The sequence below is a fragment of the Maribacter confluentis genome (assembly GCF_030505015.1).
Classification (GTDB): domain Bacteria; phylum Bacteroidota; class Bacteroidia; order Flavobacteriales; family Flavobacteriaceae; genus Maribacter; species Maribacter sedimenticola.
Map to the genome: position 1 here is coordinate 3,748,649 of NZ_JAUKUC010000001.1, position 230,686 is coordinate 3,979,334.

Annotated in this window: 171 protein-coding genes and 3 pseudogenes (2 of these 174 cut by a window edge); 80 read left to right on the plus strand and 94 right to left on the minus strand. The window is 36.3% G+C overall.

Annotation, left to right across the window (positions count from 1 at the left end):
* From Q2T41_RS16525 to nagB, 3 genes and pseudogenes are all read right to left on the minus strand, one after another.
* On the minus strand, positions 1-896 hold the 5' portion of the coding sequence (locus Q2T41_RS16525; protein ID WP_304436975.1) for an MFS transporter. The gene continues 379 nt to the left of window position 1, outside the view; only the first 896 of its 1,275 coding nucleotides appear in the window; it begins with the start codon at positions 894-896; the stop codon falls past the left edge of the window.
* Positions 880-2,412, minus strand: coding sequence for a glycoside hydrolase family 10-like protein (locus Q2T41_RS16530; RefSeq protein ID WP_304436976.1), 1,533 nt, complete (start codon positions 2,410-2,412; stop codon positions 880-882). The genes Q2T41_RS16525 and Q2T41_RS16530 overlap by 17 nt, the downstream gene beginning before the upstream one ends.
* Positions 2,413-2,473: 61 nt before the next feature.
* Positions 2,474-4,401: pseudogene (gene nagB / locus Q2T41_RS16535) on the minus strand (glucosamine-6-phosphate deaminase).
* Positions 4,402-4,602: 201 nt separating this feature from the next.
* On the opposite strand from nagB, the gene Q2T41_RS16540 reads away from it, so the two are divergent.
* The gene (locus Q2T41_RS16540; protein WP_144805518.1) at positions 4,603-5,352 is read left to right on the plus strand and encodes a DeoR/GlpR family DNA-binding transcription regulator; all 750 of its coding nucleotides are present in this window, start codon (positions 4,603-4,605) and stop codon (positions 5,350-5,352) included.
* Between the two features lie 4 nt (positions 5,353-5,356).
* The gene (murQ, locus tag Q2T41_RS16545) at positions 5,357-6,172 is read left to right on the plus strand and encodes an N-acetylmuramic acid 6-phosphate etherase (RefSeq protein WP_304436977.1); all 816 of its coding nucleotides are present in this window, start codon (positions 5,357-5,359) and stop codon (positions 6,170-6,172) included.
* Between the two features lie 40 nt (positions 6,173-6,212).
* On the opposite strand, the gene Q2T41_RS16550 is transcribed toward murQ, so the two are convergent.
* The gene (locus tag Q2T41_RS16550) at positions 6,213-7,334 is read right to left on the minus strand and encodes a PQQ-dependent sugar dehydrogenase (protein WP_304436978.1); all 1,122 of its coding nucleotides are present in this window, start codon (positions 7,332-7,334) and stop codon (positions 6,213-6,215) included.
* A gap of 125 nt (positions 7,335-7,459) precedes the next feature.
* Between Q2T41_RS16550 and Q2T41_RS16555 the strand changes: the two genes are divergently transcribed.
* Both Q2T41_RS16555 and Q2T41_RS16560 read left to right on the plus strand, forming a co-directional pair.
* Positions 7,460-16,099: a T9SS type B sorting domain-containing protein gene (locus tag Q2T41_RS16555; protein ID WP_304436979.1), complete on the plus strand. Its 8,640-nt coding sequence runs from the start codon at positions 7,460-7,462 to the stop codon at positions 16,097-16,099.
* 170 nt (positions 16,100-16,269) lie between these two features.
* On the plus strand, positions 16,270-16,983 hold the full coding sequence (locus Q2T41_RS16560; RefSeq protein ID WP_304436980.1) for a carboxylesterase family protein: 714 nt from the start codon (positions 16,270-16,272) through the stop codon (positions 16,981-16,983).
* 324 nt (positions 16,984-17,307) lie between these two features.
* On the opposite strand, the gene Q2T41_RS16565 is transcribed toward Q2T41_RS16560, so the two are convergent.
* From Q2T41_RS16565 to tsaD, 16 genes and pseudogenes are all read right to left on the minus strand, one after another.
* On the minus strand, positions 17,308-17,922 hold the full coding sequence (locus Q2T41_RS16565; protein ID WP_304436981.1) for an FG-GAP repeat domain-containing protein: 615 nt from the start codon (positions 17,920-17,922) through the stop codon (positions 17,308-17,310).
* A 114-nt stretch (positions 17,923-18,036) separates the two neighbouring features.
* Positions 18,037-18,459 carry an FG-GAP repeat domain-containing protein gene (locus tag Q2T41_RS16570; protein WP_304436982.1) on the minus strand — a complete coding sequence of 141 codons (423 nt, stop codon included), beginning with the start codon at positions 18,457-18,459 and terminating at the stop codon, positions 18,037-18,039.
* A gap of 114 nt (positions 18,460-18,573) precedes the next feature.
* A pseudogene (locus Q2T41_RS21060) lies at positions 18,574-18,897 on the minus strand (ASPIC/UnbV domain-containing protein).
* Positions 18,894-19,061 (minus strand): hypothetical protein, encoded by a 168-nt coding sequence (locus tag Q2T41_RS16585; RefSeq protein WP_304436985.1) that lies wholly within the window; start codon positions 19,059-19,061, stop codon positions 18,894-18,896. Before Q2T41_RS16585 ends, Q2T41_RS21060 begins: the two are co-directional and overlap by 4 nt.
* Positions 19,058-19,303, minus strand: coding sequence for a hypothetical protein (locus Q2T41_RS16590; RefSeq protein ID WP_304436986.1), 246 nt, complete (start codon positions 19,301-19,303; stop codon positions 19,058-19,060). The genes Q2T41_RS16585 and Q2T41_RS16590 overlap by 4 nt, the downstream gene beginning before the upstream one ends.
* Positions 19,304-19,345: 42 nt before the next feature.
* Positions 19,346-19,888: an FG-GAP repeat domain-containing protein gene (locus Q2T41_RS16595; protein ID WP_304436987.1), complete on the minus strand. Its 543-nt coding sequence runs from the start codon at positions 19,886-19,888 to the stop codon at positions 19,346-19,348.
* Between the two features lie 68 nt (positions 19,889-19,956).
* Positions 19,957-20,151: an FG-GAP repeat domain-containing protein gene (locus Q2T41_RS16600; RefSeq protein ID WP_367186912.1), complete on the minus strand. Its 195-nt coding sequence runs from the start codon at positions 20,149-20,151 to the stop codon at positions 19,957-19,959.
* Positions 20,094-20,408, minus strand: coding sequence for a hypothetical protein (locus Q2T41_RS16605; RefSeq protein WP_304436988.1), 315 nt, complete (start codon positions 20,406-20,408; stop codon positions 20,094-20,096). The genes Q2T41_RS16600 and Q2T41_RS16605 overlap by 58 nt, the downstream gene beginning before the upstream one ends.
* Before the next feature lie 147 nt (positions 20,409-20,555).
* Complete coding sequence (locus Q2T41_RS16610; protein WP_304436989.1) at positions 20,556-24,113, minus strand: VCBS repeat-containing protein; 3,558 nt, start codon at positions 24,111-24,113, stop codon at positions 20,556-20,558.
* A 111-nt stretch (positions 24,114-24,224) separates the two neighbouring features.
* Entirely contained in the window at positions 24,225-25,973 is a 1,749-nt protein-coding gene (locus tag Q2T41_RS16615) for a RagB/SusD family nutrient uptake outer membrane protein (protein ID WP_304436990.1), read from the minus strand.
* Between the two features lie 57 nt (positions 25,974-26,030).
* A complete protein-coding gene (locus Q2T41_RS16620; RefSeq protein ID WP_304436991.1) occupies positions 26,031-29,342 on the minus strand; it encodes a SusC/RagA family TonB-linked outer membrane protein in 3,312 nt (1,103 codons plus the stop codon).
* Positions 29,343-29,764: 422 nt separating this feature from the next.
* The gene (locus tag Q2T41_RS16625; RefSeq protein WP_304436992.1) at positions 29,765-30,946 is read right to left on the minus strand and encodes a class I SAM-dependent methyltransferase; all 1,182 of its coding nucleotides are present in this window, start codon (positions 30,944-30,946) and stop codon (positions 29,765-29,767) included.
* A gap of 6 nt (positions 30,947-30,952) precedes the next feature.
* Entirely contained in the window at positions 30,953-32,053 is a 1,101-nt protein-coding gene (locus tag Q2T41_RS16630) for an AI-2E family transporter (protein WP_304436993.1), read from the minus strand.
* A gap of 2 nt (positions 32,054-32,055) precedes the next feature.
* Positions 32,056-32,700: a DUF4159 domain-containing protein gene (locus tag Q2T41_RS16635; RefSeq protein ID WP_304436994.1), complete on the minus strand. Its 645-nt coding sequence runs from the start codon at positions 32,698-32,700 to the stop codon at positions 32,056-32,058.
* A 65-nt stretch (positions 32,701-32,765) separates the two neighbouring features.
* The gene (locus Q2T41_RS16640) at positions 32,766-33,473 is read right to left on the minus strand and encodes a 16S rRNA (uracil(1498)-N(3))-methyltransferase (protein WP_304436995.1); all 708 of its coding nucleotides are present in this window, start codon (positions 33,471-33,473) and stop codon (positions 32,766-32,768) included.
* Between the two features lie 16 nt (positions 33,474-33,489).
* Entirely contained in the window at positions 33,490-34,518 is a 1,029-nt protein-coding gene (gene tsaD / locus Q2T41_RS16645; RefSeq protein WP_304436996.1) for a tRNA (adenosine(37)-N6)-threonylcarbamoyltransferase complex transferase subunit TsaD, read from the minus strand.
* A 125-nt stretch (positions 34,519-34,643) separates the two neighbouring features.
* Between tsaD and Q2T41_RS16650 the strand changes: the two genes are divergently transcribed.
* From Q2T41_RS16650 to Q2T41_RS16665, 4 genes are all read left to right on the plus strand, one after another.
* The gene (locus tag Q2T41_RS16650) at positions 34,644-39,032 is read left to right on the plus strand and encodes a translocation/assembly module TamB domain-containing protein (protein WP_304436997.1); all 4,389 of its coding nucleotides are present in this window, start codon (positions 34,644-34,646) and stop codon (positions 39,030-39,032) included.
* Positions 39,033-39,190: 158 nt separating this feature from the next.
* Positions 39,191-40,177: a 6-phosphofructokinase gene (gene pfkA, locus Q2T41_RS16655; RefSeq protein WP_089261721.1), complete on the plus strand. Its 987-nt coding sequence runs from the start codon at positions 39,191-39,193 to the stop codon at positions 40,175-40,177.
* A 22-nt stretch (positions 40,178-40,199) separates the two neighbouring features.
* Positions 40,200-41,201, plus strand: coding sequence for a type I glyceraldehyde-3-phosphate dehydrogenase (gene gap, locus Q2T41_RS16660; protein ID WP_089261719.1), 1,002 nt, complete (start codon positions 40,200-40,202; stop codon positions 41,199-41,201).
* Between the two features lie 87 nt (positions 41,202-41,288).
* The gene (locus Q2T41_RS16665) at positions 41,289-42,140 is read left to right on the plus strand and encodes an N-acetylglucosamine kinase (RefSeq protein WP_304436998.1); all 852 of its coding nucleotides are present in this window, start codon (positions 41,289-41,291) and stop codon (positions 42,138-42,140) included.
* A 4-nt stretch (positions 42,141-42,144) separates the two neighbouring features.
* On the opposite strand, the gene Q2T41_RS16670 is transcribed toward Q2T41_RS16665, so the two are convergent.
* Together Q2T41_RS16670 and Q2T41_RS16675 are read right to left on the minus strand one after the other, a co-directional pair.
* Positions 42,145-42,525 carry a RidA family protein gene (locus tag Q2T41_RS16670; RefSeq protein WP_304436999.1) on the minus strand — a complete coding sequence of 127 codons (381 nt, stop codon included), beginning with the start codon at positions 42,523-42,525 and terminating at the stop codon, positions 42,145-42,147.
* A 17-nt stretch (positions 42,526-42,542) separates the two neighbouring features.
* Complete coding sequence (locus tag Q2T41_RS16675) at positions 42,543-45,266, minus strand: putative LPS assembly protein LptD (protein ID WP_304437000.1); 2,724 nt, start codon at positions 45,264-45,266, stop codon at positions 42,543-42,545.
* A gap of 144 nt (positions 45,267-45,410) precedes the next feature.
* On the opposite strand from Q2T41_RS16675, the gene Q2T41_RS16680 reads away from it, so the two are divergent.
* From Q2T41_RS16680 to Q2T41_RS16720, 9 genes are all read left to right on the plus strand, one after another.
* Positions 45,411-46,724, plus strand: coding sequence for an N-acetylmuramoyl-L-alanine amidase family protein (locus tag Q2T41_RS16680; protein ID WP_304437001.1), 1,314 nt, complete (start codon positions 45,411-45,413; stop codon positions 46,722-46,724).
* 47 nt (positions 46,725-46,771) lie between these two features.
* Positions 46,772-47,737 (plus strand): MlaD family protein, encoded by a 966-nt coding sequence (locus tag Q2T41_RS16685; RefSeq protein WP_304437002.1) that lies wholly within the window; start codon positions 46,772-46,774, stop codon positions 47,735-47,737.
* 4 nt (positions 47,738-47,741) lie between these two features.
* Positions 47,742-49,067: a 4Fe-4S dicluster domain-containing protein gene (locus Q2T41_RS16690; protein ID WP_304437003.1), complete on the plus strand. Its 1,326-nt coding sequence runs from the start codon at positions 47,742-47,744 to the stop codon at positions 49,065-49,067.
* An 8-nt stretch (positions 49,068-49,075) separates the two neighbouring features.
* A complete protein-coding gene (locus tag Q2T41_RS16695; protein WP_089261707.1) occupies positions 49,076-49,867 on the plus strand; it encodes a (Fe-S)-binding protein in 792 nt (263 codons plus the stop codon).
* A 38-nt stretch (positions 49,868-49,905) separates the two neighbouring features.
* On the plus strand, positions 49,906-50,388 hold the full coding sequence (locus Q2T41_RS16700) for an ABC transporter ATPase (RefSeq protein WP_304437004.1): 483 nt from the start codon (positions 49,906-49,908) through the stop codon (positions 50,386-50,388).
* Between the two features lie 93 nt (positions 50,389-50,481).
* The gene (locus tag Q2T41_RS16705) at positions 50,482-53,391 is read left to right on the plus strand and encodes a serine hydrolase domain-containing protein (protein WP_304437005.1); all 2,910 of its coding nucleotides are present in this window, start codon (positions 50,482-50,484) and stop codon (positions 53,389-53,391) included.
* An 18-nt stretch (positions 53,392-53,409) separates the two neighbouring features.
* The gene (bshA, locus tag Q2T41_RS16710) at positions 53,410-54,549 is read left to right on the plus strand and encodes an N-acetyl-alpha-D-glucosaminyl L-malate synthase BshA (protein WP_304437470.1); all 1,140 of its coding nucleotides are present in this window, start codon (positions 53,410-53,412) and stop codon (positions 54,547-54,549) included.
* Entirely contained in the window at positions 54,500-54,826 is a 327-nt protein-coding gene (locus tag Q2T41_RS16715; protein WP_304437006.1) for a hypothetical protein, read from the plus strand. Before bshA ends, Q2T41_RS16715 begins: the two co-directional genes overlap by 50 nt.
* 269 nt (positions 54,827-55,095) lie before the next feature.
* On the plus strand, positions 55,096-56,277 hold the full coding sequence (locus tag Q2T41_RS16720) for an OmpA family protein (RefSeq protein ID WP_304437007.1): 1,182 nt from the start codon (positions 55,096-55,098) through the stop codon (positions 56,275-56,277).
* A 104-nt stretch (positions 56,278-56,381) separates the two neighbouring features.
* Here the strand turns inward: Q2T41_RS16720 and Q2T41_RS16725 are convergent, their stop codons facing one another.
* From Q2T41_RS16725 to Q2T41_RS16800, 16 genes are all read right to left on the minus strand, one after another.
* Positions 56,382-57,056, minus strand: a complete 675-nt coding sequence (locus Q2T41_RS16725; protein ID WP_304437008.1) for a fibronectin type III domain-containing protein — start codon at positions 57,054-57,056, stop codon at positions 56,382-56,384.
* Positions 57,053-61,000 carry a PQQ-dependent sugar dehydrogenase gene (locus Q2T41_RS16730; protein WP_304437009.1) on the minus strand — a complete coding sequence of 1,316 codons (3,948 nt, stop codon included), beginning with the start codon at positions 60,998-61,000 and terminating at the stop codon, positions 57,053-57,055. Before Q2T41_RS16730 ends, Q2T41_RS16725 begins: the two co-directional genes overlap by 4 nt.
* 89 nt (positions 61,001-61,089) lie before the next feature.
* Positions 61,090-62,070: an MraY family glycosyltransferase gene (locus Q2T41_RS16735; RefSeq protein WP_304437010.1), complete on the minus strand. Its 981-nt coding sequence runs from the start codon at positions 62,068-62,070 to the stop codon at positions 61,090-61,092.
* 20 nt (positions 62,071-62,090) lie between these two features.
* The gene (locus Q2T41_RS16740) at positions 62,091-62,999 is read right to left on the minus strand and encodes an NAD-dependent epimerase/dehydratase family protein (RefSeq protein ID WP_304437011.1); all 909 of its coding nucleotides are present in this window, start codon (positions 62,997-62,999) and stop codon (positions 62,091-62,093) included.
* Between the two features lie 10 nt (positions 63,000-63,009).
* Positions 63,010-64,200: a glycosyltransferase family 4 protein gene (locus Q2T41_RS16745; protein ID WP_304437012.1), complete on the minus strand. Its 1,191-nt coding sequence runs from the start codon at positions 64,198-64,200 to the stop codon at positions 63,010-63,012.
* A complete protein-coding gene (gene wecB / locus Q2T41_RS16750; RefSeq protein ID WP_304437013.1) occupies positions 64,172-65,305 on the minus strand; it encodes a non-hydrolyzing UDP-N-acetylglucosamine 2-epimerase in 1,134 nt (377 codons plus the stop codon). Before wecB ends, Q2T41_RS16745 begins: the two co-directional genes overlap by 29 nt.
* 18 nt (positions 65,306-65,323) lie before the next feature.
* Entirely contained in the window at positions 65,324-66,457 is a 1,134-nt protein-coding gene (locus tag Q2T41_RS16755) for a polysaccharide biosynthesis C-terminal domain-containing protein (protein ID WP_304437014.1), read from the minus strand.
* A 10-nt stretch (positions 66,458-66,467) separates the two neighbouring features.
* Positions 66,468-66,893: a sugar epimerase gene (locus Q2T41_RS16760; protein ID WP_304437015.1), complete on the minus strand. Its 426-nt coding sequence runs from the start codon at positions 66,891-66,893 to the stop codon at positions 66,468-66,470.
* Between the two features lie 3 nt (positions 66,894-66,896).
* The gene (locus tag Q2T41_RS16765; protein WP_304437016.1) at positions 66,897-67,901 is read right to left on the minus strand and encodes a polysaccharide biosynthesis protein; all 1,005 of its coding nucleotides are present in this window, start codon (positions 67,899-67,901) and stop codon (positions 66,897-66,899) included.
* Between the two features lie 10 nt (positions 67,902-67,911).
* On the minus strand, positions 67,912-69,129 hold the full coding sequence (locus tag Q2T41_RS16770; RefSeq protein WP_304437017.1) for a glycosyltransferase: 1,218 nt from the start codon (positions 69,127-69,129) through the stop codon (positions 67,912-67,914).
* 9 nt (positions 69,130-69,138) lie between these two features.
* On the minus strand, positions 69,139-70,308 hold the full coding sequence (locus Q2T41_RS16775) for a glycosyltransferase (RefSeq protein ID WP_304437018.1): 1,170 nt from the start codon (positions 70,306-70,308) through the stop codon (positions 69,139-69,141).
* A 24-nt stretch (positions 70,309-70,332) separates the two neighbouring features.
* Complete coding sequence (locus Q2T41_RS16780; RefSeq protein WP_304437019.1) at positions 70,333-71,229, minus strand: polysaccharide deacetylase family protein; 897 nt, start codon at positions 71,227-71,229, stop codon at positions 70,333-70,335.
* A gap of 96 nt (positions 71,230-71,325) precedes the next feature.
* Positions 71,326-72,348, minus strand: coding sequence for a hypothetical protein (locus Q2T41_RS16785; RefSeq protein ID WP_304437020.1), 1,023 nt, complete (start codon positions 72,346-72,348; stop codon positions 71,326-71,328).
* Between the two features lie 59 nt (positions 72,349-72,407).
* Positions 72,408-73,442 carry a hypothetical protein gene (locus Q2T41_RS16790; protein WP_304437021.1) on the minus strand — a complete coding sequence of 345 codons (1,035 nt, stop codon included), beginning with the start codon at positions 73,440-73,442 and terminating at the stop codon, positions 72,408-72,410.
* Positions 73,443-73,587: 145 nt separating this feature from the next.
* On the minus strand, positions 73,588-74,457 hold the full coding sequence (locus Q2T41_RS16795; RefSeq protein ID WP_304437022.1) for a glycosyltransferase family 2 protein: 870 nt from the start codon (positions 74,455-74,457) through the stop codon (positions 73,588-73,590).
* A gap of 5 nt (positions 74,458-74,462) precedes the next feature.
* Positions 74,463-75,632, minus strand: coding sequence for an O-antigen ligase family protein (locus tag Q2T41_RS16800; RefSeq protein ID WP_304437023.1), 1,170 nt, complete (start codon positions 75,630-75,632; stop codon positions 74,463-74,465).
* A gap of 106 nt (positions 75,633-75,738) precedes the next feature.
* Between Q2T41_RS16800 and Q2T41_RS16805 the strand changes: the two genes are divergently transcribed.
* Positions 75,739-76,731, plus strand: coding sequence for an O-fucosyltransferase family protein (locus Q2T41_RS16805; protein ID WP_304437024.1), 993 nt, complete (start codon positions 75,739-75,741; stop codon positions 76,729-76,731).
* Positions 76,732-76,754: 23 nt separating this feature from the next.
* Here Q2T41_RS16805 and Q2T41_RS16810 read toward each other — a convergent pair whose 3' ends face one another.
* The 13 genes from Q2T41_RS16810 to Q2T41_RS16870 all read right to left on the minus strand — a co-directional run bounded on the left by Q2T41_RS16810 (position 76,755) and on the right by Q2T41_RS16870 (position 102,658).
* A complete protein-coding gene (locus tag Q2T41_RS16810) occupies positions 76,755-77,396 on the minus strand; it encodes a CatB-related O-acetyltransferase (protein WP_304437025.1) in 642 nt (213 codons plus the stop codon).
* 28 nt (positions 77,397-77,424) lie between these two features.
* Entirely contained in the window at positions 77,425-78,024 is a 600-nt protein-coding gene (locus Q2T41_RS16815; protein WP_304437026.1) for an acyltransferase, read from the minus strand.
* A 5-nt stretch (positions 78,025-78,029) separates the two neighbouring features.
* Positions 78,030-78,965 (minus strand): hypothetical protein, encoded by a 936-nt coding sequence (locus Q2T41_RS16820; RefSeq protein WP_304437027.1) that lies wholly within the window; start codon positions 78,963-78,965, stop codon positions 78,030-78,032.
* A gap of 3 nt (positions 78,966-78,968) precedes the next feature.
* On the minus strand, positions 78,969-80,399 hold the full coding sequence (locus tag Q2T41_RS16825) for a lipopolysaccharide biosynthesis protein (protein ID WP_304437028.1): 1,431 nt from the start codon (positions 80,397-80,399) through the stop codon (positions 78,969-78,971).
* A 76-nt stretch (positions 80,400-80,475) separates the two neighbouring features.
* A complete protein-coding gene (locus Q2T41_RS16830; protein WP_304437029.1) occupies positions 80,476-81,570 on the minus strand; it encodes a GDP-L-fucose synthase family protein in 1,095 nt (364 codons plus the stop codon).
* Positions 81,571-81,575: 5 nt separating this feature from the next.
* The gene (gmd, locus tag Q2T41_RS16835; protein ID WP_144800222.1) at positions 81,576-82,691 is read right to left on the minus strand and encodes a GDP-mannose 4,6-dehydratase; all 1,116 of its coding nucleotides are present in this window, start codon (positions 82,689-82,691) and stop codon (positions 81,576-81,578) included.
* A 228-nt stretch (positions 82,692-82,919) separates the two neighbouring features.
* Positions 82,920-83,861: a nucleotide-diphospho-sugar transferase gene (locus tag Q2T41_RS16840; RefSeq protein ID WP_304437030.1), complete on the minus strand. Its 942-nt coding sequence runs from the start codon at positions 83,859-83,861 to the stop codon at positions 82,920-82,922.
* Between the two features lie 87 nt (positions 83,862-83,948).
* Positions 83,949-85,979, minus strand: coding sequence for an Ig-like domain-containing protein (locus Q2T41_RS16845; RefSeq protein WP_304437031.1), 2,031 nt, complete (start codon positions 85,977-85,979; stop codon positions 83,949-83,951).
* Between the two features lie 266 nt (positions 85,980-86,245).
* A complete protein-coding gene (locus Q2T41_RS16850) occupies positions 86,246-92,281 on the minus strand; it encodes a T9SS type B sorting domain-containing protein (protein WP_304437032.1) in 6,036 nt (2,011 codons plus the stop codon).
* 210 nt (positions 92,282-92,491) lie between these two features.
* Positions 92,492-93,817 (minus strand): UDP-glucose dehydrogenase family protein, encoded by a 1,326-nt coding sequence (locus tag Q2T41_RS16855; protein ID WP_304437033.1) that lies wholly within the window; start codon positions 93,815-93,817, stop codon positions 92,492-92,494.
* Positions 93,818-93,921: 104 nt separating this feature from the next.
* Positions 93,922-95,196, minus strand: coding sequence for a nucleotide sugar dehydrogenase (locus Q2T41_RS16860; protein ID WP_304437034.1), 1,275 nt, complete (start codon positions 95,194-95,196; stop codon positions 93,922-93,924).
* An 83-nt stretch (positions 95,197-95,279) separates the two neighbouring features.
* The gene (locus tag Q2T41_RS16865; protein WP_304437035.1) at positions 95,280-96,290 is read right to left on the minus strand and encodes an NAD-dependent epimerase/dehydratase family protein; all 1,011 of its coding nucleotides are present in this window, start codon (positions 96,288-96,290) and stop codon (positions 95,280-95,282) included.
* Positions 96,291-96,352: 62 nt separating this feature from the next.
* Positions 96,353-102,658: a PKD domain-containing protein gene (locus Q2T41_RS16870; protein ID WP_304437036.1), complete on the minus strand. Its 6,306-nt coding sequence runs from the start codon at positions 102,656-102,658 to the stop codon at positions 96,353-96,355.
* A gap of 439 nt (positions 102,659-103,097) precedes the next feature.
* On the opposite strand from Q2T41_RS16870, the gene Q2T41_RS16875 reads away from it, so the two are divergent.
* From Q2T41_RS16875 to Q2T41_RS16890, 4 genes are all read left to right on the plus strand, one after another.
* On the plus strand, positions 103,098-105,047 hold the full coding sequence (locus tag Q2T41_RS16875; RefSeq protein WP_144800230.1) for a polysaccharide biosynthesis protein: 1,950 nt from the start codon (positions 103,098-103,100) through the stop codon (positions 105,045-105,047).
* 16 nt (positions 105,048-105,063) lie between these two features.
* Complete coding sequence (locus Q2T41_RS16880) at positions 105,064-105,825, plus strand: polysaccharide biosynthesis/export family protein (protein ID WP_379921021.1); 762 nt, start codon at positions 105,064-105,066, stop codon at positions 105,823-105,825.
* A 23-nt stretch (positions 105,826-105,848) separates the two neighbouring features.
* The gene (locus Q2T41_RS16885) at positions 105,849-108,236 is read left to right on the plus strand and encodes a GumC family protein (protein WP_304437038.1); all 2,388 of its coding nucleotides are present in this window, start codon (positions 105,849-105,851) and stop codon (positions 108,234-108,236) included.
* 129 nt (positions 108,237-108,365) lie between these two features.
* Positions 108,366-116,411, plus strand: a complete 8,046-nt coding sequence (locus tag Q2T41_RS16890) for a MopE-related protein (RefSeq protein ID WP_304437039.1) — start codon at positions 108,366-108,368, stop codon at positions 116,409-116,411.
* A gap of 3 nt (positions 116,412-116,414) precedes the next feature.
* Here the strand turns inward: Q2T41_RS16890 and Q2T41_RS16895 are convergent, their stop codons facing one another.
* From Q2T41_RS16895 to Q2T41_RS16910, 4 genes are all read right to left on the minus strand, one after another.
* The gene (locus Q2T41_RS16895) at positions 116,415-117,158 is read right to left on the minus strand and encodes a tyrosine-protein phosphatase (RefSeq protein WP_304437040.1); all 744 of its coding nucleotides are present in this window, start codon (positions 117,156-117,158) and stop codon (positions 116,415-116,417) included.
* A 311-nt stretch (positions 117,159-117,469) separates the two neighbouring features.
* Positions 117,470-121,660, minus strand: coding sequence for a tetratricopeptide repeat protein (locus tag Q2T41_RS16900; RefSeq protein ID WP_304437041.1), 4,191 nt, complete (start codon positions 121,658-121,660; stop codon positions 117,470-117,472).
* Between the two features lie 501 nt (positions 121,661-122,161).
* Positions 122,162-122,332 carry a hypothetical protein gene (locus Q2T41_RS16905; RefSeq protein WP_304437042.1) on the minus strand — a complete coding sequence of 57 codons (171 nt, stop codon included), beginning with the start codon at positions 122,330-122,332 and terminating at the stop codon, positions 122,162-122,164.
* 265 nt (positions 122,333-122,597) lie between these two features.
* Positions 122,598-123,596, minus strand: a complete 999-nt coding sequence (locus tag Q2T41_RS16910; protein ID WP_304437043.1) for a hypothetical protein — start codon at positions 123,594-123,596, stop codon at positions 122,598-122,600.
* Positions 123,597-123,871: 275 nt separating this feature from the next.
* Here Q2T41_RS16910 and Q2T41_RS16915 point away from each other — a divergent pair, with 275 nt between their 5' ends.
* The 13 genes from Q2T41_RS16915 (at position 123,872) to Q2T41_RS16975 (ending at position 140,181) form a co-directional block, all read left to right on the plus strand.
* Complete coding sequence (locus Q2T41_RS16915; protein WP_304437044.1) at positions 123,872-126,943, plus strand: type I restriction endonuclease subunit R; 3,072 nt, start codon at positions 123,872-123,874, stop codon at positions 126,941-126,943.
* 3 nt (positions 126,944-126,946) lie between these two features.
* On the plus strand, positions 126,947-128,578 hold the full coding sequence (locus Q2T41_RS16920; RefSeq protein WP_304437045.1) for an HsdM family class I SAM-dependent methyltransferase: 1,632 nt from the start codon (positions 126,947-126,949) through the stop codon (positions 128,576-128,578).
* On the plus strand, positions 128,568-129,878 hold the full coding sequence (locus Q2T41_RS16925; RefSeq protein WP_304437046.1) for a restriction endonuclease subunit S: 1,311 nt from the start codon (positions 128,568-128,570) through the stop codon (positions 129,876-129,878). Before Q2T41_RS16920 ends, Q2T41_RS16925 begins: the two co-directional genes overlap by 11 nt.
* Positions 129,879-129,897: 19 nt before the next feature.
* Entirely contained in the window at positions 129,898-130,377 is a 480-nt protein-coding gene (locus Q2T41_RS16930) for a hypothetical protein (RefSeq protein WP_304437047.1), read from the plus strand.
* Between the two features lie 138 nt (positions 130,378-130,515).
* Positions 130,516-130,836 (plus strand): hypothetical protein, encoded by a 321-nt coding sequence (locus tag Q2T41_RS16935; RefSeq protein ID WP_304437048.1) that lies wholly within the window; start codon positions 130,516-130,518, stop codon positions 130,834-130,836.
* A 126-nt stretch (positions 130,837-130,962) separates the two neighbouring features.
* Positions 130,963-131,187 carry a hypothetical protein gene (locus Q2T41_RS16940; RefSeq protein WP_304437049.1) on the plus strand — a complete coding sequence of 75 codons (225 nt, stop codon included), beginning with the start codon at positions 130,963-130,965 and terminating at the stop codon, positions 131,185-131,187.
* Between the two features lie 9 nt (positions 131,188-131,196).
* Positions 131,197-131,493, plus strand: coding sequence for a hypothetical protein (locus tag Q2T41_RS16945; protein ID WP_304437050.1), 297 nt, complete (start codon positions 131,197-131,199; stop codon positions 131,491-131,493).
* A gap of 10 nt (positions 131,494-131,503) precedes the next feature.
* A complete protein-coding gene (locus tag Q2T41_RS16950) occupies positions 131,504-133,555 on the plus strand; it encodes an AAA family ATPase (protein ID WP_304437051.1) in 2,052 nt (683 codons plus the stop codon).
* Positions 133,533-134,534, plus strand: coding sequence for an HNH endonuclease (locus tag Q2T41_RS16955; RefSeq protein ID WP_304437052.1), 1,002 nt, complete (start codon positions 133,533-133,535; stop codon positions 134,532-134,534). The genes Q2T41_RS16950 and Q2T41_RS16955 overlap by 23 nt, the downstream gene beginning before the upstream one ends.
* Positions 134,535-134,794: 260 nt before the next feature.
* On the plus strand, positions 134,795-135,214 hold the full coding sequence (locus tag Q2T41_RS16960) for a hypothetical protein (protein WP_304437054.1): 420 nt from the start codon (positions 134,795-134,797) through the stop codon (positions 135,212-135,214).
* Positions 135,215-135,217: 3 nt separating this feature from the next.
* Positions 135,218-136,225, plus strand: coding sequence for a PD-(D/E)XK nuclease family protein (locus tag Q2T41_RS16965; protein WP_304437055.1), 1,008 nt, complete (start codon positions 135,218-135,220; stop codon positions 136,223-136,225).
* 33 nt (positions 136,226-136,258) lie between these two features.
* Entirely contained in the window at positions 136,259-138,895 is a 2,637-nt protein-coding gene (locus Q2T41_RS16970) for an McrB family protein (RefSeq protein ID WP_304437056.1), read from the plus strand.
* A gap of 2 nt (positions 138,896-138,897) precedes the next feature.
* Positions 138,898-140,181, plus strand: a complete 1,284-nt coding sequence (locus Q2T41_RS16975; RefSeq protein ID WP_304437057.1) for an McrC family protein — start codon at positions 138,898-138,900, stop codon at positions 140,179-140,181.
* A gap of 160 nt (positions 140,182-140,341) precedes the next feature.
* Here Q2T41_RS16975 and Q2T41_RS16980 read toward each other — a convergent pair whose 3' ends face one another.
* From Q2T41_RS16980 to mnmE, 7 genes are all read right to left on the minus strand, one after another.
* Positions 140,342-141,541, minus strand: a complete 1,200-nt coding sequence (locus Q2T41_RS16980; protein WP_304437058.1) for a primase-helicase family protein — start codon at positions 141,539-141,541, stop codon at positions 140,342-140,344.
* Positions 141,538-141,870 carry a hypothetical protein gene (locus Q2T41_RS16985; protein WP_304437059.1) on the minus strand — a complete coding sequence of 111 codons (333 nt, stop codon included), beginning with the start codon at positions 141,868-141,870 and terminating at the stop codon, positions 141,538-141,540. Before Q2T41_RS16985 ends, Q2T41_RS16980 begins: the two co-directional genes overlap by 4 nt.
* Positions 141,871-141,872: 2 nt before the next feature.
* Positions 141,873-142,175, minus strand: a complete 303-nt coding sequence (locus Q2T41_RS16990) for a helix-turn-helix domain-containing protein (protein ID WP_304437060.1) — start codon at positions 142,173-142,175, stop codon at positions 141,873-141,875.
* 172 nt (positions 142,176-142,347) lie between these two features.
* Positions 142,348-143,226: a hypothetical protein gene (locus tag Q2T41_RS16995; protein ID WP_304437061.1), complete on the minus strand. Its 879-nt coding sequence runs from the start codon at positions 143,224-143,226 to the stop codon at positions 142,348-142,350.
* Positions 143,213-144,352 (minus strand): tyrosine-type recombinase/integrase, encoded by a 1,140-nt coding sequence (locus tag Q2T41_RS17000; protein ID WP_304437062.1) that lies wholly within the window; start codon positions 144,350-144,352, stop codon positions 143,213-143,215. The genes Q2T41_RS16995 and Q2T41_RS17000 overlap by 14 nt, the downstream gene beginning before the upstream one ends.
* A 10-nt stretch (positions 144,353-144,362) precedes the next feature.
* A complete protein-coding gene (locus tag Q2T41_RS17005; protein WP_304437063.1) occupies positions 144,363-144,722 on the minus strand; it encodes a helix-turn-helix domain-containing protein in 360 nt (119 codons plus the stop codon).
* A gap of 242 nt (positions 144,723-144,964) precedes the next feature.
* Complete coding sequence (gene mnmE, locus Q2T41_RS17010; RefSeq protein ID WP_304437064.1) at positions 144,965-146,362, minus strand: tRNA uridine-5-carboxymethylaminomethyl(34) synthesis GTPase MnmE; 1,398 nt, start codon at positions 146,360-146,362, stop codon at positions 144,965-144,967.
* A 109-nt stretch (positions 146,363-146,471) separates the two neighbouring features.
* On the opposite strand from mnmE, the gene Q2T41_RS17015 reads away from it, so the two are divergent.
* Both Q2T41_RS17015 and Q2T41_RS17020 read left to right on the plus strand, forming a co-directional pair.
* Positions 146,472-146,873, plus strand: coding sequence for a hypothetical protein (locus tag Q2T41_RS17015; protein ID WP_304437065.1), 402 nt, complete (start codon positions 146,472-146,474; stop codon positions 146,871-146,873).
* A 70-nt stretch (positions 146,874-146,943) separates the two neighbouring features.
* A complete protein-coding gene (locus tag Q2T41_RS17020; protein ID WP_089261599.1) occupies positions 146,944-147,309 on the plus strand; it encodes a DUF4870 domain-containing protein in 366 nt (121 codons plus the stop codon).
* A 72-nt stretch (positions 147,310-147,381) separates the two neighbouring features.
* Here Q2T41_RS17020 and dnaN read toward each other — a convergent pair whose 3' ends face one another.
* Positions 147,382-148,500: a DNA polymerase III subunit beta gene (dnaN, locus tag Q2T41_RS17025; protein ID WP_089261597.1), complete on the minus strand. Its 1,119-nt coding sequence runs from the start codon at positions 148,498-148,500 to the stop codon at positions 147,382-147,384.
* A gap of 270 nt (positions 148,501-148,770) precedes the next feature.
* On the minus strand, positions 148,771-149,601 hold the full coding sequence (locus Q2T41_RS17030) for an SAM hydrolase/SAM-dependent halogenase family protein (protein ID WP_089261595.1): 831 nt from the start codon (positions 149,599-149,601) through the stop codon (positions 148,771-148,773).
* 130 nt (positions 149,602-149,731) lie between these two features.
* Between Q2T41_RS17030 and Q2T41_RS17035 the strand changes: the two genes are divergently transcribed.
* Both Q2T41_RS17035 and Q2T41_RS17040 read left to right on the plus strand, forming a co-directional pair.
* Entirely contained in the window at positions 149,732-150,682 is a 951-nt protein-coding gene (locus Q2T41_RS17035; RefSeq protein WP_304437066.1) for a PhoH family protein, read from the plus strand.
* Positions 150,683-150,688: 6 nt separating this feature from the next.
* Complete coding sequence (locus Q2T41_RS17040) at positions 150,689-151,645, plus strand: phosphoribosylaminoimidazolesuccinocarboxamide synthase (protein WP_304437067.1); 957 nt, start codon at positions 150,689-150,691, stop codon at positions 151,643-151,645.
* Position 151,646: 1 nt separating this feature from the next.
* Here Q2T41_RS17040 and Q2T41_RS17045 read toward each other — a convergent pair whose 3' ends face one another.
* Genes Q2T41_RS17045 through Q2T41_RS17055 form a run of 3 tightly spaced genes read right to left on the minus strand, consistent with a single transcriptional unit; the run spans position 151,647 to position 155,654 of the window.
* Positions 151,647-152,303, minus strand: coding sequence for a 3'-5' exonuclease (locus Q2T41_RS17045; protein WP_304437068.1), 657 nt, complete (start codon positions 152,301-152,303; stop codon positions 151,647-151,649).
* Positions 152,303-154,222 carry a DUF294 nucleotidyltransferase-like domain-containing protein gene (locus tag Q2T41_RS17050; protein WP_304437069.1) on the minus strand — a complete coding sequence of 640 codons (1,920 nt, stop codon included), beginning with the start codon at positions 154,220-154,222 and terminating at the stop codon, positions 152,303-152,305. Before Q2T41_RS17050 ends, Q2T41_RS17045 begins: the two co-directional genes overlap by 1 nt.
* Before the next feature lie 31 nt (positions 154,223-154,253).
* Positions 154,254-155,654, minus strand: a complete 1,401-nt coding sequence (locus Q2T41_RS17055) for an L-serine ammonia-lyase (RefSeq protein WP_379922085.1) — start codon at positions 155,652-155,654, stop codon at positions 154,254-154,256.
* Positions 155,655-155,864: 210 nt separating this feature from the next.
* Here Q2T41_RS17055 and dnaK point away from each other — a divergent pair, with 210 nt between their 5' ends.
* A complete protein-coding gene (gene dnaK / locus Q2T41_RS17060) occupies positions 155,865-157,769 on the plus strand; it encodes a molecular chaperone DnaK (RefSeq protein ID WP_089261583.1) in 1,905 nt (634 codons plus the stop codon).
* A 101-nt stretch (positions 157,770-157,870) separates the two neighbouring features.
* Positions 157,871-158,797, plus strand: a complete 927-nt coding sequence (locus tag Q2T41_RS17065; RefSeq protein WP_304437071.1) for a hypothetical protein — start codon at positions 157,871-157,873, stop codon at positions 158,795-158,797.
* On the opposite strand, the gene Q2T41_RS17070 is transcribed toward Q2T41_RS17065, so the two are convergent.
* Entirely contained in the window at positions 158,794-159,351 is a 558-nt protein-coding gene (locus Q2T41_RS17070) for a GNAT family N-acetyltransferase (RefSeq protein ID WP_304437471.1), read from the minus strand. The genes Q2T41_RS17065 and Q2T41_RS17070 overlap by 4 nt on opposite strands.
* 5 nt (positions 159,352-159,356) lie before the next feature.
* Complete coding sequence (locus Q2T41_RS17075) at positions 159,357-159,992, minus strand: alpha/beta hydrolase (RefSeq protein WP_304437072.1); 636 nt, start codon at positions 159,990-159,992, stop codon at positions 159,357-159,359.
* A 65-nt stretch (positions 159,993-160,057) separates the two neighbouring features.
* Between Q2T41_RS17075 and Q2T41_RS17080 the strand changes: the two genes are divergently transcribed.
* The 9 genes from Q2T41_RS17080 to Q2T41_RS17120 all read left to right on the plus strand — a co-directional run bounded on the left by Q2T41_RS17080 (position 160,058) and on the right by Q2T41_RS17120 (position 169,582).
* A complete protein-coding gene (locus tag Q2T41_RS17080) occupies positions 160,058-160,480 on the plus strand; it encodes a PaaI family thioesterase (RefSeq protein ID WP_304437073.1) in 423 nt (140 codons plus the stop codon).
* Between the two features lies 1 nt (position 160,481).
* Positions 160,482-161,594, plus strand: coding sequence for a chorismate-binding protein (locus Q2T41_RS17085; RefSeq protein ID WP_304437074.1), 1,113 nt, complete (start codon positions 160,482-160,484; stop codon positions 161,592-161,594).
* 49 nt (positions 161,595-161,643) lie between these two features.
* Positions 161,644-163,395 carry a 2-succinyl-5-enolpyruvyl-6-hydroxy-3-cyclohexene-1-carboxylic-acid synthase gene (gene menD / locus Q2T41_RS17090; RefSeq protein WP_304437075.1) on the plus strand — a complete coding sequence of 584 codons (1,752 nt, stop codon included), beginning with the start codon at positions 161,644-161,646 and terminating at the stop codon, positions 163,393-163,395.
* Between the two features lie 33 nt (positions 163,396-163,428).
* On the plus strand, positions 163,429-163,773 hold the full coding sequence (locus Q2T41_RS17095; RefSeq protein WP_304437076.1) for a DUF2853 family protein: 345 nt from the start codon (positions 163,429-163,431) through the stop codon (positions 163,771-163,773).
* A 95-nt stretch (positions 163,774-163,868) separates the two neighbouring features.
* Complete coding sequence (locus Q2T41_RS17100) at positions 163,869-164,705, plus strand: CvfB family protein (RefSeq protein ID WP_304437077.1); 837 nt, start codon at positions 163,869-163,871, stop codon at positions 164,703-164,705.
* A 169-nt stretch (positions 164,706-164,874) separates the two neighbouring features.
* Positions 164,875-165,486 carry an SPOR domain-containing protein gene (locus tag Q2T41_RS17105; RefSeq protein WP_089261569.1) on the plus strand — a complete coding sequence of 204 codons (612 nt, stop codon included), beginning with the start codon at positions 164,875-164,877 and terminating at the stop codon, positions 165,484-165,486.
* Positions 165,486-166,394 carry a 1,4-dihydroxy-2-naphthoate octaprenyltransferase gene (menA, locus tag Q2T41_RS17110; RefSeq protein WP_304437078.1) on the plus strand — a complete coding sequence of 303 codons (909 nt, stop codon included), beginning with the start codon at positions 165,486-165,488 and terminating at the stop codon, positions 166,392-166,394. Before Q2T41_RS17105 ends, menA begins: the two co-directional genes overlap by 1 nt.
* Positions 166,395-166,427: 33 nt before the next feature.
* Positions 166,428-167,189, plus strand: a complete 762-nt coding sequence (locus tag Q2T41_RS17115) for a LytR/AlgR family response regulator transcription factor (RefSeq protein WP_089261565.1) — start codon at positions 166,428-166,430, stop codon at positions 167,187-167,189.
* Between the two features lie 419 nt (positions 167,190-167,608).
* Positions 167,609-169,582, plus strand: a complete 1,974-nt coding sequence (locus tag Q2T41_RS17120) for a tetratricopeptide repeat-containing sensor histidine kinase (protein WP_304437079.1) — start codon at positions 167,609-167,611, stop codon at positions 169,580-169,582.
* A 1-nt stretch (position 169,583) separates the two neighbouring features.
* Here Q2T41_RS17120 and Q2T41_RS17125 read toward each other — a convergent pair whose 3' ends face one another.
* Positions 169,584-170,369, minus strand: a complete 786-nt coding sequence (locus Q2T41_RS17125) for an SDR family oxidoreductase (protein ID WP_304437080.1) — start codon at positions 170,367-170,369, stop codon at positions 169,584-169,586.
* Between the two features lie 54 nt (positions 170,370-170,423).
* Here Q2T41_RS17125 and Q2T41_RS17130 point away from each other — a divergent pair, with 54 nt between their 5' ends.
* The 7 genes from Q2T41_RS17130 to Q2T41_RS17155 all read left to right on the plus strand — a co-directional run bounded on the left by Q2T41_RS17130 (position 170,424) and on the right by Q2T41_RS17155 (position 178,800).
* A complete protein-coding gene (locus tag Q2T41_RS17130) occupies positions 170,424-171,476 on the plus strand; it encodes an o-succinylbenzoate synthase (protein ID WP_304437472.1) in 1,053 nt (350 codons plus the stop codon).
* Positions 171,467-172,432 (plus strand): CPBP family intramembrane glutamic endopeptidase, encoded by a 966-nt coding sequence (locus Q2T41_RS17135; protein WP_304437081.1) that lies wholly within the window; start codon positions 171,467-171,469, stop codon positions 172,430-172,432. Before Q2T41_RS17130 ends, Q2T41_RS17135 begins: the two co-directional genes overlap by 10 nt.
* The gene (locus Q2T41_RS17140; protein WP_367186894.1) at positions 172,419-173,216 is read left to right on the plus strand and encodes an AMP-binding protein; all 798 of its coding nucleotides are present in this window, start codon (positions 172,419-172,421) and stop codon (positions 173,214-173,216) included. Before Q2T41_RS17135 ends, Q2T41_RS17140 begins: the two co-directional genes overlap by 14 nt.
* Positions 173,217-173,257: 41 nt before the next feature.
* Complete coding sequence (locus Q2T41_RS20820) at positions 173,258-173,485, plus strand: hypothetical protein (RefSeq protein WP_367186895.1); 228 nt, start codon at positions 173,258-173,260, stop codon at positions 173,483-173,485.
* 93 nt (positions 173,486-173,578) lie between these two features.
* Positions 173,579-175,567, plus strand: a complete 1,989-nt coding sequence (locus tag Q2T41_RS17145) for a vWA domain-containing protein (RefSeq protein ID WP_304437082.1) — start codon at positions 173,579-173,581, stop codon at positions 175,565-175,567.
* Between the two features lie 98 nt (positions 175,568-175,665).
* Positions 175,666-177,012: a M24 family metallopeptidase gene (locus Q2T41_RS17150; RefSeq protein ID WP_304437083.1), complete on the plus strand. Its 1,347-nt coding sequence runs from the start codon at positions 175,666-175,668 to the stop codon at positions 177,010-177,012.
* Between the two features lie 66 nt (positions 177,013-177,078).
* Positions 177,079-178,800 carry a DUF2135 domain-containing protein gene (locus Q2T41_RS17155; protein WP_304437084.1) on the plus strand — a complete coding sequence of 574 codons (1,722 nt, stop codon included), beginning with the start codon at positions 177,079-177,081 and terminating at the stop codon, positions 178,798-178,800.
* Between the two features lie 43 nt (positions 178,801-178,843).
* Here Q2T41_RS17155 and Q2T41_RS17160 read toward each other — a convergent pair whose 3' ends face one another.
* Positions 178,844-180,472 (minus strand): acyl-CoA carboxylase subunit beta, encoded by a 1,629-nt coding sequence (locus Q2T41_RS17160; RefSeq protein ID WP_089261545.1) that lies wholly within the window; start codon positions 180,470-180,472, stop codon positions 178,844-178,846.
* A 71-nt stretch (positions 180,473-180,543) separates the two neighbouring features.
* Between Q2T41_RS17160 and Q2T41_RS17165 the strand changes: the two genes are divergently transcribed.
* The 3 genes from Q2T41_RS17165 (at position 180,544) to ettA (ending at position 183,529) form a co-directional block, all read left to right on the plus strand.
* The gene (locus tag Q2T41_RS17165) at positions 180,544-181,515 is read left to right on the plus strand and encodes a Gfo/Idh/MocA family protein (RefSeq protein WP_367186896.1); all 972 of its coding nucleotides are present in this window, start codon (positions 180,544-180,546) and stop codon (positions 181,513-181,515) included.
* A gap of 76 nt (positions 181,516-181,591) precedes the next feature.
* The gene (locus Q2T41_RS17170; protein WP_089261541.1) at positions 181,592-181,768 is read left to right on the plus strand and encodes a CAL67264 family membrane protein; all 177 of its coding nucleotides are present in this window, start codon (positions 181,592-181,594) and stop codon (positions 181,766-181,768) included.
* A gap of 69 nt (positions 181,769-181,837) precedes the next feature.
* A complete protein-coding gene (gene ettA, locus Q2T41_RS17175; RefSeq protein WP_089261539.1) occupies positions 181,838-183,529 on the plus strand; it encodes an energy-dependent translational throttle protein EttA in 1,692 nt (563 codons plus the stop codon).
* A 48-nt stretch (positions 183,530-183,577) separates the two neighbouring features.
* Here ettA and Q2T41_RS17180 read toward each other — a convergent pair whose 3' ends face one another.
* The gene (locus tag Q2T41_RS17180) at positions 183,578-184,387 is read right to left on the minus strand and encodes an MBL fold metallo-hydrolase (RefSeq protein ID WP_367186897.1); all 810 of its coding nucleotides are present in this window, start codon (positions 184,385-184,387) and stop codon (positions 183,578-183,580) included.
* Positions 184,388-184,699: 312 nt separating this feature from the next.
* Between Q2T41_RS17180 and Q2T41_RS17185 the strand changes: the two genes are divergently transcribed.
* Positions 184,700-185,587: a DUF8428 domain-containing protein gene (locus Q2T41_RS17185; protein WP_304437085.1), complete on the plus strand. Its 888-nt coding sequence runs from the start codon at positions 184,700-184,702 to the stop codon at positions 185,585-185,587.
* Between the two features lie 68 nt (positions 185,588-185,655).
* On the opposite strand, the gene fumC is transcribed toward Q2T41_RS17185, so the two are convergent.
* On the minus strand, positions 185,656-187,056 hold the full coding sequence (gene fumC / locus Q2T41_RS17190) for a class II fumarate hydratase (protein ID WP_304437086.1): 1,401 nt from the start codon (positions 187,054-187,056) through the stop codon (positions 185,656-185,658).
* 172 nt (positions 187,057-187,228) lie between these two features.
* Here fumC and Q2T41_RS17195 point away from each other — a divergent pair, with 172 nt between their 5' ends.
* Complete coding sequence (locus Q2T41_RS17195; protein ID WP_186435509.1) at positions 187,229-187,402, plus strand: hypothetical protein; 174 nt, start codon at positions 187,229-187,231, stop codon at positions 187,400-187,402.
* Positions 187,403-187,467: 65 nt separating this feature from the next.
* Here Q2T41_RS17195 and Q2T41_RS17200 read toward each other — a convergent pair whose 3' ends face one another.
* The 7 genes and pseudogenes from Q2T41_RS17200 to Q2T41_RS17230 all read right to left on the minus strand — a co-directional run bounded on the left by Q2T41_RS17200 (position 187,468) and on the right by Q2T41_RS17230 (position 195,450).
* Complete coding sequence (locus Q2T41_RS17200; RefSeq protein ID WP_144800255.1) at positions 187,468-189,984, minus strand: TonB-dependent receptor; 2,517 nt, start codon at positions 189,982-189,984, stop codon at positions 187,468-187,470.
* A gap of 4 nt (positions 189,985-189,988) precedes the next feature.
* Positions 189,989-190,498 (minus strand): hypothetical protein, encoded by a 510-nt coding sequence (locus Q2T41_RS17205; protein WP_179213204.1) that lies wholly within the window; start codon positions 190,496-190,498, stop codon positions 189,989-189,991.
* Positions 190,499-190,561: 63 nt separating this feature from the next.
* Positions 190,562-190,924 (minus strand): arsenate reductase (glutaredoxin), encoded by a 363-nt coding sequence (gene arsC / locus Q2T41_RS17210; RefSeq protein WP_304437087.1) that lies wholly within the window; start codon positions 190,922-190,924, stop codon positions 190,562-190,564.
* A gap of 62 nt (positions 190,925-190,986) precedes the next feature.
* Positions 190,987-192,088 (minus strand): peptide chain release factor 2 gene (gene prfB, locus Q2T41_RS17215; protein ID WP_245838943.1). Its coding sequence is split into 2 segments (ribosomal slippage): positions 190,987-192,021 and positions 192,023-192,088, totalling 1,101 coding nucleotides; the frame shifts between segments, so codons are not numbered across the junction.
* Between the two features lie 64 nt (positions 192,089-192,152).
* A complete protein-coding gene (locus tag Q2T41_RS17220) occupies positions 192,153-193,007 on the minus strand; it encodes a transglutaminase-like domain-containing protein (RefSeq protein ID WP_304437088.1) in 855 nt (284 codons plus the stop codon).
* Positions 193,008-193,032: 25 nt separating this feature from the next.
* Positions 193,033-193,980 (minus strand): alpha-E domain-containing protein, encoded by a 948-nt coding sequence (locus tag Q2T41_RS17225; RefSeq protein ID WP_144800257.1) that lies wholly within the window; start codon positions 193,978-193,980, stop codon positions 193,033-193,035.
* Between the two features lie 7 nt (positions 193,981-193,987).
* Positions 193,988-195,450: pseudogene (locus Q2T41_RS17230) on the minus strand (circularly permuted type 2 ATP-grasp protein).
* 195 nt (positions 195,451-195,645) lie between these two features.
* Between Q2T41_RS17230 and Q2T41_RS17235 the strand changes: the two are divergent.
* Both Q2T41_RS17235 and Q2T41_RS17240 read left to right on the plus strand, forming a co-directional pair.
* Complete coding sequence (locus Q2T41_RS17235; RefSeq protein WP_304437089.1) at positions 195,646-198,054, plus strand: zinc-dependent metalloprotease; 2,409 nt, start codon at positions 195,646-195,648, stop codon at positions 198,052-198,054.
* A gap of 18 nt (positions 198,055-198,072) precedes the next feature.
* Positions 198,073-199,095: a threonine aldolase family protein gene (locus Q2T41_RS17240; RefSeq protein ID WP_089261518.1), complete on the plus strand. Its 1,023-nt coding sequence runs from the start codon at positions 198,073-198,075 to the stop codon at positions 199,093-199,095.
* Positions 199,096-199,108: 13 nt separating this feature from the next.
* Here Q2T41_RS17240 and Q2T41_RS17245 read toward each other — a convergent pair whose 3' ends face one another.
* Complete coding sequence (locus Q2T41_RS17245) at positions 199,109-199,420, minus strand: YegP family protein (protein ID WP_304437090.1); 312 nt, start codon at positions 199,418-199,420, stop codon at positions 199,109-199,111.
* A gap of 188 nt (positions 199,421-199,608) precedes the next feature.
* On the opposite strand from Q2T41_RS17245, the gene Q2T41_RS17250 reads away from it, so the two are divergent.
* Entirely contained in the window at positions 199,609-200,709 is a 1,101-nt protein-coding gene (locus Q2T41_RS17250; RefSeq protein ID WP_144800261.1) for an OmpA family protein, read from the plus strand.
* Between the two features lie 79 nt (positions 200,710-200,788).
* Here Q2T41_RS17250 and Q2T41_RS17255 read toward each other — a convergent pair whose 3' ends face one another.
* Entirely contained in the window at positions 200,789-201,241 is a 453-nt protein-coding gene (locus Q2T41_RS17255; RefSeq protein ID WP_304437091.1) for a thioredoxin family protein, read from the minus strand.
* A 40-nt stretch (positions 201,242-201,281) separates the two neighbouring features.
* Entirely contained in the window at positions 201,282-201,608 is a 327-nt protein-coding gene (locus Q2T41_RS17260; protein ID WP_304437092.1) for a YbaB/EbfC family nucleoid-associated protein, read from the minus strand.
* 119 nt (positions 201,609-201,727) lie between these two features.
* Here Q2T41_RS17260 and Q2T41_RS17265 point away from each other — a divergent pair, with 119 nt between their 5' ends.
* The 3 genes from Q2T41_RS17265 (at position 201,728) to capB (ending at position 206,280) form a co-directional block, all read left to right on the plus strand.
* Positions 201,728-203,785 carry a S9 family peptidase gene (locus tag Q2T41_RS17265; protein ID WP_304437093.1) on the plus strand — a complete coding sequence of 686 codons (2,058 nt, stop codon included), beginning with the start codon at positions 201,728-201,730 and terminating at the stop codon, positions 203,783-203,785.
* Positions 203,786-203,861: 76 nt separating this feature from the next.
* Positions 203,862-204,902 carry a cysteate synthase gene (gene capA, locus Q2T41_RS17270; RefSeq protein WP_089261506.1) on the plus strand — a complete coding sequence of 347 codons (1,041 nt, stop codon included), beginning with the start codon at positions 203,862-203,864 and terminating at the stop codon, positions 204,900-204,902.
* Positions 204,903-205,020: 118 nt separating this feature from the next.
* Positions 205,021-206,280, plus strand: a complete 1,260-nt coding sequence (gene capB, locus Q2T41_RS17275) for a cysteate-C-fatty acyltransferase (protein ID WP_089261505.1) — start codon at positions 205,021-205,023, stop codon at positions 206,278-206,280.
* Positions 206,281-206,336: 56 nt separating this feature from the next.
* On the opposite strand, the gene Q2T41_RS17280 is transcribed toward capB, so the two are convergent.
* Both Q2T41_RS17280 and Q2T41_RS17285 read right to left on the minus strand, forming a co-directional pair.
* On the minus strand, positions 206,337-207,455 hold the full coding sequence (locus Q2T41_RS17280; protein ID WP_089261502.1) for a GTP cyclohydrolase: 1,119 nt from the start codon (positions 207,453-207,455) through the stop codon (positions 206,337-206,339).
* Between the two features lie 77 nt (positions 207,456-207,532).
* A complete protein-coding gene (locus Q2T41_RS17285; protein ID WP_304437094.1) occupies positions 207,533-208,615 on the minus strand; it encodes a transporter in 1,083 nt (360 codons plus the stop codon).
* Positions 208,616-208,701: 86 nt separating this feature from the next.
* Here Q2T41_RS17285 and Q2T41_RS17290 point away from each other — a divergent pair, with 86 nt between their 5' ends.
* The 4 genes from Q2T41_RS17290 to Q2T41_RS17305 are packed head-to-tail and all read left to right on the plus strand — an operon-like array spanning position 208,702 to position 214,149.
* Complete coding sequence (locus Q2T41_RS17290; RefSeq protein ID WP_304437095.1) at positions 208,702-208,956, plus strand: DUF4834 family protein; 255 nt, start codon at positions 208,702-208,704, stop codon at positions 208,954-208,956.
* A gap of 32 nt (positions 208,957-208,988) precedes the next feature.
* Positions 208,989-211,424, plus strand: a complete 2,436-nt coding sequence (locus Q2T41_RS17295) for a YfhO family protein (RefSeq protein WP_304437096.1) — start codon at positions 208,989-208,991, stop codon at positions 211,422-211,424.
* A complete protein-coding gene (locus tag Q2T41_RS17300) occupies positions 211,424-212,695 on the plus strand; it encodes a glycosyltransferase family 4 protein (protein ID WP_304437097.1) in 1,272 nt (423 codons plus the stop codon). Before Q2T41_RS17295 ends, Q2T41_RS17300 begins: the two co-directional genes overlap by 1 nt.
* A complete protein-coding gene (locus tag Q2T41_RS17305; RefSeq protein ID WP_304437098.1) occupies positions 212,695-214,149 on the plus strand; it encodes a lipopolysaccharide biosynthesis protein in 1,455 nt (484 codons plus the stop codon). The genes Q2T41_RS17300 and Q2T41_RS17305 overlap by 1 nt, the downstream gene beginning before the upstream one ends.
* Here the strand turns inward: Q2T41_RS17305 and Q2T41_RS17310 are convergent, their stop codons facing one another.
* Entirely contained in the window at positions 214,150-215,187 is a 1,038-nt protein-coding gene (locus Q2T41_RS17310) for an AI-2E family transporter (RefSeq protein WP_304437099.1), read from the minus strand. It lies immediately after the preceding gene.
* Between the two features lie 141 nt (positions 215,188-215,328).
* Here Q2T41_RS17310 and Q2T41_RS17315 point away from each other — a divergent pair, with 141 nt between their 5' ends.
* Positions 215,329-216,195, plus strand: coding sequence for an RluA family pseudouridine synthase (locus tag Q2T41_RS17315; RefSeq protein WP_304437100.1), 867 nt, complete (start codon positions 215,329-215,331; stop codon positions 216,193-216,195).
* Positions 216,196-216,270: 75 nt separating this feature from the next.
* Here Q2T41_RS17315 and Q2T41_RS17320 read toward each other — a convergent pair whose 3' ends face one another.
* Together Q2T41_RS17320 and uvrA are read right to left on the minus strand one after the other, a co-directional pair.
* Positions 216,271-217,512, minus strand: coding sequence for a hypothetical protein (locus Q2T41_RS17320; RefSeq protein WP_304437101.1), 1,242 nt, complete (start codon positions 217,510-217,512; stop codon positions 216,271-216,273).
* Positions 217,513-217,678: 166 nt separating this feature from the next.
* Positions 217,679-220,456 carry an excinuclease ABC subunit UvrA gene (gene uvrA / locus Q2T41_RS17325; RefSeq protein ID WP_304437102.1) on the minus strand — a complete coding sequence of 926 codons (2,778 nt, stop codon included), beginning with the start codon at positions 220,454-220,456 and terminating at the stop codon, positions 217,679-217,681.
* A 245-nt stretch (positions 220,457-220,701) separates the two neighbouring features.
* Here uvrA and Q2T41_RS17330 point away from each other — a divergent pair, with 245 nt between their 5' ends.
* The 4 genes from Q2T41_RS17330 to Q2T41_RS17345 all read left to right on the plus strand — a co-directional run bounded on the left by Q2T41_RS17330 (position 220,702) and on the right by Q2T41_RS17345 (position 222,473).
* Complete coding sequence (locus Q2T41_RS17330; protein ID WP_304437103.1) at positions 220,702-221,283, plus strand: RNA polymerase sigma factor; 582 nt, start codon at positions 220,702-220,704, stop codon at positions 221,281-221,283.
* A 74-nt stretch (positions 221,284-221,357) separates the two neighbouring features.
* Positions 221,358-221,501 (plus strand): hypothetical protein, encoded by a 144-nt coding sequence (locus Q2T41_RS17335; protein WP_304437104.1) that lies wholly within the window; start codon positions 221,358-221,360, stop codon positions 221,499-221,501.
* A 68-nt stretch (positions 221,502-221,569) separates the two neighbouring features.
* A complete protein-coding gene (locus Q2T41_RS17340) occupies positions 221,570-221,719 on the plus strand; it encodes a hypothetical protein (protein WP_304437105.1) in 150 nt (49 codons plus the stop codon).
* A gap of 172 nt (positions 221,720-221,891) precedes the next feature.
* Positions 221,892-222,473 (plus strand): RNA polymerase sigma factor, encoded by a 582-nt coding sequence (locus tag Q2T41_RS17345; RefSeq protein ID WP_089261480.1) that lies wholly within the window; start codon positions 221,892-221,894, stop codon positions 222,471-222,473.
* A gap of 228 nt (positions 222,474-222,701) precedes the next feature.
* Here the strand turns inward: Q2T41_RS17345 and Q2T41_RS17350 are convergent, their stop codons facing one another.
* Entirely contained in the window at positions 222,702-223,364 is a 663-nt protein-coding gene (locus Q2T41_RS17350; RefSeq protein ID WP_304437106.1) for an endonuclease III domain-containing protein, read from the minus strand.
* Between the two features lie 52 nt (positions 223,365-223,416).
* On the opposite strand from Q2T41_RS17350, the gene bcp reads away from it, so the two are divergent.
* Entirely contained in the window at positions 223,417-223,869 is a 453-nt protein-coding gene (bcp, locus tag Q2T41_RS17355) for a thioredoxin-dependent thiol peroxidase (RefSeq protein WP_304437107.1), read from the plus strand.
* An 80-nt stretch (positions 223,870-223,949) separates the two neighbouring features.
* Here the strand turns inward: bcp and Q2T41_RS17360 are convergent, their stop codons facing one another.
* Positions 223,950-225,410 (minus strand): nucleotidyl transferase family protein, encoded by a 1,461-nt coding sequence (locus tag Q2T41_RS17360; protein WP_089261474.1) that lies wholly within the window; start codon positions 225,408-225,410, stop codon positions 223,950-223,952.
* A gap of 169 nt (positions 225,411-225,579) precedes the next feature.
* On the opposite strand from Q2T41_RS17360, the gene Q2T41_RS17365 reads away from it, so the two are divergent.
* Both Q2T41_RS17365 and Q2T41_RS17370 read left to right on the plus strand, forming a co-directional pair.
* The gene (locus tag Q2T41_RS17365; RefSeq protein ID WP_304437108.1) at positions 225,580-226,356 is read left to right on the plus strand and encodes an MBL fold metallo-hydrolase; all 777 of its coding nucleotides are present in this window, start codon (positions 225,580-225,582) and stop codon (positions 226,354-226,356) included.
* A 2-nt stretch (positions 226,357-226,358) separates the two neighbouring features.
* Positions 226,359-226,853: a hydrolase gene (locus Q2T41_RS17370; protein WP_304437109.1), complete on the plus strand. Its 495-nt coding sequence runs from the start codon at positions 226,359-226,361 to the stop codon at positions 226,851-226,853.
* Here Q2T41_RS17370 and Q2T41_RS17375 read toward each other — a convergent pair.
* The 4 genes in view from Q2T41_RS17375 to Q2T41_RS17390 are tightly spaced (at most 27 nt apart) and all read right to left on the minus strand, a layout consistent with a single transcriptional unit that may run on beyond the window.
* Positions 226,850-227,509 carry an alpha/beta hydrolase gene (locus tag Q2T41_RS17375; RefSeq protein WP_304437110.1) on the minus strand — a complete coding sequence of 220 codons (660 nt, stop codon included), beginning with the start codon at positions 227,507-227,509 and terminating at the stop codon, positions 226,850-226,852. The genes Q2T41_RS17370 and Q2T41_RS17375 overlap by 4 nt on opposite strands.
* 4 nt (positions 227,510-227,513) lie before the next feature.
* Positions 227,514-227,843, minus strand: coding sequence for a hypothetical protein (locus tag Q2T41_RS17380; RefSeq protein WP_089261466.1), 330 nt, complete (start codon positions 227,841-227,843; stop codon positions 227,514-227,516).
* Positions 227,844-227,846: 3 nt separating this feature from the next.
* Positions 227,847-229,106, minus strand: a complete 1,260-nt coding sequence (locus Q2T41_RS17385) for a dihydroorotase (RefSeq protein ID WP_304437111.1) — start codon at positions 229,104-229,106, stop codon at positions 227,847-227,849.
* 27 nt (positions 229,107-229,133) lie between these two features.
* Positions 229,134-230,686, minus strand: partial view of a BatA domain-containing protein gene (locus Q2T41_RS17390; protein WP_304437112.1) — the 3' portion only. 364 nt of this gene lie beyond the right edge of the window; the window shows 1,553 of its 1,917 coding nt (coding positions 365-1,917); its start codon lies off the right edge, out of view; the stop codon is at positions 229,134-229,136.

A 230,686-nucleotide genomic window follows, 5' to 3' on the forward strand; every position in this document is an offset into this window, starting at 1 on the left:
AGCATCCATTTTTTTAATCCATCCTTAGAAATCAAGATTCCTCCCAATATACCTCCAATGGATAAAAAAATTACGCCAGCAGTACCAAATATAGTTCCCAACTGTTCCGTGGAATATCCTAAGCCGCCTTTATCTGGTGTGTCCAACAAAAAAGGCGATGCCATTTTAACCAATTGCGATTCTCCTAAACGGTAAGTTAAAATAAAAGCTAGAGCAATTCCTATACCCGGCTTTTTGAAAAATGAAGAAAAAACTTCCAAGAAGCCAATAGCTTTTTCGTTATTTATCCCATTTTCCGATTCATATTTTGGGGTTACAAAAAAATTGGTCACCGTCATGATCAGCATTAAGAATGCTGCCGCGGACATGGTAATGCTCCATGCCTTGGTATTGTCACCATATTTATTTTCAAGGAAACCTGCCAAAACAACAATTAATCCTTCTCCCGTGACCATGGCCAATCTATAAAACGTACTGCGCATCCCCACAAAAAAAGATTGTTTTTTTTCCGTTAGTCCCAGCATATAATAACCATCTGAAGCAATGTCATTGGTAGCAGAAGCAAAAGCGGCCATCCAGAAACAAGCAAGGGAGGAGATAAAGAACATATTGGTAGGTAGGGTAAGGCCTACGCCCAATAGGGCAATAGCTATTAGCAATTGCATGGCTAGAAACCAGTTACGCTTTGTGCTTTTTAAATCCACAAAAGGGCTCCATAGTGGTTTTAACACCCAAGGCAAGTACAATAAGCTGGTATATAGACCTATATCTTCATTGCTTACACCAAGTTTTTTGTACATGATTACCGATACGGTAACTACTAAAACATAAGGCAAACCTTGTGTAAAATATAAGACCGGTACCCATGCCCAAGCTCCTTTATCTTTTTGTACCATTCTTTTTTAATTTCTTAATATTAATTACGGTTGCCGCTGTTTCTACACCATATTTGTCTATGAAACTAAGGGCTATAAAGTTGTCGCTAATAGCTGTTTTTGGAATACTTATGGTGTTGGGGTTTTCATCCAAAAATATTTTTTTTACCAATTTCTTCATTTTGTATGCCTCCTTTACCTTACGGCCAGACTTGTATAACACTGCATATCTCATATTGACGATATCTTCTATGTGCAGAATAAATTCTTGATCGTTTAGTTCAGTAATTGCCAAACGCGGTGTAGGCACTGCTGTTATGTTCAAGGATGAAAATGAAGGGGTCAAGGCCGGTACCTTATAAAAATCTTTGCGTATTGCGTTCACAACATCCTCATTGTCGTTCATTAACGATTTTGCACTGAACATAATATTTCCTAATACCTCAGGGGTTTTTCTAGCCAGTTCTAATTGCTGAGGAAGTTCCTTTGGATGGTTCCAGGCGGGGTCACTGTTGTTTTTGACTTTATATGCGCCATTACCTATATATATGTTGGTATTGTAGCTGTTATTGGCCCACCAATCTACCAAAGTTGCGTGTGGTGCCGCTTTGAGATCAATGCTCCAATAAATTTGTGGAGCTAAGTAATCTATCCACCCATTTTTCATCCACAATAACGGATCTGCATATAAGTCCTCAAAGGTAGTTTGACCAGCTTTGGTATTGGAGCCACTTGGGTCTGTTGTTTTATTTTTCCATACCCCAAACGGACTTATTCCAAACTGGACATATGGTTTAATGGATTTAATGGTGCGGTGGGTCTGTAGTACCAAAGAATCAATATTACTACGTCTCCAATCCTCTAAATTTTGATTTGGCTTTGCATAGGTTTTAAATGCTGTTGAATCATTGAAGATTTCATCCTTAATTCTATAGGGGTAAAAATAATCATCAAAATGTATGGCATCTATATCATAATTGGTAACTATTTCACCCACAATTTCAGAGAATCTTTTTTGAACCTCTGGTAACCCGGGATTGTAATAATTCTTTTTTCCGTAATGCACCATCCATTCTGGGTGGGTACAGTAATCATGGGATTTTGAAAGAACTTCAAAATTTTCATCGAAAGTTGCCCTGTACGGATTTAACCATGCATGAAATTCCATTCCCCGCAAATGCGCTTCTTTGATCATCCAGTCCAGCACATCGGTATTCCATTCTGGAGCTTTTCCTTCTTCACCAGACAGAAATCTAGACCAAGGAGCAAATTCAGAATCGTAAAAAGCATCACCTGCAGCGCGTATTTGTACGATGACTGCATTGTAATTTTCTTTTTTGTAAAAATCTAGAATTTTTAAATAGTCTTCCTTTTGTTTCTCAGAAGTGTCATTTCCATTTTTTGGCCAGTCAATATTCACTACGGTAGCGATCCAAACCCCTCTAAATTCTGTTTTAGGATGTTTCTCATAGGTTTTAAAAACTCCACAGGAATGAAATAAAAAAATGCAAATTATTAAGATGATGTATTTTGACATATGTAGGAATGAAAAAGGCCCATTTTAGAACTAAAATAGGCCTTTTTGAATAAAGAATATGTTAATTGAATTTATGGCGTACAAAGGCTTCCATAGCGGCGTAGGAAGAAAGTCCTAACGCCTTATATTTATTGGCCGTGTCACGGTTACGTTCCTCGGCGCGCATCCAAAACTCCCTAGAGTCATCTCCTTGGAACATGACCCCATCTTTTTGAGATTGATGGCAAAATATGGCATTTCGTTTTTTCAATACCTGCCCCGGACTCATTGGTACGGCCATCTCAATTTCGTTGATATCCCATTCATGCCAAGCTCCTCTATACAGCCATAACCAGCAATCTTTCATAAACGGTTCTGATTTCAATTGCTCACAGGCTGCAAAAACAGCATCTAGACAAACTTTATGCGTTCCGTGCGGGTCTGCCAAATCTCCTGCGGCATAAATTTGATGAGGTTTTATCTTACTAATAATCTCCACCATTAATGCAATGTCCTCAGCGCTTAAATTTTTCTTTTTAATGGTTCCTGTTTCATAAAATGGCAGGTCCAAGAAGTGTACATTTTCATCCTGTAGTCCCATATATCTTGTTGCCGCATAGCTTTCCCCGCGTCTGATCTTACCTTTTAGATTTCTGACTTCGGGAGAATCTATCCTGGTCTCATTTTTGTCCGTAATGGATTTTATGATTTTTTCCGCTTCGGAAGAAGGGGTGATCTGCATTGCTATTTCGGCATATTTTCTTGCATCAACATCAGATACCGCAATATTTCCTGAGGTTTGGTAGACAATATGTACATCATGACCTTGTTCAACCAACCTGTCAAAAGTACCGCCCATTGAAATGACGTCATCATCTGGGTGTGGACTAAAGATAATGACCCTTTTTTGTGCCGGGGTTGCGCGTTCCGGTCTGTGGGTGTCATCGGCATTGGGCTTGCCCCCGGCCAACCTGTAATGGTATGCTGAAGTTTGTTGAACATTTTAATGTTTAGGTTATAGGCATCTTCCTGTGCTAAGAGATCTGCCATGCCATTGTCATTATAATCCTTATCCGTTAAACTCAATATTGTTTTACCGGTAGTTTCGCATAGCCAAACCATAGCTTTTGATTTTAGCTCGTCCGTCCAGGTACAGGCATCTACCAGCCATGGAGTCTTGTTTCTGGTAAGCTCGGTACCGGCACTTGTATCTAGTACAAACGTACAATTGTCATGGTCCTGCAAGTAGGTAGCGGGTACATGTGAGGATATTTCCCCCTCTATAGTTTTTTTGATAATATCCGCCTTGTTTTGACCCCAGCCCAAGAGTATAATACGTTTAGCCTTTTTTACCGTTGAAATACCCATTGTAATGGCTTTTCTGGGAACATTGTCTATTCCCAAGAACGATGGAGCCGCATCTACGCGAGTAATGTGGTCCAAGGTTATGACCCTTGTACCGGAATTCAAGTGTGATCCTGGTTCGTTAAAACCTATATGGCCCGTTCTACCTATACCCAACAATTGAAAATCAAGACCTCCATGTTCTTTGATCTTTCTTTCGTAGGAAAGGCAATAAGCGGTAGTTTCATCACTGCTGACCGTACCGTCTGGAATATGAATGTTTTCTTCTGGGATATCTATATGGTTGAACAAATGTTCGTGCATGAAGTAAAAATAACTTTGTATGTTATTGGGCTCCATGGGTAGATATTCATCCAAATTAAAAGTAACCACGTTTTTAAAACTTAATCCTTCTTCCTTGTGCATACGTACCAATTCTTCATATACCCTAATTGGGGAAGAGCCGGTTGCCAGTCCTAGTACACACTTTCTTTTTTGCCCCTGTCTTTTCTTGATCAGGTTGGCAATTTCTTCCGCAACTTTAATGGATGCAATGTTGGAATCTTGAAAGATTACATTATGGATTTTTTCAAAACGAGTTTCCTCAAATTGGCCAATGGGTTTATGGCTGATATCAATCTTAGAATCTTGTAAGGCGTTTTTCATAGGACAGCAATAAAATTTCGGTTTTAAATTCATGCAAATATATGCACTATTTTGCATTTATGCCGTTTTTTGCAATAAAATTTGCTTTATTTTGCTGTTAATTAATATTGATATGTTGTTTTATTAACTTTAACGTCATAAAACGGCAAGTAAATTAAAATGTTATCTTTGCCTTAATTCGCTAAAACATGTTGTTGTAAAATGCTAAAAGAGGAACGTCACAGAACTATTTTAAATGAGGTAGATCTTCATAATAGAATTTTATTGACCGATATCGCAGAGGCCTTGGATGTATCTATCGATACCGTTAGAAGAGATGTTAAGGAGCTGGATGCGGAGAAAAAATTACGAAAAGTACACGGTGGTGCCATATCCATGGGTTTTATGAGCAATAGTGCACGTAATACCAATATTTATAAGCTAGACCAAAAAATGGCGATTGCCACCAAGGCAATAAGTTTATTGAAAGATGGTGCCGTTATCTTTATAGATGGGGGCACAACTTGTTTGGAAATGGCCAGAATTATACCGGAAAACCTAAACCTTACCTGTTTTACGATAAGTCTGCCGGTTGCCATGGAACTTTCCAATAAAGAAAATATCAGTGTAATTTCCATTGGAGGACAAATTGCGAAGGAAGCACAGATAGCAATTGGGGCAAATGCCATACACCATTTATCGGAAATTAGGTTTGACTATAGTTTTATAGGTACGGGTTATGTAGACGCTATTTATGGGCTAACGGAGTTTGATTGGGATATCGTTCAGATTAAAAAAGCGGTAATCAAGGCATCAAAAAAAACGGTTCTGTTGTCCATTTCTGAAAAATTGAACTCACAACACCGCTATAAAACCTGTGATATCAATTCCATTAATACTATGATTACAGAATTAAAACCGGAAAACACCCTGCTCAATGCGTTTAAAAACCATGATATAAAAATTATTTAAGTATATGGATTACAAAAAAATCACTGAAATGCCATCCAATCACGACCATTTGGAAATGATGGATACCGCAACGATCTTGCAAAAAATGAACGAGGAGGATGAAAAAATTGCGGCTGCGGTAAAAAAAACCATACCACAGATTACAATTTTAGTAGATGCGCTGGCAACCCGTTTTGATCAAGGTGGTAGACTGTTTTACATAGGTGCAGGTACAAGTGGTCGTTTAGGTATTCTGGATGCTTCTGAAATACCCCCAACTTTTGGAATGCCCCATGAACGAGTGGTAGGTCTTATCGCGGGCGGTGATACTGCGATCAGAAAAGCTGTAGAAAATGCAGAAGATGCAATGGAACAGGCATGGGTAGATTTAAAAGAGCATCAAATTACGGAAAAGGATGTTGTAGTTGGTATAGCAGCATCCGGTAGTACGCCTTATGTGGTTGGTGGGCTTAAAGCGGCAAAGGCCAATGGGATCCTTACTGCTGCCATTACCAATAACCCAGGGTCGCCGATAGCTAAAATTGCAGATGTCCCCATAGAAATCAATGTTGGTCCAGAGTTCCTTACCGGTAGTACAAGAATGAAAAGTGGTACATCGCAAAAATTGGCATTGAACATGATTTCCACTGCGTTGATGATAAAAATTGGAAGGGTAAAGGGGAACAAAATGGTAAATATGCAAATGAGCAATGATAAGCTGGTGGACCGAGGAACCCGCTACATTATGGAGGATTTAGGTATTGGCTATGCGGAAGCTGAAAAACTTCTCAAAAAATATGGATCCGTTAAATTAGCGGTAGAGTCTGTTAAGGGTAATTGAATTTATACTTTTTTAAACAGAATTAATAGTTCCTGAATAATCATTTTTTGGGGACTAACCTGTAAATTCCTTTTCCTTCTACCGCTACATAAATTAAGCCGTCCGGGCCTTCCTTTACTGCTCTGACCCTTCCTAAATTTGGCATAAGTTTCTCGCGTAAGGTCACCTTGTTTCCGTTCAGTTCCAAACGTTCAAGGTATTGAAAGGCCAAAGACCCTACCAGTAAGCTGCCTTTCCATCCCTTATATTTGTTTGACGTTACATAAGCCATACCGCTAGGGGCAATGGAAGGCACCCAGTAGTGTATGGGGTTCTCCATACCGGAAATACTCTTTTGATCCGTTATTGGTGTGCCCCTATAGTTAATGCCATAAGTGGCCAATGGCCATCCGTAGTTAGCTCCTTTTTTAATAATGTTGATTTCATCCCCGCCTCTAGGTCCGTGCTCATTGTCCCAAATTTCTCCCGTAACGGGATGTTTTATCAATCCTTGGGGATTACGGTGTCCGTAGCTATATATAGCCGTTTTGGCACCATCCACACCTACAAAAGGATTATCCGCTGGAATTCTGCCATCATCATGTAATCGATAGATTTTACCGCCATCTCGTTTTATGTCCTGTGGGTTGATATCCCGGTCGCCTCTTTCCCCTATGGAAAAGTAGAGGTAGCCTTCATTGTCAAACGCTATTCTGGACCCAAAATGTTGGCCTTTGGTGGTATTGGGTACGGCCTTGTACAATTGTTCAACATCCGTTAGTTTATCATTACTCAATTTAGCCCTCATTAGTGCGGTGTTACCTCCTTTTTCATCGCCCGATGCAGAGGCGAGAGTGATATAAATCCATCCGTTTTTGTCGTAATTCGGGTGTAGGGCAATATCCAAAAGCCCACCCTGACCACGCTGATAAACATCGGGAACATTACCGATCATCGATTTTTTGCCATCCTTAAAATGAATCAATTTTCCCGATTTTTCTGTAATCAATATACTTTTATCCGGAAGGAATGCAAACCCCCATGGAATCTGTAGCTGATCGACGAACAACTCTGCGTCAAAAACAGAAGTGTTTGGTGTAATCACTTTGTTTTCAATATTTTGTGCACAAGAGGAATTGAGCATTACAACAAATAAAAGCTGTAGAACGATACTTTTTTTCATATTGAGACGTTAGAAATATATTAAAGGACTAATCATTATTTAAAGATAAAATATAAGTATAAAAAATTACAACAAAGAACGGTAAAGATCCCAAATCGCATTGTTCTTAAAATTTCACTTAACCTATGCTCCCAAAACAACAACGGTATACGTTGGTTGTACTATTACTGATATTGATATCCGTAGCTGGTACAACTGCAATAGCCAACTCTAAGGTAAGTACCCTTTTTGAGGAAGTGTCTTTAGCTTTTGATAAGGCTGTTTCTACCACAGAAAAAAAACAACCCCAACAAACCAAGAAAAAGAATGCGCAACTTATTGCCAAAGCAACTTCAACGGCAATGTTTGCAACAATCATTCAAGGGGCGGATAATCTTGAAAATTGTGACGACAACGGTTTTACGGTTGCACGCTTTAATCTTTGCGGTGACTATGATGACCGTATCATAAGTCTTTCCGGTGGGCCATACAGTAATGTCTCATGGCAAGTATTGGGTGGGTCGTGTAGTCCGGATATTAATACGGAATGTCCAAATACCGGTGCATGTTACACGGAAGTTGCCGATCAACAGACCTTTACCTTGGACGCCAGTTCCGTGCCCTCTACACAAGGTGCGGAATATCGTGTTGTAGCCAATGGTCAAATCTATTATTTTAAAGTTAAGAAAAGTACCATAAACCAAACTTATGAAAAGCAAGACTTCATTTGTGGAGTAGATGGTAGGATCCAAATTACCAACTTGTCCAGTGCTTATGAATTCAGTATTAGCGATGGCAGTGGTTTTGGGGCTTGGCAAGGACCTATATTCCCTAATTTGGCAGCGGGCACCTATAATGTTAAAGCCCGATTAAAAAATACGGCGAATACCTGTGAATATCCTTATGAGCCTATAATTATTGAAGAAAGAAATATTGATATTACCGCAACTTTCCAAGATGCGCTATGTAATGGCGACACCGGTAGCATCACCGTAAACGCATCAGGAGTACCAGGGCCTTACAAATATACTTTGCTGAATTCCAACGGTGTACGTCAGGAATTTACCGCATTTATGCCTGACAGTTCCTATACGTTCTCGGCGGTAGGTTTTGGTTCTTATATCGTACAAGTGGAAACCTATCAATGTACGGGTGATCCGGGTAACGGAATCAATCCTCCAAGGCAGCATTTAGATGTTAATGGAAATACGTTGACAATTGGTGCGGGTGCCTCTGCCTTGGACGCCTCTACAGAGGTCAATAGTAGTTTTGGCTGTTCGGATATTTCAAGTGTGGATATTATTTTAAATACAAACGGCGGTTCTGCGCCTTATACATTTACAGTGAACAATGGTGCGGTACAACCTGCTTTTGGTAATGCTTCTACGGATACGGGAAGTACGATCTTTACCGTAACTTCCGCTGGTACCTATGATTTTATTATTACGGATAGTAATGGTTGTACCATTAGTGCTTCATCAGATGTTGAAACACTGTCTCCACCAGATGTAACTGTGGCCGGTATTGATGGTAGCTGTAGTAACGGGGGTGCTAAATTGGATTTTACCATAAACAATGGACGGGGGTATAACATATCTTTTCGTGAAAGTGCCTCTGCCCCTTGGGTGAGCACTCCCCAGATATCTGTTGCTGCAGGTACATATAATGATATAGAAGTTCGTTATCAACAAGGCGACTTTGAGTGTACTTTGGCAATGCCTTCCATTACTGTTAATACGGTAGGCTCTTTAACGGGATCGGCCAATAAAGTTTCTGATGTTACCTGTACCAGTAGTGGTACCGTAGGTGGACAAATAGATTTTGTGGGACCATTTTCAGGTGGTTCTGGTAGCGGTTATGAATTTAGTATAGATGGTGTGCATTTTACGAGTATTACCTCTTATTCTGATTTGTCTCCGGGTACGTACACACCTATTATCCGTGATGCCGGTGGTTGCCGATTGGAATTGACATCAATTGAAATTTTGGATATTGATTCACCTACGGATTTGGCTTTTGTGCAATCTAACGTGAGTTGTTCCGCCGGGACATCTGATGTACAACTGACGCCAACCAGCAATGCGGCCATCAATAGGTATGAAATTATTAGCCCATCTTACGTTGATAATGGTAACAATGATACCTTTATTGGCCTACTGACTTCACAAGCTTATATTTTTCAAATCACTGATGTAAACGGATGTACCTATACGGAAGGTTTTAGGCCTATAGTTACCAGCTCTATTAGAGTGCGCGTAAAATCTGGAGGAGATTTAAGGGTATGTAGCGGTGCTGCAGATGGTTCCGGTACTTTTATTGTTGATGGTTTTTCAAATACATATACCTATGATATCAATGGTGGACTTTATACCGGTGGGCCCCAAAATGACGCTGAAGTTATCTTGCCATTATCCGGTGCAGGTACATATACCATTACTATAACGGACTCGGATACAGGGTGTACGGACACCGCTTCTTTTGATATTGAGGAAGCGACCACCTTGGACTTGACCTCAAGTGTAGTAACACCAATGAGTTGTGATAATAATAATATTGGTAGGGTAGAAGCAATAACCACTGGAGGATGGGGAGGTTATAAATATGCACTTGAATATCCTTCCGGTTATAATACTGGAGTCGTATCAGGTAACATATTTGGTAATCTGACAGAAACTACGGATGCGCTAGATCCATCCGATGTATATACATTAACGGCTATTGATAGTGAAGGTTGTAGTACCACATTTACCTTTGACCTTGAAGCTAGGACTGCACCAAGTATTAGTATTGCAGCTGCAGACCTGTGTTATTCGCCAACCAATACTTCGTCTGTAACCGTTACAAGTTCAGGTGGGGGAACAGGACATGTTTATAGAATAAATAACGGGGGCTTTACCGCATCACCTACGTTCAACAATTTGTTCCCGGGAACATATACTATTGAAGTGCAGGATGATAACAATTGTCGAAGTTCTGTTAATATAACAATACCACCACAGATCAATGTTCAATTATCCGTTGATGATGAAATACCATGTGCCGGTAGCGGTACCATGGGTATTACTGTTAATGGTGGTAATATATCCGATTTGACCAATACCTCATATACCATTTTCAAGGATGGCTCTCCGGTAGCGTCCGCAACAGGTCTTCAATTACCATCAAATTCATTTGATTTTGCAATTGGTTCCCTGGAACATGGTACATATACCGTTTCTGTAGAGGACAATAATGGTTGTACGGATATAAGCGAACCTATCATTTTTGAAGCTCCATCTACCATTACCGCTATGCATAGAGCTGTTGGTCCCAGTTGTGGCGATGCCAACAGTGGTTTTATAGATATTACGCCAGATCCTACGGTAGGTATACCACCGTATGAAATTAAATTTGGACCTGCCGGTAGTTTAAGTTATTCCGTGGCAGATGACGGTGCATACCAATATTCTTCTCAAACTACATATTCTGGGTTACCGATCGGTGATTATGAGTACGTGGTCAAGGATGGTAGAGGTTGTTTAATACCTGGTGTTGTAACAGTAACGGTAGCTGCAGATGGTACAGTGGCACCAAATGCAACGGTTGCGCCAATTGATGCTACCTGTATTGGTAATGTGGTTTCCGGAGGTATTGAAATAACTACCGTAAGTGGAGGTGTGCCAGAATTTGTGTATATCGTTGAAGACCTTTTTGGAAATGAAATTACAAGAGTGGAAACGGATGGTTCAACAATTTACCCTTTAAATATCACCCATTCAGATATTGTACAAGGAAACTATCAATTGGTTACTTTGGACTCTAGAGGTTGTAGGGATGTGGATACGGTTACAATTGGTAATGCAACGGTACAGATTCAACCGGATAATACGTTATTGCCGCCAACATGTACACCGGGCGGATTTCCCTATTGCGTAGATATTGTTGGTGGTACTGGACCATTTGAAATCCGTATTTTAGATGGTACTAATCCGCCGTATATTTCATTGGGAGGTACACCTCCAAGTGAAATAAGAAGGTATTGTTTTCCAAATATTCAATTTGGTGAGGTATTTACGGTTGAGGTAGTAGATACGTTCTCGGGTTGTATGTACCAAGAAATTATTGAGGTGCCGCAAGGACCTTCTACCGTAGACGTAAACCTTGCTATTGATAATGCTACCTGTATTCCTGGAAATGAAGTAGGATTGACCTATTCTGTTACAGGTACTACGGGGTTATTGGATATTGAAATACGAAATACAGAGACAGGAGACCTGTTTATTGCCGAAACAAGATCAGAAACAAATTTCACATACCAAGTTCCAGAAGGTGCTTATAGTATCTTGGTTTTTGATAATGGTACACAATGTTCAGATGGTGCACAGGCAGAAGCTCTTTTGAATGCTCCAAGGGTGGATATTTTGGAAAATATAAACTCTAACTGTAATGCGGAAGGCCAACTTACCGTAAGGGGTAGTGGTGGTGCACCTTTTGCTACCGGTAGTCCTTATGAATATGCTTACGTGCCTGCAGGTACCCCTGTAGATGAAAATGGAACACTTACTCCCGGTGATCCGTCTGACGATTTTACGGATGCCTCTACCGTTACGTTGCCTGGTGCTCCCGGAGCGGGAATTGAATATGATATTTGGGTGAGGGATTCCAGGAATTGCTCCTATAGGATTTCAGCGGCAATAATTACGGAAGACCCACCATTGCCGGCGCCCACTTTTTTGGTAAGTAACCAATGTGATGTAACTGCGGCTAGCTTTACCATTGACCTATCCTTACCGGCCTATATTAATACGCCAACCTTTACCTTGGGCGGTGTAAGTCAACTAGGTACCAGGGCCAATGATACCGATCCTTGGATCACAACCTTTACCGTTAACAGTGTAGGGGTGTACCATGTAGATGTTATGGATGCAAACGGCTGTGTTGGTGCTGCCGATCCTGAAGTGTATCAGGTATTATCCGCAACAGGTGAATTCTCCAGACCGCCAAATTGTACGGATTCTGATGGGGAAATTACGGTTTATGCCAATGGTGGTAGCGGTAATTTTAATTTTGAATTACAGGATAGCTTAGGAAATTATATCGCTGATAATGCTACAGGAGTATTTACAGGAGTACCGGCAGGGGAATACCAAGTTGTGCTGGTGGATGATCTTGTAAATGACGGTACCATTTATTGTCCGTTTACCGTATATGATATTATAAGTACCATACCTACGGCTCCTAGTATTATAGCTGACGGGGCAAGCAATATAAGTTGTAACGGGGCGGATGACGGTAGTATCAACTTAATATTGGCCGGTGGGTCAGATGTTGATGGGATTGCCGCATATAATTTATACACAGGCACCTTGCCATTACCCAGTTCGGCAACGCCAATGACTACTAACCTGTCTGGTTCATTTACAGGTTTAAGTGCTGGGGATTATGTTGCTGAGGTTGTAACAGATCTGGGATGTACGGACCTTGTAGAGGTGACAATTAGCGAACCTGCGGTATTTTCAATAGAAGCTTCGGCTCCGGATTTTGCTTGTGAACCGGGTGCAAACCGTTATAGCTCAACCATTATTTCAATAAATGTTTTAGATCCGGGCACTGTTGGATCTGGGTATCAGTATAGTATCACCGGGTTCTCCAACTATCAATCTGGCAATACGTTTGAAATTGTCGATAATGGTTATCCACAGGACATAACCGTTTATGCAATAGATGGTAATGGATGTCAAACTACTTTTGATGTGCCTAGAATCTATCCGCCTACGGATGTGGTTCCATCTATAATAAATGTGGAACCTCTAAATTGTAGGGATGATGAAGTGGTACGTATCCAAGTTTTGGGTACTACGGATTTTACGGTGAATACAATTTCGGTCGCAAGCGTTACTCCTGTAACTAATACAACAGGAAATGACTATGTAGATGTTTTATTGCCTGCTGCCGGCGATTATCTTTTTGAGGTTGTTGATAATACGGTTGGCTGTACGTATCCTATGCCGGTTCATACGGTTATTGAACCTCTGCAACCAAGGGTCGTCATAAGCGAGGCTAAACCAGTAAGTTGTGCTAACCCAGGAAATGATGGGGCATTGTTCATTACGGTCAGTGATTATTCCGGTATATTTGATTATACCGTCTATGAGGCAGATGACATTTCAAGAACAACTCCCTTGGCTACGGGAACGTTCAATACGGCCAATTTTCCGGATGGTAATGGTGATGAAGCAAGAATAGAGAATTTACCCGGTGGAAACTTAATAGTGGATATAGTATCCGTAGGTATGCCATTCTGTTCGGCAACCAGTAACGTAGCTAATATTAGAACCCCTAATGGACCGTTAACGGTTAATGCAGTTGCAATTGGTAATGTTAGTTGTACTAACGATACAGGTGAAATAGAAGCCACAGGTACCGGAGGATGGGACAACTTACCTTATGAATACCGTTTGTTAATGAGCGCCGATGGTGGGGCAACATATACTACTGAAATAGCGGCATTTTCTAACGTCAATAGCTTTACGGGATTATCTTATGGTTTTTATCAAGTGGAAATACGTGATTCTGAATTGTGTACGGACACTTTTGAAATTGAATTGGATGAAGTTCCACAAATTGTAGCAGGTATAAGAGAGCCCCAGGGCCTTGACTGCCCCAACGGGAACAATGCGGTACTGGAGGCTTTTGATGTTACCTCTGGCGATAGTGCAACGGCAATTGCCGGGGCAAGTGGTGGTTTTGCCGGTGCAGGATATAATTACACTTTGCTTTACCTTAATAGTAATGATAATACGGATATCATTTCCCAAAGTGGATTACAGAATACACCTACCTTTATTGGTGATAGTGGAGGTTACATTAGTGCTGGTTGGTATGCAATTGAGGTTTCTTCCAGTTTTGGATGTTCTTTTGTTACCGATGCCTATTATGTTGACCCACCTCCGCCAATCCAACCCCTTTTGGTGCAGACCAGAGTACCAGGTTGTGGTGGTGACGGAGAAATGAGGTTGACCGTTGAAAATCCCGATCTTTCTTTTTCTTATGAATATTTAAGGGTAGAGAACAATGTGGCAATAGGTGGTTACGAACCTATGAACGGTACTTCAATATTAATATCAGGAGTAGAAGGAATTACTTATCAGTTTGATGTGAGAAAGGTAAATTCCGCCGGTGCTTGTCCTTCAATTAGGAGTAATGGTATTACTATGACCAATGCTACCGGAATTACGTTATTGCCCAATTTACCCGATGATATTTCCTGTGCCTCTGAGTTGGATGGCCGTATAGAATCCTTTGTTAATGGTGGTGTGGGCGAAGACTTGTTTTACCTTTTTGAAGGTGATCCAATTGATGCTTTTAACCCTGTTGCAACCGCTACTATGGTTAGAGGGCCTCAGGACAATGGTACTTTTGAGGGCCTTCCGGAAGGAACAAATTATTATATAGCGGTAACGAGTGGATCCACTTGTATGGATATAGCGGGACCATTTGAGATTGTTAGACCGGAACCTATTGTTTTTGATGCCATTGCTACCAATGTCACCTGTAGCGGTGAGGCGGACGGTTCTATAACTATAACCGTTAGTGAAGGAGGTGTTGGTTTAATACAATTTGCGATCGCACCTAATTTTAATGAATTCTTTAGCGATGCTGAAAATCCTGGCAGTTATACGTTTGATGAACTTGAAGCCGGATCTTATGAAATTTTGATACAGGACGAAAATGGTTGTTTTGAAAAAGATGTCATTACCATTGAGGCTCCCGATCAAATACAGATAGTGGATATAGAGACCATGGCAGAACTATGTATAGGTGCCAATGATGGCTCAATGTCCTTTAACATTATTGGTGGTACCCCTTTTACGGACGTATTGGTCAGTAATACCCCATACTATGAATATAAAATTGAAATGATCGATCCAGTTGATGAAACAGGAACGGAAACTTTTCAACCCTATTTAGGCGATCGTATAGAAAACTTACAAGGAGGGGCTTCTTATGCAATCTATGTTCAGGATGTAAATCTCTGTGGAACCATGGAAGTTTTTACCGTAAATATTGGGGTTGACCTTTCTGCCGCACCACAAGTTCAATATGGTTGTGATGGTATATTTCCAACAAATACCACTACGATTAACTGGGGCGGAGATGTTCAGGCATCACAATTAATGTTCGCTTTAGATCCCATAGATCCTACAGACCCTATTAGTGCCAATGCAACGGAGGAATATATTTGGGGAGATTTGCCAGCTGGGGACCATACAGTCTATATCTATCATGAAAATGGGTGTACAAATAGTGTGGAATTTTCTATAGATAGTTATGAGCCCTTAAGTCTTTCCGTTGATAAAACTGGTCCAAATGAAATTGTGGCCGTGGCCACCGGTGGTTTTGGTAACTACGAATTTTTCTTTAATAGTAGGTCTTATGGTACGGAAACTACGTACACGACAAATGAAAGCGGAATGGTAAATGTTAGGGTAGTGGACCAAATGGGATGTGAGCTGCAATTAGATGTGCCGTTTGAGTTTACGGGAATGTTGGAGTTTCCAAATTTCTTTTCACCAGATGGAGATAACCTGAACGACATTTGGTCTCCTAATAATAGAGACCTGTTTGATGGGGTTGTCGTCAAAATATATGACCGTTACGGTAGGGTTGTAGCAGTTCTGGACGAGGTAAGTGGTTGGGACGGAACCTACGAAGGTAAAGAAGTGCCTACTGGAGATTATTGGTATGTTGTCAATGCCAATACCGCAGAAATAAGATATGTTGGCCATTTTACCTTATATAGATAGGTAAATACACTTTAAAGTAAAAAAAGAGCTAAAACATTTTAGCTCTTTTTTTATGCAAACAGGTTATATAGGCTTTCACGGGTAGGATTATAATTCCTTTAGCGTATTATTATTTTAGACTGTAACCCATCCTTTTTTGGTACATTTGATAGACTAATTCACTGTCATCAATGAAGTATATTTTATATGTAATTCTACTTGTACTATTTCAAAATTGTGCTTCCCAAGAAAGAGCAATCTTAATCGATGATGCCATGGAGACCAATGTAAGGGAGCATCTTGCCTATTACCTATACTATCCGGAAAATTACGAAACCGAGCCAGAAAAGGATTTTCCTATTTTGCTTTTTTTGCACGGTGGAGGCGAATCTGGCGATAGCCTGGTGACCGTTAAACGAAATGGTCCTCCAAAACTTATTGCCCAAGGGAAGAAATTTCCTTTTTTGATTTTGGCCCCTCAAAACCCCAATGAAAAAAAATGGTGGAACACAAGGGCCGTGAAACAATTGTTGGACTCTATAGTGGCGACTAATAGAATAGATAAAAGACGTATCTACTTAACGGGCCTTAGTAGAGGCGGAGGTGCTGCGTGGGAACTTGCGGTTCAGTACCCTGAAACCTTTGCCGCAATGGCCGTTGTTTGTGGTATGACGCCGGTGCCCTATGCATCTTGGATCAATAAAAAAATGCCAATTTGGGTGTTTCATGGAGAAAAGGATAAGTCTATCCCAATTGAAGAATCTGAAACTATGGTGGATCGACTTAAGGAAATGGGGTATGATGTCCTATTTACCAAATATCCAAATGTTGGGCATAGTGCATGGATAAAGGCTTATGAGACCGATGCATTGTACGACTGGTTTATGAATCAGGAATTAAACTAGTTAGAAGTATAGGGCATGGATAGCAGAAGGAATATTAAATACACTTTAATTTAAATTCTGCTCCTGCTGCTGGCTTATGGGATTTGGTCCATAAGGAACTCTATGAAGATTTCGGATTATCTTGAGCCTGAAATAGTGGCTACACATTATAACGGGGCTAATTTTGTTGGTTCTGAAACATGTATGGAATGTCATCCGGATATTTATAAATCTCGGTCGTAAAATCCTACAGTGCCAAATGGGGAAGATTACATCTATTGGCTACTAAAATGCTACACAAATAATGATGATTTAATTAACGGGAACGTGCTATTGTTCTAAATATCAATTAGATAATCCATTTAATGAGTCATTATTATAATCTAGGATAGCTATGTCATTGATTGGGGCAAATTGAGCTTCTATGGGTAATTCGGAATGCTTAAAAATACCATTGCCAACATTCTCAAGAAAAATACTTTTATCAAAATTTGCGGTCAATGTAGTTGCGCCTTTTATTTCATTTTCATTGAAAAGATTTTTGATTGTTGCTTTGGAATAAGATTTAAATGAATTGAATTTTGCGCGGAATATAGGACTTTGTCCATTTAAGTCTGCCCAAAAATGTATAGGAAAAGATTTTTGGACCGGATTTTCAAAGCTTTCTTTAAAATAGGAAAATACAACAGGGTCTAACGTACCATTATTGTCAAAATCCTTGGCGATCACCGTAGTAGGTCTTTCCAGTGGTGGGCGGTAAAAATTATTGGCACCTAAATTGCATATTATAAAATCCAAATCTCCATCATTGTCCATATCAACTTTAGAAATACTTTCCCACCAACCACGTAAATTATCCACTCCCGTGTTTTGTAGCTTTTGAAAACCACTACCATTATTCTTAAAAATAGAAATGGGCATTAGCTCACCTACTACTATAAGATCATCATAATTATCCATGTCCACATCTGCCCAAATAGCATCCGTTACCTTACCCAGTTCATTTATTTGGGGAGCTAGTTCATTGGTAACATCTTTTAAGGTTCCGTTTATGTTTTTTAATAAATAACTTTTTTATGGGGTAGGGTATTGGCCATAAGGTGTTCGTCCTCCAATAAAAAGGTCTGTAAAGCCATCTTTGTCAAAATCATTGGCTACGACTACCGATCCGCTTGAATTTATTTCAGGTGCTTTGTTTTTGGATTGAGTGAAATTACCATTACCGTCATTGAGTAAAAGTTGATCGTAGTAAGATGTGTCGCCCAAAGCAAATTGATTACTGCCAGATACTAGATAAAGGTCTAAATCGCCATCGTTCTCCAAATCGAAAAATACTATACTCTCTTCTTCAAACTTAAAATCTTCCTCATTGATATATAGAGACCGAGACCGTTGACTAAAAGTACCGTTGGTATCCTGTGTGAACAATTGTGGCGAAGTTCCGGAAGTACTTCCTATAATGAAGTCTTCCGTGCCATCACCATTAATATCCGCCACGGCAATTTGCGGGCCATTTTGTGTAAGCTTGTGCGGTAGCGTTCGCTGAATATTAAAATCTATCTTATCCGTTTCCTCATGTTTAAATTGTATGCCAATGGATCTTGAGACTTCCTAAAAAATTGTTTCAGGGAGGTTTTGGGCTAGGGGAAATTTTAGTTCATTCAATGAAACCAAAGCTGCATTTGCGTTTTCCAGTACTATTTTTTCATTGGCCTTAATATTGTCCAATTTTTGAAATTTGCCATCTGGGCATAACACCTCCACACTTTGTATTTCGTTAATTTTGCCCTAACCAAAATGAACAATACCTTCTACTGTGGACATATAGCCCCTATAGGTATTGTGTTCATGGTACTGAAATGTGCCGTCTGGCAATGTTAGAACCAATTTGGAACCAACAGTAAGGGCATTGTTTGCAGTTAGCTTTATGGTCAAAAAATTATGTTTTTTTGATCTAGCTTATCTGCGGTGTTTCTAAAAAGCAAAGCTTTGTCATTTATATTGTTTACGACATAATCCAAGTCACCATCATTGTCTAAATCTGCAAATGCAGCCCCGTTGGAAAATAATGGAACCCCAAGTCCCCAAGTAGTACTCACTTCTTCAAACGTATTATTTCCGTTGTTTTTAAGGCATAGTTGGGTATTTTAATTTTTGGAATAGAATCCAAGATTTGTGCAGGACTTAAATATCTACTAACATTAAACTTAAAATCACCAAAATCAAGGTCGGTAATATCCCTGGGAAAACCATTGGTGATCAAAATATCCTTATAGCCATCATTGTCCATATCTGCAAATAGGGGAGACCAGCTCCAATCTGTTTTGGATACTCCTGCCAATAATCCTATTTCACTAAAAGGAAGATTACTACCATTGCCTTTTTAAAGCATATTCCTAGTGTGTTGATATTCATAGTCATACCTTTCATTAAGAATATATTCTGAATACTTATGTCCTGATAATGTAGTTTTAAGTCTTAGATTGGTTTCTCCAAGCATGTCCAAGGTCAGAATGTCCAAATAGCCATCATTGTCAAAATCCGAGATGTCATTGCCCATAGAGAATTTACTCTGGTGTTTAACCTGCTCCTTGATTTTATTACTAAACGTGCCATCTTGGTTGTTAATGTAAATAACATCATTGGTCAAGTAGTCATTACTGACATAAATGTCCGGCCAACCATCATAATTCAAATCTGAAATAGCTAATCCTAAACCATAACCTTCTATAGTAATACCTGCTTCTAGGGTAACATCCGTAAATGTGCCGTTACCATTATTTTTGTATAACCTGTCATTACTAAGGGCAGATCCATCAGTTGCTTTTTTACGATAATTTGCAGGAAGTACATGTATATCCACATTGTTTAAAACATATAGGTCTAAAAGACCGTCCTTATTGTAATCAAAAAATGTGGCTCCCATACTGTTGCCCGATTCTTCAATACCGTATTCTTCCGCCTTATTTGAGAATACTGGAACTTGGTTATTATTTAATCCTTGGTTAATGAAGAGAAGGTTTTTTTATTCTCTTCTTCGTTAAGCATTGCAGAACACACATATATATCCAAAAACCCATCGTTATTGATATCCGCAAGTGCAATACCGGTATTCCAAGTATTTATAGATTCTATACCTGCTTCCTTTGAAACATCCTTGAATTTAAAATTCCCTGGTTCAAGTATAATTTGTTGGGTACTTGATTTCCGCTGAAGAAAATATCTGGTTTGTCATCATTGTTGAAATCACCAATGGCTACACCGCCACCGTTAAAAATATATTCACTGGTAAGAATATTAAAGCTATCTGTCTCAACGATAAGATTATTGAATTCAATTCCCGTTTCAGATGCCGGAAGAGTTTCAAACAAGGTCTTGGGCTCTTCTGTGCATGAACATAAAACAAGAAATGTAATTAGAATTGTAAAGGTTGATAGAAAACGCATTTGGTATAGATTGGTTTAAATGACAACCTTAATTTACGCTGAATTTTAAAATACAAGGTTGTAAACTTTCATAATTTACTGTATAAACATGTGAAGCAAATAGTAGTATTTATATGTAGTTAATATATTGTTTTAAAGGTGTCCTATTTAATTGATGATATTTCTGGTTATTGCTCCGTTTACATCGTAAAAGTCTAATTCCTTTACGTTAGTGGTCATGAACACACGTGGTGTGAACTGAGAATTGAAACTATTGCCCCAATACACTTCCTGAATTCTTTTTCTTCCATTTTTAAACGTTATACGTGCCTTTACTTCACCATGTTTAAAATTGATAGGTGAGCCTATTCTTTGGTCATTATATTCATGGATTTTCAATGAATCATTATTTTGTGAAGCTATCACCAATTCCTTATTGTCCTGTAAGTGCACATTTACCAATGATTTTGCGTCACCAGGTACCCAAAAATGAGAATCTTCAAGAGATACGGGGCTTAATTTTAAATTACCTTCATTCTTAATTAAAAGCCCGTTGAAAGCATCTGCCATACCTTGTTGTACTTCCATTCCGAAATCATTGCCCACAAGCATAACATCCAAGAATCCATTAGCGTTAATATCTTGTAGCATAATACCGTAAATTGGTGCATATTGACTTGCTATTGGTAATGCATGAATCTTAAATTTGCCACTTCCCATATTTTCTATTAAAGAGGTTTCCATGTAATTGAGTTTAAATTTTACGGCATCTTGCAATAGCCCATCATTGAACATTTCAGCTAGAGTGGCTGCACCAAATTCCCCAAATGAATTATATTTTTTTCTAATGCCAACATATTGCTTGGTAACATCTTGCCAGGGGTGGTACAGATATTCTTTTTTGGTCCCCAGACTATCCCTAAGATAAAATGACAAAAGGGGGTCTATGGTACCATTATTATCCAAATCTTTAGCATAAAGCCTTACAGGCTGCTCTTTGGTTCCGGTGAAATTTAAATTACGGCCAACGTTGCCAACCACATAATCTACATCACCGTCATTATCCAAATCTCCTGCAGCAATACTGTTCCACCAGCCATGTTTATCTTGTATATTGGCATTGTCCTTTTGTTCTATGAGGGTTCCGTTTTTATTTTCAAAGAACCTAATGGGCGTCCATTCACCGACCAATATTAAATCTGGCCAAAAATCATTGTTGAAATCGGACCATATGGCATCACTTATCAATCCTGGAAACTTTAAATCTGCATTAATTTTGGAAGTAGCATCTACAAATTTTATATCCGTTCCGTTGGATTGATTTTCTAAAATGTACGATCTATCCGCTGAAGGGTAAGAAAATGGTAAAACCCTACTACCTACAAAAAGGTCTAGGTCGCCATCTTTGTCAAAATCCGCAGCTTTTACACAGTTTGTATTTGAAAACATATCTGGGATAGAATTGATGGCTTCTGTAAAATTTCCAAATCCATCGTTCAATAATAATTTGTCCTTATATAATTCATGACCTGCAGGATATTGGGCGCTACCCCTTGCCAAATAAAGATCTAAGTCTCCATCATTATCGGCATCAAATAATAATGAACCGGAATCATCTTCTAATTTTTCATCACTTTTATAGGATACCATAGTTTTTTTAAATGTGCTATTAGCGGTTTGTATAAACCAAGTTTCCTCTTGCCCTCTACTTGCTGCAATGAATATATCGTCTAAGCCATCTCCATTAATATCACCTACAGCGATAGATGGACCATATTGTGAAAATTTATGCGGTATGGTTCTTTGAAAGTTGAAATCGATAAAGTCATCATCCTTAGTGACATGGTTTAAACCCAAGTTTTTCGAAGCTCTTTTAAAAACCGGATTCTTTTTTTGAAGTGATAATTTGTTGACAGGACGGTACGTATATTCGTTTAGTTCATTAAGAGCAGGGTTTATTTCAAGCTGAATGTCACCATTTGGCCAAATAATTTTTAGGCTATCCACTTTTTGGTATTTTCCCAAACCTACATGGAACGTTTTCTCTGGCTGAGATAAATAACCCCTTCCCGTTAAAAGTGACTGTCGCTGTACCTTATTATCGTAATAAGTTACTATGGTACTACCAAATGCTTCTGGATTTTTTTTGTCCCCGGATAACTTTATTCTTAGGTAATTCTTTTCAGGAAACAATTCGTTAGCATTGTTTTCCAAAAGTAAGACCGGGTCGTTAATATTGTTGATGACAAGATCCAAATCCCCATCATTATCAAGGTCTCCATAAGCCGCACCATTGGAGAATGTACCGAAGTCCAGTCCCCAATCTTGGGTAGCATCATAAAACGTTTTCCCCTCTATATTTTTAAAGATGAAATTTGGAATTTTAATTTCAGGTATGGCATCGATCAGGGTTTGTTTGCTTACCAATCTACTTGCCGAGATTCTAAAATCACCAAAATCACGATCGGTCACATCTTTTGGGAATCCATTGGTGATGAGTAAATCTTTCCAACTATCGTTGTCAAAATCCGCAAATAATGGAGCCCAGCTCCAATCTGTTTGCTGTATGCCCATATACATGCCAATTTCACCAAATATTGGTAGACCTGTTTCTGGACTTACACCAAGGTTTTGCTGTAAAGTATTCCTGGTATACTGGTGTTCATATAAAAATTTCTTGGTAAAAATTTCTTTTTGATAACTGCTCGGGCCCTGAAAAAGTTTTTTTCTTTTGTTATAATAGGGCTGCATTTCTGTGGTAAATATATCCATACGCCCATCGTTATCCATATCAGTAATATCACTGCCCATGGATGAAAGGCTAAAATGTTTAAATATATCTCCCGCCTTATTGGTAAATGAGCCATCTTTATTGTTGATGTAAATAAGGTCGTTGCTTAAAAAGTCATTGGCCACGTAAATGTCCAACCAACCATCTTCATTAAAATCATGTATGAGCGTACTATGACTGTAACCATGATAGCGTATGCCTGCCTTGGTCGATACATCTATGAACCTTGGTTCTGATATGCTATCTACAAATACATTTTCATATAAAATATCTTTGCTTTTAGAAGTACCATCATCTGTTAAAGGACTAAACTGGTTTGGGTTGATGCCTTCTATACGGTTAACCCCAATAAAAACATCTAAATCACCATCATTATCATAATCAAAAAATTGGGCGTGCGAGGAATATGTTGTATCATCCAATCCATACTTGGAAGCTTCTTCCTTAAAAACCGGAATGTTTTTATTGTTGTTTCCTTGATTTATAAATAATAAGTTTTTTCTTTGAGTACTATCTTTTCTGAAAGTATTACAAACATAGATATCTTGAAGACCATCTAAATTAATGTCAAGAACAGTGACTCCGGATGACCATTGTAAACTATCTGTCTTGCCAATATTTGACTCCTTGCTTACATCTCTAAATTTTAAATTTCCTTCATTTAAAAACAAGGCATTGTCTACCTGATTTCCAGCTAGGAAAATATCATCAAGACCATCACCATTTATATCTGCAATGGCTACACCGGCACCATTGTATACAAATTCATTGTCAATAATATTAATGGAATCATTCTCAAAAATGGGATTGGAAAAATTTAATCCGGTAGTAGTTGCATCAAGGACTGTAAAAAGTTTTTTGGGATTATTATCATTGCATCCCAAGTATAGGAAAAAACTACATAACAGAAATAGGGGTAGTGGTAATCTATTCATTTTCATTATTAATGTGCATATGCAAATATGCGGGAACATAAAAAGATTTACAAAGAAAAGGCTACCAATCATGGTAGCCTTTTTTATGTATTCAATAGTGATTTCTATGAATTAATATCCTGGGTTTTGTTGTAGGACATCAGCACCAGTAATATCAATTTGAGCTTGTGGAATAGGGAAGTACTCATTTTTCCCAGCTACGAAACTAGCACCACCAAACTTGGTTACCAGTAATGTAGATTCATAATCCAAATATTCATTAAGCTCTTCTGCTGCAACACCCCATCTTACTAAATCAAAGAAACGGTGACCTTCGCCAGAAAGTTCAAGTTTTCTTTCAAAACGTACGGCATCCCTAGCAAAATCTGCATCTGGAAACGACGTATATTCAGAAATTACATAATTTGCGGCATTCTCATCAGAATCATATTCTTTTACCCAATGTTCTGAATTGGCAGCTCTTCTTCTCACTCTATTTACATATTCCAATGCTGTGTCCAATGAACCGCCCGGTGCTTCAATTTCTGCTTCTGCAGCCATTAGAAGTACATCAGCAAAACGGATGATGGTATAGTTCATTGTGGCATAACCACGTGTCCAAGAACTACCATCCGTAAAGCTATTTTCCTGACTTCTGTAATAGATATACTTTTTAGGGGAATAAGGACCGGCATAAGGTTGGCTTCGGATCCAAGCTTTACCTGGGTGTTCTATCCAATCTAAATAAGGAATACCTCTTCTTCCTATAGCATGATCAATTCTAGGATCTAACGGACCATCATCTTCAACGAACGGTTCATCTGCTTCCAGACCAAAATCATTCTTAACCACATTTTCTGGGTTGTTATATGATTTATCTAATAAAGGAAGCCCGTCTGCACCTGTTCTATATGAATTTGCCATTTCAAAACTTGGTTGAAAGAATCCACAGCAGTTACCAGGACCATCAGGACCGGTATTATAAGGGTAGTTCAAGTCGTCAAAGGCATTTGCATTTTGTACGTTACCCGTATTATTTGCAGATTCCACATCAAAAACAGCTTCTGCATGGTTGTCATTTTCTGCATTGTAAATTTGCGCGTAATCATCTAACAGATCATACTTAAGACCGTTGGATGTTACACCATTTTCAATTACATCGTCAAACAGGTCCTTGGCTTCACCAAATTTTTGTTGGTACAATTTGGCTTTTGCCAAAAGTGCTCCTGCGGCCCATTTGTTTACTCTACCGGCACCGTTTACCGCTGGTAAGTTGTCATAGGCGTATTGAAGATCAGATTCAATGATAGCCCAAGCATCACCATTATTTGGTAATGTAGCCAAATCTTCTGGAGCTACAGTTTCATCAAAAACTACAATATTGTTAAAATGCTTCTTAAGGTCAAAATAAAAGTGGCCCCTTAACATTCTAGCTTCCCCAGAAAGTCTTGTAGCATCTGCAGCGGTCAATTCAGTGGAATTGGCAATAGCCGCTAACACCTTATTGGCGCGGCTTACCCCTTCATATCTGCCTCTCCAAAGATTATTAAAATCATTGTTAGGGTCTACAGGACTGGCCTCATAACGTTGAATGGGATTAAGTGAGCTGTAATCCCCTGCATCTGTTCCTTTGTTGGCATCTCCACCAACAACTGATCCTGTGGCCCAATGGTTAGGACCTTCAAATCTATTTCCAAAAACTCCGTTCAGGGCAGAATATGTGCCGATCAATAAACCGTCAATACCTGCCTTGGTACTTACCTGTGAATCTGCAAGGGAGTCCGTTGGGGCTACCTGCAAAAATTCATCGCTACATGACATCGATGCTAGAAGCAACGCGCCTAAGAGTAACGACGTTTTTTTTAATTTAAATGTTTTCATAGTTTACTTTTTCTTAAAGTTACTAAATATTGTATTGTTAATTTTATGTTTTAACTCTTAAATGCCTATTTCTAAGGTAATTGCGTAGCTTGGAGTTACTGGGAAGTTACCTACATCTATACCAAAGTTGGTATCTGGTCCGGCAACTTGTGGATCAAGACCACTGTAATCCGTAATTGTCCAAATGTTGTTTGCGGATAAACCTACAGAAAACTTGCTAAGTCCCATACTTTCAACTAAATCTGCATCGAAATTATAACCTATTCTCAGTTGAACCAACCTTAAGTAGCTACCGTCTTCTACATACCAAGAGTTAGATGCTCCACTCGTACTTAAGTTAGAGGCACTTTCCCAAATTGGAGCGCTTGCATTGTTTCCTAATTCCGGTGTCCATGAACCATATGCGGCCACACCTTTTGCAGAACCTTCAAACGTACCAAAGAAATCAGTAAACCATTTGGATTGGTTGAATATTTCATTACCCACGGAACCATACCAATAGGTTTGGAACTCTAAGTTCTTATAACGTAAGATTAAATCTAAACCACCGGTAAAATCCGGTACAGCACTACCAATAACCGTTCTATCGTCCGGAGTGATGGCGCCATCACCGTTTACATCCTCATATCTAAAACGACCTAGGGCCTTATCCGCTTGATCTGGTGAATTTGCAACTTCTTCAGCTGAGTTGAAGTATCCTATTACATTATAACCAAAGAACGTAGAAATGGATTCTCCTACGGAATTACGTATTGGTGCTATACCTCTATAGGCGATGTTATCACCAAAAGCATCAATACCTGGAGCCAAAGCGGTAATTTCATTCTTAAGGAATGAATTTGTACTGGTTACTTCAAAAGAAAGGTCTTCGGTAATATTACCTCTACCAATTATCTGGAAATCTACCCCTTTGTTGCTCATACCACCAATGTTAACTGATGGTGAAGCGGCGTAGTTACCAGCTACACCTGGTAACGGCACTTGGTACAGAAGATCTCTAGTGTCTTTTTTCCACCAATCTAGGATAAATTCCAATTTATTATTGAACAAGGAAAGGTCAAAACCTATATTTGTTGTTTCAGAGGTTTCCCATTGTGCATTTGGATTTCCAATCCTACTTGCGGCAAATCCTTCGTTGGCGCCACTGTTTTGGCCATCAATTGGATAAAACGTATTGCCACGATCTGAAGCAAATAAAGAATATTGGTTATTTGGCGATACATTGGAATCACTACCCATTTCACCCCAACCACCTCTAATTTTTAAATCAGAAATGATATCTTGATTTTGCATAAATGGTTCGTCAATAACCCTCCAAGCGGCTGAAACTGCTGGGAAAACACCATATCTTTTATTTTCACCAAAGCGGGATGAACCATCACGACGAAGTACACCTGTTAAATAATACTTTTCGTTAAAGTTATAATCTAACTTTCCAAAAGTTGAAAAGTAGGTAGCCCCCTTAAACTGGTTACTTTGAACTACAGGACTCTGCACAACACTTAAGCTTTGAAAATCCAAATCTGTAGAAAATGGGTTAATACCAAAACCAGAAATATTTCTACCTCTTCCGGTATTCAATGCCTCAATACCACCAAAAGCGGTCAATTTATGTTGTCCGAAAAGTTTTTCATAACTAAAGGTATTTGTAAACGTCCATGAAAAACCATAGCCACTACCTTCGCCGAATGAGTTACTGGCTTCTGGCTCAGAATCCCCTAAATATCTGTAGTTATAATCTACATAGTGGTAGTTGCTATAACTACCACCAAGACTGGAACGCAAGGTTAAACCTTCTAAAGGTTTAATCAATGCATAAACATTTCCAAATCCACCAATGTTATATGATTTGTCATCACCATTGTTAAGCTTTAATCTTCTTACAGGGTTTCTTGGGTTATTGAAACCAGCAGCTTTCGTACTTGCATAGCTGCCAAATTCATCTCTTACAGGAATTATGGTAGGCATTCTAAAAGCGGAAAGAACTTCAGATTCATCATCCGCTACTTCTACACCACCAGCGTCACCAGCAATACCAATAGCAGATCTGTAAGTAACCTGAAAGTTTTCACCAACGCTCAACCAAGGCGTAACGTCCCATTCAGAATTAAAACGGGCTGCGTAACGTGCAAATTCCTGGGCCAGAACAATACCGTCTTGGTTTTGTGCTGAAATACCCATGTAAAAACGACCATTTTCCGTTCCACCATCAAATCCTAAAGAAACCCTGCTCTGGGGTGCAATACGTGTAATTTCCTTGTACCAGTTGGTACCTTGTAAATTTGGTCTGATCAAGAACGTATTGTCCGGATCAGATTCATACGCAGCTCTAACAGCAGCTAAATCTACATCTGCAGCACTTACTCCGTTTTGACCATTTGCATGTAAATAGTCTGGAATAGTTGGCGTGGCATTGGTACCATACTGCGGATGTGTATATTGAACAGCAGTACCGTTTGCGGCTGCATTGTTCTCGTATCCTATATGCGTATACCTTGCCATTTCTAACGGACTTAGCATTTGTGGGGCACCGGCAACATTTGGGTCAACAACACCACTGTTGACATTTAATGTCATTGTAGTTTTTCTTTTTGATCTTGATCCTTGTTTGGTGGTATATACGATTACCCCGTTTGCCGCTCTTGCACCATAAATAGAGGCGGCGGCCGCATCTTTAAGTACAGTTGCGGTTTGTACGTCATCTGGATTTATAAAATCCACATTTCGCGTTGGGACCCCATCAACCACATATAACGGTGCATTGTTTCCAAATGAGTTAAAACCCCTAACCCTTATTTGACTTGTAGTACCTGGTTGACCATTTGTTAATACGGTAACACCGGCAACCCTACCTTGTAATTGTTGTTCGATGTTTCCAGAAGGTACCGCTGCTAAATCTTCAGCTGCTACAATGGAAACTGCAGCTGTTGTTTCCCTTTTGGTCTGTACTTGATATCCTGTTACTACAACTTCATCCAAGGCCGCTGCATCTTCAGATAAGGAAGTGTTTATGACGGATTGACCATTTACCGCTACTTCCTTAGCTTGAAACCCTATATAGCTAAACACTAATGTTGCTCCTGGCTGAACATTTAGTGTAAAGTTACCGTCAAAATCTGTTTGGGTACCGTTCGTAGTACCTTTTTCTACCACGTTGGTTCCTGGGAGTGGCGTTCCAAGTTCATCTGTTACCGTACCCGTAACTGTAGATTGTACTGTGTTAACTTCAAATTCTGTTGAAGCTTTTGTTTTCTCATTTGCCTGTGCCATTTGGGCTCCAAGACAGATGAGTGCCGATAAAATTCCAGATTTAAAAAAGGAAGACCTTTTTTGGAACTTTACCGACCTGAAATCACGTTTTTGATTCATAATCGTTGTTGTTTGTTAGTTTAAATAAATTTCGGCAAGTTGATTTGTTGTTTAATTGATTGAGCTATCAAATGTTAAAAAAATCAAAATCCGATATAATAATAGCAATTAAATGTCAAATAGGCATAAATCATTTATAAAAATTATGGAGTCCATAATTGACAATTTTAAAAATCAACTACACGAAAACTCTTGAACTGCCCGTATTTGTTGATTTTTTTAAAAATAAAGCCAAGTAGAATTTATAATTTTAAATGTTAAAATTTTAACATTATAACTGATAATTGTATGTAATTTTTTTAAAAATATAACGTTGTAGTTGCGCTTTCTAAAACGTTATAGTGGTGTGTAGAGCATAGTTTTTCCCAATATTTTTAAGAAAACTTATAGTTAAAGAAAATATAAATAAGGCCTATTTCTTTTTAAAAGATTTGCTCGCAAATTAGGATTTTTAATCTTTCATCATAGGTGGTGGTACAAAAGAGATAATTGAATCCGCCTTCCTTTAATTTGAGTTTTTTCCTTATTTCCTTAACGGTATCTGGAAAATTTCTGGTAGTTAAATTGGCTTTGTTCAATTTTAACTGTTTTATGGATTTTTTGGAATAATCCAAAGTTTCCAAAATTTTAAATCGCCTACCAGGAAAAGAAATTAATTTATCCGAGGTATATATATGGGAATGTAGATGCAGTTTATAAAGGGAAAAAGCATTTGCTATATGTTGAAAGGCTCCGGATTTTAAAATAGCAGCATTAGGTTCATAGAGGTATTGTCTAGGTAATGAATAATTAGCGAGTGCATTTTTTTCATCACTTAGAATAAAGTCAAATAGTTGTGGGTTGGCGTCTTTGAAATTTATTGTTTTAATGTGTGGCTCACCGGTATAGTCCTTGTTTAAAATCCATAGCAGCTCCTTTACATCATTGGACACGGCAATAATATGAATTTCCTTTACATGGGCCATTTGGGTAAGACCATTATTAATGTCCAATAAAGGACCTGTTTTTACCATAATGTTGTTGGCCTTGCTAAAAAGAAAATCAAACTGTTCAGTTATATTAGGTTCGCAGTCTTTTAAATAGAAGACTTTTTTGTTATCCTTATCTCTTCTAGAGGGGTCAATAAAAATCCAATCATATATAAGGTCATTGGACCTTAAAAAAGCTACTCCATCTTCATTATGAAAGTCAATATTAGCTATACCCAATTGTTCAAAATTGTGGGCTGCAATTTTTGATAGCGCCATATTTTTTTCAATATGGACTACCTGTTGCGTTATTTTGGCAAAAGCATATGTATCTACTCCAAAACCACCTGTTAAATCAATTAATGAAGAGCCATGCAATAATGAAGCTTTATAAGCGGCCGTAATTTCTGAAGACGTTTGGGAAAGGTTTAGTTTATTGGGGTAATAGATTTTTTCCGTATTGAACCAAGTAGGTAACTTATGCTTTGCTTTTGCCTTGGATTCTATTTGCTCCACCAATTCTTTGGATGTAATCTCTACAAAAGGGGATTTTTTCAACAGTAATTTATGAACGTCAGTTGATAGATGTTCATTAATGAACTGTTGAACTTCATCACATAAAATTGCAGGATTCACTAAAGTTTATAGATTTTGCGTGAGTGATTTTACTATTTGATTGTCCGATAAAAATTCTTTTAAAATCACCTTAATTGCGGTATATCCCGGTATGGCAACAATCATACCTACTACACCAAATAGAAGACCTGCAATAATGATGATCAAGAATATTTCCAATGGATGGGATTTTACACTGTTGGAAAAAATAAAAGGTTGGGAGAAAAAATTATCAACTAGCTGCCCAAACACCAATCCTATTAACACATAGCCTGTCTTTGGTAAGATAATTTCACTGAAATCTTGTCCCAAGTTACTGGTCATTGTCAAGGTCAACATCATTACCCCTCCTATAATTGGGCCAATATATGGAATGATATTAAACAATGCGCAAAGAAAGGCAATGACCACCGCATTTTCTATACCTACAATGAGCAATACTATGGTGTAGATTATAAATAGAATGAAAATCTGTAACAATAATCCAACAAAATATCTTGATAACAATCCATTTATTTTTTCAATTGAATTTGTTGTGCCTTGTTTTTTATCGTTGGGGACAAATATGAGCAATCCATATTCAAAAAGTTTTCTATCCTTTAAAAAGAAAAAAGAAATAAAGAGTACAGAAAACAAGCCAATGCTTGCCGAACTTAAAACTGTTAGAAATGAGTTTAAAAAGTTGGGAATAAACCCAATATCAAGACCTTCTAAAATATTCCTTTCCAATTTAACATCATCAATGACATTTTCCACCATATTGGATGAAAGCCCCAAATAATTGGTGATCTGATGGTAAAGGGTGTTAATGCTTTTTTGTAAACCATCTATATCTAAAAGAGATAGGTTTTTACTTTGTTCCGAGAGTAGGGGTATGAACAAGGCAAAAATACCCGCTAAAATACCGACCATTAAAAGCATGGTGATTATTACGGCCAAAATATTCGGAAGTTTTAGCCTAAGCCTAAAAAACCTGACCAAAGGGCTGCCAATAAGTGCCACCACGGCCGCAATGGTCAAATAGGCCAATACGGACCTAATAGTATAAAGAAAGTAGAGTAGGAGTACAATACCTACCATTACGCCAACAGCCCTTAGTAATCCTTTAGAAATGGTTTTTGCGTTCATAGTTAATTTTTAAAAGCATAGGAGATGATATTGGCTCCCATTTTCAAGGCAATTTGTCTTATCTTATCTGGGTCATTATGGACGGTAGGGTCTTCCCAGCCATCACCTAAATCACTTTCGGAGGTGAACAATAGAACAATCCTGTTATTATGAACAATGGAAAAAGCTTGTGGACGTTCACCGTCATGTTCATGGATTTTAGGTAGCCCTTGTGGAAATTTATATGCTATAGAGAAAATTGGATGGTCCGATCCCAATTCCTCTAAAGGTTTGTTAGGAAACAACCTTTTTATTTCTCTTGTAATATACGGCTTCATACCATAGTTATCATCGATATGTAAAAATCCACCGGATAAAAGATATGTACGCAGATTTTCTATTTCATCATCGGATAATATAACATTGCCGTGGCCTGTCATGTGTAAAAATGGGTATTGAAAAATAGATGTACTACCCACTTCTACCGTTTCCGGTTTATTTTTAAACGTGGTGCCAATATTGGAATTGCAAAACTTAATTAAATTGGGCAATGCCGTTGGGTTGGCATACCAATCGCCACCACCATTATATTTTAAAATGGCAATTTCTTGTCCATGCATTATAATGGATGTAAGCATGATAGCTACTAAGACCACAAATTTTTTCATGCCCAAATTTAGTAAATTAGGTAATGGAAAAACTTTTGGGCCTGTCTAGTATTGAAATTATTTCCTTATCCGTTGTTAATTGAGGCGACGATAGTACAAGCTACAATGGCTGCGGTCTCTGTACGGAGCCTTGTATTGCCCATGGCAACGGGTTGATATCCTACGGTAAATGCCTTTTTTATTTCACTTAACGTAAAATCGCCTTCGGGGCCAATTAATATGGTAACATCTTGATCAGCGGCTATTCTTCGTTTTAGTTCATGACGTTCGGTTTCCTCACAATGCGCTATGAACTTTAACCCATTGGTAGGTTGGTCCATAAATTCAGAAAAGGCAATTGGTTCGTTTATCTTAGGTAAATAGGTCTGTAAAGATTGCTTCATAGCTGCTTCAATGACCCTATGCATACGGTCCAATTTTACAATTCTGCGTTCAGAACGTTTGCAAATCAAGGGAGTAATTTCATCTACCCCTATTTCGGTGGCCTTTTCCAAGAACCATTCATAACGATCGTTCATTTTAGTGGGGGCCACTGCCAAATGTAGTCTGTATGCTTTTGGGTAGGTTCTATTGCAGGAATTAATTTCAACTTCACATTTTTTTACTTTGTCTGAAATAATTTTGGCGGTGAACAAGAATCCTTTACCATTGGTAATGTTTAGTTCATCGCCATTTTTTTTCCTCAATACCTTAACAATATGCTTGCTCTCACTGCTGTCAAATGTAAAAGCGGTGTCTTTTTCTTCCAGATTTGGATTGTAGAATAATTGCATATGATCTATTTAAACATCAAGATATCACATATCTAGCTTGTGCGGTGATATCTTGCTTTGAAAAGATTTCATTTTTAAACTTATGATACCCAACAATTCCTATCATGGCCGCATTATCCGTGCAGTATTGAAATTGGGGTATATAGGTTTTCCATCCGTACTTTTCCTGGGCATCTGTCAATGCTTTACGTATCCCGGAATTTGCTGACACTCCTCCGCCAATGGCCACTTCTTTAATACCTGTCTGTTTTACGGCTTTTTTCAATTTACGCATTAAAATTTCAATAATCGTATCTTGAATTGATGCACAGATATCCTCTAAATTCTCGTTTATGAAATTGGGATTATCCTTTGTATTGCGCTGTATGAAATAAAGAATATTGGTCTTTAAACCACTAAAACTAAAATCTAAATCTTTAACCTTTGGTATAGGAAATTCAAATTTATGTGGGTTTCCATTGGCCGCATGTTTATCTATTAATGGACCCCCTGGATAAGGCAATCCCAAGATTTTTGCACTTTTGTCGAAAGCCTCTCCCACGGCGTCGTCCAAGGTCTGGCCAATTATTTTCATTTCAAAATAATCGTTTACCTGTACAACTTGGGTATGGCCTCCGCTAATGGTCAAGGCCAAAAAAGGAAATTTTGGGGAGGTCATCTTTTCGTCCGCTATAAAATGGGCCAGAATATGGGCCTTCATGTGGTTGACCTCTATTAATGGAATGTCTAAACCTAATGATAAGGATTTTGCAAAAGAGGTGCCTACCAGCAATGATCCCATAAGACCAGGTCCACGTGTAAATGCTATGGCGGATAATTGTTTTTTATCGATATTTGCTCTGGCTATTGCTTGGTCCACAACAGGAACAATATTTTGTTGATGCGCTCTAGATGCTAATTCTGGTACGACCCCCCCATATTCCTCATGAATAGCTTGGGTTGCCACCACGTTGCTAAGCACTTTATCGTTCATTAAAATTGCCGCAGAAGTATCGTCACAGGAAGACTCTATTGCAAGAATGTAAATTGGTTTGTGTTCCGGCATGTTTGGAATAAAATTTGAATAACAAAGGTAAAACATATAGCCCTATCAAAAAACTTAGGAAAATATTGATAAGAATTGTATTGGTGTTGCTACTGATATGCGTTTTTAGTACCCTAATTTTTTCTTTGCCTTTTGTACAAACGTTATTGGCTCAATATGCCACCAAAAAAATCAACAACCAATATGGAACCCATATCAATATTGAGCGTTTAAAACTATCCTTGATTTCTTGGGATACTGCTCTGGAAGGTGTGTTTATTGAGGACTATCAAAAAGACACATTGTTTTACGTAAATGAACTAAGAACCTCTATCCTAAGTATTGGTAATCTTGCGCAGGGTAATTTGGAATTTGGGGATATAGAGGTAGATGAACTCAATTTTAAGTTAAAGACCTACTACGGCGAACAAGATACCAACCTAGAGGTATTTGTGGATAAATTGGACGATGGTAAGCCTAGGGCTCCGGGTACTCCCCCTTTTAAGTTGTCATCTTCCTATGTGGAAATCCAAAAAAGTAGATTTAAATACCTGGATGAAAACCTTGAGAAAGAGACCATTCTTAATTTTGATAGCTTAAATATAAATGCCGGCAATTTTCTGATTCTTGGACCGGAGGTTTCCGCAGATATCCAAGATATGTCCCTTTTTAGCAATAGGGGTTTAAAACTGAATAAATTGGCTACCAACTTTAAATATACCAAGCAGCAAATGCGGTTTGATTCATTAAAGATCAATACCCCGCTCTCCAAATTGGACGGGAATTTGGTATTTAATTATAACCGGGAAGATTTTCGTGATTTTTTGAACAAGGTAAACGTTGTGGCAGATTTTAAGGAGTCTAAAGTGGCTTTTGATGAGGTAAATTTACTCTACAACGAATTTGGAAAAGGTAAGGAAGTCACCTTCAGTGCAGATATCAATGGTGTTCTTAATGATTTAAATACGGATAATCTGTTTTTGTTTTCAGACAATACGGGTATTAGGGGCGATTTTAATTTTAAGAATTTGTTCAGCAAACAAAAGCCTTTCAGTCTGGATGCCGACATGAAAAACGTAACCAGCAGTTATTACCAGTTAAATGCGTTACTACCCAATTTAATTGGAAATTCCTTGCCTTCTACATTTAGTAAGTTGGGGCAGTTTACCATTAGGGGAAACGCGTTCATAACCAATTCTTCCATAGATGCAAAGGTCAACTTAAATACGGCTATTGGTAGTAGTTATGCAGATATAGTATTAAGTAATTTTAATAATATTGATAATGCAACTTATAAGGGGTTCATCTCTTTGATCGATTTTGACCTTGGGGATTTTGCCGAAAATAAAAACTTGGGAAAGACCACCCTGGATTTTAATGTTGAAGGAAAAGGTTTTGTAAAGGAAAAATTGAACACTGAGGTTATTGGGCAAATTTATTCCATTGAGTTTAACAAGTATAATTATCAAGACTTAAGAGTATCTGGTATTGTCAAGGATCAATTGTTTGATGGTTCCTTGGTAAGTAATGATGAAAACTTGAAATTCAGTTTTAAAGGGTTGGCCAATGTTGCCGAATCAAGAAACAATTTCAACTTTATAGCCTCTGTTGATTATGCCGATTTAAAAAGATTGAACTTCATAAATGATAGTGTCAGTATTTTTAAAGGAAATGTAAGTATGGATATTACGGGTACCTCTTTGGATAATATCGTAGGGGACATCCAGTTTACCAAAACCAATTATCAAAATGTAAACGACACCTATTATTTTGATGATTTTGCCATAACATCAAGTTTTGACAATGAAAATTCCAGAACAATTCAAATAAATTCTCCCGATATCATTACCGGGTATATGAAAGGTAATTTTAAGGTAAGGGAACTTGGTAAGCTAGTTCAGAATTCTTTGGGTAGTATTTATACCAATTACAGACCTTTTCAAATATCTGATGGTCAAAATCTTTCTTTTAACTTCAAGATTTACAATAAGATCGTAGATGTGTTTTTTCCAGAGGTTAGGTTTGACCCTAATACGTTTATAAAAGGTAATATTATTGCAGATGAAGGTGATTTTAAATTGAATTTTGAATCTCCAAGTATTGTGGCCTTTGGTACGGCGGCCGATCAAATAGAAGTGCGGATAGATAATAAGAACCCTCTATTCAATACATTTGTGTCCGTAGGAGAGTTAGATACCCCATACTATAATTTTAAGGATTTTAACCTGATCAACACTACTTTAAAAGATACGTTGTTTTTTAGATCGGAGTTTAAGGGCGGTAGTGATTTTGATGATTCCTATAACCTAAACTTTTACCACACCTTTAATAAGCAGAACAAATCAGTAATAGGGCTCAAGACTTCAGATGTAAATTTCAAGGGAAATAAATGGGTGCTCAATAAAGATGGAGATAGTAAGAATAAAGTTATTTTAAACAGGGCCCTTGACAGTATTACAATACAGGAAATTGTAATGAACAATGAGGAAAAGGAGCAAATAAGGTTAAAAGGGCAGCTTGCGGATTCTACCTATAAAGACCTTCAGCTACAGTTTAAAATTGTGTCTTTAGATAAGATTACGCCGGTAATAGATAGTCTTAAACTGCAAGGCGAGGTCAATGGTACCTTGAATATTTTACAGAAAGACGGAATATATCTACCATCCTCCAATCTTAATATAGGCGATTTTGGTATTAATGATATACCGTTGGGCGACCTCGTCATCAATATAATAGGAAATAAGGATTTAACGGAATTTCAAGTAAATTCCCAACTTTCTGAAAATAATCTGGAAAAGTTCAGTGTGGTAGGTAAAATTGAAAATAAAGAAGCAATACCTAATGCTAACTTAATCGCTAATTTTAACAACTTTGACCTAGAACCGTTCAGTCCATTGGGTGAGGGGGTCATAGATCATATTAGAGGGGATATTGACGGTAGGGTCAGGATTACGGGTAGTGTGGATAATCCAAATTTTGATGGCCTGTTAACCTTGGATAATGCGGGTATTGCTGTGCCGTATCTTAATGTAGATTATAGTTTTGCGCCCAGGTCCCGCGTAGTACTTGCCAACCAAACCTTTAATTTTGAGCAAATTGCCTTACAGGATGTGGCAAAAGGAACCAAAGCAAATTTAGATGGTACCATTACACATAGTTATTTTGATAATTGGGTATTGGATCTGGATGTGAATACGAACAATGAGCGTTTTTTAATTTTAAATACTGAATTTAAGGAAGGTGACCTTTACTACGGTACCGGATACCTCAATGGAAAAGGCCGAATTTTTGGACCAACAACAGCTTTGAACATTACGGTTGACGGTGCTACGGCAGAAGGTACCTCTTTAAAGATCCCTTTGAGCGATGTTGCCAGTGTAGGGGATTATTCCTTTATCAATTTTATTGAAAAAAATGATAAACGTACCATTGAGCGCCAAAGGCAATTAAAGGATTATCAAGGGTTAGAGTTGGAGTTTAACCTTGATGTCACACCAGAGGCAGAGGTGGAGATCGTTACGGATACCAAAACCGGAAGTTCCTTGAAAGGGACTGGGGAAGGTATAATCCTGATACAAATAAATACTAATGGTAAGTTTGAGATGTATGGTGACTTCGTAGTGGTTACGGGGGAATATAATTACAAATTTGGGGGAATTATAGATAAGAAATTTAAGGTGGAACCTGGCGGAACCATAAACTGGGACCAAAAACCTTTAGAGGCCTTGTTGGATATGGAGGCCATCTATTCCCTAAATGCAAATCCGGCCCCTTTGTTGGACGACCCCGGCTTTACCAGAAGAATACCTACGGATGTGATAATTCGTCTTACCGGTGAACTTCAAAGTCCCGATATAGATTTTGGGATTGATTTTCCAGGAACCAATTCCATTGTACAATCAGAATTGGAATATCGCCTTCAAGATCCAACCGTAGAGGAGAAAAACGCAATTTTCCTACTGGCACAGGGCACTTTTGTAAATTCTCAAAGTGGTATTAACCAACAGGCCATTACAGGAAACTTGGTTCAAAGTGCTTCCGGAATTTTGAATTCCATCCTGAGCGGTGGCAATGATAAATTCAATTTGGGTCTCAGTTATGAGCAAGGTATATTGGATAGGTCTGCGGACATTGAAACAGATGATAGGATTGGTGTCACCGTTTCTACACAAATTTCGGATAGGATATTGTTCAATGGCAAAGTGGGTGTTCCGGTCGGGGCATCGAGTGAAACATTGGTTGCAGGAGATTTTGAGATTCAGGTATTGTTAAATGAGGAGGGCACCTTGAGCGCCATATTCTTTAGTAGGCAAAGTGAAATTCAGGCATACTTGTCCGATCAGCAAGGGTCTACACAAGGTGCCGGCTTAACTTATGAGGTGGATTTTAATAATTTTAAGGAACTTTTTCAAAAAATATTGGCAAAGAAGCCGGTACAGGAAACACCTAAGGCAATTAACCCTGTTCCTACCGCTACAATGGGTAACGATAGCCTAATTAGATTCTATGATAAGCCTAAATCAATTTATCGCTAAATTTTTGTAGAATAGTTGTTAGGAAACAAAGAAAATTCCAAGATTTCACAATTAAATATAACACCGAAAACGTTTTCTTAGATTTCCTTTAAAAAGCAGAGCTAGTATATTTCTTTATTGCATTTTGATTTTGTAATTTCGTTGGCTTAAATTTTTCCATGTCTTCAGTAATAAAAAAAATAGCAGTGCTGACTTCAGGTGGCGATTCTCCAGGGATGAACGCGGCCATAAGATCAGTTGTACGTACCTGTGCCTACTTAAAGGTAGATTGTGTCGCCATTTATAGGGGCTACCAAGGTATGATAGAAGGGGATTTCAAGGTTATGGATGCCCGTAGTGTAAACAATATAATCAACAAAGGCGGAACTATACTTAAATCTGCACGTTGTAATGATTTCAGGACTCCGGAAGGAAGGAAGAAAGCCCATGATCAACTTGTAAAGGCAGGTATAGATGCATTTGTGGTTATAGGAGGTGACGGTAGTTTTACCGGTGCCATGATTTTTAACAAGGAATATAACTTTCCCGTAATAGGAATTCCGGGTACGATTGATAACGATATTTTTGGAACCACTTTTACTTTAGGGTATGATACGGCCTTGAATACGGTTGTGGAATGTATAGATAAGATACGTGATACGGCAAGCTCTCACAATAGGCTTTTCTTCGTTGAGGTAATGGGCAGGGACGTAGGCCATATTGCACTGAACGCAGGTGTTGGTGCTGGTGCTGAAGAAATATTGATTCCGGAAGAAAACTTGGGTCTTGACAGATTGTTAGAGTCCTTAAAGCGAAGTAAGGAGTCTGGAAAATCATCAAGTATCGTGATTGTGGCCGAGGGTGATAAGTCTGGTAAAAATGTCTTTGAACTTAAGGAGTACGTAGAGGAGCATTTGCCAATATATGATGTTCGTGTATCCGTATTGGGCCATATGCAGAGAGGCGGTGCCCCGTCCTGTTATGATAGGGTATTGGCAAGTAGAATGGGCGTAAAGGCCGTAGAAGCTTTGTTGGAAGGTAAAACCAGCTTAATGGTCGGTATTCAAGATAATCAAATTACATTGACCCCAATTGAAAAAGCGATAAAGGGTCATACGAAAATAGATAAGGAGCTCATTAGGGTTTCTGAAATAATGACAACATAATTTAAAAACTAAAACAGAAAAAATGTCAAATTTAAAAGTAGGAATAAACGGTTTCGGAAGAATAGGTAGGTTGGTCTTTAGAACAACGGTAAAACGTGGTGATGTAGATGTAGTTGCCATCAATGATTTGTTAGATGTTGAGCACTTGGCATATTTGCTTAAGTATGACTCGGTTCATGGTGCTTTTGATGGTACTGTTGAGGTTAAGGACGGTCACTTGGTAGTTAATGGTAAAACAGTACGTATTACTGCGGAAAGAGACCCAAAAAATTGTAAGTGGGATGAAGTTGGTGCAACTACCGTAGCGGAATGTACCGGTATATTCACAACTTTGGAAACTGCTCAATACCATATTGACGGTGGTGCTAAAAAAGTAGTGATTTCAGCTCCTTCTAAAGATGCCCCAATGTTTGTAATGGGTGTTAACCATAAAGAAGTTAAAGCTTCTGATTCAATAGTATCCAATGCTTCTTGTACGACCAACTGTTTGGCACCTATGGCCAAGGTATTAAATGACAAGTTCGGTATTGAAGAAGCTTTGATGACAACTGTTCACGCAACAACGGCTACTCAAATGACCGTTGATGGTCCTTCAAGAAAAGATTGGAGAGGTGGTAGAAGTGCAATGTTGAACATTATTCCTGCTTCTACTGGAGCTGCAGTTGCCGTAACCAAAGTAATTCCTGCTTTAAAAGGGAAATTGACCGGTATGGCGTTTAGAGTTCCAACTGCGGATGTTTCCGTTGTGGATTTGACCGTACGTTTACAAAAGGATACTTCATACGAGGAAATCAAAAAAGCGTTTAAATCTGCTTCTGAAGGGGAGTTGAAAGGTGTTCTTGGTTATACTGAGGAAGCTTTGGTTTCACAAGATTTTATAGGTGAATCCCATACAAGTGTTTTTGATGCCGGAGCTGGTATAGAGCTAAATTCCAAGTTCTTTAAATTAATTTGCTGGTATGATAATGAGGCTGGTTTTTCCAATAAAATGGTAGACCTAATGCAGCATGTAAATACGTTATAACAAACATTTTAGTATAACATGGATAATTCCTGAAAATGAGGCTTTTTTTCCTTATTTTCAGGATTATTTTTTAAAGACAATCTGTATATGATTTTAATAGTAGATAGTGGTGCTACCAAGTCAGATTGGATCGCACTAGATGATAATGGGGAGCAACTTTTTTTGACTCAGACCTTAGGGTTAAGTCCAGAGGTTTTAACGAAAGATGTTATTGAAGATCGCTTGGCGAACAACTTTGAACTTTCTAAAAATAGGGAAAAGGTATCTCATCTATATTTTTATGGGGCGGGTTGTGGAACTGACCGTATGAAGATTTTTTTAAAAAGCATTTTTAAAGATTTCTTTCCAAATGCAAAGGCAGTAGTTAAAGAGGATACTTATGCCGCAATATTTGCCACAACAAAGGTGGGACACCAAGGAATTGTTTGTATTCTGGGCACAGGTTCAAATTGCAGTTATTACGACGGTAACCAATTGTTCCAGAAAGTGACTTCCTTAGGGTATATTCCCATGGATGATGGTAGTGGCAACTTCTTTGGCAGAAAATTGATCAGGGATTATTATTTTCATAAAATGCCGGCAGATTTGGCTCACAAATTTGCAAAACAGCATGATCTTGATCCTGATGTGATCAAGGAGAATCTTTATAAGCAACCTAATCCCAATACTTATTTGGCAACTTTTGCGCGTTTTTTAATCGAGAACAAGGAACATCCTTATTCCAAAGGGGTTATTGATAAAGGATTTCAGCAATTTATCAATAACTACGTTATGCAGTTTGAGTTGGCTACAAAGGTGCCAATTAATTTTGTTGGTAGTATTGCCCATTATTTAAAAGCTGAACTTACATCTGTATTGCAAAGAAATGATTTGATCGTAGGCGTTATTCGCCAAAGACCTATAGAGGGTCTCGTAGAATTTCATCGTGCAAATATGTAAGCACTTATTTTATGGCAATCATAGAAATTTCAACATTTACGAACTTAGGTAAGTTCGCAACTTCAACGGTCTCTCTAGCAGGGGCCGTTTCTGCATTAAAATAGGAGCCATATACCTCGTTTACCGCTGAGAATTGATTCATATCGCTCAGGAAAATAGAGGATTTTACGACATGTTCAAAAGTCATTCCCGCTTCGGTTAAAATTGCCTTAAGATTTTCCATGGACTGTTCAGTCTCCTTCTTAATATCACCGGTTACCAGTTCACCTGTTACAGGATTAAGAGGAATTTGTCCGGAAATATATAACGTATTATTGGCTAATACAGCTTGGTTATATGGGCCAATTGGTGCCGGGGCATTCTTGGTGTTTATAATTTGTTTCATGATTTTGGTCATTTATATTAATTACTAAAGGGCTGACTGCGGTTTTCCCATTTAAGGTCTTTTAGAATAGAGGCATCTATACCAATAAAGAAATACCATCTTTTATATTGTCCAAAAGGTGTCCAGTTAAAACGCATGGAGAAACTTTTAAGATCTCGTTGAAACCTTAATTGGGTAAGAGTAAAACCTTTGTTCTTAAAATCGTAACCGGATGAACCGCCTACTTTCCAGCGGGGCGCCAGTTCAATATCTCCCGTAAACATTAAGGAGTGGCTGCTGAACTCGTTCTGCCGTGCAGAGTTGGAATAGCTGGCGGAATAGGCCAACCTTAAGTTCCACGGTATTTTTGTTCCATAAATAGGGTTTTCCACATCTTGCCCCTTATCTTTATCAATAGGATTGTCATTAAAATTATCTGCCCTGCCAAATAGATCGTCGTCCCTTCCTCCGCTTTGGGCTACGTAGTCAAACGGGTCTTCCTCCTCGTTCTCTTTGTCATCTTTTTCCTTTTTGCCGAACATGTCACTACTAATTGCATAAGAAATATTTGCATTGGCTCTGGTAAGGCGAAACAAGCTCCCACCGTTATCCGCATTCCACGTGTCTATTCTTGTTCCGTTATTGTCAATGGCGTATGGATCCAAAGCTGCGGAGAAGTTAATGGACATTTTATTGTCCAATATATTGGTACCGCCATTAATGTTCAACGGATTTAAACGTAAAGAGTCAGATTCAAAATTATACCCTGTAGAGATGTTGAAGTTACTTAACAACGATACTTTTTTAGGTTCTAATTTAGTACTGTCCTTATCTCGTACTTTGGCCTCTAACGTATTGGCAAGCGAAAACCCTAAACTGTTGGATTTACCTAAAGAAGGCGCTCCATAAAGGGAACCTTGAAACCTGCTGAACTGTACTACTTCACCATCTTCATCTATATACTCATCATAAAACTGATCAAATGATGGGGCATACCCATAACTTATGGAAGGTCTCATGGTATGGCGTATAGCTTGTATTTTCTTGTCCTCCCCAAAATTAAACGTACCGTACAAGGTGGTTCCTATACTACTGCTAAAATTATATTTGTTAAACCTGTCAAACCCACTTATGGTATCGGTTACGACTGTTTCGGTCTCCGGATCAAAACTTTTGTTGTACGTTTCCATGGTCCAAACATCCTCATAACTACCACCTACACTGACACTAAAAAATTTGGCGACTTTAAAGTTGGTGTTTAACGGAATGCGATGTCTTGCTCCAACTTTTGAATTATCGAACATTCTAGCGGTCAGAAAATCCTCATCATTGGTGGTCAACCTGTTCTGTGCATTGACATCATATTGGAAATTAATGTTCTGTATAATTCCTTTTTTAATTCCGTCCCTTTTTGCAAACGGATATATACGTTCCATGCTTGCTTGAAAAGTAGGGAGGGTCATATTGATATTGTCCGTGTCCGAAGCCGTTGCCGTTGGTGATGTCAACTGCGAATGGGTAGCCGTTAAGCTCATGTTTATGGACGGATACGCGGGAAAGGTCTTGGAATATGAAATAGAGGAGGATAAGGTATTGTTTTGCGTATTAGGCAAGTTGCGTTGCTGTAGCGAGTTACGGTAGTATTCACTACTACCTAAGTTCACGGACGCGGAGAACCTTGAATTTGGACTGGATTTTGGGTCTTGTGAATGTGAAAATTGAATATTGTAATTACGTGATAGACTGTAGTCACTAAAACCTTTTTGGCTTCTTACTTGATTCTCAAACCTTAAATTAACATTTCCCCTAAATTTATAGCGCTTAATATATTGCGAGGCGCTCCTGAAGGCATAGCTTCCATTGGTGTAAAAATCTCCGGACAAGGTAACATCGGCATAATCGCCCAAAGGAACATAATACCCCATATCCTGTAAGAAATAGCCCGTATTGGGGTCATTGCCAAAAGAGGGCATCAGCACACCTGCAGACCTGCCTACCGTTAACGGGAAATAGGCAAAAGGCATAGCAATGGGTGTAGGAACATCTGCAATATAAAGATTGCTGAATCCGGCAATTACTTTTTTCTTGGGGACAAACTTGGCCTTTCTAATGCGTATGTAATAGTCTGGATTAATGGTGTCTGCGGAGGTGGTAAGCTTTCCTTCACTTAAAAAATAAACAGAATCGTTTTCTTTTTTGGTAATTTCCGCATACACCTTCATGACATCACTACCTAGTGCGCCGGCGGCGGCTTGTTGTTCTGTACGTGAATTCCAGATCAACGCTTTTTGAGTGTCAAAATTAAACCGTATAGAATCTGGGATGACAATATTGCTACCTTGTTTAAAATAGGGTAATTGACTATAATTACCCAAAGAATCTTTCATTCTACCTGCATAGACTTCATTCTTTATATAATCCATTATGATAATGCCTGCTTTTAACTCGGTATCCTGATAATAGATTTCAGCCTCGTTATAGAGATATATTTTGTTTTCCTTTTGGCTAAGTTTTACATAGTCCTTTGCCTTATAGGTTATTTTATCTAATAGCAAAGGTGGTTTTTGATTTAGTGAATCTATGGCCAACGAGTCTGTAACGGTGGTGTCCCTTACACGCTCAATAGGGAACAGTGGTGCAGAGATGCTATCGCCCTGAACTTTGATATTTAACGGTGTAACCTTACCTTCTTGTGCATGGACATAAAAGGAGCCAATAATAATGGCTAATAGGAAAAGTAAGTGTTGTTTGTTTGATTGCAAGGCTATATATCCTATTTTTGTAAAGGTTTGGCAGTACAATGAGCCATTGTTTCAGATGCCAAACTTACATATATTTTTTATTCCCTATGTAGGGTCTTACAATAAATTTAACCATTATATGGGGCTAGAGAATCCCTAATACTTATGAAAATAAAAGCTATTTGCACATTACTGGTTTTGGCAACGACATTTCTGCTTCAATCATTTGTTGTTCCCGTGGAAGAAATCAAATCTGACGATCCCTTTATTGTGGTGCTCGATGCCGGTCATGGAGGTCATGATCCAGGTAACTTGGGCAATGGTTATTTAGAAAAGAAAATTGCATTGAATATTGTGTTAAAGGTGGGCGAGTTGTTATCACAGAACAAGGATATCAAGGTAATCTATACCCGTAAGGACGACTCTTTTGTAGATCTTTTTGTGCGAGGGGAAATAGCAAATAAGGCCAACGCGGACCTATTTGTTTCCGTTCATTGTGACTCCCACACATCAGACGCCCATGGAGCAGGAACTTTTGTGCTTGGGTTGCATGCCAACAAACAGAACTTTGAAATAGCCAAGAAAGAAAACTCCGTAATTTATTTAGAGGATAACTACGAGAACCGGTATGCGGATTACGATATCAACTCGCCGGAATCCGTAATAGGACTTACGATAATGCAGGAAGAATTTTTAGACCAAAGTGTGGCGTTGGCTACCATGATTCAGGAAAATTTTTCAAAATCCTTAAAAAGAACGGATAGAAAGGTAAAGCAAGCAGGGTTCATTGTTTTGCATCAAACCTTTATGCCCAGCGTGTTGGTTGAAACCGGTTTTTTGACCAATAAAGAAGAGGGTACTTATCTGAACTCACAAAAAGGCCAGACCGAAATGGGAAAGGCAATTGCCCAGGCTATATTAAATTATAAGGAAGGGGTCAAGCCTACCGAGCGTGTTGTTGAGACTACAGTAGCGCAGACAAAGGCAAATACTATTAAGGATGAAGCGGTCAAGAAAATAGAAGATAAGAAAGATGTAGTTGTGATAAAAAAAGAAGAACCGGCAGTTCAAAAAGAAAACGATGTGGCCAAGACCACCACTACACCAGCTACTACTAAAAATGAGATTCCTGAAAAAATCATCGACGACCCAATAGTGGAGGTCAAAAAGAAAAAAGAGGCCATAACGCCCAAGGAAGTAGCGTCTTCTATAGTTTTTAAAATACAATTAATGGCAAGTAGTAAGAATGTGCCGCTTGATGCTTCTAATTTTAAGGGTTTGACCAACTTGTCACAAGAACCTTTTAAAAATTTGTACCGATATATGTACGGAGAAACTCAATCTTACAGGGAAGCCAAAATGATGCAGTCCAGGGCGGTTGATAAAGGGTACAAAACCGCATACATTGTGGCATATAGACTGGGGGAAAGAATTCCTATTCAAGAAGCAATTGACCAGGTTTCTGATTTAACCCCTTAAAGTGTAAATTTTATTCCTAATTTTGAGAGTACTAAAATTATATTTGCTTGAAACTATCTAGAGAATTAAAAACGGGTATTATTGTTATAGGAGGAATTCTATTGTTCATAATGGGATTTAGTTACTTAAAATCATCTCCCATATTTGACAATAGCAAAACATTTTATGCAGTATACGCCAACGTTGGAGGCTTACAGCCGGGCACTTCGGTCTCTATTAACGGTTTTAATGTAGGAAAGGTCAATGATATTAAGTTTTTAGATGCACAGGGAAATTTGTTGGTAACTTTCACGGTTGGCAACGAATTTAAATTTTCAAAGAATAGTGTAGTAGAACTGTATGATACCGGAATTATTGGTGGTAAAGGATTACAGATTAAACCGGTTTTTGATGCTACGGGAGAAGCGCAATCAGGAGATACCCTTCCAACACAGACAAGACCTGGTATTACAGATTTGGCACAACAGAAACTTACCCCGTTGGTGCGTAAATTTGAATCTGCAATCTCTGGTGCGGATTCAGTGTTGGTAAACGTAAATTCCGTATTGGATACAGAAACAAAAAAAGAGTTGAAAGAAGTAATTGTAGGGTTAAATGACCTTATCGTTAGCTTAAACGGTAGTGCTTCTTCATTAAATTCCCTTTTAAATGGCAATAAAGAAAGTTTGGATAATTCTTTGCAAAATTTTGAGAAGTTAACCACAAATTTCGCAAACTTGTCCGATTCTTTAAATGCGGCAGGTTTGGGTGAAACGTTATCCAGTTTAAAAGCTACGTTGGCAAACTTGAACGAGGTAACACAAAAAATAGAAAGCGGTGATGGTACTTTGGGCATGTTAATGACGGACAAGGAACTTTACAATAATTTAAATAATTCCAGTAAAGAGCTGGATTTGCTCTTACAGGATTTTAGGTTGAACCCCAAACGCTATGTCAACGTATCGGTTTTCGGCAAAAAACAAAAGGAATATACGGTTCCTGAAGATGATCCCGCAGAGAAAATAGAAGAATAAATATATGCAGTACCTCCCCAATATAATTTTTATCATATTACTGATCGCTGGGATCGGTTTTTTTGTCAAAAATGTTTCAAGACTTAAGAGAAATATCTTCTTAGGTAAGGATGCTGATCTTACGGATAACAAAGCACAACGTTGGACAAACATGGCTAAGATAGCCTTGGGACAAACCAAAATGGTCGTTAGGCCAATAGCAGGAATATTGCATATTATTGTTTATGTAGGTTTCATTATAATCAATATTGAAGTACTTGAAATTATCCTTGACGGTATTTTAGGAACGCATAGGCTTTTTTCCGTTTTAGGATCGGTGTATGATTTTTTAATTGGATCGTTTGAAATTCTTGCATTTCTGGTCATTGTAGCGGTGATTATATTTTGGGCAAGAAGAAATGTTATAAAGCTCAAGCGTTTTTTAAAACCGGAAATGAAAGGTTGGCCAAAGCAAGATGGTAATCTTATTCTTTATATTGAACTTGTGTTAATGGTACTTTTTCTGACCATGAACGGGGCAGATTATCAATTACAGCAAATGGGGGCGGAGCATTATGTAAATGCCGGTTCTTATCCGATCAGTAGTTTTATAGCGCCTTTTTTTCAAAATATGTCCGTATCAACCTTAGTAATAATTGAACGAACAGCTTGGTGGTTGCATATTGCGGGAATATTGTTTTTTCTGAATTACCTCTATTATTCCAAACATTTACATATTCTTTTGGCTTTTCCAAATACATATTATGGAAAATTGACCCCCAAAGGACAGTTTAAAAACTTGGATGCCGTTACCAACGAAGTGCGTATGATGATGGATCCAGAAGCAGACCCTTATGCGGAACCAGCGGAGGATGCGGCGGTACCGGATAAGTTTGGTGCTTCTGATGTTCAGGATTTAAGTTGGGTACAGCTTTTAAACGCTTATACTTGTACGGAGTGTGGAAGATGTACAAATGAATGCCCTGCAAACCAAACAGGTAAAAAATTATCACCCCGAAAAATCATGATGGATACGCGTGATCGATTGGAGGAGGTTGGTGCCATTATGGATAAAAACAAAGGGGAGTTTGTGGATGATGGCAAACAATTATTGAATGATTATATTACCCCAGAAGAATTATGGGCATGTACCTCTTGCAATGCATGTGTGCAAGCCTGCCCTATAAGTATAGATCCTTTGTCCATAATTATGGATATGAGGCAGTATTTAGTAATGGAACAATCTGCGGCTCCTTCAGATTTGAATAACATGATGGGTAATATTGAAAATAATGGAGCACCTTGGCCATTTAATCAAATGGACCGTTTAAACTGGAGTAAGGAATCTTAAAGTATATTATGGCAAACGAATTAAAAGTGCCTACAATGGCAGAATTTTTTGCATCTGGTACAGTACCTGAAGTTTTATTTTGGGTAGGGTGTGCAGGTAGTTTTGATGATAGGGCAAAAAAAATCACTAAAGCCTTCGTTAAGATCCTGAACAAGGCCAATGTGTCTTTTGCCGTATTGGGTACTGAGGAAAGTTGTACCGGAGATCCAGCTAAACGTGCAGGGAACGAATTTTTATTTCAAATGCAGGCGGTTACCAATATTGAAGTGCTGAATGCCTATGAGATAAAAAAAATAGTTACGGCATGTCCGCATTGTTTCAATACCATTAAAAATGAATACCCTGGTCTTGGAGGTAGCTATGAGGTTGTTCATCACACGCAATTTTTAAAACAACTTCTTTCCGAAGGTAGAATTACTATGGAGGGCGGTACCTTTAAGGGTAAACGTATAACCTTTCATGACCCTTGTTATTTAGGTAGGGCCAATGACGTATATGAAGCGCCACGAGATCTAATCAGAAAATTAGATGCAGAATTGGTAGAAATGAAAAATTGTAAGCAGCGCGGACTTTGTTGTGGGGCTGGTGGTGCACAAATGTTCAAAGAACCTGAAAAAGGAGATAAGGATGTTAACATTGAACGTACAGAACAGGCGTTGGAAACACAACCTGAAATCATTGCTGCAGGTTGTCCCTTTTGTAATACCATGATGACCGATGGAGTAAAAAATAAAGAAAAAGAAAATAGTGTTGCCGTTATGGATATCGCAGAGTTAATAGCTACTGCAGAAGATTTATAATATGCTACGTCCCAATTTAACTTTTAAAATAACATAACTTGTTAGTAGATTTCAATACATTACCGGATAACGCCAGAGTTTGGATATATCAATGCAACAGGTCTTTCACCCAAGAAGAACTTGTTTCGTTACAAACGGACTTGGATTCCTTTTTACAGGGGTGGACTGCGCATGGCAATGATCTAAACGCTGGTTATGAAATAAGATATAGACGTTTTATCGTCATTGCTTTAGATGAAAGTGCACAAAATGCCACAGGTTGTTCCATAGATGCCTCTGTACATTTTATACAGCAGCTAGAGAAAAAATATGATGTAATGTTACTTGATAAAATGAACGTGTCTTATAAGCAAGGTGAATTCATTGCCTATAAAAGTTTGCTTGATTTTAAAGCAATGGCCAAACAAAAAGCAATATCCAAGAATACCATAGTCTTCAATAATTTGGTAACCGATAAAGGGGAATACCAAGAGTTTTGGGAAGTGCCGGCTTCAGAGAGTTGGCATGCCCGTTTCTTATAGGCGACTACTTTCATTTTCCTTTTGTTTATTGGGTTTTATCGATGAAATACAATAATTTAATTCTATTATAGTTATCTCATTACACATCGTACTATGCGCTTATTTTTAATTACATTAACTGCTTGTTTTTATGGGTTTGTTGCCCATGCCCAAAATCCTTTAGTCACTGTAGACAGCCTTGCACAGCAACGTTGGGTAGAGGAGCAGTATACCCAAATGAGTTTAAATCAAAAATTGGGTCAGTTGTTTATGGTAAGTGTTGCTTCAGATCAGAGCAAACAGTCAACCAATGCAATTAAAGATCTTATAGAAAAAGAGCATTTGGGAGGTGTTATTTTTTCTAAGGGCGGACCAGTTCGCCAAGCTAAACTAACCAATGAATATCAACGTGTTGCAAATATCCCATTATTAATTGGGATGGATGCCGAGTGGGGTTTGTCCATGAGATTGGATTCTACATATGCTTTTCCATGGAATATGACTTTAGGAGCAATTCAGGACAGTACTATCGTGGAGAAAGTAGGGTATCAAATCGGTAAACATGCCAAAAGGCTTGGAGTCCATATTAATTTTGCTCCTGACCTGGATATTAATACTAATCCTGAAAATCCTATTATTGGAAACCGTTCGTTTGGTGAGGATCGTGATAATGTTGTCCAAAAAGGAATTTCTTTTATCAAAGGAATGGAGCGTGCAGGGGTCTTGGCAAATGGAAAACATTTTCCCGGACACGGTGATACCGCTGTAGATTCCCACCATAATTTACCGGTAATACCTTTTAACAAAGACCGTTTGGATAGCATAGAGCTTTATCCATTTAAAAAGGTAATAGCTTCTGGATTAAGTAGTATAATGGTGGCACACCTTGAGGTTCCTGCCTTGGAGCTGAAAAAGGGTATGCCCTCCTCTATATCTGAACAGATTATCTCAGGACTATTGAAAGAGGATTTGGGGTATGAAGGACTGATATTTACAGATGCCCTTAATATGAAAGGTGTTTCTACCCAAGGTGCGGATGGTGAGGTAGAATTAAAAGCTTTTATGGCCGGTAACGATATGTTGTTAATGCCGGAAAATATTGTAAGTGCCAAGAAGAAATTAACCAATGCTTATCAAAATGGGAGGTTAACTGAACAACGTTTGGCATATTCGGTCAAAAAAATTCTTATGGCTAAATATAAGGCCGGTCTACAAAATTACAGGCCCGTTGTCATAGATCGGCTATATGAGGATTTGAACAGCCTGGAGAACGATATCATTTATGAAGAAGCTATAGAAAATGCCATTACCGTGGTAAAGAATAATATGGAACTTGTGGCCATTAAAAATTTGGACAATAAAAAAATAGCGTACGTAAAATCTGGCGATGCGGAAAACGATGCTTTTTTAAAAGCCCTTCAAAAATTTACAGAAGTAACGGTAGTTGAGGCAAATGACATTAATCAGTTAAAAATAAAACTAAAGGAATTTAATCTGGTTATCGTAGGCCACCATAAAAGCAATGAAAGCCCATGGAAATCATACAAATTTTTGGATAAGGAATTACGGGACTTACAGGAGATAGCCAATGAACGGACCTCTAATTTAATTTTATGTGTATTTGCAAAACCATATGCACTTTCGGCTATTGCAAATTTAGCAAGTGTAGATGCCGTTGTCATGGCGTATCAAAATAGTGATATAGCTCAGGAAAAAACAGCTGAAGTGTTGTTTGGGGCGGTTGGTGCATCCGGTAAATTGCCGGTTTCGTCACATAGGGAGTTTCCGGTCAATACAGGTATTAAGACCGCATCTCTGAGTAGGCTAGGGTATAGCTTGCCAGAAAGGGTAGGGTTAAGTTCCAAAGGATTGGCCAATATAGACCGTATGGTCCAAGGTGGTTTGGATAGTTTAATGTTCCCGGGTGCGCAAATATTGGTAGCCAGAAAAGGAAAGGTAGTCTATCAAAAAAGTTTTGGTAAACCTACTTATGATAGTAAAGAAAATATTACCAATGAACATATATATGATCTGGCTTCATTGACCAAGATACTGGCAACATTGCCCATGGTCATGAAAATGGAAGAAGATGGAGCTATTGAACTTAATGATACTTTTGAGGAATTAGTCCCCAACTATTCTGATACGGAAATAAAGAACGTAACCGTACTTAAAGCTCTTTCCCATTATGGACGTTTGCCTGCATGGATCGCATTTTATATCGATACCTTGGACAAGGATAGGAAGCCTTCCTCTGAGTTTTATAGAACGGAACCTATACCGGGTTTTTCTACAAAAGTATACGACCAGCTATATTTGACAGATGCTTATCAAGACAGTATATATAATAGAATTGGGAGACAAGACCTTAAGCCCAACAGATATCGCTATAGTGATGTTCCCTATTATGTTATGAAAAAAGTAATAGAAAAGAACTATGGCCAACCATTAAATTTTTTAACGCAAAATTTTCTTTACGGCCGCCTAGGGGCAAACAAAACAACGTACAATCCTCTGGATAAGTTTAAAAAGCAAGCCATTGTCCCTTCAGAGGAGGATAATTACTATAGATATGGAACTGTGCAAGGCTATGTTCATGATATGGGAGCAGCCATGCAAGGTGGGGTTGGTGGTCATGCCGGTCTATTTAGTAATGCCAATGATGTGGCAAAAATTATGCAGATGTATTTACAAGATGGTTATTATGGGGGTGTCAAGTTTTTTGATTCCCGGACCGTTAAAAAATTCAACACCTGTTATTTTTGCGATAAAAACGTACGTAGAGGAGTAGGTTTTGACAAACCACAGTTAGAGCATAGCGGGCCAACATGTGGCTGTGTTTCGAGAAAAAGCTTTGGACATAGCGGTTTTACGGGTACTTACACATGGGCCGATCCAGAGGAGAAAATTGTGTATGTTTTTTTATCGAATAGAACCTACCCGTCTGCTTCCAATACCCTTTTAGTTAAATCTGGGTTAAGAACTAGAATTCAACAAGTTATTTACGACTCAATTTTAAATTAAAAAGGTAATTTTGCTATGATGAAAATAGCAATAGTATGTTACCCTACCTTTGGTGGTAGTGGCGTTGTAGCAACAGAATTAGGAATTGCCTTGGCCAATAGGGGGCACGAAGTCCATTTTGTTACCTATAAACAACCCGTTCGTTTAGAATTATTGAACAATAGGATTTTCTTTCATGAGGTCCATGTACCGGAGTATCCTTTATTTCATTACCAACCCTATGAGTTGGCGCTATCAAGTAAACTGGTAGATACTATTAAATTACATAAAATAGACTTGTTGCATGTGCATTATGCCATTCCGCATGCTTATGCGGGCTATATGGCTAAAAAGATGTTGGAAGAAGAAGGTATTTATTTACCTATGATTACAACCTTACATGGTACGGATATTACTTTGGTAGGCAAGCATCCTTTTTATAAACCTGCCGTAACCTTTAGCATTAATCAGTCTGATGTTGTAACCTCCGTATCTGAAAGCCTGAAGAAAGGCACTTTGGAAATTTTTGATATTAAGGGTGAAATTGAAGTGATTCCTAATTTCATAGACACTAAAAAATACAGTACTTCCTTTACCGATTGTCAACGGTCAAATATGGCCAATGATAATGAACGCATTATTACCCATATCAGTAATTTTAGAAAAGTTAAAAGAATTGCAGACGTAGTAAAAGTGTTTAGTAAGATTCAACTGTCCATACCTGCTAAATTGATTATGGTAGGTGAAGGGCCGGAAAAAGAGGGAGCGGAACGTTTATGTGAGGATCTGGGCATTGCGGAGAAGGTCATATTCCTTGGCAATAGTAATGAGATAGATAAAATTTTATGTTTTTCGGATTTGTTTTTATTGCCTTCAGAAACAGAAAGTTTTGGTCTTGCGGCATTAGAGGCAATGGTCAATAAGGTACCGGTAATTTCCAGTAACGCCGGTGGTATACCAGAAGTCAATCTAGATGGTGTAAGCGGTTTTCTTAGTGAGGTTGGTGATGTCGAAGATATGGCTTCTAAGGCACTTACTATTTTAAGTGATGATGAAGTGTTGGAAAGATTTAAGAACAATGCGGTCAAAGAAGCCCATAAGTTCGATATTCAAAAAGTTTTGCCCTTATATGAGGAGGTATATCAAAGAGCTTATAAAGGACGGTTTAACAATGCTTAAATCTATATTGATTACCGGCAGTTTGGCTTTTTTCTTCTTGCTGTCCTGTAAAGGACAACAAAATACTGCAAATGCAGATTCAACAACCATGGAGATTTTGGTAATGGATAATTATGGTGGGCATGACACAGAACAGTTTTTGGTCATCAAGGATCAAAAGTCACTCTCTGAGCTTTTTGGTGTTTTAAATAGAACAAGAAAACCAGGACTGCCAATACCAAAAATTGATTTTAGTAAGGAACTGGTTATCGTTTGGAGCCCGGGGAAGCAAATGTAAATTCCGGTTTAAAAATTAAATCACGTATAGGTAAGAATCTCATCTTGCGAAAAACAAAGATTAAAAAGAATTCGGAATTGACTGCAATGACCAGACCCGTAACCGTCTACAAACTCCCAATTCATGGGGAATCTGTTGTCATAGAATAAGATTTCACCGGTAAATTGCGGATTTTCAACATACTATCGATTTATAATGTTGTTCATAGTGCTTCTATAAAGAATTCAATACTTTCTCTTAATTTTACACCTTAACCCAAATTAATTATAATGAAAACTTCAAAATTTTTAACTTTTTTGGTTTTACTAGGTATTAGTTTTTCTGCCTTTGCCCAAGATGAATTACAAATTACTTCCAAGGATAGCATTGTTCAAAGTTCTTGGATTGTTGGTGTTGGTTTTAATGCCGTAGATGATTCAGGAAATGTGTTCGATGGTATTTTCAATGTTGGACAGGAATGGAATATTGTACCTTATCCTTCTCGCGTAAGCATTGGAAGATATTTTAAAAATGGTCTAGGGATTGAAGCTATCGGATCGTATAACAGATACATGAAGGGGAATACCATAGATGAGGAAATTATTCTAGAAGATATACCTTATTATGCTTTTGATGGTAGGGTAACCTATGATATAAATAAAATTATTGGTCAGACCGGATGGTTTGACCCCTATATTGGAGTTGGTGTTGGTTATACCGATGCCAATAATGAGGGTAGGGGAACCTATAATGCCGTTGTTGGGTTTAGAACGTGGTTTTCTGACCGTTGGGGACTAGATTTTAATTCAACTGGTAAATGGGCCATGACGACCAGTAATGAGGTTACCAATCATATACAGCACGCCGCGGGTGTGGTTTACCAATTTGGTATTGAAAAAGGGCTTTCTAAGCGCGGGGAGGAAAAGTTGGCGCTTATGGCCGCTATTGAAAAAGAAAAGCAACGCCAAAGAGATTCTATCAATGAAGTCAATAGACTAAAGGAAGAGGCATTATTGGCAGCCCAATTGAAAAAGCAAAAAGAGGAAGATGCACTTGCCGCTGCGGAGAGGGAAAGATTAGACAAGCTTAATCGTAAGAAGCAGGCTATAAAGTCAAGAATAGAGCAATTGGGCAATGTTTATTTTGATTTGAACTCTTCATATGTAAACAATGATTCCAAGAAGGTCTTAGATGCAATGGCGGAAATTTTTGAGGAAATACCGACTTTAAAATTAAAAGTTACATCTCATACAGACTCTAGAGGTACTTCTACATATAATGATTGGCTTTCAGAGCGTAGGGTCACTAGAACAAAGGAATATTTATTAAGTAAAGGTGTTGCACCTGAAAGAATAATGACAGAAGCTTTTGGAGAACAGCGCTTGTTGAATGAATGTGATGACAATACATATTGTCCAGCAGAGAAACATGCGGTCAACAGAAGGTCAGAATTTGAGGTTGTGGAATTTTAAAAATAATTAAAAAGAAAAACCCCGTTCATTATAAAATGTGCGGGGTTTTTTATTTTCAAAAATTGTAGTTTAAATAAGGGGCAAATAAATTTTTTAATACATTATTAAGCTACCGTAAATGTAAATATTGGTGAAGTTGATTCGTTACCATTACTATCCTTGGTAACTACTTTCCAGTAATACACTTTACCTGACGTAACTTCAATGGCATCAAATCTTGTTTCAAGAATATCTGCTGCAAAAATTTCCGGGTCATCTGTTTCCCCAAAATAAAGGTCATGGCCAATAATGTCATTATCCTCATCTTCCGATTGCCATATTAAATTAACCGCTGTACTCGTTTGGGATATTGTAGCGCCAGATACAGGTGAAATGGCTATGGCAGGTAATGGAATGGTAGATGCCACGCCAGGGCCAGCATTATAAAAATTCCAGGTTTCACTGCTTGTGTTCAATTTACCTGTTACGAACCATGAGTAAACTACTCCACGATCTAAAATAATTGCCAATTCCTGATCATTGCTATCGTATGTTTCTGTACTAGCGGCCAAGACATTGGTTAAATGAACGGTATACGGACTAGAATTATTTTCATCAAGCCATTTAAAAACTAATTCGCTCTGTGTGTCAGAGACTATGGTGCCCTCTGTACATTCCGAATCATTTTCTGGAAAGGTTAAAGCTATGGTCTGATCAGTGCCCAGTATATCCAGAACATCTAAATCTACTCCACAGGAAAAACAGGTAGCGATCAATAAAAAAAACAAGCTTTTTCTCATGACTTAATAAGCTTGAAAGATTTATCCAATTGTTCATTTTTTAATTTTAAAAAATAAACTCCCGTTACCAAATTACTTGTATTCAAGGTTATAATTTTTGATTCTACCAGATATGTTTCTACAGAAATCAATTGCCCCGCTTCAGTATATATTGCGATATCTATAGTGTCTGAAGTTAATGATTTCAAATCAATGTTAAGTACATCTTCTACCGGATTTGGATATATGAGAAACATATTTTCCAAAATAACGGTTTCTTCAAAAATACCTTGACATAATTGATTAGAGGTTACCTTGATTATATTGACATCTTCATATAACGGCAAATTAATTTCACTGTTGGTGGTTACCATGCTCTTACCATTTACTTCAACGGTATATTCATTACCACCCCGCATTTTAAGTGCTACACTATTGGTTATGTTATCAACATCTAATTGCACTTGTAACGGTTCTGGTTCTACAATTGTAAACTTAGAACAATTTACATAATCTGGAAAATTAATGGATGTGATACATAAGTCATACGAACCATTTGCTAAATTGGATATGGTAAGTTCTTCTGAAAAAGGCAGAACTATTTCCTCTACCGGACCCGTAAGGGTGGCTATGAAATTATCTGTGTTTTTGGATTGTATCATTAAGGAACCGTTATTTAAATCTATACAGGTGGCCCCATTGGTAGTTATTCTAAATTGATCGTTGTCATAGTTGGAAAGCGAACATCCGTTTTCATCTACCGTTGCACCTGCCGGTGTATTTGGACATTGATCAACATCGTCATTAATACCATCATTATCTCCATCAAGCGGTGGTATTGGGCATCCATTGGAATCTACTGGTTCTCCTTCAGGGGTATCCGGACATCCATCATTGACATCTATTACACCATCATTATCACTATCTAAAGGAGTTTGAACGGTGCAGCCATTTTCATCCACAACATCTCCGGATGGAGTATTGGGGCAATCGTCGTTTGCATCATTTACACCATCATTATCACTATCTAATTGGTTTAAGGAGCATCCATTTTCATCTACCGTATTTCCTTCCGGGGTATTAGGACACGTATCTACATTATTGAACACCCCATCATTATCACTGTCTAATTGACTAGAAGAACATCCATTGACATCCACAGCTTCACCATCTGGAGTATTTAAACATAAATCATCAATATTGGCAACCCCATCATTATCATCGTCCAATTGGCTCTGTGAACAACCATTGGCGTTTACGGTTTCGCCATTTGGTGTATTGGGGCAATTGTCATTTGCGTCTATGACACCATCGTTGTCCGTATCATTTGACGTTGTGCCCTGAACTATAATTTCTAAATTTTCCGTACAGCCTTGCTCGGTCTCGAAGGTATATGATCCGGAAAGTGTAGTGTTCATAGAGCCTAAATCATAATCCCCATTAACCGTGGTGCCATTTGGCAATAAAATGGTGAAGTTTACACCATTTGGTAATATGCTCAAAAGTAATTCATCACCTTCATTGACCGTAATTGAATTGCTACCACTATCAAACACTCCGTTTACCCTATATTCAGGTATTATACTATCTTCAGTACAAAAATTCTCACTCCAGATCGCAATATTGTTGGTACTTAAATTTCCGGCCGTGCCAAAATTTCCACCAACGATAAGCTCGGAGCCATTGTTGGTAAATACCAAAGAATTTACCCTAACATCTACACCCACATCGGTATTGGGTCCTAATGCTTCCCACCCGTTTGCTGCACTCCATCTGGAGAGGTTGTTTACTATTTTGTCTACGTTTCCGTTATCACTTGCAGTATCAAAAGTTCCACCTACATAAACATAAGAGCCATTGGACACAATAGCATTAACATTACCGCTTAAACCGTTACCAAGCGCTTCCCAAGATTGGTTTGTCTTATTGAACCGGGCAATTCTGTTGACCGTATTGCCACCAGCAATAGAAAAGTTTCCACCAACATATAAATAATTACCAGATGATTCGATTGCTTGCACAAATCCACTGGTACCCGTACCAAGAGCAGACCAGTTAGTGCCATTCCATTGGGCAATTCTTGCCGCAGAAACCCCGCCGGCCGTGTCAAAATTACCACCAACGTACATCATATTGTTATCGTCAAATGTGATAGACCTAATTTCATTATTGGTTCCTGCAATACCTGTTGAAGCATCGACCAACGTACTCCAAACATTATTTTCCCATTTGGCAATATTGTTGGCGGTAAGTCCTCCAGCATCTGTAAAGGTACCGCCTGCATAAAGGGCACCTGTAGCATCTGTCTTTATTTTTAGGATAGGTCCATTGGTGCCCGATCCTACCGCAGCCCAGGATGAACCGTTCCATCTGGCAATATTATTGGCGGATATTCCCCCTATTGTCGTAAAGTCACCAGCGGCATAAACCGTACCATCCGGTGCCACATCTATGGAGTAAATTATACCGTTACTACCATTTATGGATGCTTGCCATTCATCTGAAGCGTTAAGTACGGCCAGATTATTAACACCAATTCCACCGGCAGTACTAAAATTACCCCCCACATATTTCATTTCCGCTGGGGATTCCGCAATTGTTTCCACTATGCCATTTGTACCGGAGGTGATTGATTTCCATTCGCCAATACCATTAACCGGTGTGGTTACAGGTCCCGTAACCGTTTCCGTTAATTTATAAACTTTTACGCTGGATCCATAATCCGAAAAGTACAGTTCACCTGCTTCATCTTCTCCAAAACTGGATATGTATTGTCCACTGGTCTGGAACAACAATTCATTACTTGTACTCCCATTACTAGCATTATAACTTAGTGCCCAAACCCTTCCGGAAATATAATCGGCATAGATGTATTTATTTTGAAGACTTGCGCTTGTAAGTGAGCCATTATATACGTACCCTCCTGTTATTGAAACATCAGAGGCACTATGGTCGTAGAAAAATATAGGTTTAATATCTGGTGATGTGGACAAGGTGGTCGTTCTTCCATAACTTGGTTCTGAATTGGCCTCAAACTTGTTCCAACCATAATTGCCACCATTTGTAATCAAATTTATCTCTTCATAGGAATTTTGACCAACATCCGCACCCCATAATCTGCCGTTATCATCAAATGAAAATTTCCAAGTATTTCGTATACCCCATGCATAGAGTTCATCTAACCCTGATTGACCGACTCTTGGATTGTTTGAGGGTATCTCATAGCTACCATTGGGAGATTGGGTGTTGTTACCATCTATATCAACATCTATGCGCAATATTTTACCAAAAGCCGAATTTAAATTCTGGCTGTTTACTTGTGGATCAGCGGCGCCACCACCATCGCCAACGGAAATATAAAGATAACCGTCAGGACCAAAAGCAATTTTACCTCCATTATGGTTAGAATCAGCTTGATTTTTGGTGTACTGGGCAAGTACCAAACCTGAATTTGGATTAATTCTATTTGGGTTGGAGCCATCGACTTGATAGCGTGCTATGTTAATTCTATAATTGCTGGGACGGTCTATATAGTAAATATAGATATATCCGTTAGATGCATAATTTGGATGAAATGCAAGACCTAAAAGTCCTATTTCTTGACCAACACTATAAGTAACAATGGAACTGATATCTAAAAACGTGGATAGTTCGCCTGCGGTTACATTGGCCCTGTTAGGGAACACTTTTATGATACCTGGCTGTTCCACAATAAATAAACGATTTGTACCATCGTTACTGTTCTGAATCTCTACCGGAAAATTAAAATTTAGATTGGTAAAAGCTTCTTGATAAGCAACTTGAGCATTTATCTTAACAACAAAAAATAAAACTAAAATTCCTATATAACTTGAAAAACAATTTTTCATTAAACTTAGTTGGGGGTTGTAATATATACGCTCACTTATAAGTTTTGGATCATAATTAAAAACCAATAATCTACTTGTGTGATTAAGGACCCGCAAGATATTACAATATTAGCTCATTCACCAAAAGTTTAATGACTAAAAAAGTTCTCTGTTAATAAGTATGTTTAACCCTATAACAATAAGATTTATAGGTGTTTAGCTTTCGTGTTTAATTTTTGTTTAACGATTATATAAATAATGGATACTATTGCCACCGGAAGCATAAACAAAAGAAAAGATGAATAGCCATTTGATATCAATAGATAGGCTATTAAGTTAAAAATCAATTGCATTACAAAATAGGATGTTGAAACTACTAAATGGTTCATACCGTGGTCATTGGCCAATACTTGATATAAATGTCTTTTATGAGGTTTAAAAATATTCTCCTTTCTTATCAATCGTTCAATAATTGTAAGTCCACCATCTATGATATACATAGCTAAAATCAAGAATATGAGTGGGTTATTTGTTTTAAGAAAAAAACTTAAAACAAAATATATAATGGAAAGTCCTATGGTTATACTTCCTATATCACCGGCAAAGCATTTAGGTTTTTTTCTATAGTTAAAAATACCGAATACTAGCGTAGCTATGCTTAATGTTACTAATAACTCCGTTTGCGCAAAAGGTATGTAAAAGATATTCAGAATTAAAAGTATACCGTAGGTTACCAATGTATTTAAAAAAGTAATTCCATTTATACCATCCATAAAATTATAAATGTTCAAAAACCCTATTGAGAATATATATACACCTGTAATGGTAAGGAGGGAGTAAAGACTAAAAAGTTCAAGCGAGTGGAAGACAAGACTAAAAGCAAGAATATGGACCAATATACGCACCTTAGAGGACAGACTGATCATGTCATCTATAAAACTAATAATAGCCACCATACTAATGGCAGCCAATACATATGTAAACGGTGGATTCAATTGTTTAAACCAAATGGCATAAAGTATAAACGCAAAAAATATAATTATACCACCACCTCTTATGGTAGGGGTTACATGGGAACTTCTATTATTAGGTTTATCAATAATATTGAATTTATCCGCTATTTTCAGGTATATCAACTCTAAAGCAAGAAGAATTATTCCTAGGATTATGTATGGGGTTATATTCATGGTCTGTTTTATAATTGAGCTTAGTTAAGCCAATACTCTTTGTTGTCTAAAATTTGTCTAGAACTATAGCCAGCGGTTCTAGCTTTTGAATCATTAAAGGTTAAACTTTTATTGATTTTATCCAGTTTTAAACTATCAATTGGTGGGGATATTGAAAATAACTTTTTAATAATATCACCGCATAAGGCAATGGGTTTTATAACGTAATATGGTATAGCGTATATTTTTTTTAATCCGTATTCTTTTGCAATAACTCCAGAAAGTTCTTTAAAAGACGGGTCATGGCCATCAGTTAAATGATAAATGTTAGGTTGTTTCATTAATATGGGCAATGCCATTGAAATATCATCTACCAAAACCATAGATTTTTTAGCATTACCTTTTCCTATATTAAAGTAAAATCCTTTTTGTATTCCATGAATCATACTTTTTAAATTTCCCTTTGGATTTCTACCTATAATTAATGGCAATCTCAGTATGGTGGCACCTACCTCGTTTATCTTTGCCCAAGCAAGTATTTCATTTTCTGCCATTACCTTACTTTTTCCATAAGGTGTAGTGGCTTTTAAAGGATAGTCTTCATCAATACCCTGCCCATGGTCAAGACCATATACAGCTACCGTACTTATGAAAATTAGATTCTTTGGCGGCATAACCAGGTTTTTTAAAAGGTTTTTTGTGCCCTCAAGGTTAACATCATAGAACAGCTTTTCTTCTGCGTGAGTTTTTGGTATTACATGGGCTTTGCCGGCGGCATGAATTACAAGATCATATTTCGTATTCAAAGGCTTATTGAAAGTTGCCAAATCTGCAATGATGTCATTTTCTTGAGAACGTCCTATTGTTTCTACATGGTGGCCCATATTTGTAAAATGATGCAAAATGTTAGCACCTAAAAATCCTGTAGCTCCGGTCAATAATACATTCATACCGTTCCTATTAAAAAAGTTTACTGAATTTATTCAGTATAATTTCCTTGGCATAAAGTTCTTCTGCCAATATACGTGCTTTATCACTTTTTAATTGATAATCTGAAGTGCCACTATTCACTATTTCAATAATTACTTGTTCTATTTCCTTGGTATTACCCGCTTGTGCAAACCAACCTATATTGTGTTCTGATATTAATTGGTGAATTTCTGAACCAGGGTCGCCAATATATAAAATTGGTTTACCTGCTGCCAATAAGTTATAGCATTTGGAAGGAACACCCAATCCAAACATATGCTCCGTTAATGATATAACGCCAATTGTAGCTTTTGCCATAAACTCATTTTGTTGCTCTCTAGGTAGCCATCCCAATTTCTGAACATGATTTAGCGCGTGTGATGATATAAAATCCGAGATGGATTTTTCTACCGCCCCAGAGCCAATAAATGTAAAGGTGTAATTATAGTTTTTTGTAGCCAATAGTGCATTGAGCAGTACATCTAATCCTTGTAACCTTCCTAAATTACCAGCAAAAAGAAAATTTGGGATCGTATTTGGCAAATCATTTTTTTGGATATTAACGGTATCTGCCCAATTTTCAATTATTGTAATTTTTGAAGCTCCTTTAGTTTTTTCCAAAAATAACTTTTTCATGTCCCTGCCCAGAACAATCAATGTATCCATTTTTAGATACGCTTTTTTAAAAATGGATCTTAACAACTTATAGACAATAGATGTATTTGATTTCAATACCCCTGCAATGATTAAATTTTCAGGAAAAACATCATGGACCAAAAGTTTAATGTTCCATGATTTTTTTCTAATGTAAAAACTTGATAGAACAAAGAGAATCAAAGGATTGGTGACCATTAATATTTCACTATTGGCCGGAATATGTTTTTTCATCAATCGCATCATTTTCCAACTAGTGGAAAAGACACCATAAATTCTAGAGAAAAAATTATTCTTGTTATAGTTAACGTAATTACCCCTTGTGATTTGAATATCTTCCAAATTCGCGGTGGCCTTATATTCTTTTTCCTCATAGAATTCTGGACCGGCTATTACGGTTACCTTGTTGGTTTTGGCAAGTTCCTTAGCAATTTCTGTCATAATATACCCTGTAGATATTGTTTCAGGGTAAAAAAGCTCAGAAACTACAAATAGTTGTTTATTTTGACCAGACAACTCTATTGACATAACCTGTATATGAAATTATTATTCGTACCATTTTTTCCGAAACATTGGGCATGGAATAATCACTTACCTGTCTAAAATTTCTATTAGGATTACGTTGTTGTTTGTTCAATGCGGCCAAGCCTTGCATAATTCGTTTAGGCTCAAGGCCTACCATCATTACCGAACCTTCTTCCATAGCTTCCGGTCTTTCATGGGCCTCTCTAATATTAAGGGCCCTAAAATTCAAAATCGATGATTCTTCGGAAATGGTTCCACTATCAGACAGAACCGCGTATGAGTTCAACTGTAGGGCATTATAATCAGAAAATCCTAATGGTTTTAAAAATTGAATAAGTTTATGGGTTTCCAATTGTTTTACGTCTAACATGTTTCTAGTCCTTGGGTGGGTAGAAACTATGATGGGATATTGATATTTTTCCGCAATTTGATTCAAGGAAGTAATTAATCCCTCAAAATTCTTTGGGTTACTTATATTTTCTTCCCTATGCGCAGATACCACAAAATATTTATCTTTTTCAAGCTTAAGTTTTTCCAATACTTTGGAAGCTTCGATCTTGGGTGTAAATTGGGTAAGTACCTCGTACATAGGACTTCCGGTCTTTATAATACGATCTGCAGGAAGCCCTTCCCTTAAAAGATATTCTCTTGCAATGTCACTGTAAGTTAAGTTTACGTCAGCAACATGATCAACGATCTTTCTATTGGTTTCCTCCGGTACCCGTTGGTCAAAACATCTATTGCCGGCTTCCATATGAAAGACAGGTATCTGTCTTTTCTTGGCAGGTATGGCACAAAGGCAGGAGTTGGTATCTCCCAATACCAAAAATGCATCTGGTTTAATTTCTTCGAGCAAAGGGTCGATCTTAATAAGGATATTACCTACCGTTTCCGTTGCATTTTTTCCAGCGGCATTCAAAAAATGATCAGGTTTCCTAATTTCAAGGTCTTCAAAGAAAATTTCATTTAACTCGTAATCATAATTTTGACCGGTATGAACTAAAATATGTTCAATGGCATCACTAGCATCCAATGCATTCAAAACACAGGCTAGTCTAATTATTTCAGGTCTTGTGCCTACTACGGTAAGTACTTTTAGTTTTTCCAAAATTGTATGTTTATATTTTTAAACGTTTTCAAAATAGGTATCGGCATCTTCCGGGTCATATGGTTCATTGATCCAAAATAGTGTAATCAATTCTTCGTCCCCTATATTTTTTATGTTATGGGTATACCAAATGGGCATATCTACATAAGCAGGTTCTGTTCCGTCCAGATAGTAATCAATAACTTCATCCGTGCCAATTTTTCTTAGTTGTATCAATGCTTTTCCACTTATCACTGCAAAGCGTTCCGCCTTTCTTGTATGAAAATGGTTTCCCCTTGTGATGCCGGGAACGGTAGTGGAGAATGAAAATTGACCGCTGGTATTGGTTTTTGCAATTTCCACAAAACTTCCCCTTGGATCGGTATGTTTTGTATATTTTACAGGATAATGATCTATAGGAACATAGCACCTAAAGGTGTTGAACAAGGCTTTTTCAAATTCATCCTCCAAATTTGGAAAGATGCCTTTTTCCATATAGTTGTTCTTAAAACCAGTAATCAATGATAACAGTTCAGAAACTTTTTTCTTGCTTGTTGGTTTAATATTCAGCTCATAACTGTTCGCACCTATTTTTTTCTTTTTCTGATCAGAATGGATACCGTCTATTATAATTTGAACTAATTCGTTGACATAAATCAAGGATACCTCTCCATCATTTATTATTTGTGGTTGCTCCCCGTGTGTTACCTTATAACAAAAAGTAGCAACTACAGAATTGTAATTTGGTTTTCCAAAGGGTCCAAATACATTGGGTATAGTGAGCGAGGTTAATTGTCCTTGACCTTTACTGGCCCATTCCATTAATCTATTTTTGCCTTCTTTCTTGGATTTACCATAAAGATTGTCCTTGGATTCTTGCGTAGATGAAGAAAACAAAATATGCGGCTCATGATTGGTATTAACGCAAGCGGCTATCAACTTTTCAACCAATTCTATATTGGTATCATAGATTACTTGTTGGTCGTCATGACGGTTCATAGCGGATAAATGAACAATAGTATCACATTGCGATACAAAATTTTCTAAATCCTTTGTATTTTCAAAATAGGAGCGTTGAAACGGAATTAATTTTATCTTGTCACTTAATGATAAGGTTGTAAATAAATGATTTCCAACAAATCCGTTCTGACCTGTAATACCAATTGTCTTCATTTTCTCTCTTTTAATTTATAAATGTCCAATGTTCTACCGGAAATCTATAATCGTCATTTTTAGAATCCTCTAAACTGTAATTTGAAAATACGGTAATCTTGGAATTTTTCTCTAATGACCTAATACCTGTTGCATAACCACCTGGTAAAGCTAAAAAGCATGGTTTACTACTTTCCAAGACTATTTTTTGAGGTACCAATAGGGGAGAAGAGGCCTTAAAATCAGCTACTTTAACAAGGTTGATGTTAAAGCTACCTTCATTACAATAAAACCATTTTTTTTCAAATTGATGTCCTTGCCATGCCCTTATCAATTCTGTTGAGGCTGGGCAAATTTCATACATTCTGACAATTTCTGCCATATCAAGACTATTGAAGAACTTTATGGTTCCCCTTTCGTCCGTATGTATTGCACCATCATATATAGTATGTTCCATGAACTATAACTGTTCTTTAATATAACTAAGATTCAATAATAAGTTTTTCAATGAATCATTGGTCAATTGATCGGTATTATGTGAATGATAATCTTCAATAGTACTAACATCGGTTTCACCTTCAGAAAAATACCTGCTGTAATTTAAATCTCTGTTATCTGCCGGAATTCTGTAAAATTCTCCCATATCTTCCGCTTTCTGCATTTCTTCCCTGGTACACAAGGTTTCATATAATTTTTCACCATGCCTAGTACCTATAATTTTTATGGGATTGTCCGCATTCAATATTTCCTTTATGGACTGTGCCAAGTCACCGATCGTACTGGCAGGAGCCTTATTTACAAAAAGATCACCTTGATTACCATTGGTAAACGCAAAAAGAACCAAATCTACGGCATCTTCAAGGGACATTAGAAAACGTGTCATTTTAGGGTCTGTAATGGTCAGCGGCAGGTTTTCTTCAATTTGTTTTACAAATAATGGAATGACCGAACCTCTTGAAGCCATTACGTTACCATATCTTGTAAGACAAACAATGGTTTCGTTATTTGGAATATTCCTAGATGCGGCAACGGCAACTTTTTCCATCAATGCCTTACTGATACCCATTGCGTTGATTGGATATGCCGCTTTATCTGTACTTAAGCAAATAATGCGTTTTACCTTATGGGCTATTGCGGCATCAATAGTATTTTGGGTTCCAAATACATTGGTCTTTGTAGCTTCAAGTGGAAAAAATTCACAAGAAGGAACCTGTTTTAATGCAGCGGCATGAAAAACATAGTCTACACCGCTCATGGCGTTATAAATACTATTATAATCCCTTACATCACCTATATAGAACTTTATCTTATTGTTCTTAAGGGTGTTTCTCATATCATCCTGCTTTTTTTCATCTCTACTAAAGATTCTAATTTCTTTAATATCGGTTTCTAAAAAACGGTTTAGAACAGCGTTTCCAAAAGAACCTGTACCACCAGTAATCAATAAAGTTTTGTCTTTAAACATAAAAGTATTTTTAATTGCCCAATAAGGGTTGGTATAGTTTAATATATTCTAAATATTGTTTTTCCTTATTAAATTTATCTAGCGCCATTGTAACACAATGTTCTTCAAAATGAGATTTACCTGAATCCTTAACTTGTGCTATAGCACTTACTGCTTCTTTGAGATTGCCTTGTTCAACGACCATACCTGTTTGTTGAGTAACGGATTCAACGCTACCTCCGGTATTATAGGTTATAATTGGCGTGCCACAGGACAAAGCCTCTAAATTTGTGGTTGGAAAGGTATCGGCATATGTTAAATTTACATAGACATCTGCCAAAGTATATAACTCTGCAAGTTCCTCTACATTGCTCGTTCTAGGAATGGCAATCACATTATCAGGTAGCATTTCTGCCTGCTTTTTTGTGACACCGACCATGACAATAGCATACTCATTGGAAAGCATTTTTGCCAAATCTATGAAATCATAAAACCCTTTGCCCTTATCCCACACACTACAAACTCCTAAAACAACGAATTTATTTTTTAAATTCAATGTTTTTTCCAGTTCAGGATTTTTTCTAGGTTTAAATATTTCTTGGGAAACTCCATTTGGAATTACTTTAACCGTGTGTTCCTTAAGAAATGATTGGTTTACCAAGTTGGCCAACCAACTAGATGGAGTAACAATGGTCAAGTACTTTGGATAATTGAACAATCTTTTTTTATCCTTGTAATTTTGTTTTGATCGGTCCAATAAAACTGAATTGGGATATGTGTTGGTCTGTGGGCACGAGTGACATTGCGTTAACCATTTGGTACAGCCCACATGTTCAAAATGCGTACAATGACCCGTTATTGCCCATGCATCGTGAAATGTCCATACTACGGGAATGTCAGCATCTTTTAAAAAACTAAAAAGTACCTCAATATTTATATAATAACCATGAAGGTTATGTATTTGAATTAGATCGGGCTTAATTTCCTTGATTTGGGATACTAATTTTTGAGTCGCTTTTTTTGAGGAAAAGCAATGGTCGTCAAATAACCGTGTTGATAAAACATGGGTATATATATCTAGGTTATTCCCAATTCTTATGACCAATGAATTGCTTTTACTTTCTGGCTGCCTGCCATAGGCAATATAGCTTTCATTGCCAGATTCCATTATTAAATCGCCAATATCGTTGGCAATTTTTCCAGGAGAGGCATAACCAACAGTTGTATTTATTTGTAGAATTTTTTTCATTTAAATAAATTAAACAATTGGTGCATTTTGTTGGGCTAGTTTTAAAAACACCTTTTCCTGAAAATATGGGTTGTAATACTCATCTATAATTTTATAACAATTAATTGCAATTTCATCTGTTTTTAGTGGATGTTTAATTAACCAAGTTTTTATTTGTAGATACATATCATCAAGATTATTTTCTTCAAACAAACACCCGTTCATACCATTTTCAATAGCTTCTGCTTCTGGCATTTGATTTGCGTAATTCATATGGGTACAAACAGGAGTTCCATAACTTAATGAATGTATAGCGGTTAAACCAACATTACCAGGAGAAACACAAAGATCAGATTTGCTTAACAACCTACCCATAATATTTTCATCATAACAACTACCATAAAAATGATATGTACCATCTTTGAGTATATTTTGGGCCAAATTTTCCAAATCTTCTCGTTCTGTACCATCACCGATTATTAAAAGATTTAATTCTATTTCTTGCTGTAACCTTTTAACGGTGGTCAACAACGTATCCAATCTTTTAATTTTTGTAAGTCTACCGGTAAACACTAATGTGGGAATTTTGGTAGATTTAAAAAAAGGAAAAACTTCTTCTTTGGATAAATTTTTTAATTGCTCCCTCTGGCTTTTATGATAGTCATAAGTTAATGAATTAAATAGTACATGAATAGTAGATGGTTTTAGTCCATTGTTAATCAATAAACCTTTAGATCTTCTTTCATAAACTAATTGAGAATTGGCTAGCTTATAAAACAATACCCTTATAAACCGTTTAATTGTTCCTTCATTTCCATAGAGGCCGTGGCCTCTAAAAGCTACCGGGATTCCTCTAAGCCTACATATTATTGCACCGATCCAATTAGAGATAATCAAAAATTCTCCCAAAAGAACTATCAAATCGGGTTTCTTTTTTAGCATGCATTTTGAAATAACACCTTTTTGCCAAACCAAGTATTTACTTTTTATCCAAATGTTCTTTATGTTAACATCAATATGGTTTTTGTATGGCTTATATTTTTCAGTACTAAAATCTACTGTTTTAATTCCAAGATTTTGATTTTCCCCACATGAAAAAAACAAGTTGAACTCCTCACTTTTTAATAATTGATATATCATAGGCTCCATATAATGCGGAGCTATGTTATTTATAAAGTGTATGGTAGGTTTTAAATTCATTTCTTAGAAACTATAATTTTCTAGTTATTTCCAAATTGCTGGTAGGAAATTATTTTGAACATTGGCCCCATCAATACTTTTTTTCATAAAATGTTTGATGTGGTTTAATTTCCACCCACCAATAATATGGTCTCTCCGTGGAATAAATTCATTTTCCTTTATAATACTCCCATCACTTATGTGAGCACCTCTTACGCCAGATGAACAAGAATAGTATCCTGTTTTAAATACCATATCATAAGCATCTTTGGTAAAGTTGGAAAACCCTCCGTAGGTATATGCAAAATGAGGGATGTCTCCACAAGAAGCGGTCAATATAGATTTACATTGGTTTAAGTTGTCCTCGAATTCGTTTAAAGTCAATTTAGCAACATCTTCATGGTTCATTGTATGTGCTCCAATTTCATGACCTTGTTTCAATAGGGTATCCAGGTCTTTCCAACTTAAAAACTCTACTGGTGGCATATCCAATCTAGTCTTGCAAAATTCAGCTGCCTTGCTTACCGAATCAATACCAATAGAATTGGGATTTACGAAAAAACAGGCTTTGGCTCCATAATTATTCAAAATTTCCGCAGCTTTCAAATTACTTTTAAGACCATCATCTGAGCTAAAGGAAATATAGGGTTTGTCAATATTACCGGAAAGTACTTTGTTAATAGCATCAGTATGTGATAAAAATGTGTGCTGTTTTGAAAGTAAATTTAAAAGTTGGTCAAAATTGGTTTCCTCATCCTCAAAAATATGATGTATGTATAAAAAATGTACTCTTGGAGTTTTAAATACCTCCTCAAAATCTACATTGCGTTCTTTTAAAGAAATTATATCTAATGCTACATTACGGGCAAAACTTCTTAATTGAGCTTTTTTGGACTGCGCCCAGTAATTTTGTAATTCTTCTAGTTTGGTTATGTATTGCATTTTGATCGTAATTATATACTAAACGGAGGAACCTAAGTAATAGTATGAATTATTTTAAGGATTGAAAAGTAAGTCTTACCGTGTTTAATCAGCAGGTTAACTTAGGTCGCACAATAGGGCTTTACCATCATATTTTTTTACGGCTTCCAAAAAAATATGAACGGCATCTAAAGATTGCTTTCCATCTGCAAAACCAATGATTCCAAATTTGAAATATTTCATAGTCCAATTGTCTTTTTCAAATTGTTTGATAGATACCCAATTCTTTAAATCTTTTGTAATATATAAGTGTGCATTATTATCCAGAACACCAGGGCCAATTTCTCTTGTTGTTGTGGCAAGATAGGTAGTATCGTCTATCTTTTTTGTATACCATGCGGGTCCCATTAGTTTTTGGCCAATTTTAATGGTTTCTGTCTTCCTGTCAAAAATAATATGATGAGACGGTTCTATTGGACTATCCATTAGCCAATGAACCTTTTCCTTGGTGAATATTATACTACATGTTCTGTATTTTTGTTGTCCGTCACCAATCTTTTTTACTTCTGTGAAATCTTTATTGGCTACTAACAGCCAACTTTCATCCTTGAAATCTCCAGTACAAACCCATATTTTGTCGGTATACTCATCGTAATAACAGCCATGTACATGTTTTATACTTTTTTCTGGAAATGTATAGATTTCTTTCCATGATAGCCCGCCATCAATACTACGGTAAACAGGTACCGTTGTCCTTTCATTATTTGCACCATATTCGCCAAAATAGATATATCCTTCTGGAGTACTATTTATAGATTGGTGCATTACATTTCTACAGTTCCTTAATTTAAGGGTTTCTTTTAAAGCTTTAGTGCTACTGTTATAGTGATAAACAACACCTTGTCTAATAAGTATTAAGTTGTTCTTATGATAAAAAACATTGCATTTATCAAGTCTTAACAGTCTTCGTGTAATTCTAAACAGTCCAAAAACTCTTTTAAAAAAATTTTTTTCAGGTAGTTTGAAACTTACTTCCTTTTCGTCTGTTTTTATAAATATAGTTCTGTATCTGGAGGAGATTAAGGTGTCTTGTTCTGCAAAATGAATGATTTCCCTATTACTCTGCTGTATAATTTTCATTTTGTAAAATGAGTTGTGGTTGTTAGCTAAAAATTAGTTTCGGTAATGTTAATGGTCAATCATTTTTTAACCCCAATTTTAGTTGCAACCCTTAAAAGGCTCTGCTTAATTTTTTTAATATATTCCGTTTTATGATTTTTAGGGTTTAGCATCATATTTTCAGCATAGGAAACGTAGTCCTCATGATTTTCAAATTCAATTTTATTGTTTACAATTGCATTGAACATTCTTTCAAAACCTAAGCCTTTTTCATTAGGTAAATGCCAAATCGATCTGTATACATCTTTTGGATCTATATTTCTATAATAGTTGTGGTTTGTCCACATACGTTTAATATGTTCATCGAGACCTCCTATTAATGCTTTGTATTTGTAATAAAAATAGGACAGTACATGGGCTTCTTCATTAAACCTAAGTTCGTCATTTTTGAACCTTGTAATTAATTGTTGAAACAAAGCCGGAAAATCTTGAGCTACTTTTTTAACGAATTTTCCGCTGCACAATAATACTTCACCACCAGAATAATAGGGTGGTTCAGTGCTGGAAATTCCAAATTCATTGAATAATTCTTTTAATTGATATCCATTAAGACCATTTATGCTATATTTTAAATCTCTATTGACAACATAGGTCAGCGCCATTCCATTTTCGTCCAATTTTTCAAATAAAAAATCACAGGATTCACGGAATATACAATCAGAATCTAGCATTAAAAAATTATCCGAATCACCAATACTTTTTGATAATTCCTCAATTATGGAAAATTCAAAAAATTGGTTTCTAAAGGTGTTGAAGTAACCGTTGGGTAGGGGATATTTATTTTTGACTGTAACTACCTCTATATTATTTTCTTGAAAAAAAGTTTCAATATTAAAGCCATTAACCAATGGTAAATTGGCAGTATTGGTGAACAAAATATGCTTGTGTTCTTTATGGAATAACAAAGATGTTTTAAAGAAAACAATCACGCATCGCCAATAAATGGCTTGAAATTCTGGCGAGTTACTTGCTGCTTTTACACTGTTGTTCGGATATTTAGATTTCTCTTCTTCACTATCCAAATATACCCAAGTGGAAATTATTTTATTTTTCAAAATAGATTAGTTTCAAGATTTAACGTTTGAAATGCAATTTTGTTTTAATACCTCAATGCATCAAATTTTCTAGTAAGTTCAAATTTCAGAGAAACATTTATTTTTTTGTTTCAAAAATTTATATGCAATGCCTTATTGATTAAAATTACCTGCTTTTATGAAATTTGGTGTACAATGCAGGAAAAACTAATTTTATAAGACTTGAAGTAATAAAGAAGGGAACTCGTATTGGAAAATGATTTTTCATTAAATTTAAATTAGACCTAGAGTCTATACCCGTAGGATTGTTCAGATGCTTTAACCGTTTTTTAAATGACATTTTCGCGAAACCTTCATAAAGGTAAACATGTTCATTCTCGCAAACACCACAAAAATTTGGCATAATAACTACCGGTAAATTTTTCTTGACCGCCCTTAACGTATAATCATAATCTGCTACACCGTGAATATAGTCAGTAGATAAAATACCAATCTGCTTGACTACATTCTTGGAAACAAACATAATATTTGCATTGCCCAATTCACATTCCTGTATATTGCCGTTTGGTATAAGATGTTGATATTTTAACATGAATTTATTCAGCAATTTAGCTCCACCATACGTGAGTTTATTTGTATGTGGGTCCATAGTAGACCCTAGATATATGCCTCCAATACCATATTTATTAATTACTTCTTGGTGCGTATCCAATAAATTGCTAAATAATTTTGTATTAACTATGGTATCATCGTTTAGAAGAAAAAATATATCATAATCTTTATTTAATGCTTCGTTCCAAGAATTTCTCATTCCGCCGGCCCAGTATAATTGGCCATTGCCTAGTAAAATAGTAGCTTCTGGATATTTACTTTTAACACTTTCCGCAGTACCATCTGTGGAACCATCGTCCGTTAAATATATACTTAGAGAAAACTTTTGTTCATAACCGTTATAGGCTGTATAAAGGGCTTCTAAAGATTTTAGAGTTTTTTCCTTCCTGTTAAAACAAGTAAGTAATACTGCTATATTTTGCATAAAAATCAAATAGTGTGATCATCTGTTGTAATAGATTCCAAAGTTTTGATTCTACCATTTATAGCTCCTTGAAACATACAGAAAAAAGTAAATAATTCTAAAGAACCCTCCATAATTGGTTCTACGAAGAATTGTAACATAAAACCCATGGTGTAAACTAAAACTTGATTTTTAAACGCTAAATTTTCTAATTTATTCTGTAATAGACCAAATGTGTTTTTAAGGGATATTATTGTATATATTATTAGTAATATAAATGAAATTATTGTTCCTGTTCTGGCCACATCTAACCATAGATTATGAGATAATCCAAATTCTTTAACATTCCACCCTAAAGGTTCTTTAAATAAATATTCTATGGATAATGCCCATCTTTGAGTACGTCCACCTGCCGTGGCAGCCCCATACTCTTTACTTTCCATTCTACCGGCATATGCACTTAAAAGATCGGAATTGAAATCCAAGTTTAAATATGAAATCACCACATTTGTAATTACCAATACCCCAATTACAATCAATATTTTATTTTTTGCCGATACTGAAGTAAATAAAAATAAAATACTAGCGATAAGGGTAAGTAAACTTATTATAATTTGAGTTCTACTCCCTAATCTCAAAACACAAGCTATTGAGGCTATATAAATGGCAATAAGTATAATGTTATATAGCTTTTTTCTTGTTTTAAAAGAAAATAATAATATTGCCGGTATACACATATTAGCAAATAAATACACTGCGGTACCTGTTGCATTTTGCGTATTTCCCCAAATAGAGGGCACATCCCTATCCAATGCTATAAAACCATAGTTAATTATGTTTGACAATACGGATATTAGCGCAATACTTGAATAAATAACGGCAATAATTAAAAAAAGGTTACTAAGATCATTACTATCCTTGAATTTTGATGAAATATGCTTTCCTAAAAGGTAAAAAGAAAATGGGAATACGGCATATATTCCTATATATTGAATACCGCTAGTTGGGTCAAAAGCATAAAATGTTGCGTAGATTAACGAAAACAATAATAATACTGTGCTAGATTTATCGGTTAGTTGAAATATATCTTTGCCTAAAAAAACTAGATAAATTAAAAGAAAATATCCAAATATAAAACCATAATGCATTGGGTCTATCATGTAACCACTAAGTAGAATAAATGGGACTAGACCCATCTTTTTAATTAAATGCATATATACCTAATAGATTTATAGGGGAAGTTTATATTTACGCTTACAATATTACGATTTTTTTTTAGTTAGGTATTTTAAAATAAAACGAATGGAAATCAAAAAGAAAATAATTCTTAGACCTGTTGGCGGACTTTGTAACCGACTTAGGGCGTTAGATTCATTTTTTGAGATATGCAAGAAATATAATTTTGATCTGGAAGTTTTATGGACAACGGATGTAACACTTAATTCAACGTTTGACAGTCTGTTTGATCCAATATCATTTAATGATATTAAGGTGACAATTATTAATTGCCCTGATGGATTTCCAGAGAGGAATTTGGTAAAAATAGGCAAGTCTAGTGCTGGGGATTTTGCCATTGATTTAAATAAAATCAGTAATCCTGTAAAAAATTACATAAAGAAGTTAATTACCACTAAAAATTTATCACTAGAACATAGGAAAATTTTAGCAGAGATAAAGAAGTTGGGTTTTAACGCCGTTATACGTAATGAAAACTTGGATAAAGTTTATCTTCAAAATTCCAGTTTGGAAACGAATATTAGGGTTTTGGACCAAAATTTTATAGATAGAATAACCCCTATTATTTCAGATGCGGTCAATAACAGCAATAAATTATATATTAATTGTTGTTATCGTGTTGCGGAATTAAAATCCAATTATGATTATTTAAGGCCAATTGATAGTATTGGTAATAAAATTAATAGCATTTCTGAAAATTTTGGAGAAAACATGATAGGCCTACATGTTCGTAGAACTGACCATGTAGCCTCTAAAGCTATTAGTTCCAATGATAAGTTTAAAAAGGTTGTAGATGCTGAAATAGAAAATAATGCTGACGTAAAGTTTTATCTTTCTACAGATGACCCTGTATTTAAAGATGATTTTATCAAAGCATATCCTAACAAGATAATTACCAATGATGTAAATTCTTATGATAGAAATAATTCATTGGCCATACAGGATGCAGTTGTGGATTTGTTCTGTTTGTCAAAGACAAATAAGATTTATGGTTCGCACCAAAGTTCATTTAGCCAAACAGCAGCTGATCTTGGAGGAAAAAAAGAAATTATTGTTTAGGCATTAATTATATGGCTGAATTTTTAATTCAGTTTTTTCATAAAATTATCAATATCCGTAAATAAGTGGGCGTTCTCTTTTATCCATTCAAAATCCTTATTCCACCATTTAAAGTCTAATAAATACTTAATTTGTGGCTCAGGAAATCTAAATTTTATGATTTTGGCTGGTACGCCACCTACAATGGCATAAGGAGGTACATTTTTAGTGACTGTTGCGCCGGTGGCAATAATTGCTCCATCACCAACTGTAATGCCGTCCAAAAGCGTTACGTTAGCCCCGATCCAGACATCGTTTCCAATTAGTATAGTATAGGGTTCATTTCCTTCAGTTGGAGTAGGGAACTCAGGAAACAATTGTTTTTGGGTAAAACTGAAACCAACTTGTTTCCTAGTGGAAAAAAAAGAAGGATGGGTGCTTACAAAGGTATGTGTTGGATGATTTCCAAAAACACATTTTACATCTGGTCCTATTGAAGAAAATTTTCCAATTTTTGCATTCATTAAAATGGTATCCCTTCCTAAATAAGAGGCAAACCCAAGTTTACTGTTTATTAGTGCGGCCCGGGTAGATAGCAGGTTGTGACCTTCAAAAATAGAATTTTTTGAAAATTCACAATTTATACCAAAGTAAATGTTCTTTTTTTTAGATAAAGATTTCTTCATCCAAAATTGGTATAAGGAAGACCCTAATCTATGTATGTAATAATTCAATTTTCTTTATAAATTTTGCTGGGTTACCACCCCATATTTCATTGTCCGGTATTGATTTGGTTATAACTGAACCTGCTCCAATTATTGAGTTTTCACCAATTGTTACACCTTTTAGTATAATACTATGGGCTCCAATAAAGGTATTATTTTTAATATGAATTGACTTTGTATTAGGAATATCTGTTTCTGATTTTTTCCTTAAAGTTGGCTGTAAGGAATGAAAGTCTGTGTCGTATATTTTAACACTACCTCCAATTTTTACGTTTTCTCCAATAACTACATTGTCGTGTGCAATTATTGTTGCATTCGATATTCCCGTATAATTGCCGATTTTCAAATTTCCCGTAACTCCTAAATCAATAATCATTTTTGTATCTCCACCAATTGGGTTTGATCTTCTTGATGAATTAAATTTAACTTGGGTTCCTAATTCCAATCTACCCTGGCCTGTAATTAAAATTATACCGGATATTTTAGGAAAATCAGTATAAATAATATCCTTACGTTTAAACGTTATCTTATTAAAAATAAGATTTTTTAATGCGTAAATTTTCCAGTAAATATTTAAAATATAATTCATATTAATTACCAATAGCAACCGTCTTCGACAGCATCTTTTTTAGCGGGGGTCTCGCTTATTAAAGGACGACTCCAATGATTGTTATATAGTTTTGAAATTTCTGGATGATTATCCCAACGAGAACCTTTTATTCCAAATAAAATTTGGGTTGCACCCCCCATGTGAATAGCTTGTTTACCCATTCTTTTGGCGTGTGCTCCAAGAGATAAACCATATGCTCCACAACCAATAATAGCAACATCATAGTCAATTTGGTCCATTTGCTCTTTCATGTAATCCAATGCCTCAAACCAAGTATTGAACTCACTTGGTTGTCCTGCAATTGTTTGGACTGCTTTGATTGTTTTTAATTCAAAATTTGGTAATATTTCCGGGTTTTCAAATAATTCATCTTTCTTTGAATATTGACTTATTATGCTTTCTTCAAAAGGATGGATTACAAGAACTTTTTTTCCTGTAAGAGCTTTGCTCCAAGGATTAGCATGATAATAAGGTTCAATGTCCTTAAGTGGAATTTTTATACGGTTTTTAATTGTCTCTTTAAGCAGATGTTGTTCCTTTAGCCAAACGCCTAAAATGTCTATCTGCTCAATATCTATAAGCGCCTGTTTTGCAAAATTTTCTATAGTTTCCCTATATGCAGGAAATATACCAGCATTTACATGTGCTTGTTGAATTACATTATTGTTTATTTCAAGATTATTGGTTCTCCCTAATATATAATCAAAATATTTACTTGTTCCTTTATTGGTGTTTAAAAACGCAGAGATACATTCAAATTCTACTGCACCAATCCTTGCCACTAAAAAAGGTTTGTTGGAGGATAACAAATTATAAATTTGGTCAGATGCATATTGCCCCTCATAATCAATTTTGAAATTTTGCGTATTACTGGCAAAATAAGAATATAATTTCCTGAATATTTTTAATATAATTTCCATTCTTTACTTTTTGCCCAATCTGTTTATGATGAAATTCTTCAAATAATTAAAATCATTTTTTTTGGTTAAATAGGCTAAGGAATAAAATGATAATGTTCCTACTAGCGTGGCAAATATGATTTTAAAATATAACGAATTAATATTGGAATTTATATATGTCAAGGCTAAGAAAATAACAAGAGCAATAACTAAATATGTATATAGACCCGATAGTTGTTTCTTAATTCCATAGCCTAAAAATTTACCTGGATAATATGCATTGATTATAAAATGGATAATTGAAGTAACGGCCTCTGCAGCTGCAATGTAAATAATACCAAAAGGTAACGCGGCAATAATTAAAACAACTCTTATTATAATTTTAATATAATGTTGTCTAAGAACCAAGTTCGTCTTGTTAAGAACATATAAAATATTAATGTTGACACTTATTAAATTGTTGAAATATCTAGACAAACAGAAAAGTTGTAAAATGGGCACTACCGCAATCCATTTATCTGTCAATAATAAAAGCACAATTGGTTCTGCCAAAACTGCAAGAATAATTGTTATTGGTAATGTAATTAAATGCAATAGTTTCATTACCCTTTCAAATTCAGACCTTAAACTCTTGTTATCCTTGTTTTTAGCCAGAGAGGGTAGGAGAACATTATCTAAAACAGAACCCAGCGTACCAATTGCAACATCCGGAAATTGCATTCCCCGTGTATAAAATCCTAAATCTGCAGTACTTACCACTTTAGCGATAAATAATGATGAAAATTTGCCTACAACAACATTTAATAAGTTGGAAACCATTAGGTTTGAGCCAAACTTAAACAGATTTTTAAAAGATGACTTAGAAAAGTAAATTCGATATTTATAGGTGTTACTTATAGTAAAAAATAACAACATTAATACTGATCTTGATAAGTATTGAAATACCAATGCCCATACACCAAAACCGTTATATGCTAAAAAAATAGCAAATAGGCCACTTAAAATTATTGCACTGGAATTAATTTTTGCAATAGTTTTAAAATCTAAGTCTATACTTAGTAACGTATTTGGTATTGCAAATAAAGCATTTGAGATCAAGACTAAGGAAAGAACTCTTAGAAGAGAGACCAAACTAGGTTCTCCATAAAATGAACTAATATAAGGGGCACAGAACCATAAAACTATATATATACTTGAAGCTATTACCAAATTAAAGGTAAAAACTGTGCTTATATCATCTTTGGACTTATCATTCTTTTGGATTAAAGCCTTTGTAAATCCGGAGTCAATTAAAATTTGGGCTATGGCAGTAAAAACTAATAAAATACCGACAACACCATAATCACTGGGGCTTAAAATTCTTGCTAGAATTATGCCTATGCAAAACTGTACACCTTCATTACCAAATTTTTCAATACTATTCCATATAAATGCAGCTGATTTTGATTTGGTCATTATTAAAATTTAAATAGCATGAAAAGGTAGAACAATTATAAAATCATATAATTGCCAAAAATTATACAGTAATTATTTAACTGTTTTTACTTAAATACCAATTGTAAATATTAAGTATACCTTCTTCCAATTCTATTTTATGTTTCCAGCCCAAAGCATTTAATTTTTTAACACTGGTAAGTTTTTTTAAAGTTCCATCTGGCTTATTTGCATTAAAATAAAAACTACCATTAAAGCCGATTTTTTCTTTGATGGTATTTGCCAAGTCATGGATGCTGATATCTTTTCCTGTACCTATATTTATATGAGTATTTCGAATTTCTTTGGAATCTGATGAATACGTGTCAACAAAATCTCTATTCTCCATTAAAAATACACAGGCATCTGCCATATCCTCTGACCATAAGAATTCTCTCATAGGTTTTCCGCTACCCCAAATTTCTACGGTAACTTCTCCAGAATCATTTTTTGAAATCCCATATTTGTTAAGTATGGCTGTTTTGTCCACTATACTATCATTAGAGGAAACTCCCTCAATAGGTAAGTTGGCCAAATCCTTGTCTATAGTTGCCCAATCATTTTGTTCCAAGGCCTTTCCCAAATGAATTTTTCTAATCAATGCCGGTAAAACATGCGATTTTTCTAAATCAAAATTATCGTTGGGGCCATAAAGATTTGTTGGCATTACAGATATATAATTTGTCCCGTATTGTAAGTTATAGCTCTCACATAACTTAATCCCAGCAATTTTCGCTATAGCATATGGCTCATTGGTATACTCTAGGACATCAGTAAGCAAGTATGATTCATCCATTGGTTGTGGACAGGATTTTGGATAAATACATGTACTACCTAAAAACATTAATTTTTTAACCTTGTTAAGGTAACTTTGATGTACCACGTTATTTTGTATCATCAAATTCGCATAAATAAAATCTGCCCTATACGTATTATTTGCAACAATGCCGCCCACTTTTGCGGCGGCAAGAAAAACGTAGTCTGGTTTTTCCTTTGCGAAAAAACCAGCTACTGCTTCCGTATTTGTTAAATCAAGTTCCGCATGCGTTCGAAAAATTAAGTTGGTATATCCACTTTCCTTTAGCTTTAATACTAAGGCACTTCCAACTAATCCTCGATGACCTGCTACATAAATTTTCGAGTTTTTCTCCATCGTCTCTATTCGAAATAATTTAGGATACGGTATCCACCATCTTTTAAATATTGATCTTTCTGCATCAATTTTACATCACTTTGCATCATATCTTTAACAAGGTCTACTAAATCATATTCTGGTTTCCAACCTAACTTATTATTTGCTTTGCTAGGATCACCAATCAATAGATCTACCTCTGTGGGCCTAAAATATTTAGGATCTACGGCCAAGACTTCTTTACCAATTTCTAACTGATAATCTGGGTTGTTACATTTGGCAACATATGCCTTTTCATCAACTCCCGTTCCCTTAAATTCCAATTCTATACCAACTTCGCTAAAGCACATTCTTACGAAATCCCTTACTGGCGTAGTTTTACCTGTAGCGATAACCCAATCCTCTGCTTCATCTGCTTGCAATATCATCCACATCATCCTAACATAATCCTTTGCGTGTCCCCAATCTCTTTGTGCATCTAAGTTACCTAGGTACATTTTATCTTGAAGTCCCAATGCTATTCTTGAAGTTGCTCTTGTAATTTTACGAGTAACGAAAGTTTCTCCTCTAATAGGTGACTCGTGGTTGAATAAAATACCATTACAAGCATACATTCCATAAGCCTCACGATAATTCACGGTAATCCAATAGGCATACATTTTTGCTACTGCATAAGGACTACGAGGGTAAAATGGTGTAGTTTCACTTTGTGGTACTTCCTGAACCTTGCCATATAATTCAGAAGTTGAAGCTTGGTATATACGAGTTTTTTCAGTTAATCCCAATAACCTTACGGCATCTAATATCCTTAGTGTTCCAAGACCATCTGCATTGCCCGTATATTCTGGCGTTTCAAAAGATACTGCTACATGGCTCATAGCTGCCAAATTATAGATCTCGTCTGGTTGAATTTCCTGTATAAGTCTAATTAGGTTAGTACTATCTGTCATATCTCCATAATGAAGCACAAAATTTCTTTCTGTTTCATGCGGATCTTGATATAAATGATCTATACGGTCTGTATTGAATAAAGAAGAACGTCTTTTTAGACCATGAACTTCGTAACCTTTCTTTAATAGAAATTCACTTAAATATGCGCCATCTTGTCCGGTAACTCCTGTGATTAGTGCGACTTTTTTCATAAATAGAAATTGGTTTGTATTTGTATTTTATTTTTTTATACTTTTTTGAACTAATATGTTCTTTAACGTCATAAACCTGATTAAATTTTGCAAAACTACAAAATACCCTATATTCATCCTTGTATATTTAATTTTATATAGAAGCAATACCCTAATATTATCCATAAATGCATATTATAAATGGGTTTAGGTTCAATACTAAAAATTACAGTGATGTATGCAAAATTTTTAAAATTTGCTTTTTAAATAATTTTTGTAATGATTTATGTCGGTAATTTTTTCTGTTAGAGATTTCCAATTGAAAATTTCCTTACAAATGAATATATCATACTTTTTGTTATTGATGATCGTTTCATTTGTGTTTAAAGGAAACTTAATTTCAGATACTTTATTGTTTAAATAATGTGGGGGAGAGTGGGTATGTGTTCCTTCAGCATCAAATCCTATATTTTTTACCAAATTTTTGCTTGGAACAACACTATAACCTTTATTTATAAATTGAGTAAATGCCCATGGAAAGTCCCAGGCATCTATTTCATCTTTTAGACTTTGGGCAACTTTTTTGTGTAAACCTATAACGGATGCCTTATCCCATTTATGACCGTTAGAAACGTAAGACAAAGGATCAGAGGAATTGAAGTCTTTTAAAACTTCCTTGTATTTCTCCCATCTACTTTTCCATGTGGCCCAGCCCCATGTAAATGAGTATCCTGCATAAAAATAATCCTCATTTTTTAAAGATAGTTTTTCATTTAAATTAATTCCGGTGATACTGAAAATTTCTTTGTTATTTTTAAAATGTTTTAAAAAGTAGTCGCAGAAATTAAAAAAACTTTGTGTGGGTAGAATATCATCTTCAAGTATTATTCCTTGTTCTTCATTTTCAAAAAACCAATTTATAGCGGATAATGGCCCATACTTACAACCTAAATTCTTATCTGAAAATTTGGTAATTATTTTACAATCCCAATCAATTTCTTTAAGAATATAATTCCGAACCTCTTCTGTTAAACCAAAATCAGTTTCGTGTGTAGGTCGTGGGCCATCTGCCGCTACATATAGTTTTTTAGGAGCATATGCTTTTATTGCAGGTAATACTTTCTTGACTTTATCAATTCTATTGAAGACAATCAATAAAACAGATGATTTATCAGTATCAATGTTGTTCATTCGTATCTAAACATTTTAATTTTTAAATATAACGAACAACTATCCTAAAAATTCTATTAGTTGGTTCTATTTTCTTTTTAGATAATACTAATTTGGAATTAAAAAATCAACCAATGAAAATACAGTGTTGCCAAAATCAAAGTTCAATACATTTCCATTTCTGGAATCCCATAGGGTCGAAACCTTGTTTACTCTACAATCTACCATCTTATTTCCATAGTTAGGACGATTTGCCGCAAAAAGCCCTAGAGATAAATTTTCGAAAGTTATATTTTGAAAAGTATTGTTCTCTGCTGGTGAATTGCTTCTTTCCAAATGGTGGAAAACTACGCCGTACATGCAATCCTTGATTTCACCATTAATGAACATATTATTGTTACCTGCATTGGTTTGATTATAAACATTCCATTCGCTGGTATCTCCTCTATCCCATTCCAAAAATTGAATTCCGTTGCCATTGGTTATGGAGAAATTTTCAAATCTGTTATTAGTGGCTCCATTGGCAATTTGGATAGCATTGTGGTATTGTTGTTCAGGAAAATTTCCGGTTATGGAGAAATCCTTAAATACATTACCTTCTACACCTGCATATGACAATTCTAAACTTGTATTGATTATTTTAAAATTTGTAAATACATTATTGTTCATCTTGTGGAAGCCACCTAAACCATGTCCTGGGTGTTCCAGATCACCAACTTTTTCAACAATTAGGTTATCAATTCTATTTCCGCTGCTATCTCCCCATAAGAAAACATAATAATCACATGCATTAATATTGTTGTCAGAATAAACTTGGTTGTTCAATATGGTATTGTTGTCACAAGAATCAAACAATAACCCACCAGTACCAGCATTAATAACAATTGAATTTGTTATGTAAGAGTCATCTAAATAATAGCTTGGAAAAGCTCTTCCACTTTGGGATTTAATTTCAGAGGCTATATTTACAGCAATGATATTATCCAGTTTAATATGGGAGGCCCTATTGCTATATACCCCATAAGACATTTTCCTAATTTGGAAATTACTGATATTAATATATTGTTTTTCAACAATTATGGCGCTACCGGCCCTATTTTCTCTAGCTTCATTAATACCGGATAACGTAGGTAAGTAATTGACATTTACATTATCATTTTGATTTTTATAATCTTGATAAGATACGGTCGCTGAGTTTGAAGCTACTACATCCCCTGGTTGAGAAGTGTATCCTATAAAGGAAATAGGTTGGTTCTCATTGCCTGAATTACTTACTTCTAAATGTCTGTTGCCATAATCACCAGCTTTTACATAAACGATATCCCCAGCTCTTGCTGTTCTAAAAGCATGCGCTATATCCCAAGATGACTGTTCGCTACGTCCGTCATTTGAAGAATTACCATTGGTCGTTACAAAATACACATTTTCACCTGTGGTAGGTACTTCTGTTTTACTGATGGTTACTGAACCTTCTTCAGTTGTTACTTCTCCATCTTCATTAACTTCTTCGGTTACATAAGTAAACGTATCGGTTTCTTCTTCTGTAGTGTTCTCTTGACCAGTAGTTTCTTCTGTTTCAACTGGAGGGTCATTATTATCCGTGGATTCTGTGCTTTCTTCCGTAGAATTATCAGTTTCTGTATTTGTATTTGTAGTTTCCGGTTCTGAAGTTTCTGGCTCAGTGGTTTCCGGTTCCGTAGTAGTTGTTTCCGGTTCTGTTGCGGGTGTTTCTGTCTCTTCAGTTGTGGTCTCAGGCTCCTCAGTCGTTCCTGGCGCAGGTTCCGATACCGGATTGTTTGATGTTTCGTTGTTTACTGGCTCAGCCGATTTTGGCGTGTAAGTCAGTGTATTGTCATCATTAATAGTAATTGTACCAGATTTAGGTAATGAGGTTTCAATAATTCTTACATTGCTCAAATCATCAAAACGATCATTCTGTAAAACATCCAAAATTATTGCATTGTTACTTTGCAAAATAAAGGTGTCATCCAAAACCCTATTTTCTATACCAGCGGTAGGATTGGAATTATTCACTACATAATCTGATAATATATCAGAATCTTTGCTGCAGGATGTTAAAAAAAGAAAGACAAAAGAAAGTAAGAACAAGGTTGTAGGTAATTTTAGGTTAAGCTTCATAACAAGGATAAGATTTAAACGATTTAAACTAATTTGGGGATTCAAAAATATTTATAAAATTTTTATCATCGATGAAATTCACATTTTATTCGATGAATTACCCAAACATTACGTTTCGTCTAAACCATTTAGATTTTTTAAATGTCCACATTTCGATGAAATGCAGCTTTTATTAACATTTTTAAGAAAAAAAATCGAATTTCACCCATTTTTACCATTTTTTTTTGATTCTAATGCCAAGAAATTTTTGCTCAATTGATTTCCTGTTATCGAATTAAGCTAAAATGACCACTAAATTCTATAGGTTCATTATTTATTTCATCAATTAAATTTACTTTGAACCAATAATCTGATTCTGTCATTAAGCTATTATTATAAGTACCGTCCCAACCAGGACCTAATGGGTCTAATTTGGTAAGTAATTTACCATGTCTATCATAGATGTAAATGTCCAATTGCGATGTTATGTTTAAATTTTCAACACCCAAAGGTTTCCATGTTTCATTGGCGCCATCACCGTTTGGACTGAAAAATGTAGGATAATTTACTATTAAAAATGGACTACTTGCTACCGTAAACTCACAAGAAGATTTTGCCCTAACATACCCTGTATAGATACCACCATCTACATTTTCAAAAATATTACTCTCTTGGTAGGGACCTTCGGCACTTGTTATGCTATATTCAAATTGGTCAAAAACTAAAGGGTTTTCATCCACGATTAATCTAACTCGGTTACCGGAATCCAATATGTAACTTTTGGCCGTTACTTCTACTTCTAATGTCGTAGGTTGTAGTACTTCTTCTATTGTGGTAGAATACGTAGTAAATCCGCCACATTCTATTGTGGATCCAATCTCATAAATTTCCAACGTATATGTTCCTGCTGATGATATTGCAAATATTGCTTCTTCTACACCGTCATTATCCACATCATTGTCCGGTGTCCAATCATATCTGTAATTTGGGCCTAAATCTTCCCCTAAATATATAGTCTCTATAAGTCCCGTTTCCTCAGAACAAAGGCTTAAGGTCGTAGGAATGTCCAAAATAGGTTCATTCAATATCGTAACATCAAAAGAAGCTTCGTTGGCACATTTTGGATTATTATCCGCTTCTGCATATATATAAATAGTTTGGGTAGATATGATCTGGTCCCCTTCATTTAATGCTGTTCCGGTTCTGTTTGGACCTGTAAAATAACTTTGACTATCCGGTAGGGAGGGTAAGGCGTAAAATTCACAGGACTCTATATTCTGCACATTATCAATGGTTGGTACTTCCGTAATAGTAAGAGACACAGATATTCTTTCACTGCTACATTGTGTAACAGGGTCAAAGGTCTCTGCAAAATAAATATATTGTCCGATACCTGTTTCATTAGGGGTATATATATTGCCCGTAGCAAGAGGTACGCCTCCAAATTCAGTATCATACCAATTTACTAATTGATTAAGCGGAGGGTTGTCCACTGACAAACTTGCCGTATTTTCCCCATTACAATTAAATCCATTGACCGGATTGGTAGGGGTTGATAATGTAGGGCACGTGCAATCTGGTGCAGTAATTGGTAATGTAGCAAAACAACCGTTATTCGATACTGTAATTATTATGTCCGTCCCTGCAGGAATATCTATAATTCTATCGTTTCCAACAACAGTTCCTGCAGTACTTGTAAGTATTCCGGTTAAAGGTTGTAACGTTACTTCGTAATTCAATAAGTCTGCCGTACATGTATTTGATTCAAGAATTGGGGTAGGGGTCGTGTTAATGGTAACATCAAAACTATTTTCATCCGTACAATTAGGATTTGTGCCAGATTCTGCAAATATATAGATGGTTTGTGAACTTGTTATTAAATCGCCGGCATTTAAGATCGTCCCAGTTGCATTAGGACCGGTGTAATAGGTATTGCCAGGATTCAACATAGGTAAGGTATAAGAATCGCAGGAAGCGGGCGGGTTGGCCAGACTATCTGCAACGGGTGTATCAATAATCGTTAATACTACCTCTGATCTAATACTTGAACATGACGTTACAGAATCAAAAGTTTCCACAAAATAAGAATAAGTGCCTGCAAGGGTTTCAGTTGGTGCAAATGTATTTCCTGAGCCCAATAAAACACCGCCACTGGCTACATCATACCAATTTAAGGTATCTCCTCCTGTAGTTGGTAGATCTGCTGATAAAGTGGCCGTTGGTTCACCCGTACAATTACTTTGATCTTGAATGTTTACCGGTTCATCCAATGTTGGACAATTACAATTTGGGGCAGTAATGTCTAAATTGGTTGCGCAACCATTATTTGTAGCTGTTACAGTAATATCTGTACCTGCAGGAATATCCGTTATGGTATCATTACCTACAACAGTGCCGGCGGTAGTGGTAAGTGTGCCGGTCAAAGGTTGAAAAACTACCTCATACGTTAATAAGTCAGTAGAACAAGTATTGGAAACAGGAATAAGGCTGGGGGTGGTATCAATATTAAGTATAAAACTACTTTCATCTGTACAATTGGGTGTAGTTCCTGTTTCTGTATAAACATATATGGTTTGCGATGTTGTAATAATCTCACCGGCTGTTAATATGGTGCCCGTACCACCAGTACCTGTGTAATAATTATTTCCGGCTGATAATGCGGGAAGGGTATAGGAATCACAAATGTTTGTTGGAACAGTAATGATATCAGCAGTTACCGATGGATTTATGGTATAGGTTACGGCTGTTCTTGTTGCGCTTGTGCAACCAGTAGTGGATGATGATGCCTCTGCGTAATAGGTATATGTATTTGGTGCAGTTTCGGTAGAGGTATAGGTCAGTCCTGATGCCAAAGAAACCCCTCCGGTCGGGGCACTAAACCAATCTATAGTATCACCGGTACCCAGAGGGTCTAGCTCAACACTAATTGCAATATTTGCACTGCCTTCACAAGCTGCTTGATCAGTAGGGTTTATAGGTGCCGTGGGCACTGTATTAACCGTAACGGTTTCGGTAATAGGGGTGGCCAGTGTTACTAAACAGGAATTTACACTATCCTCAACACTACTTATAGAAAGGGTTGTATCAATAGATGCGGCTGCTACTGTTATTGATGCGGTACCAGTAATTGGGTCTAGCACAACAGCAGTAGTACTACCACCATCTATACTATAATTAACAACATCATCAGGGTCACCAGTAATGGTAAATATAGCATCTTCACCTTCGCAAATATCCGTATTGCTGGTTAAGGTAGGTATTGTGGGTCCTAATGTAACTTGAAGAGATGCAATGGATTCTTCATAACATAAATAATCATCTCCTCGAACCCAAACCCTATAAAGGTCACCATCCATACCTGCGGTAACACCAGTTACCGTTAAAGTATTTGTGCCAATACTATAATCTTCTACTATGGTCCAAGTAGTTCCGGTATCCGTACTAACAGACCATTCATATTCCATATTTGGGTTTGCACCCGCTCTTGCCGCAGTTACTGTAAATACGGCATCTTGGCCTTCGCAAACGGTCATTGGATCTGTTAATCCTACAGAAATTATTACGGGTTCTGCTGGGGTAATGATGGGCAGGCCACTGTTTACTGGAGGATTGTAACCATCTGTTCCTATTACTAGCCCGTTACCGTCAACCGTCGGCAAACCGTTACCTACATAACCATCATTGTCGTCATTGGTAAAACCAGCTTCCGTAGCATCAGGACACCCATCATTATCAGAATCATCATCTAAACAATCTATTAGACCATCTAGGTCAGTATCCTTATTTATTCGGATATGGTCATAATTTCCTTGCTGTTGGTTTAAAGCGGCGTTGGCCTGGTGTATAATACGAATTATTAAATGTTCACCTATAGATGCTGGGGCTGTTGATGGGTCTATGGAAAAAGAAAAATCTCTCCATTGACCATTGGGAGTATCCTCTGGACCAACAATTAATTGATCAATAACAGTATATACACCACCGGAAAAATAACCTGCCTGTATGGTGCTAATTCCATCATTTCTACCTGAGTCTACTTGATCAACGCCATCACCAACGGCAATGGTAACTTCATAACCGCCTTCCTCTATAATAATGGAATTTGCATTTCCAGCTAGTGTGGCTAAATCTTGAGTAATGGTAGCATCGCCCCCAAGAAATAAAAATGTATCATCAAACATAGTACCAATTGGGTTGCCAATGTCATCTGGAATATCAATTAAACCTGTGCCATCAGTAACAAAATTTGGTGAGAATGTAGGTCCATAGGTTTCTGCATTTGGCATATGTAAACCACCACCAACACCTGTGTAATTCCAAAAGTTTACAATATTATCATATGGGAAACCGGGAGCGAAAAATGTTTGGGGAGCAAATTCAAAATTATAATATCCTCTTATGTTGATATTGCTGGTAAGATCGCATCCTTCATCAATATCTGTTAATCCGTCATTGTCGTCATCAAGATCAATATTTGTTTGCAGGGTATTGGTTGCATCATAATAGAAAAAATTACCATCTTCAACGCCATCACCGTCGCTATCAAGTAACGTACATTGATTTACGAAATCTACGACGGCATAACTACTTCCCAAATATCCATCTACACCTGTTACCAATCCGTTAGCATCTATGTTGGGCAGGTTGCCCAATCTGCCACCACCAATATCCGTATATCCTGCTTCCTCTACATCTGGGCATCCATCATCATCAGAATCGTAGTCCATACAATCAGAAACTCCATCACCATCCGTATCCTTTACAATTTTAATATTGTCATAATTACCCTGTAATTGTAATAAGGCCAGATTAGATACATGTTCTATACGAACTGCAATAACTTGCCCTAAAGCGGGATCACCAGCATTTACTTCTCCATTTACGGTAAAACTCGTCCAAAATCCGTTGGGAGTTTCAGAACTTTCTACGGTAAGCGACCCATTGGTTATGGGTTGAAAATTATCGGGATTTCCGTCATGATATCCAATTTCTATAATAGATCGGCCATCATTTCTGTAAAAATTATCATATTCTATTCCATCACCTATTGAAATGGACAGATCATAATGTCCTATTTCATATGTTCCGGAAACCGTTCTGGAAACAATGCTTGCATCTCCATTGATGTAGGCATAAGTAGTACCTTCAGCAGCGCTAAAATGGTTTGTGCCATCTAAAGTAGTTTCTATTCCCGGTGTGCCTCCTGAAGAATAATCGTTCCAACCGGCTACAGGATAATTTGGTAGGTCGGCTAATTCTAACCCGCTATTGACAATTTGTATTTCACATTCATATTGGTCAGTAATACCATCATTGTCGTCATCCAAATCAATATCATTAGGTACCCCATCTGCATCAAAATCATTATAATTGGGAGCGCAAGTATTTATTGCGTCATCGATTACTGCAATCTTATTACCTGTATATCCGCCTGCTCCAGTTACCAGACCATTGGCATCTACATTAGGTAAACCCCCAATAACACCACCACCAGCATCTGTATGACCGGCTTCTACAACATCAAAACAGCCGTTAGCATCCCCATCAGAATTCAGGTCCGTACAATTTGGAGCACCGTCACCGTCCGTGTCTATTTTTAGTTCAAATCCGTCATATGCAGCTCTGGTATCACTAAAGCCAATACCTGTATGAGTAACACGAATTAAAATACCTTGATTTAGTGCGGGTGATCCATTAGGTATACTAAATTGTATCTCAAACCGATTCCATCCCTCTGGTGTTGAAGCACCATCAACAGTTATGTTTGCTCCTGCAATAGGTTGAAATGCTGCGGCATCATCGCCGTAACCCATTTCAATATCACTAATACCATCGTTTCTGCTATCAATCGTACCAACACCGTCACCAACATAAAAAGAAAGAATATAATTAGTTTCTTGGTAAACCGATAGTGGCCTATTTGTAATCGCAGTTGCTGCTGGTATAGTTAAATAATTATTTAAAAAGAAATATTGGTTTCCCTCTGGGGTGTAAGGAAATGCACCTGTAGCTGATGGAGTTTCTATTCCTGCTCCTACAGCACTATCAACTTCCCAATCTATAGCGTCAGAAGGGTCATTTTCAAAACCAGCATTTCGTATTGGAACTTCGCATTCTTCACTGTCCAAAATTCCATCATTGTCGTCATCCAAATCACAAACATCACCAATGCCATCGCCATCAAAATCGGAGTTGGTTACGTCAACAGTGTTTATACAGGTATCAACCCCATCTAGCACGCCATCATTATCCATATCCTGGGCATAAAATGATATAGTAAAAATGAAGAATAAAATTGTCAGGAAACTTTTTCTTTTCAACATAGTAGGTAATTAAGAGCTATTGAATCTATGTTCTAGTAGAATCAACACATGTAAAAATAGGCTGCAATTTTTATAAATATTTTATTGATCGCCAAACGACAAAATTAATGGATAACAGTATTTATATCTGGTTTATTTTTAAATGATTATCAACAAAAAGGCCAAGAATAAACAATTCTTGGCCTTTTTAAAATTTAAATGAATTATATGTTATTTCTTACCAATTTGGTAATATGTAAATCCTTTTTCTTCCATCCTTAATGCGGTATATTGATTTCTGCCATCAAATATTACGGGTTCATTAAGTCTAACTTTTAATTCCTCAAAATCTGGAGACCTAAACTCTTTCCACTCAGTTAGGAGTATCATGGCATCGGCATTTTTTAGGGTATCATATTTGGAGTCAAAATAAGAAACATTTTGTATGTCTTTTAAATAAAAAGTTTTAGCCTCATGCATTGCCTTTGGGTCATAGGCTTGTATTTTGGCTCCTCTTTTTACCAGTTCCTTTATGATATATATTGCAGGTGCTTCTCGCATATCATCGGTTTCCGGTTTGAATGCCAATCCCCAAACAGAAAACGTTTTACCTGTTAAATCTTCTCCAAAATGAGATACTACTTTATTTGCGATGACAAATTTTTGATCATCATTTACTTTTTCAACAGCTTCAATTAAGCGCGGAGTGTACCCGTGTTGTTGTGCAGAGCGTTTTAATGCTTTTACATCCTTAGGGAAACAGGACCCCCCATATCCGCTACCGGGATATATAAAACTATATCCTATGCGACTATCACTACCAATACCCACTCTTACTTTATTGACATCCGCACCTACCAATTCACATATATTGGCCACTTCGTTCATAAACGAAATTTTAGTAGCCAACATGGCATTTGCCACATATTTGGTCATTTCTGCGGAGCGAACATCCATGGAAATCATTCTGTTTTGTGTTCTAAAGAATGGCGCATACAAAGCTTTCATTTGTTCTTCTGCTTCTTGAGATTCTACTCCTATGACAACACGGTCCGGTTTCATAAAATCATTGATGGCATCTCCTTCTTTTAAAAATTCTGGATTGGATACTACCTCAAATGGAATTTGTACTCCCCTTTTATCCAACCGTTCTTGAATCTTTGCTTTTACTTGATCCGCTGTTCCAACGGGTACGGTGGACTTATCCACAATAACCAATTTTTGCTGCATGTGGTCCCCTATATCAGAGGCCACTTGCAAAACATACTGTAGGTCTGCAGCACCGTCTTCACCCATAGGTGTTCCAACGGCAATGAATGCAATATTTGATTTTTCTAGACTCTTTGCTAAATCTGTACTAAAAAATAATGTTTTGTTTTCCACATTTCTTGAAACCATTTGCTCAAGACCTGGTTCATAAATGGGAATAATGCCTTTTTTTAAATTATCGATTTTATTCTGGTCGATATCAACACAGGTTACGGTATTGCCCATTTCAGCAAAACATGTTCCACTAACCAGGCCAACATACCCAGTTCCTATTACTGTTAAATTCATAGTATTTTATATTATTGGCAAGACTTAAAGATTGTTCTTTGTAAATCTTTGATATTCTACAAACGAAGGTTTGCAAAATTAATTTTTTAAAATTTGAATTATTTTTATAATCTGGCCGTATAGCCATTAACCAGTTTTCCTTTAACATCGTAAATTAATGTTTTTTCATGCTGAAATTTTGAAAGATCTTCTTTTAAAAATTTATCATGGGAAACTGCTAGTACAATAACATCAAATTTTTCATTGGGTTTTTCCTGTGTAGTTACAAGACCATACTCTTGAAATACCTCTTCTGGACTTGCCCAAGGGTCATATATTGTTGTTTTTACCCTATATTCATTTAAATTATTGACTAAATCAACTACTTTGGTATTTCTTACATCTGGACAATCTTCCTTAAAGGTTATACCCAATATCAATACTTTTGCATCTTTAACCTGCGTATCATGTTTTAGCATTAACTTAATTATCTGCAAACTCAAGTATTCTCCCATGCCATCGTTAATTCTTCTACCTGCAAGTATTAAATCTGGATTATAGCCATGTTCTTGGGCTTTTTGGGCTAGGTAATAAGGGTCTACACCAATACAATGTCCTCCTACCAATCCTGGTTTAAAAGGAAGAAAATTCCACTTGGTGCCTGCAGCTTCCAATACATCGTTTGTATCTATACCCAATAGACCAAATATTTTAGCAAGCTCGTTTACAAAAGCAATATTAATATCTCGTTGGGTGTTTTCTATAACCTTAGATGCTTCCGCAACCTTAATGGTAGGTGCCAAATGGGTGCCGGCGGTAATGACCGACTTATATAATTCATCTACTTTTTGACCAATTTCCTTTGTGGAGCCAGAGGTAACTTTTAGGATTTTTTCTACAGTATGTTTTTTATCCCCGGGATTGATACGTTCCGGAGAATATCCTGCGTAAAAATCTTTATTAAAGACCATTCCGCTACTTTTTTCCAATACGGGAATGCAAATTTCTTCCGTAGCACCAGGGTAAACCGTAGATTCATATATGACAATATCATTGGGCTTAAGAACTTTACCTACTGTTTCACTAGCTTTTATAAGTGGTGTAAAGACAGGCCTTTTGGTGTCGTCAACTGGGGTTGGTACAGTAATGATATAATAGGTGCAATCTGCAAGTTCTTCTATTGATGAACTACATACCAGACCTTTTTCCTTTGCGTCTAAATTCTCAACAAGGACCTTTTGCAAATCCAGGTCGCTCAATTCAAGTGTATTGTCTTTTCCCGCATTGATTTCATCGACTCTTATTTGGTTAATATCAAAACCAACAACTTTATATTTAGTAGCAAAAAGTGCCGCTAATGGAAGTCCAACATAACCTAACCCAATTATACCTATTTTCATTTTTATATATGTATTATTATTCTAATTTAAATTTGGCAACGGAATTTTCCATACACCACAAAATTGCACTTTAGACTTTAATATTAAAACTGCTGTTTGTACCATTCTACAAAATTCCTAATTCCTTGATTTAAATTTGTTGTTGGTTGATAACCGTAATTAATTTTTAAATCCGAAATGTCTGCGTACGTTTTATATACATCGCCATCTTGCATTGGAAGCATTTCCATAATAGCTTTCCTTCCCAAATGATGTTCTATTGTCGAGATAAAATCCATTAACTTAATTGGGTTTCCATTACCTATATTATAAATGGCATAATTTTCATTTTCTGAATTGGAAATAAAGCCAGTATCTATCACTTTAATTATACCTTTTATAATGTCATCGATGTAGGTGAAATCCCGTTCTAAATTACCATTATTATATACAGGAATTTTCTTATCCGCCATTATGGCCTCTATAAATTTATAATAAGCCATATCTGGTCTTCCCCATGGTCCATATACGGTAAAGAAACGCAATCCGGTTGTTTTTAAATTGAATAAATGACTATACGTATACGCAAAAAGCTCATTGGATTTTTTGGTTGCCGCGTAAAGGCTTATGGGCTGGTCTACATTATCACTCGTGGAAAATGGCATTTTTTTACTATTTCCATAAACGCTGGAGCTACTGGCATAGATAAAATGTTCAATGGCAAATTGTTTAGCATTTTTTAGAATATTATAAAATCCTATAATATTGGAATCTATATATGTATCTGGATTGGTAATGCTATATCTAACACCGGCTTGAGCAGCTAAATGTACTACGTGGGTAAAATGTTCTGTCTTAAATAGATTATCAATAAATGTCGTATCGCATATATCGCCTTTATAGAAAGTAAAATTGTGAAGACCATTTATTTTAAGTCCAATTTGGGAATCAGATATATTGTCTATACCCAATTCCCTTAGTCTGGCTAATTTTAAATTAACGTCATAATAGTTATTTAAATTATCTAACCCTATAACCTCATGTCCACTAAGAAATAATGCTTTGACTAAATGAAAACCAATAAAGCCTGCTGCACCGGTAATTAAAATTTTCAATATGTTGTTTCGTTAAATGGTGATTGTTTACAAAATATTTCCATTTTCAAAATAAACACTAATTATTCAATTTTAATGACTTTTTTAATGGTTGAGTTGTCATTTGAAGTTTTTATAATTTCCATTAGGTACATTCCACGGCTTAAGGTTGATAAATCCAGCTCATAAATTTCTTCATGATCATTCTTAATCATTTTCTGGAAAACTAATTTACCATAAATGTCATAGAAACCAATATTTATGCCCTCGTTCATGAACTTTGAAAGCTCAATCTTTAAAGTCTCGTCCCTTACTGGATTTGGATAAATTACAATATCATCTACGGAAGCATTGTTCAAGGTTTCATTTAAGGTAAATTGAACATTGATGGTAAAGGAACATCCATCCTCTGTTTGTAACGTGTATATACCACTATTAGAGATTTGGGCATTTTCAATCACCAAAGGTAACACGTTCAATTCCTTATTAAGCGGTCCTGTAACTGTAAACATTTCATTATTAGGCTGCAAGCCAAGTGTTAGGTAATCCCCTACGAATGCTATAACCGTTGTAGCGTTCAACTGTTGATTTCCATTATTAACGGAGTAATAAGTTTCAATCAATTTAGCACTACAATCAATATTGCCTTCATTAACTGTAATAATCGTAGAAGTAGTATCAGTTAGGCCTTCACTATCCGTAACTGTAAGAACTACAGTATAAACACCCGGAGTATTATACGTGTATTGTACATTTGCGTTTTCTGCATTTTCTCCATTACCAAAATCCCATTTATAAGTAGTAATTAAGGTGTCATCTGTTGAATTAGAACCAATAAATTCTACGGTGAGCGGAGCATCACCTTCTGTTAAATCGGTATCTAGTATGGCAACTGGCGCTTGATTGTTTGATTCATTGACAAAAATGGTTACATTTTTCTCGTTTGTAAGGCCCTCCGCATCTGTTACGGTTAGGGTAACCAGATATTCACCCATAAATTCATAAGTATGGTTTACGTCAATTTCATTTGATGTGGTTCCATCTCCAAAATTCCATTCATAGGAAACTATGCCATTGTCATCCGTAGAACCTCTTCCTGAAAACTCTACAAGCAAAGGCGCATTTCCAGAAATCGGGTTTGCCTCAATTCTAGCTACTGGAGGTTGATTATCCAGGTCATTGACAGAAATAATAATGCTTTCAGTATCCGATGCACCATTGGAATCTGTTACAGTAAGCGTAACTTCATAATCTTTAATGGTCTGGAATGTATGACTGACATTTTCACCGCTTGCCGTGTTACCATCATCAAATGACCATATATATGAAACAATTTCGTAGTCATCTGTAGAATTGCTAGCTGAAAACTGTACATCTAGTGGAGCATTTCCTGAAATAGGGTCAGCCTCTATTACGGCCACCGGCATTAGATTGGCGGTATCGTTGACCGTGATAGTTATTGTTTCCGAATCGGTCTCATTAAACTCATCGGTCACAGTAAGGCTGACTTCAAATGACCCACTTCCTGAAAAGGTATGTTCCGGGCTTTCCAATGTAGATGTGACCCCATCCGCAAAGTCCCATGCATAGGTAAGGGGTCCGTCATCGGTAGAGTTGCTTCCGTTGAACTGTACTTCCAAGGGGGCAGTACCGGAGATAGGATTTGCATCAATAACTGCCTGTGGCATTTGATTGGCGGTATCGTTTACCGTAATGGTTATTGTTTCCGTATCGGTCTCGTTGAATGCATCGGTCACGGTAAGACTGACTTCATATGACCCACTTCCTGAAAAGGTATGCTCCGGACTTTCCAATGTAGATGTACCGCCATCCGCAAAGTCCCATGCATAGGTAAGGGGTCCGTCATCGTTAGAGCTGCTTCCGTTGAACTGTACTTCCAAGGGGGCAGTACCGGAGATAGGATTTGCATCAATAACTGCCTGTGGCATTTGATTGGCGGTATCGTTTACCGTAATGGTTATTGTTTCCGTATCGGTCTCGTTGAATTCATCGGTCACGGTAAGACTGACTTCATATGACCCACTTCCTGAAAAGGTATGCTCCGGACTTTCCAATGTAGATGTACCGCCATCCGCAAAGTCCCATACATAGGTAAGGGGTCCGTCATCGGTAGAGTTGCTTCCGTTGAACTGTACATCCAAGGGGGCAGTACCGGAGATAGGGTCGGCTTCAATTACGGCCACCGGCAATTGATTTGGAGGGTCGTTTACCGTAATGGTTATTGTTTCCGTATCGGTCTCGTTGAATGCATCGGTCACGGTAAGACTGACTTCATATGACCCACTTCCTAAAAAGGTATGTTCCGGACTTTCCAATGTAGATGTGACCCCATCCGCAAAGTCCCATACATAGGTAAGGGGTCCGTCATCGGTAGAGCTGCTTCCGTTAAACTGTACTTCCAAGGGGGCAGTACCGGAGATAGGGTCGGCTTCAATAACTGCCTGTGGCATTTGATTGGCGGTATCGTTTACCGTAATGGTTATTGTTTCCGTATCGGTCTCGTTGAATGCATCGGTCACGGTAAGACTCACTTCATATGACCCACTCTCTGAAAAGGTATGCTCCGGGCTTTCCAATGTAGATATGACCCCATCCGCAAAGTCCCATGCATAGGTAAGGGGTCCGTCATCGGTAGAGTTGCTTCCGTTGAACTGTACATCCAAGGGGGCAGTACCCGAAATAGGGTCCGCATCAATGATTGCCTGTGGTATTTGATTTGGAGGGTCATTGACCGTTATTGTAATTGAATCCGTGTCAGTAACGTTAGAACTGTCTGTGATAGTTAAGGAAACAGTATATGTTCCACTAGACATGAAAGTATGTTCATGATTTATAGTATTGGAGGTGCCTCCGTCATCAAAATTCCATGCATAGGTTAGAGGACCGTCATCGGTAGAGTTGCTACCCGTGAACTGGACCGTCAACGGGGCATTTCCGGAGGTGACATCGGCCTCCGCCACGGCGACCGGTGATTGGTTGCCAGTATCCAGAACTGTGATGTACGTAGTTTTTTCATCACGTAAGCCACCATCGTCAAAAACCGTTAGGCTAACCAAATAGGTTCCTGGCGTATTGTACAATTTTGATGGGTTTTTAACATTCGAAGTGGTATTATCCCCAAATTTCCATACGTATTGATTGACTGTACCGTCTTCATCCGTAGACGCATTTGCATTAAAACTTACATTTAAAGGAGCATCGCCGGTAAGCGGTGTGGCAGTAAATTCTGCAGTAGGTGGTCTGTTTCCATTGGTTGCAGTTAGATTGATTACTTTCAAATTGTCAAAATAGGCTGTACCCGGTTCTAATTTACTGTAGTTACTATACAACCATAAATCTAAGGTTTGCGTATTACCTGGAACGATAATAGATCCTTTGAACGTGGTCCAATTTTGATTAAACGTATAGCTGCCAATTGGTGGGTTTGCATTGGAATTATCGCGTACAACCTCAAATGCGGCATTGCTATTTCCTTTTCCGTCAAGTTCAAGATATAGTTCATCACCAGCTTGTATTCCAAACTTTTGAAGATTTATTGTCACGGTAAAACGGGCCCATGGATTGTCACTGTCATTGTTTATGATTTCTAAAGCGCATTCTGATCCATTGGTTTCAATATTGGTTCCGTTTGCTTCATCTAACCCAGTGTTTAATGCCCCTGAAGTGATGAATATGGAAGGATCTCCATTTGGTAAATAGTTTGGACAACCTTCTTCCTGATTATCTTCCAATAATGATAGATTAATCGTAGTCTGGCATCCAGCGGGTGTGGATACCACAAATTGTCCAACATTGGAAGCGTCTACAAAGCCATCATTTCTATTTGGATTGTTCCAAGGTGGTATTGCTATAATATTTACTGAAGTATCTAATCTATAATAGCCATCTGCAGTCATCTTAGTACTATCCAAAGAACTTATGGTAGGCCCATCATACTGTGTTGTGGTTATATAATATTCTCCTGTAGCATTTGCGGCCTTAATATAGACTTCGGAACCTTCAGGAACTACTATGTCCGTTCCTTGGATCGGGGAGCCATTAGCTCCGATCTTATATTGTACTGTTAAATAATTACCATTACAATTTGTAATTTGTGGATTATTGGTGTCAAAACCTTCATTGTAAAGTGCCTGTATCTCAGCAGGCTCAAGAACTTTATTATATACTTTAAGTAAATCAATTTTACCACTAATCTCATCTGTAATACCACTGTTATTACCACCATAAGTTACTGGGATATTTCTGCTTCCATCCTCATAAAATCCAGATGCCGTAAATTTACTAAGGTCAGGATTATCGTTTACCAGTTTAATGGGGCCACTTATTTGTCGCCTACAAACTTCTACACCGTTGGCATAAAGTATTGCAGTATTGCCATCATATGTTGCCGCTAGGTGCACCCAAGTATTTAATGGTGCATAGCCGGAATAGCAATTTAAAGCCTCTGCTTCTGTAGAAAATGCCCATTTGTACAAGGTGTTGTGAAAACCAAAGAACATATTGGGATATGATTGGCTAAATATGCCTACATTGGCAACTTTTCCACTTCCGGAAATTACACTATTGCTGTTTCTGTATACCCACGCAGATAGGGTTATAGAATTGGCGGTAGATGCCAGTTCTTCACTGTAATCTATTTCTAAAAGTGAATTACTTGTAAATTCAAGTCCGTCAAATTCCAAGGCATTTCCAATTATACCTTCTGACCAAGAATGTTGATTTGCCGTAACCGGATCTCCGTTATCATCTCTTTGTATAATTGTACCATGATTACCGTATTGGGAAATATCAGGAACATTTGTACCAGAAGGCTCGTCAAATTGCATGTCCAAAACTAAATTGGAATTATTGGATAACGGAATTTCAGAACCAATCTTAATGGTATGGGCAATTGACGGTACACCATTATTATCAATAGCAAATAACATATAGTACCCTGGAGGAAGCAGCTCACGATTAGGAATTTCTACGTCATAAGAATCACCGGATGCAGTGAAATTTACAGGGATTCTGCGCTGTTCATTATTTGTAGAATGTGTAGCTGCGGAAAAACGTATTAAGCTGAATTGTTGTATTCCAAGTGTAGCCTCTACATTAATTGTGGTATCATAACCTGAACTTTCAGGACCATCGATTATTTCTGGCCTTTCCGCCAAAGTATTATCGGACTTGAACAGATAAGGCGGGCTATATATTTCCGCATTCATGTGATTGGTGCATCCTTGTGTTAGTGATAATCCGTCACAAAGTCCACCACCACCTACAAATACCCTACCGTCTACCATTAAAATTGCAACACTATGGTATGTTCTAGGTACGGTCATTGCTGCCACGGTACTCCATTTGTTTCCAGTGGCATAGGGATTGAAAATTTGAGCACCCAAGACCGCTGTATCATCTGTAAATACAGCTGCTTTTTGTAGTCCGCCCGTAATCAAGACTTCTCCAGTAGGTAAAACGGTACTGTTGTGCATGGTCCTTGCCAAGTTCATATTGCCGGTAAAAGTTACCGTTGGGGTTGGGTTAGGTCCAGTACCATTGATATCTATGATAAATGAATTTTGACGGGCAGGCGTTGTGCCATAATAATCTGCACCATATGCAGGGGCGCCACCGGTTTTCAATATTTTACCTATATCGAACATTACAGTATTACCTTTCATGGAATAACCGTCCACAGCCCCCGCACCTAAATCTTGACGCTTACCTGCGTCAACTATACTTCCTCCGGGTACGTCTACATCGATCCAATGCATTCTTTCACTTGGACCGGCATGAAATAATTTTCCGTTGGGAGCCGGCCATAACCAAACATGGTTATCCGCCCTATAATTTCCTTGGGATTCCATCGTTAAATCATCATTCACAAAAATATCTTCGCCTTGAATATTTGGTAATTTTAACCAACCGGTTAACGAGGAATAAATTTCTGCATCCCTATTTCCATAATTTCCACCGCTCCAGGAACCTCCAACGGTGAAAACAGATCCATCCGATAATGTGACGTTACCTTGGTAGCCCCGTGGTATGTTCATTTCATCTGCAACTGTCCAAGAATTGGTCCTCCAATCATAGATACTGGTTCTTTCGCTACTGGTACCGCCTGCGGATAAAATTCTACCATCGGCTAGATTGTTAATACCAGGGCAAAACATATCATGGTCGGTGTTACTTGTGAATTCACCCAATGATGCACCTAGGCCATTATTGGCTTTAGGGTCAAAAAGTTCGGTAAAAGTCATGCCGTCTCCTTCAACAATAAAAGTGTCCCTAAATTGAGATGACCATGTAAGTAAATTTCCGTTTGGTAAATTTGCTACTGCAACTGGTACTATGCCAAATTCAATTGGATCCCCCCACTTTCCCATAGTACTTTCATTTTGAGAAAACACTAATAAGGGTACGCTTAAAAACAGTAATAATATGAAATGAAATTTTTGTGTCATTTGTGTTCTACTTCAAGTATTAAAAAAGTCACTTTCCGATAGTACAAAAATAACCAAACCATATTAAGCCAATCTTTATTAAACGTTTAATACCAATATATAATCGTTCAATGACATACCAGAAAAACATGCTGCAATACATAATATAAATACGTAAATTGTGTTCTATAATAAATTGGTCAAATACCGATCAAATATGTCAATTTTAGGATGTTATTGAATTTTTGAAAGTTCAGATTCAATAAAAAGCACCGTTAAACGATTTTATAATATCTTTGGCGAATTATAAGTCGGGTTTCAGGGATATGCTAAGTCTATTGGTATATTTGATTTGAGAAATTTAACCTATTTATAAAAAGATATGATTCTAAATTACATTGTTAGAAATTCTGAAAATTATCGCCCTAAATGGATAGTTATAGTAATAGACCTATTCATATTTGGAATAGCTTTCTTGTTGAGCTATTTTATAAGATTCAATCTTACCCTTTCATTTGATACTGGACAATTATTAACCCAATTACCTGTAGTGCTATTGGCTTCTTTAGCGGCCATACTTATCATTGGTTCCTACAAAGGGGTAATTAGGCATACAGGGGCAAAGGATGTATACAATCTCTTTAATGTGGTCTGCTTGGCCAATATATTTACCATTCTGGCAGTAATCATTAATAAGTTTTATGGTTTTGCAGGGGAATTTACGGTTCCTTTATCCATTGTAATAATTCATAGTTTGCTTTCTTTTATAGGGCTTACGGCGGCAAGATTTATTTTTAAATCGCTTTACCATAGACTTATAAATTCCACTACTAAATTTACAAAGAACGTTCTTATATATGGAATAGGTGATGCGGGGATCATGACTTATAATGTCTTGATAAGCAGTCCAAAGAATTCAGCTAAAGTTGTTGGTTACGTAGATCATTTGGATAAAAAAACCGGAAAAAACATCAATGGAATCCATGTACATGGAAAATCTGAATTAAGTAAAGAGTTTGTCAATTTAAGAGGAATACAGGAAATTATTTTTACCGCCTTGGATATTCCCCAAAAACAATTGCGCGAAGAAGTAAAACGTTTGGTTGATCTTGATGTCAAAGTGAAAATTGTTCCTCCTATAGAAACATGGATAAATGGTGAGCTTAAAGCATCACAGATTAAAAATGTCCAAATCGAGGATTTATTGGACAGACCCCCAATAAAGATCAAAAATTTAAAAACTGCAAAAGAACTGGAAAACCAAACCGTACTTGTAACTGGTGGAGCAGGTTCTATTGGTAGTGAGCTGGTAAGGCAAATATGCTTATATGAGTATAAAACATTGGTTATTGTAGATCAAGCCGAATCTGCGCTGTATGATCTTCAACAGGAACTTATTAGAAAGGGATTCCATAATTTTGTATGTATTGTTGGGGATGTAAGGGACAGAAATAGGATGAATCAAATATTTCAGGAATTTAAACCTACCTATATATTTCATGCGGCAGCTTACAAGCATGTACCTTTAATGGAGTATAATGCATATGAGGCTATAAAGGTTAACATTGCTGGTACAAAGGTAATTGCGGATCTTTCAATTCAATATAACGCCAATAAATTTGTACTGGTTTCTACGGATAAAGCCGTTAACCCGACAAATGTTATGGGCGCTTCAAAAAGAATTGCCGAAAAGTATATTGGGTGTATGCAGAAATTGGGCAGTACAAAATTCATAATTACCAGATTTGGAAATGTCCTTGGTTCAAACGGATCTGTAATCCCGTTATTTAAAAAGCAGCTGGAGAGCGGTGGACCGTTAACTGTTACGCATAAGGATATTACCAGATATTTTATGACCATTCCTGAAGCTTCACAATTGGTTTTGGAAGCTGGGTCTATGGGCAAGGGTGGTGAAATATTTATATTTGACATGGGTGATTCTGTTAAGATTTTTGACCTTGCAAAGAATATGATAAAGCTTTCCGGTCTATCATATCCTGAGGATATCGATATTAAGATCACTGGATTAAGACCAGGTGAAAAACTATATGAAGAGTTGTTGGCCAATGATGAGGATACTCTACCAACATATAACAAGAAAATTATGATCAGTAAGGTTCGTGATGACGACTTTACATACGTAAGATCTAAAATCGATGAATTATGTATTACCAATATCTTGTTCAATGGTGATACCGTTAAATTGATGAAGGAAATAGTTCCTGAATATATTTCTAAGAATTCTAAATTTGCCGAACTGGATAAGGTAAAGGAGGACGATTCCAAAATCATTAAATTGGAAACAGGATTAAAAAGAGAATTTTCTAAATAATTTAAATTATATGATAATGTTTAAGCGTTTTACGATTGTGGGTCTATGTGCACTTTTTTTTGCTTCTTGTGCATCTCGAAAAGAAGTAGTATATTTTCAAGATGCAACTAATTTTGAAACTCTGGTCAATGACAATATAGATTCATATAGGTTTAAAGTAGATGACGTTGTAAGTATTCATATATCAACCCTTGATCCAGAAGCTAGTTTGCCTTTTAACCTTTTTAAGGGAGCTGAAGAAGGGGGGTTTAGACCAGAGCAGGTAGATTATATAGTAGACAAGGAAGGTAATATTGATTTTCCAGTACTTGGGTCAGTAAAGATTGAAGGATTAAGCCCTGCTGAAGTTAAGACCTTATTAAAGGATAAATTAGCGGATTACCTTAAAAATCCAATAGTAAACATTAGGTTAAAGAATTTTACGGTTACCGTTTTGGGAGCAGTTAATAAGCCTGGTACATATCCAGTAAACGGGGAGCAGATTTCAATTTTAGAAGCTATAGGATTGGCGGGAGATTTGCATATTAAAGGAAAACGTGAGAATGTATTGGTGTTGAGGGATTTTAATGGAACCAAGGTTTATAATCACATTGACCTGACTTCAAAAAAGGCGTTGGATTCCCCTGTATATTATTTAACACAAAATGATGTTGTTTACGTGGAGCCCAATAAATCTTTAATAACCTCTTCCAGTTTGGATAATAGGACTTCAAATGCAATTTCTATTGCATCTATTATTATTACATCTACGGTATTATTGTTGACCCAAAGAAATTAAACAAAACATTTCATTAATTATTTATGAATACTATCTCAAAAGGTTTTCAACAAGAACAAGATTTAAATGATATTGTTGTTCGTTATGCAAAACGCTGGTATTGGTTCTTGTTGACTATCATTATCTTATTGGGTGCAGCCTATATTTATAATAGATATGCCGTACCTAAATATGATATTAGTGCCAAAATTCAAATTTTGGAAGAAAAAGGTGCTTCTTCTGAACTTGCTGTATTTAAGGATTTGGATTTTTTAGGTGGAAAGCAAAATGAAGTTGAAGATGAGATAGAAGTTTTAAATTCAAGGTCTAATTTTATTGAGGTCGTAAAAAATTTAAAGGCAAACGTAACGTTTAGCCAAGTTGGGGATATCAAAGAATCTGAAATTTATAATAAGGTACCTGTCAATATTAATTTTCTTTCTCCAGATTCTTTGTTATTCAATGCCAAACATATTTTTTATATTGAATTAACTTCCAAAAGTAATTTTAAGCTCAGGAACAAGGAAGATGAACTTCCAAAAATTTATTCGTTTGGTAAAAATATTAGTACGCCTGTAGGTGATGTAATCATTACGCCAAATATTCAGTTCTTTAATGCTTACGAGGGTGAGGATATCAAAATTGTTGTTAATCCAATTACCGCAGTGGCTCAAAATTTTAAAAAAATGGTCAAAATATCGACCATAGATGAATTTTCAAAAATCTTGACGCTTTCCATTGAGCATCCAATACCGGAAAAAGGCATTGGAATCTTGAATGAATTGGTTAACGTTTATAATACTAACGCAGTTTTAGATAAAAAAGAAATAGCGGATAGAACGTTTAAGTTTATTAATGAGAGAATTTCAGATATTTACTCCAATTTGGCAACGGTAGACCAAACTGCCCAAGAATTCAAAACAGATAGGGGCTTGGCAGATCTTCAGTCACAGGCCAATATAAATTTAAACGTAGGTGCTGCAACTCAACAAGAACTTGAAAATTATCGAAATCAATTAAATATTGCTTCGGCAATGAAGGAAATCGTTACCGATCAAAATGATACAAATGAAACGCTTCCTTCAAATATTGGTATTTCAGATCCATCAATTGCAAATAGCACTGCAAAATATAATCAGCTTTTACAAGAGAGAAATAGGTTATTGAAAAGTTCTAATGACAAAAACCCTGTCATTGTTGGTTTAAATGAAGAGTTACAAAGTATTAAAAATGGTTTAGCAGCCAGTTTAGGTGCTATGGAAAATAATTTGTCCTTAACGGTAAATAACCTTAGTAAACAACAATCCAGGATAAATTCCAAAATATATTCCGCACCAAAAAATGAAAGAGCATTAAGGGATATTACTAGAAAACAGGAGACAACAGAATCCTTATATCTTTATCTGTTACAAAGAAGAGAAGAATCTCAAGTGGCTTTGGCATCTACCGCACCAAAATCCAAGGTTATTGATAGTGCTTATTTAACGGATGAAAGACCAATTTCTCCTAATAAATTTAAAATTTATCTAGCTTCATTTTTATTAGGATTTATCATTCCGTTCTCCATTTTGTATGCGCATAATTTAATGGACAACAAGGTTCATAGCAAGTCCATGCTTGAAAAAGTTATTGGCAATTATCCGGTACTGGCAGAATTACCAAGTGTTGATAAAAAATCTCAGAAATATATACATGAAGATGATAGATCTGTCTTGGCGGAGTCCTTAAGGATTTTAAGAACAAATTTGGATTATCTTATCAAGTCTAAGAATTCTGTTGATAGGAACAATGTAGTTTTAGTAACATCAAGTGTATCTGGCGAAGGTAAAACGTTTATATCTTCTAATCTATCAATGATTTTTTCCAGTACAAAGAAAAAAGTTTTATTAATAGGAGCGGATATTAGAAATCCTAAATTAACTGACTTTTTCAAGGAAGATAAAAATGTAGATATTTTAGGTAAAGCTAAGAAAAACAATAAACTAGGGTTATCGGAATATTTAATGGATCATTCTATTGAAACAGATGATTTGATTAAAACCATGTTGGTCCATAACAATACTATTGACGTAATATACTCCGGGAAAATCTTACCCAATCCATCTGAATTGTTGATGGGTGATCGGTTTAAAAATTTAATCGAGGAAGTATCTCAAAAGTATGATTATGTAATTATTGATTCTGCTCCATTAATGGTTGTTACGGATACGCTTCTTATCTCGCCTTACGCCAATCATACAATTTATGTAACAAGGGCCCATGTAACTGAAACCAAAGTTGTGGATTTTCCTATTTCACTTCAAAAAGAAGGTAAATTGGTTGGTCTTAATTTTGTGGTCAATGATGTAAAAGAAAGTAATCTTGGCTATGGCGGCAAGTACGGGTATGGTTACGGAATCAAAACAAAAAAATGGTGGCAGGTCTTTTCATAGTGGGTAGAGATCGTTTATCGTAATAATTGCCATATTCATCGAGTAATCCAATTTTTGTTCCCATAGATTTTTCATATTGGTTAAATTTATGGGAATCCCCCAATGTTTTAATATTACACTTTTTTTACTATGGGGAGCATTCGCATATCTACAATATGGATATTTATCCTTTTTCTTAATTTTCAATTTTTGACCGCTCAAAATAAGAGTGTTGAAGGTGAATGGAGCAATCCGATTCAGTTCGGTATTGTACCAGTGGCGGTCGCTAATTTACCCAATGGGAATTTAATAACATGGTCTTCTCAATTTAGGGATACTTTTGTAGTAGAAGGTGATGGAACTACCTTTACAGAGTTATTTGATCCCAAAGGGGGTATTGATGGTAAAGGTGCTGCTTTAGGATCATTTACGAGCAATACGGATCATGATATGTTCTGTCCCGGTATTAACAATCTAGCCGATGGTAGAATTTTATCCGCAGGCGGTACCAGTAGTGAAAAAACTAGTATCTATGATTGGAGGACCAATTCCTGGACCGTTGCCGATCAAATGAATATACCTAGGGGTTATCAAGGTAATGTTACTTTAAAGGATGGTTCTGTATTTACAATCGGCGGCTCATGGAGCGGAGGCTTTTATGGTAACAGGAATGCGGAGCGCTATTCTACTTTAACCGGTTGGCAAAAATTATCCAATGTTCATGGCGAGGATATTTTTGTAGGTGCAGATTATGCGGAAGAGAATCAAGGAAACTATAGAATTGATAACCATGTGTGGTTATGGCCCGCACCCAACGGAAAATTATTTCATGCAGGCCCTAGTGAAATGATGCATTGGGTCGATGTCGACGTGCCTGGGGGATCGATAATCGAAGCGGGGATAAGACAAGATGTAAATCAGAACATACGGGATTATTATTCCATGAAAGGAAATACCGTAATGTTTGATAAAGGTAAGATTTTAAAAACTGGTGGGGCAGGAGCATATGGTGATGATGACATAGGAACCGTTCCTGCACGGGACAATTCATTTATTATCGATTTAAATGGTATCGGTTTTGGAGATATGCCCAATGTGTCATATGTAGGCAATATGTCAAGACCTAGAACTATGCATAATAGTACGGTATTGCCAAATGGTGAAGTAATTGTAACAGGAGGATTGGAATATGCAGCTGTTTTTACCGATGTTACTGCGGTAAAAGGAGCTGAAATTTTTAATGAGAATACCGGTTGGCGCTCAGTAGCAGCCATGCAGATACCGCGTACTTACCATAGTGTAGCCATACTAATGGTAGACGGTAGGGTTTTTGTAGGTGGTGGTGGTCTTTGTGATAGTACCGAGGATTGTGTTAACCATATGGATGCTGAAATATATAGTCCTCCATATTTATTTAATCCTGATAATACTTTGGCGGAAAGGCCAGAGATAATCAATGGACCTGAAAGTTCAGGTTATGATTCCACAATTAATATAGAAGCTACACCTGGAATACAACAATTTAGCTTAATACGTTTTTCCGCAGCTACACATTCTACAAATAATGAGCAACGTAGAATTCCTGTTGATTTTACTGCCAACGGGAATATATATAATATAGAAATTCCGGAGCGGGAATTATTGCCGCCTGGGTATTATATGCTTTTTGGAATAAATGCAAACGGTGTTCCATCCATTGCACATACCATACAGATAGGTTCAGAAGCACCAATTATTTATAATCCCAACTTGGTATTGGATATGCAATTTGATGGATCTGATGAAGATTTAAATGCCCTAGATAATTCGCAATATGGACATCATGGTACAATTGTACAGCGAGATAATGATGGGGACGTGGTACAGCCAAATCAATTTTCATGGTCAGATGGTATTATTGGAAATGCTATTGAATTTGATGGCTTGGAATTTAACAGTAATTCATTACTGGAAATAGATTATAGCGATGAGTTGGCTTCCACGGCAAATTCTATTACTATATCAGCTTGGGTATATAGAAATAGCAATAGTGGTATTCCCGAAGCCAATGGAAAAATAGCAAATGTCGGAATTTTTAGTCATGATTATCCACAACTTTTCTTTGGTTTTCATAACACACTTTACAAATGGGCCTTTAATGCAAACAGTCCATTAGACTGTTATGCAGGATATGCCCCATTGGATACTTGGGTGCACCTAGCGGCAACATATGACGGCAATACTGCAATACTTTATGCAAATGGGGTAGAGGTTTGTAATAGAAAGGTAAGCGGTTTAATAGATATGAATAATAATGGGCTGAGACAAAGTAAATATACCGTCTCAGGTTTTTATGATCACAGGTATGACCCAGATGACCCAAGTAACCCATCAGCTTCAGATATTGATGGTATTCCTGACTATGGGAATACAAGCGGTATTACGGATGAAATAAGTGGAAAAATAGATTTGTTAAAAGTTTATAATAAAGTATTGGAACCTGCCGAAATAAGGGCTATGTACCAAGAAGGGTTAAATACCAACAATCCTAATATTACCATTTGTGAAGGGAATTACCTTACCGCTCAATATAAAATAGGCGTAAACGGTACTTGGATAACGAGTAACGTTGTCACTGCTCCACTTGGTTCTGAAGTCTTTATTAGACCAACTCCAGAATACACAGGGGAGTATATTTTGACTACACCTCAGTATGACGGACCAACTTATAGTAACCTTCAAGATGCGGATAAATTTACGGAGGAAAATGCTTATCAAATAGATACATTTGTGACACCGGATTTTGGTTTGGCACCATGGAACAATCCAGATAGAAATAATGGATTGGTCGATACATCCAATGAAGGTCAATTTGTCTTGACTACTCCAGCTGGATGTCCCACCACCATATACTTTAATTTAGTTCAAGAAAATTCCGAAGAGGGATGTCCTGGTTATTTACCAAATGGGGATAGTTCAATATTCATAACTTCAGGTGTATTAAACACTGGTCTGGACGAGGCAAATGGAACCAATATAGAAACTAATGGTTCTGAATGTGCTTTACAAATTGTGAATAACGATATAAATGAACCATTTGCACGTTTTACTATATCTGTAAATTTAAATCAATTTGGTATTCAAGCCGGTGATGAAATTTCCATTGAATTGGATGGTAAAGGTGAAGTATCTCCACGATATGAAATACGTCAAAATAATACCAATTCGAGACCTCCGTTGATTAGCGGAAATTTTTCACAAAATTGGTCGACCATTAAATCTTCTTTTGTAGTTCCTGAAAATACCCAAACCTTTGATATTTGGTTGTTTAGTAATTATGCAGCTAACTCTCCCGGTATAGCATATTTTGATAATTTAAAGATTATTAATTTAACCGCTACTGGAGGTAACCATCCTCCGACGGCAAATTTTACAGCTAGTCCTATAATAGGAAATGCGCCCCTAAATGTTGTATTCGATTCAAGTACTTCGTATGATAGTGATATTTTAGATGGTATCGATAATTATATTTGGAGATTTGGGGATCAAACTACTTCCAATGTTCCGAACCCTTCTCACATTTATGAAGTGCCAGGTGTATATTTAGTTAGCCTTACGGTATATGACTATAACGGATTAAAAGATGAAAAAACTGCATATATTACCGTCAACGGTTCAAATGACAATAGTGGTCCCACTGCAATATTATCAGCAGATAAGGTGTCTGGAATTGCCCCTTTGAATGTTCAATTTACAGGAAGTAATTCAACTGACGATATAGGTGTAGCTACTTACGCGTGGAATTTTGGGGATGGAACAACATCAAGTGTTGCAAATCCACAACATACTTTCAGTTCTGTCGGTAATTTTGAAGTTTTCTTAACTGTAACAGATGATAGTGGGTTAACGGATACCAAAAGTTTATATGTCAACGTAGAGGAAGACAAAATAGATGAGTCTTGCCCTTCCGGCCTTACGAACGACGCAGCGGGCCTTTCGCTTCCCCTTGGCGACTTCGTCGGGGGTGTGGACGCCGTCAACGGAACGGACACGGTTACCAACGGCAGTGCCTGCGGTATCGAGGTGGTAAACGTTGACCCCGGCCAGCCCTGGGGCCACTACCGCCTAACGATCCGCCTGTCCGACCACGGCATCTCCGCCGGGGACGAGCTCTTCATCGGCCTTGACGGGATGGACGGTAGCGGCGCCGCACGTCTGGAGGTGAACCGTGACGATTCCCCCAACAACTCGCTGGCCTCCTTCAGCTATGGCCCCACGTGGGGCCGTTACGAGTCCACCGTTACGGTACCCTCCGGGATATCGACGATCGACCTATGGATGTTCAGCAACTATGCCATCGGCTCCGCCGGCACGGCGTACTACGACAACCTGGAGGTGATCAACCTTAGCGCCACGCCCCCCTGCGGCGGAGATGGCTACCAGCGCTATTATGCCGATACGGACGGGGACGGTTACGGCGACCCGGGGTCATCGGTGGAGGCATGCGAAGCCCCCGAGGGCTATGTGCCCGACGGGACCGACTGCGACGACGGCGAGGCGCTTTCCTATCCGGGCAACACCGAGGTATGCGACGGTATCGACAACGACTGCGACGGCGAGGTCGACGAGGGCTTCTCCCTTACGGCCTATTACCTGGACGCCGACGGGGACGGTTACGGCGACCCGGGGTCATCGGTGGAGGCATGCGACGCCCCCGAGGGCTATGTGCCCGACGGGACCGACTGCGACGACGGGGAGGCGCTTTCCTATCCGGGCAGTCCCGAGGTATGCGACGGTATCGACAACGACTGTGACGGGGAGGTCGACGAGGGCTTTTCCCTGACGGCCTATTACCTGGACGCCGACGGGGACGGTTACGGCGACCCGGAGAACTGGGTGGAGGCATGCGACGCCCCCGAGGGCTATGTGCCCGACGGGACCGACTGCGACGACGGGGAGGCGCTTTCCTATCCGGGCAACACCGAGGTATGCGACGGTATCGACAACGACTGCGACGGTGAGGTCGACGAGGGCTTTTCCCTGACGGCCTATTACCTGGACGCCGACGGGGACGGTTACGGCGACCCGGAGAACTGGGTGGAGGCATGCGACGCCCCCGAGGGCTATGTGCCCGACGGGACCGACTGCGACGACGGGGAGGCGCTTTCCTATCCGGGCAACACCGAGGTATGCGACGGTATCGACAACGACTGCGACGGTGAGGTCGACGAGGGCCTGGACTGCTTCGTGGAATGTCCTTCCGGCCTTACTAACGACGCAGCGGGCCTTTCGCTTCCCCTTGGCGACTTCGTCGGGGGTGTGGACGCCGTCAGCGGAACGGACACGGTTACCAACGGCAGTGCCTGCGGTATCGAGGTGGTCAACGTTGACCCCGGCCAGCCCTGGGGCCACTACCGCCTAACGATCCGCCTGTCCGACCACGGCATCTCCGCCGGGGACGAGCTCTTCATCGGCCTTGACGGGATGGACGGTAGCGGCGCCGCACGTCTGGAGGTGAACCGTGACGATTCCCCCAACAACTCGCTGGCCTCCTTCAGCTATGGCCCCACGTGGGGCCGTTACGAGTCCACCGTTACGGTACCCTCCGGGATATCGACGATCGACCTATGGATGTTCAGCAACTATGCCATCGGCTCCGCCGGCACGGCGTACTACGACAACCTGGAGGTGATCAACCTTAGCGCCACGCCCCCCTGCGGCGGAGATGGCTACCAGCGCTATTATGCCGATACGGACGGGGACGGTTACGGCGACCCGGAGAACTGGGTGGAGGCATGCGAAGCCCCCGAGGGCTATGTGCCCGACGGGACCGACTGCGACGACGGCGAGGCGCTTTCCTATCCGGGCAACACCGAGGTATGCGACGGTATCGACAACGACTGCGACGGCGAGGTCGACGAGGGCTTCTCCCTTATGGCCTATTACCTGGACGCCGACGGGGACGGTTACGGCGACCCGGGGTCATCGGTGGAGGCATGCGACGCCCCCGAGGGCTATGTGCCCGACGGGACCGACTGCGACGACGGGGAGGCGCTTTCCTATCCGGGCAGTCCCGAGGTATGCGACGGTATCGACAACGACTGTGACGGGGAGGTCGACGAGGGCTTTTCCCTGACGGCCTATTACCTGGACGCCGACGGGGACGGTTACGGCGACCCGGAGAACTGGGTGGAGGCATGCGACGCCCCCGAGGGCTATGTGCCCGACGGGACCGACTGCGACGACGGGGAGGCGCTTTCCTATCCGGGCAACACCGAGGTATGCGACGGTATCGACAACGACTGCGACGGTGAGGTCGACGAGGGCCTGGACTGCTTCGTGGAATGTCCTTCCGGCCTTACTAACGACGCAGCGGGCCTTTCGCTTCCCCTTGGCGACTTCGTCGGGGGTGTGGACGCCGTCAGCGGAACGGACACGGTTACCAACGGCAGTGCCTGCGGTATCGAGGTGGTCAACGTTGACCCCGGCCAGCCCTGGGGCCACTACCGCCTAACGATCCGCCTGTCCGACCACGGCATCTCCGCCGGGGACGAGCTCTTCATCGGCCTTGACGGGATGGACGGTAGCGGCGCCGCACGTCTGGAGGTGAACCGTGACGATTCCCCCAACAACTCGCTGGCCTCCTTCAGCTATGGCCCCACGTGGGGCCGTTACGAGTCCACCGTTACGGTACCCTCCGGGATATCGACGATCGACCTATGGATGTTCAGCAACTATGCCATCGGCTCCGCCGGCACGGCGTACTACGACAACCTGGAGGTGATCAACCTTAGCGCCACGCCCCCCTGCGGCGGAGATGGCTACCAGCGCTATTATGCCGATACGGACGGGGACGGTTACGGCGACCCGTGGTCATCGGTGGAGGCATGCGAAGCCCCCGAGGGCTATGTGCCCGACGGGACCGACTGCGACGACGGGGAGGCGCTTTCCTATCCGGGCAACACCGAGGTATGCGACGGTATCGACAACGACTGCGACGGCGAGGTCGACGAGGGCTTTTCCCTTACGGCCTATTACCTGGACGCCGACGGGGACGGTTACGGCGACCCGGGGTCATCGGTGGAGGCATGCGACGCCCCCGAGGGCTATGTGCCCGACGGGACCGACTGCGACGACGGCGAGGCGCTTTCCTATCCGGGCAACACCGAGGTATGCGACGGTATCGACAACGACTGCGACGGCGAGGTCGACGAGGGCTTTTCCCTTACGGCCTATTACCTGGACGCCGACGGGGACGGTTACGGCGACCCGGGGTCATCGGTGGAGGCATGCGACGCCCCCGAGGGCTATGTGCTCGACGGGACCGACTGCGACGACGGCGAGGCGCTTTCCTATCCGGGCAGTCCCGAGGTATGCGACGGTATCGACAACGACTGCGACGGTGAGGTCGACGAGGGCCTGGACTGCTTCGTGGAATGCCCTTCCGGGCTTACGAACGACGCAGCGGGCCTTTCGCTTCCCCTTGGCGACTTCGTCGGGGGTGTGGACGCCGTCAACGGAACGGACACGGTTACCAACGGCAGTGCCTGCGGTATCGAGGTGGTCAACGTTGACCCCGGCCAGCCCTGGGGCCACTACCGCCTAACGATCCGCCTGTCCGATTACGGCATCTCCGCCGGGGACGAGCTCTTCATCGGCCTTGACGGGATGGACGGCAGCGGCGCCGCACGTCTGGAGGTGAACCGTGACGATTCCCCCAACAACTCGCTGGCCTCCTTCAGCTATGGCCCCACGTGGGGCCGTTACGAGTCCACTTTTACGGTTCCCTCCGGGATATCGACGATCGACCTATGGATGTTCAGCAACTATGCCATCGGCTCCGCCGGCACGGCGTACTACGACAACCTGGAGGTGATCAACCTTAGCGGAAATAATGCTACATCAAAATCCTTACAGCGAAATGACAATGTATTTACGGAATATTCGCAGAACAATGTAGAAGAGGAATCACATAAAATGATCATATCTCCAAATCCGGTATCGGATTTACTGACGGTCAATTTTAATGATGAAATAAAAGTAGACTATATAGAAATCTATGATACACTAGGTAGATTACTTAAAGCAATCAATGTTTTAGATAATGAATCCGTAAAAATAGATGTTAGCCATTATAACTCCGGGACTTATTATATTATTGCCAATTCATTGAGTGGCGCAAGGTTGCAGAAAAGAGTGTTGATTAAAAGGGAGTAGTGCTTAATGTAAAAAATGGTAATTAGTATTATGTACCAAAGATTCAATAATTGTTTTATGTTTTGTTTTAACTTTTATGTTCTTTAGTTCATTAATATGATTAATGTGATGGACGTCAGAAGCTAAAAAATCAAATTTTTGGTCCTCCAAAAGTTTGAATGCGGTTTTTTGCACCGTACTGCCATACAGTGCTCCTAGAGACAACATATTAAGTTGAAAAAAAATACCTTCGGATTTATAATGGGCATAAATGTTTTTTTTACTTGTCAAGTATGCATAACGTTCTGGATGAGCTAAAATAGGATGAAATCCAATTTGTTTAATCATGGATACCGCTTGGTTAAAATTAATAGAAGCTTGTAGGTAAGACATCTCTATTAATAAGTAATTTTTCGCCAATGGCATCATTTTTTTATCGTCCATTAATTTTTCAAAACCTGAGTCTATCATGTGCTCTGCAGCAACATCAATATTAACATGATCGAGACCATTCATTTTTAGACCATTCTTTAAAAGCAATTGAGCTTTATTAATGGTGGTAGGGTCATTTGGATAATAATTTTCCATAATATGTGGTGTGCAAATAAAATCCGTAACACCAAAGTCATTAAACCCTTTAATAAGCTTAATTGAATCTTCAACAGATTTGGCTCCATCATCTATGCCCGGAAGAATATGATTGTGAATGTCAATAAAACCTTCTAAATGGTCAATTAAAAAATGCTTTTTAGTAAAAAAACTGAACATATATTTTAATGGTTTTTATTTTCCGATACAGGAATTGTAATTCCTTATTTTATGGATGTTAAAGAGGAATAAGGTACAAATAGGACTGAAAACATTACAAATTGGAGCCGGTATGTTGTTAACAAAGGTACGCTGAATTCACTTAGTAATTTATTGAGAATATTTAGGTCTCTTAAATTATTTCAAATTTAATGATATCAAAAGGGATATTAAAAATAATTATGGTTAACATTTAAATGAAAAATTTAATGTCTAATCCAAGTGAAAAAAGTATTTTATTTATTTAGGATTAATAATTCCCTTTTTATTAATTAAGTAATCAGTATAGGTAAATCATCTAGGACCAATTCTTCTTTAGATATTGAGCAAATTCCATTTTTATCAACTTTAAATTGACAGTTAAATAACGATGTTTTAAAAAATGTGGAACCTAATATTAAAATTTCAGAGTCATTACTTTTGATTATTTCTAGAGATTTTATTTTTGATTTGATGAGGGATTTTGAGGAACTTGTATTTTTTATTTTATTGTTAAATGGAATATCGTTTATAGATATTGGAATATAAAATTTTCCATGACGGCCAATAACACTATCAAAAAAGAAGTATAAATAATTCATTACTGTCATTTCAGATAATTTAAAGTCCTTATTACTTAGAGAATAAATAGGTCTATTGGTTGAATCTAATAAATAAATTTCTTTTTCGTTTTTTAAAATATAATGTGTTTTAAATTGTTCGGAATTTATTTGATATAATTTTGTTTTGTCAAAAAATGATAATTTGTATTGTGAAATTTTATAATCATAAATTTTAATATTTAATTTATCGCTTAAAAAATCTTCAATTTCAGTTTTATCTAATGTACTTAAGCCTTTACTTTCTAACTCTCCTTTATATCTATAATTATAAACTATTCTTTTCCTAGTCTTTATTAATTCCGATTTATCAGATACTTGTTTCATTATATTTAACATTTGTCCTACCTCTTTTATATAGACCAGTTCATTGTCATAAGTGGGCTTAACATATTTTTCCATTATAAATAATGAATTATCAAATACGCTAGAAACTAATTCATAATAATTTTTTAATTCATCTTTATTTGCTAAAATAGTTTTAATGTTATTTTCAATATCCAAAAATAATTGAATGTCAACGTCTTCACGACGTAATGTTTTTAATCTAATTTCTAAGAAAGAAATAATATTTAAAACGATTTGATCATCAGTAGTTTTAACCTTTCTAATTTGTGGCTCATATTCAATTGGTAGATTTTCTAGAATTATTTTTTCATCTTTCATTTTACAAAAGCCATTGTTATCAACAATTATTGTTACTTTCATTAAACTTCTTAAAAAAAACAAATTGCTTTCAACAATAATTTCATTTTTTGTAATTTCAATAATTCTTGCAGTTTGAATATTAGTTCGAATTAATTCTTTTGTTTTCTCGTCTATTTCCATATCCATTTTAAATGGTATATCATTTTTATTATGTGGTATGTAAAATTTACCATGTCGACCTTTGACCCCATCAAAAAAGAAAAAGATATAATCCATGATGTTTTCGCCAGAAAAAATCAAAAACTCTTTATTCATGTCGTAAATGGGATAATTAGTAAAATCTAAACAGTAAAGCTTATTATCACACTCCACTATATATTTAACTATCTCATTAATATAAATTAAATGATACACCCATCCTTTTTTATAAAATGACAATGGGCTCATATATATTCTAACAGAAGAATCAATTATAATTCCTATTTCATTTTTTAATTTTCTTTTTAATTGAACTCTCTCTTCATCAAGGACTTCTAGTTTTTCTTTGCTCTCAAATAATCTAAATCGAAATTGTTCTGAAAAAATTCGCTCACTTTCTAACCTTTTCCTATTTAAATTATTAATCTTTCCATTATTTTGATTTAGAGTGTAATATTGATGGAGAATTTCAAAATAATCGCTCAGAAAGTTACCGGAATAGCCAAAGACAATCTGTATAGTATTGAAATCATTTAAAAAAGAAAATTCAAATTGTTCAATTAAGGTTGAATATGAATTGTAATAAAAATTAAATTCATCTTCAGTTAGGTATTCAATTTTATTGTTAATCTTTTCTTTAATTATTGTTTGGAAGATTTCGCAGAATAATACTTGTGAATTAGCAACCTCTCTATTTGCTAGTCCCAATTTAGGATAGAGAAATTTTATACACCTAAAACAATGATATATTGCATTTTGATAATTTTTTAACTCCTTTTCAGCTTTGGCAAGCACTAAATAAACATATCCAATTTCAAAATAATTTTCCCCGTAATTTTTTTTATACCATTCTAAAATGTTTTGTAAGATTGACTTAGCTTCTTGCGCTTTTCCAAGATATATTAAAGATTCAGCATATTTTTTTTTAACTATAAAAACATAACGATGATTATCATCTTTTATATTTTGGTAAATATTTAAAGATTCATTGAAATAATTATATGCTTGAGTGTGCATTTTTTGACTCAAAAACGTATTGCCTAATTCATTATAATACAATGCTTGATTTTCCAAATCACCATTTTTCAAGTGAATTGTTAGTTGACTGTAAAAATAACCCTCGGCCTCTGGAACCTTACCTAACTCTAGTAAGACTCTAGAATATCCTAGAAGATTGATTGGATAATTAATTTTTTTTCCTAGAATGATTGCTTCTTGATATTTTTTATAAGCATCGAAATTTAGGTCCAAGTCATGAAAAACTGAAGCTTTTTCTAATAATAAATCAACTTTTAATTTTAATAGCTCAGGCTCTTCTTTAATGACAGTATCTTCGTTTGAAGAATATTTAGACTTTATAACTTTCTCCAATATTTTGATTCCTTTATCTGTATATTCATTTACAGACTCAAAATCATCATTTTTCCAAGAAAAAAGGCGAGCTATTTCATAGCACATCTCTATTGATAGCGTATATTTTTTTTCAATATCTAAAGTTGTAAGCGCTTTAATTAAAGATTCCTGAACAGAAGTAGATTTATTTTCCCCATAAAGTTTTTTTGAAAGTAATAATAACCATTCGCAAAAATCATCAAAGTCAGAACATTTTTTTTTGTGATAAATAGCTTCTTCAATTAAATATTGTGCTGATGGATTAATTTCAATTAAATTTATTGATTCTAGTTCTAATTGGTCTTGATAATATTGAAATAGAAATCTATGAATATCTTTCCTTATTTCATTATCTAGATTAATTTTTAAATGAGAACGCATGATTTCATGAATGGAGAAGAAATCTTCTTTATTATTATGATTAATTTGATTGATAAATGAAAAAGTCAACAATTCCTTAAATGAAGTCAAAGGAAACCCTGTTTGAAATTCTTTTATAATTTTTTTAAAAATTTCGTAATTCCAAATTTTTGTACAAGAAAGAATTTTTAAAGTTTCTATTTCTGCAACGGATAAATATTTACTAAAACGGACTAGAATATCATTATAATTTTTACCGAATTTTTCAACTTTTGGAATATTGTCATTATCAAGTATTATTTTATATGTATCTACTTGTAAATCCAGGTAAAAAGGAAGTCCTTTTGAAGTGGCTATAATCCTTTCACGAATTTCTTTTTCTTTTACATTACAGTTTAAAAGAAATTTTTCAGCATCTTTAAAAGCCAATTCTCCTAATGAGTATTCCTGTATATAATTAAACCAATTAACATCACTATCAATTTCTTGCCATCTTAATTGCTCTCTCCCTAATATTACCCAAAGCACCTGTGGGACATATTTAATTAATTCTCTTAGCCATTTATCTTTAGAAAAAAATTTTTCAGCCTTTCTATCATGATGATTCTCCCACAGTGATTCAAAGGTGTCTAAAAAAAATATTATTTTTTTGTCTGGTGAGTTTTCGATATAATGGTTTAAATCAACTGCAAAATAGTAAGGTAGAGACCTTTCAATCTCATATGGTTGAAGTTCACTTAAATTCTGTAACTCCTTTTCGCCATATTTTGCCCACCATTTATTATATTCTTTTTTAACCTTATAAATTAAGGAACCAATCTTAGGTAAAATTCCAACTATTGGAACATCTTGTGCTATCGAAATAATATCAAAAACAATACTTCCTTCTTCAATAAATGGCAAACTACTTTGTCTTAAGGACTGTTCTGGATGTGACTTCTGCCAGCACACTGCATGAGCCACCTCAAATGTTGGAAAATTAATTCCTTTAGATTTCAAATCTTTATATAAAATGTGCATAGCTGTAGAAACATTTCTAAATTCTACTTGTTGAAAGTCTAAGCTACTGGAAATCATATAACTTTTATCCTCTGCAATAGTTTTAATCAATTCTTTTTTCAGTCTTGTTTTACCAATTCCTCCAACACCATAAAATGATAAAATACTAAGTTTTTTGGTGTTTAAATTTTTTATCGCATTTTTAAACGAAATGAAGTGTTTTTCTCGATTTGTAAAAAATCGCTGTGTAGAATTCGGCTTTTTCATATTTAAAGTTTGTCATAGCCGGGGGAAAACAATAAATATAAATATTATCTCTGTTTTAGAGAGAAAATAAATAAGATTAAATGACTATTTTAAAAAACTTTATTATTAGTTAAAAAAGAGATTTAAATTTTAGTCATATTATTAACTATTGTGATAAATTTTTTCCCTACCCATTAAAATTACATAAGATAGTTTGCACGGCTTTTAAAATGACATGTCTAAAAGAGTTAGATAGGTTTTCTTCCTGTGCTATTGTTTGTAACCGAAAATATTTAAAAAGGTGTCCATGTCACATAAATGTATAATTACCTTAAGTTATGAATCGGCTGTTTCAAATTATATTAGGTCAAGTGACCACAAATAGATTTTTTATTTTGAGTTTTTTTGACCGTTAACCACCATTTGTAATATAAATAAAGACCACTAGGAGCTATTAAACTTTAAAATTTCAAGAATTATTTTTAATAGTCGATATATTAAATTATAGGGTAGGTGTGTTCTTTAATGCCATGTACTACCTTCATGTAGATTGGAAAAGGCCATTAATGGCCGTATACTAGATTTAATTTGGTAAGCAATGGCCACATAAAGGGTAGCCACGGCCAAAACGAGGGTAATTAAAGGGTAGTCAATGGCCAAAATGAGGGTAATTATGGGGTAAGCTTTGGCCACATAAGGGTAATTATAGGGTAAGCTTTGGCCATATAAGGGTGATTATAGGGTAAGCTTTGGTCACATAAGGGTAATTATAGGGTAAGCTTTGGCCAAGTAGGAGTTTTAATAGTGTATGCAATGGTGATTTAAGGGTAGGCGAATGGGTAGACGTTTGGGTAGCAATATTAGTTGCCTGCCAATAATATCCTGAATTTTAATAATAGAGTCGACTATGGTAATTAAAAGGGAAGTTGAGGGTAACCATGGATAAACATGTTAACTCTTAATTTTGTAATGGGTCCAAATCATTAATCTTTGTGGTTACCCATGCCAACCATTTTTCGGTTTCTTTATTAAAAGTTCCCTTAGAGATTTCATTTTCTTTTTTGGCATCCATGAACTTTCTTAGAAGTTCTGCTCGTTGCCAATTTTTTGCATCATTAAAAAGCTGTACCGTTTTCTCTTCTTCTATTTTTTGCAGTCGTTCTATTTCTTGCTGTTTTTGCTCTTCTAGTGCACGTTTATTTTTTAAGATTTTATTTCTTAAATCAATCTGGTGACCTTGAACACATTTCTTTTCGATGTTATCTAAAATGTTAGGAATCCGTTCTTCAATTTTTAACTTTTCTGTATCGAGCCAATTCTTTTTGTTGATATACCCAGTTTGAAATTCTAGTTTATCACTTTTTACAAAATCATAGGTACTCCAGCCTCCTTCTGTAATTCTCTCTTCACGATGGTATTTTTGTCTAAGGTTAATTAGAATTGTTTGATTGTAAAGTTCAGCATAACATTTTCCAAGGACAAATTTTATTTTTATGCCACGGGCTTCTGCATTTGATATAAAGATGTTCATAAATTTCAAGGCTCTTTTCTGTAGCTTTTTGTCAGTATGTATGGGTAATATATCTTTTTGCCTTTTATAACCAGTTCTGACAACTGAATCTCTATAAGATTTAGTAATTGTTAATTGCTGCTTTGTCTTTACAACTAATGGATGCACTTTTTTTGGATTACTTATCTTAGGTTTTATAGAACGGTTTTTCTGTATAATTTTTAACGGTATTAAATCTATCTCTTTATTAACATCTACTTCTACCGGTAAAGCAGTTTTAGATACAGGTTTGTCAAAACTTAGCTTCGTCCAATACCCCAATTCTGGTAATGGTATTTTGTTTTCGGTACATAACTTCTTAAAATCCGCATAGGCTATTTCATGTTCTGTACATATTTGTTTTAGCGGCTTTGACCAAACCAGGTCATATAAATCTTTAAGCTTCATAATTTTATTTTTTCACCTTACGGAAATCCGTAACGCTATTTCTATCATAGTTTTAAATTGCAAGGAAGTTGAATGTACAAAAGTTCAAGATTTAAGTTGAATATGGTTTTTTAAGATTTGTAATTATTTCATAGTTATTCGATTACAAATCTTATGATTTCTACGTTGAAATCATTATGAACTAATCGTATATTTAACCTCACATGTGTTTGTTGAAATTTCCCTCGTACTCAACCATATAGTTATTATAGAATAAAAATTGACCAGATTTCTAAATGAAATTCAACGAAGACTCAAGAGTTAAACTTCCTGCTATACTTCATTTAACCCAACTAGGGTATACCTACATTTCTTTAAAAGATGCTGTTTGGGATGAAGACAACAACATTTTTACAGATATCTTTAAATCTTCTATTGCTAAAATAAATCCTGATATATCGCCAGTTGAAATTGACAGATTGTACCAAGATGTAGCTCTTGATTTAGAAAATGAAGATTTGGGTAAAGCCTTTTACGACAAGCTCATTAATCGTTCTGGAACTCGATTAATTGATTTTGAGGATTTTGAAAATGGAAATGATTTTCACGTGGTTACTGAATTAACCTATAAGAACGGAGAAGACGAATTTAGACCAGATGTTATCTGTCTAATTAACGGAATGCCTTTGGTTTTTATTGAGGTTAAAAAGCCAAACAATAGAGATGGTGTTTTGGCAGAACGTAAACGTATCATCACTCGTTTTCAAAATAAGAAGTTTAGAAAATTTGTAAACCTAACGCAGTTTATGATTTTCTCAAACAATATGGAGTATGACGATAATGAAATTGAACCTTGGCAAGGTGCTTTTTATGCATCACCTTCTTATGTGAAACCTATTTTTAATTATTTCAGGGAAGAGATTGGTTTTAACTTATCACAGGTTTTAAAACCTTTAGATGAATCAGTGGAAGCTTTTGTGCTTAAAGACACCAATTATCCTTCTATAAAGAATAGCGAAGAATACAAAACCAATAAAAATCCAGATAGTGCAACCAACCGCGTATTAACGTCTTTGTTGTCTAAAGAACGATTACAGTTTGTGCTGCAGTATGCGTTGGCTTATGTAAAAGAAACTAATGGTTTGCAAAAACACATTATGCGTTATCCACAGTTATTCGCAACCAAAGCAATTGAAGCGCATTTAGATAAGGATAAAAAGAAAGGCATTATTTGGCATACCCAAGGTTCGGGAAAAACCGCCTTGGCGTATTACAACACCCATTTTTTAACGTACTATTTTCAGAAGAAAAGAATTATTCCAAAATTCTACTTTATTGTAGACCGATTGGATTTATTGACCCAAGCTAGAGATGAATTTACAGCTCGTGGACTAAAAGTGCACACCGTAAGTTCTCGCGATGAATTTGTTGCCGACTTAAAGAAAACTACCGCAGTTTATAATGATAAAGGGCAACGAGAAATCACCGTTGTTAACATTCATAAGTTTAAGGATGATACCGATGTTAGCCGAGAAACTGATTACAACATCAACATACAACGTGTCTACTTTTTAGATGAGGTTCACCGTAGCTATAATCCAACAGGTAGTTTTTTGGCTAATTTGGAGCAAAGCGATAAAAACGCCATAAAAATTGGATTAACAGGAACGCCATTAATTGGGGAAAGCTTAAAATCTAAAGACTTATTCGGGAGTTACATTCATAAATACTACTACAACAAGTCTATTGCTGATGGTTATACCTTAAAACTCATCCGTGAGGAAATTGAAACGGAATACAAAGTATTGCTAAAACAGGCTTTAGATAGTATTGATGTACTAAAAGGCGATTTAGATAAAAAAATAGCCTATGCGCATCCTTCGTTTGTAGCACCAATGCTTGATTATATTGTAAAGGATTTAGAACTGTTCCGTCAGCGAAATGCTGATGCGTCTACTGGCGGAATGGTGATTTGCGACAGTAGCGAGCAAGCTCGGGAAATGTTCAACATTTTCAATAGCTATAATACAGATGAAAGTGAAGCGTCTGCTTTACCACAAGCGGCTGAAGAAGCCAGCGAATACCTAACCAAACAAAAGAAAAGCTACAAGGTTAAAAAAGCAGCCCTAATTTTATATGATAGTGGTTCTAAAGAAGAACTGGAAAAATGGCGAGACGATTTTAAAGCAGGTAAGATTGACATCTTGTTTGTATACAATATGTTATTGACTGGTTTTGATGCCAAACGCTTAAAGAAAATCTATTTAGGTCGTATTATTAAAGCGCATAATCTATTGCAAGCCTTAACACGGGTTAACCGAACCTATAAAAATTATCGTTTTGGGTATGTGGTAGACTTTGCGGACATTTCTAAAGAGTTTGATAAAACCAACAAAGCCTATTTTGATGAACTTCAAGATGTGTTGGGAGACGAAATGGAAAGCTATTCCAACCTCTTTATGTCTCGTGAGGAAATGGAAGAAACCATTTTAGAGATTAAGGAAAAATTAGCTGACTTCGACCTAAAGAATGCTGAGAAATTTCAGCAACAAATTTCACAAATTGATGACCACAAAACAATGCTCGAGATTAGAAAAGCATTGGATGATGCACGTTCCTTATACAATATCATTCGTTTGGTAGGTGAATATGAATTATTGGAGAAAATCGACTTCAGAAAACTAAACACCTTGCGCATTGAAGCCGAAAACCATTTGGCTTTAATGAACGCTAAAAACGCTTTGGAAACCAATGAGGAAATTGGAAATCTGCTTAATGTAGCTCTGGAGGATGTGCTCTTTATGTTCAAAAAAGTAGGCGAAGCCGAAATGGTGCTGGCAGACGACCTTAAAGACTTGCTCAAGAAAACTCGCGAAGCGCTTGGTGGAAATTTTGATACCAAAGACCCAGAATGGGTGTCGCTATACGATGAGTTGCGTAGACTTTTTGATAATAAAAATTTAAGTGAAGTATCACGTGAAGAAATGGAAGCGAATATGACCTCGCTAAAACAAATTCACGAAAAAATAAAAGAGCTGAATCGTAAAAACGATTTATTAAAAGACAAGTACCAAGGAGATACCAAATATGCACGTGTACAAAAACGCTTGGTAGAAGCTGGCAAACCTTCAAAATTAAAAACAGTGATTATTGAAGCCTTGCAGCACATTAAAGAAGAAACCGATGTGGCTGTGCTTAATCGTGCCGATAGTTTAAACAACGAACACTATTTTGGGCAATTGGTAGCACGTTTAGTATTTCAAGAATTTAGCAAACAAAAAGTTTCTATGGATGTAGAAACCGTAGAATTTATAAAAAACATTATCGTAGAAGAATATTTAAACGAATATTACGGAAGAACCGCATAAACAATGACAAAAGACATCAATAACGAACCCTTTATAATAAAAACCAAAACACTTATAGACGAGCTGAAAGCCGTTTGTGCCGGTTATGGTTTGGGTAACGATGGTAATGAGTTTAAAATCATTAGCCAGATATTTCTATACAAATTTTTAAACGACAAATTCGCTTACGAGGTTAAGCAGGTAAAGCCAGAATTGGCAGACACAGAAAACTGGGAAAAAGAGCTGGCAAATATACCAGATACTGAATACCAAATGCTACGCTACCAAATGAGCGATAGCACCGCGTTTTTATTACCGCACCAATTAATACCGAATCTATTTGAACGCCAAAACGAACCCGATTTTGCCAAAACCGTAGACGATACCTTAATGGATATTGCGGCAACCAATAACGATTTGTTTGCTGTAAAAACCGAAGACGGACAAAAAATACGCCTCTTTGACCGTATTACCGAGTTTGTAAGTAGTAAACGAGACGCTTTTGCGATAGCCTTATTTAATAAACTTACTATTTTCAATTTTGAAAATATAATGGGAGAAGGCTTTGACTTTTTCTCAACCATTTTTGAATATCTAATTAAAGACTACAACAGCGATGCTGGTGGTAAGTATGCCGAATACTACACGCCACACGCCGTATCTAAAATTATTGCTAACATCTTGGTACCAGAACCGGTGAGCAATAAAACCATTTACGACCCAAGTGCAGGTTCGGGTACTTTGTTAATGAATTTGGCACACGCTATAGGCAACGATAAATGTACGGTGTACTCACAAGACATTTCGCAAAAATCGTCTAACCTATTGCGTTTAAATTTGGTGTTGAACAATTTGGTACACAGTATAGAAAACGTGATACAAGGGAACACAATGACCGACCCGTATCATAAAAAAGACGGCAAACTGCGCCAGTTTGATTATATAGTAAGTAATCCACCATTTAAGCTCGATTTTAGTGACGATGTAGAAAACCTTAAGAAAAAGGAAAACAAAGACCGCTTTTTTGCAGGTATACCCAATGTGCCTAAAAAGGCGAAAGACAAAATGGCGATTTACACCTTGTTTTTACAGCACATTATGCACAGCCTTAATGCTACAGGAAAAGCCGCTATTGTTGTGCCTACAGGTTTTATTACCGCACAAAGTGGTATCGATAAAAAAATACGTCAAAAACTGGTAGACAACAAAATGCTGGCAGGTGTGGTAAGTATGCCCTCTAACATATTTGCGACTACAGGTACTAATGTCTCTATTGTGTTTTTAGATAAGGAAAACAAAGAAGATGTGGTATTGATAGATGCCTCAAATTTAGGAACTACGGTAAAAGAAGGTAAAAACCAGAAAACACTATTAAGCGAGACCGAAGAAGACCAAATTATTGAAACCTTTACCAATAAAACCGAATTAGAAGATTTCTCGGTAGTGGTGAAGTACGATGATATAAAAGCAAAAAACTACTCATTAAGTGCTGGACAGTATTTTGAAGTAAAAATTGAATACATAGATATTACTTCAGAAGAGTTTGATACCAAACTAAATAATTTTGGAAGTAATCTGGAAAAAATGTTTGCTGAAAGTAAGTATTTAGAGAGTGAAATCAAAAGCCAATTAAACTCATTGAAATATGAAAGTTAATGTTGGAAATGATTTATACCTAAAAGGTAGAATTGGCTGGAAAGGACTTTCTAAATCGGAATACCTTGATAAGAGTCAGTATAGAATCATTAATGGATATTCTTTAAAAGACGGATATGTAGACTGGAAAATCGCAGGGTTTATAAGTGAAGAAAGATATGAAGAGTCACCAGAAATCAAGTTAGAAATAAATGATATTCTTATTTCAAAGGACGGCACGATTGGTAAGGTTGGTATAGTCAGGAAACTTGAGTTACCATCTACTGTTGCTTCAGGTATTTTTGTGTTGAGAAATATTATTGAAGATAAATTAGATACTGAATATTTATTTCAGTTTTTAAAGAGTTCTAACTTTAAAAATTTCATTAATCGCGTTAAGGCGGAAGGTTCTACGATTAATCATCTTTATCAGAGAGATTTGATTAGATTAGAAATTGATGTTCCATACATTAAAGAACAGAAACGAATTTCTAAAATTCTAAAAGATATAGATGATAAAATAGAAGTCAACAACAAAATCAACCAAGAGTTAGAGGCACTTGCCAAAACCATTTACGACTATTGGTTTGTCCAGTTTGATTTTCCAGATGCTAATGGTAAACCTTATAAATCTTCTGGTGGAAAAATGGTATATAATACCGAGTTAAAACGTGAGATTCCTGAGGGTTGGGAGGTGGAAAAGATAAATGAAGTAATAGAAGTTAAAGATGGCACGCACGACTCACCAAAGTATATTGAAAACGGTTATAAATTAATTACTTCAAAACATTTAAAAGAAGGTGGTTTAGATTTTGAAAATGCTAATTCAATCAGTGAAGTAGATTATATAAATATAAATAAACGAAGCAGAGTAGATTGTGGTGATATATTGTTTTCAATGATTGGGAATATAGGTACTGTATACAAAGTAGAAGATGAGACTATGGATTTTGCAATAAAAAATGTTGCACTATACAAAACATCAGATAATCCTTCACTCAAAAATTATATCTATATGTCCCTTAAAGGTTATTATATGGAAGCATATATGGCAAATGTAATTTCTGGAAGTATACAGAAATTTATTGGACTTGGTTCGTTAAGAAAAATGCCTCTTTTATTAAATGATGAGATAATAGCAGCCTACACAAACAAGACTAAACACATTTTTCGTCAAAAAACCAACCTTAAAAAACAAAACCAAAAACTCGCTGCCTTACGCGATTGGTTGTTACCTATGCTTATGAATGGGCAGGTAACCGTTGGTGAGGCAAAAGCGCAGTTGGGTATGGTTGCGGAGGAGAATGTTAAATATGAATAAGATTTAAAAGAAAGAGCAATTGATAGAGTATGTAAATGGAATTAGTGCAATAATTTTAGCTTCTGTTGCCTCTTATTTGGCATATCGACACAACAAATTAACTAGAGAGTTAAGTAACGATAACCTACAAAAGCAGTTGTTTACAGAGTTTAATGATCGCTATGATAAATTAAATGAAATCATCCAGTTTATTTTAGACCTATCAAAAGAAGACATTGCTAAGTATAAGCAGTCTAAAAGTGAAGATAAGATAGGAGAATATACTCAGGCATTTATCAAATCTAAAATCAACGATTACTTTAACCTTTGTAGTGAAGAGTATTATTGGTTTTCTAAAAATAGAATTGATGACCGTATTTGGAATTCTTGGGAAAAAGGTATGAATGATATTTATAATTCGAGTGAAATTATTCGTGACCAATGGAAAGAAGAAATTCAAAATGAAGGCTGGAAATCGTTTTATTTAGAAGCTCCAACAGATTTATTTAAAAAGGAATAGTATAAAGCTCACATACATAAAGAATTGTATGATATCCATGCTTATGAATTGGAGGTAACCGTTGGTGAGGATAAGGATCAGTTGGCTGAGGTTGCGGAGTAGAGTATTAAATATGAGAGTAAATAATAATATTTGAAAATGAGACCAAATATCTACCCTAGAACATTAGAAAATATTAAAGCTGTATTACTTTTTTATTTTCCTAAAATCAGTCACGGTGAGATTAATGCTAGTGCAGAAAAAGTTTATGATCAACGCAAGTTTAAACTAAATGAACTAGAGTATTGTTGCGAAGTTTTATCTAAAAATGAGAGCCTTATTCGAGAATACTATAAATCGCTTGACTTAAATATATTATTGGTTGTTGGGTACAGTGTGCTCTTTGAAGATGAAAAACGTTGGGGTAGCACATCAAGAAGAGAAAAATTGAAAAGTATAAAGGCAGGATTGGTTATTTAATTCTAGTTTAGGAAGCTAGTAGTTTTAAATGATTGGTTATGAACTGTGTATGTGAATGGGTAATTTGTTGGAGAGGTTTTATAAGAGGTTGAGTATAATTATTGAAAAGAACAAATTTATAATAGGATGGCAATTTTAGGTAAATTAATTAGAGAGAAAAATGACTGTATCAATTTTAGGTCTGGAGATGTATTAGGTGATGTTATTATTGAGAAGGACTATTTGCAATTGCGTACATATGCAAAAGGTGATTTAGAAAGGGAAGATGGGTCAAAACAAAATATTCAATTCGATAAAAAAATGGCAAAGGAATTTAGAGCCTTTTTGAATGAGTTTATTGATGGTAAATAATATTCAAATATGTATACCAAAACCAAACCGGACATTAGATTCATTGAGTTCATGCAATTGGCAAGCCCTGTTGTTTCTTTTAATAGTTTAGAAGGTAATGAGTATGTGGTTCAAAAGTTTAAAGGAACCAAAATTTATTTTAAAAGAGAGACCACTAAACAAATTTGGGATATGGATTTAAAGCAAGTTCATAAAGCATATTTAGAACTAAAGGATTTTAAAACAATTAATTTTAAGCCATATGTGCCATTAACACATTCTCCTGCTCTTGGTTTATTGTTGCATTTGAAATTGTTGGTTAAATAAAATATAGAGTATGAGACTAGCGTCAATTTATATTGCAGAACATGAATTCATTTTTGATCAGCCTGTAATAATGAATTTTGGAGGTAAATATTCTTATGATTTTACTTTACATAAAAATAATACGGTTGATGTTGGTCGTACGAAGAATGAAAATTTTATAGATGGTTTTTTTGACCAAACAAAACTATTATCTCGTTTAGAACTGATTACAGCTATTGTTGGAAGAAACGGAACAGGAAAGTCTAGTGTGTTAGATATTATTAGAAGTTTTTTTATTGAAAATTCTTACGGTCTTCCATATTCCAAGACAATCGCTTTATTTGAGGATGATGAAAATGATTTACCCTATGTGCTTGAATCTGATTTTAGAAAGGTTGAATATGTTTATAGTTTTGATGAATTAGTAATTTCAGAAGATTATGAAAATCTTTCAATTGTATTAGAAAAGATTGACTTCAATACTATTCAAACTATATTTTACTCACCACACTTTGATTATAAATATAATTTGAAATTTGATGAGATAGATATTTATGATATTTCGTTCGATAAAATTCTTGAACAAGATTTGGACGATTTAAGTAACAAGGATACAAATTCAAATGGCTGGGCATATTCGCCAAGCCAAGAATTAATTTTTAAAAATTCTATTCGTCAACTTTTATTCTTGTCTTCACCATTGGTGAAAGAGAATAAAATATTTAAAGATATTTTTGAGCTGCCAGAACACGGTGAGGCTATACTATATTTTAGAGGTCATGCTAGTGAGAAAGTTTGGAATACCCCAAGTGGTTTTCGAAGTGGATTGGCGGATGTGAAGAAAAAAATAAAACAGGAAATAGACGATTGGGTCAAAATACGAGTATTTGATGATAAAGCTAATGTTCAAAATCAAATTGACATTAATAAATATTTGTGTAAGCGATATATTATTTCAGATATTATTTCAATTTTAGAAAGGCAAATGGAGAAAAACAATTCTTTTCTCTCTGAAGGTCAAATTACTATTAAAAATTTTGAGGAAGAAATATTAAATTTAACAGCATTAGATTCTTTTTTACTTTTCATTAAAAGTAGTAAGATAGAGAAAAGTGTAAATTCTAGAAATGCCTTTGATTTTGATTCGATAAACATTTTAATAAAAACCTTACATAATTATATTGACCAAATTGAAAATGTGGAGTTCGTCCAAATTGATAACATCCAAATTGAAGCTGAAAAAGTTGTAAATATTCTAAATTTACAACGTATTTTTTTATTGAATTTATTCAATTATTATCCAAAATTTAGAAATAAAAAAACAGAAAAGCCATTAATTGAAGCAACTAATAAAATTGATGGTTTTATTAATTATGTTCCTACAACTAAGAGGCTTAGTTCAGGTGAAAATGCCTTATTAAACTTGTTTTCAAGATTTTATGATTTTATAAATAATAATTTAGCGGAAGAGTCGCAAACCTTACCTAATAAAAATCATTATATACTTCTTTTAGATGAAGCAGACTTAGCCTTTCACCCATCTTGGAAAAGAAAATTTATAAAATCTATAATCTCAACTATACCCTTTTTCTTCCATCACCTTCCCATTCCCCCTACAATTCAAATTATTTTCACTACTCATGACCCATTAACCTTATCAGATATTCCTCAGAGCAATGTCGTTTATTTAGATAAAAACAAAAACAATACTACAATAGTTAATCATGATAAATTACAGTCTTTCGGTGCAAATGTTCATGACTTATTAGCGCATAGTTTTTTCCTAGAAGATGGATTCATGGGGGAGTTTGCACAGGATGTAATTACTGATTTAATTAATTTTTTGACCTACAATAGAAATGAGGACCCCTCATTAGAAAATATTAAATATCTAAAAGAATGGGACAATGAAAAAGCTAAAAAAGTAATCGCAATAATAGATGAGTCTATGATAAAAGAACGTGTACAATCTCTTTATAATGAGAAAGTTCTGTATCATGATAAAGAACTACTACGTCAAGAAATTAGAAAGCTAAATAATCAATTGAAGAATTTAGAAGATGAGACAAATAAAGATAAATAATATTCTTCGTGACGAAGTTAAATTGTTCAATGATAATTTATTTACTGTTTCAAGATCAAAAGGATTTATTCATCCTAAAACTAAGTTAATTGCTTTAGTCAAACGTATTAAACCTGTAAAATACAAGAAGTATAAACTTTATGTAGAAAAAATTATAAATGAGTACGATGATATTTTAAATGCCGATCCGTCTAAAATGCAAAAAATTATTAAAGAATTTAATGCGATTTTACCTTACCCCAACGTAAAGAGAAAGATTACTAGTAAGAGGGTTAGTTTTCAAGAAGAGGTCGTTAAAGCAATGCGTTATGAAGATTTGAGAAAATTTGAATTTCCTTTATACTTACAAAATTCTAATTTGAAAACTTGTGTCTACTGTAATGCTCAATCTACTTTAACCATTGAGCCGGTTTATTATAACAATAAAACAAAGAAGGATAGGAGAGGAGTGAATTCGAAACTTCAACTTGACCATTTCTACCCTAAATCTAAATATCCATTTCTTTCAACTTCATTTTTTAATCTATATCCTACTTGTGCTAATTGCAATATTGCAAAGGGTGAAAAAATTGCATTGTTTGAATTATATACCACTAGTGATGATTTAGATGTTTTTAATTTTTGGATTGATGACAAATCAATTTTAGATTATTGGCTGTCTTTAAATGCAAATCATTTAAAAGTACACCTACAATCTTTAGATGGGGATATAAAATTACTGCACAATCACAATGAACTTTTTCAAATCCAAAAAGTTTATGATGCGCAAATAGATGTTGGTGAAGAGTTGATATGGAAAGTAAAAGCAAACCCTCAGTCTTACAGAAAATCTCTTAATAAGACATTTAGTAAAATCTTTCCTGATACGTCAGTAATTGATAGAATGATTATTGGTAATTATAGTAAGCCAGAAGAAACATTTAAAAGACCTATGTCTAAATATACTCAAGATATTGCTAGACAATTAAAATTGATTTAAAAAAGAATTTTAAACAAAATATAAATGTTTACTGAAGACTTACTTTATACTCGTAAATTATGGACTTAAGTCATACAACGTTAATTATAGAAGAGCAGATCGATAGAATTGTTGAGATTTTGATTAATGATACCGTTAATCATGATGATTACGGTTTTAAATTTTCTTTTAATACTAATCTTTTAGAACAATACAATAAAGGTTGTAGACAAGCCTATGAGATTGAGGCATTTGCTGTATTATTTGAAAAATTAGAGCAAATGAAAGATCATTGTTTGTATTGGTTTGAAATTAGGGATAAGAAACAGCGTGATACATTTTTAGATTTATTAAATTCTCATAGAGAAAATAAAGAAGTTGAAAACTATAGAAAGGTTCCGGCAAAAACCTTAAAGGCTTATGAATCTTCGCAAGGTAATGTAATTTATATAGGTGTTAGAACAGGTAAAGGTTTTGGAAGCAAAAGTAGACACACCAACATAGCCGAAAGAATTAATCAGCATTTGGGTTATTACAGTACAAATTCTACCCAAGGTCTACAATTAAGTAGTTATGTCTATGGATGCGATATTAATATTACCTTAAAAGTTTTCCAGTTCAGTAATCTTAAAAGTGATTATTTAACATTAATTGAAAAAGCCGTTGCTAGGTATTTTAAACCTCACTGTGGTCAGCACTAAAATATGTTTAATAGTTTATATAATTTATTTAGAAATAATTCTAATAAATCTCCATTGGAAGATTTTACAACTGAAGGATTTGCGAACATTTTGAAAATGTATCCAGAAATTCTCAGTGTGTTCTGCGTAGAATTTTTAGAACTTCCTGAAGATAACTATAGTATTGAAACGCAATATTATCAAGCACTTATCTCAGGTGATACTAATTGTATTGTTGATATGGTTTTTATTGGCAAGCAAAATGTTTGTTTCATTGAAAATAAAGTAGAATCATCAGAAGGATTCAAACAATTGGAAAGATATGTTTCAGCACTGCATCTACATCACAGCGGAAAAAATATGTATTTGAAGTATTGTACCAAATATGCCGATCCGAAAACAGTTGAAAATGTAGGTGTTTTTTTTAGTCAATTTAGATGGTATCAGATAGCTAAATTTCTTAGGTCGTTTGAAGGAAACCCGTTAGTTAAATCTTATTTGGAATTTTTAAATAATTATAAAATGAGTCAAGACAATACATTAAAGAGTGAAAATTTAGTAGCTATGGAAAATTTGAGTAAAACCATAGAAATTGCAGAATTCCATATAGATAATAGTAAGCCTCAGTTTATTGAGTTATTCGGTTATACTAGTTTAAATAAAAATTTTAACTGGGATCAAATAAAAGCGAAAAATAGAATTTGTTATTATGTCGATAGTGCTTTGCCATCGATTTCTGGTCAATGGTCAGAGATTTTATATGCTATAGAGTTTAATAACTTAAAGATGATCGTTCAAATTTACTTAGACAAGAATCATGAAAGTTTCAATTCCATAAATGAGATTACAATAACTGGTGATTTTGTAAAAACAGAATTTGATTCTGGTATAGCAATTCAATTGAAAGAGGATTTAGGTAAATATTTAAATAATTCTAATGCAGATAAAGAGATACAAGCTTGGTTTGTAGATAGTTTTAAGCAATTATACTCTTTTATTGAAAATCACAGAGAATTAAATTGGACGATATAAAACTTGTGTTCTAGCAAATAAATAATTACTAAAATGGATTTTGAAAAAGTTACTGCTGAGCATATTTTTAAAGGAATAGAGGATTTTAATGAAAAAGGTATGCCTGTTGGATATCGCCCATCATCTGCTTATGATTTAATATATGAAGGCAAATTATATCCTCCAAAGGCGGTAATGGCTTATGCTAATTTTCATGCTATTGGTAGAAAAATAGAAGGGTATTTTAGAGGTGGTTTAGGTACAGATTGTTTTAAAGCCTATGAAAGAAATGGGTTTCAGGTAATTTCAAAGGAAAGTCAATTAACTTTTGAGCATTTATATAAATTAAAAGAAGAATTTCTAAATGAGTGGTCTGTAGGTCGTCTTGAAGCACTTACTATAGACGAATATACTAATCTAGATAAAACATCTTTTTGTTATTGGATGGAACATATAACTGAAGCCACAGGAGGAATTAAAGGTGGTAGTTCATATAAATTCGGTATTTATAGAATGGGTGAAAGTTCAGGAACTGAACCTAAAGGAAATAGAACCAATGACGGTATTTATGCCTGGTATATTAAGTATGGAAAAACTCGTAATGAAGCTTTTTTTAATATAAAAGATATAATATTGAAAATTATTAAAGCTAGCATAGATAACAATTTAGATGTGCTCGATGATATTGACTTGGGCGATGCATATAAATGGAAGATTGCGTTTATGTATAGTGATTACAATGTTATGAACATTTTTAGTAAACCTGCGTTGATAAGGTCCTCTATGGGGTTGGGAGAGTATGCTGATACAACTACAGCTATTTCGAAATTAAATAGATTTATCATTCAGCAAAAACCGAAGGAAGAAGATTTTTATGGCTATTCTCAGCGAATTTGGGCAACATACGGGCATAAAAGTGAAAGAGCTAAAGAATTCGAAGTTTGGCTAAAATCATCTGAAAATAAGAATAGTAAGAAATCGTCTAGCTATATAAGAGCGCTAACTATTCTTAATAATTTTTTCAAAATAGCTGTATACGATATAGATAGCATTTCGGAGTTAAATGATTTATACGAAGATTTAAAAGAGCATCAGACAGACCCTAATGGAAAATATTTTCACCCAACCGCTGTTTCTTACGGTAGAGATAGGTTTTATTCTGCAGCGGTAAAATCCTATATAGAATTTTTTACTGGTAAAAGTTCTTCGTTACCTCTCATTGAAATAAAAGAGAATACTATAGATAATAATAAAGTGCTAAATACAATTTTGTACGGACCTCCCGGTACAGGTAAAACTTTTAATACTGTAAATCTCTCTTTGGGAATTTGTGGTGAGTCGATTGAGGGGCTAAATAGAAAAGAAATAAAAGATTTATATGATTTAAAAATGTCAGAGGGACAAATCATTTTTACCACTTTTCACCAAAGTATGTCTTATGAAGATTTTATTGAAGGTATAAAACCAATGGAACCTGAAAAGGAAGGTGATCCTGTGGTTTATAAAGTTGTTGATGGGATATTTAAAAAAGCCTGTATTGAAGCTGCGTTTAACTTTGCCATTGATAATAAAGATACGGATACCGACAAGGTTTTAGATTTTTCATTGGTTTACGATAATTTCATTCAGAAATTAGAAGAAAGATTAGCATCTGAAAGTGAAGTTGAACTTGAAATAAAAAATGGGGGTAAAGTATATGTGGATAGTATTTCAGCTCAGGGAAATATTCAAATTAAGCATCTTGAAGGACTTAGAACATATACAGTTTCTAAAACCAGACTAACTAAATTACAAAAAGCAATAGCCAACTTAGATGAGATTTCTAATATAAACGATTCATTTAGAGCAATAATTGGAGGGAGCAATTCAACCGCATATTGGTCGGTTTTAAATGCAATTCAAAAGGAAAATATCAATAAAAATTATTTTAATAGGATAGAAAGAAAGTACTCCCAAGAAGAAAAGAGAGAAGTAGTAAAAGAGTTAGATAAAAATATTTATAAGGGAAAATCTGGTAAGCCCATTGTATTAATAATAGATGAAATTAATAGAGGTAATGTGTCCGCAATATTTGGAGAATTAATAACTCTAATTGAAAAGGATAAGAGACTAGGTGCTGATGAAGCACTTTTAGCTCAGCTACCTTATAGTAAAGAAGTTTTTGGTGTACCACCAAACCTTTACATAATTGGTACTATGAATACAGCTGATAGAAGTGTAGAAGCCTTAGATTCTGCCTTAAGAAGAAGGTTTAGCTTTACTGAAATGCCATCAATCCCAAGTTATGTTGCAGAACACGGCTTATTAGTAAACGGCATAATCGATGATATTGATTTGGTTGTTCTATTAAAAACCTTAAATAAAAGGATTGAGAAATTGCTGGACAAAGATCATACGATAGGGCATAGTTACTTTTTGAAAATTATGAATATTGAAGATTTAAAAGCGGTTATAGGAAATAAGGTTATTCCATTATTGCAAGAGTATTTCTTTGGGGACTATGGAAAAATAGGTTTGGTAATGGGTAATGGTTTTGTTGATTATGATACAACAGAATCTGACGAAGAGTTCTTTGCTACTTTTGAATATGAAATAGGCTCTCTATTAAGTAGAAAAGTGTATAAAATAAAAGATGCCTTAAAAATGGATAATGTAGAGTTTAAAGAGGCACTAAGAAAACTTATAGGCTAGATTTGAGTAACGATAATCATATAACGATATACGAACATGAAATTCTAAGGATAGATAGGGGGGAGAAGCGGGTATCTGTAAATCAGCTTAAAGCCCTACAAGAGTTCTATGGTGAGTCTGGCGTTCCTTATTATTCATTAATTCATAACGGTGTAAAGTTTTGTGAATATGTAGGTGTATTGCAAGTAGGGGATACATTGATTGAAATTCTACCAAAGGTTGATAAAAACCTAACGGATTCAGAAGCTAGTTGGCGCAAAGTATTAATTGATATGCTACATGCAGTTGGTTTATTTAATCTTCAAGCACCATCTTCTAGTAATCTCAAATTAAATTCTAATTCCATATTAGACCTGTATTTTGAACTCTTTGTAAAGGAGGTAAAATATTTACTACGTCAGGGTTTAGTAAAAAAATATAGAAAAACAGAAGGCAATAGTACTAGCCTTAAAGGTAGCCTGAAATTTGGCAAACACATCAGTCAGAACCTTGTGCATCAAGAGCGGTTTTATATTCAGCATACGGTTTATGATACCACGCATGAGCTACATGCTATTTTGTATAAAGTGTTAAAATTATTGTTGCGTATAAATACAAATCAAAGTATTCAAGGTAGTCTAAAGTCATTAGAACTAGAATTTCCTGAAATGCCTGATTTAAAAATAACTGAAGCGACATTTAACCGTTTACATTTAAACCGAAAGACACAAGGGTATCATAACGCAATTGAGATAGCTCGTATGCTATTGTTGAATTATCACCCAGATGTAAGCAAAGGATCTAATCATATTTTAGCGTTAATGTTCGATATGAATTTATTGTGGGAACAGTTTGTATATGTAAGCCTACGTAAATTCAAAAAGGGTAATACTACGATTACTGCGCAAAATACACGAAACTTCTGGAAGACTTCTAAAGGCTCTAAGTCCAGAATGAAACCAGACATCGTTTTGAATATTGATAAGGCGGACTGTGTGGTTATAGATACCAAATGGAAGAATATCAAAAATTACAATCCATCACCAGAAGACTTGCGACAAATGTTTGCTTATATGAAATATTATAAAGCAAAGAAGGTTGCTTTGATATATCCCGGTACAGATTTTAGTAATTCAAGTGGGTTCTATTATGACCACGATAAATATGGTGCTCATGAAATTGGTAAGGAGGAATGTAGTGTAATTTCTTTACCGTATAACACTGATATTAGGCAATGGCAAAAACAAATTGCCCTAGATATTTATAATTGGGTTGAAGTAAACGATGAATCGTCTGTTGATTGTTGAAAAATACCTGTTAATTGATTGTACACACCGCTACAACGCTAGTTTGCGTAGCAACCAAATTTCAACAACGTGTCAACAATTCAAATGTTGACAACAAGTTGATGTATTGTTGAATGGTTAAACACCCGCCGGCTGGGCATTTAATACCAAATGCAACAAATCAACTATTATTTTCCATACTTTCTCTGGTGAACGTGTAGTGTCTACCTTTATGCTGTGTGGTCTCAACGAATGGCTTTTGTGTCGTTGGCAATATTGACATGTGGTACTTTTTATAGCTACTATTAGTAGTCTCTAGTCCCATATGTATTTTAATAGCCTCCGTAACTTTCGAAGATGAAACTCTAATATTATTATCAGATAATTTTCTAACCAAATCTGCATTAGAGTATTTCAGAACATCTTGGTCGAACATATCGAACTCATCAAGTAAAATTTGCTCTAGTTCTTTATGAATGAAAGTTTTATTTGACTTCACTAGTTTATCCAACGCAGCAGTATGTATTTGTACTTTTGTGAACCACATGCGTGTAATTTTTTTCGTTGATATTTTCCTATTAGTCAACAAGTGAATGAAATGCGGCAATTCTTTTTTAAGTGCAACCAACATATTAGGATTATCCCCATTCTTAGGTAATGTTGGGACCTTCCGCACCCAATACCTAATTTCCTCATTATCTACATAAATGAAATTTTCTTCGTTGTTAGAGCATAGTATAAATTTACCGTAGAATGGTATTTCCACACGATCTTTGCCCTTAGATTCACTTTTGTAACTTTTGGCCGTGGATAAATTTTTAATACGCTCGCTATCCTCCCGTTTGTCCAACAGAACTTCATCTACCGCTATGATTAATTTAGCAGCCCAGTCAGCATTAAACCTACTCCTGAAATCTTCATTATTATTAATGGTCATATTACTCTGGAATACCATTTTTAACCAATTCAGAAATGTCGATTTACCCGTGTTACGCTCTGTGCTTACTAAACATAAAATGGGTAGTGTCTGTGTTGGCTTTTGCCATAATAGGGTAAGGTAGTCCATCCCCAATTCGTATTGTTCACCAAAAAAGTGTTTTAAGAATTGCGTGGTAACTTCTAATCCACCGGGTAAAGGTTCATGGTCAACCGCATGGTACTGATTTAAGAATCCGTCAATCACCTGTTTGTGATTAGTGTGCGAAGGTATTAAACAAAAACCGTCATATTTTGGAATTATGTCAAGATGATCCTTTCCATAATCTGTTATAATCTCACTTTTGTTCCATTTTAAAAGAACTTTCGTTTTATCACCGCTGTGTAAGGGTAGGTAAGCTTCTTTATAGTAGTCCGTACCTATTCTCATATATTGTTCGCTCATGATTTTTCTATTTCTACGTTTAATTCACCCATTTTTCCGTAATCCGTATTTCGACTCCTACTTTTGAATAGAAGTTTAATGTACACGCCGTGTAGATTTGGGTCTTCAATACACATTGAAATTACCGCTTGGTCAATTTGATATAAAGGCAGCTTAGGCATATAGCTAATTATTTCTTTAGCAACATTCAATTTTGTTATCAATAGATTTAATGAGCGTACTAATATTATGTTTTCATTATGCATATAAATTAAATGAGCTATATCCTTAACCACTTCATCAATTTGAACGTAACCGTCTGGTAAAAATGTTTTAGTTTCCTTTTCCATGACTAAAATTGATTTTTAAGTAAGTACTCATCTACCTCGTTTTGAATAGAGGTTTTGTCTTCTCGTTTTCCTGCTTTTAGCCAATCAAGAATTTCTGATTTGAGAAAATATAAACGACGACCTCGTTTATGATAAGGGATAGAATTCTTATGGACTAAACCATAGATAGTGTACTTACTTAGATGAATTAGCTTAGATGCTTCTTCAATCTTGAGAAATAGGTCTTCCTCTTTTTTTAAATTGCTATTATTCTTAAGTAGATAAACAATTTGTTCTGCTAATAATTTAATGTTTTTTTTCTTCATTATTTTTAGTTTTACTTATTAAAATTTTAGTAAAACTATGTAGAAGAGGAAGGTGTAGCTTATGCTTTCGGAATCCTTTCGGAATTTAAAAAATAATATAAGTAACTGATAATAAGTTATTTAGAATTTGTTTTAATCTGGAATTTGCTTGCTCTTTCTTTTGCTTTCTTTTTTATTTCAGTCTCATTTTAAGCAATTGTTGATTACGAAGTAGTGCTTTTGAAATCTTTTCCATTTCAAATGGTTTTAATTTTATCAGTAAGTCAGCGATAATTTCAATCTGATTTTCTTGATAGTAGTCAACACCTTGTGATATCATTTTATAGAATTTTTCATTCTTATAGGTGCCATTTAATATACTAAGATTAAATATTCCGTTAGTTATCATGATTAATTTTAATAATTCAGGACGTTGAACGGTTTTCTGAATTTTAATATATATGGATATTAGAATTAATTTTTCCCTGTGGCTAAATTGAGAAATCAGTTTTTTCCATTTAATTACCTCAATAAATGATTCATCGGTTATATCTAAATCATGACCAATGTTGTGTTTATTTTTGAGATTATTTTGGTATTCGGATAAGTTTTCAATGGGGCTAACTTTTAGTTTTAGGGTGAAATTTTTTAAATCAGAATCATATAAAATATCTTCATTAAATACTCTTGAATTATACACTTGTGATTTTATGTAATCGGCAGCCCAATATTTAGCAAGAGTGTTAAGGAAATCGGTGTAGGTAATATTGGAATTACTATTCTCTTTAAAACAATCAAATAAGGAAATATTAATAGTTTTCTCTAGAGCGGACTTGGGGTTATATAATGTAGTGAATTTGTAAAAATTTTGTTGAGCTTCTTCTAAGTTGTTTTTTTTTATCTCAGATTCACAATCATTCTTTAAACTTCGAAATAATTCATATATGTTTTGTAAAGTTGTTTCATAACTTAGCTCATCTTTCTTTCCTTTCAATATTTCTTTTATTGCCAAAGCCTCAAGATCTTGGCAATGTCTTAAATATAATTCAGAATATGTATTATGATAATCCATCTAAATCTAAATTTATACGGTTAGCGGCTTCAATTTTGTTTTTATCCATGACCTTCGCGTAGATTTGAGTAGTAGATACATTTTTATGACCTAATAATTTTGAGACTGTATAGATATCGGTGCCATTTGCAAGTTGTAAGGTTGCATATGAGTGTCTGAAATTATGAAAGGAGATTTTTTTATTTATACTGGAGTCTTTAATCCATTGTCTTAAAGGTCTAACCGATTTAGAATAATCTATGTTATCAAACACCAAACCTTTGTTGGTTGATTGTAGTTTTAAGATTTTATATGCAGCCTTTGGAATGGGGTGGTTACTTATATTGCCTGTTTTCTTTTCCTTTAATTGTACGTAGTGTCCTTGGTGAGAGTCAGTGAAAACACTTTCCCATGTTAATGATACGATATCCGAAAAGCGAAAACCTGTAAGGCTTGCAAATATCGCCATATGTTTAACTTTTTCAATTTTGATAGGGGTTTTCCATAGAATGCCTAATTCTTCTTCAGTCAAATACTCCCTGCGAGTTTCTTCAGCTTTTATATAAACGGCATCTTTAGCTAGGTTAGAATTAGTTAAACTATCTTTATGAGCACTTTTTAAAACATTTATAAAATGTTTATAATATGTAGATGCTGTATTGATTGCTAATTTTTTCTCGTTACTGTTCTCTTTCTTTAATTCCAGTAAATATTTTCTATAGTCTGCTACATGTTTTTTAGTAATCTGCTGTGTTTGCAATTTGTCGCCAACGAAATTCAAAAAGTGCTGATAGGAAGCATTCCATGCTAAATAATTGTTGTGGCTTCCGGTATTTAGTTTTTCTTCTACAATACTATGATAGTAAGCTGCTATTTTCACATTCAGCTTAATATTTTCTTTAAGTCCGAATTCTCTATCCCTTAATTGTAACAATCTTTTAGCCCTGACGATTTCAGCAAACTCTTGAGTTTTTTGATTGTGTAGCTTCTCCATTTCATCTTTTGGGGAGATATGGATATAGAGCTTTAAAAATTCTCTTCTAGTTTCTTTTCCGGTTTTTGGGTGTATTATAGGCGGGTAATAGTCTAAGTAAAGACTCCATTTACCAGAGGCTAATTTCTTTTTTCGAACGGTTACGTTTGCCATTACAATTGTATTAAGTAGAAGTTAATAGTTTGTCGATTGAAGTTCTTTTGATTCTTATTAATCTATCGGAAAGATTTACGGCTTCTAAAATTTCTTCTTTAATGAGTCTATAGATTGTTCTAGTAGATATATTCAACAATGTTGCTGCTTCTCTAACGGTTAAAAAATCTTTTACAGCTAATACTTCATACGGTTGCAATTTGTGCTTCAAAGTTTCTTCATATGAAGCTTTTACTTTCTTTTTGCGTTGTCTGGTTTTGTAAGCTCTTTTAGCGCAAACGGGTCCGCAATATTTTGTGACCGTAGTACGTGCTACGAACTCTGTATTGCAGTTTTGGCAAATTCGTGAAACCTTAATATTTGAACTCATTCAACAATTGAAATTGTATGACATAAGGTGAAATAAGTGGAGATAAGAGAATTTAAATGTAAATAGTCGCCATCATTTCCCCCTCTGGTTCAAATATAAATCAAAAATGAAAACGAGGTACAAAATAGGTACAAATAATAGCTAAAAAATACTAAATATCACTTTGTAAAACAAAATGTAAGTTTTAAAAGTCCTTATTTTATTGGGTTTGACTGATATTTAGTAAGTGTAGTTTTGTGATGTTATTTGCCGATACAAAAATTGGCAAAAATGTTTCCTAGTAATTCATCATTAGTGACTTGACCTGTAATTTCGCCTAAATGGTATAGTGCTTCTTTTATATCAATAGCCATTAAATCACTTGAAATATTTTCTTTCATACTAAATTGAACCTTTTCTATTTCTTCCAACGCTTTTAAAAGAGAATTGTAATGACGTGTATTGGTGATAATGGTTTCATTATTACGTAATGCTCCTGTATTTACGAAATTTAAAAGCGAGTGTCTAAGTTCGTCCACGCCTATTCCTCTCTTTGCTGAAATAAAATGAACGTTTTCTAAATGTTGATTAATTTGTAATCTATCATCTTTAGATAACATATCTGCTTTGTTGATCAATAACAATAAAGGTTTTTGCGGATTTTTATTTTTTAATTTTTCAAAATCTAATACAGTGTTTCTTAACTTTTGGCTTCCCGATACTAGTTGAGGTCCATCTACCAATAATAGTATAACCTGTGCCTGCTCAATCTTCTCAAAAGTTCTTTTAATACCCATGCCTTCTACAATATCTTCGGTTTCACGGATACCTGCCGTGTCTATAAACCTAAAGCCTATTCCGCCAATGGAAATTTCATCTTCAATGGTGTCCCTAGTAGTGCCTGCTATATCCGAAACCAAAGCCCGTTCTTCATTTAAAAAGGCGTTCAATAATGTGGATTTTCCCACATTAGGTTCACCTACTATGGCTACAGGTATTCCATTCTTTATAACATTGCCAACTGCAAAAGAATCTATAAGGCCTTGTAATACTTTCTGAATACGTTTTAGTAATTCCTTAAACTGCGTGCGATCTGCAAATTCTACATCTTCTTCGGAAAAATCAAGCTCAAGTTCGATCAGCGAAGCAAAATTCAATAATTCCGAACGTAAAACTTTAATCTCATTGCTAAAACCTCCACGCATTTGTTGAACTGCAATTTGGTGACTGGCAGCATTATCGCTAGAGATTAAATCCGCTACGGCTTCCGCTTGGCTTAAGTCCATTTTTCCATTTAAAAACGCCCTAAGGGTAAATTCACCTGCGGTAGCCGTTCTACATCCATTTCTTAAGAATAACTGAATAATCTGTTGTTGAATATATGATGAACCGTGACATGAAATTTCTATTACATCTTCACCCGTATAAGAGTGTGGATCTTTAAAAATGGAAACTAATACTTGATCTAAAGTATTGGCGCCTTCCTTGATATACCCTAAATGTATAGTGTGACTTTTTTGGTTGCCAAGTTTTTTGCCGGAAACAGATTCAAAATGTTCAGAAGCAATGGCAATAGCCTCTGGGCCTGAAATTCTAATAACTGCAATGGCCCCCGCACCTGAAGGGGTTGCTAATGCTATTATGGTATCGTTCTGAATCATCTGGCAAAAATAATCATTTATTAATGGTTAAGGCATTCCCAAATTCATGATATAACGCGTTAGGTAATTAATTATATAGTAATTTTACATATTAAAAATTGGTTAAAACATGAAAAAATTTATTGTAGTTGCTTTATTAATTATGATTTGTGGTGCTGCTAAGGCCCAATCCGAATCTCAAAATTCTACCGATACACTTACAGCCGAGCAGGAATTGGAATTGGTAAAGAAAAAGGTGGAAAAAGCGGAAGCTAAAGCAAAAAAACAGAAAAAAGTAGCCGCTGAGGAAAAAAAGGTTGAGAAGCTTAAGAAACAGATTAATACAAAAGAGAAGTCTATTGCTAAAGAAGAAAGGCAAATTGAAAAATTAAAGGGGCAATTAGAAAAGGGAACGATAAAAGGTTCGTTATCACCTATAGAAATTCAGAAAATTGAAGATAAAGTAGCAAATAAGCAAATTAAGCTTATGAAGGAAAACGAGAAATTAAAAAAATTGAAAAGGAAATTATAAAAGCAATGAATGTAACAATTACGTAAGTTATGCGTCATATTTATAGTATTCATCATAAAATCAATCAAAAATGGAACTTGTAAATAATAGTATAGTTTTACGTGAAGACCGCAATCTTTTGGTAGTTACACATTTATCTCAATATTTATATTTTGTAACCGGTTTTGGTGGACTTATCGTGCCTTTGGTTATTTGGTTAACATCCAAGGATTCTGTTATAGGAATGGATGAGCATGGCAAATCGATAATAAATTTTCAACTTTCGCTAATCCTTTATCTAATAATTGGCATACCGGGTATCTTGTTTTTTGGACTTGGTATTTTGGTTCTGATCTTTTCAGGTATATTATCTTTAATTATACCTGCCGTTAACGCCATAAAGGCGAGTAATGGCCAGTCACCAAGTTACTTTGGAACCTTTAGGTTCATTTCATAATAATTAAGACACATTAAAAAAAAGGGACCATAAGAAATTATGGTCCCTTTTTAATTGATTTAGGTTGGTTTATTAACTGTTAAGCATTACTGGCATTACCAACATGGTAACATATTCCCCTTCATCCAAACCATCCGTTGGAGTTAAAATTCCCGCGCGGTTAGGTAAACTCATTTCCAACGAAACATCATCAGAATTTAAATTGTTCAACATTTCAGTTAAAAACCTGGAGTTAAAGCCTATTTGCATATCATCACCTTGGTAAGAACAAGTTAATCGTTCTTCTGCTTTATTTGAGTAATCGATATCTTCTGCAGAAATATTTAATTCTGCCCCGGCAATCTTTAAGCGAATTTGATGTGTCGTTTTGTTTGAAAAAATAGATACCCTTTTAACGGAACTTAAGAACTGATTTCTGGCAATTGTAAGTTTGTTTGGATTTTCCTTGGGTATAACCGCTTCATAATTAGGATATTTTCCATCAATTAACCTACAGATCAATTCCGTTTCCTCAAAGCTGAATTTAGCATTGCTCTCATTATATTCGATCAATACATCAGATTCACTACCTGCCAAAATCCCTTTTAATAAGGTCAATGGTTTTTTAGGCATGATAAACTCAGCTACCTGTGATGCCGTAACATCTGTACGTTGGTACTTTACCAATTTATGGGCATCTGTGGCGACAAAAGTTAGGTTCTCTGGCGAAAACTGAAAAAATACACCACTCATTACAGGTCTTAAGTCATCATTTCCTGCAGCAAAAATGGTTTTGTTGATTGCAGTTGCAAGAATATCACCAAGTAAGGTCGTGGAGCTAGGACTTGTCAATTCTACCGCTTTTGGAAATTCTGCACCGTCTGCATATGCCAAAGCATATTTACCATGATTGGAACTTATTTCTACCGTATTGTTATCTTCAACCACAAACGTTAACGGTTGCTCTGGAAAAGTTTTTAAAGTTTCTAAAAGTAACCTTGCAGGTACAGCAATAGTGCCTTCATTATCTGAATCCACCTTAATTACGGAACTCATAGTGGTTTCTAGATCTGAAGCCGAAACGGTCAATTTATCCTTTTGTAAGTCAAAAAGAAAATTATCTAGAATTGGCAGCGTATTACTGTTATTAATAACACCTCCTAAAATTTGAAGCTGTTTTAGCAAATAAGTACTTGAAACTATAAATTTCATTATTAATTTTTTATGGGTAAAAATTTAAATCTATTCTAAAAATAGTTGAAACTCCTTATTATTGGTAGTTTTCAATACCAACAAAGATATTTTAATTGGTCTTTTTAAGGAAACAAACTTATTAACAGTTTTAACGGTCTATTGCCTTGGTGTAAGTATCGGTATTGCTGCAACAAGCTAAATTAATTTATCATTTAAAAAATAGTTATTAACTATTGCTTTCTACACAATGATATAGAAAAGGTATTAACAGAATTCCATTAATCTTCATTATTCAAAATCTACCATTATAGTGTCCCTATAATCAAGTCCCAGAAGGGTAGAGGCGCCACCAACAGTAGTTAAGTTACTTTTAAAGATAGCCAATTCTATGTAGTCAGATGAATTAAATATGGCCAAAAGGTCGCCAGCCCCTTTACGCTGGTTTTTTTCCTGGTCGTAATCTATGAAATCTCCATAAGCTTTATGGATTTTGTCTATCTTATGATTTCTGACCAATAATTTAAACTCCCGTCCATTACGGTAAGCTTCGAACAAGTTTTTACGGATGTTGGTAATTACGTTTCCATAATTATCTATATAGATTACACTACCTATAATTTTTTTACCGTCCTCAACTATTCTAGGCGCAAACTCCCTTAGTTTATGGAGTCCGTCAAAAGGCTTACCTACAATTTCCAATGTTCCTCCCCTTGCAATATGGCACGCTACTTGAATAAAAACATTGAGTACAGGGAAAGAATAGGCTATTGAATCCGGTAAATTGATCTCTACTACTTTTTCTGGAGTCATTTCCTCAGTAATAAGACCTATTACACCAGTATTGGCACTAATAAAGTAATGGCCATTGATCAATGCCACTACATGTTTGTTATCTGGGGTCTCCTCAGAATCTACACCTACAATATGGATGGTGCCCTTAGGAAAACTTTTATATGAATTGGATAGGATATATGCACATTCATGTATATTGAATGGCATAATGTCATGGGAAATATCAACAATTTTAGCATCGGGCAGTTCACTATATATAGAGCCTTTTAGTACTGCTACAAAGTGATCTTTAAGTCCAAAATCCGTAGTTAGGGTGATTATTGCCATACAGCAATGTTGATATGTTTTTAATTAGTCAAACTTAAAATTTGCTTAAATTTGAGCTACAAAACTAAACAAAAAAACAGCGATTGGAAATTAAACTTCGCTATCTATAATACTTACTAAAAAAGACTGTTTGAACGAAATTATCCTAGAATTGACAGAAGTTAGTCCAAGAGAGTTTTTTGGACAACAAAACGAGCATATTGACTTATTGAAAAAATACTTTCCCAAGCTAAAGATAGTTGCCCGTGGCAATAAGATCAAAGCCTATGGAGATGAAGAACTTCTTGAGGAGTTTGAGATTCGATTTGATCTCCTTATTCAGTATTTCTTGAAATATAATAAGTTGGACGAAAACAGTATAGAACGGGTATTGACCAGTTCTGAAGATGATGACAAATCTTCTGCCAAAAGCGGTGAAACACTATTGCATGGGGTAAGCGGTAGACTGATTAAGGCACAAACGGCAAACCAGCGAAGATTGGTAGATGCAGCAAGAAAAAACGATATGGTCTTTGTTGTGGGTCCTGCCGGAACCGGTAAAACCTATACCAGTGTTGCACTTGCAGTAAAGGCCTTAAAGGAAAAGCAGGTCAGGAAAATTATATTGACAAGACCCGCTGTGGAAGCCGGTGAGAATTTAGGGTTTTTGCCAGGGGATTTAAAGGAAAAGCTTGATCCCTATATGCAACCCCTTTATGATGCATTACGTGATATGATCCCTGCCGAAAAATTGGCACATTATATAGAAACCGGTGTTATACAGATAGCCCCAATGGCATTTATGAGAGGTAGAACTTTGGATAATGCCTTTGTAATCCTAGATGAGGCACAGAATACCACTCATGCCCAAATGAAAATGTTTCTAACAAGAATGGGTAAGAATGCGCGTTTTTTGATTACCGGAGATCCCGGTCAAATAGATTTGCCTCGTAGAACAATTTCCGGTCTAAAGGAAGCCTTACTTATTTTACAGAATGTAGAGGGTATAGATGTTATTTATTTGGATGATAAGGATGTTATACGCCATAAATTGGTCAAAAAAGTAATTGCCGCCTATAAAACTATTGAACACCACAATTAAAGCTACATGTTGAACAATACTATTTACGATACCGATTTTAATTTCCCCGGTCAAAAAAATGTATACAAGGGTAAAGTAAGGACAGTTTATACGTTGGAGAACGATATTCTTTTAATGGTTGCCACCGATAGATTATCTGCCTTTGACGTCATTATGCCCAAAGGCATTCCATATAAAGGTCAAATTTTAAATCAAATCGCAACCAAAATGATGGCTTTAACGGAAGACATTGTACCCAATTGGTTGACCGCCACACCTGATCCAAACGTAGCCATGGGGGTTGCCTGTGAACCTTTTAAGGTTGAAATGGTGATAAGGGGTTATATGTCAGGACATGCTGCCAGAGAATACAAGGCCGGTAAAAGATTGCTTTGTGGTGTGCCATTACCAGAGGGGCTAAAGGAGAACGATCGGTTTCCATCACCCATAATAACTCCCGCTACCAAGGCAGAAATGGGAGACCATGACGAGGATATATCCAAAGAGGATATTATTTCTAAAGGCATTGTTTCTGCAGAAGACTATGCTATCTTGGAAAAATACACTTATGCACTGTTTGAACGAGGTACCCAGATAGCAGATGAAAGAGGCTTGATTTTGGTCGATACAAAATATGAATTTGGAAAGACTCGTGAGGGTAAAATAGTTTTGATCGATGAAATTCATACACCGGATTCTTCCAGATATTTTTATAAAGAAGGATATCAGGAACGCCAGGACAACAATGAATCACAAAAACAATTGTCCAAAGAGTTTGTTAGACAATGGCTAATAGCCAACGGATTTCAAGGTCTAGATGGACAAACGGTACCACATATGACAGATGAGTATATAGCCTCGGTATCAGACCGATATATAGAGCTTTATGAACATATTATAGGTCAACCTTTTGTAAAGGCCGATACGAGCAATATTCATGACCGTATAAATAGAAATGTGTTAGCTTATTTGGAAAGCATTTAAACTAATGCAATAGTTTTTTCACGGAAAATTTTCTTTTTTCCTTTAAGCGGCTGATAATCTTTAAAAAAGCCACTGCGGTTATATAGGCATCACCCAGGGCGGTATGTCTATCTTTTTTTGAAATGGAAAATTTTTCGGCAAGTTCATCTAATGTATAATTGGTCTTGGGCTGTATTAAATACGTTTTTATAAGCGTTCTTTTGTATAGGACACCTGTATCCAAAACTTTATTTTTAAGGTTGGGTAGCCCGTTACGGTTAAGGGCCATGTTGAGCATACCTATATCAAAACCCGCATGATGAGCCACAATTACGGCATTGCCAATATAGCCTAGAAATTGCTCCATAGCGTTAATTTCGCTTATACAGTTACGCTGACCATTTTTTAATAAACCATGTACGGGTACACTATCCTTATTGAACTTTTCTTGTTCCAAATAAACATCCAGAACTTCTTGAACGGCAATGGTTTCATGTTTAATCTTTACGGCACCTATAGAAAGAATACGATCTTCATCGAAACTAAAACCGGTAGTTTCAGTATCTAAGACCACAAATGTAATTTCATTTAAATCCGCAGCTATTTTCTCTTTGAACCTATTTTCATAATTGGTCCAAAAAGCTGGTAGATGTTTGGATTTTTTGGAGAACAATGCCATTAGCCCAATATATTTGCTACTTTAAAGCGTAAGGTTATCAATTCTTGAATTTCCTTAATGGCTTTAAATGTTCGTTTTAGTTTCATTTTTTCCTGCTTGGTCAATTCTTCCAGTTCAATAAACCTTCCCGAGTCATGATGTAATAAACCTTGGCGCGTTCTAAACTTAAGTAGGGCTTTTGTAGCATAGGAGCATGCCATATATAGTTCTTGATTATTGGGTTCCAACTCCGCCAATTTTTCATAGCGCTCCCATGTATTGCTAATTCCTTTTATGGAATGTGATAATATAAGCACTCTAGCAGCATCTATTAATGGTCTTAAAGCCCTACTTTTTAAATCGAAAAAGTCTTTATGCTGACCGTCCTGTTCCACGACAAACTGTCTGAAAAAGCCTGTGGGAGACGGACTTTGTAATGCTCCGTTGGCAATATGGACTAAGAAAATCGGATATTTTTCAACCGTTCTAAAAATATGTTCGGACATTTGGTCCAACAAATCGCGTTCACCATATGCCAAACTATAATCAAAGAAAATAGAGGACATTAAAACTTCATTGGGGCCGGGATTACTGATCCAGTAAGATAGCCTATTGTTCCATTCCTGTAAACTTAAGCACCATTTTGGGTTAGATGCCATCATATCTGCAGGGCAATATTCATAGCCAATGGTGTTCAGCCCCTTAGTAACGCGTTTTGCCAACTCTAAAAAGTAAGCTGTTGTTTTAGGTAGTGCTGCTTCTGGTACATTTTCAAAAACGAGGGCATTATCCTGGTCTGTATGTAATAATTGTTCACTTCTTCCCTGGCTTCCTAGTGCCAGCCATGCAAATTTAACTGGTGGCTTTTCATTCATTTTTGCCAAAGAGAGTTCAACAACTTGCTTAATACAGGTGTCATTAAGCTCAGAAATTATCTTGGCAATTAGTCCCAATGGAATATTTTGTTCCAAATAACCGCTTAGTAGGATCATAACACTTTTTCTAAGTTGCTTGATCTGTTTTACTTTTTGGGTTCTTTTAATTGCCTTTACCAAAACTGCGGGGTTGTCCCCAAGAGAGACCATAACATCATGTTTGGACATTATGCCCAATGCTTTGGAATTGACCGTTCCATCTTCCGTAATGACCAAATGACTTATGTTACTTTTCATCATGGCCATTTGTGCTTGTGTAATGGTAAGTTTTTTAGGATAGGTAATTACCGGTGATGTCATGATGGTTCTTACGGTAGCGGTAATAGGATGTTTGCCCGAAATAACTTTACTGCGCAAATCCTTGTCCGTGATAATACCTACCGGTAATTCATTGCTCACCACTAGAATTGAACCTATATGTTTTTTGGTCATTAATTCTGCAGCTTTCTGTATGGTAGTCCTAGGAGAGCAGGAAATTAGCTTTTTTGAATAATTTGCTAGTTGTAAATCTGGTATATTGACATCTTTGTTTTTGTCAGAATCTACATCAAAACCATAAAGTTGGCCCTTTTGGTTTTTGGAATACGGATTACGGGTGTTGGAAGCAAAACTTTCCATTAAAAATACTGATACCTCCTCGTTTTGTTTTGCAATTGGTCTAAATACCTCTATGGGTATACCATATAGGATACATTCTTCATGGGCCTTTGCTTCTAATTTGTAATTTTCATTGGCAATCAACGGGCGGAGTCCAAAAATATCGCCTTCGTCACAAAAGTCTATAATAGTATTGGTTGTGGTGTTCGTTAGCGTTACCGCCCCTTTATGTACAAGATAGAAATGCGCGTGTGGGTTTTCGTCCACGGAAAATACTATACTATTCTTTTCCTTATAAATGATGAGTACTTGTTCTGCTAAAAGGTAAAGTGATTTTACATCCAATACATTAAATGGTGGATAGTTTTTAATAAAATCTGCTACTCTTTCAGAAATAAGGTTTTTCATATATTAAGTTTAATTGTAGCCACTAGGGTATTTAGCAATCACTTAAATATACACCAACGGCCAAACCACCTTCAGATGTTTCCTTGTATTTGGTACTCATATCCTTTGCTGTTTCCCACATTGTCTGCACCACTTTGTCCAGTGGAACTTTTGCAGCAGATGGGTCAGAACCTAAAGCTAGTTCAGCGGCATTGATGGCTTTAATGGCCCCCATGGAATTTCGTTCTATACATGGAATTTGGACCAAGCCGCCAATAGGGTCGCAGGTAAGTCCTAAATGATGTTCCATAGCAATTTCAGCGGCCATTAGCACTTGTTCCGGCGTACCGCCCAAGAGTTCCGTAAGAGCACCTGCGGCCATTGCGGATGAAACGCCAATTTCTGCTTGGCAGCCTCCCATTGCCGCAGATATTGTGGCACCTTTCTTAAAAATACTACCGATTTCTCCGGCCACTAGTAGAAATTGTTTAATATGCTCAAAATTCCCGGCATGGTTTTCTATGACCATATAGTACATAAGTACAGCGGGAATGACACCGGCGCTGCCATTGGTAGGGGCGGTAACTACACGTCCTAATGATGCGTTCACCTCATTGACACTCAATGCAAAGCAACTTACCCACTTTAAAATTTGCCTGAACTTTACTTCGGTTAGCCTTAAGGTTTGCATCCATTCCTCAGGATTGGAATAGGGGAGGTCGCTTTTTAAATATTGGTGCATTTCAAACGCCCTGCGTTTCACGTTCAACCCACCTGGTAAAGTACCTTCCGTATGGCATCCGGTGTACATACATTCAAACATCGTACCCCATATTCTTTGTAATTCAAAATCAATTTGTTGTGCGGTACGTAATGACAATTCATTTTGAACGACCAGTTCGGAAATTTTTAATCCATTTGTTTTACAAGCCTCCAAAAGGTCGGTTCCCTTCTCTATAGGATAAGGAAATTTATTGAACATGTCTATTTTGCGTTTGGCGTTTTTTCGTTCTTCGCTTACCACAAAACCACCTCCTATACTGTAGTACGTCTTAGAAATTGTTCTACCGGTTTTTAATTTCGCCTGAAACTTTACGCCGTTGGCATGATAGGGTAGAAATTTTTTATTGAATATAATGTTTTTTTTAGGGTCAAAGGTAATGTCGTAAACACCGTTTAATCGTAAAACATGATCTTGATTTATTGTTTTGATTAATGGGTCTATATTTTCTATTGGAATTCGTTCCGGGTCCATGCCCAATAATCCTAACATTACGGCATAGTCCGTGGCATGCCCTTTTCCAGTCAACGAAAGCGAACCATATAGATGTACAACAACTTCATCTACCAGTTTCAGGTTGTTTCTAGAGTCAAGCCTGGCCAACCATCTCTCTGCGGCACGCCATGGCCCCAAGGTGTGGGAACTTGATGGCCCAACACCTATTTTAAGCATATCAAAAATACTTATACTCTCTCTTTCCAATTTCTATTGTTTTGTGCTGCTAAGTTACAATGTTTAGAAATGCAATAATATGCTTTGATTGGCATAAATCATCAAGCATTTGATATTGTTAATGACATCATGTCAGTTTTTCTTGCTTGGCATATTGTTTGTCCTCTTGTTAGCAATTATAAAATAAAGCACTAATTTAAAATATATAAGATGAGTAAGATTATTGGAATAGATTTGGGTACTACCAATTCCTGTGTTTCCGTAATGGAAGGTAATGAACCAGTAGTAATTCCGAATGCAGAAGGTAAAAGGACAACTCCTTCGGTTATCGCTTTTGTTGAAGGTGGAGAGATTAAAGTAGGTGATCCGGCAAAAAGACAAGCGGTTACCAACCCTACCAAAACCATTTATTCTATTAAAAGGTTTATGGGTAACAAGTATTCAGAATCCCAAAAGGAAGCGGAAAGAGTACCGTATAAAGTAGTAAAAGGAGATAATGATACGCCAAGGGTAGATATTGACGGTCGTTTATATTCTCCACAAGAATTATCGGCAATGATTCTTCAGAAAATGAAGAAAACGGCCGAAGATTACTTAGGTCAGGAAGTTTCTCGTGCCGTAATTACGGTACCTGCATACTTTAACGATGCACAAAGACAAGCAACAAAAGAAGCTGGTGAGATTGCAGGTTTAACCGTTGAACGTATTATCAACGAACCTACATCTGCATCTTTGGCATATGGTATGGATAAAAAGGATACCGATCAAAAAATAGTTGTATTTGACTTTGGTGGTGGTACACATGATGTATCTATATTAGAGTTGGGTGATGGAGTATTTGAAGTATTGGCTACAGATGGTGATACCCACTTAGGGGGTGATGATGTCGATCAAAAAATCATTGATTGGTTAGCGGAAGAGTTCAAGGCTGAAGAAGGTCTGGATCTTAGGGAAGATTCAATGGCTTTGCAACGTTTGCGTGAAGCTGCAGAAAAAGCCAAGATAGAATTGTCTTCTTCTGCACAAACGGAAATTAATTTACCTTATGTTACCGCAACTGCTTCTGGACCTAAGCACTTAGTGAGAACTTTGACCAGATCTAAGTTTGAGCAATTGATCGCTGATTTGGTAAAAAGAACAATAGAGCCTTGTGAGGCGGCAATGAAATCTGCCGGATTGTCCAAGAGCGATATTGATGAAATAATCCTGGTAGGTGGTTCTACAAGAATTCCTGCAGTTCAAGAGGCCGTAGAAAAATTCTTTGGCAAGAAACCTTCTAAAGGGGTAAACCCAGATGAGGTCGTTGCAATCGGTGCGGCTATTCAAGGAGGTGTATTAACGGGAGATGTTAAGGATGTATTATTATTGGATGTAACACCACTTTCATTAGGTATTGAAACTATGGGTAGTGTAATGACCAAGTTGATAGAAGCTAATACTACTATCCCTACAAAGAAATCCCAAGTGTTCTCAACAGCAGCGGATAACCAACCATCGGTTGAAATTCATGTATTGCAAGGAGAGCGTCCAATGGCCAATGATAACAAGACTATTGGTAGGTTCCATTTAGATGGGATTCCACCGGCAAAAAGAGGTACTCCTCAAATTGAGGTAACTTTTGATATCGATGCCAATGGTATTATCAAAGTATCCGCTACGGATAAAGCTACAGGAAAATCACAAGATATCCGTATTGAAGCTTCTTCAGGTCTAACCGAGGAAGAAATCAAGAAGATGAAGGCTGAGGCTGAAGCTAACGCTGAATCAGATAAAAAAGCCAAGGAAACTGCTGACAAGTTAAACGAGGCGGACGGAATGATTTTCCAGACAGAAAAGCAATTGGAAGAGTTTGGAGATAAATTATCCGACGATAAAAAGAAACCGATCCAAGAAGCCTTAACAGAACTTAAGGCGGCTTATGAAACCAAGGATATCGCAGTTATAAATCCTGCCTTGGATAAAATCAATGAGGCTTGGAAAGTAGCATCTGAGGAAATGTACAAAGCACAGGCAGATGCACAAGGTGCTGGAGCTCCTCAAGGAGAGCCTACTGCAGATGGTGGTGCAACCGAAGGTGATAATGTAGAGGATGTAGATTTTGAAGAGGTTAAATAAGTTAACCATATATTGATATTAAAAAGGGCGGTATTTACCGCCCTTTTTTACTTTTATCGTATTTCTTTTTTCACCCAGTAATAATACCCTAATTTTGTGCTATGGTAAAGAAATACTTACAAATACTTATTCTACTTGGCATCATATTTACGATCAAGGTACATGGACAGGAAATACAAATTTTCACCCTGGCAGATTTTGATTTACGGGATAGTGTCAAAACTTGTTTGGTAAGTACGGACTATGGTAAGGAAGAATATGATTTTAATAGAAATGGATTACTTACAAAATCCGTAACTCGTTATAATGCAGAGGATTATGATGTTGTCTATTATAAATACAAGAATAATCATTTAATTGAAAAACGTTCGGAATCCTATCAGAACAATGTTTTTGATCCCAATACCTCCATTGCGCATTTTTATCAAATAGATTCAACGGAAAATCTAAAGATTCAAGAACGTATTTTCTCCTATGACAAACAGTTCTTGGAAGAGTATATATATGAATATGACGAAGCCGGTGATATTTCCAGTATAAGAAGAACAAACAATGACGGTACCGATATCACCCAAGTAGAGCATAAAAAAATTAATGGGGAATATACCGTAACTTATCTGTTGAACGATCAGCCTTTAAAATCTATTCGTACCTCTATTTTAAAACCAAAGAACAAACCTGCCCAGAAAGTAGTATTGACCAAGGAATATCTAAACGGTGAAGCAAATATGGCTTTTGAAGAAGTGTTTGATATGGGCGGTAAATTAATGGCACAGCAAGAATTCAGCTATAATGCTACGGAGCAAAGTTTTGAGCCTACCGTAAGGACATCGTATGTTTACGATGATAATAATATGCTGGTCGAGGAAATTACCAAGTCTGGTATAAGTACTTCAAAAAAAGAATATATCTATCAGTACGATCAAGTAAACCAAGGTAATTGGATCAAGCAAATCATAACACCGGATAATTCTTACAAGACCAGAAAAATTACGTATTACAAGAATTCCCTCAAAGAAAACAATTAACCTAATTGCTTGGCTGCCCACTCATTCTTTAAAAGTCCATAACAACAGGTGTTTCTTTTAAAGCCGTCCAAGAGATATACATCTTTACGAAGTATTCCTTCTAAAGTACAGCCCAGTTTTTCAATTGCTTTTCTAGAGGCAATATTTCTTTCGTCCACCCTAAATTCCACTTTTTCGAACCCCAAAGTATTAAATGCATAGGTGAGCATTAATTCTTTCATATGGCTATTTAGGCCGGTTCCATGAAATTCCTTGCCGATCCAAGTAGAACCAATATGCAGGACTTTGTTTTTAAGGTTAATATTCATGAACCGGGTAGATCCTGCGTATTTGTTGAATTTTTTATCGTAGATAATATAGGGTATACTGGTACCTGCCTTAGCTTGTTGCAATGCTATCTCCACATAATTCCTTAGACTATTTGGCGTATTAATTTCCGATGGTGAATATTGTACAAGTTTTTCCTGAAGAGCTATTTCAATAAGCTCTTTGTAATTGGTTAAGGTTAATGGACTTAGCATTACCCTGTCATCTTGTAAAACAGGTGAAATCATCATTTTTATATTTGATTGATTATTTCTTTGCGCACTTCGTGGCCTCCGTTAAAATTGATGTAATGAATATTTTGACCAAACAAAGATATTAGTTTGTGCCGTTCTTCCCTTAACCTTTCTGGGGATAGATATTCATCCTTATCTCCTATGACAGAAATTACTTTTGTGTTTTTTAAATGATCAAAGTGGTGTTTTTTAAGTTCATTGGGGATTCCACCCGCATATAAAACTAGCTTGCTACAGGGTATTTGACTAAATGCCGAATATCTCAGGGCAATTGAAACACCTTGGGAAAACCCTAAAATTATCAGGTTACATTGTTCGGGAAGTTTTTCTTGTGCTAAAACAGCATTTAAATAATTGTAGATGTTATTGGTTTCCATGTCGGTATTTTCTTTGGTCAGCCAACTTGCTCCAACATGTTTGTAGGTGTTTTTTAAATAATATTTGGAAGGGGCTTGCGGAGCAATAATAAAGTTTTCATCTGCATTTAATTCATCGAAATAACGCAAGAAAAATTTGCTCAAATAACCAATACCATGGAACACAAGCCATATATTCTTGGTCTTGCCAGTTAGCTTGTTTAAAGTTTCATATGTATTGGTGGTTGTATAAGAAACCTGCTTGATTGTGTTGTTCATAAGTAAATCACTTCTTTTCAAACTTTACAGTTGACAATGTAATGCGTAATTTTACAAAAAAAAGAATGAACGACTACAAAGAGAAAATTCTTAAGATTTGTAACGAAACTTCCAAGAATACGTTGATGGAGACGTTACAAATTGATTATGTAGATGTGGGTGAGGATTTTTTATTGGCCAAAATGCCGGTGACCCCCAAGGTTCATCAACCAGATGGAGTTTTACATGGTGGGGCAATGGTAGCATTGGCAGAAAGTGTGGGTAGTGCGGCTTCTTATATTTTCTTGGATGCCAGTTCATATTTTGTTCGTGGTATAGAAATTTCTGCCAACCATGTAAAAAGTGTAAAAGAGGGTTTTGTATTTGCTAAAGCCGTAATAGTACACAAAGGAAGAACCACCCAGCTTTGGGAAATAAAAATCACCAATGAGGCAGATGAATTGGTTTCCCTATGTAAATTAACGACCATAGCTTTACCAAGAACCTAATATGGTACAGGAACTTTTTGATCGTACAAGGTCTTGCTTAAATGAGCATTTACCGTTTGTACTCTATAGAAAGCCAAACACTCATGAATTAATTGGAATATTTCAGAATAGTGATGAAGTTCATACAGTAGTTGATTATTCTGAAACTGGTTTTGTTTTTGCTCCTTTTGATGCGGATGTAGATGCTATTTACATTAAAAGGGATGTAGTTTTGAAAAGTAATTTTACACCGGAAAATAACACGTTAAAACCCATTGAGAGCTCAGTTCTATTGAATGTTGATGGTAAGGAAGACTATATTCGGTTGGTGAAAAAAGCCTTGTCCTATATTGAAAAAGGAACCTTTGATAAAGTAGTTTTGTCCAGAAAGGTACAAGTAGAACTAACGGACACATATCATCATATTTTTCAACGTCTTCTAACTACATATCCAGAAGCGTTCTGCTATTATTGGCACCATCCTAAAATTGGGACATGGATGGGGGCTACACCAGAAATCTTGATCAAGACCAGTGGAACCCAGTTTACTACAATGTCCTTGGCCGGCACTCAAAAGATAGAGGAAGGACAGGCCCCAAGTTGGTCTTACAAAGAATTGAACGAGCAGCAGGTGGTAACGGATTATATCGTTGATGTTTTGAAGGAAAATGTTCAGGCATTAAAAGTATTGGAGCGGGAATCTGTAAGGGCGGGACAATTATGGCACCTGAGAACCGAGCTGACAGGAGTTATAGCTACATCTAAATTTGGCGCTGTACTGAAGGCTTTACATCCTACTCCGGCAGTTTGTGGTAACCCCTTGCAAAATGCTAAACGTTTTATTTTATACAATGAATCTTATAAACGTTCCTTCTACACCGGATTTTTGGGAGAATTGAATCTGCAGGAAGAAATGCCACGGAACAGGAATCGTAAGAATCAAGAAAACAGTGCTTACAAAAGTATAAGGAAATCATCGGAACTATATGTTAATCTAAGGTGTATGCAACTTGTCCAAGATAAAGCAAACATATATGTTGGTGGCGGTATTACTAAAGATTCCGACCCTGAAAAGGAGTGGGAGGAAACGGCATATAAAAGTAAGACCATGTTACGTATTTTGAACAGCAAATAGAGCACTATCTTTTGGGTTATTTTAGGCTTTGGTTGTATTTTTGATGTCCATGAAATACTCATCTATACCAACTGCCCAATCCATTGTTCAACATTGTAGGGCCAAGAATATTTCAAATATTGTCATTTCTCCCGGTTCAAGAAACGCACCGCTGACCATATCGTTTACTGAAGATCCTTTTTTTACATGTTTTAGTGTTGTGGATGAACGTTGCGCCGGTTTTTTTGCGTTGGGTATGGCACAACAGCTAAAGCAACCTGTGGTCGTTCTCTGTACATCGGGTAGTGCATTGTTAAATTATTATCCTGCGGTTGCAGAAGCTTTTTATAGCACAATTCCTTTAGTGGTCATATCTGCTGATAGACCATATTATAAAGTTGGGATAGGAGATGGGCAAACCATACATCAAAAAAATATATATGCTAATCAGATAGGGTACTCCGCCAACTTAAAACAGGATGTTAGCCATTCATCGGAGGTTATAAAACAGTATGCGCCTAGCTGGATAAGTGATAATCATATTGAACGTTCCCAAAGTAAAGTCCAGCATTATAATGACGTAGAACTTAATAACGCATTAACTTTTGCGCTAAATGAACTGTGCCCTGTTCATATTAATGTACCTTTTGAGGAACCTTTGTACCAAACACAGTTACAACCAAGTATTAGTGCCAATATACCGGATTTAGCGGAACCCAAAACGAATACTCCAACTTTGGACAATAAAAGAAAAATTTGGAACAGCACAGCCAAAAAGATGGTATTGGTTGGGGTAAGTGCTCCAAGTACGTTAAATGAGGCCATGATTAATGCCTTGGCGAATGATCCAAGTGTTATCGTTTTTACGGAAACGACTTCTAACCTTAATCATCCTAATTTTTTTAATAGTATAGATTCTATAATTGCTCCCATAGAAATGGGAGAACATCCCCAAGAAGGGTTTAGCAAACTGCAGCCAGAGATTTTGGTGACTTTTGGGGGACTTATCGTTTCAAAAAAAATTAAGGCGTTCTTGCGAAAATATAAACCAAAACATCACTGGCATGTAGGTAGCATAAATGCCAACAATACATTTTTTTGTTTGGAGGAACATATAAAAGTTTCCGTCGATTATTTTTTTCAGGAGATGTATACGGATATTAAGGCATCTGGCAGCAGTTATTTTACGGAATGGCATATGGTAAAGGAAAATTATAAGTTAAAGAGAGCTACTTACCTTGCGCAAATCCCAATTTCAGATTTCTATGCTTTTAATTCTATTTTGAATGCCATCCCTAAGGGATATCTTCTACAATTGGCCAATAGTTCCACAATTAGATATACGCAGTTATTTGAAATTGATGCTTCCATTAACGTTAATTGTAATAGGGGAACCAGTGGCATAGATGGCAGTACTTCTACGGCAATAGGCGCATCGGTTGTAAATGCAAATCCTACCTTGTTCATTACCGGAGATTTGAGCTTTTTCTATGACAGCAACGCATTATGGAATAATTATATAAAGGATAATTTTAGAATTATCGTCATTAATAACCAAGGCGGTGGCATATTTAGGATTCTTCCTGGACAGAAAGAATCGGAATCTTTTAAAACCTTTTTTGAAACCCGACATAATTTGAGTGCCAAACACCTTTGTAAGATGTTTAATATTGAACATAACAAGGCAAATTCAAAAGATTCGCTCAATGAGATGATGCCCCGTTTTTTTAGTGAATCTGACCGTCCAAAACTATTGGAAATTGAAACTCCCGCATTAATAAACGATAAAATTTTGATTGATTATTTTCGTTTTATATCTTAGAGGTGTATTAACCATTAATTATAACACGCTAACATGAGTAAAAGAGATGATTTAATTGAAAAGTATGCTGCTGACATCAAAGAAAAATTTGGTGAAAACGCGGATATGGATTTGCTTAAAAAAGTAACAGTTGGTCTTGGACCTTCAATTTATAATATAGATGCTTCCAAAGTTTCTGGAAGTGATCAAAAGGAATTGGATACGGTTAAAAATAATTACTTGATTAAGAAATTAGGTTTAGCCGATGATTCCAAGCTAGATGATGCTATTAAGACCGTAATGGATAAGTATGGTTCATCAAATAGAAATAAGCATAGAGCCGTTATTTACTATATGCTTTGTAAACATTTTAAGAAAGCGTCTGTTTACGATAAATAGAATTTTGAATGTACAAATTAAAGACCGTTGCCAATTTTGGCAACGGTCTTTTTTTTACCGTTAGGTTTATAGATTATAAAATGTAATTTTGTGCCATGATAGAATTAGGACGTATAAATAATCTTGAAATCTTAAGAGATACCAGTGTAGGTCTTTTTTTAGGTGACGAAGAGGGTAATGATGTATTGTTACCCAATAAATATGTGCCTTCCACATATGAAATTGGTGAAAAGATAAAGGTATTTTGTTATTTAGATTATGATGAGAGACCTGTAGCTACCACTTTGGAGCCGGATATTATGCTAGGGGAATTCAGATTATTGCAAGTGGCTGAGGTCAATGAATTTGGGGCTTTTATGGAATGGGGCTTGGAAAAACATCTTTTGGTCCCGTTCAGGGAGCAACGCGTAAAGATGAAAGAAGGGCAGTGGTACGTTGTGCATTGTTATTTGGATGAACGCTCCAGCAGATTGGTAGCTTCCAACAAATTGGATAAATTTCTGAGCAACGATAATATAGACCTAAAGGTATGGGAACAAGTGGACCTGGTTGTTACCAGACAGACCGATTTGGGTTGGGAAGTTATTGTTAATGAAAGACACAAAGGATTGGTGTATTTTAACGAAGTATTTAAGCCTATTAATATTGGGGATGTTATTCCTGGTTGTATAAAGACCATTAGAAAGGATAATAAATTGGATATTTCATTGCAGCCTTTGGGAGCAAAGGTCTTGGAACCTGCGGCAACTAAGATTTACGAGGTATTGAAAGAGCATGGCGGATATTTACCTTTGCATGATAAATCTTCCCCAGAAGAGATTAGGGATACTTTCCAGATGAGTAAAAAAACATTTAAAAAAGGTGTAGGTACCCTTTATAAAGAACGAAAGATTAAATTGGAATCTGATGGAATTTCACTCAATGAGGATTAACTCTTATTGTGAGAAATTTCTTAATTAGTTGATTTGCAGATTTATAGATTAAATTCTTAGCCAGAATGTTGTTAGACTAATCAAATAATTTTATTTTCGTAGTAAATGAAAAGTTATTTACAGTTTTTAGCTTACATTTAGCTTTAAGAATAAAAATTACCCCAGTTTTATGCCTTTTATAGAAGAGAGTGATTTATTGGAATTACATAAAGATGTCGATAAGGCGCAAATTATTAATGAGCGTCTATTAGACCAGATAAAGTTCAAGAATAAGGAATTAAAAAAGAGTAAGATTCAACGCAATATTTTTGCGGGGATTACCACGTTCTTTATCTTGGCAGGTATTGCCTTTGGATCGTTAACGGCTGGCATTAGTATTTCTGGAGGATTCAATAAGAAGAATAATAATAGTGATTTGGTATTTACCTCTATAGATAGTTTAGATGCCATTAAAGCTCGTATTGATAATCTGAAGGAGCAGAATGAAGAATTGAGCTTGGTAAAAGAGTTTTATTTGGCCAAGGAATTTCTTCAAAAGGAAAAAATATATTCCGTACAGGTTAAATCGTTTGTTGATAACAATATTACATTGGCATCAGAGGCTTTAACCAATACACTATTCGTTAAGACCAATCCATTTTATTCCTACTCCTTAGGAAATTTTGAAACACTGGAAGAAGCTCAGTCATTTAGAAAGCAATTGGTAGATCTTGGTTTTGATGACGCTTTCGTAGCATCTTACAAAGACGGTAAGCGTATTCAAATTGAAGACCCTTATTAGTGACCAAATTAAAAGCGTGGCTTAACGCTGCAAGATTACGAACTCTTCCTTTATCAATTTCCGGAATACTGGTAGGTGCCGCTATAGCTTCATGGCAAGGTTATAGTAATAATAATATTCTATTTCTAGCATTGATAACGACGGTTGGTCTTCAGATAACTTCCAATTTTGCCAATGATTATGGGGATGGTGTAAAAGGTACGGATAATACAGATAGAATTGGTCCACAAAGAGCACTGCAAAGTGGTCTTCTAACTGCAGCACAATTAAAAAACGGAATTTATATCAGCATTATAATCAACATTTTATTGGTTGTTTCTTTAATACTGTTATCTTTTGGAATGGCCCATGTTGGTTATATACTGCTTTTTTTATTTCTTGGTGGTTTTGCAATTTGGGCGGCCATTAAGTACACAGTGGGTAAATCTGCATACGGCTATAATGGATTGGGAGATGTTTTTGTATTCATTTTTTTTGGTCTGGTAAGTGTTTTAGGTACTCATTTTTTATTCGTTAAGGCATTTTATCCGTTAGCAATGCTACCGGCCATGACTATAGGGCTACTAAGTGTTGGTGTGCTGAATTTAAACAATATGCGGGATCATAGATCAGATAAAGCGGTCGGTAAAAATACGGTCGTTGTTAAAATGGGGTATCCCAGGGCCAAAAATTACCATTACATTTTATTGATCGGTGCATTTTTATGTCTGTTTTCCTTTTTGCTCACAACAAATGGATCACATCTGCGTTATGTAAGTCTTATTGGATTCTTGCCTGTGTTCGTTCATATGCGCAAGGTAGCCGTAACGGAAAATGTAGCGGATCTGGACCCAGAGCTTAAAAAATTGGCACTGAGTACTTTTTTAACGGCAATGCTGTTTTTTATTAGTTATTATTATTTTTTGTAATTTTGATTGTAACCTTCTAAACCATTTTAAACCTTGGAACAACCCATTAAAATTCTAATTGTTGAGGACAATGTAATTATCGCGGATGATATGCAGTCCATGTTAGAGGAAATAGGATATGAAATAGTAGACAATGTTATTGTTTACGAACAAGCGGTAGAGGTATTAAAAACGCAACAGGTAGATTTGGTACTTATCGATATTATTCTTGCTTCTGATAAAACCGGTATTGACCTAGGAAAGCATATTAGGGATAATTATGACATTCCATTTATTTTCGTAACCTCAAACTCAGATAGGGCTACGGTTGAAAATGCCAAGACGGTTAAACCAAATGGTTATTTAGTAAAACCTTTTGAGCAACAAGATTTGTACACCTCTATTGAAATTGCGTTATCCAATTTTATCTATGGTAAGCAAAACCTTTCTAAAGGATTATCAAATGAAACGGTCAACGAGGATGTTCCTATGTCCAATTCTATTTTAAAGGACTCAATATTCGTAAAAAAACAACATTTATATTACAGAATTCAATTTGGCGATATCCAATTTATTAAAGCGGATAACGTTTATTTAGAAGTGAATACGGTAGATAAGAAATTTTTGGTCCGTTCACCTTTAAAAGACTATTTGGAAAAATTGCCACAGAATAAGTTTTATAGGGCACATAAATCATATATCGTTAATGTGGACCACATTGATGCCATTAATTCAAAAGATATTATGATAAATAATACGCTGATACCTATTTCAAAAGATTTTAAAGAGTTCATCATCTCTGCAATGAATTCGTAGATAGATGTACCATATCATATAATAAAGCACCAGTGATGGTGTTTTTTTATGCACATGTTATAGATGAATGGATTATTTTCATCGGTAAAGTGTTTTGTTTTATCGGTGAAATACATCGTTCTGCCGTTAAAAATAGTTTCACAACATATATAGGAGGTTACACAACAAATTAAAATAAGAAGGAGGGCTATTTTTTAAATTTGTAGTAGTACAAATCCACATAATCGTGCGTTTTAAATATCAAGGACCACTTGGAATATTGAACAATGATTATGTTGAAATATTGATTTGTTAAGAAAAGTAACTAGAACACACTTTTTGGACCAAAAGTATATTGATGTCAATATAACTTAGGTTCACAACAAAAATTTAGTAGAAACAGGTATTTGTCATATGTTTGAATCTACTTTTAAGTTTATATGAAAAGGAATCTAATTTTAAATTTGATCTGGTCGCTGTTGTTCAGTGTATACTCATTTGTAGTATGTGCACAGCAAGAAGACCTTTCAATGCAAAATGAAGATTACTATAAGCAATTTCAAGAATTGGAGAACGGCGAACTACGTACGTTTTTTTTCTTCAACACTCCAAATAGATATAATCAAGTTTCCCCGTATGATTGGTTAGATACCGTAAAGGTATATTTAAACAGTTCTGAAAAAACCAAGGATACGGCGTCAATAAGAAATTACCAACTTATTCAATCACAGATTTACTATGACCTTGGCAACTACCAAAAAAGTTTGGCCATTTCAAAATCATTGTATGACAATCTTGATGAATTGGATATGGAACTCAAGAAGACCATCTTGGACCTCTTGGATGATAATTACGCCAAATTACAGATGTTCTCCAATCAAATAGAGGTTAGGCGCATAAAACGAGAGCTTGGTTTAACCGAAAATATTGCCTTTTATGATATTTATGCCAGCCTTGGTCAATATAGAAAGGCAATGACAGATTATATGACCGAGGAGAAAAAAGAATTGAAAGATGACGACTATTACGGTCAAGCCATCTATAACAATACTATTGGGGAATATCTTAGATTGGACAAATCTGCACCCACGGCCTTAAGTTATTTTAAAAAATCAGAAGGATTAATCCAAGTATTCCTTAGTGATGTTACCAATCAAAGAACAGATAAGGAAATTACCGATGGTAAAATTTTAAAAGCCATTATAATTGGTAATATTGGTAAATGCCATTTACAGCTTAAAGAATATGAAAAAGCAATTCCTTATTTGGAGGAAAGTAGGGACATTATTAAAACCTTCAATAAGAGCAAGTTTTCTTCAGACTTTATTGAAAATACCTTGGCTCTGGCAGATTGCTATTTAAAACTGGATAATTTTGCAAAAGCTACCGACTATTTGAGCGATGATATGACACCCGTTAAAACGGAGAATATTCTTAAGCGTAATAGAATCTATGCTGATTTTTATTATAAGACCGGCGATTTTAAGAATGCAACGTTTTATTTAAAGCGGAATATTAAAATACGGGATTCCATAGATGCCCAAGCTTCTAATATTATAAACCAGCAGTTGACTTCTGTTGTGGCCCAAGATTTGGAAAACTCCAGAAAAATGATGGAGATGCAAAAGGCTGAGCTTGAAGAGTCAAGAAAAGATATAAAGGCACGGGATGATAAGATAAGTCTAGTATTTGTCTCCTTGATTTTTACCTTAATCGGTTTTGCAGGTTTAGTATACGCGTATTTAAAAAGTATTAAAAACCAGCGTTTAATTGCCGAACAGAAATTTATTATAGAAAATGCACTGGTAGAAAAGGATTCCTTGCTCAAGGAAATTCACCATAGGGTAAAGAATAACCTACAGATGGTTTCCAGTCTATTAAGTTTACAAACAAAAAATACAACCAGTAAAGCAGCTATAGAGGCATTGGAAGAAGGTAAAAGTAGGGTCAAGGCCATGGCTTTGATACATCAAAAATTATATCAGAACGATGACTTGTCCGTAATAGAAATGCAAGGCTATATAGAAAGTTTGATCAATAGTATACAATCTGTATATAAAAAAGGAGGACACAATATCAACATTGCTATCGATGCCGAAGGTGTTGAATTGGATATTGATCGTGCCATACCCTTTGGACTCATTTTGAACGAGCTGGTTTCCAATTCATTTAAATATGCTTTTCCACATGATGATAGCAACGGAAAAATATATATTCATTTGCGAAAAATGATTGGTAAGGAAGGCTTTTTTGAATATACCGACAATGGTATAGGTTTACCTGATGATTCTGAAGAACGGGCTAAATCGTCTATGGGCTTTAGGTTAATGAGTAGGTTGGCCAATCAACTACAGACAACCTTAAATACAGATAAGACTACTGATGGGGTGCGTTTTTGGTTCAACTTTAAATAGCTTACCTAACCTTACTTTTCATTACAATTTTGTGTAACATTTTAGGGAAAAACCGTTTTAGGTAAATTCCGTATTTTTCTTTGCCCCCAATATAGGCTTCATATTTTTTTTGATGTATTGCTTTTATAATTTGTTGGGCACACCGCTGTACGGGCATTCCGTTCTCTGTTGCCTCATCCTCCTTTTGTAACGCGCTACCATCACCTGTTAAGGCATTCTTGGCTACATTGGTCTGTATAAAACCCGGGCAAATCAAAGTAACGGAAACGTTGTCCTTTTCATGTTCCATACGTAAGGCGTCAAAAAAACCGTGTAGGGCATGTTTGGCACCACAGTACCCGGAACGATAGGGTGATGAAAACTTGCCCATTAAACTAGTGACGGTTACAAAATGGCCTTCTTGTTGTTGTACAAAAAACGGCAATAAATGCTTTGTTAGTTTTATGGTTCCCAAATAGTTTACATTGACCATTTGTTGATAAACTTCAAAACTGGTATCAATGATCAAGGAACGTTGGCTTAATCCACCATTGTTGATAAGGATGTCAATTTTTCCAAATAGGGAAATAGCTTCTGCCGTAATATTTTCCAACGTATCAAAATCGGTAAGGTCCAATGGCAGTATTTTGGTCAATTCTGGAAAGTGACAATTGCTTTTTACCATGTTGAGTGCAGTGGTACGTCTTGCCGATAAGATCAGTTTACACCCCATTTTATTTAATTCATAGGCCAAGGCTTCCCCAATTCCAGAAGAAGCACCCGTAATCCAAATAACCTTATCTTCCATACTTTTATTTTCAACGGTATTAAAGTGAAAATATAGCTAAATTTGAAGGATTATATGAAAGCATCTTTTAAAAAGTATTTACTCAATTTTAAAAACCCAAGTGGCACTTCTAGAGGAATCTTAAAGACTAAGGAAACATGGTTTCTTTTTTTGGAAGATGGCGTATCCTGGGGTATTGGTGAATGTGGACTTTTTAGAGGACTTAGTTTTGATGATGTACCTGAATATGAAGAAAAATGTAATTGGGTAACCAAGAACATTGATTTAGGTGAAACTGAATTAATAAGCCAATTATCTAATTTTCCAAGTATTCAATTTGGTATTGAACAGGCCTTTTTATCGCTTCGTTCTAAAAACCCCTTTCATTTATTTGAAACTTCATTTGTTAAAGACCAGCAGCCCATAGCCATTAATGGCTTGGTTTGGATGGGCGATAAGGAATTTATGCATAGGCAAATAGAGGACAAGTTAGAAAACGGATTTACCTGTATTAAAATGAAAATAGGTGCCATTGATTTTGATACGGAAGTAGCATTGTTAAAGTCTATTAGACAGCGCTATTCTAAAAAAGAAATTGAATTGCGTGTAGACGCAAATGGTGCGTTTTTACCTAATGAGGCTTTAGTTAAATTAAAGACATTATCAAAACTGGATCTACATTCCATAGAACAGCCTATTAAACAGGGACAATGGCAGGAAATGCAAAAACTCTGTAGAGATACCCCTTTGCCCATTGCTCTTGATGAAGAATTAATTGGGGTGACAGATGTAACTAAAAAGAATGAGTTGCTACAAACTATACAACCTCAGTATATCATTTTAAAGCCTAGTCTGGTGGGTGGTATTGCAGGTAGTAATGAATGGATTTCCCTTGCGCAGGAAAATAGCATAGGGTGGTGGATCACTAGCGCATTGGAGAGCAATGTAGGGTTGAACGCCATAGCCCAATGGACAGCTACCTTGGGCAACCATATGCCGCAAGGTCTTGGAACCGGTGCTTTGTTCACCAATAATATAGAAAGCCCGTTGCAAGTAAAGGATGGATGCTTGTTATATAATAAGTCGCAAAATTGGAATGAAAGGTTAATTAGAAGTATATGTATATAGAACAAGCGTATAAAGGTTTAAGTGAGGGTTGGCGTTATATTTTGGGAATTTTAGGGGTCTTGTTTGTTTGGCAAATAATTGCTGCTATTCCGTTAATTGCTGCTTTGGCCCTAAAAGATGGTGGTATGTCTGCCATGATCAGTGGCGATATTGGTAGAATGTCATTGGTATTGGGTTCCAATTTGTTTTTGTTTCTCATGTTATTGACTTTTGCAATAGCGTTAATTTCCATTTTCGTAATTGTAAAGTATCTTCATAAGCAATCGTTGACATCTCTGACCACTTCACGTAAAAAAGTAGATTTTAAACGTATTTGGTTTGCATTTTTCCTATGGTCCGCAATATCGGTTGGTTTTATATTTTTGGATATTTGGCTGTCCCCGGAAGATTACGAATTTAATTTTAAACCTGTTCCTTTTATTGTACTTGCAATAGTAGCTGTTTTTATGATTCCGCTTCAAACGAGTATGGAAGAATATTTTATGCGGGGATACATGATGCAAGGGTTGGGCACTATGACAAAAAATAAGTGGTTCCCATTAGTGTTTACTTCCTTGTTGTTCGGTTTACTTCATATCATGAACCCTGAGGTGGAAAAATTAGGATACGGTATATTGGTATTTTATATTGGTACCGGCTTTTTTCTGGGTATTATTACATTAATGGATGAAGGCCTGGAATTGGCATTGGGCTTTCATGCTGCCAATAACCTTACCACTGCCTTATTGGTTACCGCAGATTGGACCGCATTTCAAACGGATTCGTTATACCGTGATATTTCTGACCCCGTGCTAGGTTGGGATATTCTTGTACCGGTTTTGGTCGTATTTCCTATTTTATTGATTTTATTTTCCAAAAAATACAAATGGACCAATTGGAAAGAGAAACTTGCCGGTAAAGTTGTATCCAGGGAAGAATTTTTAAATACGGAAAAAGAGGAAATTGTACAACACTAGAATACACCCATATTTTTCAATACATGGTCGTCTATACAGTAAGGATGACCTACTGGAACTTGGTTATAGTTTGATCAAGGAAGGCGAAGAATTTGAAATGCATATTGGTGGGTTTATTCTGGATTGGATAGATAGTTCACCAACCATATTGGTAAAAACATCTGGATCTACAGGAACACCAAAAGATATTGCTTTAAAAAAAGAGCAAATGGTAAATAGTGCTTTGGCAACGGGCAACTATTTTAATTTAACTTCAAAATCCTCTGTTTTACTATGTTTACCGGCGACCTATATTGCTGGTAAAATGATGTTGGTCAGGGCTATGGTATTGGGGTTAGATATCCATTTTGTATCGCCTACTTCAAGTCCGTTGAAATTTGTTGAAAGATCGTTTGATTTTGGGGCTATGGTACCTATGCAAGTTGCCAATTCTCTATCCAAACTCAACCTTATTAAAAAATTAATTATTGGTGGTGCGCCAATTTCAAATTCTATAAGAGAAGAATTAAAGGGAGTTGATAATAGTAGTTATGAAACTTATGGTATGACAGAGACCATTACCCATATAGCTGTAAAACCGTTGAACAATAAAATGGCAAAAAATACTCCTTTTACGGTTTTGCCAAATGTAGAAATTTCAACCGATGCAAGAGGTTGTTTGGTAATTAACGCTCCAAATATTTCAGATGAACCAGTAATAACCAATGATGTTGTGGACCTAATCTCTACCAAGGAATTTTATTGGCTGGGTAGGTTTGACAATGTTATTAATTCCGGGGGGTAAAGGTACATCCGGAACATATTGAAAAAGTAATTTCATATTATATGGATATTCCGTTTTTTGTTGCAGGTATTGCAGATGAAGATTTAGGAGAGAAAGTGGTTTTGGTAGTTGAAAATGGCGTTAAGGAGGATATTAAGCAAACACTGGATACCATTACTCATTTTAAAAAATTTGAGAAGCCAAAATCGATTGTGGTGTTAAAAGAATTTATACGTACGGAAAGCGGAAAAATACAACGCTTTAAAACGTTGTCCTTATTGAAAACTTAACTTCCCTAGCTGTAAATAGTTGTTTACTCATTTATCATTTTTATAAAGCACTTTTCATAATAGGTTTATCACTCAAACTTTAAACCAATTATTATGAAAAACGCAACTTTCTTATTTTTTCTTCTCAGTAGCTTTTGGATGTTTTCGCAACAGGTTGAAATATCTGGTTTTGTTTATGATCATAATGGAAACCCATTACCTGGGGCACATGTACTGGAAAAAGGAACAAGCAACAGTACTCAAACCGACTTTGATGGGCATTATGTTTTAACGGTGCGGCAAGGGGCCAAATTGGAATATAAATATGTTGGTTACAAAACACATGAAGTTAAAATAAAAGATAAGTTGATCATTAATGTGTCTCTTGAAGAAGATTATGAAATGTTACAAGAGGTTGTCGTTACAGGGTATGGTATTCAAAGAAAATCTCAAATAACGGGTGCTGTTACCAATATAAATAAACAATCTTCCAATACTGACATCAGTAGCCTTTTACAGGGTAAAGTAAGCGGTGTTAATGTTATAGGAATAAGTTCTGTACAACATAAAAAAGTTAGAGGTGCAGTAAAAAGCCCTTTGTACCTTGTTGATGGAGCTCCTGTAGAAAAGCAATACAACCATACTGTACAGCCGCCTTTCGAAATAAAAAAAGGAAATTATCCTGTTAAGAACGATGAAAATTATGCCAGCATCTATGAAAATCAGTTTCATAATGTTGGTTTCAATCCGTTGTCTACTTTTTCAATTGATGTGGATAAAGCCGCTTATAGTAACATTAGAAGATTCATAAATAGGGGGCAACAGGTTCCAATTGATGCGGTCAAGATTGAAGAAATGATTAATTACTTTGATTATGACTATCCACAACCAAAAGGTCAACACCCTTTTTCCGTACATACCGAGGTTGCACAAACTCCGTGGAATGAAGATACTAAACTAGTCCGTATTGGTTTACAAGGAAAAGAATACCTAAATGAGGAATTACCTGCATCCAACCTTACGTTTCTTATTGATGTTTCCGGTTCCATGTCAAGTGAAAACAAATTGCCATTACTGAAATCGGCGTTCAAACTTTTAATAAATCAATTAAGGGAAAAAGACAAGGTGTCCATAGTGGTGTATGCAGGTGCGGCAGGTGTGGTACTTGAGCCTACTTCCGGTAAGGACAAGGCGAAGATTATAAACGCTTTAAATATGCTTGAGGCAGGTGGTTCTACAGCTGGTGGAGAGGGTATAGAATTAGCTTATAAGTTAGCGGAGAAAAACTATAAAAAGCATGGTAACAATAGGGTTATATTGGCAACTGATGGTGATTTTAATGTAGGTCTATCAAACGATAAGGAAATGGAAAAACTTATTACAGGCAAAAGAGCGTCTGGAGTTTATCTTTCTGTACTAGGTTTTGGTATGGGGAACTATAAAGATTCTAAACTGGAAACTTTAGCGGATAAAGGTAATGGCAACCATGGCTATATCGATACTATGCAAGAGGCTCAAAAATTATTTGGTAAGGAATTTGGGGGTACTTTATTTACCATTGCAAAAGATGTAAAATTACAGGTAGAGTTCAATCCAGCCAAAGTAAAGTCCTATAGATTAATTGGATATGAAAACAGATTGTTGGCAGATGAGGATTTTACCAATGATGCCAAGGACGCCGGTGAAATGGGCAGCGGGCATAAGGTAACTGCACTATATGAGATTGTGGAAGTAGGTGGTTCCTCAAATTATACAAAAGATGATATTAAATTAAAATATGTTGATCTTATAAAAAATGATACGTTTTCGGACGAGTTGTTTACGGTAAAATTCAGGTATAAGAAACCTGATGGAAATAAAAGTATTGAATTGGTTCATGTACAGAATGCTATTATTAAAGAAATGTCCAAAGACTTTCAATTTGCCGCTGCTGTAGCATTATTCGGGCAACAATTAAGGCAATCGGCATTTACTAACAATACCTCAGTTAACACTATTGTTCAATTAGCTGAGCAGGGCAGGGGTAAAGATGAAAATGGTTATAGGGCTGAATTTGTCAGGTTGGTTAAAAGTTATAATGAAAGATTGGTAATGGATAATTAATGATTTTATTCAATCTATAATATTTAACGGATTTTAAGGAATAGGTAATATTGAAAGTGTGTTATTTCGTATTTTAAAGACCAAACTAAATAACGAACATGAAAAACCTATTCCTTTTTCTTTGCATTTTTTTTATTGCTAAAATCAACGCCCAACAAATCCTCAGCGAAAAAGAAAGAGCCATTGTTATAGATGAAATTCTAGACGATCGTTTTAATAATCTATTGCCGCAACTAATGGATGCCGCCAATATAGATATGTGGGTAGTCATATCTAGGGAGTATAATGAAGATCCGGTGCTGAAAACAATGCTGCCCGCTACATGGCTTAATGCCCGTAGAAGAACAATTCTGTTGTTTTATAGGGACAAGGCCAAAAATACAATTGAAAAACTTGCTGTTGCTCGTTATAATGTGGGTAAGAATATTGTCTCTGCTTGGGATAAGGAGAAAGAGCCCGATCAATGGAAAAGATTAATGCAATTGATATCAGAAAGAAATCCGAAGAAAATCGGACTCAATTTTTCCAAGGACCATAATATTGCAGACGGATTGGATAAAACCGATTATGATGAATTTATGGCGAATCTGCCTAAAAAGTTCACATCAAAAGTCACATCTGCAGAACAACTTGCCGTACGTTGGATCGAGACAAGATCAGAACGTGAAATGGTCATTTATGATCAATTGGTAGATATTACACACGATATTATTGCAGAAGCTTTTTCTGAAAAAGTTATTACTCCAGGTATTACCACAACTTCTGATGTGGAATGGTGGATGCGTCAAAAAGTAACTGATCTTGGATTGGAAACATGGTTTCACCCAACGGTAGATGTGCAACGTAGTAAAGAGCAACTGGTAAGTCACTTATATTCGTTTTCCGGTAGACCAGAGGACATGGTTATCTTACCGGGAGACTTGGTACATTGTGATTTTGGCATTACCTATCTAAGGCTGAATACGGACTGCCAAGAATTGGCCTATGTTTTAAAACCCGAAGAACTAACAGCTCCGGATTTCTTGATCAACGGACTAAAAGATGGAAATAGAGTACAAGACTTCTTGACTACCAATATGGTAAACGGTAGAACGGGGAATGAAATATTGGCAAAGTCCTTAAAACAGGCCAAGGATGCCGGTCTTAAGCCTTCTATATATACACATCCTTTGGGAATGTACGGACATTCAGCCGGTACTACAATAGGTATGTGGGATGCTCAAGGTGGAGTCATGAAGGATGATGGAGAGAATTATCCGTTGAATCCAAATACCGTATATGCTATTGAATTAAATACTACGGTCAATATTCCTGAATGGAACAGGGATATCCGTATTATGCTTGAAGAAGCCGGTTATTATGGTGAGGAAGGCTTTAGATATGTAAATGGTAGACAAACAGAACTTTTGTTGATTCCAAGGGTAAAAGGGCATCAGGGTAATTGAATCTTAAAACAGTGTCTGAATCCATTTGTAGGAAAAATTGTAATATATTTAAGGCAAACACTATTTATGAAATCTTTTTTAGCCCTTATAATTTTTTTTAGTTCTTTAACCGTATGGTCACAAACCCGTGAAACAGAAATTAAGGGTGTTGTAACATCTTATGGCGCTCCTTTACCTAATGCCAATATTTCTCTAAAAGGATCATCTTCAGGTATACAAACAGACAGTAATGGTAAATATGCAGTTATTGCTAGTCCCCGGGATATTTTGGTCTTTAGTTATATGGGCATGAAAACGGTAGAGATTATTGTGGAGGATGTGACCAAGATATTAAATATAGAGCTGTTACCCGTTGTTCAGGAATTGGATGAGGTAACCGTAGAGCGGAAAAAATTAAAAGGTCAAGAATCCATGGCTATTGAATACGCTACCAAAAAAAGTATCATACGCACTGCATATGGTTTTATAGATGCGGAAAATGCAGGGTATGAAATGAATTTTGTCGATGGTGCCAGTATTAATAGTAGTGCTATTTACCTCGCCGATGCCTTAATTGGTGTACTGCCCGGTTTAAGACGTGGAGATGGAAATACCGTGCTGTTAAGGGGCGGAGGTTCCTTGGAAAACCCACGCCCCCCAATATTTGAGATAGATGGGGTAATATTTACGGAGACTCCAGATTTTTTAGATTTAAGCAGTATAGATAGAATTGCGATAATCCCAGGTTTAAAAGGTTCAATTAAATATGGGAATATTGCCAGTGGCGGGGTAATCATTATCAATACAAAAGGAAAGTTCTTAAAGCGGGAAGAAGGTTCCGATAAACCTTATGATCAGGCCAAGTTAAGGAACAATAAGTACAATGAGTCCATGGCAACCAGTTCGTTAAAGCGATCTGATCCTATTTATATTACCAAAATGGATGAAGCGCTTAGTAATAATAAACTTATGGAGGTCTTTCTGGAACAAGAAAAAATATATGGCAGTTCACCATACTTTTACTTGACTGCCTTAAAACATTTTAATGAGAAATCTACTAATGATTTTATAGGCCAAATTGAAACCAAACTTTTGCAAAAATTTGAGGATAATCCTAATGCATTAAAAGGGCTTGCGTATTTATATGAAAATCAAAATAGGGTTGGTGAAGCATTATCATTGTATAAAAAGATCTTTGTTTTAAGACCAAGATATACACAATCCTATAGAGATCTTGCCAATATGTACGTAGTAAATAAACAATACCAAAAAGGTTTGGGTATTTATGCCAGATACAAAAGTTTTAGAAAATTGGATACTATAGCCCCTATAGAAGACGGTATAGATGCCGTTATGGATACCGAAACTACGAATCTTATGGCTTTACATGCAGACCAATTATCCATATCCAATGAAGATCGGATAGATGGGGATATTGGCGGTATACGTATACTTTTTGAGTGGAATAACAGTGAGGCGGAATTTGACTTGCAATTTGTAAATCCGCAAGCGCGTTATTTTACGTGGAGCCATAGTTTGGAAAATGAATCTGAACGCATTTATGATGAAAAGATCAAGGGCTATTCTTGTAAGCAATTTTTAATTGATGAAACACAAGAAGGTGTCTGGAAAGTGAATTTAAAATATCTTGGAAATAAAGGTTTTGACCCTACCTATCTTAAAACCACGGTGTATTATGATTATGGAAGATCTTCGCAAAAAGAAACAATACAGATCACTGAAATGTCCGAAAAAAATATCAATAGGGCTCTCCTTTCCATTGTGGCCAGAAATAAGTTTGGGAAATAATGGAAATTATTTCCCAATCATCAAAAAATTATATCTAATCAATTTAAACCTGTAAAACCCCCATATTAAAAGGCTTCTCGATAGGTGCATGGTCTGCAGCTTCAATACCCATTGATATCCATTTACGGGTGTCTTTGGGGTCTATAATAGCATCGGTCCATAATCTCGATGCCGCGTAATATGGAGAAACTTGATTGTCATATCTTTTCTTTATCTTATCGTAAAGCTCCGTTTCTTTTTCCTCAGTGATGGTTTCACCTTTCTTTTTCAATGAAGCCTTCTCAATTTGTAAAAGAACTTTTGCAGCAGAGTTTCCGCTCATTACAGCTAATTCTGCGCTTGGCCAAGCAACGATTAACCTAGGGTCATAGGCTTTACCGCACATGGCATAGTTTCCTGCGCCGTAGCTATTTCCTATTACGATAGTGAATTTTGGCACGACGGAGTTACTAACCGCATTTACCATTTTGGCACCATCTTTAATGATTCCGCCATGTTCACTTTTACTACCTACCATAAAACCGGTAACATCCTGTAAAAACACCAGCGGAATTTTCTTTTGATTGCAATTGGCAATAAATCGTGTCGCTTTATCTGCAGAGTCGGAATAAATGACTCCGCCAAACTGCATTTCCCCTTTTTTGGTCTTGACCACTTTTCTTTGATTGGCAACGATACCTACCGCCCAGCCATCTATACGGGCATATCCGGTCAATATGGTTTGTCCGTATCCGGCTTTGTATTCTTCAAATTCAGAATTGTCCACCAACCGTTTAATGATTTCCATCATATCATATTGCTCCGCTCTTGAACCGGGCAATATGCCGTATATATCCTCTGGATTCTCTTGGGGTTTCATGCTTTTTTTTCGGTTAAAACCAGCTCGAGGAAAATCACCGATTTTATCCATAATATTTTTAATAGTGTCCAATGCTGCTGCATCATCTTTAGCTTTATAATCGGTAACACCACTAATTTCACAATGGGTAGTAGCGCCGCCCAAGGTTTCATTATCAATACTTTCACCTATGGCCGCTTTTACCAGGTAACTACCTGCCAAAAATATACTTGCCGTTTTATCGACGATCAATGCCTCATCACTCATTATAGGCAAGTACGCACCACCTGCAACACAACTTCCCATTACGGCAGATATTTGGGTAATACCCATACTGCTCATTATAGCATTGTTCCTGAATATTCTTCCAAAATGTTCCTTGTCGGGAAAAATTTCGTCTTGCATGGGTAGGTATACCCCGGCGCTATCTACCAAGTAAATGATCGGTAATCTATTTTCAATGGCAATTTCTTGGGCACGTAGATTTTTTTTTGCGGTAATAGGGAACCATGCGCCTGCTTTTACAGTCGCATCATTGGCTACTACGATACATTGCTTTCCTTTTACATATCCAATTTTTATGACAACACCGCCAGAAGGGCAGCCACCATGTTCTTTATACATACCTTCTCCTACAAAGGCGCCAATTTCAATTCGTTCAGATTTTGGGTCCAAAAGATAGTCTATACGCTCTCTGGCCGTCATTTTGCCTTGGTCGTGCTGCTTGGCAATTTTTGCCTTTCCTCCTCCTAATTGGACTTCTGCCAGTTTGCGCCGTAAGTCTGATAATAACAACTTATTCTTATCTTCGTTCTGATTGAATTTTAAATCCATTAGCTTAATTTCTTTTCTTCGGATAAAGATAAGAAGTTAATTTTGGTGTACATGCAACAAAAATAGAAAGTATGATTAAATGGGGTATAGTTGGTGCCGGAAATATAGCACATAGTTTTTCAAAGGATTTGGCATTGGTCCGTGGTGGTGAGCTGGTATCGGTAGCTTCAAGAGATTTGGAAAAGGCAAAGGGCTTTGCGGCAATTTACGGAGCGCCAAATGCTTATGGAAGTTATGAGGAGCTGTTTAAAAGTAATACGGTAGATGTCGTATATATAGCCACACCGCACACTTCTCATGCAGAACTCAGTATAGCCGCCATGAACCATGGTATTAATGTACTCTGTGAAAAACCTATTGGGGTCAATAAAGATCAGGTCAAGGAAATGTTTCAGGTGGCAAGGGCACAAAATGTTTTTTTAATGGAAGCCTTATGGAGCAGGTTTAACCCAACCATTAAAAAAGTCAAGGAAATGGTAGACGATGGTAGTATTGGCGATATTGGATATTTACATGCAGACTTTGCTTTCTATGCATTGGATAGGGATGAAAAAGGCAGGCTCTTGAATACATCTCTTGCCGGTGGTTCGTTATTGGATATTGGTATCTATCCCATATTTCTATCGTATTTGTTATTGGGTATGCCCAAGGATATCAAAGCTTCTGCACATTTTTATAAAACTGGGGTAGAAATGCAGGTCAGTATGATTTTTAGTTATGAAAAAGCCCAGGCTATGCTTTATAGCGGTTTAAACACCAATTCTGAAATGAAAGCAGAAATTGCAGGTAGCAAGGGATCTCTCTATATTCATCCAAGATGGCATGAAACAACAGGATATACCTTGGAAATTGATGGAGACTCTACTGTAAATGAAGTAGGTAAGCTTGGAAAAGGCTATACACATGAAATTGAAGAGGTACATACTTGCCTAAACTCAGGAAAAAAGGAAAGTAGTTTATGGAGCCATAAGAACAGCTTGGATTTAATAGAAATTATGGATACCGTAAGGAGTAAAACAGGAATTGTTTTCCCCTTTGAATAATAGCATAGTTAAAATTGGACAGATGTTTTAAAATTTACGATATTTGAAGTTCGCTTAATTTATAATTCAATAGAACATGAACAAGAACACAGTGCTCGCATGGGCCACTTTTATTATGATATTTGTAGGCTTGGCCTTGATCGCATTAGGCGCTTTTCGTTATGATGATGTTGCAGGATGGGGGTTTGCTTCCGTAGGTATAGGTTTCTTTGCCATTGCCTGGGTTTTCAACGCACTTAAAGGCAGGGTTTAGGACTTCTTGGTTCAACTGTGGGTATAAAATATCTACAGGGTTATAATAATTCAATTAATACAGTATTTTATGTCAGATGATAAGAAGGTAATCTTCTCCATGTCAGGAGTTACGAAAACCTATAAAAATGCCAATACACCGGTATTAAAGAATATTTATTTAAGTTTCTTTTACGGTGCCAAGATAGGTATTTTGGGACTGAACGGGTCCGGTAAATCAACCTTGTTGAAGATTATTGCCGGGGTCGATAAAAATTTTCAAGGGGATGTAGTATTCTCTCCCGGCTACAAAGTGGGCTATTTGGAGCAAGAGCCCGAATTGGATGAAAACAAGACCGTATTGGAAATTGTAAAGGAAGGTGTAGCGGAAACCGTTGCCATTCTGGATGAATACAATAAGATCAATGATATGTTTGGTCTTCCAGAGGTATATGAGGATGCGGATAAAATGCAGAAATTAATGGATCAACAGGCGGTATTGCAGGATAAAATTGATGCTGCCAACGCTTGGGAATTGGATACCAAACTGGAAATTGCCATGGATGCCCTACGTACGCCAGAACCCGATAAAAAAATAGCGGTATTGTCCGGAGGGGAAAGAAGAAGGGTGGCATTATGCAGATTGTTGTTGCAGGAACCTGAAATTCTTTTATTGGATGAGCCTACAAACCACTTGGATGCAGAATCGGTACATTGGCTGGAACATCATTTGGCACAATATAAGGGTACGGTCATAGCCGTTACCCATGATAGGTATTTTTTGGATAATGTTGCCGGTTGGATCCTTGAATTGGATAGGGGAGAAGGCATTCCTTGGAAGGGGAACTATTCCTCTTGGTTAGATCAAAAATCCAAACGTTTGGCCCAGGAAAGTAAAACGGCTTCCAAAAGACAGAAAACATTGGAGCGAGAATTGGAATGGGTTCGTCAAGGGGCAAAAGGTAGGCAGACCAAGCAAAAGGCTCGTTTAAAGAATTATGATAAGCTGATGAGCCAAGACCAAAAACAGCTTGATGAAAAACTGGAGATTTATATTCCAAACGGACCCCGTCTGGGAACAAATGTTATTGAGGCCAATGGGGTAAGTAAGGCATATGATGATAAATTGTTGTACGAAGATCTGAATTTTAAATTACCCCAAGCGGGAATTGTTGGGATAATTGGACCTAATGGTGCGGGTAAGACCACAATTTTCAGAATGATAATGGGTGAGGAAACTCCGGATAAAGGAGAGTTTATTACTGGGGATACGGCTAAAATTGCCTATGTTGACCAAAGTCATTCCAACATAGATCCAGATAAAACCATTTGGCAAAATTTTAGCGACGAGCAAGAACTGGTCATGATGGGCGGTAAACAGGTGAATTCCAGGGCCTATTTAAGTAGGTTCAATTTCTCTGGAAGTGAACAAAATAAAAAGGTTAGTATGTTATCCGGTGGTGAGCGTAACCGCTTACACTTGGCCATGACACTCAAGGAAGAAGGCAACGTGCTATTATTGGATGAGCCTACCAACGACTTGGATGTAAATACGCTTCGTGCCTTAGAAGAAGGTTTGGAGAATTTTGCAGGATGTGCTGTAGTTATTTCGCACGATAGATGGTTCTTAGATCGTATCTGTACACATATTTTGGCTTTTGAAGGTAATTCCCAAGTTTACTTTTTTGAGGGCTCTTTTTCAGATTATGAAGAGAACAAGAAAAAACGACTTGGAGGGGATTTAATGCCAAAGCGAATCAAATACAAAAAACTTATTAGATAACAAAAAGCCCGCAATTGCGGGCTTTTTGGTTTTTAGAATGTCGTTTTTCTAATATTCCTCGTTAGGGTACCAATCCAATTGTACAACTTCAATATCTTGATTGGCTGCATTTACCAAATTTTTAAATTTTTCTACATCACTAACGTCCGGTCTACCTCTATAATGGTAAGGATAGACTTGTTTTGGTTTGAAATCCAATACTGCAGCGGCGGCACTTTCCTCGGTCATGGTGTAAGGTAGGTTCATGCAGATAAAGGCCTTGTCAATATTTTTTAATGAGCGCATTTCAGGAATATCCTCTGTATCACCAGAGAAATAGATACGTTGATCATCCAATGTAAGCACATATCCATTTCCACGTCCCTTTACATGAAAGTTTTTGGCCTCTTCCCTTAAATTGTACATTGGTATAGCTTCTATACCTACTTGGTAAAGCTCTTTATTTTCCCCATTGTTCAATATTTCCAATTGCTGGGCATATTGCTCTGGCATATCATCCGCTACGGCTTGAGGCACTACAAAGGTTGCGGAAGAAGTATCTAGGGCTTCCAATGTTTCTAAATTAAAATGGTCGCCATGAATATCTGTAACTAAAATTATATCTGGTTTCTTTTGCCCTTCAAAAGCAGCGGCACCACCTGTTGGGTCAATATAAATTGTAGTTTCTCCCCATTCAATAACCGCTGTAGCATGTTCAATAGGAATTATTTGCACATTCCTTTCTATTGTACCTGTAGATTGTGACACATCTTCCTCAATAGTATCTGAACTGGTATTGGGCTGTTTTTTATCTTCCTTACATCCTATTATAAGGATGGAGGCCAATACCATTAAAAGTAAATTTTTAGTTATCATCATATAGTATTTAAATTGTTATTTGCATTTCCGGTCTGTAATATATTGCTGTTATAAAATTCAGTTTTGTATGATTAAAGTATGTCTCTTATTGTAGGGAACCCTCTTTAAAATCGTAAAATTATGAACATTTTTTAATGGTAATGCTACTATTGTTAACACAGTAGATATTTATTTGTTAAATTAGCTCTAAGATAGACGATTCATTAGGGTTTGAGGATTTTATCCCAAATTAATTTAACGTTTAAAAAGTCTAAATTTTAAAACCACTCGTATATAACCTTAACAAACAGACACTTTATTAAATTTACAATTATGACCGAAACAAAAAATAACAATGGTTTAAAAGTTTTAACCGCCCTTTTAGGCGTTGTGCTTTTAGGAACTATCATTTACACAGTTAGTCTTTATCAAGATAAGAAAAAGACAGAAGTTGTTCTTTCTAAAGAAAAGGAATTGGTAGTCGAAGATTTAAATAGCTTAAAATCTGAATATGACAAAGCTATATTGGAAAGCAATGCTACTAATGAGGAGTTGGTAAGTGCAAGGGACAATATTGCAAAATATATTGACTCTGTTAAAACGATGAAGGCTGATATTAGTTCCTTGTCAAGATATAGAAGACAAGTAAGTGTATTGAAAGCGGAGAGAGAGCAATTATTAAAGCAGGTTGATTCTTTAACAAGATCTAACTCAATGATCGCAATGCAAAGAGATAGTACTTATGTAGAGTTGGAAAAACAAACTGTTTTCAATGATTCATTAGTAGTACAGAATACCAACTTGGCCCAAGTTGTTGAAAAAGGTTCTGCTTTGAACTTATCTAAATTTAATGTAGATGCAGTTAAGGAAAGAAATAGCGGTAAATTGGTCTCAACCCAACGTGCAAGGGCTACGGATAAATTTAAAATCTGTTTTACTGTTGCCGATAATATTATTGCACAAGCTGGTGATAGAACATTTTATTTAGAAGTGTTGGATCCACAGGGCAATGTTTTAGGTGGTAGTAATTCCCAGACTAATGATAATGGTGCTTCCGTTACGTATAGCAAACAGACCAATTTTTATTTTGAAAACAAATCTTTGGATGTGTGTGATTACATTAATAAGCCTGCCGGAGATTTTAAGGATGGTAATTATATGGTGAACGTATATGATGACCAATTGAAATTATTGGGAACTTCTAAATTTGTTTTAAAATAAAATTTCTTCAAAAAAATAAAAAAGGCGACCAATTTGGTCGCCTTTTTGTATTTAAGAGGGTGTTCTGCTTATTTCTTTAAACTGCCCACCATATTTTCCGGTTTAACCCAGTTATCATAATCCTCTGCACTTACATAGCCCAGATTTACTGCTTCCTCTTTTAATGTAGTCCCGTTTTTATGGGCAGTGTTTGCAATTTCTGCAGCTTTATAATATCCAATCTTGGTATTTAATGCAGTTACCAACATTAACGAATTGTTCAATAATTGTTTTATAACTTCATGATTGGGCTCTATACCGGCCGCACAGTGTTCCTCAAAACTTACACAAGCATCACCGATCAATTGTGCAGATTGTAAAATGTTTGCCGCCATCATAGGCTTAAATACATTTAACTCATAATGTCCTTGGGTTCCGCCAACACTAATTGCCACATCATTACCCATTACCTGAGCACACACCATTGTCAAAGCTTCACACTGTGTAGGATTCACTTTTCCCGGCATTATAGAACTGCCAGGTTCGTTGGCGGGAATTATAATTTCACCAATTCCAGAACGGGGACCTGAGGCCATCATCCTTATATCGTTCGCTATTTTGTTCAAGGATACGGCAAGCTGTTTTAAAGCACCATGGCTTTCAACTATGGCATCATGGGCGGCTAGTGCCTCAAACTTATTTTCTGCGGTAATAAATGGCATTCCCGTAAATTCGGCAATGTATTTGGCTACAAGAACATCATATCCTTCCGGTGTATTGAGTCCGGTACCAACAGCAGTGCCTCCAAGAGCCAGCTCACTTAAATGGGATAAGGTGTTTTTTAAAGCTTTTAAGCCATGGTCCAATTGAGATACATAACCTGAAAATTCTTGGCCAAGGGTTAGGGGAGTTGCATCCATTAAATGGGTTCGCCCAATCTTGACCACATCCTTAAATTCTTTGGACTTCTTCTGTAAGGTATCCCTTAATTGAGTTACTCCTGGTATGGTAACCTCCACAATTTTTTTATAGGCTGCAATATGCATACCGGTAGGGAAGGTATCATTAGAGGACTGCGATTTGTTGACATCATCATTAGGTTGGATAGTCTTATCGCCTTCTCCAATGACTTTACCGGCAATTTCATGGGCCCTATTGGCAATAACTTCATTGACGTTCATATTACTTTGTGTTCCAGAACCTGTTTGCCAAATAACCAAAGGAAACTGGTCATCATGTTTACCTTTTAAAATTTCATCGCAGACTTGTGCGATTAAATCTCTTTTTTCGACCGCTAGGACGCCAAGTTCACAATTGGCATATGCTGCGGATTTTTTTAAATAGGCAAAGCCATAAACTATATCTAACGGCATAGATGCAGTAGGGCCTATTTTAAAATTATTTCGTGAACGCTCTGTCTGTGCGCCCCAATATTTATCCTTAGGTACCTCTACGTTACCCATGGTATCTTTCTCGATTCTAAACTCCATGATATTTATATTTTATTGAATCTTAGGTTAATTTGATTAATTGACTTCAAAAATAAGGTATACATTTATTTTAATGGTGACAAGATTGTTAGTAATACTGAAATTTATTTCGCTTAACGTTTGCAAAAAATAATTCGATTATGGTATCTTTGTAAAATATAAGGAATAAGATATGTTTGAATTTGACCAATATTTAGGATTTTTAGCTTTTTTAACCATATTGACCATTGGTTTTTGGCTGATGATGTTTTTGTTATTATTTGTTGTCCCTTACTGGTTAGGTGGAAACATTATTGAATTGCTAAAAGAAAGACGCGATAAAAAGAAGGCTGCAAGAGAGGCTTAGAGATACAATATATTAAAACAAAAAAAGAAGCCAATTGGCTTCTTTTTTTATATCTATAAATTTTATTAACCTTCAATTTCTTCTTCGCCACCTTCACCGGGACCATTGCCTCGCCCGTTTCTATTCCTTTCTTTAGGTTGATTAAATCGATATACAAACCCTAAGGTAATTTGTCTTCTTCTCCATTGAAATTCACTCTCAGAAGTAAAGAACTCGGTTTCTGTAAAAGACCTTCTTTTTCTTGAGTTCAATAAATCGCTTACATTCATAGATATGGTTCCGTTATCATCTAAAATGTCCTTACTAAAAGCTAGGTTCAAAGAAAATATACCCTTGCTTTCTGTCTGAGCATTTTGTGACGGACCTCTATAAAAAGCATTTGTTTGCCAATCTATTTTAGATGGTAAAGATACTTTTGAGCTAAATCTGGCAAACCAACTTGTATTGTTGGCACCATAATCAATACCATTGAACATACCTTCTGTAGAAAATTGAAAGAAGTTAAAGCTAGAGTTTAAGCGTAACCACTTAGTGGGGTTATACATCATACCTGCCTCAAGACCTATTCTGTCATTTGTAGAAAGGTTTATAGGAATGGACCTAATGATTTCTATACCATCTGTAGTAGTTTGTCCCGTTTCTTCCTGTACTCTCTCAAATGAGTCGGTTTCTCTTTGGTAATAAATAGATGAGGTCAATGTTAGCTTATCCCATCGTTTTAGATAGCCTAGGTCAAAAGCGTTGGAAAATGCTGGATTTAAATCTGGGTTACCTTGAAAAATATTGGTTCTACTTGAACGCGAAGGAAAAGGATTTACAAACCAACCTCTAGGCCTATTTATCCTTCTATTATAACCCAACGAAATATTTTCATTTTCGGCAATTTCTAGAATAAAGTTCAGGGTAGGGAACAGGCCTAAATAATTTTTATCGAAATTAACATCTACATCAACACCTAATTGCTCTTCCAATTCTGTAGTGTCAAATTCAGAATCCAATTGACCTTTTAGCTGGGTATTCTCTAAACGCAAGCCTAAAAGAAATGAAAACTTTCCAAATTTATTACCGTATTGTGTATACAGGGCATTTACGTTTTCTGTATAGGTGAACATGTTGGTTAAATTTTCATTGATATCAAATTGATTGGTAGATTGATTTAGGGAATCTAATCTATAATCCGTTACATCTTCTTCAAACGTGCCCCTATATCCGACCTCAAATTGGGAATCACCCATTGGCAATACATAATCCGCTTGTACCAAATATTCGTTTTCAGATTCAATCTCATATACATTTTCAAGTACTAGCAAATTTTGGTTAGGTACCGTGTTGTTTTCTTCTATAATAGAAAATTTAGTTTCTTCACCTTTGGAGTATTGAAGGTCTACCGTTAATTTTTGACCATCATCATCTAAGTTATTCACATAATTAAGTGAGAATTGGTAGTTTTCATCATCTTCAGTTTCATCCTCCGTCCTAAAAGTTTCACTGCTTATTGCACTATCAATAAATCGTTGATTGGTATTTTCCGTACTATCCTCACTGTCTGATGTTCTATAAAAAACACTACCGGTAATAGAGGATTCTTCGGTTATAAAATATTCAAGACCAAGGTTGGTATTAAAGCCTTTACGCATTCTATTATATTCCCTATCCTCTATAATTCTATCAAAACTACCTGACGTATAGGTGTTGTCAAAAAATGCATTTCCAGGGGCATCTCTATAGCTATAACCTGTAGTATTGAAAATATTAAATTTATCTGTACGTAAATTGGCATTCACGGTTATACCACTATTAACAGGGTATCCAATGGTCGTATTTACCGAGCCGTTGAAGCCTAAAGTTTTTTCTTTTTTAAGAATTATGTTCAAAATACCGGCTGTTCCTTCGGCATCATACCGGGCAGACGGACTGGTAATTACTTCAACTTTTTCTATAGCGTCCGCAGGTAGTTGAGTAAGGGCATCTGTAGAACCAAAGCCTGCCAATGCAGATGGTTTACCATTTATCAAGATACGTACATTTTCGTTACCCCTTAGGCTAATGGCGCCTTCTACATCTACATCTACAGAAGGTACATTGTTAAGGGCGTCCGTAATCGTAGCACCACTATTGGTAAGGTCTTTACCTATATTGTATATTTTTTTATCCAAACGAACCTCTACCGTCGTTTTCTCACCTACCACTTCTACGGCATCTAACTGAGCAACGTCCAAGGCAAGTCTTATGGTGCCAAGATCTGTAGATGCTGTCAAGGTTTGGTTGGGTAACCTGTATGTCTTATATGAAATATATTCTATGGAAATATTGTATTTGCCAGGCTTGGCCTCTACATTAAAATTACCGTCCAAATCGGTTATTCCACCCGAAATTTGATCAGGGTTTTCCACACTTTGCAATACAAGGGTGGCATACTCCAAGGGAATGTCGTTTTCCTTGTCCAGTACTTTTCCTGTAATTTTAATGGGTGTAGCGTCTCGTGGCCCCTGTCCATTGCCTCTTCCCCTTTCTCCTTGAGGTGTTTGGCTAAATATTGGTTGTAAAGCTAAAATTAGGAGTAAGGGAAAAAGTTTTTTCATCAAATTAATTTTTAGGTTTCTTTCGTTTAGTTTTTTTCTTTTTTTTCTTCAGTGTTTTTGATACACCATCTTTTTGTAAAGCAACAAAGGCTTCGTACTTTTCTAACGGTAGTCCAGCCTTTAATTCCTCGTCCTGTCTTTTTGTAATATTATCATAAACTTCCCTCATTTTTTCTGGAGGAAGCTTTAATATTTGAGCTTCTATTCGTTCTTGTACATATTTTTTAAGTACCGAACTTAAAACTGCCTGCTCAAATTCATTTAATCCAAGAGCTTCTGTAATTCTAGGCATTTCACCATCTACCAATTCCTCTGCAGTTTTGGGCTCTGGTTCTTTTTGGGTCTCCTGAGCTTGCGGTATGGAACTTCTTTGTCTGCCATAACCATAACCACCCCTAGAGCCGTAACCATAACCGCTACCATATCCGTATTGGGCATATAGCTCGCTACCTGCAAATAGAACCGACAGTAAGATCAAGAACTTAAGACTACTGAATTTTGCTACTTTTTTCATGTGCTTTGATTATAATTTTTCAATTAGGTTTAACCGTGTTTGGTTAATTATTTGTTAAGATATTTACGGTCTATTTAAACCTCCATTAATTAGATTGGATATATTTTCTGGTGGTCTACCAATAACGGCACTATTGTTCTTAATAACGATTGGCCTTTCTATTAGTTTAGGATAGGATATCATTGCATCTATTATTTCTTCATCGCTCAATGGTCTATTTTTAAATTTTTCCTTCCAAATTGACTCTGACTTCCTCACCAAATTTATAGGTTTAATGTCCAGGCAGCTGATTACTTCTTTAAGTTCCTTCTTCGTTGGGACATCATCCAGATATCTAATTACTTCAAATTTCTTGCCAGAATTTTCTAAAATTTCAAGGCCTTCCCTAGATTTTCTACATCTGGGATTATGGTAGATCTTAATCATGGTATTTTTACTATATATACTTAATTTACAATATAGGAAAACATCAGTAAACCTTAAAAGTGTTACTCTTCCTCTTTTTGGCCCATCATCATTAAAAAGGCTTTTAAGAACCTATCTATATCACCATCCATTACGGCGTCAATATTTCCGGTTTCTTCCCCGGTACGCACATCTTTTACCAGTTTATAAGGGTGCATGACATAATTTCTAATTTGCGAACCCCATTCAATCTTCATTTTAGACGATTCTATTTCTTGCCTGGCTTCCATTTTTTTACGCAATTCTATTTCATATAATTGCGATTTGAGCATCTTCATTGCCGTAGCCCTGTTGTCATGCTGGCTTCTACTGTCTGAACATGAAATCTGAATTCCCGTTGGGTGGTGGGTTAGCTGTACTTTGGTTTCCACTTTGTTTACGTTTTGACCACCTGCACCACTGGATCTTGCGGTAGTAATCGTAATATCCGCTGGGTTGACATCCACCTCAATGCTATCATCTACCAAAGGGTATACATATACGGATACAAAAGAAGTATGCCGTTTTGCGTTACTATCAAAAGGGGAAATACGCACCAATCTATGTACACCGTTTTCTCCTTTAAGCCAACCAAAGCCGAATTCTCCATCTATCTCCAACGTTACGGTCTTTATACCGGCTACATCTCCTTCTTGATAATTGAGCTCCTTGATCTTAAATCCATTTTTTTCTGCCCACATCATATACATACGCATGAGCATTGCCGCCCAGTCACAACTTTCGGTACCACCGGCACCTGCGGTTATTTGTAGGACTGCAGGCAATTCATCACCTTCTTCAGATAACATATTCTTGAATTCCATTTTTTCAAGAACATTAAGGGCTTTTTCATATTGATCAGCTACCTCATCTTCAGAAACCTCGCCTTCTTGATGAAATTCTATCAATACCTCCAATTCTGCAATAATGGCTTCTGCTGCATTGTAATCATCTACCCATTGCTTTTTGGATTGGATATATTTCATATGTGCCTGGGCCTCCTGTGGATTGTTCCAGAAATCTGGGGCCAAGGTCTTTTCCTGTTCATTCTCTATTTCTATTAATTTGGCATCAATGTCAAAGATACCTCCTTAACGCACCAAGGCGATCTATAAGACCTTTGTAGTGGTCTGTAGTAATGTTCATAAATTTAAATTTTAGGTAAAAGTAAGACTCTTTTATATACTTTGGGAAGTAATTTTTACAATACCTATTGTTGACTTTGAACGGTTACCGTATGCGAAGTCTGGTTTCTTCCTTGTGAATATACTACACCTTTTAATGGGGCGCAATCATTATAATCCTTGCCGTGACAGACTTTAATATGATTAATGTTCGCCAAAATATTATTGGTAGGGTCAAAACCTTTCCAGCCAATTTCAGGAATATATGCTTCTGCCCAAGCATGCATCTGAGAATCGCCAAAAAAACCGCTTCCCTGGTTTAAGTAACCTGATACGTACCGGGTAGGAACCCCGTTTTTTCTGGCCAATGCACAGAACAAATGCGTAAAATCTTGACAAACACCTTGTTTTATTGACACAATTTCCGTCAGCAAAGTGTCAACATCTGTTACACCAGTTTTAAACTGTATAAATTTAAAGGTCCAGTCGTTAAGGGCTTGAAGATTGTCAAAAATAGATGTTTTGGGGTCAAAGATAAACATGGTTTCATGTGCTTTCTCCAATTGGGTAAATTGAGTGGCTTTCAAAAAACGTTCAAAACTTATTTTAAAATCAAGTTTTTCAAGCATTTTGTAACCTTTTAAAATATCCAGATCTAATGGAAAGTTAAATGGATTTTCTTCTTTCTTGAAAAATTCAAAATTGGCTTTGAAGGATATGTTGTCAAACTTCTTTTTAGGGTGTATTCTTATGGTTTTAAAACCATAGCCATTGGTAGAATACTCAATATTTGCGTAAAGTGAATTATAAAATTCTATTTCAACACCAAATTGACTTTGGTTTTCCATGGGTATAATAAGGAATTGCCAATATGCATCATATACCCAATGGTCATAATGATTTTCTGCGGTATAGGTAATTTCATATTTGTTCGGCATCATGGCAAAGGTACTTGTTTTGTGCTGTTTAATAATTAAAAAACTCTGCATCTACCTTATTACTGATCTTATCCAAACTGTTCAGAATATTTTCAATAAAGGATTTTATATCATTCTCAATTTCTTCGATATATTTAAACTCATATTCTGACCTGACCCTACCAATTAAAAATGCTGTAGAATCCTTGTTATATCGTTTTTCAGGGTTCAATACCTTTACATGTTCATTTACTTGATTAAGCGCGTTCATTACCGATCTAGGACAATTAGGATTTAAAATCAAAAATTCTAACGTTGAAATGCTTGTTGGTGCTTTTTTGTAATACCTACGCATCATATCATATGACTCTGCGCATTTTAATAAAGTGGTCCATTCAAAACTCTTGCTGAATTTATCGCCATAACTGCCTTGTGCCATTAGGGCATCGTTATATTTTGCATTTATCATACGAGTAATCTGGGTGGCTCTTTCAATATTCACCCCCATTAAAATAGTAGCATAGGTGGCATCATGTAATAAAGTTCCCCTTATTTTACCTCTTAGTACCGCAGTCATCTCCGTAATATTATTGGTGAAGTCATGCAGGCCATTTTTAACATAAACCTCTGCAGGGTAATTTATTACAAAATGGTAAAACTTATTTATGGCTTCGTAGAGTTCCGTTGATATTAAATCGCGAGCGCTATTTGCATTTTCCCTTGCGTATTTTACATTGTTCAGAATTGAAAAACTGTAATTGGGATCAAGACCTATTTTATACAAAATATCGGCTTCATTTAAAATTTGATCTTCATCGTTTACTGGGTTGCCAACCATAAACATCATGGAACGGAGTACAAATTGTCTATTTTGCGATTTTTGGTTGGGTGCATCCAAGGAAGAAAAATAGTTTACGTTTAAATACCGTGCTATGTGTTCCGATCGTTCTATATAACGACCCATCCAAAAAAGGTTATTGGCTACTCTTGCTAACATATAGTTTTTATTTTTTTAGAACCCATGTGTCCTTTGATCCTCCACCTTGAGAGGAGTTTACGATTAAATTCCCCCTTTTTAGCGCTACACGTGTTAACCCTCCTTTTAATACAAATTCCTTGTCCTTACCTAAAACCGTAAATGTTCTTAGGTCCACATGTCTTTGTTCAAAAGATTCTGTTTCATCTATATAGGTAGGGTGTACCGATAATGACATGATGGGCTGCGCCACGTATTTGCGAGGATTATCCTTAATGACCTTCCTTACTTCCGCTATTTCGTCCGTGGTCAGTCTATTTCCAATGGAAATGCCATAACCGCCCGCTTCGTCCACAGGTTTAATGACCAGTTCCTGTATGTTCTCTAGCACATATTTCAATTCATCTGGCCTACTACAATGGTAGGTATGTACATTATTTAAAATAGGTTCCTCGTTTAAATAATATTTTATAATCTGTGGCATGTAGGTGTAAACCGCTTTATCATCTGCTACCCCGGTACCCGGTGCATTAGCTAAGGTTACATTTCCTTTTTTGTATGCGGCGAACAAACCGGGTACCCCTAAGGAAGAATCCGGTTTAAATTCCAACGGGTCAATGAATTGATCATCAATTCTTCTATAGATTACATCTACCTTTTCCGGACCTTTAATGGTCTTCATATAGACAAAATCGTTCTCCACAAAAAGATCCCTACCTTCAACAAGTTCAACGCCCATAGTCTTGGCCAAATATGAATGTTCGTAAAAGGCAGAATTGTACATTCCCGGAGTTATTACTACACAATTGGGTACGTCAACACCATTTGGTTTTACAGTTTCCAAAAGCTCCAATAGATTTTCTGCATAATTGGTTACCGCATGGGTCTTATAATGGTTAAATACCCCAAACAAGGCTTTTTTAAGTGCTGTTCTATTACATATGACATAGCTTACACCAGATGGGCATCTAATATTATCTTCCAAAACATAATATTGACCGTCTTTATGTTTAATGATATCCGTTCCGGAAATATGGTTGTAAATACCACCGGGGGATCGATCCCGTTCATTTGATCCAGATAATTTGCGGATGAAGTAATCAGGTCCAAAGGAACAATTTTATCCTTTAAAATTTTTTTGTCGTGATAAATGTCCCATAAAAATAAATTTAAGGCTTTACTTCTTTGTATAGAGCCCTGTTCTATGATTTCCCATTCATTGGCATCTATAATGCGCGGAAACAAATCAAAAGGAAAAATTTTTTCCTGTACGGTCTTGTCATCGTACACTTGAAAGGTAATTCCTTGATTAAAGAAAGAGGATTTTGCCTTTGAGTTCAGATTTATATAATCGTTTATGGAATGTTCTCCATAAAGATTGAATAATTTTTGATATACCTCAGAAATTTTGCCTTCCCTATTATATAATTCATCATATAAATCGGGGTTTCTAAGGTATGATGCAAATATTTGACTCTCAATGTTTGCCATAGAAGTTGTTTTCCTAAAAGGTACATGATATTGTATGATTTATAGGTGTGATATTTGTATTAATTGGTATGTTGAAATTTATATTTAATAATAATTAGGCACATTATTTATCAAGCCTATTTTTTCATATTTTGATATAAGGTTGTCTTTAGTATTCCTTACTTTTTCTATACTTTTAGAAAAAACTATACGACCATGAAAAAAAATTACCTGCCACTATTCATATTGTTATTGGTAACAACCAATGTAATGTTGGGCCAGTTCAGCGATAAAAAAAATGACCTGAAAAAGTATGATGGCTTTTTTGATTTTTTCTATGAAGAAAAAACAGATAAAATATTTTTGGAGGTAAAGGAATTGAACAAGGAATTTTTGTATGTCTATTCCTTAAGTAGTGGTATAGGAAGTAATGATATAGGTTTGGATCGCGGCCAATTGGGCGACGAGCAGGTTGTTTATTTTAAAAAGGCAGGTGGTAAATTGCTTTTGGTGCAGCCAAATTTAAAATTCAGGGCCAATACGGAAAATGAATTGGAACGTATCTCGGTGGAACAGGCGTTTGCAAAATCTATTCTTTATGGTTTTCCTATAGTGGAAGATAAAAATGGCACCTATATCATAGATATTACCGATTTTCTAATGCAGGATGCACATGGCGTTGCCAATCGTTTAAAGCGAACTAAGCAGGGCGCTTATAGTTTGGACAAGTCAAAGAGCGCCATGGCTATGGAACGGACAAAAGCTTTTCCGCAAAACGTAGAATTTGATGTAACACTTACTTTTAAAGGTGAGCCTGCCGGAAGTTATATTAGAAGTGTGGCCCCCAATGCCAATTTGATAACCGTTGCCGAGCATCATTCTTTTATAGCCTTGCCGGATGATGGTTATGAACCACGGGAGTTTGATCCGCGTTCCGGAGCATCACCTTTTAGTTATTATGATTATGCTACACCGGTAGAATCGTCAATCTTAAAAAGATTCATTAGAAGACATAGGCTTGAAAAGAAAGATCCTACTGCCAAATTGAGCGAAGCCGTAGAACCAATAATATATTATTTGGACAACGGTACCCCAGAACCGGTACGTACGGCCCTTTTGGAAGGGGGTAGATGGTGGAATCAAGCATTTGAAGCCATTGGTTACAAAGATGCATTTCAGGTCAAGATCTTACCAGATGATGCAGATCCATTGGATGTACGCTACAACGTTATACAATGGGTGCATAGGTCAACCAGAGGTTGGAGCTATGGTAGCAGTATAACGGATCCACGTACAGGTGAAATAATGAAAGGCCACGTAAGCCTAGGTAGTTTGCGCATAAGGCAGGATTTTTTAATTGCACAGGCCTTAATGAAACAACCTTTTGCAGAACGGGACGATAATTATGAACCAATGTTACAAATGGCCATAGCACGTATTAGACAATTATCTGCCCATGAAATTGGCCACACCCTTGGTTTTGCGCATAATTATGCTGCCAGTACCACCAATAAAGCTTCGGTGATGGACTATCCCCACCCGCAATTTACATTACAAAATGGTGAAGTGGAATTTTCAAATGCCTATGAAAATGGTATTGGAGAATGGGACAAGGTTTCCGTTGCGTATTCATATGAAACCTTTCCTGAAGGTGTAAACGAAAAAGAAGAATTGGATAAAATTTTGGACCAAGCTACAGCTAACGGCCTACGCTTTATAACCGATCAAGATGCAAGGCCCCAAGGTAGCGCACATGTTCTTGCACACTTATGGGACAACGGTACCAATGTAAGTAAGGAACTGGATGAAATGCTAAAAATTAGGAAAACGGCAATTAATAATTTTTCGGAGAACAATATTAGAACTGGGGAGGCCTTTGCTGTATTAGAAGATGTTTTTGTGCCCCTTTATTTCTTTCATAGATACCAAACAGAGGCTGTAGCAAAGCTTATTGGAGGGTTGGAATATAATTATGCGGTTAAAGGAGATGGCCAGAACATTGTTGAAATTGCGGATAAAGACATGCAGAAAGATGCGCTGACCAGTATTCTAAATACCGTTAATGCGGAGGTTATCGCTATTCCGAAGGATAAGTTGAAATTGTTTCCACCTCGTGCCTTTGGACATCCTAGAACACGGGAATCTATTAACGGGAAGACAGGACTTACATTTGATGCCCTTTCCGCTGTGGAAACTGCTGCAGATATGACCTTGGGCTTTTTATTGCATCCGGAAAGAGCTTCAAGACTGATCCAGCAAAAATCCATCGACCAAAAAAATATTGGATTACAGGAGGTACTTGACGAATTGGTAGCGAATACATTAATGAAAAAGCATAAGGACACCTATTTGAACGAGGCGCAGGTAACTATTAATTTTAGGGTCCTAACACATATCATGAATTTGGCAAACCACCCCAATGTGGCTCCACAGGTAAATGCGATTACAAATGCGCAGTTAAGAAAGATATCACAGAATTTTGCACCTGAACAACATATGGACCCTATTAAAGGGGAGATGGTAAAAAGAATTAAAGATTTTTATGACCATCCAGAATTGTTCAAAGTAATTCCTTCACCTGCAATACCAGATGGTTCTCCAATTGGCATGGACTGTTTCCACTAAATTTAGCAACAAATATTTATGCAGATAAATCTTATTAGTGACACCGTAACGAAGCCCACGGCGGGCATGTTAGATGCCATGATGTCGGCAACGGTAGGTGATGACGTATTTAAGGAAGACCCTACCGTAAATGCCTTGGAAGAAAAAGTAGCACACCTTTTTGGAATGGAGGCTGCCCTCTTTTTTCCTAGTGGTACCATGACCAACCAAACCGCAATAAAATTGCACACACAACCTGCGGAGCAACTTATTTGCGACAAATATGCCCACATCTATAATTATGAAGGTGGAGGGGTAAGTTTTAATAGTGGTGTCTCGTGTAGGTTAATAGATGGCAATAGGGGAACCATGACGGCTGCCCAAGTAGTATCGGCCATTAATCCTCCAGATTTTTATCATAGTCCGTTAACCTCTTTGGTCTGCGTAGAAAATACCGCCAACAAGGGTGGTGGAACTTGTTGGGATTTCAATGAGCTTGAAAAAATTGGTGAAGTATGTAAGCAACATAAGTTGGGCTACCATCTTGACGGAGCACGATTATGGAATGCAATGGTGGAAAAGAAAGAGAACCCTTTGCAGTATGGTCAACTTTTTGATACGGTCAGCGTCTGTTTGAGCAAAGGTTTGGGTTGTCCGGTAGGCTCATTGTTATTGGGCACAAAGGAGCATATGGAGCAAGCAATACGAATACGAAAATTATTTGGGGGTGGTATGCGGCAATCCGGTTTTTTGGCCGCAGCAGCTATATATGCGTTAGACCATCATATAGATCGTCTTGCTGAGGATCACAAAAGAGCAAAGGAAATAGGGGAGGTTTTGGTTGCAAGACCATTTATAAAAAAAGTGGAGCCCATTGAAACCAATATAGTCATTTTTGAAATTGATGAATCGTACATGACAAGCATGGACTTTGTGGAAAAATTAAAAGAAAAGGATATTCTAATCATAGGAATGGGTCAGGGTAAGTTGCGTATGGTAACGCATTTGGATTATACCCAGGCTATGCATGAGCAATTGTTATCACAATTAGTTTCTTTTTAATATTTCAAATTTTTTAGTCCACCGTATTTAAACTATTCTTTATGTTTAATATGCCGTTTTCCATGCCTGCTTCAGAGGAATATAGACCGCTGGACCCAATGGTTTCGCCCAAAGAATTCTTTAACTGAACCAAAAATTTGCCATCAGTAGTGGTTTTGCGTTCAAACACTTTTGCTGTTAAATTACGCTTGGTCTTAATCTCCTGCAAAGTTTTATCCAAGTCGTCCTTACTGGAAAAAGGAACACTTTTTAATAGGGTGCGGCCATTGGTAGATTTAAGCTTAAAAATATAAACGCCCTCCTTTTTTTTATTGATCTTGATCATATCTTTTAAAGATAAATAATAATTTTTCAAAAAATTAGTGACCTATCAAATAATAGTGTGTCTTACTAAATGAACGAGGTTGAATTCTTCAATATGGATAAAATTTACAATCCTTTTTGAATCAAAAAAACCAATATCTATCTCATTCATAATAAATAACCATTATTAAATTTTAAACACTAATTACAATGAAAAAAGTATTATTATCAATTGCATTCTTGACCGCATCTTTTGCAATGGCACAAGATTTACCTGAAAATCCAGAACCGGGTAAATGTTATGTTCGTTGTACAACTCCAGATGTGTATGTAAACGAAACTGTAACGATCACTACGGCCCCTTCCTATAAAATATTAAAAACAATGCCCGCGACATTTAAGACAATTACTGAACGTGTGTTGGTAAAGGAAGAAGAAAAAGTATTAACGGTAGTACCTGCTAAATGGGGTACAGAGACTGTAACTTACGTATCTAAAGGTGGTGGAAATTCATTAAAAGTTATTCCTGCATCTTTTTCCCCTAGTTCAGAAACTTTAGAAATTAAACCTGCATATGCGCAATGGGAGCTAGGTGTTGCAGCGCCTGATTGTGAATCTGGTAATCCAGACGATTGTAGATACTGGTGTTATAAAGGGTATCCTGCGGAATTTGAAACGGTTTCAACCCAAGTTCTTGCCAATGCCGCATCTACAACTTCTACACCGTTAGGTTCTACAAATGGTTCTTACACTAAAAGAGTATTGATTTCTCCGGCTACAGTTGTTGAAAAAATCATTCCTGCAGAATATAAGGAGATTACTAAAACGGTTTTGGATAAGGATGCTTATACGGTAGAAGAGACCATACCTGCAAAAACTAGAACTATTACTAGAGAAGTATTAAGTAAAAAAGGTGGCCTTACAACTTGGAAAGAAGTTGAATGTGCTTTGGTTGAGTATCAAGCATTGCCTATTAACTGGGATTCTGGTAGCGCAACTTTGACTTCACAGGCAAAAAGTATTATCGATAACAGATTGTTACCTGTCTTGGCTCAAAATCCTGGTGTTAAGGTTGAATTGGCTTCACATACAGATTCACAAGGAGGAGCTGCTTCCAATCAAGATTTATCCGAAAGAAGAGCTAAGGCTGTTGCGGATTACTTAATTTCCAAAGGTATCAACTCTAGTCTTTTGGTAGCGAACGGTTATGGTGAAACAAAATTATTGAACAGATGTAAGGATGGTGTTTCTTGTACAGCTAGGGAACATGCCGTAAACAGAAGAACTCAATTTAGATTGATAAATAACTAATTGGTTGGTTTTAGTTGTTTAAATGAAAGGGCTTACTTGTTGGTGTAAGCCCTTTTTCTATTGTTAATATCTAAGAAAATTATTTGTTCCTTTCCAGTAAATTAAGATGGGAATCTACCACCCCGTTCATACTATATCCTGAAAGTTCATCCAGTTCCTTGCCCTTTGCATTTAATACCTTTAGTAGGGGAAAGACTTTTCGGGCGTTATATTTGCCCAATAATTCCTTGTTGTGTTCCAATTGTTTCTTTGATAGGATATCCTTGTTTCTTGGAATGTCTACATATAGTAATATATAGTTCTCAGAAAGCGTCTTGAAACCATCGGTTTCAAATAAATCCTGTTTTAACATCTTACAAGGCGGGCACCAATCACTTCCTGTAAAATACAGAAGTATATTCTTATCTTGTTTTTTTGCCTTGGACAAAGCTGTGTCGTAATCTGTGAGCCATTTTGAATTTTCCGTTATCGATAGGTCTGCCTGTGCAGAAATAATTAACGGGAATAACAGTATAACCAATAGATGTTTCATAATATAAATTTATATGTCCAGTGCAAAAAACTTGCCAGTATTACTTGAATAACGAATCCATACCAGGAATATTGGGCATACCTTCTTTTGCAACAGCCGCCAATTCTGTTTCGTTGACCTTTGTAGCCTGCTCAATAGCTTTGTTAATGGTGAGGATTAGATAATCTTCTAACTGCTCTATGTCCGCTAGTAAAGAATCGTCAATATCTATGTCCTTTATTTGTCTATTGGCTGTTATGGTAACATTTAGTAAACCGTCGCTTGATTTTTCATTTAACGTAACGGTATCCAGTCTTTTCTTCGTTGCCTCAACTTTTTGTTGGGTTTCTTTAAGTTTACCCATCATTCCCATCATATCTCCAAACATAATTTTTGTTTTATTGTTGTTTGCAAAAATAATAAAAAGGCAGTTCTTTTTTCCTTTTACAAATCTTAGGGCTTCTGTGAATTAGTCTTATTTTTGCGCACTTTATAGATAAATAGGTTATGGAGGGCAAAAAAGCACCGGTTGCAAGGAAAATTCCCAAAGAATTGATCAAGCACAATGATGTTCGTATAGATGAGTATTATTGGATGAACCAAAAAGAAGATCAAGAGGTAAATTCATATTTAAATGCGGAAAATGCCTATTACGAATCCCTTACCGCCCATACCAAGGAATTTCAGGAATCCTTGTTTTTAGAGATGAAAGGCCGTATTAAGGAAGATGATTCCTCCGTACCTTATAAACTAAATGGATATTGGTATAGCACCCGATATGAAATTGGTAGCGAATATGCTCTATACTCAAGGTATCAAGGAACATTGGAGGCAGCTGAAGAGGTTATGTTCAATGGCAACGATATGGCTAAAGGTCATGATTATTTTAGCCTTGGAGGTATAGCTATTAGTCCTAATAATAAATTAGCTGCATTTGGTGTAGATACTGTTTCTAGGAGACAGTACGTTATGCAAATTAAAAATTTGGAAACCGGTACCGTTTATGAAGATAGAATAGAGAATACCACAGGAGGCGGTGTTTGGGCCAATGATAATGAAACACTGTTTTATACCCGTAAAGACCCCGTAACACTACGTTCGGATAAAATTTATAAACACAAACTGGGTACGCCTACCTCAGAGGATGTACTGGTTTTTCATGAAGAGGATGAAACTTTCAGTACGTTTATTTACCGTACAAAATCAAAAAAATATTTGGTCATAGGGTCATTTAGCACGCTAACTTCCGAGTTTAGAATTTTACCTACGGACAATCCGGACGGCGAGTTTAAAATTTTCTCCCCTAGAACCCGTGGATTGGAGTATACCATTTTCCATTATGAAAATAACTTCTATATCCTGACCAATAAGGATAAGGCAGAGAACTTTAAAATAATGAAGGTTGATGAAGGTAATACCTCGTCAATTAATTGGCAGGAATTCATACCACATAGGGAAAATGTCCTGTTAGAGGATATTGATATATTTAAAGAGTATTACGTGCTGTCCGAAAGGGAGAACGGTCTTAATAAAATTAGGATCATTCGTTGGGACGGTACCGAGGATTATTATCTGCCTTTTCAATTGGAAACCTATACTGCATATGTGGGCAGCAACCCAGATTTTGATACTGAAATTTTAAGGTATTCCTATAATTCCTTATCCACACCAAGTTCGGTGATAGATTTTAACATGCGCACTAGGGAAAAGGAAATTAAAAAGGAGCAACAGGTTCTAGGGGGGCAATTTAAGAAAGAAAATTACACCGAACGTAGAATATGGGCAATTGCACGTGATGGGGTCAAGGTGCCCATGTCCATAGTATATAGGAATGATACTGAGCTAAACGAACAAACACCGGTGCTCCAATATGCATATGGTTCATACGGTTCAACCATAGACCCTTATTTTTCAACGGTCAGGTTAAGTTTACTGGATCGTGGTTTTGTCTATGCCATAGCACATGTAAGGGGAGGGGAATATTTAGGTAGGAAATGGTATGAAACCGGAAAATTACTGCATAAAAAAAATACATTCACCGACTTCATAGATTGTTCAAAGTTCTTGATCGAACAAAAGATGACAAGTGCGGAACATTTATACGCCATGGGCGGTTCTGCAGGAGGACTTTTGATGGGGGCAATCATAAACATGCAACCCGACCTTTACAACGGGGTCATTGCAGCAGTTCCATTTGTAGATGTCGTTACTACCATGTTAGACGACTCTATACCATTAACTACAGGTGAATATGACGAATGGGGCAATCCAAACGAAAAGGGGTTTTATGAGTATATGAAATCATATTCTCCCTATGATAATGTAAAGGCCCAAAATTACCCTAATATGTTAGTGACCACAGGTTTGCACGATTCTCAGGTGCAATACTTTGAACCGGCCAAATGGGTGGCAAAATTAAGGGAACTGAAAAAAAATGATTGTTTATTACTGTTCCATATTAACATGGAAGCTGGTCATGGCGGTGCATCCGGCAGGTTTGAATCGTTACGTGAAGTAGCCAAGGAATACGCTTTTATCCTAGATTTAGAAGGAAAAATCGCATAGTTGAAAAAAAATAGTAGCTTTGTAGCAATAATATTTACACATTTCGTTTGTGTAAAACTAAACATTGATCCCCCTTATGAAAAATGAGATCAGGGCTTACAATAATATCTTAGAACTAGTGGGCAATACACCATTGGTCAAATTAAATAAAATCGCCAAAAACCTTACAGGTAACTTTTACGCTAAAGTTGAAGCCTTTAATCCAGGCCATTCTTCTAAAGATCGTATAGCTATGCATATTATTGAACAGGCAGAAAAAGCAGGTCTGTTGACAGAAGGTAGTACTATAATAGAAACTACTTCCGGTAATACGGGCTTTAGTATAGCCATGGCTAGTATCATTAAAGGTTACGAGTGTATATTGGCGGTTAGTTCCAAATCCTCTATGGATAAAATAGATATGTTACGCTCAATGGGCGCAAAGGTATATGTTTGTCCGGCACATGTTAGTGCAGATGATCCAAGGTCATATTATGAGGTTGCCAAAAGATTGCATAAAGAGACCAAAGGCTCCATTTATATAAATCAGTATTTCAATACGTTGAATATGGATGCCCATTATAAGACGACCGGTCCTGAGATTTGGGAACAAACTGGTGGCCAAATAACACATTTGGTGGCTTGTAGTGGTACGGGAGGTACTATTTCGGGAACGGCTCGATATTTAAAGGAACAAAATCCAAATATTAAGGTAATTGGTGTTGATGCCTATGGTTCCGTTTTAAAAAAATACCATGAGACGGGCAAGTTGGACACTAATGAGATTTATCCTTATCGTATAGAGGGACTTGGTAAAAACTTAATTCCCGGGGCCACTGACTTTTCTGCAATAGATGAGTTCATTAAGGTCACGGATGCAGAAAGTGCCCATACTGCACGAGAAATATCAAAAACTGAAGGGATTTTCGTGGGTTATACCAGTGGTGCGGTTATGCAGGCCTTAAAACAATTGGATGAACTGAATACATTTGATAAGGATAGCAACGTAGTTGCTATATTTCCCGATCATGGTTCCCGTTATATGAGCAAAATATATAGTGATCAATGGATGGAAGACCAAGGTTTCTTAAATGCGGCAACCGTTGAAGAAACGCAGGAAATACAATTTATAAAATAATCAATCGTATTGAAATTATAGAAAAAAAGTGGGTTTCAAACCCACTTTTTTGCGTAGTAAATAATTTATGCTAGCTAATCAAAATTATTTACTTTTGCAGATAGAAGCGAATTAAGCAATGAAAGACTTATTTGATAGAATTTTAGAAAATAAAGGCCCTTTAGGTAAATGGGCTTCTCAAGCAGAAGGTTATTTTGTATTTCCTAAATTAGAAGGTCCTATTTCTAATAGAATGAAATTTCAAGGTAAGGATGTTATTACCTGGAGTATTAACGATTATCTAGGCTTGGCAAATTTACCCGAAATTAAAAAGGTAGATGGTGAGGCGGCTGCAGAATACGGTGCTGCCTACCCAATGGGTGCTAGAATGATGAGTGGCCACACCGAATTTCATGAACAGTTAGAGAGAGAGTGTGCTGCCTTTGTCGAAAAGGAAGCTGCATATTTATTGAATTTTGGATACCAAGGGTTTATGTCCGTAATAGACGCGTTGGTTACCAAGGATGATATTATAGTGTATGATGTAGATTGTCATGCTTGTATCATTGATGGTGTTCGTTTGCACATGGGTAAACGTTTTACATTCGTACACAATAATGTAGATAGTCTTGAAAAAAACCTAGAGCGTGCCAGTAAAATGGCAGAGCAGAACGGTGGCGGTATTTTGGTCATTTCAGAAGGTGTTTTTGGAATGCGTGGAGAACAAGGTATCTTGAAGGAAATCGTTGCATTAAAGAAAAAATATAATTTTAGATTATTGGTAGATGATGCCCACGGTTTTGGCACCTTGGGTAAGACCGGCGGTGGTGCAGGACAGGAGCAAGGAGTACAGGATGAAATAGATGTATATTTGGCAACTTTTGCCAAATCTATGGCCAGTATTGGTGCTTTTGTAGCGGCAGATCAAGGAATAATAGATTATCTTAAATATAATTTACGTTCGCAAATGTTCGCTAAATCATTACCTATGGTATATGTAAAAGGGGCATTAAAGCGTTTGGAGATGTTGCGTACCCAACCAGAGCTTAAGGAGAAACTTTGGGAAAATGTAAATGCATTGCAGAACGGATTAAAGGAAAATGGATTTGATATCGGTACAACGACCAGTTGTGTAACTCCTGTATATTTAAACGGTAGTATTCCAGAAGCAATGGCCTTGGTAAAGGATTTACGTGAAAATCACGGTATTTTCTGCTCGATCGTTGTGTATCCTGTAATACCTAAAGGATTGATATTATTACGCTTAATTCCTACGGCAACCCATACTTTACAAGATGTTGAGGAGACTTTAGCTGCTTTTTCAGCTATACGTGAACGTTTGCAAAACGGAACCTATAAAAGATTGTCTGCCGCTGTAGCCGCAGCAATGGGAGAATAAATTGGAAAATAATAAATAAAAAAGTCCGTGATGTAATTGATCACGGACTTTTTTATTTATAACGGTTTTTTATAGGTTCTTCTACGTTTGTAGATTACCGGGTCAAAATGCTTCCACATTTGTTTTATTGCTAGATTTTCCTCTAGTTCCGGTGTTCTATAGCACATATCAATATTCTTTTCGGTAAAGGTTTTGTAATATTCATTAAAAATTACTGCGGTAACTCCTTTATTTTGATATTCCGGATCTATTCCTATGAGATAGAAAATAACATCCTTGCTATTTTTCTTGGCTTTTAGAAGATGAAAAATACCAAAAGGAAATAATTTGCCATTTGCTTTTTGCAAAGCTTCTGAAAATGAGGGCATGACAATGGCAAAGGCAATCAATTTATCTTCTTTATCCTTTATGAACTTGATGTATTCAGGATTGATAAAGCTAATGTATTTCTTTTTAAAATATGCCTTTTGGATTTCCGTGATAGGTACAAATGAGCTGAGGTTGGCGTATGTTTTGTTAAATAGGTCGAACATTTCATCTGCCAATGGCATAACCTCCTTGGTTTTGGTAAAGTTCACTTCTTTTAAACCGTAGCGTCTTTTGACCAAATCGTTTAATTTGGAAAACAGTTTTGGGTCTGCATTTTTAGCAGGAAATTTGTTTTCCATATATTCCTTTTCCTTTACAAATCCCAATTGTTCATAATGGTCCTTATAATAGGCATGATTGTACCATGTGATCATGGTGCCAATATGATCAAACCCCTCTACTAAAACTCCAACCTTATCCAAATTGGAAAAACCTACAGGACCTTCCAAAAATTCTAGGCCATTATTTTTGCCTATTTCTGCTACCTGTTGCAAAAGTGCCTTGGATACTTCTATGTCATCGACGAAATCAAACCATCCAAATCTCATTTTTTTTACCTGCTGTTCGTTCACCTCTAGGTGATTAATGATGGCAGCTACACGACCAACAATTTTACTTCCTTCATAGGCAAGATAAAACCAAGCTTCGGCATCTTTGAAAACAGGGTTTTTGTTCTTATCAAAACTTTCCAGTTCATCATTGATGATAGGGGGTACCCAAAACTTATTGTTTTTATATAAGGAAAAAGGAAAGGTTACAAAGCGTTTTAAATCTTGCTTTGTTTTTGCTTCTTTTATACTGATCATGACACGTTTTTAGAAGTGTCAATATTAGGTATATTAATTATAACAAGAAAGTAGGAACTAAGTAAAATGTACCAAATTTAGAAGTCTATTTCGCTAGACTCCTTTTGTTTCTTCTTTTCTTTTTTCTTCAACTTTTTAAGCTGCTTTTTAGAAGGTCCTAGGTCTATATCCTCAGCACCGTTACCCTTCCGCTTTTTTCTTTTTTCCTTCTTCATTGCGTTTTTGTCAATTGCACCACCATTTTGATCGGCTTCTTGATCTTCTATGGGTTTAAGGCTGTCCTTGTGAAAATCCATACGGTATGATCCGCCAAAACCAAAAAAGATTCGGGTAGGCGTGTTTTTTAAACTTGCCCCCATATTAAAATCCAACTGAAGATTTTCCTTTAATAAATGTGCAATTCCACCTCTTAACAATAGATCTGCATAACGATGGCTTTGTATACCTTGGTGCTCTACAAAAACGCTCCATTTAGGATTTCTAAAGGCGTGGGATAATGAAATTAAATAGCTTAGTTCCGGATCGTCCGTTGTTATTCGGTCAAAGGCGGTATTGGTAATCAATACAAACCTTGGGGTAAGTCGGCTTTGTGTAGCGATCATACCGCGATAGGATATGGTAGGTTCCCCTACATAGAAGGGGTTGTCCCCAATTACAAAATTGGCCCCACCATATAGCGACACTGCAGGTAGAAGGTTTTTAAACTGAAATTTATGGTTGGCTCTCCAACTGTAAAGATTTGGTTTATTGGCCTCTGGATTTTTAAACGGGTCATAAACAAGGTATTTCAACCCTAATCTATTTCTTGAAAAATCCCTTCTCTTGGCCAAAAGATTAAAATTGGAATAGGTGAGGTCTTGATCTTGAAAAGTACCTTCGTAACTAAGCTCAAGTTGTTCAAAAAGCAAACCATATCTTAGGGCAATATCCGTACCCCAAATATCAGATTGTGTATTGAGCAAAGTATGATCTTTTTGTTCATAGAATAAACCCATTTCTGCCTGTATCACATTCTTTCCTACCGCATAGGCACTAACCGATAGTCCAGGTCTATTTGAATTTATTACATCGGTATATTGGGAAAGGCCAAATAGAGGTATAAGCAATAAAATGGCAAAAATGTAATAATTGGGTTTAGAGTAAGCCAATAGACTATTCATGAACACGATTTTATATATATTTTAATAGTATGATTCTACTAATACAACGTGATAATTGTATTTTTGATATACCTAAGTAATAATAAATGGCTTTTTTAAAAACGATATTAATTATTCTCTTGGTGTATTACCTGCTAAAATTTTTAGTTAAGTTGTTTGCACCTACAATTTTAAGTTACGCGGCTAAAAAAACAGAATCCCATTTTAAGCAAGCTTTTGATAACCAACAAGCTTCTACAGAGGAGAAAGTAGGGGATGTCATTATAAACAAAAAAACTTCCAGGAAAAAGAGAGATTCGGAAAAAGTAGGCGAATACATTGATTTTGAAGAGCTAGACTAGTTATCTTTGTCTAAACACTATGTATCTTTCAAATGAAGCAAGGCTTAAAATTCTTTTTCATCCATTTTTTTGTTATTGCCTTTTTTATAGTAGCGGCCCTATCCTATTTTAACCCCGTACTTCAGGGAAAGGTCATGTACCAACATGATATTGCCCAATATACCGGTATGGCCAAGGAGCAGAATGATTTTAGGAAAGCTAATGATCAAGAGCCTTATTGGACCAACAGTGCTTTTGGGGGCATGCCCACTTACCAACTTGGGGCAAATTACCCTCATAATTATATTAAGCAATTAGACCGGGTAATTCGGTTTTTGCCAAGGCCTGCAGATTATCTATTCTTATACATGCTTGGCTTTTATATTTTGTTATGCTGTTTAAAAGTCGACTATCGTTTGGCTGTAGTAGGTGCTCTGGCATTTGGTTTTTCTACATATTTGATAATAATTTTGGGTGCCGGACATAATGCCAAGGCCCATGCCATTGCCTACCTTCCTGTTCTTTTGGCGGGAATAGTTTTGGTCTTTAGAAAAAAATACCTGTGGGGCTTTGTACTTACAGCATTGGCAATGGCATTGGAGATTACTGCCAATCATTACCAAATGACCTATTATTTTATGCTATTGGTTCTTATTATGGGAGTGGTGTATTTGGTATATGCTATCAAGGAAAAGGAAATCAAGCATTTTGGAATATCAGTAGGAATTTTAGCAATGGCAGTAACGTTGGGTATTGCCGCAAATGCCACTGGACTAATGGCTACCAAGGAATATGCGGATTGGAGTACGCGTGGTAAAAGTGAATTGACCATTAATCCAGACGGTTCTCCAAAACAAAATACAGATGGCTTGAGTAAAAGCTATATCACCAATTGGAGTTATGGTATTACGGAGTCATTAAATTTATTTGTACCCCGATTATTTGGTGGTGCAAGTCAGGAAAATTTGGGAGAAGAATCAAAGTCTTTTAATTACTTGATAGATAAGGGACTACCAAGGTCCAGTGCCTTGGAATTTGTAAGCGGATTACCATTATACTGGGGAGAACAGCCTGGTACATCCGGGCCTGCCTATTTAGGTGCTGTAGTATTTTTTCTGTTTTTCCTAGGTCTATTTCTTGTAAAAGGAAAACATAAATGGTGGTTACTCTTCGGTTCGTTAATGTCGCTTATACTTTCTTGGGGAAAGAATTTTAGTGTCGTTACAGATTTTATGATCGATTATTTTCCTTTATACGATAAATTTAGGGCGGTTTCCTCTATTCAGATCATATTGGAGCTCTGTGTACCGATCCTTGCTATATTGGCCTTAAAGAAACTTGCTAAGGATAAAGTCCCTACTATGGATAAATTCAAGTCACTTAAACTGGCTACAGGGGTAATAGTGGGTATTGGGGCTATCCTTTTCTTATTTAAGGGAAGTTTTGATTTTGTGGGTGCGGCAGATGATAATTTACGGATGACCGGTTTAGAGGAACTGCCGGAAATGTTAAGGCTGGACCGCAAAGCAGTATATACCAACGATCTTTTACGCTCGTTAGGTTTTGCCTTGGTAACGGCATTGTTAATCTGGTTCTATTTAAAACAAAAAATAAAATTAAATTATTTGGTAATAGCCATAGGGCTTATGATCGTCGTTGATTTGGTAAATGTTGATTTACGCTATGTGAACAATGATAATTTTGTTTCTAAACGTAAAATGCTGGAACCTTTTCAAGCATCGGCGGCCAATAAAATCATTGCCAAGGACGAAGGGGTATATAGGGTTTTTGACCAAACCGATGGATTTGATTCTGCAAAAACGGCCTATTTTCATCAAACTATAACGGGGTATCATGCGGCAAAACCTGCAGGAATGCAAGATTTGTTCAACTTTCATATTTATAATGGAAATCTGTCCGTCATGAATATGCTCAATGTCAAGTATTTAATAAGACAAGATCAAGAAGGAAAAACTTTTCCTATTGAAAACCCAAATGCAAATGGAAATGCCTGGTTTGTACAGCAACTGGTTCCGGTACCCAATGCCAATGAAGAAATTAAGGCATTGGATAGTCTTGACACCAAAAATAGTGCTGTGTTCAATGAAAGCCAATTTGAAAAAATAGCACCATTGACTTACCCAATGGATTCCACTGCCACCATTTCATTGACGGCATACGAGCCCAATCATCTAGTATACAGATCTAATAATAATAATGAAGGTGTTGCCGTATTTTCGGAGATGTATTATAAGAATGGATGGAATGCTTACATTGATGGAGAGGTGGTTGATCATTTTAAGGTAAACTATGTATTGCGCGCTCTAAGTATTCCAGCTGGTGCGCATAAAATTGAATTTAAATTTGAACCTCAGGTTGTTGCTCAAGGAAGTAAAATTACATTGGCTAGCAATATATTACTGGTCTTGATAATTCTAGGCGGAATAGGTTTTACATTTTGGAATACTAAAAAAGAAGGGGAAGCTTAATGAAGAAGGTGCTGGTCATTACCTATTATTGGCCTCCCGCTGGCGGACCGGGTGTACAACGCTGGCTCAAATTCGTTAAGTATCTTAGGGATTTTAATGTTGAGCCCATAGTTTATATTCCAAAGAATCCAAATTATCCATTAGTGGATGAATCATTTTTAAAAGATATTCCAGAGGGAATTACTATCTATAGTCATGAAATTTTGGAACCCTACCGTTGGGCAAAATTACTTTCAAGAAAAAAAACAAAGCGGATAAGCGCAGGTATTATCAATACCAAAGATCAGTCATTTATAGAAAAGATTTTATTGTGGGTAAGGGGAAACCTTTTTGTACCGGACGCAAGAAAATTTTGGGTTGGGCCTTCGGTAAAATTTTTAAGCAATATTATCGATAAAGAACAAATATCCTCAATAATTACCACAGGTCCGCCGCACAGTGTACATTTAATTGGTTTACGGTTGAAGCAAATAATGCCCATTAATTGGATTGCGGATTTTAGAGATCCATGGACTACAATAGGGTATCATAAAAAATTGAAATTATCCTCATTTGCTGCACAGAAACATAAGCGTTTGGAATCCAAGGTTCTAAATAGTGCCGATAAAATCATTGTTACCAGTGCTACAACAAAGCAAGAGTTCACTACTTTAACGGAGCAACCAATAACTGTTATCACTAACGGATTTGACAGGGGAGTAGGTCAGAAAAAAACATTTGATGTCAAATTTACCATTTCCCATATCGGCTCTATGTTGTCCGGTCGAAATCCAACCAATCTTTGGAAGGTATTGTCTGAATTACTGAACCAGGACAAAGCGTTTAAAAAGGCGTTGCTTCTTCGTTTTATAGGGGTTGTAAGTGATGAAGTTTTATCTTCATTATCACATTATGGCTTACAGGATAATTTGGAGCTCTCAGGATATGTTTCACATCATGAGGCACTGGCTTTTCAAGATAAGTCTCAAATTTTACTTTTGGCCGAAATAGATACCATTGAGACCCAAGGTATAATTCCAGGAAAGCTTTTTGAGTATATGGCCGCAAAAAGACCAATACTTGCCATAGGTCCAAAAGGTTGGGAGGTCGGTGCAATAATTAACGAAACCAATGCTGGATGTATTTTTGAGTATACGGATGAAATTGAACTTAAAAATGTACTTTTAAGTTGGTTTGAACAGTATAAAAAAGGTGAACTTAAAATATCATCTTCAGGAATAGAAACCTATAGCAGAAGGGAACTGACCCGTAAATTATCAGAATTGATCTAATGGGCATTGTACTTAAACAATCATTGAACAATACTATTGTAACCTATATTGGTTTTGCCATTGGGGCAATCAACACCTTATTTTTGTATACCCGTTTTATGAAGCCTGAAAATTATGGGCTAATACAAGTAATTTTATCAGTTTCTGCTATACTTATGCCCATTTTGGCCTTTGGCGTCCCCAATACCGTAGTTAAATTTTATTCCAGTTTTAAAGATCATACCAAACAAGACAGCTTTTTGACCTTTATCTTGTTTTTGCCTTTAGTTTTAATCATACCCATTGCCTTCCTTAGTTTTTTTGCCAACGATTTTATAGGCAATATTTTGGCGAATAAAAACCCCATTGTGCGTAGTTATGTATGGCATATTTTCTTTGTGGGGATGGCCATGGCTTATTTTGAAATATTCTATGCTTGGGCCAGAATAAGAATGAAATCCATATTCGGTAATTTTATGAAGGAGATTTTTTGCAGAATCGTCCAAACCGTGTTATTGATTTTATTGTGGTTCAAAGTCATTGATGTATATTTCTTTATCAATGCCCTTGTAGCTTCATATCTACTGCGTGCGTTGATCATGAAAGTATATGCATTTTACCTGCGTAAGCCCAAGATTAATTTTACACTTCCCTATAATTGGATAAATATTGTAAAATACAGTGCCTTGATTATATTAGGTGGTTCTACAGCTATTGTGCTATTGGAAGTGGATAAGGTGATGCTGAACAGTTTTCTGGAAATTGATAATGTAGCCTATTATGCAGTTTCTGGTTTTATTGCTTCTACTATAGCGGTACCTTCAAGGGCCATGCATCAAATAACATACCCATTAACTGCAAGCTATATCAACAACAAGGAAAAACCTGCTTTAAAAACCCTTTACCAGAAAAGTTCGTTAACCTTGTTCATTGTGTCTGGGATATTGTTTTTGTTGATTTTTTTAAATCTTGATGAACTTTATAAATTACTTCCCAATAATTATGCAAATGGATTTATGATCGTATTTTGGATTGGCTTGGCCAAAGTATATGATGCCCTTTTAGGTAATAATAATTCTATTCTATATAATTCTGATTATTACCGTTCAATTTTATTTTTTGGGGTATTACTTACTTTTATGGCTATTCTTTTTAATCTTTGGTTAATACCAACATTTGGATTAAATGGTGCAGCAATTGCAAGTTTTAGTGCTTTCTTTGTTTACAATACTTTAAAGTTGATCTATGTAAGGTCCAAGTTTAAAATTATCCCTTTTACCCTAGAAACTGTAAAGGTTTTTATACTGTTGGTAGCTATAGGGTGTATATTTTGGTTTGTAGATTTTCCTTTTCACCCAATAGTGAACATAGCGTTAAAAAGCCTATTAATGTTGATGGTATATGTAGGTGTACTTTATAAATTTAGGATTTCTGACGATATATATCATTTTATAAATAAAACTTTAAGGCGTTAACTATAGTTTCTGTTTTGCTTTTTTACTTGAGGTCTGTATACCATATTCCTGTTTGTAAATTTTTACGATAACAAGAAAAAGGCTAATAATGAGCGGTCCAAAAATCAATCCTACAAATCCAAAAATAGGTATCCCGATCAATACTCCTATTAATGTAATTAATGGGTGGGTGCTATCAATTTGTTTTAAGACTACCAATCGAATTAAATTATCGGTCATTCCTACCACCAATATGCCATACAATAAGATGCCCCACGCCTGAAAATCATTGCCGCCGGCCATACTTAAAATAAATACCGGCAATATTCCTACAAAAGTGCCTATAAAGGGAATCATAGAACCTATAGTAACAATCACAAACCAAAACAATGGATTATCCACTCCAAAAATATAAAATCCTATTAAGGCAATAATTCCTTGTGCCAGTGCTACTAATGGTATGGCAATAGCATTGGAACGAACGACATTATCTATTTCTTTTCCCAATATGACCAAGGTTTTATTGCTTAAGGGAATATATTCCAATAAAGAATCCTTTAATTTCTTGGGACTTTGAAGCATGTAATAGAGAATAAAAAGTAAAATACCCAAAGAAATTAGAATGGTAAAGGTTCCGCTGGCAAACCCTTGTAAATTATCTGTTAACCAACCAGAAGCTTGTTTAGGGTCAATTGCCGATGATAGGTCATAACCGGCATATTTTTCCAATTTAAATATCTGTTCCTTGAACGCTTTTGTAACTTCTTCGGATTTATCAGCCAAATTTCCAATTTCGGCACCTAGCATAAAGGCTGCACCGGTCAATGGAATAAAAATTCCTAATAGTGAGGCAATAATCAATAATGTGGCCGCCCACGTTCTTTTCATGCCCTTGTTCAATAATTTAATCATCCATTTTCTTAAGATGACATAAAGGGTTAACGCACCCAGTACACCGGAAATGTAAGGTAACATATAGGTGATGATCAATCCCCCAAGAAAAAGTATAAGCGCAAGTATGATTATCTGCCTTATGAGCTTATGGTTAATTTTCTTCATGGAATTTTAATCTTTACTGTTGGATTGATTGTGGTAAAGGTGACTGATTATTTTAGTATAATTTAACTCTGTAACTTATTTTTCTAATTCAAAAATCTAACTTGTGACTTTATTGCCAACTATTCTTTTATCCTCATACCTATGCATATTAGAGAGACCCATTTTGTAGCAAAGAACATTCATAAAAGTAGATTACAAGAATACGGTGTAGGTATCTTTGAAGGCATTACTAGTAAATCCGCTTTAAAAAAAGCAATTAAAAAGAAACTTATTTGGGTCAATGGTAAAGAGGCTTTTACCGCAACATTTATTTCCGGAGGGGAGAAAATAGAATATCTCGTAGATACGCAAACTCCTTCCAAACGATTAAAATTACCATTGCAGGTTATATTCGAAGACGAGTATTTAGCTGTCATTAATAAACCCGCCGGAATTTTGGTGAGCGGCAATAAATTTTTGACCATAGCCAATGCCCTTCCTCAAAATTTAAAAATTAGTAGGGCCAAGGATGCTGTTGATCCGCAACCCGTTCATCGTTTGGATTATGAGACTACAGGCCTATTATTGGTAGGAAAAACCAATAGTGCAATAGTGGCCTTAAATCAAATGTTCAAAAATAGGGCAATAAAAAAAACTTATTTAGCTGTTACAATCGGTGAGATGAGAGAAAACGGTCATATTTCGTTACCCATTGATAACAAGGTAGCTTCTTCTTCTTTTTCTGTAATCCAATCAACCTTGTCAGATAGGTTTACCTATTTAAACTTGGTTGAGTTGCAACCACAGACTGGGCGTAGGCATCAACTCCGTAAACATCTATATGCTATTGGGAACCCTATATTGGGAGATAAACTTTACTTTAAGGACAATTTACAGCTTAGGGGCAAAGGGCTTTATCTACATGCGTATTCCTTACAATTTCAACACCCCATTTCTAATAATACCATGAACTTTAAGGCAATTTTGCCAAAAAAATTTTATAACATATTCCCTGAATTTGAACTGTAGTTCCATGTACAAAAAAGCACCGTAATGAACGTATTCATTACGGTGCTAAACAACTAACCAACCTAAAAACTATTCTTAATTTCTTCTGCTACTTCTTGTGGTCGTAGAAACCGATCTTGAACTTTTTGAAGGAGTCTTGCTTACCGATCTTGAGCTATAACTTCTTGAGGGAGTCTTTGCCGTTGACCTTGTACTTGTACTTTTACTTACAGCACTTCTACTTCTTGCAGGTGTATTTACGGAACGTTTAACCGTTGTACTTCGCTGAGTTCTAACATTTGGATTTACTTTTCTATGTGTTGTAGTAGTTCTTTTTACCGTGGTGCTCCTAGGCGTTCTAATTACCTCTCTTTTGGTAACCGTTCTCTTTTGACCATTTTGAGCCACTGCATTATTGTTACTACGTTTGCTATTTGTATTGTTTCCAATAGTTCTAGTAACCTCTCTTTTATTTACACTTCTATTATTAGCATTACTACGAACCGCACCATTGTTACGCTTTACGGTAGTTGTCCTATTAATTGTAGTGTTTCTATTTGTTCTAGATGTATTACTGGAAACAACCCTTTTATCGTTTCTAAGTCCATTGTCTCTCTTAGCTACTGTTCTGTTACTGCGTAAATTATTGTTCCTGACCGCTACACGCTTGTCATTTCTATATATTGTAGCTCTTTCATTTCTAACTTTATTATATCTATATGTCTTACCAACATTTACGTATGCTCTTCTAAAGTTATTTCTATAAGGTCTATAATATGAATACCTAATTGGTGTATAATATCTTCTATAGGGTCTGTTATATACTAGGCACAAGTTAATTGCCGGCCTTGAAAACCATCTATGGAAAGGTCTAAAAACATAATTTCTATTGTATATATTGATATAACCGGTATGATAGTCATAAAATCCTTGATTGTTATAATACACATACATACCACCTACGCTGCGTACACGGTTATTTCTGTAATTGATTTGGACATCACCAATTTGGTTTACCCTTCCATAATAATCGTAAAATATGGGTACGTTTTCAACTTGAATTACTGCTCCATAATCATCATATTGAGCAAAAGGGCTATAATCATATCCTGAGTTGAACGTAATGCCATTTCTGCTACCGCTTACTTGACTTTCAATATAAAAATCAAATTCGCCATCTGGATACACCGAAAATGTGATTCCGTTTTCAACAAATATGAAGGAGTTGTCAAATCTATAAGCATTGCTATTAGCAACCTTATCTTCATTAATACCGATAGCGAAAACACCTGTGGTGCTTAATATCATCGCCGTAAAAAGGAGTACTAAATTTTTCATGATATAAGGTTTTAAATCTGCCTTTCGACAGCGGTTCTAAATGCAATTATTCGCATTCCCTTACATCATTACAAACAGCGTGCCAAAAAATATAAATTATATTTATACTGTTGATAAACAGCTATTTACTAGATTCGGTTTCCATATAAATAAAACTAATTTATCTTTATAATTTATCTTTTAAGTAATTGGCCGTAAAAGATTTTTTACTTTTAGAGACTTCTTCAGGAGTTCCTTCGGCCAGCAAATGACCACCGTTTTCCCCGCCGCCTGGACCAAGGTCAATTAGATAATCGGCGCATTTGATTAAATCTATGTTATGTTCTATAACTACAATGGAATGCCCTTTCTTGATCAGCGCATTAAATGATTTCAAAAGCTTTTTAATATCATGAAAATGTAATCCGGTAGTTGGTTCGTCAAAAATGAAGAGCGCTTTGTCCTTGGTGCTACCCTTAATCAGAAAGGAGGCTAATTTAATACGTTGGGCTTCACCTCCAGATAGAGTAGAAGAAGATTGTCCTAAAGTTACATAACCTAAACCTACATCCTGTAAGGGTTTGAGCTTGGTAACGATTTTATTCTGTAAACCTTTTTCAAAAAACGTAATGGCATCATCTATGGTCATATTAAGGATATCATCAATATTGGCTTCATTGAACGTTACCTCTAATACCTCTTTCTTAAAACGTTTGCCTCCACAGGTTTCACATTCCAAATGCACATCTGCCATAAATTGCATTTCTACCGTAATTTCGCCTTCCCCCTTGCATTTTTCACACCTACCACCATCAACATTAAATGAGAAGTGTTTGGCCTGATAGTTTCTTATGGTACTAAGCTTTTGGCTTGCAAAAAGATTTCTAATATCATCATATGCCTTGATATAAGTAACCGGATTTGACCTGGAGGATCTACCAATTGGGTTTTGGTCTACAAATTCAACATGTTTTATATGTTTATATTTTCCTTCCACATCCGTAAACTGTCCGGCTTTTTCCCCATAGCCACCAGTTTCTTTTAATATTGTTGGATAGAGTAACTTTTTTACCAAAGTACTTTTACCACTACCTGAAACACCCGTAACTACAGTTAACATATCCAAAGGAAAGGTTACATCAATATTTTTCAGGTTATGTTCTCTTGCACCTTTAATAGTAATGTAATTTTTAGAGGTTCTTCGTTCTTTTGGAACCTTAATTTCCATACTACCATTGAGGTACTGTGCCGTTAGCGAGTCTGATTTTAATATTTCCTTTAATGTTCCCTGCGCCACAACATTACCACCATGGCTGCCTGCCTCAGGACCAATGTCAATGACCATATCCGCAGCCTTCATAATATCCTCATCATGTTCTACGACAATAACCGTATTGCCCAAATTTTTAAGTGATATTAAAACATCTATAAAATTTTCAGTGTCTTTTGGATGAAGGCCAATACTTGGTTCATCTAAAATATACATAGACCCCACTAAACTACTACCTAAAGAGGTTGCCAGGTTTATGCGTTGACTCTCACCACCAGAAAGGGTGTTGGATTTTCGGTTTATGGTCAGGTAGTTTAGACCAACTTTGCTTAAAAAACCAAGACGGGTCCTAATTTCTATCAATAGGCGTGAAGCTATTTTGGCGTCGTTGTCATTTAGCTCCAATGTATTGAAAAATTCACCTAACTTTTCTATTGAACGACCTACCAATGATGAGATGTTGGCACCGCCTACTTTGACATAATCGGTCTCCGTACGTAATCTTTTACCATTACAAACATTACATTTGGTTTTACCACGATATCTTGATAACATGACCCTATTTTGAATCTTGTAACTTTTTTCCTCAAGCATACCAAAGAACTTATGAAGTCCTATGAAATGATTATTGCCTTTCCAAACCAACTCCTTTTGTTCTTCTGTCAGTTCATACCAAGGTTTATGAATGGGGAAGTCAAATTTGTAGGCAGAATTGACCAATTGGTCCCTATAAAAGCCCATACTTTCTCCACGCCAAGGAAAAATTGCATTTTCATAGACTGAAAGTGCCGTATTGGGAATGACCAAATCTTCATCAATACCAATAACATCTCCATATCCCTCACATTTTGGACAGGCACCATATGGATTGTTGAAACTGAACAAATGTACATTTGGTTCTAGAAAGGTCATTCCGTCCAGTTCAAACTTATTACTGAAAAATGTCTGTTTTCCGGTAGCCAATTCCTCTATTACGCACTCTCCCTTACCTTCAAACAAAGCTGTATCAATGGCATTGGCCAATCTATTATAAAAATCCTCATCGTTTTTGGTAATGATGCGATCTATGACCAAATCAAATTTTTTGCCTATATCTTTTGGGGCTTGGTCAATTCTCAGGACTTTATTGTTATATTTAATACGTGCATATCCTTGTTTTGAAAAAAGTTCCAGAGATTTAATAGTATCCCTGTCTTCCCTAATTTGGATGGGTGCCAGTAATAATAGTTTTGTTTGCTCGTCAAAAGTTTTTACAAAGTTGACAATGTCGCTAACCGTATGTTTTTTTACCTCGTTACCGGATATGGGAGAAAAGGTTTTTCCTATTCTGGCAAACAATAATTTAATGTAATCATATATTTCCGTAGTGGTACCTACAGTAGATCTAGGATTGGTAGAGTTTACTTTTTGTTCTATTGCAATTGCGGGGGCAATACCTTTTATATAGTCAACCTTGGGCTTGTCCAATTTGCCCAAAAACTGTCTTGCGTAAGATGATAAACTTTCTACATACCTTCTTTGTCCTTCTGCATATAGGGTATCGAATGCTAGGCTAGACTTCCCGGATCCGGACAAACCCGTGATAACAACAAGTTTATTTCTAGGTATAACTACATCTATGTTCTTAAGGTTATGCAGTTTTGCTCCCTTAATGATTATGTTCTCTTTCGGATTTACTTCGGTAAGTATAGGCATATAAAAATCTAATTGTACAAAGATACGCTTTGCCTTTTTTCTATTCTATAAAATGGATGGCCAACTAAAATCTGAGAAGAAATTTTCACATAATTATAAGAGTATTATTTTTTTTCTATCTTTGGAGCCTAATAAAATTTAATCGGCCTATAAAGCAACTTTACATTTTTAAGTTAAAATTAATACTACTGGTATCCTAGTTCAAATGAAATAGGGACCATATTTTAACCCTTAAAGTAAAGTTTATGGTTGTACAGATTGAAGATTCCCAATTAGTCAAAAAATATATTCAAGGAGACGAAAAGGCCATAGAGGCTTTAATAAATCGTCATAATTCTCGTTTAACCGGTTTTATCTATTCAAAAGTAGGGGATAGGGAATTGACCGAGGATATTTTTCAAGATACCTTTATGAAAGTGATCCGTACCTTAAAAAAAGGTGCCTATAACGAAGAAGGAAAGTTTTTGCCCTGGGTCATGAGAATTGCACATAACCTGATTATTGATCATTTTAGAAAGCACAACAGAATGCCCATGTACAATAGTAAGGAGAGCTATAATATATTCGCTTTATTGGGTGATGAAAAACTTGATGCAGAAAGACAGTTGATCAAGGAGCAAATAGATACTGATTTGGTGAGGCTGATCAAAGAACTCCCTGAGGATCAGCAGGAAGTTTTGGAAATGCGTATCTACAAGGATATGAGTTTTAAGGAAATTTCGGATAATACGGGTGTTAGTATCAATACGGCTTTAGGAAGAATGCGCTACGCATTGATCAACCTAAGAAAGTTAGTTGAGGCCAATAGTATAGTTTTAACGAATTAATTGGTTATAGGTCGAGTGGATCTACTATCTTCCTCAATGTATCGTTCTTTAGTTGAACCTAAACAACAAATACTATGGAGAAAATTTACACCGATAAAATTGAAAAATGTACTTTAGTAAAAGCCAGACCAGAAACCATTGAATTTTTATTGGCCTATTCTAAGTCATTGGATATAACAGAAACAAAGGGATTACAATTTGAAAGTAATTTAAATTAATCATCCTTACCAAATAATATAAACCTCTTGGACGAAAGTTCAAGAGGTTTTCTTTTTTATATAATTATATGTTAGGTGTCCTTACCGTATACATGATTATAATGTTTCTTTCCAATCTTAAATATTTGTCCTGTAGTAAGGCCAAAACAATATTCTCCTATATAGTACCGTCCTTAAAAGCTATATCTAAATTTATCACGGAACTTTCCATATTCTAATTTATTGTATGGAAATATACTTTTTCGATGTTTCACATCATAAAAGTGCTGTTTGACAACATACTTTTTTGAACAGCACCCCTTTTCTATAGTTTTATATCAGAATTAAAAAGCAAACCAAAATAACCAATTAGATTTTCCCAATCTAAAACCTTAAAAGAAAGTAACTCGTATGAAACTACAAATTGAAGACTCAGAATTAGTAAGGGATTACATCAATGGTAACGAAAGTGCCCTTGAAATATTGATCAACAGACACAATCAGCGTATTACTAGTTTTATCTATTCTAAGGTATTGGATAGGGATATTACAGAAGATATATTCCAAGATACCTTTATAAAGGTGATCAAGACCTTAAAAAAAGGAAAATACAGCGAGGAAGGTAAATTTTTACCATGGGTAATGAGAATTTCCCATAACTTGATTATTGATCATTTCAGAAGAAATAAGAGAATGCCAATGTTTGAAGGTAGCGATGACTTCAATATTTTTTCTGTTATAGGTGATGATAAGTTAAATGCTGAAAAGCAACTCATCAAAAATCAAATAGATACAGATCTTAGACAATTGGTAGAAGAGTTGCCAGATGATCAAAAAGAAGTTCTTTTAATGCGTATCTACAAGGATATGAGCTTTAAGGAAATATCGGAAAATACAGGAGTAAGTATCAATACGGCCTTGGGAAGAATGCGTTATGCTTTAATAAATCTTAGAAAAATCATCGACAAAAACAATATTGTTCTTACGAATTAAGAGGGAAGAACATAGAGTAAACAATATTTCCAATTTTGCGGCGTTATTTTAGTGTAACAACGTAGGAAGTATGGAAAAAATTTACTCTAATTTTCAAGAACAGGCAGAATTTGTTAAAGTATGTCCAAAGACAATTAATTTTTTGTTGAGTTATTCTCAGGCGCTTTACGAATTTGAGCACAATGATTTAAGTTTTGAAACATTTTTAAACTAATAAAAGACCCGTTTTTAACGGGTCTTTTTCTTTTTATAATATTCGTTCAGTACGGATTTTCTACCTATTTTCTTGGTTATGATATCTTTCTCCAGGTCCCAACCTCTGGCAGGAGAATATTGTCTGCCGTACCAAATGATCTGCAAGTGTAAATCGTTCCAAATTTCCTTGGGGAACAAACGTTTGGCATCTTTTTCTGTTTGTACTACATTTTTACCATTGGTAAAACCCCACCTATATAGTAATCTATGAATATGTGTATCTACCGGAAAAGCTGGAATACCAAATGCTTGTGATACAACAACACTAGCCGTTTTATGGCCCACGGCGGGCAATGCTTCCAATGAAGGTAGATCTTGTGGTACTTTGCCATCATGTTTTTCGATCAATATCTTTGAAAGACCATATATACCTTTGGCTTTCATGGGGGACAGACCTACAGGTTTTATGATTTCCCTTATTTCATTTACGCTCAGCTTGACCATATCATAAGGATTGTCCGCTCTTGCAAATAGCAAGGGAGTAATTTTATTTACTCGTACATCTGTACTTTGGGCAGACATTAGAACAGCAATCAATAATGTATACGGGTCTTTATGGTCTAAGGGTACAGGAATTTCTGGATAAAGCTCTTGTAACGTAGAGATTGTAAACGCTATTTTTTCTGCTTTAGTCATTTTTTGTTTAATTTTGAATGAAATAATTTAAACATAAATTTAAACTACTATTATGGATACATTAAAAGTCGGGGATAAAGTGCCGTCATTTTCAGCAAAGGACCAAGATGGTAATTTGGTTAAACTTTCTGATTACAAAGGAAAAAAACTGATCGTCTTCTTTTATCCTAAGGCCAGTACCCCCGGTTGTACTGCCGAAGCGTGTAATTTAAGGGATAATTACCAAGAATTGCAAGCCAATGGCTATGAACTTTTAGGGGTAAGTGCAGATTCTGAAGCAAGACAAGCAAAATTTAAAAGTAAATATGAGTTTCCTTTTCCGCTATTGGCAGATGAAGTCCATACGGTCCTTAATATTTTTGGGGTCTGGGGACCTAAAAAATTTATGGGTAGGGAATATGATGGTATACATAGAAAAACCTTTGTTATAGATGGTAATGGTATGGTTATAAAGGTTATAGATAAGGTGAAGACCAAAGACCATGCAGCACAACTATTGGAATAATTTTAATGATTAAATTAAAAAACCGAGTGCCCAATTTATGGACGCTCGGTTTTTTTTTAAAGTAAGAAAATTTAAAGACTTTATGATTCTTGAAGTTCCTCTTCATTATCCTTTCTGCTGAAAAGATTCTTTTCTTTTATAATTTCCGCAATGCCCTCAGGAAGCATTTTTTCCCAACCTTCCTCATTGTTCATTAATTTTTTAAGTACATCTCTAGAGAAAATATGCATGATATCCGGCTCATAATCAATGATATCCATTACTTTGCCGTTGTATTTAAAGAATTTATACAATTCTTTCATACGTGGGTGTACCTTAACATTATTGCTCGTCATTATTTGTCCGGTATCCGGATTCTTCATTGGGTATAGATAAACTTGTAGATCTTTAAAGAAAAGTTTGCCGAACGCCTCTAAAATTCCACCACTTAAATGCCTGTAATATTTTTCATCAAATATGTCTACCAAATTATTGACGCCCATGGTAAGTCCAATTCTATTTTTGGTAAAGTTGTTGAAATATTCAACCAGCTTATAGTATTCCTGAAATTTTGATATCATAACGGAATGACCAAGTGAACACAACAGCTCTGCGCGGTCCATGAAGTCTTGCTCATCTATTTCACCGGATGCCTTTAAATTGGAAAGGGTAATTTCAAAAATTACTATGGTGTTGTTCTGGTCTACTTGAGAATCACGTATGAAAATATCATACGATTTTTCAAACATGTCTAGATTTACCTTGGTTACCGGTCTAAAACTACCGCGTAACGCCAAAATATTTTTTTTGTACAATACTGCGGCAGGCAAAAGGTTATTACCGTCCGGGCCAAACATAACGGCATCTGTCATATTGTTCTTAATAAGCTGCAAGCTCATTAAACGGTTGTCTACATCCTTAAAATTAGGGCCTGAAAAATTGACCATATCAATTTCCAATGTATCCTTGTCAATATGGTCATATAAATATTTCAACATTTTTTTTGGCTTATGATACTTATAGAAAGCACCATAAATTAAATTTACACCAAGTGTTCCAAGGGTCTCTTGCTGCAAACGAGCCTCATTTTGTTTAAATCGTATATGTAATATAATCTCATCCCATTCTTTTTGGTTGGGGTCCAATTGGTAACGTATACCAACCCATCCGTGTCCTTTGTACCGTTTTGAAAAATCTATGGTAGCTACGGTATTTGCATAGGAAAAGAACAATCTGTCCGGATGGTTTTCCCTACTTATACGCTCCTCCATTAACTGCATCTCATGGGTAAGCATAGTTTTAAGACGGGCTTGTGTAACATACCGGCCATCGGCTTCAATGCCATAAATAGCGTCGCTGAAATCCTTGTCATAGGCACTCATTGCTTTCGCTATCGTGCCAGATGCTCCACCCGATCTAAAGAAATGGCGCGCTGTTTCCTGTCCTGCGCCAATCTCTGCAAATGTTCCATAAATATCCGGGTTTAGATTTATACGTAACGTTTTTGCCTTGATCGAGGGAATGTTTTCAAAAACACTATCTCTTTTTAGTACGGATGCCATTTTTACCTGTTTATCTTTTTAACAAAGTTATAAAGAATGGACGTTACATTTGGCATATGCCCTAAAAAAATGGAATTACTTTCATTCTTTACTTTATTGCGCTTTAATTACCCTGATCTTCTAATTTTTCAACCTTTATTTTACTAAAAAGGAATTAAATTTGTAATACATGACAAATAATTTACGTGTTACTTTTTTAGGGACGGGAACATCGCAGGGCATTCCGATCATAGGTAGTACACATCCGGTATGTTTAAGTGAAAACCCAAAGGATAAAAGATTACGGGTATCCGTCTTAATATCGTGGAACAAATATCATTATGTAATTGATTGTGGCCCAGATTTTAGACAGCAAATGTTGACCCATAATATTCAACATTTGGATGGTATTCTGTATACACACGAGCATTCTGACCATACCGCAGGCCTTGATGATATAAGGCCCTTCTTTTTCAGGCAGGGCAGTATACCGATTTATGCTCATAAGCGTGTGTTGAAATCCTTGAAAAACCGATTTGACTATATTTTTAATGAAAAGGATAAGTATCCTGGTGCGCCTTCGGTGCAAATTAATAGGGTAAAGAAAAATTGTCCTTTTACATTGGGTAACAAAACAGTATTACCCATTAATGTACTGCACAATAAACTACAGGTTTTTGGTTATCGTATTGACGATTTTACGTATTTAACTGATGTAAAGTCTATCCATGACGATGAATTGGAAAAAATAAAACATTCTAAAGTATTGGTCGTAAACGCTCTTAGAATTCAACCCCATATTTCCCATTTTAATTTAGAGGAGGCCTTGGAGTTTATTAATAGGGTAAACCCGGAAACCGCATATTTAACCCATATTAGCCATTTGCTCGGTTTTCATGATGAGGTAGAAGCAATGCTTCCGCCTAACGTACATTTGGCTTTTGATAACTTAACCATTACTATTTAATTATGAAGAAAAATATCTTTTTATACCTCTTTTTATTTTCGGCCTTAATCTGCTTGTATCTTTTTGTCAGTAGTAATAAAATGGTGGAAATGAATACCGCCAAAATAACCAAGTTACAGTCAGAAATAGATGTTTTGAAGGATTCTGTACAACGGTCCAATGTCAAGGTTATGGATATGCAATATTTTTCTTTGGAAAATAATGATGATGCTTTGGCTTATTACGAGCATTTGGATCTACATAACCCAGCTGCATATATTACGGACAAACTGCTGGAAACCAATGAACAAAAAGGAGACAATCCTTTAATTCCTTATGAAGGAATGGAAAATGATTTTAAGATCAATAAGATTAAGATATTAAACCATAAATGGATCTTAGCTGATTTTTCCGATGGAAAGTATTGGGGCGAATTGCTTATTAAATATGAACTAAAAGATGATTTGGGGGTTGATTTTACTCTTGTGGACCACTTACTTTACACCCGCAGTAATTAAAGCTTTTCCTTGATCCACTTTTGTAAGGAATAAAAGTTTTGAGGTGCAACACCATGCCCAACAGGAAATTCTTCATATTGATGTTCAATACCTAATTTCTTTAAGATTTCCGGTGCTTTACGAGCCCATTCAACCGGAATTACCTGATCTACGTCTCCATGGCTACAATAGAAACTTATTTGGTCAAAATCGTTTGTACTATAATTTTCCTTTAAAATGGACTCATTGATATATCCGCTTAGGGCGATTATGTTTTTAACTTTCTCAGGATAAGATAAAGCTACGGCGTAACTGAGTATGGTACCCTGACTAAAACCTAATAAATTTACATGGTTCGTGTCCAAGCCATATGCATTGCAGGCCTCATCGATAAAGGTTACAATTTTATCCCGTGATCCAATAGCCTGTTCATCATCACTCCACTTTCCTTTTTCATTATCAAAATTTATCGCATACCAAGCATAGCCATATGGCTGAAGTATATATGGTGCCCTAACGGAAATAACACAAAGTTCTTTCGGAAGTTCTGGAGCAAAGGAAAAAAGGTCTTCTTCATTACTGCCATAACCATGAAATAAAAACAGAACGGGTGGTTTTTTATCAGTTAAGTTAGAAGGTCTTATAATATGTTCTAAAGATAGGGGAGCTGTAGTCATAATTTTATTGAATGAATGTGAACCATTTTTGAAAATAGGCTCCAAGGACCGGAATTTCTTGTTCTTTATTGCCCAATAGCCCTAAAAATGCATAAAACCAAAGTACTATATAAAAAATATATAACCCGTAAAAACCATATACATTTCCCCACTGACTGTTTAAAAGGGCAAAGCCTAAAAACACAATGTGAAGCCCAAATGCCTGTCTTGTATGGAATCTGGCAAATCTATGTCTTGGTTCCGAGTTCATGCTCATGGCTATCATTGCGCCAACAATTGTTAGATAAGCGACAATGGCCGTTGTTTTACCTGGTATGCTTGGGGACTTTTCCACGTGTTAATCGTTTATGACCAATTGGTTGTTCACTACCGTTCCTATGACTTTACCTTTCATCTGCCGACCTGTTGCCAAGGCATTTTTGGAAGTGCTGTGAATATGGTCTTGTGTAAAATTATAGGTTATTTCCGGATCGAACAAGGTTAAATTAGCAGGTTGGCCAATTTTTAATTTAGGTGGGTCCACATTAAAAATTTCCCTTCCTTTGGTTAATTGTGCAATTGTATCTTCGATATCCAGAATGTTGTTCAGCATTCCAAAAATACTTTCCAAGCCAATAGAACCAAAGTCGGCATTATCAAACTCAACATGTTTTAGTTCAACGTTCAACGGTGTGTGGTCAGAAGTGATTAAATCTATCGTACCATTTTTAACACCCTTGATAAGGGCTTTGGTGTCAGTGGACGTGCGCAGAGGAGGCATGACCTTATATTGTGTATTGAAGTCTTCCAGTGCCTCATCCGTAATGGTAAGGTTATGGGCCGCAACGCTACAATATACCTCCAAACCTTTCTTCTTGGCATCTGCAACAAGTTTTACGGCATTTGCCGTAGAAATGGTAGGGATAAACAATTTGCCACCGGTATATTCCAAAATAAAAAGGTCCCTGGCAATTTGCAGTTCTTCGGCCAATGCCGGTATACCTTTTAAGCCCAGCCTAGTACTGGTTACCCCTTCATTGACAATGCCTTTACCGGATATGTTCCTATCCAGAGGAAAGGAAAAAATCAATCCATCAAAGTTTTGTGCATATTGTAATGCGATCTTTAAGAGATTGGCATTGGATATGGGGTGTTTGTAATCGTAAAACCCTACGGCCCCGGAGTTTTTCATATCATAGAGTTCTGCTAGCGCTTCACTTTCTCCATTTGCAGTGAGATTGCCTAGTGGATGCAGCTTTGTAAGTAGGTTTTTTGATGCATTTTTAAGGAATACGATGTCCGATGCGGAATCTGGGGTGGGTGTACTGCTTGTATTTAGAATGACATCCGTAAATCCACTTTTAGCAGCGGTCATCAAACCATTCTCTATGGTTTCCCTTTCCTCATATCCTGGCTCGCCAAAACTTACTCCACTATCAAACCAACCTATGGAAACATGCATATTATCTTTTTCAATAATCTTTGTCTTTGCAGGTGGGTCTATTTTTGCAGCTATGGCCTCTATAGTGCCATTTTTAATAAGGATATCCTTCTTTTTTTTGTGAAGGTCCTTATTGTTCCCATTAACGATCGTAACTGATTTTAAGAGTATGTTCATAGGGCTTATGGGTGGTTCATTTATAGACTATTTAATAAATCTTTGAAGTAATGTTTCTATGATAATAAACGCGAATGCTAAAATAGCAAACCATTTCCAAAACTCATTTATGGCATTGTTTTTTTGACGCTCCGTAAAATATTTATTTATTGAGGTAATACCGTTATTTTCCGGTATCTGGCTATAAACCAATTCACTTTCTTTCCGGTTTTCATTAAAACTAATGTTCCTAAGCAGTTTTTGATCATGCATAATTTTATAAATGCCAGTTTTTTTAGGATTGTCCATAAATGTAAGTTGTACTTTTTTGGGCAAAGCTCGTTGTAGCGGAATAAATTCAATGGTTTCATTTACGACCTTAATATTTTCATCCTGCTGCAGGGTAATTGGTATTTCTACAGCTGCATTGTCCTCAATATTTGCATATAAGGAAGGTAATTTTAAACTGTTTATACCAATGTTATAAAAAGTAGGAACTATCAGTGGGGAATTTTGAAAGTTTGAATTTTCATTGGATAATGCGGTAGCAAAAAAATGGGCATTATCATTAGATATTAAAAAAGGTTCTTTATTTTGAAACTCAATGGCAACTTGGCCAATGGTCTGCATTCTATGATAGGTTTTTACACTAGGAAACTGAAAATTATCTACATTGTTTTCAAAAACATTATTGAAGAGGTCATGAGCCACCTTTATATGGGATATGGCCAAATTTTGCGTTATGGTACTGGAGTAAGACGTTGTATTAAAAAAATTCGCTAATTGATTATAAGAGTTTAAATCTCCTTTGGTACTAGGTATAACAACAAAACTGCCACCATCGTCATGAAATGACTTAACCGCGGTTGCTAAAGAACTTGGAAGTTCATCAATTTCATTTATAATTATTAAATGCTGATTTTCTATATCACTATAATTTAATTGGGACAGTGAAGTGGATGTCAACTCAAATTCCTCTTCGGAATATATTCGGTCTAGAAATTCATTGGCAGGTTTTCCTATAACAAGAACTTTTATTTTGGACTTTTCATCAATATTAAAATAGAACTGGTTATCATACTCCAGACCATTGTCCGTGATTGTTACTTTACCCAATATTTTTTCATTTGCATTTATGGAGAAGGTAACCTTTGCTTTTTTGTTCTTATTAAATTTGGCGGCAGTTTTTGCAATTAGGGTTTGGTCATTGTAAAGTGATACGGGAAGACTCTCCTCTGTGGTATTTGTTGTAAGGGTAGCTGCTATATCAATAGTTTCATTGGTCCTATTTTCTATATATACCGAGTCTATACTACTGTTGTTTATTGTATGGTTAAGTGGATTTAAGTAGAAAACATTGATTTCCATTATGGAATCTTGTGGTATAATACCACCCATGCGGCGTTGAAAATCCGATATTAAAACTAAATTTTTTTGAACGTCCTTTAACTTGCTAAAAAAAGTATTTCCTTTTAATAATATATCGTTTATGGTTAACTGATCTGCGGAGGGTGTTATTTCCAAAAGGTCATTTTGAATATCCTTAATGGTAATGTTCTTAAAGACGGTAGTATTGGTAAATAAAGTAAATAGTTGGTCCT

What these genes read in the sequence shown, in the direction of transcription:
- Q2T41_RS16760 (WP_304437015.1), bottom strand. Translation starts at nt 66,893, where the DNA reads ATGGAACATACTATATATGATGGTGCAATACATACGGACGAAAGGGGA.
- Q2T41_RS16915 (WP_304437044.1), top strand. Translation starts at nt 123,872, where the DNA reads ATGAAATTCAACGAAGACTCAAGAGTTAAACTTCCTGCTATACTTCAT.
- Q2T41_RS16620 (WP_304436991.1), bottom strand. Translation starts at nt 29,342, where the DNA reads ATGAATCAAAAACGTGATTTCAGGTCGGTAAAGTTCCAAAAAAGGTCT.
- Q2T41_RS17045 (WP_304437068.1), bottom strand. Translation starts at nt 152,303, where the DNA reads ATGGCATTGTTCTCCAAAAAATCCAAACATCTACCAGCTTTTTGGACC.
- Q2T41_RS16605 (WP_304436988.1), bottom strand. Translation starts at nt 20,408, where the DNA reads ATGCGTTTTCTATCAACCTTTACAATTCTAATTACATTTCTTGTTTTA.
- Q2T41_RS17130 (WP_304437472.1), top strand. Translation starts at nt 170,424, where the DNA reads ATGAAAGCATCTTTTAAAAAGTATTTACTCAATTTTAAAAACCCAAGT.
- Q2T41_RS17315 (WP_304437100.1), top strand. Translation starts at nt 215,329, where the DNA reads ATGCATATTAGAGAGACCCATTTTGTAGCAAAGAACATTCATAAAAGT.
- Q2T41_RS17135 (WP_304437081.1), top strand. Translation starts at nt 171,467, where the DNA reads ATGTATATAGAACAAGCGTATAAAGGTTTAAGTGAGGGTTGGCGTTAT.
- fumC (WP_304437086.1), bottom strand. Translation starts at nt 187,056, where the DNA reads ATGGAGTTTAGAATCGAGAAAGATACCATGGGTAACGTAGAGGTACCT.
- Q2T41_RS16715 (WP_304437006.1), top strand. Translation starts at nt 54,500, where the DNA reads ATGAGGAGGTATATCAAAGAGCTTATAAAGGACGGTTTAACAATGCTT.
- Q2T41_RS16810 (WP_304437025.1), bottom strand. Translation starts at nt 77,396, where the DNA reads ATGAAGAAATCTTTATCTAAAAAAAAGAACATTTACTTTGGTATAAAT.
- Q2T41_RS16965 (WP_304437055.1), top strand. Translation starts at nt 135,218, where the DNA reads ATGTTTAATAGTTTATATAATTTATTTAGAAATAATTCTAATAAATCT.
- Q2T41_RS17105 (WP_089261569.1), top strand. Translation starts at nt 164,875, where the DNA reads ATGCCTTTTATAGAAGAGAGTGATTTATTGGAATTACATAAAGATGTC.
- tsaD (WP_304436996.1), bottom strand. Translation starts at nt 34,518, where the DNA reads ATGCCGGAACACAAACCAATTTACATTCTTGCAATAGAGTCTTCCTGT.
- Q2T41_RS17265 (WP_304437093.1), top strand. Translation starts at nt 201,728, where the DNA reads ATGGAGGGCAAAAAAGCACCGGTTGCAAGGAAAATTCCCAAAGAATTG.
- Q2T41_RS16860 (WP_304437034.1), bottom strand. Translation starts at nt 95,196, where the DNA reads ATGAAAATAGGTATAATTGGGTTAGGTTATGTTGGACTTCCATTAGCG.
- Q2T41_RS17155 (WP_304437084.1), top strand. Translation starts at nt 177,079, where the DNA reads ATGAAATCTTTTTTAGCCCTTATAATTTTTTTTAGTTCTTTAACCGTA.
- Q2T41_RS16680 (WP_304437001.1), top strand. Translation starts at nt 45,411, where the DNA reads ATGAAAATAAAAGCTATTTGCACATTACTGGTTTTGGCAACGACATTT.
- Q2T41_RS17080 (WP_304437073.1), top strand. Translation starts at nt 160,058, where the DNA reads ATGAACGACTACAAAGAGAAAATTCTTAAGATTTGTAACGAAACTTCC.
- Q2T41_RS16875 (WP_144800230.1), top strand. Translation starts at nt 103,098, where the DNA reads ATGATTCTAAATTACATTGTTAGAAATTCTGAAAATTATCGCCCTAAA.
- Q2T41_RS16840 (WP_304437030.1), bottom strand. Translation starts at nt 83,861, where the DNA reads ATGAACAACATTGATACTGATAAATCATCTGTTTTATTGATTGTCTTC.
- Q2T41_RS16595 (WP_304436987.1), bottom strand. Translation starts at nt 19,888, where the DNA reads ATGGGAGCCACATTTTTTGATTACAATAAGGACGGTCTTTTAGACCTA.
- Q2T41_RS16640 (WP_304436995.1), bottom strand. Translation starts at nt 33,473, where the DNA reads ATGCAATTATTCTACAATCCAAATCTGGAAGAAAAAGACACCGCTTTT.
- Q2T41_RS16870 (WP_304437036.1), bottom strand. Translation starts at nt 102,658, where the DNA reads ATGGGAAAGTGGGGGGATCCAATTGAATTTGGCATAGTACCAGTTGCA.
- Q2T41_RS17085 (WP_304437074.1), top strand. Translation starts at nt 160,482, where the DNA reads ATGGTACAGGAACTTTTTGATCGTACAAGGTCTTGCTTAAATGAGCAT.
- Q2T41_RS17220 (WP_304437088.1), bottom strand. Translation starts at nt 193,007, where the DNA reads ATGATGCCGAACAAATATGAAATTACCTATACCGCAGAAAATCATTAT.
- Q2T41_RS17040 (WP_304437067.1), top strand. Translation starts at nt 150,689, where the DNA reads ATGTTGAACAATACTATTTACGATACCGATTTTAATTTCCCCGGTCAA.
- Q2T41_RS17005 (WP_304437063.1), bottom strand. Translation starts at nt 144,722, where the DNA reads ATGAGTTCAAATATTAAGGTTTCACGAATTTGCCAAAACTGCAATACA.
- Q2T41_RS20820 (WP_367186895.1), top strand. Translation starts at nt 173,258, where the DNA reads ATGGATATTCCGTTTTTTGTTGCAGGTATTGCAGATGAAGATTTAGGA.
- Q2T41_RS17225 (WP_144800257.1), bottom strand. Translation starts at nt 193,980, where the DNA reads ATGTTAGCAAGAGTAGCCAATAACCTTTTTTGGATGGGTCGTTATATA.
- Q2T41_RS17335 (WP_304437104.1), top strand. Translation starts at nt 221,358, where the DNA reads ATGGAGAAAATTTACACCGATAAAATTGAAAAATGTACTTTAGTAAAA.
- Q2T41_RS16925 (WP_304437046.1), top strand. Translation starts at nt 128,568, where the DNA reads ATGAAAGTTAATGTTGGAAATGATTTATACCTAAAAGGTAGAATTGGC.
- Q2T41_RS17050 (WP_304437069.1), bottom strand. Translation starts at nt 154,222, where the DNA reads ATGAAAAACCTTATTTCTGAAAGAGTAGCAGATTTTATTAAAAACTAT.
- Q2T41_RS17385 (WP_304437111.1), bottom strand. Translation starts at nt 229,106, where the DNA reads ATGAACATACTCTTAAAATCAGTTACGATCGTTAATGGGAACAATAAG.
- Q2T41_RS16855 (WP_304437033.1), bottom strand. Translation starts at nt 93,817, where the DNA reads ATGAATTTAACAGTAATAGGAACTGGGTATGTTGGCCTGGTTAGTGGA.
- Q2T41_RS16530 (WP_304436976.1), bottom strand. Translation starts at nt 2,412, where the DNA reads ATGTCAAAATACATCATCTTAATAATTTGCATTTTTTTATTTCATTCC.
- Q2T41_RS17290 (WP_304437095.1), top strand. Translation starts at nt 208,702, where the DNA reads ATGGCTTTTTTAAAAACGATATTAATTATTCTCTTGGTGTATTACCTG.
- Q2T41_RS17015 (WP_304437065.1), top strand. Translation starts at nt 146,472, where the DNA reads ATGAAAAAATTTATTGTAGTTGCTTTATTAATTATGATTTGTGGTGCT.
- Q2T41_RS17145 (WP_304437082.1), top strand. Translation starts at nt 173,579, where the DNA reads ATGAAAAACGCAACTTTCTTATTTTTTCTTCTCAGTAGCTTTTGGATG.
- bshA (WP_304437470.1), top strand. Translation starts at nt 53,410, where the DNA reads ATGAAAATAGCAATAGTATGTTACCCTACCTTTGGTGGTAGTGGCGTT.
- Q2T41_RS17250 (WP_144800261.1), top strand. Translation starts at nt 199,609, where the DNA reads ATGAAAAAAGTATTATTATCAATTGCATTCTTGACCGCATCTTTTGCA.
- Q2T41_RS16555 (WP_304436979.1), top strand. Translation starts at nt 7,460, where the DNA reads ATGCTCCCAAAACAACAACGGTATACGTTGGTTGTACTATTACTGATA.
- Q2T41_RS16920 (WP_304437045.1), top strand. Translation starts at nt 126,947, where the DNA reads ATGACAAAAGACATCAATAACGAACCCTTTATAATAAAAACCAAAACA.
- Q2T41_RS17020 (WP_089261599.1), top strand. Translation starts at nt 146,944, where the DNA reads ATGGAACTTGTAAATAATAGTATAGTTTTACGTGAAGACCGCAATCTT.
- pfkA (WP_089261721.1), top strand. Translation starts at nt 39,191, where the DNA reads ATGTCTTCAGTAATAAAAAAAATAGCAGTGCTGACTTCAGGTGGCGAT.
- Q2T41_RS16740 (WP_304437011.1), bottom strand. Translation starts at nt 62,999, where the DNA reads ATGAATGTATTATTGACCGGAGCTACAGGATTTTTAGGTGCTAACATT.
- Q2T41_RS17075 (WP_304437072.1), bottom strand. Translation starts at nt 159,992, where the DNA reads ATGAACAACACAATCAAGCAGGTTTCTTATACAACCACCAATACATAT.
- Q2T41_RS16745 (WP_304437012.1), bottom strand. Translation starts at nt 64,200, where the DNA reads ATGTCAATAGAGTTGTCTGGTCAAAATAAACAACTATTTGTAGTTTCT.
- ettA (WP_089261539.1), top strand. Translation starts at nt 181,838, where the DNA reads ATGTCAGATGATAAGAAGGTAATCTTCTCCATGTCAGGAGTTACGAAA.
- Q2T41_RS16805 (WP_304437024.1), top strand. Translation starts at nt 75,739, where the DNA reads ATGGAAATCAAAAAGAAAATAATTCTTAGACCTGTTGGCGGACTTTGT.
- Q2T41_RS16830 (WP_304437029.1), bottom strand. Translation starts at nt 81,570, where the DNA reads ATGGAGAAAAACTCGAAAATTTATGTAGCAGGTCATCGAGGATTAGTT.
- Q2T41_RS16695 (WP_089261707.1), top strand. Translation starts at nt 49,076, where the DNA reads ATGGCAAACGAATTAAAAGTGCCTACAATGGCAGAATTTTTTGCATCT.
- Q2T41_RS16780 (WP_304437019.1), bottom strand. Translation starts at nt 71,229, where the DNA reads ATGCAATACATAACCAAACTAGAAGAATTACAAAATTACTGGGCGCAG.
- Q2T41_RS17160 (WP_089261545.1), bottom strand. Translation starts at nt 180,472, where the DNA reads ATGGATTTAAAATTCAATCAGAACGAAGATAAGAATAAGTTGTTATTA.
- Q2T41_RS16945 (WP_304437050.1), top strand. Translation starts at nt 131,197, where the DNA reads ATGTATACCAAAACCAAACCGGACATTAGATTCATTGAGTTCATGCAA.
- Q2T41_RS16615 (WP_304436990.1), bottom strand. Translation starts at nt 25,973, where the DNA reads ATGAAAACATTTAAATTAAAAAAAACGTCGTTACTCTTAGGCGCGTTG.
- Q2T41_RS16705 (WP_304437005.1), top strand. Translation starts at nt 50,482, where the DNA reads ATGCGCTTATTTTTAATTACATTAACTGCTTGTTTTTATGGGTTTGTT.
- Q2T41_RS17000 (WP_304437062.1), bottom strand. Translation starts at nt 144,352, where the DNA reads ATGGCAAACGTAACCGTTCGAAAAAAGAAATTAGCCTCTGGTAAATGG.
- Q2T41_RS16885 (WP_304437038.1), top strand. Translation starts at nt 105,849, where the DNA reads ATGAATACTATCTCAAAAGGTTTTCAACAAGAACAAGATTTAAATGAT.
- Q2T41_RS17280 (WP_089261502.1), bottom strand. Translation starts at nt 207,455, where the DNA reads ATGATCAGTATAAAAGAAGCAAAAACAAAGCAAGATTTAAAACGCTTT.
- Q2T41_RS17055 (WP_379922085.1), bottom strand. Translation starts at nt 155,654, where the DNA reads ATGCTTAAAATAGGTGTTGGGCCATCAAGTTCCCACACCTTGGGGCCA.
- Q2T41_RS17170 (WP_089261541.1), top strand. Translation starts at nt 181,592, where the DNA reads ATGAACAAGAACACAGTGCTCGCATGGGCCACTTTTATTATGATATTT.
- Q2T41_RS17360 (WP_089261474.1), bottom strand. Translation starts at nt 225,410, where the DNA reads ATGGCATCCGTACTAAAAAGAGATAGTGTTTTTGAAAACATTCCCTCG.
- Q2T41_RS17180 (WP_367186897.1), bottom strand. Translation starts at nt 184,387, where the DNA reads ATGATGATAACTAAAAATTTACTTTTAATGGTATTGGCCTCCATCCTT.
- Q2T41_RS16800 (WP_304437023.1), bottom strand. Translation starts at nt 75,632, where the DNA reads ATGGGTCTAGTCCCATTTATTCTACTTAGTGGTTACATGATAGACCCA.
- Q2T41_RS16995 (WP_304437061.1), bottom strand. Translation starts at nt 143,226, where the DNA reads ATGGATTATCATAATACATATTCTGAATTATATTTAAGACATTGCCAA.
- gap (WP_089261719.1), top strand. Translation starts at nt 40,200, where the DNA reads ATGTCAAATTTAAAAGTAGGAATAAACGGTTTCGGAAGAATAGGTAGG.
- Q2T41_RS16785 (WP_304437020.1), bottom strand. Translation starts at nt 72,348, where the DNA reads ATGAAAATTATACAGCAGAGTAATAGGGAAATCATTCATTTTGCAGAA.
- Q2T41_RS17350 (WP_304437106.1), bottom strand. Translation starts at nt 223,364, where the DNA reads ATGACTAAAGCAGAAAAAATAGCGTTTACAATCTCTACGTTACAAGAG.
- murQ (WP_304436977.1), top strand. Translation starts at nt 5,357, where the DNA reads ATGGATTACAAAAAAATCACTGAAATGCCATCCAATCACGACCATTTG.
- Q2T41_RS16910 (WP_304437043.1), bottom strand. Translation starts at nt 123,596, where the DNA reads ATGAAGCTTAAAGATTTATATGACCTGGTTTGGTCAAAGCCGCTAAAA.
- Q2T41_RS16850 (WP_304437032.1), bottom strand. Translation starts at nt 92,281, where the DNA reads ATGTTGAAAAGAAAAAGTTTCCTGACAATTTTATTCTTCATTTTTACT.
- Q2T41_RS17340 (WP_304437105.1), top strand. Translation starts at nt 221,570, where the DNA reads ATGTTAGGTGTCCTTACCGTATACATGATTATAATGTTTCTTTCCAAT.
- Q2T41_RS16610 (WP_304436989.1), bottom strand. Translation starts at nt 24,113, where the DNA reads ATGAATAGATTACCACTACCCCTATTTCTGTTATGTAGTTTTTTCCTA.
- gmd (WP_144800222.1), bottom strand. Translation starts at nt 82,691, where the DNA reads ATGAAAAAAGTCGCACTAATCACAGGAGTTACCGGACAAGATGGCGCA.
- dnaN (WP_089261597.1), bottom strand. Translation starts at nt 148,500, where the DNA reads ATGAAATTTATAGTTTCAAGTACTTATTTGCTAAAACAGCTTCAAATT.
- uvrA (WP_304437102.1), bottom strand. Translation starts at nt 220,456, where the DNA reads ATGCCTATACTTACCGAAGTAAATCCGAAAGAGAACATAATCATTAAG.
- Q2T41_RS16820 (WP_304437027.1), bottom strand. Translation starts at nt 78,965, where the DNA reads ATGGAAATTATATTAAAAATATTCAGGAAATTATATTCTTATTTTGCC.
- Q2T41_RS16955 (WP_304437052.1), top strand. Translation starts at nt 133,533, where the DNA reads ATGAGACAAATAAAGATAAATAATATTCTTCGTGACGAAGTTAAATTG.
- arsC (WP_304437087.1), bottom strand. Translation starts at nt 190,924, where the DNA reads ATGATTAAGATCTACCATAATCCCAGATGTAGAAAATCTAGGGAAGGC.
- Q2T41_RS16690 (WP_304437003.1), top strand. Translation starts at nt 47,742, where the DNA reads ATGCAGTACCTCCCCAATATAATTTTTATCATATTACTGATCGCTGGG.
- Q2T41_RS16630 (WP_304436993.1), bottom strand. Translation starts at nt 32,053, where the DNA reads ATGAACGCAAAAACCATTTCTAAAGGATTACTAAGGGCTGTTGGCGTA.
- Q2T41_RS17205 (WP_179213204.1), bottom strand. Translation starts at nt 190,498, where the DNA reads ATGAAAAAAGTAGCAAAATTCAGTAGTCTTAAGTTCTTGATCTTACTG.
- Q2T41_RS17255 (WP_304437091.1), bottom strand. Translation starts at nt 201,241, where the DNA reads ATGAAACATCTATTGGTTATACTGTTATTCCCGTTAATTATTTCTGCA.
- capA (WP_089261506.1), top strand. Translation starts at nt 203,862, where the DNA reads ATGAAAAATGAGATCAGGGCTTACAATAATATCTTAGAACTAGTGGGC.
- Q2T41_RS17295 (WP_304437096.1), top strand. Translation starts at nt 208,989, where the DNA reads ATGAAGCAAGGCTTAAAATTCTTTTTCATCCATTTTTTTGTTATTGCC.
- Q2T41_RS17245 (WP_304437090.1), bottom strand. Translation starts at nt 199,420, where the DNA reads ATGATCAAGATCAATAAAAAAAAGGAGGGCGTTTATATTTTTAAGCTT.
- Q2T41_RS17030 (WP_089261595.1), bottom strand. Translation starts at nt 149,601, where the DNA reads ATGGCAATAATCACCCTAACTACGGATTTTGGACTTAAAGATCACTTT.
- Q2T41_RS17200 (WP_144800255.1), bottom strand. Translation starts at nt 189,984, where the DNA reads ATGAAAAAACTTTTTCCCTTACTCCTAATTTTAGCTTTACAACCAATA.
- Q2T41_RS16990 (WP_304437060.1), bottom strand. Translation starts at nt 142,175, where the DNA reads ATGAAGAAAAAAAACATTAAATTATTAGCAGAACAAATTGTTTATCTA.
- Q2T41_RS17330 (WP_304437103.1), top strand. Translation starts at nt 220,702, where the DNA reads ATGGTTGTACAGATTGAAGATTCCCAATTAGTCAAAAAATATATTCAA.
- Q2T41_RS16985 (WP_304437059.1), bottom strand. Translation starts at nt 141,870, where the DNA reads ATGGAAAAGGAAACTAAAACATTTTTACCAGACGGTTACGTTCAAATT.
- Q2T41_RS17150 (WP_304437083.1), top strand. Translation starts at nt 175,666, where the DNA reads ATGAAAAACCTATTCCTTTTTCTTTGCATTTTTTTTATTGCTAAAATC.
- Q2T41_RS16565 (WP_304436981.1), bottom strand. Translation starts at nt 17,922, where the DNA reads ATGGATAATTATGATGATCTTATAGTAGTAGGTGAGCTAATGCCCATT.
- Q2T41_RS17235 (WP_304437089.1), top strand. Translation starts at nt 195,646, where the DNA reads ATGAAAAAAAATTACCTGCCACTATTCATATTGTTATTGGTAACAACC.
- Q2T41_RS17375 (WP_304437110.1), bottom strand. Translation starts at nt 227,509, where the DNA reads ATGACTACAGCTCCCCTATCTTTAGAACATATTATAAGACCTTCTAAC.
- Q2T41_RS16825 (WP_304437028.1), bottom strand. Translation starts at nt 80,399, where the DNA reads ATGACCAAATCAAAATCAGCTGCATTTATATGGAATAGTATTGAAAAA.
- Q2T41_RS17310 (WP_304437099.1), bottom strand. Translation starts at nt 215,187, where the DNA reads ATGAAGAAAATTAACCATAAGCTCATAAGGCAGATAATCATACTTGCG.
- Q2T41_RS16880 (WP_379921021.1), top strand. Translation starts at nt 105,064, where the DNA reads ATGTTTAAGCGTTTTACGATTGTGGGTCTATGTGCACTTTTTTTTGCT.
- Q2T41_RS16960 (WP_304437054.1), top strand. Translation starts at nt 134,795, where the DNA reads ATGAAAGATCATTGTTTGTATTGGTTTGAAATTAGGGATAAGAAACAG.
- Q2T41_RS16845 (WP_304437031.1), bottom strand. Translation starts at nt 85,979, where the DNA reads ATGAAGCTTAACCTAAAATTACCTACAACCTTGTTCTTACTTTCTTTT.
- Q2T41_RS17185 (WP_304437085.1), top strand. Translation starts at nt 184,700, where the DNA reads ATGACCGAAACAAAAAATAACAATGGTTTAAAAGTTTTAACCGCCCTT.
- Q2T41_RS17095 (WP_304437076.1), top strand. Translation starts at nt 163,429, where the DNA reads ATGAGTAAAAGAGATGATTTAATTGAAAAGTATGCTGCTGACATCAAA.
- Q2T41_RS16765 (WP_304437016.1), bottom strand. Translation starts at nt 67,901, where the DNA reads ATGTTTAAAGACAAAACTTTATTGATTACTGGTGGTACAGGTTCTTTT.
- Q2T41_RS16635 (WP_304436994.1), bottom strand. Translation starts at nt 32,700, where the DNA reads ATGAAAAAATTTGTGGTCTTAGTAGCTATCATGCTTACATCCATTATA.
- Q2T41_RS16980 (WP_304437058.1), bottom strand. Translation starts at nt 141,541, where the DNA reads ATGAGCGAACAATATATGAGAATAGGTACGGACTACTATAAAGAAGCT.
- Q2T41_RS16665 (WP_304436998.1), top strand. Translation starts at nt 41,289, where the DNA reads ATGATTTTAATAGTAGATAGTGGTGCTACCAAGTCAGATTGGATCGCA.
- Q2T41_RS16670 (WP_304436999.1), bottom strand. Translation starts at nt 42,525, where the DNA reads ATGAAACAAATTATAAACACCAAGAATGCCCCGGCACCAATTGGCCCA.
- Q2T41_RS16550 (WP_304436978.1), bottom strand. Translation starts at nt 7,334, where the DNA reads ATGAAAAAAAGTATCGTTCTACAGCTTTTATTTGTTGTAATGCTCAAT.
- Q2T41_RS17100 (WP_304437077.1), top strand. Translation starts at nt 163,869, where the DNA reads ATGATAGAATTAGGACGTATAAATAATCTTGAAATCTTAAGAGATACC.
- menD (WP_304437075.1), top strand. Translation starts at nt 161,644, where the DNA reads ATGAAATACTCATCTATACCAACTGCCCAATCCATTGTTCAACATTGT.
- Q2T41_RS16735 (WP_304437010.1), bottom strand. Translation starts at nt 62,070, where the DNA reads ATGAATATAACCCCATACATAATCCTAGGAATAATTCTTCTTGCTTTA.
- Q2T41_RS16755 (WP_304437014.1), bottom strand. Translation starts at nt 66,457, where the DNA reads ATGAAGACAATTGGTATTACAGGTCAGAACGGATTTGTTGGAAATCAT.
- Q2T41_RS17065 (WP_304437071.1), top strand. Translation starts at nt 157,871, where the DNA reads ATGGTAAAGAAATACTTACAAATACTTATTCTACTTGGCATCATATTT.
- Q2T41_RS16560 (WP_304436980.1), top strand. Translation starts at nt 16,270, where the DNA reads ATGAAGTATATTTTATATGTAATTCTACTTGTACTATTTCAAAATTGT.
- bcp (WP_304437107.1), top strand. Translation starts at nt 223,417, where the DNA reads ATGGATACATTAAAAGTCGGGGATAAAGTGCCGTCATTTTCAGCAAAG.
- Q2T41_RS17285 (WP_304437094.1), bottom strand. Translation starts at nt 208,615, where the DNA reads ATGAATAGTCTATTGGCTTACTCTAAACCCAATTATTACATTTTTGCC.
- Q2T41_RS17320 (WP_304437101.1), bottom strand. Translation starts at nt 217,512, where the DNA reads ATGAAAAATTTAGTACTCCTTTTTACGGCGATGATATTAAGCACCACA.
- Q2T41_RS17345 (WP_089261480.1), top strand. Translation starts at nt 221,892, where the DNA reads ATGAAACTACAAATTGAAGACTCAGAATTAGTAAGGGATTACATCAAT.
- Q2T41_RS17195 (WP_186435509.1), top strand. Translation starts at nt 187,229, where the DNA reads ATGTTTGAATTTGACCAATATTTAGGATTTTTAGCTTTTTTAACCATA.
- Q2T41_RS17120 (WP_304437079.1), top strand. Translation starts at nt 167,609, where the DNA reads ATGAAAAGGAATCTAATTTTAAATTTGATCTGGTCGCTGTTGTTCAGT.
- Q2T41_RS17125 (WP_304437080.1), bottom strand. Translation starts at nt 170,369, where the DNA reads ATGGAAGATAAGGTTATTTGGATTACGGGTGCTTCTTCTGGAATTGGG.
- Q2T41_RS17070 (WP_304437471.1), bottom strand. Translation starts at nt 159,351, where the DNA reads ATGATTTCACCTGTTTTACAAGATGACAGGGTAATGCTAAGTCCATTA.
- Q2T41_RS17305 (WP_304437098.1), top strand. Translation starts at nt 212,695, where the DNA reads ATGGGCATTGTACTTAAACAATCATTGAACAATACTATTGTAACCTAT.
- Q2T41_RS16720 (WP_304437007.1), top strand. Translation starts at nt 55,096, where the DNA reads ATGAAAACTTCAAAATTTTTAACTTTTTTGGTTTTACTAGGTATTAGT.
- mnmE (WP_304437064.1), bottom strand. Translation starts at nt 146,362, where the DNA reads ATGATTCAGAACGATACCATAATAGCATTAGCAACCCCTTCAGGTGCG.
- Q2T41_RS17365 (WP_304437108.1), top strand. Translation starts at nt 225,580, where the DNA reads ATGACAAATAATTTACGTGTTACTTTTTTAGGGACGGGAACATCGCAG.
- Q2T41_RS16935 (WP_304437048.1), top strand. Translation starts at nt 130,516, where the DNA reads ATGAGACCAAATATCTACCCTAGAACATTAGAAAATATTAAAGCTGTA.
- Q2T41_RS16815 (WP_304437026.1), bottom strand. Translation starts at nt 78,024, where the DNA reads ATGAATTATATTTTAAATATTTACTGGAAAATTTACGCATTAAAAAAT.
- Q2T41_RS16775 (WP_304437018.1), bottom strand. Translation starts at nt 70,308, where the DNA reads ATGAATTTAAAACCTACCATACACTTTATAAATAACATAGCTCCGCAT.
- Q2T41_RS16890 (WP_304437039.1), top strand. Translation starts at nt 108,366, where the DNA reads ATGGGGAGCATTCGCATATCTACAATATGGATATTTATCCTTTTTCTT.
- Q2T41_RS17240 (WP_089261518.1), top strand. Translation starts at nt 198,073, where the DNA reads ATGCAGATAAATCTTATTAGTGACACCGTAACGAAGCCCACGGCGGGC.
- Q2T41_RS16900 (WP_304437041.1), bottom strand. Translation starts at nt 121,660, where the DNA reads ATGAAAAAGCCGAATTCTACACAGCGATTTTTTACAAATCGAGAAAAA.
- Q2T41_RS16795 (WP_304437022.1), bottom strand. Translation starts at nt 74,457, where the DNA reads ATGCAAAATATAGCAGTATTACTTACTTGTTTTAACAGGAAGGAAAAA.
- Q2T41_RS16770 (WP_304437017.1), bottom strand. Translation starts at nt 69,129, where the DNA reads ATGAAAAAAATTCTACAAATAAATACAACTGTTGGTTATGCCTCTCCT.
- Q2T41_RS16940 (WP_304437049.1), top strand. Translation starts at nt 130,963, where the DNA reads ATGGCAATTTTAGGTAAATTAATTAGAGAGAAAAATGACTGTATCAAT.
- Q2T41_RS17260 (WP_304437092.1), bottom strand. Translation starts at nt 201,608, where the DNA reads ATGTTTGGAGATATGATGGGAATGATGGGTAAACTTAAAGAAACCCAA.
- Q2T41_RS16895 (WP_304437040.1), bottom strand. Translation starts at nt 117,158, where the DNA reads ATGTTCAGTTTTTTTACTAAAAAGCATTTTTTAATTGACCATTTAGAA.
- Q2T41_RS17300 (WP_304437097.1), top strand. Translation starts at nt 211,424, where the DNA reads ATGAAGAAGGTGCTGGTCATTACCTATTATTGGCCTCCCGCTGGCGGA.
- Q2T41_RS17370 (WP_304437109.1), top strand. Translation starts at nt 226,359, where the DNA reads ATGAAGAAAAATATCTTTTTATACCTCTTTTTATTTTCGGCCTTAATC.
- Q2T41_RS16725 (WP_304437008.1), bottom strand. Translation starts at nt 57,056, where the DNA reads ATGAGAAAAAGCTTGTTTTTTTTATTGATCGCTACCTGTTTTTCCTGT.
- Q2T41_RS16950 (WP_304437051.1), top strand. Translation starts at nt 131,504, where the DNA reads ATGAGACTAGCGTCAATTTATATTGCAGAACATGAATTCATTTTTGAT.
- Q2T41_RS16970 (WP_304437056.1), top strand. Translation starts at nt 136,259, where the DNA reads ATGGATTTTGAAAAAGTTACTGCTGAGCATATTTTTAAAGGAATAGAG.
- Q2T41_RS17165 (WP_367186896.1), top strand. Translation starts at nt 180,544, where the DNA reads ATGATTAAATGGGGTATAGTTGGTGCCGGAAATATAGCACATAGTTTT.
- dnaK (WP_089261583.1), top strand. Translation starts at nt 155,865, where the DNA reads ATGAGTAAGATTATTGGAATAGATTTGGGTACTACCAATTCCTGTGTT.
- Q2T41_RS16540 (WP_144805518.1), top strand. Translation starts at nt 4,603, where the DNA reads ATGCTAAAAGAGGAACGTCACAGAACTATTTTAAATGAGGTAGATCTT.
- capB (WP_089261505.1), top strand. Translation starts at nt 205,021, where the DNA reads ATGAAAGACTTATTTGATAGAATTTTAGAAAATAAAGGCCCTTTAGGT.